This is a genomic window from Neobacillus bataviensis (assembly GCF_019969725.1).
Map to the genome: position 1 here is coordinate 173015 of NZ_JAHXYW010000001.1, position 230686 is coordinate 403700.

Annotated in this window: 230 protein-coding genes, 3 pseudogenes, 3 riboswitches and 1 other annotated feature (2 of these 237 cut by a window edge); of the genes and pseudogenes, 62 read left to right on the forward strand and 171 right to left on the reverse strand. The window is 39.5% G+C overall.

The annotated features are described in order from the left end of the window. Positions 1 to 1427, reverse strand: partial view of a YhgE/Pip domain-containing protein gene (locus tag LC455_RS00905; protein WP_223588643.1) — the 5' portion only. It extends 484 nt beyond the left edge of the window; the window shows 1427 of its 1911 coding nt (coding positions 1-1427); the start codon lies at positions 1425 to 1427; its stop codon lies off the left edge, out of view. Between the two features lie 210 nt (positions 1428 to 1637). On the opposite strand from LC455_RS00905, the gene yyaC reads away from it, so the two are divergent. The 3 genes from yyaC to LC455_RS00920 all read left to right on the forward strand — a co-directional run bounded on the left by yyaC (position 1638) and on the right by LC455_RS00920 (position 4792). Continuing rightward, on the forward strand, positions 1638 to 2225 hold the full coding sequence (gene yyaC / locus LC455_RS00910) for a spore protease YyaC (protein ID WP_223587685.1): 588 nt from the start codon (positions 1638 to 1640) through the stop codon (positions 2223 to 2225). 156 nt (positions 2226 to 2381) lie between these two features. Continuing rightward, complete coding sequence (locus tag LC455_RS00915; RefSeq protein ID WP_223587686.1) at positions 2382 to 3650, forward strand: MFS transporter; 1269 nt, start codon at positions 2382 to 2384, stop codon at positions 3648 to 3650. Between the two features lie 41 nt (positions 3651 to 3691). After that, on the forward strand, positions 3692 to 4792 hold the full coding sequence (locus tag LC455_RS00920; RefSeq protein WP_223587687.1) for an AbrB family transcriptional regulator: 1101 nt from the start codon (positions 3692 to 3694) through the stop codon (positions 4790 to 4792). Positions 4793 to 4824: 32 nt separating this feature from the next. On the opposite strand, the gene LC455_RS00925 is transcribed toward LC455_RS00920, so the two are convergent. Beyond that, positions 4825 to 5328 (reverse strand): GNAT family N-acetyltransferase, encoded by a 504-nt coding sequence (locus tag LC455_RS00925; protein ID WP_223587688.1) that lies wholly within the window; start codon positions 5326 to 5328, stop codon positions 4825 to 4827. Positions 5329 to 5452: 124 nt separating this feature from the next. Here LC455_RS00925 and LC455_RS00930 point away from each other — a divergent pair, with 124 nt between their 5' ends. After that, positions 5453 to 6163: a DUF421 domain-containing protein gene (locus tag LC455_RS00930; RefSeq protein WP_223587689.1), complete on the forward strand. Its 711-nt coding sequence runs from the start codon at positions 5453 to 5455 to the stop codon at positions 6161 to 6163. Positions 6164 to 6213: 50 nt separating this feature from the next. Here the strand turns inward: LC455_RS00930 and LC455_RS00935 are convergent, their stop codons facing one another. Both LC455_RS00935 and LC455_RS00940 read right to left on the reverse strand, forming a co-directional pair. Next, positions 6214 to 6435, reverse strand: coding sequence for a hypothetical protein (locus LC455_RS00935; RefSeq protein ID WP_223587690.1), 222 nt, complete (start codon positions 6433 to 6435; stop codon positions 6214 to 6216). An 82-nt stretch (positions 6436 to 6517) separates the two neighbouring features. Next, a complete protein-coding gene (locus tag LC455_RS00940; RefSeq protein WP_223587691.1) occupies positions 6518 to 7474 on the reverse strand; it encodes a S8 family peptidase in 957 nt (318 codons plus the stop codon). Between the two features lie 263 nt (positions 7475 to 7737). Here LC455_RS00940 and LC455_RS00945 point away from each other — a divergent pair, with 263 nt between their 5' ends. From LC455_RS00945 to LC455_RS31265, 5 genes are all read left to right on the forward strand, one after another. Further along, positions 7738 to 8259, forward strand: coding sequence for a J domain-containing protein (locus LC455_RS00945; RefSeq protein ID WP_223587692.1), 522 nt, complete (start codon positions 7738 to 7740; stop codon positions 8257 to 8259). Positions 8260 to 8461: 202 nt separating this feature from the next. Continuing rightward, a complete protein-coding gene (locus LC455_RS00950) occupies positions 8462 to 8647 on the forward strand; it encodes a hypothetical protein (RefSeq protein WP_223587693.1) in 186 nt (61 codons plus the stop codon). A gap of 305 nt (positions 8648 to 8952) precedes the next feature. Continuing rightward, on the forward strand, positions 8953 to 10926 hold the full coding sequence (locus tag LC455_RS00955; RefSeq protein WP_223587694.1) for a M6 family metalloprotease domain-containing protein: 1974 nt from the start codon (positions 8953 to 8955) through the stop codon (positions 10924 to 10926). A 352-nt stretch (positions 10927 to 11278) separates the two neighbouring features. Beyond that, a complete protein-coding gene (locus LC455_RS00960) occupies positions 11279 to 11422 on the forward strand; it encodes a hypothetical protein (RefSeq protein WP_223587695.1) in 144 nt (47 codons plus the stop codon). 5 nt (positions 11423 to 11427) lie between these two features. Beyond that, positions 11428 to 11562: a hypothetical protein gene (locus LC455_RS31265; RefSeq protein ID WP_263297647.1), complete on the forward strand. Its 135-nt coding sequence runs from the start codon at positions 11428 to 11430 to the stop codon at positions 11560 to 11562. A gap of 46 nt (positions 11563 to 11608) precedes the next feature. Here LC455_RS31265 and clpP read toward each other — a convergent pair whose 3' ends face one another. Next, positions 11609 to 12190, reverse strand: a complete 582-nt coding sequence (gene clpP, locus LC455_RS00965; RefSeq protein ID WP_223587696.1) for an ATP-dependent Clp endopeptidase proteolytic subunit ClpP — start codon at positions 12188 to 12190, stop codon at positions 11609 to 11611. 30 nt (positions 12191 to 12220) lie between these two features. Next, entirely contained in the window at positions 12221 to 12892 is a 672-nt protein-coding gene (locus LC455_RS00970; protein ID WP_223587697.1) for a sigma factor-like helix-turn-helix DNA-binding protein, read from the reverse strand. A gap of 259 nt (positions 12893 to 13151) precedes the next feature. Here LC455_RS00970 and LC455_RS00975 point away from each other — a divergent pair, with 259 nt between their 5' ends. After that, entirely contained in the window at positions 13152 to 13892 is a 741-nt protein-coding gene (locus LC455_RS00975; protein WP_223587698.1) for an HAD family hydrolase, read from the forward strand. Between the two features lie 46 nt (positions 13893 to 13938). Here LC455_RS00975 and LC455_RS00980 read toward each other — a convergent pair whose 3' ends face one another. The 4 genes from LC455_RS00980 to argH form a co-directional block, all read right to left on the reverse strand. Continuing rightward, positions 13939 to 14079 (reverse strand): YrzI family small protein, encoded by a 141-nt coding sequence (locus tag LC455_RS00980; RefSeq protein WP_223587699.1) that lies wholly within the window; start codon positions 14077 to 14079, stop codon positions 13939 to 13941. A gap of 373 nt (positions 14080 to 14452) precedes the next feature. Continuing rightward, positions 14453 to 15175, reverse strand: coding sequence for a response regulator (locus LC455_RS00985; protein ID WP_223587700.1), 723 nt, complete (start codon positions 15173 to 15175; stop codon positions 14453 to 14455). After that, complete coding sequence (locus LC455_RS00990) at positions 15132 to 16763, reverse strand: ATP-binding protein (protein WP_223587701.1); 1632 nt, start codon at positions 16761 to 16763, stop codon at positions 15132 to 15134. The genes LC455_RS00985 and LC455_RS00990 overlap by 44 nt, the downstream gene beginning before the upstream one ends. Before the next feature lie 92 nt (positions 16764 to 16855). Next, on the reverse strand, positions 16856 to 18340 hold the full coding sequence (argH, locus tag LC455_RS00995; RefSeq protein ID WP_223587702.1) for an argininosuccinate lyase: 1485 nt from the start codon (positions 18338 to 18340) through the stop codon (positions 16856 to 16858). 122 nt (positions 18341 to 18462) lie between these two features. Here argH and LC455_RS01000 point away from each other — a divergent pair, with 122 nt between their 5' ends. After that, a complete protein-coding gene (locus LC455_RS01000) occupies positions 18463 to 19407 on the forward strand; it encodes a DMT family transporter (protein ID WP_223587703.1) in 945 nt (314 codons plus the stop codon). A 198-nt stretch (positions 19408 to 19605) separates the two neighbouring features. On the opposite strand, the gene LC455_RS01005 is transcribed toward LC455_RS01000, so the two are convergent. The 7 genes from LC455_RS01005 to LC455_RS01035 all read right to left on the reverse strand — a co-directional run bounded on the left by LC455_RS01005 (position 19606) and on the right by LC455_RS01035 (position 27518). After that, the gene (locus LC455_RS01005; protein WP_223587704.1) at positions 19606 to 20283 is read right to left on the reverse strand and encodes a DUF2642 domain-containing protein; all 678 of its coding nucleotides are present in this window, start codon (positions 20281 to 20283) and stop codon (positions 19606 to 19608) included. A gap of 25 nt (positions 20284 to 20308) precedes the next feature. Further along, positions 20309 to 21670 carry an arsenic transporter gene (locus LC455_RS01010; protein ID WP_223587705.1) on the reverse strand — a complete coding sequence of 454 codons (1362 nt, stop codon included), beginning with the start codon at positions 21668 to 21670 and terminating at the stop codon, positions 20309 to 20311. Between the two features lie 262 nt (positions 21671 to 21932). Further along, positions 21933 to 23459, reverse strand: a complete 1527-nt coding sequence (locus tag LC455_RS01015) for a tripartite tricarboxylate transporter permease (protein ID WP_223587706.1) — start codon at positions 23457 to 23459, stop codon at positions 21933 to 21935. A gap of 15 nt (positions 23460 to 23474) precedes the next feature. Beyond that, positions 23475 to 23927 (reverse strand): tripartite tricarboxylate transporter TctB family protein, encoded by a 453-nt coding sequence (locus LC455_RS01020; RefSeq protein WP_223587707.1) that lies wholly within the window; start codon positions 23925 to 23927, stop codon positions 23475 to 23477. A 58-nt stretch (positions 23928 to 23985) separates the two neighbouring features. Continuing rightward, positions 23986 to 25020 carry a Bug family tripartite tricarboxylate transporter substrate binding protein gene (locus LC455_RS01025; RefSeq protein WP_223587708.1) on the reverse strand — a complete coding sequence of 345 codons (1035 nt, stop codon included), beginning with the start codon at positions 25018 to 25020 and terminating at the stop codon, positions 23986 to 23988. A 223-nt stretch (positions 25021 to 25243) separates the two neighbouring features. Then, positions 25244 to 26614 carry an MATE family efflux transporter gene (locus LC455_RS01030; RefSeq protein WP_223587709.1) on the reverse strand — a complete coding sequence of 457 codons (1371 nt, stop codon included), beginning with the start codon at positions 26612 to 26614 and terminating at the stop codon, positions 25244 to 25246. A 115-nt stretch (positions 26615 to 26729) separates the two neighbouring features. Continuing rightward, positions 26730 to 27518, reverse strand: coding sequence for a hypothetical protein (locus LC455_RS01035; RefSeq protein WP_223587710.1), 789 nt, complete (start codon positions 27516 to 27518; stop codon positions 26730 to 26732). A gap of 175 nt (positions 27519 to 27693) precedes the next feature. Between LC455_RS01035 and LC455_RS01040 the strand changes: the two genes are divergently transcribed. From LC455_RS01040 to LC455_RS01050, 3 genes are all read left to right on the forward strand, one after another. Beyond that, positions 27694 to 28914 (forward strand): MFS transporter, encoded by a 1221-nt coding sequence (locus tag LC455_RS01040; RefSeq protein WP_223587711.1) that lies wholly within the window; start codon positions 27694 to 27696, stop codon positions 28912 to 28914. 91 nt (positions 28915 to 29005) lie between these two features. Beyond that, positions 29006 to 29734, forward strand: coding sequence for a protein-glutamine gamma-glutamyltransferase (locus LC455_RS01045; RefSeq protein WP_223587712.1), 729 nt, complete (start codon positions 29006 to 29008; stop codon positions 29732 to 29734). Positions 29735 to 29806: 72 nt separating this feature from the next. Then, positions 29807 to 30238: a VOC family protein gene (locus tag LC455_RS01050; RefSeq protein ID WP_223587713.1), complete on the forward strand. Its 432-nt coding sequence runs from the start codon at positions 29807 to 29809 to the stop codon at positions 30236 to 30238. Between the two features lie 50 nt (positions 30239 to 30288). Here the strand turns inward: LC455_RS01050 and LC455_RS01055 are convergent, their stop codons facing one another. The 11 genes from LC455_RS01055 to LC455_RS01105 form a co-directional block, all read right to left on the reverse strand. Further along, a complete protein-coding gene (locus tag LC455_RS01055; protein ID WP_223587714.1) occupies positions 30289 to 31284 on the reverse strand; it encodes an ABC transporter substrate-binding protein in 996 nt (331 codons plus the stop codon). Positions 31285 to 31308: 24 nt separating this feature from the next. Continuing rightward, positions 31309 to 32076, reverse strand: coding sequence for an ABC transporter permease (locus LC455_RS01060; protein ID WP_223587715.1), 768 nt, complete (start codon positions 32074 to 32076; stop codon positions 31309 to 31311). Then, on the reverse strand, positions 32066 to 32833 hold the full coding sequence (locus LC455_RS01065; protein WP_223587716.1) for an ABC transporter ATP-binding protein: 768 nt from the start codon (positions 32831 to 32833) through the stop codon (positions 32066 to 32068). Before LC455_RS01065 ends, LC455_RS01060 begins: the two co-directional genes overlap by 11 nt. Continuing rightward, positions 32808 to 33479 carry a thiaminase II gene (tenA, locus tag LC455_RS01070; protein ID WP_223587717.1) on the reverse strand — a complete coding sequence of 224 codons (672 nt, stop codon included), beginning with the start codon at positions 33477 to 33479 and terminating at the stop codon, positions 32808 to 32810. Before tenA ends, LC455_RS01065 begins: the two co-directional genes overlap by 26 nt. Next, positions 33476 to 34765, reverse strand: coding sequence for an acetylornithine deacetylase (locus LC455_RS01075; protein ID WP_223587718.1), 1290 nt, complete (start codon positions 34763 to 34765; stop codon positions 33476 to 33478). Before LC455_RS01075 ends, tenA begins: the two co-directional genes overlap by 4 nt. Then, on the reverse strand, positions 34762 to 35271 hold the full coding sequence (gene thiW / locus LC455_RS01080) for an energy coupling factor transporter S component ThiW (RefSeq protein WP_223587719.1): 510 nt from the start codon (positions 35269 to 35271) through the stop codon (positions 34762 to 34764). The genes LC455_RS01075 and thiW overlap by 4 nt, the downstream gene beginning before the upstream one ends. Continuing rightward, positions 35268 to 35906 (reverse strand): thiamine phosphate synthase, encoded by a 639-nt coding sequence (thiE, locus tag LC455_RS01085; protein WP_223587720.1) that lies wholly within the window; start codon positions 35904 to 35906, stop codon positions 35268 to 35270. Before thiE ends, thiW begins: the two co-directional genes overlap by 4 nt. Continuing rightward, positions 35903 to 36712: a bifunctional hydroxymethylpyrimidine kinase/phosphomethylpyrimidine kinase gene (thiD, locus tag LC455_RS01090; RefSeq protein ID WP_223587721.1), complete on the reverse strand. Its 810-nt coding sequence runs from the start codon at positions 36710 to 36712 to the stop codon at positions 35903 to 35905. Before thiD ends, thiE begins: the two co-directional genes overlap by 4 nt. A 13-nt stretch (positions 36713 to 36725) precedes the next feature. After that, on the reverse strand, positions 36726 to 37532 hold the full coding sequence (gene thiM, locus LC455_RS01095) for a hydroxyethylthiazole kinase (protein WP_223587722.1): 807 nt from the start codon (positions 37530 to 37532) through the stop codon (positions 36726 to 36728). A 78-nt stretch (positions 37533 to 37610) separates the two neighbouring features. Next, positions 37611 to 37720, reverse strand: a riboswitch (TPP riboswitch). 64 nt (positions 37721 to 37784) lie between these two features. After that, positions 37785 to 38027, reverse strand: a complete 243-nt coding sequence (locus LC455_RS01100) for a glutaredoxin family protein (protein ID WP_223587723.1) — start codon at positions 38025 to 38027, stop codon at positions 37785 to 37787. A gap of 16 nt (positions 38028 to 38043) precedes the next feature. After that, positions 38044 to 38817 carry a TatD family hydrolase gene (locus LC455_RS01105; protein WP_223588644.1) on the reverse strand — a complete coding sequence of 258 codons (774 nt, stop codon included), beginning with the start codon at positions 38815 to 38817 and terminating at the stop codon, positions 38044 to 38046. Positions 38818 to 39112: 295 nt separating this feature from the next. Between LC455_RS01105 and LC455_RS01110 the strand changes: the two genes are divergently transcribed. Further along, positions 39113 to 39298, forward strand: coding sequence for a hypothetical protein (locus LC455_RS01110; RefSeq protein ID WP_223587724.1), 186 nt, complete (start codon positions 39113 to 39115; stop codon positions 39296 to 39298). A 75-nt stretch (positions 39299 to 39373) separates the two neighbouring features. On the opposite strand, the gene LC455_RS01115 is transcribed toward LC455_RS01110, so the two are convergent. Continuing rightward, positions 39374 to 39610: an SHOCT domain-containing protein gene (locus tag LC455_RS01115; RefSeq protein WP_223587725.1), complete on the reverse strand. Its 237-nt coding sequence runs from the start codon at positions 39608 to 39610 to the stop codon at positions 39374 to 39376. A gap of 169 nt (positions 39611 to 39779) precedes the next feature. Between LC455_RS01115 and LC455_RS01120 the strand changes: the two genes are divergently transcribed. The 3 genes from LC455_RS01120 to LC455_RS01130 all read left to right on the forward strand — a co-directional run bounded on the left by LC455_RS01120 (position 39780) and on the right by LC455_RS01130 (position 41641). Further along, positions 39780 to 40538, forward strand: a complete 759-nt coding sequence (locus LC455_RS01120; protein ID WP_223587726.1) for a spermidine synthase — start codon at positions 39780 to 39782, stop codon at positions 40536 to 40538. A gap of 293 nt (positions 40539 to 40831) precedes the next feature. After that, a complete protein-coding gene (locus LC455_RS01125) occupies positions 40832 to 40987 on the forward strand; it encodes a hypothetical protein (protein WP_223587727.1) in 156 nt (51 codons plus the stop codon). 252 nt (positions 40988 to 41239) lie between these two features. Continuing rightward, a complete protein-coding gene (locus tag LC455_RS01130; RefSeq protein WP_223587728.1) occupies positions 41240 to 41641 on the forward strand; it encodes a hypothetical protein in 402 nt (133 codons plus the stop codon). A 276-nt stretch (positions 41642 to 41917) separates the two neighbouring features. On the opposite strand, the pseudogene LC455_RS01135 reads toward LC455_RS01130, so the two are convergent. From LC455_RS01135 to gvpA, 8 genes and pseudogenes are all read right to left on the reverse strand, one after another. Then, positions 41918 to 42205 (reverse strand): annotated as a pseudogene (locus tag LC455_RS01135) (gas vesicle protein); the annotation flags it as partial. Between the two features lie 22 nt (positions 42206 to 42227). Next, entirely contained in the window at positions 42228 to 42512 is a 285-nt protein-coding gene (locus LC455_RS01140) for a gas vesicle protein K (RefSeq protein ID WP_223587729.1), read from the reverse strand. Continuing rightward, positions 42421 to 42702: a gas vesicle protein gene (locus LC455_RS01145; RefSeq protein ID WP_223587730.1), complete on the reverse strand. Its 282-nt coding sequence runs from the start codon at positions 42700 to 42702 to the stop codon at positions 42421 to 42423. The genes LC455_RS01140 and LC455_RS01145 overlap by 92 nt, the downstream gene beginning before the upstream one ends. Positions 42703 to 42704: 2 nt before the next feature. Further along, entirely contained in the window at positions 42705 to 43532 is an 828-nt protein-coding gene (locus LC455_RS01150; protein ID WP_223587731.1) for a GvpL/GvpF family gas vesicle protein, read from the reverse strand. Between the two features lie 28 nt (positions 43533 to 43560). Then, a complete protein-coding gene (locus tag LC455_RS01155) occupies positions 43561 to 43800 on the reverse strand; it encodes a gas vesicle protein GvpG (protein ID WP_223587732.1) in 240 nt (79 codons plus the stop codon). Between the two features lie 2 nt (positions 43801 to 43802). Then, a complete protein-coding gene (locus LC455_RS01160) occupies positions 43803 to 44558 on the reverse strand; it encodes a GvpL/GvpF family gas vesicle protein (protein WP_223587733.1) in 756 nt (251 codons plus the stop codon). 11 nt (positions 44559 to 44569) lie between these two features. After that, positions 44570 to 45427, reverse strand: coding sequence for a gas vesicle protein GvpN (gene gvpN, locus LC455_RS01165; RefSeq protein ID WP_223587734.1), 858 nt, complete (start codon positions 45425 to 45427; stop codon positions 44570 to 44572). 74 nt (positions 45428 to 45501) lie between these two features. After that, on the reverse strand, positions 45502 to 45750 hold the full coding sequence (gene gvpA, locus LC455_RS01170; protein WP_223587735.1) for a gas vesicle structural protein GvpA: 249 nt from the start codon (positions 45748 to 45750) through the stop codon (positions 45502 to 45504). A gap of 287 nt (positions 45751 to 46037) precedes the next feature. On the opposite strand from gvpA, the gene LC455_RS01175 reads away from it, so the two are divergent. Together LC455_RS01175 and LC455_RS01180 are read left to right on the forward strand one after the other, a co-directional pair. Beyond that, entirely contained in the window at positions 46038 to 46331 is a 294-nt protein-coding gene (locus LC455_RS01175; RefSeq protein WP_223587736.1) for a YciI family protein, read from the forward strand. A gap of 193 nt (positions 46332 to 46524) precedes the next feature. Next, complete coding sequence (locus tag LC455_RS01180) at positions 46525 to 47853, forward strand: YheC/YheD family endospore coat-associated protein (RefSeq protein WP_223587737.1); 1329 nt, start codon at positions 46525 to 46527, stop codon at positions 47851 to 47853. A 150-nt stretch (positions 47854 to 48003) separates the two neighbouring features. Here LC455_RS01180 and LC455_RS01185 read toward each other — a convergent pair whose 3' ends face one another. From LC455_RS01185 to LC455_RS01200, 4 genes are all read right to left on the reverse strand, one after another. After that, positions 48004 to 48996, reverse strand: coding sequence for an agmatinase family protein (locus LC455_RS01185; RefSeq protein WP_223587738.1), 993 nt, complete (start codon positions 48994 to 48996; stop codon positions 48004 to 48006). Next, positions 48968 to 50266 carry an imidazolonepropionase gene (gene hutI / locus LC455_RS01190; protein WP_223587739.1) on the reverse strand — a complete coding sequence of 433 codons (1299 nt, stop codon included), beginning with the start codon at positions 50264 to 50266 and terminating at the stop codon, positions 48968 to 48970. Before hutI ends, LC455_RS01185 begins: the two co-directional genes overlap by 29 nt. Positions 50267 to 50287: 21 nt before the next feature. After that, positions 50288 to 51964: a urocanate hydratase gene (gene hutU, locus LC455_RS01195; protein ID WP_223587740.1), complete on the reverse strand. Its 1677-nt coding sequence runs from the start codon at positions 51962 to 51964 to the stop codon at positions 50288 to 50290. 184 nt (positions 51965 to 52148) lie between these two features. After that, on the reverse strand, positions 52149 to 53660 hold the full coding sequence (locus LC455_RS01200; RefSeq protein WP_223587741.1) for a helix-turn-helix domain-containing protein: 1512 nt from the start codon (positions 53658 to 53660) through the stop codon (positions 52149 to 52151). Positions 53661 to 53744: 84 nt separating this feature from the next. On the opposite strand from LC455_RS01200, the gene LC455_RS01205 reads away from it, so the two are divergent. After that, on the forward strand, positions 53745 to 54806 hold the full coding sequence (locus LC455_RS01205) for a putative glycoside hydrolase (protein WP_440446367.1): 1062 nt from the start codon (positions 53745 to 53747) through the stop codon (positions 54804 to 54806). A 53-nt stretch (positions 54807 to 54859) separates the two neighbouring features. On the opposite strand, the gene LC455_RS01210 is transcribed toward LC455_RS01205, so the two are convergent. Further along, positions 54860 to 55282, reverse strand: a complete 423-nt coding sequence (locus tag LC455_RS01210; RefSeq protein WP_223587742.1) for an acyl-CoA thioesterase — start codon at positions 55280 to 55282, stop codon at positions 54860 to 54862. A gap of 116 nt (positions 55283 to 55398) precedes the next feature. Further along, positions 55399 to 55806: a hypothetical protein gene (locus LC455_RS01215; protein WP_223587743.1), complete on the reverse strand. Its 408-nt coding sequence runs from the start codon at positions 55804 to 55806 to the stop codon at positions 55399 to 55401. A gap of 187 nt (positions 55807 to 55993) precedes the next feature. On the opposite strand from LC455_RS01215, the gene LC455_RS01220 reads away from it, so the two are divergent. Further along, positions 55994 to 57334, forward strand: a complete 1341-nt coding sequence (locus LC455_RS01220) for an APC family permease (protein WP_223587744.1) — start codon at positions 55994 to 55996, stop codon at positions 57332 to 57334. A gap of 106 nt (positions 57335 to 57440) precedes the next feature. Here LC455_RS01220 and LC455_RS01225 read toward each other — a convergent pair whose 3' ends face one another. From LC455_RS01225 to LC455_RS01235, 3 genes are all read right to left on the reverse strand, one after another. Continuing rightward, positions 57441 to 58469, reverse strand: coding sequence for an ATP-grasp domain-containing protein (locus LC455_RS01225; protein WP_223587745.1), 1029 nt, complete (start codon positions 58467 to 58469; stop codon positions 57441 to 57443). Between the two features lie 175 nt (positions 58470 to 58644). After that, positions 58645 to 58827, reverse strand: a complete 183-nt coding sequence (locus LC455_RS01230) for a flavodoxin domain-containing protein (RefSeq protein ID WP_223587746.1) — start codon at positions 58825 to 58827, stop codon at positions 58645 to 58647. A 113-nt stretch (positions 58828 to 58940) separates the two neighbouring features. Further along, complete coding sequence (locus tag LC455_RS01235; protein ID WP_223587747.1) at positions 58941 to 59849, reverse strand: alpha/beta hydrolase; 909 nt, start codon at positions 59847 to 59849, stop codon at positions 58941 to 58943. Between the two features lie 185 nt (positions 59850 to 60034). Here LC455_RS01235 and LC455_RS01240 point away from each other — a divergent pair, with 185 nt between their 5' ends. From LC455_RS01240 to LC455_RS01255, 4 genes are all read left to right on the forward strand, one after another. Then, the gene (locus LC455_RS01240) at positions 60035 to 61342 is read left to right on the forward strand and encodes an alkaline phosphatase family protein (RefSeq protein WP_223587748.1); all 1308 of its coding nucleotides are present in this window, start codon (positions 60035 to 60037) and stop codon (positions 61340 to 61342) included. Positions 61343 to 61363: 21 nt separating this feature from the next. Continuing rightward, on the forward strand, positions 61364 to 62638 hold the full coding sequence (locus LC455_RS01245) for an MFS transporter (RefSeq protein WP_223587749.1): 1275 nt from the start codon (positions 61364 to 61366) through the stop codon (positions 62636 to 62638). A 169-nt stretch (positions 62639 to 62807) separates the two neighbouring features. Beyond that, positions 62808 to 63374, forward strand: coding sequence for an RNA polymerase sigma factor (locus tag LC455_RS01250; RefSeq protein WP_223587750.1), 567 nt, complete (start codon positions 62808 to 62810; stop codon positions 63372 to 63374). A gap of 4 nt (positions 63375 to 63378) precedes the next feature. After that, positions 63379 to 64134 (forward strand): anti-sigma factor, encoded by a 756-nt coding sequence (locus LC455_RS01255; RefSeq protein ID WP_223587751.1) that lies wholly within the window; start codon positions 63379 to 63381, stop codon positions 64132 to 64134. Between the two features lie 68 nt (positions 64135 to 64202). Here the strand turns inward: LC455_RS01255 and LC455_RS01260 are convergent, their stop codons facing one another. The 11 genes from LC455_RS01260 to LC455_RS01310 all read right to left on the reverse strand — a co-directional run bounded on the left by LC455_RS01260 (position 64203) and on the right by LC455_RS01310 (position 78225). Next, complete coding sequence (locus LC455_RS01260) at positions 64203 to 64730, reverse strand: hypothetical protein (protein WP_223587752.1); 528 nt, start codon at positions 64728 to 64730, stop codon at positions 64203 to 64205. A 146-nt stretch (positions 64731 to 64876) separates the two neighbouring features. Next, positions 64877 to 67072, reverse strand: a complete 2196-nt coding sequence (locus tag LC455_RS01265) for a PKD domain-containing protein (RefSeq protein ID WP_223587753.1) — start codon at positions 67070 to 67072, stop codon at positions 64877 to 64879. Between the two features lie 62 nt (positions 67073 to 67134). Then, on the reverse strand, positions 67135 to 71568 hold the full coding sequence (locus LC455_RS01270; RefSeq protein WP_223587754.1) for a multicopper oxidase domain-containing protein: 4434 nt from the start codon (positions 71566 to 71568) through the stop codon (positions 67135 to 67137). Positions 71569 to 71711: 143 nt separating this feature from the next. Next, the gene (locus tag LC455_RS01275) at positions 71712 to 72794 is read right to left on the reverse strand and encodes a copper resistance D family protein (protein ID WP_223587755.1); all 1083 of its coding nucleotides are present in this window, start codon (positions 72792 to 72794) and stop codon (positions 71712 to 71714) included. A gap of 6 nt (positions 72795 to 72800) precedes the next feature. Continuing rightward, a complete protein-coding gene (locus LC455_RS01280) occupies positions 72801 to 73370 on the reverse strand; it encodes a copper resistance CopC family protein (RefSeq protein ID WP_223587756.1) in 570 nt (189 codons plus the stop codon). Positions 73371 to 73555: 185 nt separating this feature from the next. Then, complete coding sequence (locus LC455_RS01285) at positions 73556 to 74869, reverse strand: multicopper oxidase domain-containing protein (RefSeq protein ID WP_223587757.1); 1314 nt, start codon at positions 74867 to 74869, stop codon at positions 73556 to 73558. Positions 74870 to 74923: 54 nt separating this feature from the next. Next, positions 74924 to 76447 carry a multicopper oxidase domain-containing protein gene (locus LC455_RS01290; RefSeq protein WP_223587758.1) on the reverse strand — a complete coding sequence of 508 codons (1524 nt, stop codon included), beginning with the start codon at positions 76445 to 76447 and terminating at the stop codon, positions 74924 to 74926. A gap of 292 nt (positions 76448 to 76739) precedes the next feature. Beyond that, on the reverse strand, positions 76740 to 77051 hold the full coding sequence (locus LC455_RS32050; protein WP_440446368.1) for a YfjL-like protein: 312 nt from the start codon (positions 77049 to 77051) through the stop codon (positions 76740 to 76742). Between the two features lie 131 nt (positions 77052 to 77182). Then, entirely contained in the window at positions 77183 to 77389 is a 207-nt protein-coding gene (copZ, locus tag LC455_RS01300; protein WP_223587760.1) for a copper chaperone CopZ, read from the reverse strand. A gap of 13 nt (positions 77390 to 77402) precedes the next feature. After that, entirely contained in the window at positions 77403 to 77738 is a 336-nt protein-coding gene (locus tag LC455_RS01305; RefSeq protein WP_223587761.1) for a metal-sensitive transcriptional regulator, read from the reverse strand. A gap of 235 nt (positions 77739 to 77973) precedes the next feature. Further along, the gene (locus tag LC455_RS01310; RefSeq protein ID WP_223587762.1) at positions 77974 to 78225 is read right to left on the reverse strand and encodes a hypothetical protein; all 252 of its coding nucleotides are present in this window, start codon (positions 78223 to 78225) and stop codon (positions 77974 to 77976) included. Between the two features lie 738 nt (positions 78226 to 78963). On the opposite strand from LC455_RS01310, the pseudogene LC455_RS01320 reads away from it, so the two are divergent. Beyond that, positions 78964 to 80049, forward strand: a pseudogene (locus tag LC455_RS01320) (metallophosphoesterase). 320 nt (positions 80050 to 80369) lie between these two features. Here LC455_RS01320 and LC455_RS01325 read toward each other — a convergent pair. After that, on the reverse strand, positions 80370 to 80939 hold the full coding sequence (locus tag LC455_RS01325; protein WP_223587764.1) for a DNA-3-methyladenine glycosylase I: 570 nt from the start codon (positions 80937 to 80939) through the stop codon (positions 80370 to 80372). A gap of 238 nt (positions 80940 to 81177) precedes the next feature. On the opposite strand from LC455_RS01325, the gene LC455_RS01330 reads away from it, so the two are divergent. From LC455_RS01330 to LC455_RS01340, 3 genes are all read left to right on the forward strand, one after another. Continuing rightward, positions 81178 to 82026, forward strand: a complete 849-nt coding sequence (locus tag LC455_RS01330) for a MurR/RpiR family transcriptional regulator (RefSeq protein WP_223588647.1) — start codon at positions 81178 to 81180, stop codon at positions 82024 to 82026. 134 nt (positions 82027 to 82160) lie between these two features. Further along, positions 82161 to 83645, forward strand: coding sequence for an amino acid permease (locus LC455_RS01335; RefSeq protein WP_223587765.1), 1485 nt, complete (start codon positions 82161 to 82163; stop codon positions 83643 to 83645). 331 nt (positions 83646 to 83976) lie between these two features. Next, positions 83977 to 84543, forward strand: coding sequence for a hypothetical protein (locus LC455_RS01340; protein WP_223587766.1), 567 nt, complete (start codon positions 83977 to 83979; stop codon positions 84541 to 84543). A gap of 57 nt (positions 84544 to 84600) precedes the next feature. Here LC455_RS01340 and LC455_RS01345 read toward each other — a convergent pair whose 3' ends face one another. From LC455_RS01345 to LC455_RS01360, 4 genes are read right to left on the reverse strand one after another with little or no spacing between them, the layout of a single operon-like run. Then, positions 84601 to 86076, reverse strand: coding sequence for a sodium:solute symporter family protein (locus LC455_RS01345; protein WP_223587767.1), 1476 nt, complete (start codon positions 86074 to 86076; stop codon positions 84601 to 84603). Beyond that, positions 86076 to 86270, reverse strand: coding sequence for a DUF3311 domain-containing protein (locus LC455_RS01350; protein WP_223587768.1), 195 nt, complete (start codon positions 86268 to 86270; stop codon positions 86076 to 86078). Before LC455_RS01350 ends, LC455_RS01345 begins: the two co-directional genes overlap by 1 nt. Positions 86271 to 86318: 48 nt before the next feature. Continuing rightward, a complete protein-coding gene (locus LC455_RS01355; RefSeq protein ID WP_223587769.1) occupies positions 86319 to 87503 on the reverse strand; it encodes a M20 family metallopeptidase in 1185 nt (394 codons plus the stop codon). Between the two features lie 16 nt (positions 87504 to 87519). Next, the gene (locus tag LC455_RS01360) at positions 87520 to 88767 is read right to left on the reverse strand and encodes a Zn-dependent hydrolase (RefSeq protein ID WP_223587770.1); all 1248 of its coding nucleotides are present in this window, start codon (positions 88765 to 88767) and stop codon (positions 87520 to 87522) included. 281 nt (positions 88768 to 89048) lie between these two features. On the opposite strand from LC455_RS01360, the gene LC455_RS01365 reads away from it, so the two are divergent. Then, on the forward strand, positions 89049 to 90908 hold the full coding sequence (locus LC455_RS01365) for a helix-turn-helix domain-containing protein (protein WP_223587771.1): 1860 nt from the start codon (positions 89049 to 89051) through the stop codon (positions 90906 to 90908). A gap of 163 nt (positions 90909 to 91071) precedes the next feature. Here the strand turns inward: LC455_RS01365 and LC455_RS01370 are convergent, their stop codons facing one another. The 3 genes from LC455_RS01370 to LC455_RS01380 form a co-directional block, all read right to left on the reverse strand. After that, entirely contained in the window at positions 91072 to 92010 is a 939-nt protein-coding gene (locus LC455_RS01370) for a manganese-dependent inorganic pyrophosphatase (RefSeq protein ID WP_223587772.1), read from the reverse strand. Between the two features lie 104 nt (positions 92011 to 92114). Next, positions 92115 to 92975, reverse strand: coding sequence for a GNAT family N-acetyltransferase (locus LC455_RS01375; protein ID WP_223587773.1), 861 nt, complete (start codon positions 92973 to 92975; stop codon positions 92115 to 92117). Positions 92976 to 92993: 18 nt separating this feature from the next. Then, entirely contained in the window at positions 92994 to 94247 is a 1254-nt protein-coding gene (locus LC455_RS01380) for a GNAT family N-acetyltransferase (protein ID WP_223587774.1), read from the reverse strand. A 155-nt stretch (positions 94248 to 94402) separates the two neighbouring features. Between LC455_RS01380 and LC455_RS01385 the strand changes: the two genes are divergently transcribed. After that, complete coding sequence (locus LC455_RS01385) at positions 94403 to 95017, forward strand: TetR/AcrR family transcriptional regulator (RefSeq protein WP_223587775.1); 615 nt, start codon at positions 94403 to 94405, stop codon at positions 95015 to 95017. 37 nt (positions 95018 to 95054) lie between these two features. Here the strand turns inward: LC455_RS01385 and LC455_RS01390 are convergent, their stop codons facing one another. The 27 genes from LC455_RS01390 to LC455_RS01520 all read right to left on the reverse strand — a co-directional run bounded on the left by LC455_RS01390 (position 95055) and on the right by LC455_RS01520 (position 123027). Next, positions 95055 to 96266, reverse strand: a complete 1212-nt coding sequence (locus LC455_RS01390) for an acyl-CoA dehydrogenase family protein (RefSeq protein WP_223588649.1) — start codon at positions 96264 to 96266, stop codon at positions 95055 to 95057. 177 nt (positions 96267 to 96443) lie between these two features. Next, positions 96444 to 97652 (reverse strand): iron-containing alcohol dehydrogenase, encoded by a 1209-nt coding sequence (locus tag LC455_RS01395; protein WP_223587776.1) that lies wholly within the window; start codon positions 97650 to 97652, stop codon positions 96444 to 96446. A 17-nt stretch (positions 97653 to 97669) separates the two neighbouring features. Next, positions 97670 to 99196 carry an aldehyde dehydrogenase family protein gene (locus LC455_RS01400; RefSeq protein WP_223587777.1) on the reverse strand — a complete coding sequence of 509 codons (1527 nt, stop codon included), beginning with the start codon at positions 99194 to 99196 and terminating at the stop codon, positions 97670 to 97672. 28 nt (positions 99197 to 99224) lie between these two features. Continuing rightward, positions 99225 to 100118: a R2-like ligand-binding oxidase gene (locus LC455_RS01405; protein WP_223587778.1), complete on the reverse strand. Its 894-nt coding sequence runs from the start codon at positions 100116 to 100118 to the stop codon at positions 99225 to 99227. Between the two features lie 23 nt (positions 100119 to 100141). After that, on the reverse strand, positions 100142 to 101662 hold the full coding sequence (locus LC455_RS01410; protein WP_223587779.1) for a long-chain-fatty-acid--CoA ligase: 1521 nt from the start codon (positions 101660 to 101662) through the stop codon (positions 100142 to 100144). Between the two features lie 41 nt (positions 101663 to 101703). Beyond that, a complete protein-coding gene (locus LC455_RS01415) occupies positions 101704 to 102648 on the reverse strand; it encodes an MBL fold metallo-hydrolase (protein WP_223587780.1) in 945 nt (314 codons plus the stop codon). Between the two features lie 252 nt (positions 102649 to 102900). Further along, positions 102901 to 104112, reverse strand: a complete 1212-nt coding sequence (locus tag LC455_RS01420; RefSeq protein WP_223587781.1) for an ABC transporter substrate-binding protein — start codon at positions 104110 to 104112, stop codon at positions 102901 to 102903. An 89-nt stretch (positions 104113 to 104201) separates the two neighbouring features. After that, on the reverse strand, positions 104202 to 104909 hold the full coding sequence (locus tag LC455_RS01425; RefSeq protein WP_223587782.1) for an ABC transporter ATP-binding protein: 708 nt from the start codon (positions 104907 to 104909) through the stop codon (positions 104202 to 104204). Continuing rightward, the gene (locus LC455_RS01430) at positions 104902 to 105666 is read right to left on the reverse strand and encodes an ABC transporter ATP-binding protein (protein ID WP_223588651.1); all 765 of its coding nucleotides are present in this window, start codon (positions 105664 to 105666) and stop codon (positions 104902 to 104904) included. The genes LC455_RS01425 and LC455_RS01430 overlap by 8 nt, the downstream gene beginning before the upstream one ends. 5 nt (positions 105667 to 105671) lie before the next feature. Continuing rightward, the gene (locus LC455_RS01435) at positions 105672 to 106721 is read right to left on the reverse strand and encodes a branched-chain amino acid ABC transporter permease (RefSeq protein ID WP_223587783.1); all 1050 of its coding nucleotides are present in this window, start codon (positions 106719 to 106721) and stop codon (positions 105672 to 105674) included. Continuing rightward, the gene (locus tag LC455_RS01440) at positions 106721 to 107584 is read right to left on the reverse strand and encodes a branched-chain amino acid ABC transporter permease (RefSeq protein WP_223587784.1); all 864 of its coding nucleotides are present in this window, start codon (positions 107582 to 107584) and stop codon (positions 106721 to 106723) included. The genes LC455_RS01435 and LC455_RS01440 overlap by 1 nt, the downstream gene beginning before the upstream one ends. A gap of 86 nt (positions 107585 to 107670) precedes the next feature. Next, on the reverse strand, positions 107671 to 109347 hold the full coding sequence (locus LC455_RS01445; RefSeq protein WP_223587785.1) for a long-chain fatty acid--CoA ligase: 1677 nt from the start codon (positions 109345 to 109347) through the stop codon (positions 107671 to 107673). A 27-nt stretch (positions 109348 to 109374) separates the two neighbouring features. Beyond that, positions 109375 to 109962 carry a TetR/AcrR family transcriptional regulator gene (locus LC455_RS01450; protein WP_223587786.1) on the reverse strand — a complete coding sequence of 196 codons (588 nt, stop codon included), beginning with the start codon at positions 109960 to 109962 and terminating at the stop codon, positions 109375 to 109377. An 83-nt stretch (positions 109963 to 110045) separates the two neighbouring features. After that, positions 110046 to 111215: a thiolase family protein gene (locus tag LC455_RS01455; protein ID WP_223587787.1), complete on the reverse strand. Its 1170-nt coding sequence runs from the start codon at positions 111213 to 111215 to the stop codon at positions 110046 to 110048. A 39-nt stretch (positions 111216 to 111254) separates the two neighbouring features. Continuing rightward, the gene (locus LC455_RS01460) at positions 111255 to 112028 is read right to left on the reverse strand and encodes an SDR family oxidoreductase (protein ID WP_223587788.1); all 774 of its coding nucleotides are present in this window, start codon (positions 112026 to 112028) and stop codon (positions 111255 to 111257) included. A gap of 23 nt (positions 112029 to 112051) precedes the next feature. Continuing rightward, positions 112052 to 113257, reverse strand: a complete 1206-nt coding sequence (locus tag LC455_RS01465; RefSeq protein WP_223588652.1) for an acyl-CoA dehydrogenase — start codon at positions 113255 to 113257, stop codon at positions 112052 to 112054. Between the two features lie 207 nt (positions 113258 to 113464). After that, the gene (locus LC455_RS01470; protein ID WP_223587789.1) at positions 113465 to 113863 is read right to left on the reverse strand and encodes a PaaI family thioesterase; all 399 of its coding nucleotides are present in this window, start codon (positions 113861 to 113863) and stop codon (positions 113465 to 113467) included. A 26-nt stretch (positions 113864 to 113889) separates the two neighbouring features. After that, positions 113890 to 114273: a PaaI family thioesterase gene (locus LC455_RS01475; RefSeq protein ID WP_223587790.1), complete on the reverse strand. Its 384-nt coding sequence runs from the start codon at positions 114271 to 114273 to the stop codon at positions 113890 to 113892. 14 nt (positions 114274 to 114287) lie between these two features. After that, entirely contained in the window at positions 114288 to 115469 is a 1182-nt protein-coding gene (locus LC455_RS01480; protein ID WP_223587791.1) for a thiolase family protein, read from the reverse strand. Between the two features lie 26 nt (positions 115470 to 115495). Then, positions 115496 to 116644 (reverse strand): acyl-CoA dehydrogenase family protein, encoded by a 1149-nt coding sequence (locus LC455_RS01485; RefSeq protein ID WP_223587792.1) that lies wholly within the window; start codon positions 116642 to 116644, stop codon positions 115496 to 115498. A gap of 33 nt (positions 116645 to 116677) precedes the next feature. Then, a complete protein-coding gene (locus LC455_RS01490) occupies positions 116678 to 118285 on the reverse strand; it encodes a long-chain-fatty-acid--CoA ligase (protein WP_223587793.1) in 1608 nt (535 codons plus the stop codon). Positions 118286 to 118312: 27 nt separating this feature from the next. Continuing rightward, positions 118313 to 119230: a ketopantoate reductase family protein gene (locus LC455_RS01495; RefSeq protein WP_223587794.1), complete on the reverse strand. Its 918-nt coding sequence runs from the start codon at positions 119228 to 119230 to the stop codon at positions 118313 to 118315. Positions 119231 to 119297: 67 nt separating this feature from the next. Next, positions 119298 to 120065: a class II aldolase/adducin family protein gene (locus tag LC455_RS01500; RefSeq protein ID WP_223587795.1), complete on the reverse strand. Its 768-nt coding sequence runs from the start codon at positions 120063 to 120065 to the stop codon at positions 119298 to 119300. Between the two features lie 96 nt (positions 120066 to 120161). Beyond that, positions 120162 to 120563, reverse strand: a complete 402-nt coding sequence (locus LC455_RS01505; RefSeq protein ID WP_223587796.1) for a MaoC/PaaZ C-terminal domain-containing protein — start codon at positions 120561 to 120563, stop codon at positions 120162 to 120164. After that, a complete protein-coding gene (locus LC455_RS01510) occupies positions 120560 to 121009 on the reverse strand; it encodes a MaoC family dehydratase N-terminal domain-containing protein (protein WP_223587797.1) in 450 nt (149 codons plus the stop codon). Before LC455_RS01510 ends, LC455_RS01505 begins: the two co-directional genes overlap by 4 nt. A 20-nt stretch (positions 121010 to 121029) precedes the next feature. Next, entirely contained in the window at positions 121030 to 121794 is a 765-nt protein-coding gene (locus tag LC455_RS01515; RefSeq protein WP_223587798.1) for a beta-ketoacyl-ACP reductase, read from the reverse strand. Positions 121795 to 121848: 54 nt separating this feature from the next. Further along, positions 121849 to 123027: an acyl-CoA dehydrogenase family protein gene (locus tag LC455_RS01520; protein ID WP_223587799.1), complete on the reverse strand. Its 1179-nt coding sequence runs from the start codon at positions 123025 to 123027 to the stop codon at positions 121849 to 121851. Between the two features lie 253 nt (positions 123028 to 123280). On the opposite strand from LC455_RS01520, the gene LC455_RS01525 reads away from it, so the two are divergent. From LC455_RS01525 to LC455_RS01535, 3 genes are all read left to right on the forward strand, one after another. Further along, entirely contained in the window at positions 123281 to 123433 is a 153-nt protein-coding gene (locus tag LC455_RS01525; protein ID WP_223587800.1) for a YpzG family protein, read from the forward strand. Between the two features lie 136 nt (positions 123434 to 123569). Continuing rightward, the gene (locus tag LC455_RS01530) at positions 123570 to 124070 is read left to right on the forward strand and encodes a GNAT family N-acetyltransferase (protein WP_223587801.1); all 501 of its coding nucleotides are present in this window, start codon (positions 123570 to 123572) and stop codon (positions 124068 to 124070) included. 156 nt (positions 124071 to 124226) lie between these two features. Further along, a complete protein-coding gene (locus tag LC455_RS01535) occupies positions 124227 to 125882 on the forward strand; it encodes a PAS domain S-box protein (protein ID WP_223587802.1) in 1656 nt (551 codons plus the stop codon). Positions 125883 to 125899: 17 nt separating this feature from the next. Here LC455_RS01535 and LC455_RS01540 read toward each other — a convergent pair whose 3' ends face one another. The 5 genes from LC455_RS01540 to LC455_RS01560 all read right to left on the reverse strand — a co-directional run bounded on the left by LC455_RS01540 (position 125900) and on the right by LC455_RS01560 (position 132319). After that, on the reverse strand, positions 125900 to 127006 hold the full coding sequence (locus LC455_RS01540) for a GerAB/ArcD/ProY family transporter (protein ID WP_223587803.1): 1107 nt from the start codon (positions 127004 to 127006) through the stop codon (positions 125900 to 125902). A 28-nt stretch (positions 127007 to 127034) separates the two neighbouring features. Then, positions 127035 to 128240 (reverse strand): Ger(x)C family spore germination protein, encoded by a 1206-nt coding sequence (locus LC455_RS01545; protein ID WP_223587804.1) that lies wholly within the window; start codon positions 128238 to 128240, stop codon positions 127035 to 127037. Next, complete coding sequence (locus LC455_RS01550) at positions 128240 to 129841, reverse strand: spore germination protein (protein WP_223587805.1); 1602 nt, start codon at positions 129839 to 129841, stop codon at positions 128240 to 128242. Before LC455_RS01550 ends, LC455_RS01545 begins: the two co-directional genes overlap by 1 nt. Positions 129842 to 130580: 739 nt before the next feature. Next, entirely contained in the window at positions 130581 to 131801 is a 1221-nt protein-coding gene (locus LC455_RS01555) for an MDR family MFS transporter (protein WP_223587806.1), read from the reverse strand. A gap of 251 nt (positions 131802 to 132052) precedes the next feature. Next, positions 132053 to 132319 carry a phage holin gene (locus LC455_RS01560; protein ID WP_223587807.1) on the reverse strand — a complete coding sequence of 89 codons (267 nt, stop codon included), beginning with the start codon at positions 132317 to 132319 and terminating at the stop codon, positions 132053 to 132055. A gap of 161 nt (positions 132320 to 132480) precedes the next feature. Between LC455_RS01560 and LC455_RS01565 the strand changes: the two genes are divergently transcribed. Continuing rightward, positions 132481 to 134571 carry a transglycosylase domain-containing protein gene (locus LC455_RS01565; protein WP_223587808.1) on the forward strand — a complete coding sequence of 697 codons (2091 nt, stop codon included), beginning with the start codon at positions 132481 to 132483 and terminating at the stop codon, positions 134569 to 134571. A 42-nt stretch (positions 134572 to 134613) separates the two neighbouring features. Here the strand turns inward: LC455_RS01565 and LC455_RS01570 are convergent, their stop codons facing one another. The 11 genes and pseudogenes from LC455_RS01570 to LC455_RS31625 all read right to left on the reverse strand — a co-directional run bounded on the left by LC455_RS01570 (position 134614) and on the right by LC455_RS31625 (position 144570). Continuing rightward, the gene (locus tag LC455_RS01570) at positions 134614 to 135306 is read right to left on the reverse strand and encodes an ECF transporter S component (protein WP_223587809.1); all 693 of its coding nucleotides are present in this window, start codon (positions 135304 to 135306) and stop codon (positions 134614 to 134616) included. A 2-nt stretch (positions 135307 to 135308) separates the two neighbouring features. Continuing rightward, positions 135309 to 136925 carry an ABC transporter ATP-binding protein gene (locus LC455_RS01575; protein WP_223587810.1) on the reverse strand — a complete coding sequence of 539 codons (1617 nt, stop codon included), beginning with the start codon at positions 136923 to 136925 and terminating at the stop codon, positions 135309 to 135311. Continuing rightward, positions 136907 to 137785, reverse strand: a complete 879-nt coding sequence (locus LC455_RS01580; RefSeq protein WP_223587811.1) for an energy-coupling factor transporter transmembrane component T — start codon at positions 137783 to 137785, stop codon at positions 136907 to 136909. The genes LC455_RS01575 and LC455_RS01580 overlap by 19 nt, the downstream gene beginning before the upstream one ends. A gap of 12 nt (positions 137786 to 137797) precedes the next feature. Continuing rightward, positions 137798 to 138544 (reverse strand): DUF4430 domain-containing protein, encoded by a 747-nt coding sequence (locus tag LC455_RS01585; protein ID WP_223587812.1) that lies wholly within the window; start codon positions 138542 to 138544, stop codon positions 137798 to 137800. Positions 138545 to 138596: 52 nt separating this feature from the next. Continuing rightward, a complete protein-coding gene (locus tag LC455_RS01590; protein ID WP_223587813.1) occupies positions 138597 to 140399 on the reverse strand; it encodes a DUF4430 domain-containing protein in 1803 nt (600 codons plus the stop codon). A gap of 132 nt (positions 140400 to 140531) precedes the next feature. Then, a riboswitch (cobalamin riboswitch) is annotated at positions 140532 to 140722 on the reverse strand. A gap of 58 nt (positions 140723 to 140780) precedes the next feature. Then, positions 140781 to 141251: a 6,7-dimethyl-8-ribityllumazine synthase gene (gene ribH, locus LC455_RS01595; RefSeq protein ID WP_223587814.1), complete on the reverse strand. Its 471-nt coding sequence runs from the start codon at positions 141249 to 141251 to the stop codon at positions 140781 to 140783. 48 nt (positions 141252 to 141299) lie between these two features. Next, positions 141300 to 141905, reverse strand: a pseudogene (gene ribB / locus LC455_RS01600) (3,4-dihydroxy-2-butanone-4-phosphate synthase); the annotation flags it as partial. Positions 141906 to 141917: 12 nt separating this feature from the next. Continuing rightward, complete coding sequence (ribE, locus tag LC455_RS01605; protein ID WP_223587815.1) at positions 141918 to 142577, reverse strand: riboflavin synthase; 660 nt, start codon at positions 142575 to 142577, stop codon at positions 141918 to 141920. Between the two features lie 122 nt (positions 142578 to 142699). Next, positions 142700 to 142846: riboswitch (FMN riboswitch) on the reverse strand. A 92-nt stretch (positions 142847 to 142938) separates the two neighbouring features. Beyond that, on the reverse strand, positions 142939 to 143403 hold the full coding sequence (locus tag LC455_RS01610; RefSeq protein ID WP_223587816.1) for a GyrI-like domain-containing protein: 465 nt from the start codon (positions 143401 to 143403) through the stop codon (positions 142939 to 142941). A gap of 145 nt (positions 143404 to 143548) precedes the next feature. Next, entirely contained in the window at positions 143549 to 144073 is a 525-nt protein-coding gene (locus LC455_RS01615) for a CBO0543 family protein (protein WP_223587817.1), read from the reverse strand. A gap of 98 nt (positions 144074 to 144171) precedes the next feature. Further along, complete coding sequence (locus LC455_RS31625) at positions 144172 to 144570, reverse strand: CapA family protein (protein ID WP_317851406.1); 399 nt, start codon at positions 144568 to 144570, stop codon at positions 144172 to 144174. Positions 144571 to 144861: 291 nt separating this feature from the next. Here LC455_RS31625 and LC455_RS01625 point away from each other — a divergent pair, with 291 nt between their 5' ends. Beyond that, positions 144862 to 145053, forward strand: a complete 192-nt coding sequence (locus LC455_RS01625) for a hypothetical protein (RefSeq protein WP_223587818.1) — start codon at positions 144862 to 144864, stop codon at positions 145051 to 145053. A gap of 59 nt (positions 145054 to 145112) precedes the next feature. Here the strand turns inward: LC455_RS01625 and LC455_RS01630 are convergent, their stop codons facing one another. The 4 genes from LC455_RS01630 to LC455_RS01645 all read right to left on the reverse strand — a co-directional run bounded on the left by LC455_RS01630 (position 145113) and on the right by LC455_RS01645 (position 148639). Further along, a complete protein-coding gene (locus LC455_RS01630) occupies positions 145113 to 145313 on the reverse strand; it encodes a cold-shock protein (RefSeq protein WP_223587819.1) in 201 nt (66 codons plus the stop codon). A gap of 108 nt (positions 145314 to 145421) precedes the next feature. After that, entirely contained in the window at positions 145422 to 146171 is a 750-nt protein-coding gene (locus LC455_RS01635; RefSeq protein WP_223587820.1) for a Cof-type HAD-IIB family hydrolase, read from the reverse strand. 119 nt (positions 146172 to 146290) lie between these two features. Further along, a complete protein-coding gene (locus LC455_RS01640; RefSeq protein ID WP_223587821.1) occupies positions 146291 to 148006 on the reverse strand; it encodes an ABC transporter ATP-binding protein in 1716 nt (571 codons plus the stop codon). 330 nt (positions 148007 to 148336) lie between these two features. After that, a complete protein-coding gene (locus LC455_RS01645; RefSeq protein WP_223587822.1) occupies positions 148337 to 148639 on the reverse strand; it encodes an iron-sulfur cluster assembly accessory protein in 303 nt (100 codons plus the stop codon). Positions 148640 to 149010: 371 nt separating this feature from the next. Between LC455_RS01645 and qoxA the strand changes: the two genes are divergently transcribed. From qoxA to qoxD, 4 genes are read left to right on the forward strand one after another with little or no spacing between them, the layout of a single operon-like run. After that, positions 149011 to 149961 carry a cytochrome aa3 quinol oxidase subunit II gene (gene qoxA / locus LC455_RS01650; RefSeq protein ID WP_223587823.1) on the forward strand — a complete coding sequence of 317 codons (951 nt, stop codon included), beginning with the start codon at positions 149011 to 149013 and terminating at the stop codon, positions 149959 to 149961. Then, positions 149951 to 151927, forward strand: a complete 1977-nt coding sequence (gene qoxB, locus LC455_RS01655) for a cytochrome aa3 quinol oxidase subunit I (protein ID WP_223587824.1) — start codon at positions 149951 to 149953, stop codon at positions 151925 to 151927. The genes qoxA and qoxB overlap by 11 nt, the downstream gene beginning before the upstream one ends. Next, a complete protein-coding gene (qoxC, locus tag LC455_RS01660; protein ID WP_223587825.1) occupies positions 151917 to 152522 on the forward strand; it encodes a cytochrome aa3 quinol oxidase subunit III in 606 nt (201 codons plus the stop codon). The genes qoxB and qoxC overlap by 11 nt, the downstream gene beginning before the upstream one ends. A gap of 1 nt (position 152523) precedes the next feature. Continuing rightward, positions 152524 to 152817 carry a cytochrome aa3 quinol oxidase subunit IV gene (gene qoxD, locus LC455_RS01665; RefSeq protein WP_223587826.1) on the forward strand — a complete coding sequence of 98 codons (294 nt, stop codon included), beginning with the start codon at positions 152524 to 152526 and terminating at the stop codon, positions 152815 to 152817. A gap of 72 nt (positions 152818 to 152889) precedes the next feature. On the opposite strand, the gene pssA is transcribed toward qoxD, so the two are convergent. The 4 genes from pssA to LC455_RS01685 form a co-directional block, all read right to left on the reverse strand. After that, entirely contained in the window at positions 152890 to 153630 is a 741-nt protein-coding gene (pssA, locus tag LC455_RS01670) for a CDP-diacylglycerol--serine O-phosphatidyltransferase (protein ID WP_223587827.1), read from the reverse strand. Further along, positions 153627 to 154289, reverse strand: a complete 663-nt coding sequence (locus LC455_RS01675; protein WP_223587828.1) for a phosphatase PAP2 family protein — start codon at positions 154287 to 154289, stop codon at positions 153627 to 153629. Before LC455_RS01675 ends, pssA begins: the two co-directional genes overlap by 4 nt. 97 nt (positions 154290 to 154386) lie before the next feature. Next, entirely contained in the window at positions 154387 to 155169 is a 783-nt protein-coding gene (locus tag LC455_RS01680; RefSeq protein WP_223587829.1) for a TerC family protein, read from the reverse strand. A gap of 343 nt (positions 155170 to 155512) precedes the next feature. After that, on the reverse strand, positions 155513 to 157045 hold the full coding sequence (locus LC455_RS01685) for a carboxypeptidase M32 (protein WP_223587830.1): 1533 nt from the start codon (positions 157043 to 157045) through the stop codon (positions 155513 to 155515). Between the two features lie 270 nt (positions 157046 to 157315). Between LC455_RS01685 and LC455_RS01690 the strand changes: the two genes are divergently transcribed. Then, on the forward strand, positions 157316 to 159379 hold the full coding sequence (locus LC455_RS01690; protein WP_223587831.1) for a peptidoglycan D,D-transpeptidase FtsI family protein: 2064 nt from the start codon (positions 157316 to 157318) through the stop codon (positions 159377 to 159379). A gap of 17 nt (positions 159380 to 159396) precedes the next feature. On the opposite strand, the gene LC455_RS01695 is transcribed toward LC455_RS01690, so the two are convergent. From LC455_RS01695 to LC455_RS01715, 5 genes are read right to left on the reverse strand one after another with little or no spacing between them, the layout of a single operon-like run. Further along, positions 159397 to 159852 (reverse strand): (2Fe-2S)-binding protein, encoded by a 456-nt coding sequence (locus LC455_RS01695; RefSeq protein WP_223587832.1) that lies wholly within the window; start codon positions 159850 to 159852, stop codon positions 159397 to 159399. Positions 159853 to 159889: 37 nt separating this feature from the next. Beyond that, positions 159890 to 160720: an FAD binding domain-containing protein gene (locus tag LC455_RS01700; protein ID WP_223587833.1), complete on the reverse strand. Its 831-nt coding sequence runs from the start codon at positions 160718 to 160720 to the stop codon at positions 159890 to 159892. After that, positions 160720 to 163038, reverse strand: a complete 2319-nt coding sequence (locus tag LC455_RS01705; protein WP_223587834.1) for a xanthine dehydrogenase family protein molybdopterin-binding subunit — start codon at positions 163036 to 163038, stop codon at positions 160720 to 160722. The genes LC455_RS01700 and LC455_RS01705 overlap by 1 nt, the downstream gene beginning before the upstream one ends. Next, complete coding sequence (locus tag LC455_RS01710; protein ID WP_223587835.1) at positions 163026 to 163670, reverse strand: nucleotidyltransferase family protein; 645 nt, start codon at positions 163668 to 163670, stop codon at positions 163026 to 163028. The genes LC455_RS01705 and LC455_RS01710 overlap by 13 nt, the downstream gene beginning before the upstream one ends. Continuing rightward, entirely contained in the window at positions 163652 to 164662 is a 1011-nt protein-coding gene (locus LC455_RS01715; RefSeq protein WP_223587836.1) for an XdhC family protein, read from the reverse strand. Before LC455_RS01715 ends, LC455_RS01710 begins: the two co-directional genes overlap by 19 nt. Positions 164663 to 164795: 133 nt before the next feature. Between LC455_RS01715 and LC455_RS01720 the strand changes: the two genes are divergently transcribed. Then, the gene (locus LC455_RS01720; protein ID WP_223587837.1) at positions 164796 to 166337 is read left to right on the forward strand and encodes a multicopper oxidase family protein; all 1542 of its coding nucleotides are present in this window, start codon (positions 164796 to 164798) and stop codon (positions 166335 to 166337) included. On the opposite strand, the gene LC455_RS01725 is transcribed toward LC455_RS01720, so the two are convergent. Beyond that, positions 166334 to 167350, reverse strand: a complete 1017-nt coding sequence (locus tag LC455_RS01725) for an FUSC family protein (RefSeq protein WP_223587838.1) — start codon at positions 167348 to 167350, stop codon at positions 166334 to 166336. The two genes, LC455_RS01720 and LC455_RS01725, sit on opposite strands and share 4 nt — an antisense overlap. A gap of 459 nt (positions 167351 to 167809) precedes the next feature. Here LC455_RS01725 and LC455_RS01730 point away from each other — a divergent pair, with 459 nt between their 5' ends. Continuing rightward, positions 167810 to 168169: a hypothetical protein gene (locus tag LC455_RS01730; protein ID WP_223587839.1), complete on the forward strand. Its 360-nt coding sequence runs from the start codon at positions 167810 to 167812 to the stop codon at positions 168167 to 168169. Here LC455_RS01730 and LC455_RS01735 read toward each other — a convergent pair. The 3 genes from LC455_RS01735 to LC455_RS01745 form a co-directional block, all read right to left on the reverse strand. Next, a complete protein-coding gene (locus tag LC455_RS01735; protein ID WP_223587840.1) occupies positions 168166 to 168795 on the reverse strand; it encodes a TVP38/TMEM64 family protein in 630 nt (209 codons plus the stop codon). The two genes, LC455_RS01730 and LC455_RS01735, sit on opposite strands and share 4 nt — an antisense overlap. Positions 168796 to 168816: 21 nt before the next feature. Beyond that, positions 168817 to 170253, reverse strand: coding sequence for a PAS domain-containing sensor histidine kinase (locus LC455_RS01740; RefSeq protein ID WP_223587841.1), 1437 nt, complete (start codon positions 170251 to 170253; stop codon positions 168817 to 168819). Positions 170254 to 170435: 182 nt separating this feature from the next. Continuing rightward, positions 170436 to 171197 carry a C40 family peptidase gene (locus LC455_RS01745; protein ID WP_223587842.1) on the reverse strand — a complete coding sequence of 254 codons (762 nt, stop codon included), beginning with the start codon at positions 171195 to 171197 and terminating at the stop codon, positions 170436 to 170438. Positions 171198 to 171566: 369 nt separating this feature from the next. On the opposite strand from LC455_RS01745, the gene LC455_RS01750 reads away from it, so the two are divergent. Then, a complete protein-coding gene (locus LC455_RS01750; protein ID WP_223587843.1) occupies positions 171567 to 172748 on the forward strand; it encodes a TIGR04053 family radical SAM/SPASM domain-containing protein in 1182 nt (393 codons plus the stop codon). 41 nt (positions 172749 to 172789) lie between these two features. On the opposite strand, the gene LC455_RS01755 is transcribed toward LC455_RS01750, so the two are convergent. From LC455_RS01755 to LC455_RS01775, 5 genes are all read right to left on the reverse strand, one after another. Further along, entirely contained in the window at positions 172790 to 173356 is a 567-nt protein-coding gene (locus LC455_RS01755; protein WP_223587844.1) for a Ger(x)C family spore germination C-terminal domain-containing protein, read from the reverse strand. A 12-nt stretch (positions 173357 to 173368) separates the two neighbouring features. Further along, positions 173369 to 173887: a Ger(x)C family spore germination protein gene (locus LC455_RS01760; RefSeq protein WP_223587845.1), complete on the reverse strand. Its 519-nt coding sequence runs from the start codon at positions 173885 to 173887 to the stop codon at positions 173369 to 173371. Then, positions 173884 to 174129 (reverse strand): hypothetical protein, encoded by a 246-nt coding sequence (locus LC455_RS01765; RefSeq protein WP_223587846.1) that lies wholly within the window; start codon positions 174127 to 174129, stop codon positions 173884 to 173886. Before LC455_RS01765 ends, LC455_RS01760 begins: the two co-directional genes overlap by 4 nt. Positions 174130 to 174598: 469 nt before the next feature. Then, on the reverse strand, positions 174599 to 174919 hold the full coding sequence (locus LC455_RS01770; protein ID WP_223587847.1) for a hypothetical protein: 321 nt from the start codon (positions 174917 to 174919) through the stop codon (positions 174599 to 174601). Between the two features lie 11 nt (positions 174920 to 174930). Beyond that, the gene (locus LC455_RS01775) at positions 174931 to 175248 is read right to left on the reverse strand and encodes a spore germination protein (RefSeq protein WP_223587848.1); all 318 of its coding nucleotides are present in this window, start codon (positions 175246 to 175248) and stop codon (positions 174931 to 174933) included. 114 nt (positions 175249 to 175362) lie between these two features. Here LC455_RS01775 and LC455_RS01780 point away from each other — a divergent pair, with 114 nt between their 5' ends. The 9 genes from LC455_RS01780 to LC455_RS01820 all read left to right on the forward strand — a co-directional run bounded on the left by LC455_RS01780 (position 175363) and on the right by LC455_RS01820 (position 183555). Continuing rightward, positions 175363 to 176706: a hypothetical protein gene (locus LC455_RS01780; protein WP_223587849.1), complete on the forward strand. Its 1344-nt coding sequence runs from the start codon at positions 175363 to 175365 to the stop codon at positions 176704 to 176706. An 11-nt stretch (positions 176707 to 176717) separates the two neighbouring features. After that, positions 176718 to 177674, forward strand: coding sequence for a magnesium/cobalt transporter CorA (gene corA / locus LC455_RS01785; RefSeq protein ID WP_223587850.1), 957 nt, complete (start codon positions 176718 to 176720; stop codon positions 177672 to 177674). Positions 177675 to 177785: 111 nt separating this feature from the next. Further along, positions 177786 to 178808, forward strand: coding sequence for a M42 family metallopeptidase (locus LC455_RS01790; protein WP_223588654.1), 1023 nt, complete (start codon positions 177786 to 177788; stop codon positions 178806 to 178808). 163 nt (positions 178809 to 178971) lie between these two features. Beyond that, a complete protein-coding gene (gene dltX / locus LC455_RS01795) occupies positions 178972 to 179121 on the forward strand; it encodes a teichoic acid D-Ala incorporation-associated protein DltX (protein WP_223587851.1) in 150 nt (49 codons plus the stop codon). A 17-nt stretch (positions 179122 to 179138) separates the two neighbouring features. Then, a complete protein-coding gene (gene dltA, locus LC455_RS01800; protein WP_223587852.1) occupies positions 179139 to 180656 on the forward strand; it encodes a D-alanine--poly(phosphoribitol) ligase subunit DltA in 1518 nt (505 codons plus the stop codon). Then, complete coding sequence (dltB, locus tag LC455_RS01805) at positions 180653 to 181819, forward strand: D-alanyl-lipoteichoic acid biosynthesis protein DltB (RefSeq protein ID WP_223587853.1); 1167 nt, start codon at positions 180653 to 180655, stop codon at positions 181817 to 181819. Before dltA ends, dltB begins: the two co-directional genes overlap by 4 nt. Positions 181820 to 181824: 5 nt before the next feature. Next, positions 181825 to 182061, forward strand: a complete 237-nt coding sequence (dltC, locus tag LC455_RS01810; RefSeq protein WP_223588656.1) for a D-alanine--poly(phosphoribitol) ligase subunit 2 — start codon at positions 181825 to 181827, stop codon at positions 182059 to 182061. Beyond that, positions 182058 to 183272, forward strand: coding sequence for a D-alanyl-lipoteichoic acid biosynthesis protein DltD (gene dltD / locus LC455_RS01815; protein WP_223587854.1), 1215 nt, complete (start codon positions 182058 to 182060; stop codon positions 183270 to 183272). Before dltC ends, dltD begins: the two co-directional genes overlap by 4 nt. A gap of 67 nt (positions 183273 to 183339) precedes the next feature. Further along, positions 183340 to 183555, forward strand: coding sequence for a twin-arginine translocase TatA/TatE family subunit (locus LC455_RS01820; RefSeq protein ID WP_223587855.1), 216 nt, complete (start codon positions 183340 to 183342; stop codon positions 183553 to 183555). Positions 183556 to 183607: 52 nt separating this feature from the next. On the opposite strand, the gene LC455_RS31270 is transcribed toward LC455_RS01820, so the two are convergent. Both LC455_RS31270 and LC455_RS01825 read right to left on the reverse strand, forming a co-directional pair. Beyond that, positions 183608 to 183733 (reverse strand): hypothetical protein, encoded by a 126-nt coding sequence (locus tag LC455_RS31270; protein WP_263297650.1) that lies wholly within the window; start codon positions 183731 to 183733, stop codon positions 183608 to 183610. Positions 183734 to 183843: 110 nt separating this feature from the next. Beyond that, a complete protein-coding gene (locus LC455_RS01825) occupies positions 183844 to 184395 on the reverse strand; it encodes a hypothetical protein (protein WP_223587856.1) in 552 nt (183 codons plus the stop codon). Positions 184396 to 184656: 261 nt separating this feature from the next. On the opposite strand from LC455_RS01825, the gene LC455_RS01830 reads away from it, so the two are divergent. Beyond that, positions 184657 to 185880 carry an NAD(P)/FAD-dependent oxidoreductase gene (locus LC455_RS01830; RefSeq protein ID WP_223587857.1) on the forward strand — a complete coding sequence of 408 codons (1224 nt, stop codon included), beginning with the start codon at positions 184657 to 184659 and terminating at the stop codon, positions 185878 to 185880. Positions 185881 to 185960: 80 nt separating this feature from the next. Here LC455_RS01830 and LC455_RS01835 read toward each other — a convergent pair whose 3' ends face one another. The 7 genes from LC455_RS01835 to hmpA all read right to left on the reverse strand — a co-directional run bounded on the left by LC455_RS01835 (position 185961) and on the right by hmpA (position 192298). Next, positions 185961 to 186908 carry an aminoglycoside phosphotransferase family protein gene (locus LC455_RS01835; RefSeq protein WP_223587858.1) on the reverse strand — a complete coding sequence of 316 codons (948 nt, stop codon included), beginning with the start codon at positions 186906 to 186908 and terminating at the stop codon, positions 185961 to 185963. 9 nt (positions 186909 to 186917) lie between these two features. Continuing rightward, positions 186918 to 187286: a VOC family protein gene (locus LC455_RS01840; protein ID WP_223587859.1), complete on the reverse strand. Its 369-nt coding sequence runs from the start codon at positions 187284 to 187286 to the stop codon at positions 186918 to 186920. Positions 187287 to 187404: 118 nt separating this feature from the next. After that, the gene (locus LC455_RS01845; RefSeq protein ID WP_223587860.1) at positions 187405 to 188385 is read right to left on the reverse strand and encodes an ABC transporter permease; all 981 of its coding nucleotides are present in this window, start codon (positions 188383 to 188385) and stop codon (positions 187405 to 187407) included. Continuing rightward, the gene (locus tag LC455_RS01850) at positions 188378 to 189292 is read right to left on the reverse strand and encodes an ABC transporter ATP-binding protein (protein WP_223587861.1); all 915 of its coding nucleotides are present in this window, start codon (positions 189290 to 189292) and stop codon (positions 188378 to 188380) included. Before LC455_RS01850 ends, LC455_RS01845 begins: the two co-directional genes overlap by 8 nt. Before the next feature lie 14 nt (positions 189293 to 189306). Next, positions 189307 to 190083, reverse strand: coding sequence for an SGNH/GDSL hydrolase family protein (locus LC455_RS01855; RefSeq protein ID WP_223587862.1), 777 nt, complete (start codon positions 190081 to 190083; stop codon positions 189307 to 189309). A 237-nt stretch (positions 190084 to 190320) separates the two neighbouring features. Then, the gene (locus LC455_RS01860; RefSeq protein ID WP_223587863.1) at positions 190321 to 190935 is read right to left on the reverse strand and encodes a DedA family protein; all 615 of its coding nucleotides are present in this window, start codon (positions 190933 to 190935) and stop codon (positions 190321 to 190323) included. 148 nt (positions 190936 to 191083) lie between these two features. Then, positions 191084 to 192298: an NO-inducible flavohemoprotein gene (gene hmpA / locus LC455_RS01865; RefSeq protein WP_223587864.1), complete on the reverse strand. Its 1215-nt coding sequence runs from the start codon at positions 192296 to 192298 to the stop codon at positions 191084 to 191086. Positions 192299 to 192525: 227 nt separating this feature from the next. Between hmpA and LC455_RS01870 the strand changes: the two genes are divergently transcribed. Continuing rightward, on the forward strand, positions 192526 to 193374 hold the full coding sequence (locus LC455_RS01870) for a DegV family protein (RefSeq protein WP_223587865.1): 849 nt from the start codon (positions 192526 to 192528) through the stop codon (positions 193372 to 193374). A gap of 82 nt (positions 193375 to 193456) precedes the next feature. On the opposite strand, the gene LC455_RS01875 is transcribed toward LC455_RS01870, so the two are convergent. Then, positions 193457 to 194122, reverse strand: a complete 666-nt coding sequence (locus LC455_RS01875) for a vWA domain-containing protein (protein WP_223587866.1) — start codon at positions 194120 to 194122, stop codon at positions 193457 to 193459. A 170-nt stretch (positions 194123 to 194292) separates the two neighbouring features. Between LC455_RS01875 and LC455_RS01880 the strand changes: the two genes are divergently transcribed. Continuing rightward, positions 194293 to 194886, forward strand: a complete 594-nt coding sequence (locus LC455_RS01880; protein ID WP_223587867.1) for a YdcF family protein — start codon at positions 194293 to 194295, stop codon at positions 194884 to 194886. Positions 194887 to 194920: 34 nt separating this feature from the next. On the opposite strand, the gene LC455_RS01885 is transcribed toward LC455_RS01880, so the two are convergent. Further along, the gene (locus LC455_RS01885) at positions 194921 to 195481 is read right to left on the reverse strand and encodes a GNAT family N-acetyltransferase (protein ID WP_223587868.1); all 561 of its coding nucleotides are present in this window, start codon (positions 195479 to 195481) and stop codon (positions 194921 to 194923) included. Between the two features lie 438 nt (positions 195482 to 195919). Then, a complete protein-coding gene (gene proS, locus LC455_RS01890; protein ID WP_223587869.1) occupies positions 195920 to 197350 on the reverse strand; it encodes a proline--tRNA ligase in 1431 nt (476 codons plus the stop codon). A gap of 219 nt (positions 197351 to 197569) precedes the next feature. Beyond that, positions 197570 to 197785, reverse strand: a binding site (T-box leader). A gap of 146 nt (positions 197786 to 197931) precedes the next feature. Here proS and LC455_RS01895 point away from each other — a divergent pair. Both LC455_RS01895 and LC455_RS01900 read left to right on the forward strand, forming a co-directional pair. Next, the gene (locus LC455_RS01895; RefSeq protein WP_223587870.1) at positions 197932 to 198072 is read left to right on the forward strand and encodes a hypothetical protein; all 141 of its coding nucleotides are present in this window, start codon (positions 197932 to 197934) and stop codon (positions 198070 to 198072) included. Between the two features lie 109 nt (positions 198073 to 198181). Continuing rightward, positions 198182 to 199069 (forward strand): cupredoxin domain-containing protein, encoded by an 888-nt coding sequence (locus LC455_RS01900; RefSeq protein WP_223587871.1) that lies wholly within the window; start codon positions 198182 to 198184, stop codon positions 199067 to 199069. A gap of 44 nt (positions 199070 to 199113) precedes the next feature. Here LC455_RS01900 and LC455_RS01905 read toward each other — a convergent pair whose 3' ends face one another. The 7 genes from LC455_RS01905 to LC455_RS01935 all read right to left on the reverse strand — a co-directional run bounded on the left by LC455_RS01905 (position 199114) and on the right by LC455_RS01935 (position 205308). Then, positions 199114 to 199704, reverse strand: coding sequence for a PepSY-associated TM helix domain-containing protein (locus LC455_RS01905; protein ID WP_317851389.1), 591 nt, complete (start codon positions 199702 to 199704; stop codon positions 199114 to 199116). Positions 199705 to 199751: 47 nt separating this feature from the next. Continuing rightward, positions 199752 to 201020 carry a sensor histidine kinase gene (locus tag LC455_RS01910; protein ID WP_223587872.1) on the reverse strand — a complete coding sequence of 423 codons (1269 nt, stop codon included), beginning with the start codon at positions 201018 to 201020 and terminating at the stop codon, positions 199752 to 199754. Positions 201021 to 201029: 9 nt separating this feature from the next. Further along, positions 201030 to 201701, reverse strand: a complete 672-nt coding sequence (locus LC455_RS01915) for a response regulator transcription factor (protein ID WP_223587873.1) — start codon at positions 201699 to 201701, stop codon at positions 201030 to 201032. A 94-nt stretch (positions 201702 to 201795) separates the two neighbouring features. Further along, on the reverse strand, positions 201796 to 202962 hold the full coding sequence (locus LC455_RS01920; RefSeq protein WP_223587874.1) for an ABC transporter permease: 1167 nt from the start codon (positions 202960 to 202962) through the stop codon (positions 201796 to 201798). Then, positions 202940 to 203650 carry an ABC transporter ATP-binding protein gene (locus tag LC455_RS01925; protein WP_317851390.1) on the reverse strand — a complete coding sequence of 237 codons (711 nt, stop codon included), beginning with the start codon at positions 203648 to 203650 and terminating at the stop codon, positions 202940 to 202942. Before LC455_RS01925 ends, LC455_RS01920 begins: the two co-directional genes overlap by 23 nt. Next, entirely contained in the window at positions 203650 to 204627 is a 978-nt protein-coding gene (locus LC455_RS01930) for an efflux RND transporter periplasmic adaptor subunit (RefSeq protein ID WP_223587875.1), read from the reverse strand. The genes LC455_RS01925 and LC455_RS01930 overlap by 1 nt, the downstream gene beginning before the upstream one ends. A 126-nt stretch (positions 204628 to 204753) precedes the next feature. Continuing rightward, the gene (locus LC455_RS01935; RefSeq protein ID WP_223587876.1) at positions 204754 to 205308 is read right to left on the reverse strand and encodes a GNAT family N-acetyltransferase; all 555 of its coding nucleotides are present in this window, start codon (positions 205306 to 205308) and stop codon (positions 204754 to 204756) included. A gap of 142 nt (positions 205309 to 205450) precedes the next feature. Here LC455_RS01935 and LC455_RS31630 point away from each other — a divergent pair, with 142 nt between their 5' ends. After that, positions 205451 to 206929, forward strand: coding sequence for a TerD family protein (locus tag LC455_RS31630; protein WP_317851391.1), 1479 nt, complete (start codon positions 205451 to 205453; stop codon positions 206927 to 206929). Between the two features lie 49 nt (positions 206930 to 206978). Here the strand turns inward: LC455_RS31630 and selB are convergent, their stop codons facing one another. The 5 genes from selB to LC455_RS01970 all read right to left on the reverse strand — a co-directional run bounded on the left by selB (position 206979) and on the right by LC455_RS01970 (position 211783). Continuing rightward, positions 206979 to 208835, reverse strand: coding sequence for a selenocysteine-specific translation elongation factor (selB, locus tag LC455_RS01950; RefSeq protein ID WP_440446377.1), 1857 nt, complete (start codon positions 208833 to 208835; stop codon positions 206979 to 206981). A 98-nt stretch (positions 208836 to 208933) separates the two neighbouring features. Further along, positions 208934 to 209740, reverse strand: a complete 807-nt coding sequence (coaW, locus tag LC455_RS01955) for a type II pantothenate kinase (protein ID WP_223587878.1) — start codon at positions 209738 to 209740, stop codon at positions 208934 to 208936. Further along, on the reverse strand, positions 209715 to 210233 hold the full coding sequence (locus LC455_RS01960) for a hypothetical protein (protein ID WP_223587879.1): 519 nt from the start codon (positions 210231 to 210233) through the stop codon (positions 209715 to 209717). The genes coaW and LC455_RS01960 overlap by 26 nt, the downstream gene beginning before the upstream one ends. A 618-nt stretch (positions 210234 to 210851) precedes the next feature. Further along, a complete protein-coding gene (locus LC455_RS01965; protein ID WP_223587880.1) occupies positions 210852 to 211322 on the reverse strand; it encodes a hypothetical protein in 471 nt (156 codons plus the stop codon). Beyond that, positions 211322 to 211783, reverse strand: coding sequence for a GNAT family N-acetyltransferase (locus LC455_RS01970; protein ID WP_223587881.1), 462 nt, complete (start codon positions 211781 to 211783; stop codon positions 211322 to 211324). The genes LC455_RS01965 and LC455_RS01970 overlap by 1 nt, the downstream gene beginning before the upstream one ends. Before the next feature lie 157 nt (positions 211784 to 211940). On the opposite strand from LC455_RS01970, the gene LC455_RS01975 reads away from it, so the two are divergent. Beyond that, on the forward strand, positions 211941 to 212258 hold the full coding sequence (locus tag LC455_RS01975; RefSeq protein WP_223587882.1) for a putative quinol monooxygenase: 318 nt from the start codon (positions 211941 to 211943) through the stop codon (positions 212256 to 212258). A gap of 77 nt (positions 212259 to 212335) precedes the next feature. On the opposite strand, the gene LC455_RS01980 is transcribed toward LC455_RS01975, so the two are convergent. The 5 genes from LC455_RS01980 to LC455_RS02000 all read right to left on the reverse strand — a co-directional run bounded on the left by LC455_RS01980 (position 212336) and on the right by LC455_RS02000 (position 219454). Then, positions 212336 to 215473, reverse strand: coding sequence for an AAA family ATPase (locus LC455_RS01980; protein WP_223587883.1), 3138 nt, complete (start codon positions 215471 to 215473; stop codon positions 212336 to 212338). Then, a complete protein-coding gene (locus LC455_RS01985) occupies positions 215470 to 216615 on the reverse strand; it encodes an exonuclease SbcCD subunit D (protein WP_223587884.1) in 1146 nt (381 codons plus the stop codon). The genes LC455_RS01980 and LC455_RS01985 overlap by 4 nt, the downstream gene beginning before the upstream one ends. 164 nt (positions 216616 to 216779) lie before the next feature. Continuing rightward, entirely contained in the window at positions 216780 to 216980 is a 201-nt protein-coding gene (locus LC455_RS01990) for a cold-shock protein (RefSeq protein WP_026575162.1), read from the reverse strand. Positions 216981 to 217330: 350 nt separating this feature from the next. Next, positions 217331 to 217687: an ArsR/SmtB family transcription factor gene (locus LC455_RS01995; protein ID WP_223587885.1), complete on the reverse strand. Its 357-nt coding sequence runs from the start codon at positions 217685 to 217687 to the stop codon at positions 217331 to 217333. A gap of 21 nt (positions 217688 to 217708) precedes the next feature. Then, on the reverse strand, positions 217709 to 219454 hold the full coding sequence (locus LC455_RS02000; protein ID WP_223587886.1) for a SulP family inorganic anion transporter: 1746 nt from the start codon (positions 219452 to 219454) through the stop codon (positions 217709 to 217711). 345 nt (positions 219455 to 219799) lie between these two features. Between LC455_RS02000 and LC455_RS02005 the strand changes: the two genes are divergently transcribed. Further along, positions 219800 to 220585 (forward strand): TIGR00266 family protein, encoded by a 786-nt coding sequence (locus tag LC455_RS02005; protein ID WP_223587887.1) that lies wholly within the window; start codon positions 219800 to 219802, stop codon positions 220583 to 220585. A gap of 178 nt (positions 220586 to 220763) precedes the next feature. Here the strand turns inward: LC455_RS02005 and LC455_RS02010 are convergent, their stop codons facing one another. The 12 genes from LC455_RS02010 to LC455_RS02065 form a co-directional block, all read right to left on the reverse strand. Beyond that, positions 220764 to 221246: a DinB family protein gene (locus tag LC455_RS02010; protein WP_223587888.1), complete on the reverse strand. Its 483-nt coding sequence runs from the start codon at positions 221244 to 221246 to the stop codon at positions 220764 to 220766. Between the two features lie 62 nt (positions 221247 to 221308). Further along, on the reverse strand, positions 221309 to 222313 hold the full coding sequence (locus LC455_RS02015; RefSeq protein ID WP_223587889.1) for a hypothetical protein: 1005 nt from the start codon (positions 222311 to 222313) through the stop codon (positions 221309 to 221311). After that, positions 222310 to 222813, reverse strand: a complete 504-nt coding sequence (locus tag LC455_RS02020; RefSeq protein WP_223587890.1) for an ABC transporter permease subunit — start codon at positions 222811 to 222813, stop codon at positions 222310 to 222312. Before LC455_RS02020 ends, LC455_RS02015 begins: the two co-directional genes overlap by 4 nt. Further along, entirely contained in the window at positions 222814 to 223185 is a 372-nt protein-coding gene (locus tag LC455_RS02025) for a hypothetical protein (RefSeq protein ID WP_223587891.1), read from the reverse strand. It abuts the gene before it with no gap. A gap of 117 nt (positions 223186 to 223302) precedes the next feature. Further along, positions 223303 to 224763, reverse strand: coding sequence for a DUF4153 domain-containing protein (locus tag LC455_RS02030; RefSeq protein WP_223587892.1), 1461 nt, complete (start codon positions 224761 to 224763; stop codon positions 223303 to 223305). 69 nt (positions 224764 to 224832) lie between these two features. Further along, positions 224833 to 225471: an HAAS signaling domain-containing protein gene (locus tag LC455_RS02035; RefSeq protein WP_223587893.1), complete on the reverse strand. Its 639-nt coding sequence runs from the start codon at positions 225469 to 225471 to the stop codon at positions 224833 to 224835. Beyond that, complete coding sequence (locus tag LC455_RS02040) at positions 225452 to 225799, reverse strand: PadR family transcriptional regulator (RefSeq protein ID WP_223587894.1); 348 nt, start codon at positions 225797 to 225799, stop codon at positions 225452 to 225454. The genes LC455_RS02035 and LC455_RS02040 overlap by 20 nt, the downstream gene beginning before the upstream one ends. 105 nt (positions 225800 to 225904) lie before the next feature. Then, positions 225905 to 226081: a hypothetical protein gene (locus LC455_RS02045; RefSeq protein ID WP_223587895.1), complete on the reverse strand. Its 177-nt coding sequence runs from the start codon at positions 226079 to 226081 to the stop codon at positions 225905 to 225907. 84 nt (positions 226082 to 226165) lie between these two features. Then, positions 226166 to 227608: an amino acid permease gene (locus LC455_RS02050; protein WP_223587896.1), complete on the reverse strand. Its 1443-nt coding sequence runs from the start codon at positions 227606 to 227608 to the stop codon at positions 226166 to 226168. 335 nt (positions 227609 to 227943) lie between these two features. Next, positions 227944 to 228198 (reverse strand): hypothetical protein, encoded by a 255-nt coding sequence (locus LC455_RS02055; protein WP_440446369.1) that lies wholly within the window; start codon positions 228196 to 228198, stop codon positions 227944 to 227946. A gap of 85 nt (positions 228199 to 228283) precedes the next feature. Beyond that, a complete protein-coding gene (locus LC455_RS02060) occupies positions 228284 to 229576 on the reverse strand; it encodes a Glu/Leu/Phe/Val family dehydrogenase (protein ID WP_223587897.1) in 1293 nt (430 codons plus the stop codon). 47 nt (positions 229577 to 229623) lie between these two features. Further along, a protein-coding gene (locus LC455_RS02065) for an ornithine--oxo-acid transaminase (RefSeq protein WP_223587898.1) crosses the window boundary here: on the reverse strand, positions 229624 to 230686 show its 3' portion. Its footprint extends 140 nt past the window's final position; only the last 1063 of its 1203 coding nucleotides appear in the window; the start codon falls outside the window, past its right edge; the stop codon is at positions 229624 to 229626.

A 230686-nucleotide genomic window follows, 5' to 3' on the forward strand; every position in this document is an offset into this window, starting at 1 on the left:
GGCCGGGTGCTGGTGGCCCGAAACGGGAGGATCGTGGAAAGCAATAGAGCCCCAACGAACAAACTTAAGGATAAGAAATAGGGAGCTAAACCTGTTCCATAGTTTGGTACACTATGTACCAATTGCTCTTTTAGCCTGACCGGATTGGACATCATCTCATAAATAGGCTGTCCGGAATGAATGGCTTGAATTTGTTTTGCTCCATCTGTCAATTTATCCGTTAATTCCTTGCTGCCGGAAGCAAGGTCCACTTCCCCATCTTTCAAGGTTTGCAAATGGCCAATCACGCTATTCCACCCTGTATAAACATTTGTTGCCCCAGTAGAAATTTTTGCCTGTGAAGCAGCTAATTGCTTTGCACCATTTGATAGGTCTTTCAATTTAGCAGCAATCGTGGCTGATCCCGAACTAAGAGTTCCTGTACTTTGTGCGGCTTTATTCAATCCTTGATTAAAAGGGGTAAAATTCGAAGCGAATTTTACTAGACCACTACTGAGACTATTACTAATTTGAACCATTTGCTGATAGGCAGTGTCATTGGCAGATTCAGGGTGGCCAGTTGCATACCCTTCCATCGCTTGGCTTAATTGCTTTGAACCATTCACCAGCGGTCCCATCCCAGATGCCAGTTGAGCAGAACTGCTATTTAACTGTTTTAGTCCACTATCCAATGTTCCCAAACCACTATTTACCTGAGCCATACCCGATTGTAATTGCCCCGCACCATCGGATAATTGTTTGGCAGCATTGCTTAATTTTTGTGCTCCGCTTGACAGTTGACTTAACGGATTGACTTGCTTTTGCATGCCGCTGATAATTTCCTCGGTTCCTGACGTTATTTTGTTCAAGCCTTCGGTAATTTGGCCTGAACCTTTACTTGCTTCGTTCATGCCCTCTCCGACCGATTTAATATTGCCAAAAACGACTTCAGCATAATTTTTGCTGATTTGCTGAGCTAATTTTGTTCGAATCTTATCGACGGCATTTCTTCCAATTTGCGAGGCAATGAAATTGCTGCCCATATTCACTTTATAATAGAGATTAAGCGGCGTCGGTTTTTGCTCGGTTAGCGTCGTGGCCCTTTTGGAAAAATCGCGTGGAATATAAATTTCAAAATAATATTGATTATTTTTTAGTCCTCTATCAGCCACACTTTTACTGACAAAATTCCATTTAAAACTTATATCGTTCTTCAATTCTTTAACCAGATCATTACCTATCGCGTACGAGCTCCCTTTATAATCGACTTTTTCGTCGTCATTAACTACCGCGACCGGCAGTCTTTCTAAATGAGCGTATGGATCCCAGTTCGCCCACAAATAAGTTCCACTATATAGGATGGGAACAAATAAAATCACAATTAACGCTACCATCAGCTTTGGATTTTTAACCATTTGTCCCCATTCATGTCTAATCCAGGAAAACATAGTCAACGAATATACACCCTCTACTGTCATATCATATCTTTCATTATTTGTATGAATTGGTAGATTTATGTGTATTGAAAATGAATGCAAGAAAATTTAAGTGAAATTCCTGTTTGCATGGAAGGATTATTTTACATGAAAACAGAATAGTAAATTATCTATTCATTTCGATAAGCGAAATGAAGAAGAAAAATAGGTGGTGTGTAATAGATGGTTTTGTTAAACTCGCATAAAAATAATAGAATTATCCCTTACAATCATAAGATGGCTCCGCTTTTTATTCGCAACACCTTGCATTCCCTCATTCCCGAAGGAACAAAGCATATTTATGTCGTTGGAATTGGTTCCAATAGAATCAGCGGCGACAGTCTAGGTCCGTTTGTCGGGACCTTGCTTTCTAACCTGTTTCCTGGCCACTTAACTGTTTTAGGAAATCTTCAGTCTCCTATGGATGCGAAAACCCTCATTCCGGCGTTTACGCGGCTCAGCCTTCCAGATAATAGTTTTGTTGTTGCGATTGATAGTGTTCTAGGTTCAGTGGGGATCGTGAATTCCATAGTCGTTCGAGAAGGCGCGTTACTGCCAGGTGAAGGTCTTGGAAACCAGCTTCCTCCTATCGGCGACTGCAGCGTGATGGGAGTCGTCCTAGAAAATGATCCATCTGTGGAATCTTCTTTATTTATCACAAACCTTCACCTGATCTATACGATGGCTGTTAATATTGCAAAAGGAATTTCGCTTGCAGTTCGGCAGTATTTTAACTATCCTTCAAACCACCCGATTCTGCTTCATAATTAATATCCATTTTCCCTGATTACTCGGGGATTTTTTTTATATAGCCTTCTGTCAAAAAAAAATTTTCGTGTAAACGCAACCAATTTCCTTTCAAAATCCATTTATGAAAAAATTAGAGTATAATTGGAAGGGAATAAAAGTAAACAGGGGTAGAGATCATTGAATAAACAAAATAGCAGGTATCGTTGGGTGGTATTCGCCACCGTCTTGTTCACTTATTTTTTAATCGTGAGTCAAAGGACAGCACCGGGATTAATTTCCGATCAATTAATGAAAGATTTTAACATTACGGCGGCAACCATCGGACTCTTGACCAGTGTTCAATTCTTGGCCTATGCTGGGCTGCAGGTTCCGATTGGTATCCTTTCTGACCGGTTTGGTCCAAATGTGTTTTTAATCGTTGGGGCTATACTCAATGGGCTGGGAACGGTACTTTATAGTCTTGCAACAAATGAATATATGCTTCTTATTGCCAGATTGATGGCAGGTATGGGTGATGCGACGATTTGGGTTAATTTGGTTTTAATTATGAGCCAATGGTTTAAAGTAAGAGAATTTGTCGGCTTACTAGGATTCGCTGGGATGGGCGGAAGCCTTGGTTTCTTAATGGCAACCGTTCCCTTTTCCGCTTGGATCACCTTATCTGGCTGGAGAACTCCATTTTTTATTACAGGAATCCTATTATGTTTATGTGGACTTCTTTTATATATTGTTCTCGTAAACAAACCAAAGAAAATTTTTACGAACGAAGCTTTAAAAGTTAAAAAAGAGAAAAAGCGTGAAAATACGTTGGTTTTATTAAGACGGATGTTCTCCGATCGTCAAGCATGGGCAACCTTCTTATGTCATTTTGGCTTGGTCGGTACGTATGTTGGTTTTATCGGTTCTTGGGCTGTTCCTTATGGCATGCATGTTTACGGGATGAGCCGATCGGATGCTAGTCAGTTGATTATGTATGGTTTGGTTGGGGCTCTTATTGGCGCTCCGCTCACAGGCTGGATTTCCGGCCGTCTGGAGTCCATTAAACGACCATATATCATTGTCCATATTATTGTTTTTATTTGCTGGATTGCTTTCCTTTTATTCAATGGCAAGCCATCTTATAGTATGCTGGTGGTTCTTTTCTTTATCATTGGTTATGGAAATGGGGCTAGCTCGTTGACCTTTGCTGTGGTCCGCAAATCTTTCCCGATGAAAGAGGTAGGGGTGGTTTCAGGATTCGCCAATACAGGTGGATTTTTAAGCGCGGTACTTCTGCCAATTATTTTCGGAAAAGTATTAGACCATTTTCATGCGGCCAGCAGCAGTGTTGGCTATCACTATGGGTTTATCATCCCCGTCCTGTTTTCCATGTTTGGCTTAATTGGGGGCATTCTAATAAAAGAACAGCGCCAGGAAGCCAATCAGCCTAGTGAAATGTTGGCTTAGGTTAATCTTTTAATAAATTTTTTATGTCAGAAGGGTTTCTATTGAAGTATTTGCCAATCAATTCGGATGACAAAAGAATACGTTTTTTGATCACGCTGGTAATTGCCTTTATTGGTGGAATAATTTTCACTATCATTCATACGCCTATACCATGGCTGCTTGGTCCGATGACCGCTGTCCTGATTGGCGCAAGGTTAGTGAAGCTTCCGTTATTCTGGCCAAGATACATTCGGGATATCGGGCTAATCATTGTGGGTTATTCCATAGGACTTTCGTTTACAAAGGATGCTCTATTGCAAATTGTTGAAAAGCTTCCTTCGATGCTCCTTATGACAGTAACGCTTGTTGTATTTTGCGCGGGAATTGCTTTCATTATCTCCAAACTTACCGGTGTAGATTATCCAACGGTGCTAACAGGCAGTATTCCAGGCGGGCTTTCTCAAATGATTACCTTTGCCGAGGAAGTAAAAGGAATTGATATCACAACAGTTACCTTCCTTCAGGTGGCAAGATTATTGATGATCATTTTCTTTGTTCCCTTTCTGGTTTTAGGACCTTTTTTTCAAAAAGTTAACTCGGGTCCTGTTGCAGACATCACTCATAAGACAGCAGCATTATCTGAACCATTTTTCCCAACCATTCTTTTGTTTGCGGTTGTCTGTGTGCTTTGTGCTTTCCTTGGAAAAAAACTTAGGTTTCCCACTCCATTCTTATTGGCGCCGATTATCGGAACTGCCGTCATCAATATTTCCGGACTACATGGGCCTCCCCTATCTCCAACGATTTTGGACCTTTCACAATTCCTGATTGGCGGTTATATAGGGTTATTATTAAAACCGGAAAAATTGCCGCACAAAAGTAAAATGATTACCCTTGCCCTAATAAGCGGCATGGTCATGATACTAGGCTCCATCGGCTTAAGCTTGCTGCTTGTTTTCTATTACCATATTACTCCGTCTACAAGTTTTTTAAGCACAGCACCCGGCGGTATGGATCAAATGGGTATACTCGCCCATGAAGTGCATGCAGATTTATCAATGGTAACCGGGTACCAATTATTCCGGCTCCTATTTATCTATTTTGCGGTTCCGCCAATATTGAAGTTGTTTTTTAGGGTACGGAGGAAAGCGAAGCAAATATAAAGCGGTGTTCACATTGAACACCGCTTTATTTATTATAGAGTTTTGTAATACAAAACAGTCGCATGCAGCTCCCCGTTTGCTGACTTGGCAAAGTTCGGGATTCGTCCTGCTTCGATAAATCCCAATGATTGATAAAGTTTGTTAGAGGGATCTCCCTCCCTAGTATCTAGAACTAACAATGACCGGCCTTCTTGTATTGCCCGTTCCTCTGCTTTTTGCATTAATGCCCGACCTAAACCCTGCCGCCTAAAGTCAGGATCCGTAATGAGCTTGGCGATATCGACTCTATGTAAACCGTTTGGTTTCCTGCATAAATGTAATTGAACACTCCCGACGATTCTATTGTTCATTTTCGCCACAAATAAAATCACACCAGGAGATAAAACCGTTTCCCAATACTCCCTAGCAAATGATGGTTTCATTGGCGGCAGAAAGCCTACGGCTGCGCCATCATCGACTACTTTCACCAATAGCTCAGAAAGCTCCGAGATAGATTTCTCAAGCGAAGTCAATTCCTCAATAATCAACCTAAACACCCCCTCTTTGATGATAACTCACAACATCAATCAGAACTACAAATATGGCAGATTATCTTACATTTTAATTACCATTTTAGACCATACTGAAATAGAAACAATTAAAAGTGAAGGATGAAGTAGATTGCATGTTGTTTTTGACGCGATTATCCGTACGTGTATTGCCTATATCGTTTTAATGGTCGTTTCACTATGGATCGGAAAACAGGTTAACTCCCATACAAATTATTATAATTTTGCTTTGTCAATCACGATAGGTTCTTTTGTTGCGAACATGGGATTTGATACAAATCTCCACTTCGGTCCGATGATTGCTTCTTTTCTCGCCCTTATTTTGATTTATTTTTTCTTATCCCTTATTTCTGCAAACAGCCGGCCCTTTCGCAGGTGGCTATCCGGGCAGCCAACGGTCATCATTGATAATGGGAAAATTCTGGATGCCCAAATGAAAAAAATAAGATATACCTTGGATGATTTAAATCAGCAGCTTAGAGAGCAAGGAATATTTGATATTTTTGAGGTGGAATATGCGCTCTTAGAGGTGAGCGGCAAATTATCAGTTTTGAAAAAAACACAATTTCAAAATGTCAGCAAGAAAGATTTTAATCCTGCTAATTCAAGCGAAAACGTTATCCTGCCAAAAGAACTCATTATGGATGGAAAGGTAATTGAGAAGAATTTTAACCAAAATTTTTCAAAACAATGGCTGGATCAGGAATTAAAATCGCGAAGTTTACAAATCAAGGCGGTTCAATATGCCGTCATTTCATCCAATGGCAGTTTATTTATTGATTTATTTGACGATCATTTGAACTCACCGTTAGACACCGAATGAAAATGGCTGCCCTAAATACTGGCAGCCACTCTTATTTAGACTCTATTTTTTTAAAAAGTGAATCTGCGACCTGTTAACAAACTGAATAGGGCGATAATTAACGCGATGCGAATAGCCAATCTTACGGCGCGGCCTCTGATTCTAGTACGTAAAATAATGCTGTCGCCGCCAACATATTCTAGTGTTCCTGTATAGGTCCCATTATTCGTTACAACTTCTACTTCTTGACCAACAAGCCTATCTGCAAAGTCTCGAAAACTTTGTGAGCTCATCCAACTCAACTCCTTTCATTTCTATTAAATGAATTTTTCATAGAAATGATTGGGTATTTGCAGGACAAGCTTTTTATAAATGTTAAACATTGACTACATTCGTTGATTCTTTGAATACGTCTACTAAATAATCTACCGCTGTTAAATAGACCATCCCGTTACCTTCAAGCTTTGGAGAATATCCTAATGGGACCGTTCTCCTTATTAATTGGGCATACAGTTCTGGTTCTGATAGATTTCTCTCGAATGCTTGATTTGACAAAGATTTTATAAGAGCCAATGCACCTGAGACATGTGGTGTTGCCATTGAGGTTCCGCTGAGTCTAGCATATTTCCCCTTCAAATAAGTGGATAAGATATTTTCACCGGGTGCCACCACATCGACCTCTTTATTGGAATTACTAAAATCAGAAATATGACGTTCAAGGTTGATCGCTCCTACACTTATAACCTCGTTATAGGATCCAGGATAATCGAATTCATCTGTAGAACCTTGTCCATCTCCTTCATTTCCTGCAGCACAGACGACTAGAATATTATTGGCCACCGCTTTTTGGATGGCTTCGTGTAATTCCGGTACATCCTCTGGCCCGCCGAGGCTCATCGAGATGATATCCGCCTTTTGTTCAATGGCGTAATAGATTCCATTTATAATCCAGTCATATTGACCGGAGCCATTTCTATCAAGAACTTTTACAATTAATAGATTTGCTTCAGGGGCAACTCCGACTACGCCCTGCTGGTTCGCAGTTGCTGCGATGGTCCCGGCAACATGTGTCCCGTGCCCATTGTAATCCTTATAAATCGATTTGTTCCCTTTGTCATCATTCGTAAAATTGCATCCGCCAATAATCCGTTCCTTTAAGTCAGGATGTGCGAGATCACAGCCTGTGTCCAAGATCGCAATGGTAATGCCCTTCCCTTTTGTTTTTTCCCAAACTTTCGGGGACTGAATCATTTCAACCCCTTTTGGCACCTCGGTTACTTCTTCAACCTCTGCCATTACCTGGTACGGAATCAAGCGTACTTTTCGCTCCATCGTATTCCCCCTAACAGATTTTATGGAAGCCAACCCATGATGATTAATAATAGTTTAACAATTCTGAAACTATTAAAATAGGTTCCTTTGGACTGTTTTTCCTCCTTTCACTCGTAATATAGGGACAAAGGATTAAAATAGACAGGCTGTAAAAATTACGAAAAGCAATTTTAATCAAATTAATACATGATGGTAATCTAGGAAAAAATTATCTATGTTACATTGAATTTAGATTTTACTAAGTTGGGATATGAGTTGAGGACATGCTAAATGTGAAAGAAGTAACGAAATTACTAGGTGCCGAGGGCATTACAACGAGCGAGCAAATGGTTATCCGTTGGATTCTCGATGGAAAACTAAAAGCGAAACGGACTACAAATTTAAACATTGACTACCTGATTAAACCCAATGATTTGGCTGCCTTTATTTTAGAAAAAATAATAGAAGAAAATCGCAAAAAATTTGGTGTTGATTATCAGGATTGGGAGAAAACCTTCAAGGAAAACCAGAAATTGAAGGATGAGATTGAGGAGCTCAAAAGTAGTTTCCGTATCGAACAAGCGAAAGTGCGATCTTTGAAAAAAATGCTGCAGGCGGAATATGCTATTTCAGAACCTGCTTCTATTAATTTTCCGTCGTTATTAGGATTAGACGCAAATGCTGACAAAGATTTGGTAAAGAAAGAGTTTAAAAAACTACTAAAAGCATTACATCCTGATCGCGGCGGAGATGATCGGCTTTTTAAGGTGTTTTATGAACACTATGAAGCAGCAAAATCGAATTAGCGTTAATATTTTTCTACAAATGATAGGAACTACATATTAAATGGTGTCGTTTTATGCAGGATTTTTACTATCTTGATAAAAATCTTGGGCTATTTGTAGATAAGTTTTCTAAGGTGCTGGCAGGAAAAACTGGACACAATCGAAAAATATTAAGGAAGACAAATCAGATGTCTTACTAATTAGTTGAAAGGTGGTCATTGTCATGGCTATGGAATTATCCCTACAACAAATTGTCGAAGGAATCCCGAAGTCCTTATTGAATGCATCTGATAGAGATTTGGAAGGTTTCCAAAACATCATTGATGAAACGATTAAATTAAGAGAGGCGCACCGAAACCTGCAAAAAATGGTGAAAAACTTCTCCACATCTACCATTCAGCGCTCTTAAAAACGAAATGTAAAACGGAAGGTGAAAGTCACCTCCCGTTTTTTTTTATCGTTTAATTGCTATACATTTTATCGCCACGCGGGCGATTAATTCCTCGGCTCGTTTCCAACGTCAAAAGTGTGGACAAACATTAGTGTTTTTTACCTATTTTTTTATACTCATTTTCTCCTAATCTTGTTTTTTCTAGCCTCCTATTAATAGTAATTTAATCCTTATTTTTACATTTTAATTTATTTCCATATTCGAAATAGTCAGAAAATGCTATTATTTTCCTGTACAGATAAAACATTGAGGGGGTTGAATTTTTGAAAAGAACTCTAGTATTTTTGATTAGTTTTTTACTAACAGCCATTTCAACTACAGCGTACGCCGAACAGCCTGGTTTATCTGATTTTCCAGAACCCGTTGATTCCCAGTCCTGGGTTCTGCCTCGGGATATGTCCTGGAGTGATTACCGTCCTGTTCCAGGAATTGACTGGAATACCGCTGAGATTCAACCAGAAAGAGTTATTAAAGGAGCATTAATCATCGTTGATTTCCCCGATCGCGATTTTATTTTAAGCCAACCTGAGGGCTCGGAGATAGCCGGTAATCCAATTGGCACTGGAAAAGTCCCTCGTGATCAGCTCGGCAAATGGTGGGAGGATTTCCTTAATAAGCCTTCCTCATTAAACAATTATCGAACAGTTAATGAATACTGGCGTGAGAATTCTTTTGGCAAGTGGAAAATTGAGCTGAAGGCATTTGGTCCGTATCGAATGGATGGAAATGAATTTGAGTATGGACTGAATGAATTTGGACAGCAGGTAAACATGCCTGCAGGATTCAAGGGAAGAAATCTTCGTACAGAGGCAGTTCAAAAAGCTCAAGCTGACCTGGCAGCATCCGGTGAAACCTTCGACTTTAGATTTATTGTTCATTCAGGGTATGATGAATCTGGCGTTTGGCAGGAGCTAGGCGAAATGATGTTCCAAAACGCTAAATCCGTAACCCCTTCTTTTGGTCCTAATGTTGCAGGAATGTCAAATTCAGCTGTAACCCGCTATGTCCCATGGACTTCTTGGTATGCAGCAAAAGGGATTTGGTCAAGTGCTGGCGGTGGCACCTCTATCCAAGGTGAAAATGATGGAATGGGTACCTTCGCACATGAATTCGGCCATATAATGAGCCTTGGCGATAACTACAACAATCCATATGGTATTCCCGTTTCTCGTACTTATTCTGGACCTTGGGAGTTAATGAGCCGCGGCAGCTTCAATGGCCCAGGCGGCCCGCACACAAGATGGATGGTTCCATCCACATTAGGCGCATCGGCCCCTTCACATCATATGCTCCGGAATAAAATCAAGCAGGGCTTCCTGGCACCTGATCAATATCTAAGTTTAGATCGAGACAAGCTTGTCGAAAGTGGTCCAGTCTTTGCGGATATCATTTCACGCGAGGTGCCGACCGGCAGTCAATTTGGACGTACTGGTCTTCACGGTATTAACATCAGCATGGTGGACAATACACCAGCGAACTCTCTTAGTGATGATTGGCGTGCTGACATGCAGCGCGGTGCCAAATGGTACAATAATTACACCCTCGAAGTTGTTGACAGAGTCGGATACGATTCATTTGTCCCAGACTCTGGTGTATTATTAGCGAAAACAAAGAATACCGAGTCTGCTCCAAACATTTGGGTCATTGACTCCCATAAAGAGGATATCAATTTGGTCGACTTTAAACGGCCGGATGGTACAACTGCTATGCTGTCTAAAGGTGATTATCAGCAGTTAGCCGATTCTCTTTTCAAGGCTGGTACCGGGGCTGGAGTTGTTAGTGAATATAAGGATGAAAATAACAGGCTCCACTTCTATATTTTAGGAAAAAAACATGACGCAACTGGTGCACTTTCATACCGGGTTGCTGTCCGTAATATAGATGGTGCAGGTTCCTTTACACGCGGGGTTGCTATTGCGAATGGCACGTCAGAATTCGCCGCACCTGGAAGGGTCGCTGTTTATAATTTCAGTGTAACGAATTCTGGAAACAGCAGTGATCTCATCCGTCTTAACGCCAAGACACAGGCTGGATGGGATATCATGTTGGAGAATAACGTTATCGAAGTAGAGGCTGGGAAAACGGTTAATGTTCCAGTTTATGTAAAAATCCCTAAGAATAGCAAAACTGGTGTTCAACCGGTGCCTACGGATCTTACATTTACTAGTACCTCAGAAACGGACCCTGCAAAATCAGCTAGCGCCACTAGACGAATTGGCGCTGGGAATGGAAAATAAGATCTTCCCTGAGGCTGAACCAAACATTGGTTCAGCTTTTTGTGTTTTGTGAGGCACTAATCTCGATTCGCAAATAAACCAGATTAATTCGCAAATATATCTAGTGAATTCGCAAATAAACTAGATATATTCGCAAATAAGAAATAAACTTTTGCAAAATCGTAAATTATTTAGTGTAATATTACATCTCTTCTATGATTTATCAGCGAATTCCGTAAGTTTATCGGCGAATTTCCCGAATTTATCAGCGATTCCAAAATCATACGTAACTTTTCTCTTTCAAATCCGAAAAAAACAATTTCTCTGCATTCGAATTAATTTTTCAACCATCCTATAAATGGAGGTGAAATTTATGCCAAAAAATAATCCGATTGAATACTCCGGAAAGGTTCTGGATCATCGAAATAACCTGACGGGGCCAGACGATTCGGGTAAGAACGGGTATCCAAAAGCACCAAAACATGTTGTTATACAAGAGTCAAATAGAAAGGAGTGAACCGGATGGATGGAAAGTATAATACAAATGATGATGCCACGGTGGAATTGAAGAAAGTGATGAGTAAATCACAGCCAAGAAAGAACCCGAATATGAGCGATGCTGAATATAAGATGAAATTTGAAGGAAAGAAAAGCTAATAAAACAAACAAAGGGCAAGGTTAAAATACCTGCCCTTTTTGTGTCTCATTTTGGATATAGAATTTCATCGATGATCCCATATTCCTTAGCTTCCTCGGCACTCATGAAAAAGTCGCGGTCTGTGTCTCGGGCTACTTTTTCAAGCGGCTGCCCTGTCCGCTCGGAAATGATTTGATTAATATGTTCCCTTAATTTCAGAATCCTCCGAGCGGAAATTTCGATTTCGGTTGCCTGCCCTCTCGCCCCGCCCAATGGCTGATGAATCATGATTTCACTATTTGGCAGCGCATATCGTTTCCCCTTCGTTCCCGCCAGCAATAGCATCGCTCCGAATGATGCCGCCATGCCGGTACAGATTGTTCTAACGTCCGGCTTAATGAATTGCATTGTATCAAAAATAGCAAAGCCCGCAGAGGTGGATCCGCCAGGGCTATTAATATAAAGGGAAATTTCTTTATCCGGAGCATCCGCTGCTAAAAATAGTAACTGGGCAACAACACTGTTAGCCACGTGATCGTTGATTTCATCCCCAATGATAATGATTCTGTCCTTTAATAACCTTGAATAAATATCGTAGGAACGCTCCCCGCGATTGGAATGTTCGATTACATATGGAATGGTACTCATGATTAACTCCTCCTTAAAGCGATGAATTGGCTATGCCGCCATACAGAGAGTGCTTGAAGGAGAGTTTGATGGAGTTGGCCGTGTTACGAGATTTGTTCCGTTAAACATACTTTGTAGTGTTGGGATAGTTTGAATAAGGACGGTAGGGTCTTCCATTAACAACGATTTTTTAAAAAGCTCTGTAAGCTGCTCCCGCTCCTCTTCATCCCAGAAAATTTCTAAGGAATGAGAATGATTTTCTTTTTCCAACCGCTTTTTGGCTCGATGCAAATTGGACTTTACAGCCATTTCTGTTGTTTCTAAGATGTCGGCAATCTCCTTTATTTGATATTGAAATGCCTCTTTTAACAAAAAGATGATTGCCTGCTTTGGTGTAAATTGCTCGATCAGCATATCGACAGTCTCATCCAATTGATGAGTTGTCGATACCTTTTCAATTTCTGATTCAATCGTTTCATGCTTCCTTTTTCTGAGCAGATCAATCCAATGATGGTAGGCAATTTTATTTAATAAAGCTGTAGACATTTTTTGCTGATATTTCAATGCCTTCAGGTACGTTTCTTGGGCGATATCTTCGCCATCCCATTTATTTTGAGCAAGGAAGCGGCAATATCGCTGCAATTTTGGATAATGTTCTTTCCAAAATGGATCGTCTTCATGATGTGGACCTTCTAACGGGAATGGTCTCGGCTTGTGTGACATGTTTTTTTCACTCCTTTAGCACTCTCTACACTATAAACGATTTAAGGCAGGGGAAAAGATACGGGGTCCTAAAATATTTTTTATTAATATATGCAAGGGGGAAATTGAGCAACTAGGTTATTTTCATTTAGATTATTCGTCAGATTTTGTCCCCTAATACCTATGGTGTATTTTTCAGGAGGACATTCTTTTTTTAGCATTTGGATGGTGTTTACCCATATATTTATTCTACACCACTATTAGAGGGGGAATTGATTTTATGAATCAACAAACCTTAATAATGGATTTAGATGATACCCTCATCCACTGCAGCAAGTACTTTAGGAAGTCTAAAAACCAATTTGCTGATCAAATGCTCGATTGGTTTCATTCTGCAACGAGAGAAGAGATCCTCCAAAAACAGTTGGAGATTGACTTAAAAAATGTTGAAGAATTCGGCTTACATTCTTCCTTATATCCCGAATCGCTCGTTTTAACCTATAAATATTTTTGCGTGAAATATGGAAGAGGAATTTCAGATTTTGAAATAAAACATATACACAGTATCGGCCAAAGTGTTTTTCAGATTGATGTGCAGCCGTTCCCTTATTTATATGAAGTATTGGATAGGCTGCAGGAGGATGGCCATGATTTAGTTTTATTTACTGGCGGCGATGAAAAAAATCAAAGAAGGAAAATTAACCAATTAGGTTTGGAAAATTACTTTGGAGAGCGTGTGTTTATTTGTGAACACAAAAATTCATACGCGTTGCAAATGGTCCTGGATGAGATTGCGACGGAGAAGTATTTCACCTGGATGGTCGGTAATTCTCTTAAAACAGATATTAAGCCAGCGATTGAGCTTGGAATTAATGCCATCCATATCCCAGCGGAAATTGATTGGAGCTATAACATATTGGATATTGATATTGAACCAAACGGGACTGTTGCTGAATTGCAATCACTGCTGCAGCTTCCGGAATATTTGCGGGATTACGCTTTTTATCAGGTAGCTAAATAATAGTTAAAACCCTTGATTAAGTGACATGAATCAAGGGTTTTTCTTTTTACATAAAGTGAGGCATTGAAATTTGCTGATCTTTATTTTTTTCGTACAACTTTTCAACCATTTCTTGATGGACCGCGTCATTTACACTCATTTTACGTTTTTTGATGGTAATAGTTAAGAAAAATATATTTAAAGTCATTTTTGGTTCCTCCTTTATAGAGCTATATCTCGTATCTATTGATTTCATTATAAGGGCTGTTATTTTTAAGCGAATCGATATTGGGAAGGATTTCTTCAGCATTGATGGTCTTAAAGAAGTCTGGAACTTTGGTCGTAGAAATTCATTTAAAATGACTAGTCGGTTTATTATTTGACCAAAAAAATATATACTCCCATTTAATTTCCTCCTCCTTAAATAGACTATATAGTCTATTTTTATTTTACCTTATCTTGGTAGGTTAATCAATTAGAAAAAATAAAAAAGACAAGCATCCAATCAGATGCCTGTCCCAAATGTCCGCGTGGAGTGGACAAATCACCTAAAATGTCTTTTTACGGTGCCTGACACCAAACTACAAACAACACATATATACCCTCTCCGGTCGACCCACGGTTCCGTAGGCCAGGTCGGCGGCGATTTTTTCTTGGGCTACGAGGTGTTCGAGGTAGCGTCTGGCGGTGGTTCGGCTGACGCCGATTTCTTTGGCGACCCGTTCGGCCGTTAAACCCTCGTCCACTTTCTCGAGAACCTCCAGTACTTTATCAAGAGTAAGCGGGTCAATCCCTTTTGGCAGATACCCCCTGTCGCCACTTATGCCTCCAGCTCCTTCACTTTCCTTACGAATAAGCATGTCCACCTGCTGCTGGGTAACATGGGTATTTTCCATATTTAATTGAATCAGCTTATTGTGATACTCCTGATACCTTTGCAAAGATTGCTTAAATCGGTCAAAAACCACCGGCTTAATAATGTAATCAAATACCCCAATGCTAATAGCTTCCTGGACCATTTGTATCTCTTTTGTGGCCGTTATCATGATGACGTCCATTTGTTTTGCTTGCTGTTTGGTTTCCTTCAATAGCTCAAGTCCATTCATATCAGGAAAATAAACATCCAACAGAAGCAAATCGGGCTGCAGGATCTCAATTAAGGTCTTAGCCTCCACATAACTGGCGGCAATCCCAACCGTTTGGAAACCTTCCAGCTGTTCTAGAAACCGTTTTTGAATTTCCGCAATCCTCAAGTCATCCTCAACAATTAACACTTCGATAGGCTTGTATCCCGTCACTTTCATTCAAACTCCCCCTTTGCTTTGGTATCGCCACCGTAAAAATCGTTCCCTCTCCCGCACTCGAAGAAAAGGTAACATAACCCCCTAAATCGTTTATTGCTTTTTGTACCAAACTTAAGCCGATTCCGGCATTACTCCCGGTATTCTTGGTTGAAAAACCTGCTGAGAAAATTTGGTCCTGATGCTTTGAGTCTATACCTTTCCCGTTATCCTCTACTTCAATTATCAGGTCTTTTCCAAGATCCGTTAAAAACAGTGAAACTCGTTTTTCTTGCATGCCATTTTCCCTAACAGCTTCAAAGGCATTATTGACTAAATTTCCTATAATAGTCACTAATGAATCTCTGCTAATTTCTAAAGGGAGATCCTTAAAGCTGCTCTCTCTATCTATTGAAAGATCAATTTTCAATTCGCTTGCTAAACTTGCTTTTCCTAAAATGAATCCTGCAATAATCGGATCCGGAATTTCCCGCATTAAAAATTGAATAAACCCTTGGGCGACGTCCACCTCTCTAGAAATAAAATCAATAGCTTCCTTATAGGAACCGAGCTGGATCAAGCCCAGTAAAGTGTACAGACGGTTGGAATATTCGTGCGTCTGGGCACGCAGTCCTTCCGCATAAGCTTTTACATGTGATAATTCCTGAAGGAGCGAAGCAAGCTCGGACTTGTTCCGGAAGCTGGCAACAGCTCCTACGACTATTCCCCGCTTATTAAAAATAGGAATGCGGTTAGCCAAAAAGACGTCCCCAAAAATCATTATTTCCTGATCATACTCTGCTCTTCCTGATCTAACGACGTCATAAAGCTTCGTATTTTCAAGAACATCATCAATTTTTTTGCCCCTTAGTAAAATATCATTCGGAACATTCAAAATTTTATGAGCAGTTTCATTTACAACTGTGATCCGGCCATCGGTATCGATTGCGATGATCGCCTCATGAATAGACTCAAGTATCGCATGCTTTTCCTGATACATCCAGGCTATTTCCTTTGGTTCAAATCCGAAAATGGCCCTTTTGATATTTAAAGAGATTAGTAGAGCAGCAATAAGTCCTCCTGCTAAAATAATCAGCGAAGCAACAAAGATTTTCCGTTGTATTTTCGAAACTTCTTTTTGAATATCAGTCTGAAGATAACCAACCGAAACAACACCAATGACCTCACCACCACTAAAAATCGGTGCTTTTCCTCTTAAAGAGGGCCCAAGGGTTCCTGTCGATTCAGAAATGACCGATTTCCCTTTAAATACACTGTCATTATCTCCCCCAACCATTTTTTGCCCTAAACGGCTTGGATTGGGGTGCGAGTATCGGATTTCATCCCGGTTTCCAATAACAATAAATTCTGCCCCCACCTGATGACGAATTTTCTCAGCAATGGGCTGAATAATGGCCGAAGGATTTTCGGTTCGAAACGCTGCTTGTATTTCAGGCATATTGGCGATCGATTGCGCTACCGATAAGGCCTTCGACCCGATTTCATGCTTCAAATTGGTTTCCAAAATATTTTTAAAAGTAAATTCAATAATCGTTCCCATCACAATAATCAGAATGGAGATCCCGAGCATTAACTTAGTATGTAATCGCATTCAACCACCCCTTACTCTATCATATAAAAAAAATCTACTATTAAAAAGAGGACAAAAAAATAAAACAGCCTTTTTTAAGACTGTTTTTATCTTTACAAGCAGAAATCCACCAATTCTTTCCTTTTACTAGCTAGTTTGCCAATCATAAGCTTCAAATCTTTTAAGCCTTCCCTTAATTGGTGCTTTCGACCTTCGATCATCCTCTTAACCTCTTTAGGGTTTGGTCCTCCTTGAATCCTTCTCACTTCGACAAAGTTTTCAGAGGATATAATTTTTTTCCAATCTTCCTCACTGAGCGATACTTTGGCCAAATCCTTAAGCATTGAATTTATTTCATCCACCTTCCAATCGAACAATTCTTTTTGCTCTTTAACCGTCCTTTTTGAAAGGGTGCTCGCGATGGAATGTGCTTTTTTAAAGGAAATATTATAGTTCCTTGTCAAGGTGTCGGCGAACTCGGTAATAGTAATGCAGGATTTTTCAGACATGACCTTTAAATGCTCCTCGTTTACAGTTAGTGTCATCATAACGGCATACATGATTTTCATTACGCGGTTGGCTTTCGAAAATGCCCGATATAAATGAGGCTGCAAATCATCCTCCGTATCGACAATATCACCGAAGGGCGTATTATGAATCATTTGAACCGCTGCGAGCGCATCCCCATAAGAACTGCTTGCCAACGCCCGTGAGTGTTCGATCGACACTGGGTTACGTTTCTGCGGCATAATACTGCTGACTTGAACATAGGGGTCCGCTACCATGAATGAGCCGAATTCTCTTGTGACATGCAAGAGAAAATCTTGAATCCATCTTCCGGTATTCAACATGCAGGCCATTAGAGCGGTGGACGCTTCTAGTAAATAATCGGCACCCGCGATCGAGTCATAAGAGTTTTCTATTACATTATTAAACCCTAATAATTTACAGGTACGAGAACGATTGATTGGAAAACCGGTCGTCGATAGGGCTGCCGCACCGAGCGGAGATTGATTAACCGTTTCAAAGGCAGACCAAAGACGTTTGATGTCACGCATTAACACATCATAAATGGCTAATAAATAATGCCCTAAGGTCGTTGGCTGTGCGGGCTGGGTATGGGTATAGGCCGTCATATAGGTTTCGGTATGTTCTTCAGCCCTCTCAAGTAATACCTCACCCAATTGATAACTACTTTCAAGCAGCTGTAACAGATGTTCCCTTAACACCAGGCGGTACATGGCCACCCCCATATCGTTCCGGCTTCTCCCGATATGAATTTTTCCGGCAAGCTCTTCGCCGATTTCCTCCGCTATTTTAGCTTCAATCATAAAAAATAAATCCTCATATTGTGGATCGTAAGTGATTTGAATTGAATCTGTACTTGCAACCTTATTAATCCCCTCCAGCATTCTTCTCGCTTCTTCGGTTTTTATGATTTCCTGCTCCTTGAGCATGATCACATGAGCCCGGTGGATGTCGAACATAACGTGAAAAAGGTAATCCCTTTGATCGTTAAAAACCGGTTTTAACAGTTCTTCCTCGTAGGTCTTTCCGGGAAAAACCTGCCCTTCCTTTTTAATAAACTCATTATTCATACATTCCACTCCGATTATGGTCCTTTATTTAATTATACGAATGAATTATTTTAAAGTGATTTTTAAAATAATCTTTCGACACACGAAATAAGATGCTATAATAAGCAAATGGATTTACATCAATGAACGATCAGAAAGGCGTGTTTATGCCTATGTCAGGTAGTAATCAAAAAACTCTATTAAGCTTGTTTTTAGTATCGGTTCTGTGGGGATGCAATTATCCTGTTAGTGCTTACTTGCTTCAAGGATTTTCACCCGTGTTTTTGTCAACCGTCCGGATCTGTTTTACGTCACTGTTTTTAATCATTGTTGCCTTCTCCGTTAAAGGGATGAAGAGGCCAACAAATACGGAGTGGAAATACCTGCTTGGTGTTGGTATCTTTGGAACGCTTCTTAATCAAACCTTTTATTTTACGGGGCTCAAACACACAACACCTGCAAATGCTTCTTTAATCCTTGCGCTTTCGCCCATTGCTACGATTTTATTAGAACGGATTATTTTTAAAGTAAAATTAACCTTAAAAAAGGCGTCGGGAGCGTTGATCAGTTTAATTGGCGTATTTTCAATCATTGGGGTTGGAAAAGGTTCAATCGGAATTTCATGGGGCGATTTCAATATTTTAATCGCGATGCTTTGTCTTTGTATAAGTCTATTATTTATTCGAGGACTGTCGAAGACGATGAATTCCTTTGTCATTACGATTTATGCAACTGTCCTTGGCAGTGTCTTTATGATTCCCGCCGCTGGGGTAGAAAGAATTGTCAGCGGATCGGTCGTCAGCCATTCCATATTCATGTGGATTTTACTGATTGCAGCAGGGATTCTCGCACAAGGTGTGGCCGGTTTTTGGTGGAATAAGGGAGTTGCGAAGGCCGGTGCCGGTACGGCTTCCATGTTTATGAATATTCAGCCGTTTGTTGCTATAATTGCCTCCCATTTTATTTTGGGGAACCCGATTTTGATAAGCCAAATTATAGGTGGAATCCTCGTTTTATCTGGGGTTTATATTGCGAACTTACCATCTGTGAAACCTCTCATTAAACGAGGGACTAATAAAATGGCTTAATTGGATTTTTTTCCTCGAACAATTCTTTTATCAATCACATATCTTAACAATAGGTGGTACACCAAAAAAAGACCGCATCCCGAACGATACGGTCAAACTATAACTCTAGAAGTTTATGGATAATCCATCAGCGTCTGCCAACGTAGGTGGATTATTCTTTTTGTGTAGGTATAATACTCATAGACGATCACTCTTTTCTTACGGTAATTGTATTGTTTTAATATGCTCCAAATTTCGGATTACCCTTTCTCCATCGGCTGTTATTAAAGTGATTTTGTTATTGCGAATTTTTTGGAGTAACCCAATTTTTTCATTATGTTCCCCTCCATCAATAATCACTAGTTGATTTTCAAATTTTTTCAACTGCTCATCTAGTGATCTTGCTAATGGTGTGGCTTTAGTCATTTGTTGCAGGTTTTCGCTGCTTAAGGAATAAGGCGTTGTGTTTGGCGGATAGGGAATTAGCCATTTAACATGATTCATCGAAATAAACATTTTTTTGTATACAGGAGAGTGAAAAACAAAATAGTCATTCATAATGCTGGTTAGGTAACCATGAATGGATTTATTTCCTGCTACATACACCTGAACAAATAGTCCTTTAGCAAAATTTAATGCTTTTCGAAACGATAATACTTCCATTTCAATCGGTTTTTCTGAAGGTGGTTGATAAGAGTTCTCTTCATCTTCGTTTAACATGGTTTCTTTCAATCTTTGAACATGAATAAAGGGAATATAGAGGAAGGAATGTTTTTTGTTATCGTATAAAACAATCATGTCCGATCCACTATCCAGAAGGGTTCCTTTGTGAAAATTTCCGCCAGAAATTTCAACTTCAATATTTTTCCCTATTAAATCAACAAAATCAACTAACATCTTAAATCTCCTTTTCCCAAATGGTTTAGTTTTGCAGTACCCCGCCAAATAGCCAGGAAACCCAATAATATAAAACGACTAAGGTAAATAATACAGCTGGAGGTATGACAACACTTGTGATTTTAACGTATTCCCACCAGGTAATTTTCACTTTTCCTTTTCTAACTATGTGCATCCACATCAGGGTTGCAAGCGTCCCCATTGGAAGTAATAACGATCCCATATCACTGCCAATTACGTTTGCCAGGTAGGCTACTTTCAATTCAAGTAAACTTAGATCCATATTCGTTAAAGTAAGTGTTCCAACCATAAGAGCCGGGTGATTATTAAAAATATTGGAGAGTACTGATAGAAGGACGCCCATCATGACACTCGCGTGCAGCAGGCTACCAGCAACAATCGGCTCCATAAAACCAATCAGCCAGTCTGTTAAGCCAATATTATTCAGACCGTAAATGATGACATACATACAAAAGGCGAAAACAATGATATACCACGGGGTTTTTTTCAACATATCGATTGGCGGTATTTTTAGATAAGCCCATCGCCAGGCCAACAGGACCAACGAGCCAAAAACAGCCATCAGTGAGACAGGAATGTTTAAAAAAGAAGCGACGAATAGGCTGACTCGGACAGTAAAAACGAATAAAAGAACATTGCGCATAAATCTCGAGCGGTCTTTTTCCGAATTATGCTGAATTCCGGACTTTAGTGGATGATAGGATTTAAGCGACAATCCTGTTACTTCCGTTGGAATTTTTTTCGGCAATACTTTGTAAAAACGAAGGAACAAAAGCCCAACGAGCAGGAGCAATCCAAGTGTTGCCGGTACAAACATCATGGCGGTATGCAAGTACAAACTCATATGGACAATTTTTAAAGCGATTAAATTGACAATATTACTTACACCGATGGGAGCACTTGAAGCGGTGGCAATCAGGCCTCCTGAAAGTAAATATGGGATTTTTTGATGATTTTTTAAGCCCATATTATTTAATAGCATGACTAGAATGGGTGTTGTGATTAAGATGCTTCCATCATTATTGAAAAAAAGTGTCATCAGAAAGCACAAAAGGTTGACATACCAAAATAACCGAATCCCTGAGCCCTTTGCCTTCGCAGCCAATTTTTCTGCCACCCAGTTGAAGAAACCAAAGCTTTCTAACACGATTGCCATGACAATCGTCGCCATGATCGTAATGGCTGCACCACTGATGGTGTCTGCAATGATCCCGAGGTCTGTGAGTGTAACACTTCCGCTAAGCACAACGATAATCGCCCCAATGGAGGCTGGGATTGCTTCATTAATGCCCCTTGGCCTCCAAAGAATAAATCCGAGGGTAACCAAAAAAGTAATGATGGTTATCCAAACGGTTAAATGAACCATTTTTTTCTCCTTTCATCTAGCTGGTGATTCAGGATGTTTCCCTGAGACGACTTACCTCCTAATATCTGTTAGTCCGCTCATGTCCCCCCCTTCCATCTGTCCTTCTTGTGTTCTTGTACTCTATCTATATGTATCTCGCATAAGACAGGCTTTAGGTTTGTACCCTTTTTTCCTATAAATCCACTAGAGTCTAAAAAAATAGCACTAGTATTTTGGGAAAAAATAAAAAAGCGAAGCAGTAAGCTTCGCTTGGTAAAAACTATTATCCCTCAACATTAATAACGACTTCTTTCCCTTTTTTCTTCATCATGAAAGGTACAATAAGCCAGAGGGCTGTAATTAAAAGGAAGGCCAGTGAAATTGGACGGGTAAAGAATACACTGTAATCGCCATTTGAAATGGTTAAGGCTCTTCGCAGGTTATTTTCAACCATTGGCCCTAATACCAATCCTAAAACGAGCGGTGCGATTGGGTAGTCGTTTTTGCTTAAGAAGTATCCTAACACGCCGCAAGCTAATAAAAGCAATAAATCGTACATCGACACCTGTACGGCGTATACCCCAAAAATAGAAATCGCGATAATCATCGGAATCAAAAATTGCTTTGGTGTTTGAATAATTTTTGCGAACACCTTTACAAGTGGCAGGTTTAAGATCAACAGCATGATATTTCCGATAAACATACTCGCAATGAGACCCCAAGCAACCTGCGGATGGTCTTCAAATAATAATGGACCCGGCTGGACATTGTACATCATTAACGCTCCCATTAAGATCGCCGTCGTCCCAGATCCCGGAATTCCCATAGTTAATAAAGGAATCATCGCCCCGCCAGAGGCCGCATTATTAGCGGATTCCGGTGCCGCAACCCCGGCAATCGCGCCTTTGCCAAATTTCTCAGGATTTTTCGAAATCTTTTTTTCCAAAAGATAAGAGAAGAAGGATGCCAGTGTTGCCCCGGCTCCCGGCAAAATACCGACGAAAAACCCTAAAATGGATCCACGGGCAATCGGTCCTGCGGACTCTTTCATCTCTTCTTTAGATGGGATTAAATTATTAATCTTCGCCATTTCCCCATCTTCTTCTTCTTTTTCTAAAATCGTTTTAAAAACTTCGCCTAGGGCAAACAACCCAACAGCAATCGTTAAGAATTCAATTCCCTGGTATAGCCATGGCACATCGAAGGTAAATCGAGCAATACCTGACACACTGTCAATCCCGATAGTTCCAAGCAGTAAACCGCAAACGGTCATAATCAAAGCTTTTGTAACCGACTTTCCAGCTAAACCGCTGACAGCGCCGAGACCCAATAGCATCAAGGAAAAATATTCGGCCGGGCCAAATTTAAGTGCCACTTCTGAAAGGGGTTTTGCAAGAAACATCAACGCAATTAATGTGACAATTCCAGCTACGAAGGAACCAATGGCCGCAATCGATAAAGCACTGCCGGCTCTCCCCTTTTTAGCCATTTGATAACCGTCTAAGGTTGTGACAACAGAAGAGGATTCTCCTGGTGTATTTAATAAAATCGAAGTGGTTGAACCACCGTACATAGCTCCATAATAGACTCCAGCCAGCAAAATAATTGCACTAGTCGCCGCTTGCTCGGGCGGAAGGCTGCCAGTGATGGAGGCCGTAACAGGGATAAGCAGCGCGACACCGCTCATCGGGCCGATCCCCGGCAAAACCCCAACCGCTGTGCCAATTAAAACCCCTACGAATGCAAAAATAAGATTATACCAAATAAGTGCTGTTCCAAATCCTTGAAATAAATAATCGAGTGTACTCATTTTTAGCCTCCTCTCTTAAAACCAAATAGGCCAGCCTGGAAGTGTCCCTTTTAACACGTCTACAAATAAGAAATAAACGAGTCCAGAAAAGGCTGCGGATATAATGATGGACATAATTAACTTTTTACGTTCCATCGTTTGAAAGCATACAAGTAAAAATAAAAACGTCGTAATAACATAGCCGATGGTTTCTAATGTTAATATATAAAACAAGGTAGCCGCAAAGATAATAAGGAAGGGCTTGTACTCTAATTTTTCCTTATTGCCCTCTGCACCCTTAGATTGGTTTGCTTCAAAAAACAAACGGATACTTAATAAGACTAGTAAGATACCTAATATAAAAGGAAAAATGTCCGGTCCGACAACGCTTCCATAGGATGAACTTGATATATGTCTGCTTCCGACAATAAATAATACTCCAACAGCAAGAAATACAATGGATGCAACCCGATCGAATTTTATAGCCATTCATAAACCCCCTTTTAAAAAAATCGGGAAGGAGAATCTTGCTCCTTCCCCTACTTTTTTACTTCTGCATGCCTAATGCTTCTAGTAATTGTTGAACTTGTTTTTCTTGTTCACCTAAGAATTTTGTGAAATCAGCGCTATTTTTATATTCTAGTTCCCAACCTTGTGTCTCTACTTCTGTCTTCCATTCAGGAGATTTTACAAGTTTATCGATTGTTATTTCCCAGTAGGATTTTGCTTCTTTAGACATTTTTTCTGGGCCAAACACTCCGCGCCAAATCGTGAACTCAGCATCTACACCTTGTTCTTTAGCCGTTGGCACGTCCTTAAAATCACCGCCTAAACGATCCGCTGCCGTAACAGCAAGCACACGAACCTTACCAGCTTTTAGGAACTCTTTTACGCTTGAAGCATCTGTTCCAATAACATCAGCATTACCGCCAAGAAGGGCTGTAATGGCTTCCCCTCCGCCATCGTAAGATACATATTTAATTTTTGTAGGATCCACTCCATATTTAAAGGCTGGAAGAATGGAAATTAAATGGTCCATAGAACCTGGTGCGGAACCGCCTGCAAAAGTAAGTTTGCTAGGATCCTTTTTGACTTCATCTAAAAGGGATTTTAAGTCAGTAAATTTGGAATCCTTTTTGACAACAATCGCGCCGAAATCTTTTGTCAATTGAGCAAGCGGTGTTGTATTTTTGTAGCCGTAAGGGCTGTTTCCTTCTTTTTTCAAGTTGTTGATAATAATCGGCGGTGAATTGACGAACAGCATTTCGTTATTAGCTGCTTGCTGTGTGGCGTATTCAGCCATAAACACGGCACCTCCGCCGCCTGGCTTATTCTCCACTGTTAATGGCTGACTGACGAGCTTCGTTTCGCTCAATACCTTTGTAAAGGAGCGGGCTGTTAAATCCCACCCTCCGCCAGCACCAGATGGCGCTACAACAGAAATCGCTTTTCTAGGATAGCTTGGACCAGCCTCTTTTTTACTAGAACCTGAACTTGCTGTTTCTTTACTGCTGCAAGCGCCTAAGCTTAATGCCAATGCACCTGCACACATTACTGCTGAAATTTTTTTGATCGAAAACATTTTTCTATTCCCCCTTGTAACCGTTTTCTTAATTTTACTCAAAATTTAGAAGATTCATAGTTTTTGCATTTAAACAGCATTAAAAACTTATAAACCATTTTGTTCATTTTGTTCACAGCAGGATGTCCTAGAAATGTAGAATCAATATTAAAAATTAAAAGCTGGAATTTTAAAAAAAAAGAAAACGCCATTCATGATGAATGGCGTCCTTATTTAGTAAGCTCTAAACTACTTCCTTAATTGCAGCTCCGACAAACTTTCGCTTTTGTATATAGATAAGTCTTAAGGATAAGGCGACTCCTGCTGCCAGCAAACCAACGGTCAGCCCAATCCAGTAGCCTCTTGCACCCAAGCTGGTAAAGTTGGCGAGAAGGTAGCCGACTGGCAAGCAGATCAGCCAGTATGCAATTAAGGTCATAATAAAGGCAATATTCACATCTTTATATCCTCTTAATGCAGCCTGAGCAGTTGCCTGAATGGCATCCGCTATTTGGAAAAATAAGGCAAAAATTAAAAAGTTTGCCGTTAGGTTGATGACAGCTGTTTCATTCGAATAGAAGCCGGCGACTTGATAGCGGAAGGCTACGACTAGTAATCCTGTTAAAATGGCGATTAATATGGCAAGATACACACCAAGCCAGCTATATTGTTTCGCATCTTTATAACGCTTTGCCCCCACCTCAAAACCGACGAGTACGGTCTGGACCATGGATATGCTAATAGGAATCATGTACAAAAAGGATACAATATTTAAGGCCGATTGATAAGCAGCAATTGTGGTCACATTAAATTTACTTAAAAGGATCGTCACCACCGCAAACATACTCGTTTCAAAAAAAGTAGAAAGCCCCATTGGCACGCCAATTTTTAAAATCTCTTTACATTTTTCCCATGAAAATTCCTTCATGTTTTCAAATATCGGAAAGGTAGAAAACGGTTCTTGTTTTTTCACGATGAAAATGGTCATTGCCATAAAGGCCCAATCGGTAATGGCTGTGGCATATCCAGCCCCTGCCCCGCCAAGCTCTGGGAAGCCCCAATTTCCAAAAATCAGCACGTAGTTCAACAAGAAATTAAGCGGCAAGGATATTATCATAATGATCATGATCACCCTAGTCTTTCCAAGTGCATAAATAAACGATCTCAGAACATTAAAAACAAACAATGGCAGGATTCCGTAACTAAGTCCGACGAGGTAATCAAATGCGGTATCCTGAACTCTTGCTGTCAGGTTCATGCTATCTAAAATCGGATCTAACAAGAAGAAACCAAGAATAATTAATAGAATTGTGATAAATACAGAAAGATATACTCCATGTTTTACAACCGAGGTTACCTCATGGCTCTTCTTCTCACCAAACCGCTGTGCTGCTATAGGGGAAACCGCGAGCAGTATGCTGCTGATTCCTGTGAAAATCGGACTCCATATCGAGGAGCCTATTGCGACGCCAGCCAGATCGGAAGAATTGTATTTTCCTGACATAATCGTATTAAAAAACACCATTGAAAACATGCCAAGCTGTGTAATTAAGATGGGAATTAACAGGACGAAAATTTGTTTAGTCTTTTGCTTTATGGTAAAAGTCTGATTCATAATAGCGTTCTCCTTGAGTAAATAAAAACCCGAAACTTCATTATACGCTATATTGGATGATAATTCCTCACTTTTTAATGATATTTCCAAAAAAAGAGAACTTCCAATGGAAGTCCTATTTCTTTACAATTTTTGATGGGTTATTAACCTTGTACAATACTGGTTCATCAACGAGGAATTCTTCTTCGACGTCTTTTCCTTTTGCCAATTTCTTAGCGGCCACTTTGCCGTCAAATTCAAGGGAATCGCCAGGAACTAGTTCGAATTTTTTTAGTGTTTTACTGTGACTGCACCACGCGAGGCCAAGGTCAAGTGGGTTATCCTGTACAATCTGCACATGTTCTAAAACCACCACTTCATCATTTTCTTCATTAAATGGATTATAGGTCATCGCAAATTGTTTCACAGTGGCCGTAAAATGAACTTTATCAGCCGGAAGCTCGAGTTTAGGCGCTTTCTCTTTCTTTGGTTTAGCCTCCTTTGCCTTTGGTTTCGGAGACTCTTCTTTTTGAGCTGTTTCCTTTTTCACAGGGGCTGGCTCCGTATTCTCTGTTATTTCTTTTTCCTCAATCGTTAGCAGGCTTTCTTTTCCGAAGCTTCCCTGCTGCATTTCTTTTAAATAGGCAGGATGAATGCAGCTAACCTTCCCATCCTGAAATTCAATAACCAAAGTATTAAACTCACCATTATTTCCGTAAGCTTCATAGCCTTTGATGGTTACGATGCGCTGGGCGTTTCTGTCCTTGTACCAGAATTCCTTTTTGGCCTCCCTTGCCGAGGATAAACCCCATTCCTTTAATTTTTCCTTATAATGATCCTCGTCGCGGAAGCTTTCATATTCCCCTTTTGGCGGAATATATTGAGTCAAATCCTTTTGTGTTTCCTGGATTGGCAATCTAGCCACTTCCTTCCATCTATGTAAGTGTTTATATTATAACATTAACCCTGACAAATCCTAAAATTAGAACGTTCGATCGCCCCATCGGCATTTCTTTTATTTTTCAAAAAATACTTAGTGCAACGAAGGATTTTGTATGTATAATAGCTTTAGATATTAATAGTGAAGCTGGTGGGGGCACATGCGTACCTATAATGAAAAAATCAGTATTTATCATGGAATGGTGTCAATAATCGCTTTAAATTTAGCTGGTAACTACTTTCCGATTTTCGCCATCTCAATTCTTGGAGCAAATAATTACCAAGTAGGTTTAATTAGTTCTCTTCCTCCCTTAGTTACACTCATCATGACGATTCCAGCAGCGATCTTGTTAAATAAGCTGGATGAGCAAAAGAAAACGGTTGCGATGAATGTTTTTTGGGCGAGAGTGATGTTCTTACTTTTAGTGGGTGTGGTTTTTCTTCCACCTTCCTATCAGGCTTGGACTTTCTTAATCCTTATCGCGGTAATGAATGTACCTGGGACGATTTCTAACATCGGCTGGCAAACGCTTATTAGTGGAATGATTCGTGAAGAACGGAGAGGAACCTTTTTCAGTGATAGAAGTCGGTTACTAACAATTGTAGGCATGGTGACTACACTAATTATCGGTATTGTCATGAAAAAAGAAACAGATAATGCTGCTGCGTATCAGTGGTTATTTTTTATGGCCTTTGTTTTTGGCTTACTTGAAATGTTTTTCCTGCTGAAGCACAAAGAAACGGCCCAGCCCAAAACAAATATCGATCGAAAGAACTCATCGATGGATTGGTCTATTTTTAAAGATCAAGGATATAAGTGGTTTCTTATTGCAGCACTATGCTTTAACTTTGCCTGGCAGATGGCATGGGGCTTATTCAATATTTACAATGTCAAATACGCACATGCGACGATTCTTTGGATTAGCTTATTTTCTGTTGGCAATCAATTGGTGCAGATATTCACCTTCCCATTATGGAAAAAGTGGGCGGAGCAAAAATCGAATACGTTAATGCTTGTATGGGTTGCGGCCGGTATGGCTTCTGCCCCGATTTTGACGGTTATGTCTACAAATCTTTATTATTTAACAATTGTAAGTATGATTTCGGGATTTTTTCTATCCGGGACCACCCTATTATTGTTCAATCTATTGTTGGAGCAGTCTCCGGCGGAGAAAAGAACCTATTGTATTACCACCTATAATGTCCTGTTAAGCTTAGTCGCGTTTATCGCTCCGCAAATCGGGATTTGGCTGTTAGAGGTAACGGGGATACAAACCTCTATGGGAATTAGTTCCATTCTACGGTTTATGAGTGCGCTGGTATTTTTGTTAATGTACGTGAGATTTATGAAAACTAAGAAACCAATCTTGGAAAAAAGCTAGGGTGCCTGCCCTAGCTTTTTTTGCTGAAATATATAGTTTGGGACTTTCATACTTTAATATAGGGAGTTGATTATGAAAACTGGAGGACACTATGATTATAATAAATAACCAGACAGTTAAGCCAGAGACCCTTTTTAAAGAGGTTACGAATGCAGAACAGCGGACGATTTTAAAACAAATGGCAGCCAATCAAGTGGAATATATGTATCAAGATACAGCCCATTTAAAATTTGAGCTTTTATTTCGCTCCAATACCCTTAGAGCGGCAAGGGAACTTAATAAGAGCGGGGTAAAATTTACGACGTTTAATTATGCTTTTCCGAATCGGAAACTTTGGGATCGGTTGAGTAATGGCGGCTTCCTAATAAAACCTGGCGTCAGCCCTTCTGTTGCGATATTAGACATCATTAAAAACGGCTCTCTCTATGCATTTGAATGCTCCACTGGAATTGCGATTGTCCTATACATTGCCACTCTTTATTCCATCGGCAGCGAACGGTTTAATGTTCTATTCGACCGTCTTTATTTAATGGACTGGCAATTTGATGAGGATCTGCAGATTTTCCAGAAGTACGGGGATGATTTTATCCCTGGTGATGTCCTTCACTTTAACAATCCTGATTTTGACCCGAAACAGGCGCATTGGCGCGCCGAGAATGTCGTCTTCTTCGGAAATGACCAATTCTACGGCCATGGTGTCGGAATTAGAAATGCCAGCACAATTATAAAGTTTTTAAATACAAAAAGAAAACCAGATCCTTCCAAATCCGCGTACTTAATGAACCTCATATCAAGGGTATATTATCAAGGATTTTTATAAGTGAAAGTTTTAATACAAACTTAGAAATGGTAAAATAAATTGATTTACAATAATTGTGTGTGGAGGAAAACTATGTCTGTTGATGTTTATTTAAATTTTAATGGCAACTGCCGTGAAGCAGTGGAGCTTTATGCACAGGTATTTGGAACAGAAAAACCACAAATTATGACCTTTGGAGAAACACCTCAGGATCCCAATAATCCTATGCCAGAAGAAGCAAAAAATTTAGTTATGCACACACGGCTTAACATCAGTGGCAGCAATGTAATGTTTTCTGATACTTTTCCAGGGATGGAGTTTGTTGAAGGAAATAACGTAAATTTAGCATTTGTCAGTAAGAATCTGGATGAGATTAAAAATGCTTTCCATCAACTTAAGGAAGGCGGAAAAGTGGGCATGGAGCTTCAAGAAACTTTCTGGAGCAAATGTTACGGAATGGTAACGGATAAGTTTGGAATACATTGGCTGTTCAATTATGACAGCGGTGAAAATGGAATGGGATAAACAAAATGAAAGACCCCAACAATGTTGAGGTCTTTCGTTTTATTTATAAGCTAAAAATTAATAAATGAATCTTCGGGTTTCACTGTTTCTTTTATTACTTTGTTTTCTTTTAGCCATTGTGCAACTTTGTTCCAGGTTTCAGGGTCCTGGTAGCCAAAGTTTTTATCCTTGGCATCCATTAAAGGAAGTAGGATTTCCAAGCTTTTCGTTTCGACATCCTTTTCAAGCGGGGAGGATTTGTCTTCATGCTTCATTAGGACGGAAAGTCCCTCTTCTGGATGTTCAGACACATATTTTTGGCCCTTTGTGATCGCCGCCATAAACTTTTTAAATACATCTGGCTTCGTTTTTAATCCCTTTTCACTGCCAACCAATACCAATTCATAATAATCGGGAACACCATAGTCGGCAGGGTTTAATGTCCGCATAGGATGGCCCTCTTTATCTAACAATAATTTCTCATGATTAATATAGCCGCCAATAAGGGCATCTGTTTTCTTTGTTGCCATCGCCGGAATCAAGTCCCAGCCAACATCAACCATTTTTATCTTACCTGCTTCTCCCCCATCTGCCTTCACCATTGTCGATACAATCGCTTCATCCAGTGGAATCGATGGATAGCCAATCGTCTTACCAGCTAAATCCTTCGGTGATTGAACCGAACTATCAGCAGGGACCATTAACTGGTTTAGGGGATGGCGGACAATTGCCGCAAAGGATTGGACAGGGATATCCTCTCCTCGCGCCACTAATACTTGCGGTTGATAACTCAAGGCCATATCAATTTTGTCTGCCGCTACAAGTTTTAGAGGATCATTTGTATCAGCTGGCATTTGAATATCTACATCCAAGCCTTGCTCCTTAAAATAGCCCTTCTCTTGTGCTGCATAAAGGAAAGAATGGACGGCATTAGGATACCAATCCAGCATAAGGCTTACCTTCTGAAGCTCCGCATCCTTGCCTGAGGATTTAGAAGATTCACTTTTCCCACACGCACTTAAAAGTAATAACAATAGACTTAACATTATTAATAAACTTTTTTTCATATCTACCTACAACCTTCCATGATGTTAACGATTTTGATTTTTCAATAACTGTTTTTCTATTAAACCTATTAGTAAAAATAAGACAATCCCAAGCAAAGAAAGAAGAAATATGGCAGCAAATACTGCATCTGCCTTTAAGTTTCCTGACATCCTTCGGCTAAAATAACCGAGCCCTTCACTTGCCCCCAGCCATTCTCCGATCGTCGCCCCCACCACACAATACACAACAGACATTTTCAATCCGGAAAAAATAGAAGGCAGTGCCATCGGCATTTGGATCTTCTTAAAAATCATCCAGCGGCCCGCACCCATGGTTTGCAATAATTCACTAAATTCCTTCCCGCCTGCCTTCAAGCCATCATAAGTGCTCACGACAATGGGAAAAAATGCTGTTAAAATCGTGACGGCAATTTTACTCCAAATCGAATAACCAAACCACATAATGAAAATAGGTGAAATCGCGATCAACGGAATCGTTTGCGAGATGACGAGAAAGGGATATAAGATTTTTTCTACCGGTCGGAAAAAATGCATCCCTACACCTAACAGGAGACCTCCAGCGAGAGAAAATCCGAATCCAATTAGGACTTCCTTTAATGTTGCAGGCAAATGCTCTTCGAACAGAAGCTCCCGGTTATCGATCAGGGATGCCCAAATCGCCGATGGGGAGGGCAGGATAAACGCTGGTACCATTCCATGCTTGACGATCCATTGCCACAAACTGACAAGAAGGATGACCACAAGCAAAAATAACCCATAATCGCCCGTCCATTTTTTTAAATTACCTTTCATGTTGAATCAGCCACTCCAATTCTTTTCGCATCGCCATAAAATCAGATTGATAGATTAGTTCTGAGCTTCTAGGTCTCGGCAAGCTGACTTTTATTTCTTGGATGCCGTTCCCTTTTAACAAATAAATTCGATCGCTTAATAAAATTGCTTCCTCAAGATCATGGGTGATGAACAGGACCGTTTTTCGTAATTCTCCCCACAGCCCCAGTAACCAGCTATGCATGTTGCGTTTCGTTAAAGAATCCAATGCGCCAAACGGCTCATCCAGCAATAAGAGGTCTCTGCCTGTCACCAATGTTCGTAAAAAAGCGACCCGCTGCTTCATCCCTCCGGAGAGTTCATTTGGGTAAGCATTTTCGTAATCTGCCAGTCCAAAACAGGCTAACCATTCGCGGACTCCTGGGATTTTTTCTTGGCTTTTTTCCTTTGTTACCTCCAGTGGCAGCAACACATTGTCCAAAACCGTCCTCCATGGCAAAAGAAGATCTTTTTGCGGCATATAGCCTACCTGTCCTAATCTTCTTTTTGTATCCTGCTGCCCAATGCGAATTTCTCCCACGTCTGGCTCTAGTAAACCCGTAATCAATTTAAAAAGAGTACTTTTTCCAGACCCGCTTGCTCCGATCACGGATACAAATTCGCCTGGTTGTACATCTAAGGAAATTTTTTGAAAAATAGGTCTTTCGTCGCTAAATGAATATGTCAGATCTTTGATGGATAGCATGGACGAATTAGACAGGCCAATCGCCTCCCTCATAAACCATATCCCAGAACATGTATTCAAATCGGGAAGTCGTCAAAAAGTGTTCTTCTAAAATGGCCAGCTCCCGTTCAGGTTTTCCATCCGCGTATGCATCCAATAAATTAATGAGCCAAGAGGCAAGCTCGCCAAATTCACTTGAAGAGTACATTTTCACCCAATCACCATACTGATAGTGATTGATAGAGTTCGGATAGTTATCTGCTAGCATCTTGCTAATCTCCCAATAGCTCCACATACACGGCAGTAAAGCAGCGATTAATTCCTCTAATGAGCCATTTTGGGCGACATTCAGCATGTACCGTGTATACGCCAAGTTGATGGGAGTCGGCTTTGTTTCTTCAAGCTGTTGATGTGTAATTCCAAATCTTTCAGCGTACTGACGATGGAGTTCCATTTCTCCATGCAGGGTTTCGTTTAGGAGTTTAGCGAACGCCGCCATTGTCTCCAGGTCTCCTGCCCTCACTACTCCGAGTGCAAACAACTTAGAGTAGTCGATTAGGAACACATAATCCTGCTTCATATAACGGATAAAGGATTCAACAGGTAATTCCCCGGTCCCCATTCCGACAACAAAAGGATGCTGGTGTGTTTTTTTCCAAATATCTTCTACTTTTTGATAAAGCCTTTGTGAAAATTTCATTGCTGGTCCTCCTTCCTTGTATTGCACCACTCTGCAATAAATACAGCTAATACTTTTGTAAAATCCAGCAATTGCTGGATTTCTACTTTTTCATTGACAGCATGGGCATCTTCAAGTTTTCCGGGTCCGAAGATAACCGTCGGAATCCCCGCCCGGCCAAGCCAGCCTGCGTCTGTTACAGTGGTTGACATACCAACTGCTGGCTCAAAGCCAATCAATTTTTCAAAGGAATTTGTTAAAAGCTTTGTTCCAGAATGTTCAGGATCGATTTCTAATGAAGGGAAAATTTCCCCGCGGTCAACAATCATCGATTTACCGCCCCAAACAAATTCCGGAGGATTTTCCCTAAGCCATGGATCTGAAGCAGCGACAGCACTAATATGCTGTTCAATTTCCTTAATCACGTCATCGTAATCTTCATTCGGGTAAAAATGTACCGTGATCCATAAAGAGCAGCGGTCGGCCACAAAAGCTGCATGCCGGCCTCCCTCAATGACTGCAGGATTGATCGTATTGGTGCCAGGCGGAAAGCCATCATAGCTTTTCGTTACCGCCCAATGCCGTTCAAGTTCTTGAAGCCCTGTAATGATTTTTGTCATTTTCTCAATCGCACTGGCCCCGTTGATGCCTCCGCCAGCATGAATCATGTTCCTCCTAAGCCCATCGTGGTAGGTTTTCCTACTTTGAATGGTAATCCAGCCAGTAATGACGCCGCCCTGTCCTTGAATATGTAAGTCGCTTGTATCGACAACAACGGCATAGTCTGCCTTGTATCCTTTTTCCATACAGGCTAGCGTACCGGCCTCCCCCACTTCCTCCCCAATAACCGATTGGAATTGCAGGTCACCTTGTAGCGGAATGCCAAGTTCTTTTAAAAGTTTAATAGCCAAAAGGGAGGCAGCGATTCCGCCCTTCATATCGGCAACGCCGCGGCCGTATATATAGCCATCTTTGGCAATGGCTTCAAATGGCGATGAATTCCACTCTTTATCATCCCCTACCTCGGCCACATCCACATGACCATTCACAATTAAGCTATTAAACTGCTCAGAAGATTCACCGTGTAAAATCCCTACGACATTAGGATCACCAGGGTAAACGTCCCATTTTTCCGTTTTAAATCCCAACTCTTCCAGATAGCCTTTAATATAGTCCTGTACCTCGGTGGTATTTCGGGCAGGGGGACTTACTGTAGGATAGGCTATTAGCTTTGTTAACAGTTCCAGCAATTCCTCTTTTCTCGCTTCTACTTTATCCGATATCCGATCCAGAAGCTCTTTTCTCATTTGTCCACAACCTTGGAAGCTGCCAAATTCACAACTTTATTTTTTGAAAAAATTGTAAGAATAACAAAACCAATCAGTGCACCGGCAAAGGAGCTAAAAATAAACAATGGAATAAATCCAAATAAGGTCGCTTTTTGTCCAAGAATCAGCGTTGCGATTGGATAGGAAAGGAGTGCTCCCAGGATGCCAGTTCCAATGACCTCACCTATGAAAGCAAGATATATTTTTCTAGTTTTACAAAATAATAAGGATGCCAATAATGCCCCAACCATGCTGCCTGGAAAGGCAAATACGGACCCGGTTCCCATTAAGTTTCGCAGTAGAGATACACAAAAGGCCTGAGCCACTGCGTAATAAGGGCCTAACAGTACTGCCGATAATACATTCAAAAAGTGCTGAACAGGAAAGACCTTGGTAAATCCAATCGGAATCGATACTAAACTACTAGAAATCGTGCCTATCGCAATCATCATTGCCGTTAATGTAAGTTTATGAGTTCTTTTCATCCTTTCACCGTTCCTTTTAATTTCTTGGCAGCTTCTAAAGGTGACTTTGCAAGGCTGATTGCTGTAATAACGGAAACACCATCTGCTCCGGCTTCCACAATAGATCGGGCATTTTCTGCCGTTATCCCGCCAATGCCGACAATTGGGGTTTGGTATCCATTTTTCCTAAGTGTTTCAATAAGTTCTGTACCCCGTGACGGTTTGGCATCCGCTTTTGTTTTTGTCGGAAAAACGGGTCCAATACCGAAATAATCTGCGCCTTCTCGAATCGCGGACATCGCTTCCTCTGTGGAATGGACAGACACCCCGAGGAGTTTCTCACCAATTTTTTTCCTAACAGTTTTCACAGACTCGTCCTCTTGCCCGATATGGACACCGTCAGCATCAATCGCCAGTGCCAGCTCGATATCGTCATTGACGATGAATGGGATGTGATGCTCTCTGCATATGCTTTGAAGTTCTCTGGCGAGAGTATATTTATCCTCTCCAGTTAAAGCGCCTTTTCCTTTTTCACGAAATTGAAAAAGGGTAATCCCTCCAGCGATGGCTTCTTTTAATACCTCAGTTGGGTCCTTCAGGCAGTTAGGGCTGCCCATGATAAAATATACTTTTAGGTAGTCTCGTAAATTTTTCATAAGCGCAAGCCCTCATTCTTTACTCGGTATCCCCAATGGTTGGTTGGGCCATGTCCTTTGCCAATCTCCAAATCAAATTGGATCGCATCATGAATAAAATCCTTGGCTAATGCGACTGCCTGATATAAAGGCGCACCTTTTGCAAGTTCTGCCGTGATGGCTGCTGAAAAAGTACAGCCAGTTCCGTGAGTGTTTTTCGTTTGAATTCGTTCCTTGGCAAAAGTGTAGAATTCTGTCCCGTCAAACAATAGATCAATGGATACAGATTCATCCTCATCATGGCCGCCTTTGATGATAACGTTTTGGACGCCAAATTCAGATAATCTTTTAGCAGCATCTTCCTTATCTTTGGCGGTATGAATCGACATGCTAGTAAGAACCTCTGCTTCCGGTATGTTCGGTGTAATGACCCTTGCAAGCGGCAATAAATATTTTTTCATTGCTGAAATGGCTTCTAGCTGTAGTAAAGAGGCGCCACCCTTAGCAATCATGACAGGGTCTACCACAAGGTTTTCCCAATTATATTTACTAATAATTTCAGCAACCGCCTCGATGATTTCTGCATTAAACAGCATTCCGGTTTTCACGGCATCTGTTCCCATATCATCGCCTATTGCCTCTATCTGTTTAACCACAGCTTCGACTGTCATCGGATACACCCCATGAACACCCAAGGTATTTTGGGCGGTAACAGCGGTTAAAGCTGACATACCAAAAACCTGTAATTCCTGAAAAGTTTTAAGATCCGCCTGGATTCCGGCTCCGCCGCCGCTATCCGACCCTGCAATCGTTAATGCTTTTTTCATTTTATTAGCCCCCTTAAACCTGTCTGATTGCGCTATGTTGCCTGATATCATCAGTGGAAACAACTGACAATTGGTTTAAAAATTCGATTTGGAAACTGCCTGGACCTTGTTCAATTGTTTTTTGTGCTGCCTTTTCGGCCGCAATTCCATAAAAAGTTAAAGCAGCAACGGAAGCCTTTATGAGATCTTTTTCGACACCTGCAAAAGCACCGATTACGGAGGTCAATAAGCATCCAGTACCGGTCACCTTTGTTAAGATTGGATGACCATTAGCAATGGCATAGGTGGTTTTACCATCGCTGACGATATCTTCTTTTCCAGTAATGACAACTAAGCAATTCATCTTTTGGGCAGCTTTGATCGCAAGGTCAATGACATTCCCCTCGGTATTTCCAGCGTCAACGCCCTTGATTTCCCACTTTTCACCTACAACATTTGCGATTTCTGCCGCATTGCCTCTAATGATTGCGACTTTGACTTCCTTCATGATTCTTTGGGCCGTTTCGGTTCTATAGCTTGTTGCTCCAGCTCCTACTGGGTCAAAAATGACCGGGACATTGTGTTCATTCGCAGATTTTCCTGCAAGAATCATAGAATTGACGTTTTGAGAGTTTAATGTACCAATATTTAAAACGAGTGCACTAGCGATTTTGGCCATATCGGCTACTTCTTCCTCGGCATAAGCCATAACTGGTGATGCCCCAAGTGCCAGAAGCCCATTTGCTGTAAAATTCGTTACCACTACATTTGTGATATTATGTACAAGCGGATTCACTTCTCTTACTTTTTGTAATGTTTCATACAAACTGTTTTTTTCCATTAGAATTTCCTCTTTCCTTTTTTAACATAAAAAAACCAGATCCATATTTGGACCTGGTTATAAGCAAGTAAGCGTAATGACTATTCTCGACTACTTTCCTACGCTGGTATTATCCAGATCAGGTCCGAAGGGTTAAAAACGTTGCCGTTTCCTCTCAGCCCGCATTATGGGCACCCCTAGTAGATACTAAACATATTAAATTTAAATCAATAATACTCCTATAAAAATAATATGTAAAGAAATAAAATGCTTTTATTCTTTTTTCGCCAGCTCCATGAGCTCCTTTAATTCATTGGTAAATCCTTTAACTGCCCGATTATCAACTACAGTTACTGGAACCCCTAAAAAACCGTACTCTTCCACTTCCTTTTGATATTCAGGGTTGGTAGAAACATTCCTGGTTTCAAACGGGATCCCTTCTTCTGTGAGGACTTTTTTAACCATCGTACATTCAATACAGTCGTTTGTCGTATAGACAATTACATGCTTGCTCATTGTTGGTTTCTCCTTTTTAACTGTTCTTCAGATCATAAAATGTTATCGTGTTTTGCCATAATTTATCAGAAACATCTTCAATTGGCAATTTTTTTATTTTTGAAATTTCTCGGATTGATTCACTCATCATATTCGGATTGGTCCTTTTACCGAAAAAAGGACCTTCGAACGGCCATGGCCCGTCTGTTTCAATCATCATCTGCTCTAATGGGTACATGTGAACGATGTTCCTTATTTTTTCTTTATAGACAATATCAGGGGTAACAGAAATAAAATACCCATTCTCTATCATTCGAGTGATGGTTTTCTGATCTCCCTTAAACCAATGAAAATGTGCCTTTTTAATAGAGTATTTTTCTAAAAGGTCGCATACGATAGGTGCATCGTCATAAATTGCATGAAGGATAATTGGTTTTTCCCAGGCTGAAGCCTTTTGAACAAATATCTCCAGAAGGGAAAGGTACTTTTCGTATTGGCTGGTAGAAATTTCATTCTCTTGCCTTAAATAAAAAGGAAGCCCTACCTCACCGATGGCAATCATATTTCCCATGTTTTTTTCGATCCAGCTGAATAGTTCACCTAAATACTTTTCATTTGGTAATGATTGCTCTGGATGGTATCCGAAAGCTGCCCTCACTTTGTGGAATTTTCGAGATAAATCAAGATTCCTCATGCATGATTCAAGATTAAATGAAACGGATATCAGCCATTCTATTAGAGAGGGTTCTACCATTATGTTATTAATTTCATCATCTTTGTACTGATCCAAATGAATGTGAGCATCAATCATCCTCAACGATAGACTCTCCCCTCAAAAGTTACAGAAAGCGCTTTCATCCGACATCTTCACTCGAGAATTGTCTTTTCATGCGCTTTCCCAAGGAATAAACATTTATTTCCTCAGCATTATTTAACATAAAACACTACTATTCAGCTAATTTTAACAATCATATTCTTTGAAAAAATAATATCCGTGTAATTAATGAAAACATAGAGAAGTCATACAATCAAGTGATCCCTATTATAAATTTAGTAAATATTGAATTTAGATAAATAATATAATTATAGTATGGGGGTGTGCTTTAGTGGGAAAAGATATTCAAGTGGTAAAATCAGAACCGGGTAACAACAATACTAAGAATGATATTAGAGTGAACAATAATTTCAGCCTTACAATCAATTTGGGGGATTCCTTAAATCTACTTGCTTTAATTGCAGGGATTTATTTATTAAGGAGTATCGCTAAAAAACAAAATTCGAAGAAAGAATAGATGTAATGGAAAAACCTATATTAACTCACAAAAGAACACTAGATATAATCCAGTGTTCTTTGTGACATTCTTTAGTTACAAACATAATTTATCCAGCAATAGTTTCTTTTTTATCTTAAATTCTTCTTCAGTTATAAAACCAGACTGTCTAAGTTCTCCTAATTGTTTTATCAGCATTATAACTTCAAGGTCGTTATCGTTAGGATTTTCGTCACAATCATTTAGAAACTCAACGACTCCAACTTTACTAACAGATATTAATGGGAGAAACAGTACCCAAAGTACTGATACAGAAGAGAACAATTTACCCAAGTTACTACCTCCCTTCTATTAATCTAATATATATTATGCCTTTCAAATATATGTAAATAAATATTCCTCCCAAAATTCTATAATATTTTTAATCTACTATGCTATTTATTCTCGCAAATATCATTCCAAATGAATACTCTATAGCAAACATGCTATGGAGGTTAATAATATGGAACAGATAAATAGAAATAATGGATTGGAAAAACATATCCTTCTTTTTGGCTCAACATTAATTTTTAAGACATCAAGCATTTATCAAACTATTTTCGTTACTGAGAGGAGTACATTCGAGGGAAAGCGGGGAAAATTCAGAATGCTTCAATTTTCTTCCGACTCTATTCAAGGAATAATGAATTTGGAGCAGCCGCACTGCCTCGTCGCTTCATACAGTCGAATCACTGTGGATCTAATTGATCACTATGCATCTGATTTTAAAAATGGATTTATAATTGGCCATGGAATTGGGACAGTAAGTTCACATTATTCCAATAAAAATATGTTAACGGCAGAAATTGACCCGGTGGTCGTCGAGGTATCTAAGAAATATTTTGGACATACCGGTAAGAACGTATTAGTTGGTGATGGACAAGCGCTCTTAAAGACTAGGGAGGCAAACTCTCAGGATATCATTTTTTTGGACGCGTACAGCGGCACTGATATCCCAATTCATTTAACAACAAAAGACTTTTTTACCCTGACGAATGAAAAATTGGCCAACAATGGAATTCTAATCATGAACTATCTTGGGAATCTGCGAAATGATAAATTCTTGCATACTTTACACGCGACCATTTCAGAAATTTTTCCTTGCGTAAAGGTATTCTCAGCCCTTCCTAATAAAATAACGAAACAAAATCTACTTATTGTCGCTAGTCAGCGAATTCTGGATGACTTTAAATCACAAGAAGCGACTCAAATCCAGATTTGATTTAAAGTAATTAATTAGAACAAAAACAATTCTTTTTACGATCTTCTAAGAAATTCAAAAAAGGGTCTTTTATATCGTAAGGGAGCAAAATAAAAGCGAATCCAAAAAGTTATTCTTACCTAATAAATTTGCGTGAAATCGGAAATTTTCTCCTTGTTTTCCCCATTTCGCAAAGTTAGCTAGCCTTTTTTTTATTATCGTGATATAAGTCTATGCTTGTCCTTTTTAATAACATAGAATGTATTTTGTAAGGGGCCCTTAAAAAAATTTCTTTTCAGATAGGGGGGAAATTCATGTCTTCAGCAATTGATCTTCAAGATATTCTTTGTCAACTAGGAATTGGTTTAATTGCCCTTGTACTATCAGTCCTTATTATTCTGGCTGTTATCCTTGGCGTTAACCCAACAGATCTTGAAACTGCTAGACGTAACCTACGTTGCGCATCCTAATGAATCCCTTGCAGTAACAACAAACCGAAAGGGATTTAAGCTTATCTTAATAGATGAGTAAATGAACTCTAGAAAATCATTTCAATATGATTTTCTAGAGTTTTTGGTTTTAGGAGATTTTTGTTTTATTTATAACGAAAAGAAAATTTTTTTATTACGGTGATATTAACACACTACATTTTTAGTTTTTCAACATAGGATGTAAGGAATTTTCCGAACTTAATTTATTTAAAACAAAAAGGTGGTTTAATGATGAGTAGTAATAAGAATGAAAAAAAGGATCAGAAACCGAGTAATGAAGAATCTGGTAAAAATCTTTCCAAAAATCAAAATACACTTGATTTAGGTGCCATTATGCAGCTGGCATCATCATTGCTAAAGAACGATTTGGTTATGAAATCTGTTACGGAACTTAGCAATAAAAATCTAAACTCTGTAACTCCTGAAACCAATGCAGCTGATACACCAGAAAATGAGGAGATGTCTTCTATAGCTGATACACCAGAAAATGAGCAGATGTCTTCTATAGCTGAACAATTAGAGAAAATCGCCAACGAATTTTCAGAATTAAAAGCCGAATTATCAAATCTAAAAGAACAAAATAATTATCTTACTAAAATGGTAAAGAAATTATACGAGTACCGAAGAAGATAGTGCTAGTATATAGAAGAATTTTTATAAAAAAAACCTTGGAAATCAAGGTTTTTTTACGTAAATGTTGGGAGTAAGCTTTTATTAGTTATTGTTTCCCGGATTCTTTTTCTTCTCATTTTTCTTATTTCGTGATTCCTTTTCTTTGGCATTGTTTGATGAGTCCGTCGTCTTCGCTTGATTCACTGATTCCTTATCTTCCTCTATCTTAATTACCTCTTCCTTATTTTCAACAATCGGTTCAAGTAATGCTTTTTCTTCCACTTCTTGTGGGATTGCCTTTGTTTCAACAAGCTGTTCAAGACGATTGACTCTTTCAAGTAATTGAGCACGCTCTTGTTCAGCCAGTCTTCCTTTCGAGGAATAATATGGATCGCTTTCCCACCAGTCCATTCCAATTTCTCTGGCTTTATCCACCGAAGCAACCAGCAGCCTGATTTTAATGGTGAGCAAGTCGACGTCCGCTAAAGCTATTTTTATATCCCCGGCAATCACGACTCCCTTATCTAAGATTTTTTCCAAAACATCTAGTAAATTGTTGGATTGTGTTGAATGCTGAATGGGCATAAAAATCTCTCCTGTCAGTGGTTTAAAGAAGTCTTCCCAACGGGCCCAATTCTATATTAAGATCTTCTTTTTCTAAACCAAAAATGATCTTTAATTCTTCCATTTTTTCCTCAAGCCTCATTAATGTTAACCCCAATTCCTCCAGTTGTTCTTCCGTGAGGGAATCACTCTCCACCCGTCTCATCGCCTGTCGCTCCATTAATTGACGGAGGAGTTCAATGATCGTGAGCACTAGTTTGGCTAATCCTTGCTCTACTTGATTCGAGTCCAGGGGTATCCGTTCCATCAACAATGACCTCCCCTCCATTTTTCCGTTCCCGAGTGCCAAAAGCACTTTCAATCGATGAAATCAGGAGCTTAAGGTCAATAACAATTAAATCGATATTGGCAACTGAGATTAATATTTCTCCTCGTACCACTACTCCTGTGTCAATGATACCGTCTAATAAATCCAACAGGGTCATTTCTTTATTTTCAAAAAGATGATGCCTCTCCATCTTTATGTCTCCTTCACCATTTTAGAAAAATGATAAGGCGGCCAAGGACCGGTTACTTGAAAACCACATCCCAGTGGTTCATATGTTTTTTCTATATCCTGTATTTTGTTTAAAAAATCCTCCACTTTACTTGTATCTAGTAAATAATCACAATTAATCAACATGTCATCTTTTCGTTCCGTTACATCTTTCCCCCAATTTTTACGTAAATTGAAATCAGTGAAAAAGGGGTGAAGTTCCTGATTGATTTCATGCCACCATCTGCTTTGTTCCAGCTCAAATTGTGAAGCAATCAATTGTTCTAGCTTCTTCTTCATTAAAAATTGCTTACCCTTTGGCATAAACGCTAATTTTTCCTTTAAATCTTGAACAGCGGCATTATGATTAATAACATGAGTTAAGGCCTTATCCGGGTTACAATACATTTTCACATTCCACTCTTGTTTACCCTTTAGGCTAAGGAGCTTTTGATAAAACTCATCATATTGTTCTGTTAATAACCCCTCTAAAGTATCTTCTTTTTGGAAAATGGTGCAGAACGACATGGGAAGAAGAGTAATATAATTGTGAATAGCAGCGATGATTTCATGATGATGTAAGGCTTTTTCCTTTAACCATTCTGCATCCTTAACCAGTTGGTCTATTTGTTGTTGGGAAAAATCAGGGGCATTTACCGGGGTAATAACGACTGCTAAATCTTTATAAGTTTTCGTATAGACAGGCTTTAGGTCTATTCCTGTTGGTAAAGGGACCTCAGTACCTTGAAATTCATCTTTTAAAGCGACTCCGTACATATATATATAATCTGTATCAACCTGTAATTTGTACAAGGCAGCCTCCTCCTCCTTTTAAAAAGTCTTACTCATCCAATAACTCACTTTTTTCACGTTCTTTGGCTATTTTGTATCTGGTAAGCAATTCCTGCTCCCGAAGAACGTAGGCTTCTTCATCAATTTCCTCCAATTCGTACATCAAATGCAACTCTATTAGCTGTTGCTGAATATATTTGATATCATAGAATTCTTGTTCCACTTCTTCTTGAATCTTTTCCCCAAGCTTGATGATTGATCGGAATGGCAATGATAATAATTTAAACATTACTATTTCCCTTCTATCCTTAATCGGATATCGACAAAATTATAGGCGGGCCAAGGGCCGGTATACTTAAAATCTACTTTGTCCTTCCATAATTCATAGACATCATTCACCTGTTGGTCAAAGGCCTCTTCTTTTTTACGATCCACCAAAAAGGCAGCATTTAAAAGAGTTTTTCCAGGTATGGTTGCATTTAGTTTTCCTGCTTCCGCCAGCTCTAGCAAGGGGGTATAGATTTCTTTTTCCACGTCGTTTTCTAACCCTAAAATAAAGTTTTGTGCTTGTTCTCCTAATTGAATCTGATCATAAAAGGATGCCGGATTGGAGATATCTATTTTAGATGACTGCCACTTATTTAAAGTCGGATTATTTTTCATTTCTTCATTTATCCATGACTTTTTTGCTATCACCTTTAATCCAAGCTCGATTTTGTTCTCCAATTGGGTAAACAATTTATCAAATTCATCATGCATATGCTTTAAAATCAGGAGCACATCCTCTTCTGAATGAAGAACATTTCCAAAACTCATGGGGATTACCCCATAACTTTTTATAATTTCGGAAATCATGTTCTGATGAGCAAATAAGTTATTTCGATCAGGCAATACTTCACCTTTGACTTTTGACACCACCATTGCTATATTCTGATGGTGAATCGTATAAACTTTATTTTCCAAATTATTAAGAGTTACTTTACCAAAGTGCTTTGGCTCCTTCTCCCGTATGGCACAAAATACATACACCCTATTTTGGGTACTCATTGCTGGTCCTCCTACCCTAACAATTCCTTTAAAATTAGTTCCTGAACAGCTTTTCTGTTCAACTGAGGAAATATTTGCTTTACTGGTCTCATTAATACATCTTGACAAAGTGCTTGGTATTGTATATTCGTTGCCTTAATTGGAATGTCTGCTTTTTGGGCAATCGTTGCAATCATGAGAGAAACTCGTAAACTAGGACAAAATCCCTTTCCGTGGGATCTTAGTTTTGAAACAAGCCTTACAACTTCCTCCGCTTCATCTTGTTTGATTCCTGTTTTCTTATGAAGAATCTTTATCTCATCATCAGTATTACACGTGTCCAAACTGATTGTGATTAATCGATCAAAAAGAGCATCCGGTGCATGAAAAGTTCCTGCATATTCATCGGGATTACTTGTAAAAATGATGGAAAAGTCTGGATGACAAGGGATAAATGAGTCCTTTTCCTTCCCGTAAAGAGGCAACACCTTTTCTTCTAAGAGGGCTAAAAATATATTATTCGTTTCAGGAAGAGAACGTGAAAATTCATCGTAAATAACCACATGCCCATATTTGACCGCTTGTATAAGCTGTCCCTCGACCCAATTCGGTTTAATTACTTGCTCATGTTTGTAAACTGAGTGAATATAATTATCGATGGTCTCTTTTTTCGTTATTCCATTTTGAAAACCCAATAAATCTTTATTCGATAATTCGTGATGGCCGCGTATGATGGTAACAGGCCTATTCATTTGTGAGGCAATATGAAGGGCCAAGCTTGTTTTACCAACTCCTGATGGCCCGACGAAATGTACAGGATAACCAGCTTTCATGTACAATTTTGTTTTTCTAATAATATCCTCTATCATTTTTGTCTTGACGAACATCATCACACCTCCTTATAACTTTTTCTTTCAACAAAGAGCCAAGGCTTCACTTGCCTTGGCAACACTTTTCTTACTATTTAGGAAGATTCGACTTCGCCTTCCTCTTTAAAAAGATGATGATGAGGGTCTTTTAGGAGTCCAACTGCTTCGGCGTATTTTAACCATGTCTTGACACTGGCAATAACTATACGGGCTTCAATTGTTAGCAGTTGAATGCCAACTAAAGAAACGCATGCCCAAATGTCTATAACTACACCTTTAGTCAATATACGGTCAATTACCTCAGCTAAACTAGAAGTATCTACACTCTTTTGTACACCAGCCATTTAATCTCCTCCTTTCATAAGCCGCATTTCAAAGGGGAAATCCCTATAGATTATTCTTTTTTTTTTGTACAGGTGAAAAAACTTGCCCTTTTTTAACAGCCGATCTCTTCGATAATTACGAATTACATTAGTATATGTTTATTATTTTATTTGGAGTGGACGAGAGTATAAGGTGCTACTGACTGATTGTTTATTTTTCGGGATGAAAAGCGATTCTATATGGCTTTACAAATCAAAAAATTGGTCCTACTCTAACTTTAGTTAACTAATTGTTAGGGGGGGTATTTTTGGAAGAGTTTGTTTATCTGATCAGACCAAAACGCAAGGATTTTATTGATTCCATGACACAAATGGAAGCGAAAATTATGGAGGAGCATTTCGAGTATCTAAAAGGTTTGTTAGCAAAAGAAAAATTAATTCTAGCAGGACCCTGCTTAGACGGAGCATTTGGAATTTGCGTATTTAAATCAGAATCATGGGAAAATGCTGAGAAAGTAATGAAAAATGATCCTGCAATTTCAAACGGAATCATGAGTTCAGAATTACATAAATATAGAGTTTCTCTTATGCAAGGGAAATAAAATTATGTTATCTTCACGTAGCAGGCGTCAATTGACACCTGCTTTTTTGCGTTTAGGCAGGGATTTTATCTTTAATTTCAATAAACATTCGACCATTTTATCCTCTTGTCCCCCCATTTTTGATTCAAATCAAAACAATATTAAAAAAGTAATCATACAATAACTTATCCACATTTATGTTAGGGGGTAAACAATGGAAAGTTTTTTTCGCTTAAGGCGGGATCAAGATAGCGAAGGTGTTATAAGACTGCACCCGGAGGTTGCCAAATTTATCGGTATCACCCGCTGGACTGAAAGGATTTTTTTCTTTGGAAGTCAATCACTAAAGGCACCTGTTTATACGTCCCATAACCTTCAGGAAAATGAGGTGGGCATTTCTTCAGATATTCTTGATCATTTAAACATTCCTCTTAACTGCCATTATGAAATTTTACTAAAAGGCGATGAAATCCACTTCGGTCCCTTTATTGGGATACTAGCTGGAAATTCATTTAATTCTATCAATAGTCAACTAGAGGACCTATTGGATTATTTATTATATTACAGTGAAATCAAGGGAGCTGTTCTTGTTTTTTCACTTGATGGTGTAAATAAAGAAGATCAAACCATAAAAGGTTATCTTTTTAATCCTAGATCCAAACAATGGGAAAAAGGGACGTTTCCTTATCCTTCCTCTATTTTTGTTCTGACGAAGAAGGCAAGTTCCAGATGGATTAAGCATTTTCAATCTGTTATCGGTGATGCTGTTTTTAATGATTTTCATTATAATAAATGGAATATTCATAAGATTTTAGAGTCCTCCTATATTGTGAAGGATTATCTGCCACATTCCATTTTGTATGAATCTCCTGAAGAACTGTACTCATTTTTAGAGAAATACTCTAAGGTGATGGTTAAATCTATCAGCACCACAAAAGAATCCTATATTTACAAAATCTCAAAAGAAAATAACTACATCATCTTCACGAATCCAAAAAAGGGAGAATCGAAGAAAATACGATTCTCTGAAAAAAACCAAGCCTATGAATTGTTTGCTAAGTATTTTAAAGCAGGAGAATATATGATCCAACAATCAATTGAACTGCAAACTACACATGATCGGACCATTGACTTTCGGGTGATTGTTATTAAGAATTCAAAGGGCAAATGGCAGGCCATGAATATGTTTGCACGACAAGGTAAACCGGGCACTGTATTAAGCAATATATATCCGTTTGTTGAATTAGGAAAAGAGACGCTGAAAGAAGTTTGGGATCTTAATGAAGTGAAAACGGCCATGTTGGTGAAGGAAATAGCTGATAAATCGATTGAAGCGGTTAAGGTAATCGAAGAAAAAGGAGTTCACTTTGCCAATGCCAGTGTAGATGTAAAAGTTGATGAAAATGAAGCTATTTGGATTCTGGATGTCCAGCATCGAAACCCTTCCCATGAAATCGCACTCGTTGCCGGTTTTCCCGACCTATACTACGAAATCCTTAAAACCAATATGCTCTACGCCAAAAAACTAGCCGGATTTAATTAATTCATTAATAAACACATTACCACAACTTATTAGATGTAGGTTATTGCAGTTTACATAATATTATTATGTAAACTGCACAAAAATAAACAAGGCAAATGTCCGCCTGAGGTGGACATTTGCCTTGTTTTGTCTTTTTTTGGTGCCTGACACCTATCTTAACATTACCCCTGTTACAAAGGTCAGAAATACGTGGGTGCCAAGTTTGACGGTTGGTTGGACGTTCGTGTCCTTAAGCGGGTCCAGGCAGACGATGTCCATGGCTTTTACTTTTGGATGGCGGCCTGCTGCTAGCACGCCTTCCAGCAGTTCTGCGGTTGTCATGCCCCCCGGCGTTGAGGCCGGTACCCCTGGAGCATAGGCGATATCAAGCACATCCATATCAACAGTTAAATAAATTGTATCTACTTTAGCAGAAAGCTCTTCTAAACATTCAAGAACGGTCGCTTCGATGCCCTTTTTCCGAGCGCGGCCTAAAGTAATATAGTTAACACCCTTTTCGTCTGCATATTGCTTTAATTCCTTAGTATTAAAAAACCCATGCAAGCCGATGTTGTACATATTCGAGCCTTCCACTACACCACTTTCAATCAGGTTCCGCATTGGTGTACCGTTTGAAGGGCCATTATCACTCATATCCCTTAAATCAAAATGGGTATCAAACTGGAGAATTCCAATTCGCTCCTCAGGCTTCGCCTTATGAAGCCCCTTCACCATCATCGCCGTAATCGAATGGTCCCCGCCAATAGCACAAACCTTCGAATTACTAAAATGACTGTGAAGAGCCTCCGACGCCTCAATAATATTCTCATGACAGCGGCGGATATCGGTAACATGCATTGGGACGTCCCCCACATCCAAAGCACTCATTTCCGCTAAGTCAAGGTCCTCATCAAGATTGTAAGTGGTAAAACCCTTCCAAGCACGTCTAAAAGCATCAGGAAATTCCGATGCTCCAGAAGCGCTAATCGATGAACGTGACAAAGGCACACCGACAACGATAATCTCCGCTTCTTTGCTCTTTTCAGCATCAACCGCAGCATCGAGCGGCTGAATCCATTCATGAACCTTCTCCGGAGCACGTCCCTCCGGTCTTACCCATGTAAAGCTGTGAGGATTAATTTTTGGATAAAGAAAGCTCTTCACTGAGCTGACCTCCCTTGACAACCATTGCACCATTTTTCACAACCGTGTCCACGTGGTTAACACCATAGGAGTATTGAAGCTTCATATAGTTTGGCACATTAAAAATGGTCACATCACCTTTTTTGCCAACCTCCAAGCTGCCAATCTCAGCAGCACGATTAATCGCATGCGCCGCATTGATTGTGGTCGCCGAAATGACTTCTGCAGGAGTCATCCCCATTTTCAAACAGCCAAGACTCATGATGAATGGAAGGGAAACCGTTGGCGATGAACCTGGGTTGCAATCCGTTGACAAGGCAACCGGTACACCCAAATCAATCATTTTCCGGCCATTTGCAGACTCTGCCATTAAAAAGTACGCGGTTCCTGGAAGTAATACGCCGACTACTCCCTTTTCCGCCATTGCCTTCATGCCCTTTTCAGATGCCTTCAATAAGTGGTCTGCAGAAACCGCACCCACTTCAGCAGCTAGCTCAGCACCTTCATACGGCTCAATTTCATCCGCATGAATTTTCGCCAGCAGCCCGTGGCGTTTACCCGCTTCAAGGATTCTGCGTGATTGCTCCGGTGTAAACACTCCATGCTCACAGAAAACATCATTAAATTCGGCAAGGCCTAGTTCGGCCACCTTTGGGATCATTTCGTCAATCAACAAATCCACAAACGCATCCGGATTTTCTTTATACTCTTTCGGAACGGCATGGGCGCCCATAAAGGTAGAAACAAGGTCAATCACATGCTTTTCATTCAGCTCTTTAGCCACTTCTAGCTGTTTTAATTCCGTTGCCCACTCCATGCCGTATCCGCTTTTCGCTTCGATCGTAGTAACACCATGACGGAGGAACGCGTTCAAACGCTCATAGCTTTCACTAAAAAGCTGTTCATGGCTGGCAGCCTGTGTTGCCCGTGTCGTCGCATGAATCCCGCCGCCGGCATTCATAATATCCATATAGGTAGCCCCTTGAAGGCGCATATTAAATTCGTTTTCTCTGCTTCCGGCAAAAACAACATGGGTATGTGGGTCGACAAGACCAGGGGTCACAAGTTTACCCGTTGCATCGACAACCTCTGCGTCAGCTAAACGAGCCATATACTTTGCTGCTAATTCCTCATCCGTACCAACAGCCTGAATCACTCCGTCTTCAATCCAAACGCTGCCGTTCTCAATTATATTTAACTCAGACATCGCCCCCTTAACAAGGGGAGCCTTAGAGCTCCCCTTTAGGGTAACGAGCTGAGAAGCCATTCTGATAAAAATTGCTTTACTCATTCGTTTCCAATCCCTTCAATCTTAGTCTTGTTGCAGCATTGGCATCTTGATGCCTTTTTCCTTCGCTGTCTTAATGGCTAAATCATAGCCTGCATCTGCGTGACGAACTACACCCATACCAGGGTCAGTTGTTAATACGCGCTGTAAGCGCATTTCCGCATCCTTAGTTCCGTCCGCAACAATTACCATACCAGAGTGCTGGGAATATCCCATACCAACTCCGCCACCGTGGTGAAGGGAAATCCAGCTTGCACCGCCAACTGCATTGATCATTGCATTAAGAATTGGCCAGTCAGAAACTGCATCACTTCCGTCCTTCATTGCTTCTGTTTCACGGTTCGGCGAAGCAACAGATCCAGCATCCAGATGATCACGGCCGATAACAATTGGTGCAGAAACTTCTCCAGAAGCAACCATGTCATTGATGACTTTCCCAAAGCGGGCACGGTCTCCATAGCCTAGCCAGCAAATACGGGCAGGAAGTCCTTGGAAAGCGATTCTTTCTTGAGCCATCTTAACCCATTTACAAAGATGCTCGTCATCTTTAAACTCACGAAGTAATGCTTCATCAATTTTGCGAATATCTTCTGGATCGCCAGATAAGGCTGCCCAGCGGAACGGTCCTTTTCCTTCACAGAATAATGGACGAATGTAAGCAGGGACGAATCCAGGGAAGTCGAACGCATTTTCAACGCCTTCATCTTTTGCAACCTGACGGATATTGTTACCGTAGTCAAAAGTAACGGCGCCTTTTTGCTGCATTGATAACATAGCTTTTACATGTGTAGCCATGCTTTGTTTAGAAAGCTTCACATATAGTGTAGGATCTTCTTTTCTTAACTTCGCTGCTTCTTCTAAAGAATAGCCCACTGGCACATAGCCGTTAAGCGGGTCATGGGCAGAAGTTTGGTCTGTTAACACATCAGGGGTGAAGCCTTTTTCAATCATTAATGGTAAGATTTCTGCCGCGTTACCAAGAAGACCGATAGAAAGTGCGTTGCCTTCCTTTTTCGCCTCAAAGGCTAATTTTAATGCTTCATCAAGGACTTTTGTTTTTACATCCAAATATCGTGTTTCAATTCGACGATCGATTCGCCATTCCTCTACCTCAATAGCAATACATACGCCATCGTTCATCGTTACGGCAAGCGGTTGAGCGCCGCCCATGCCGCCAAGACCTGCGGTTAAGGTGATGGTGTGTTTTAAGGAGCCGCCAAACTCTTGACGAGCAAGCTCTGCGAATGTTTCATAAGTACCTTGAACAATTCCCTGGCTGCCGATGTAAATCCAGCTTCCAGCTGTCATTTGACCGTACATCATGAGGCCTTTTTTATCTAACTCATGGAAATGCTCCCAATTTGCCCAAGCAGGTACGAGGTTTGAGTTTGCCAGTAATACGCGTGGTGCATCCTTGTGGGATTTCCAGACCACAACCGGCTTACCAGATTGAATTAAAAGTGTTTCGTCCTCTTCTAACTCTAAAAGCGTTTTCACAATAGCATCAAAAGATTCCCAGTTTCGAGCTGCTTTTCCGATTCCGCCGTATACCACGAGGTCTTCTGGTCTTTCTGCTACTTCCTGGTCAAGGTTATTTAATAACATGCGCAGCGCTGCTTCTTGAATCCATCCCTTTGCGTGAAGTTCAGTTCCTTTATAGTTTTGAATAACGCGTGGTTTTGCCGTATTTGTCGTTTCCATTATCGTCACTCCTTAATATGATTCTACTAGTATTATAAAAATATAATCTTCTGAAAAATACGGTTGAAAAAATGGATGAAGGATAATATTTATGTTTTCATCTAGAGGATATTTAGGGGACAAGCTAGTAAAACTATAAATTTTTTAGAAATGGATATTTTTTTTAGAAAAAAAGACTCAGAGCTTATTCTGAGCCTTTTTCACTGTGGTGTATATCCATCTTTTTCATTCGAAATTCTCTTGGTGCGATTCCAATGGCTTCCTTAAACATTCTGCTAAAGTAATTGGAATTTTGATAGCCAGCAAGCTGCGAAATTTCCTTAACAGGTAAATTGGTTTCCGTTAAGAGCCGTTTTGCCTCCTTCATTCGAATCCTAGTCAAAAAATCAGTAAAGCTTGAGCCCGTTTTTGAAATCAGCAGATGGCTAAAATAGGATGGATTTCGGTCGACATATTTGGCAACATCTTCAAGTCTAAGATCGCTGTTCGAAAAATTTGCCTCCATAAAAGCAATGCCGCGCTCAATCGGGTCTTGCTTAAAATTACTTATGCTTGCTTCGGCACCTATAAATAATTTTTGCACGAATAGGATGAAATTTTGCACAGTACGGTAAAGAACGGTGTCATATAAAATGGAATTAAAAATATAACGGTATTCCCGTTCAAAGCTTTGGTCTGCATCAAGATTATAGGTCATCATATATCTTCTCACTTGAGCAAGGATACTGGTTAATCTGATTCTAACCAAACCTGGATCGGGATAGCGCTCTTTTAATTGAAGAAATTCATCATAAAGCCATTTTTTTATTTTTTCTAAGTCACTGTTGGCAAGCATGTCCACCCATTCACGCTGCTCAGGAGGCGCCAGAAAAGGATCGATATGAACCCAATCCGGCGAATAATCAAGTTCAACTACTTGCTGGTATCCCTTATAATAAGTAAATTCGAGCATTTTTCTCGTTTGCAAATATTTTTGATTGAGCGTTAATGGTGACGAGTTGCCCTTATGGACTACAATCGCAAGGGGTTCGGAGAATTCCTCATCCCACTTTCTCATCGCTTTTTGACATTGTTCCTTAATATTAGCGCAGATTTCCTTAAAGAGAAGAATCACCATGTCATTTAAGGCAAAAATTCCGGGCAAATCCTTAAAAGGATACTCCGTTAAAAAAGAATGCAAGATTGGAATCGTCTCGATACTTTCTGTTTGGAACGCAGCGATATGGTAGTTCTCCGAGTTTAGGGTTTGTGGAATAAATAGTGCTTCATAGGAAATATCTTTATATAAATTTGAATGATAATTGCTGTTAAGATTGTTTTTTGTGCCAAGTTTCCTCGACGCTTTCTGATAAGCGGACTTAATCTTGGTTGTAGAAAAAGGTTTGATCATTAACTCTAATGCCTGCATATCAATCGCGAGCCTTGCCTTTTCGAAGGTCGCTTCGGCACTAGTCAGCAGAAGAATGGGGTCATAAATTTGCATGAGCTCACGAAAGCTGGACCATTCCTCCTTGCTGACCATATCCAGCTCCATCAGCACAATATCCGGAGATTCTTTTTCAAAATGAACGATGAATTCTTGAAAATTCGATGCTAAAATAATGTTGGTTACTGGAATGGAGGAAGTTTTCAGCAGCCACTTTAATCCTTCTCGCTCGTTTAAATCGCGGTCGGCAATCAGCCATTTCCCTTCCATCCTCGCTCACCCCTTTCAGAAACATTATACATAAAAAAAGGATCCAGTGGTAAACGATAATAAAAAATGAAAAGGAGTGAGCATGTGAGGAATTTTGTAAGTCTATTCATCGTCCTGTTTACTTTTTCAATAAATACCCCGATCTCTGCCAACACACAAGAGCCGATTAAGGGGATTTATGTGAAAGCCGAAAACACACAAGGTCCAAAGTTTGAAAAATTAATGAATCTGATCAACCAAACAGAATTAAATGCGATGGTTATTGATATAAAGGATGACCACGGCAATCTCACATTTCAGCCCTCTAAAAATTCACCCTATTATGCCGCCAGTCGTCCTTATATTAAGAACTCATCTGCCTTAATGTCGAAACTAAAGAAAAATAATGTGTATCCGATCGCCCGGATAGTCGTTTTTAAGGACAATGTTTTAGCGAACGCTAACCCCGATTGGTCGTTTAAAACTACCCAAGGGATTTGGAAAAATGCACGGGGTGATTCATTTACAAACCCTTTTGTCAAAGAGGTTTGGGACTATAATATCGGCATGGCGATTGAAGCTGCCAAAGTGGGTTTTAAAGAGATACAGTTTGACTATGTTAGATTTCCGGAAAAATTTTCGACGTTTGAGGGTTCATTAACCTATATCGGTCAAAGGGAAGGAAACGGCCGAGTCGCTGCTGTTACCGGGTTCGTAAAATATGCGAAGGAAAAATTGAAGCCTTATGGGGTCAAGATGTCAGTCGATACGTTTGGAAATGCAACCGTTATACCGGAAGCACCGGGAATTGGCCAAAATTTCTCCAAGATCGCTGAGAATGTGGATGTCATTTCTGCTATGATTTATCCAAGCCATTGGACCGGCATTTTCGGAATTACAAAGCCTGATTTAGAGCCATATCGTCTTGTTTCCGAATATGCAAAAGTTGAAAAAACCCGTTTAAATAAATTGACCTCCCCTCCTGCTTCAAGACCATGGCTTCAGGATTTCACCGCTGCTTGGCTTGGGAAAGGGAATTATAAAGTGTACGGAAAACAGGAAATTGAGGATCAAATTCGCGCCCTTCATTCACAGGGCGTCAATGAATATTTATTATGGAACGCAGCGAACAACTATACACAAAATGTGGATTACACACCGTATTAACGATAAACAAAAGGGACAAATACTCATTGGAGCGGGATTTGTCCCTTGGCTTTTTAGATAGTTGAAATAAATGGTTTAGCATCAAGGAAGGATTCTTTACTTAGCAGACTCCGGACCTCATCAGGAACTTTAACCTTACTTCTTAATTTTCGATCGATAGTGGTAAGGACTGCCTCTGCTGAAACGACAAGTTCTTGTTCATCCCTGATTATTTTTTGTGTCAACGTAAAGCTGGTATTCCCTACGCGTTCAAGTGTCGTTGTGATAAATAGGTTGTCGCCTTGGAATACTTCCTTTTTATAATCAACGCCAATATGTACCGCTACTGCTTCGACACCAAGCAGTATACAAAAATGGTACCATTCCTTTCTTGCCTGATCCAAGTATTCATAGAGTTTCACATTATTTACATGACCCTGTTTGGATTCGGCAATGAGTTCTAATTCGGTATAAGTCAATGGGATCGTCCCTTTCATTTGAGTAAGTTCTTCCGTAAATACTTTTATTTATACTGTATAACAATCTACTAACATATGAAAGAAAGAATCCATTTTTCTAAATAAGAAAAAACTGATCCTCTAAATAGATCAGCTTAAAGCGGTCTTTTCTCAATCTTTTTTACACTTGAAAACATAATTCCCACTACAACACCGAAAATAACGGAAATAAACTTTATTGAACCTGTGGAAAGGGAGAGAAAATTTAGGGTCATTCTGTTGCTTTCATTAACCACTCTTAAAAGAAAATCCTCCATCAGCGGCTCGTATAGGATTAAACATGGGATTAGCACCAAGGGAACAACCAGCCAATTTCGAGTGATTATATTTTTGGTTAAAAATATAAAAATTATCGAAAATAGTATAGCGAAGCCATAAACAAACCAGTTCATATACTGAAGAGCACGGCCTGGCTGATTAAAAAAAGCCAAAATTACGAGATAGACAATCCATAAAAGTGAAACCAACACTGCTAAAACTTGTGTTCTAATTAAAAATTTCATACTAAACTCTGCCTCAATTCCCTCTAAATTCATACAACTACCATAACCAAAAACAATCCAATTAACAACACTGACCATAACTATTTTTCAATAATAATTTAAATATTTCAAAAAAAAATAAAAGATTTTTTTCATGTTATAATTCGTGTAAATCTAGAAAATACATATGTTTACAGGAGGCGGATTTATGGGGAATGAGGCACATTTAAAGAAAAATATTGGCTTCGCTGTTGCAACATCTTTGGTAGTTGGTACAGTAATTGGCTCTGGAATCTTTATGAAACCTGGTATCGTCATTTCTTCAACCGGTAACTCAACTCTTGCACTATGGGCATGGATTATTGGCGGAATCATAACACTGGCAAGCGGTTTGACAATTGCAGAGGTTAGTGTAAAAATCCCCAAAACAGGCGGCTTGTATGCGTATATTGAAGAGGTATATGGGAGGTTTTGGGGGTTCTTATGCGGTTGGGTTCAAACCCTGATTTACGGCCCTGCGATCATGGGCGCACTTGGTCTCTATTTTGGTACACTCGTGGCGAACCTTTTTGGTTTCTCAGCATCAAGTAATACCATCATTGGAATCATAACCATACTCTTTCTAGGCTTTATGAATTTATTAGGCACACAATATGGTGGATTCATTCAAAATATCTCTACGATTGGAAAGTTAATTCCTATCATTTTAATTGCCGTTTTCGGCCTTTTCCAGGGCGATGTTCAAATCCTGAATATGGACAGCGGGGTAACACAATCATTAAGCATGGGAGCAGCAGTATTAGCAACACTATGGGCATATGATGGCTTTATGAACGTAGGATATATGGCCGGCGAAATGAAAAATCCAAGCAAAACACTACCTCAAGCTATTATTACAGGGATATTAATTGTTATTGCTGCCTACTTGACAGTGAACCTTGCCATGCTGCATGTCCTGCCTGCGAGTAAAATTGTTGAATTAGGTCCGAATGCAGCAAGTTCCGCAGCTGCTATTCTATTTGGAAAAATGGGCGGAAACCTGTTATCCGTCGGCATTCTCGTTTCTATTTTCGGCTGCTTAAATGGGAAAGTTCTTACCTTCCCGCGGATCCCCTATGCGATGGCAAAGGATGGATTCCTGCCTGCAGCTAAAGCCATTTCTTCCATTCATCCAAAATATAAAACACCGGTGGGGGCGACCTTGCTTCAATTGGCCATCTCTATCATTATGATGCTAGCGGCAGATCCTGACCGTCTATCTGATATAGCGATTTTCACAGTATTCACCTTCTATGCACTATCTTTTGTGGCAGTCTTCTTACTAAGAAAAAAGTCAAATTCCAACAACCAAAATCTTTATAAAGTACCTTTATATCCGATTACACCAATCGTAGCCATTCTTGGCGCCTTATATATAATTGGCAGCACCGTCATAAACAAACCTTTAGACGCATTCCTATCGATCCTTATAACCATAATCGGAATCCCAATCTACTCAATATTAAAATCAAAGCAACAAAAGCAACAACCACTATCCAAAGTAAGCTAACCCACAATGGCAGGACTTGTCCACCCCAGGCGGACAAAAACACAAAAATGTCTTTCTATGGTGCCTGACACCATAGAAAGACATTTTTTTACTTATATTTTTTTATTTAGCTTATGTCCTCAACTTTGAGGATCATTTCTTTTTCGATGTGGCTGGCTCGAATTCCAAATTTAGGTGTCATTGGACGCAGGGTTTCTCCGAGCAGGATTTTAATTGCATGATATGGGAGATTGATTCCTGATAGGCAGCTAATATGCATTCCGCCGCTCATTCTAGGATTAATCTCAAGCAGCTTCGGTACCCCGTTTCCATATTTCATTTGGATATTGAAAACATAGGGCAATTTATATTCCTCATGAAAATCACGAGCAAGATTCATCAATTCAAGACTTTCTACCAGCTCCCTTACCCGGCCATCCCCCTTCATCCTTGGTATAGCCGCATACAGCTCGTCTTGGGAAGCCAAGCAATCAATACTATATTCTCTACCATCCAAATATTCCATCACCATTAAATCAGGAAAGGATTCCTGCTGACTAAAAATTTCACAGGCATATTTGTACGGAATCCGAAAGCGAATTCCATGCTGGAAAAGCTGCTGAATGGAATCAACCTCTTCCTTGATCACACGAAAACCATTTGCCCCTTCACCAATGACTGGTTTAAAACAAACTTCATGTCCTTTTTCTTTCAAGGACTCATATGCCATTTTAAATCCATCAATATTATTCACTACATAATAATCGGGTATTAAAAAGCTGGGAACCCTCTGAGCTATGGATTGATAGGTGGCTGCTTTATTGTCTACAGTCTCCATTAAATCAGCATCAGGACAAACCAACACTTTGACACCTAATTCCTCAAACTCCGCCAAACGCTTCGAAATGAGCACATTTTCTTTTCGGGGAATAAAAAGATCAATCCCATGGCGCTGACAAAAATCAAGACAAAAAGCAATATATTCATCCCCTGACACTTCCGGCTCAGTAAATGCGTAATCACAATTTTGCAGATATAATGCATCCTTATTAGGATGTGTACCATAAATAAGAAATTTCCGACCTTCATCGTTCGCACGAATCAAATCCATATAATGCGAAACCGTCGTAAACCATCGATTAAACCAAATCTTCATATGAAACCTCTTTCATGTTGTAATTTAGGACTTTTCCATTATGTTCCAACAGAATCAATTTTATAACACGAAAATTATATTAAAAAAGAAAAACGCTCCTGTGCAAGCAGAAACGTTTAAACAAAACACTTAACATGATTGATTTTTGCTGCAAAATCCTTAATAGCCTCAAAGTCTAAATTTGATTGTTCAGTAGTGACTCCCACACAATTACCGTATCATAATAACTTAAATCCAAATCAACCTTATCTCGCTTCAAATCCACCGTCAGAACGTCCCCTAAAAGCTGTTCTTTTAAATATTGTACTGCTTTTTCTGTGGTCCCATGGGATGAGCAATAAACAATTAAACTTTTCATTGTATTTACACCCCTTTTTTCAAAAAAACATTTGGATGGACTACAAGTTCATTATATAATCCGAACAGCTCGTAGTTTTGTATGAATTTTGGCAATATTATTACAATTTACATTCAATTGATTATTCTCTTCACGAATTCCCCAATTTCTTGAATCGCGTTTCTCGCTTCCGGCAAAAAATCCCCACTCATTTGCCAAACATGCCACATCCCATCCCAAACTTTGAACGATACATCGACTCCAGCCTTTCTTGCATGGGCGGCGAGCAACTCCGCATCACTTTGCAAAATTTCATGATTTCCCACTTGGATAAGCAATGGTGGCAGTCCTGTTAAATCAGCGAAAACAGGTGAAATCAAAGGGTGGTCTAGGGATTCTCCGCTGGCATATTCGCGCGCCGCCTTCCATACACCCTCTACATTCAAATAGGGATCCAAACTTCTGTTTGTTTCATAGCTTTCACCACTGCTTGTTAAATCTACCCATGGTGAAAGGCAAACAATCCCAGCAGGAAGCGGTTCATTCTGATCCCTTAAAACTAAAGCAGCAGCAAGACTTAAGCCCCCGCCGGCAGAATCCCCTGCAACAATAATATTAGAAGCTTGATACCCCTCTTCAAGCAGCCACCGATAAACACGGACGGCATCTTCTATAGCCGCGGGAAATGGATGCTCTGGCGCCAGCCGATATTCCGGGATCAAAACCTTCACCCCAGCAGCCTTCCCAATTCCCGCCGCAAGCGTACGATGGGTTTGAACGGAGCAGTATTCATATCCGCCGCCATGTAAATACAGAATCACCTTATCATTTAGAGAGTCTGGTGGAGAAATCCACTCAGCATACATTCCTTCTATCTGAATGGATTCAACGATACTGTTTTTAGGCATCCTTAACCTTTTTGAAGCTGCATCAAGTTTTTCGCGCCTTTCTTCAATTCCCACTTCCAGCATCCGTTTTCCCATAACTCTTTTAACTGAAAGTTTAATTACTTTTTCTAAAAAATAACTTTTGAAACTTGGCATGATTCCTTTCTCCTCTATAGACAACGATTTATATATTTACATTATACTAGAAAAATCATTATTACATATTATTTCCAATATTAATTTTTTCAAAGATTCCGTTAATATTTTATAACCCTTCTTCCATTTCTACCTTCCTGTAGTACAATTAAATTAACTGGTACAACCCTATCCGGAGGTTTTTCATGAATCGTCTTACTGACCACCTAATTATTATATCCTTTGATTGTCTCTCAGCTTTAGATTATCCCATCATTAAAGAACTGCCCCATTTTAAGACCATTCTAAACAACGGGGCCTACGTCCAGCATGTTCAATCCATCTACCCATCTGTGACATATCCCTGTCATGCCACGATCGTGACTGGCAACTATCCAATCCGCCATGGAGTCATAAATAACACCCTGCTCCAGCCTGGAAGGCTTTCCCCGGATTGGAATTGGTTTCGTGATTCCATTCGCGGCACAACCCTATATGATGAAGTCAAAAAAGCAAACATGACTACTGCAGCGCTGTTATGGCCTGTTACGGCCAAAGCCAATATTGATTATAATATGCCGGAGATTTTCGCCAACCGCCCATGGCAAAATCAAATTCTTGTATCTTTAATGAGTGGGACCCCGCGGTTTCAATGGGAACTAAATAAACGCTTCGGACATATACGCAAAGGTTTGAATCAACCCGAATTGGACGACTTTGTGCTCGAATCAGCAGTAGATACCATAAAAACAAAGAAGCCGAATTTAATGATGATTCACTTTACAGATTTAGATTCCCAGCGCCATTATCACGGTTTTTCCGGCGATGAAGCGATGGCAGCGATTCACCGCCATCATACTCGGCTCGGCAGAATCCTCGATGCACTTAAGGAAAGTGGAATCGAAGAAAACTCAACCATTGTTGTATTAGGTGATCATAGTGCCTTGGATGAAAATAAAGCGCTTCATCTAAATGTTCTTTTGAAAAAGCAAAACCTCATCACCACCAATCCGAAAGGCAAAATAATTAATTGGAAGGCCTACTGTAAAAGTTGTGATGGCTCCGCATATATTTATCTTAAGGACCAGGAAGATCTAACTACAATCCGCGAACTCCAGGCACTGCTGGATTCCCTGCTTCAAGATCCTGACTCCGGAATTGAAAAAGTTTTCACTGGTGAACAGGCTGCGGAAAAAGGGGCAGACGGACATTGTGCATTTATGTTGGAGGCAAGGAAGGGATATTATTTTCTAGAAGACTATGAAGGAGATTATCTCAAATCAATTTCACAAGAAGAAGTAACTCTCGATAAAAAATACACCCTGGCCACTCACGGATATTCACCAGAAAAAGAGAATTATGGAACGATTCTAATGGCAGCAGGAAAAGGGATTCGGCACACCACCCTGCCTGAAATCCGACTCATTGATGAAGGCCCAACCTTCGCAAGATTACTCGGTGTCAGCTTAGGCAATACAGATGGAAGAGTGGTTGAAGAATTAATAGATTTATAAAAAAATAAAGGGGGATACGAGATGAGCCGGATGACAAAGCAAGAAAAAAGTTGGGTTTTATTTGATTGGGCCAATTCCGCCTATTCCATTATAATCACCACAGCCGTTTTTCCGTTATATTTTAAGGCAGCTGCCAATCAGGCAGGACTTGCGGCGGCAACTTCCACAGCCTACTGGGGCTATGCCAATTCGTTTGCGACCTTGCTAATTTCCATTTGTGCACCTGTTTTGGGCAGCATCGCCGACTTCAAAGGGTTCAAGAAACGATTTTTCACCTTCTTTTTTGCTTTAGGTATTATTTTTACCTTTTTACTGGCAGTAGTCCCAAGCAACCAATGGCTAATCCTGTTAATCTGTTATATGGTCACGGTCATTGGCTTTGGCGGCACCAATATTTTCTATGATGCTTTTCTAGTCGATGTGACGACCGAAGAACGAATGAATCAGGTATCATCCAAAGGTTATGCGATGGGCTATATCGGCAGCACGATTCCCTTTATTATTGGGATTGCCTTTATCATTCTTGCGCAGCAAGAAATCCTTCCTCTTTCCGTTTCAGTTGCAAGCCAAATTTCATTTGCGATCACAGCGTTGTGGTGGGGCTTATTCACCATCCCGATGCTAAGGAATGTAAATCAGATATATTATAAAGAACGAGTTCCAAACCCGATCAGGAATGGTTTTAAACAATTCTTTGGGACGTTTTCCAAAATTAAATTATACCGCCCGCTATTTCTATTTTTACTTGCTTATTTCTTTTATATTGACGGGGTTAACACGATTATTACCATGTCAACCACATATGGAGCAGATTTAGGTATCGATTCACAAAGTCTATTAATCATTTTATTTGCAACACAAGTCGTGGCTGCGCCCTTTGCTGTTTTATATGGGAAACTAGCCGATAAATTTAATGCCAAGACTATGCTGCTCGTCGGTATATTTGTGTATATCGTCATTTGTACGTATGCTTATTTCCTAAAAACGACCTTAGATTTTTGGATTCTTGCGATGCTTGTTGCTTCTTCACAAGGGGGAATTCAAGCATTAAGCCGCTCCTACTTTGCCAAGCTTGTTCCTAAAGAACATGCAAACGAATTTTTCGGCTTTTATAGTATCTTTTACAAATTCGCCGCCATCCTAGGACCTTCTCTAATGGGATTTACAGCGTATGTAACAGGAAATACAAACAGCGGAGTATTCAGCTTAGTCGTCTTATTCATCATTGGCGGTCTGATCCTCCTCAGAGTACCAGAAACAACCAACATCTCAAAATCCAATTCTATTTCTCAATAAAAACCTGTCTATGACCTCGTCCACGACGAGGTATATTTTTTTAAAAAACAAGGGGCTTGTCACCATAATTTTAGATAATTTTCTATATAATGTTACAAACCGATTTTCTTTTTGATTCGTTTATTATTGTAAAGGGAACAGGGAAATGATGAGGGGGATTGCCTTTTTTATGCAAAATAAGAGTGATGTCGAATTGATGCAATTAATTAAAGAAAAACATCGCCCTGCTTTAGAAGAATTATATGATCGCTATATTAAACTTGTATACTCGTTTAGTTTAAAAGCGACGAAAGATCCTGATAAAGCTAAAGTGATTGTCCAAGCTGTATTTATGCGGATTTGGACGACGGAGACTGGTTACAATCCAGAAAAAGGCCAGTTTGTGAATTGGCTCCTAACCATTACACGAAATATCACGATTGACCATCATCGGAAAGATAAAAAGGATGCTGCGTTTGTCGCGATTGGACAGGACCAATTGGAGCAAATCCCAGGATATCCTTCCAATAATCCCGCTGAGATTGTATCAAGAAAGCTCCTGAGAGAACAAATACAAAAAGCCTATCAATATCTATCAAACAGCCAAATTGAACTTATTCAGTGGCTATACTGGGAAGGCTATACGCTCCGCGAAATAGCGGATATGAAACAAGAACCAATCGGAACCATTAAAAGCCGGCTGCATCAAACTCTTAAAATCTTACGAAATCGTATGGTAACGGAGATGGGGGAATGAAAAAATGACGATTAATCACAGCTGTTCATTGTCCATTGAATTAGTCTCTTACTTGCTTGGCGAAGCAACAGAAGAAGAAATGATTCTATTTGAAGAACACCTTCTAAACTGTTCAGATTGTCGCACTGAAGTCCAAGAAATGCGGGAGGCGTGGAATTTGATCCCTTTTAAATTGGATGATGTTGAAGTACCTTCTGAATTAAAGTCAGAAGTCATGAATGCCATTTTTCAAGATGACAGGTCTAGTACCCCCACCCCTCTAGAAAATAAACCTCGTCCAGAATCCAAACAGTTTGTACGTATTCGGCAAACCGTAATTGGAGCTGCTGCTGCAGTCCTTTTATTAACCTTTGGCGGTGTTTTGTGGAACAATTTTCAACTCAGGGAAGAGCTGACGGAGGTAAAAGAAAAAACACAGCTCCCTGCTGAAGTCGTAAAAGTTTATTCATTAAAATCTGCGGATCCTGCTTCAAGCTCCGCACAAGGAAATGCCTGGATTTATCAGCAGGGGGATACAAGACAGCTGGTATTCAAGGTTCAAGGACTGGCCTCCACTCAAGGTTCCGAAGCCTATCAGGTTTGGTTAATCCATGATGGAAAACGTACCAGCTGTGGTACATTTCAAGTGGATCAGGACGGAAATGGATTCCTTTCCTATCCCTTACATGGTGATGACTTAGCTTTTGATGCGATAGGTGTTTCACTCGAACCAGATGCCAATGGAACACAGCCCCGTGGGAAAAAGGTGTTAGGTACCTAGATAAAAAAAACCCCTGATTCTCGTTAATGAGATTCAGGGGCTTTTTGCTTAAGTATTTGGGTATTCCGTTATTTTTTGATGCTGTTTGTTAGGGATGTTATCACCCAGCCAACAGGAGCACCACCGACAGGATGGCTTAGGGTTCTACCCTCAATAGAAGATGCGGCATTATTATTAGCCAAAGTACCATCTAGTTTAAAATTATAGTAAATACTCCCACTATTAATATCTTTATCTTTAAAGCTAAATGTAAGTGCCTTATTAAATGCACCAATGAGTTGATTGGTTTCCATATCCATTACCCTGAATGCAAAATTCATCACTACCGTTTCTCCCGCTGGAGCTTTTGCTTGGAAAAAGTTATTATCCCCTTCAAGAACTTGAAAAGTCACATCATGAGAAAATGTCCCTTCTGGAATGGTAATTTTGATTCCAGAATGACTTATTTTTGCTGCTTCCCCTGCTTCAATTTTCTTTTCAGCCACTACTTTTGGAAATCCATTTTGCGTAAAATCAGTCGCTGCGAATGCCACCGCACCAAACAAAAGCACAGAAATTAATGATAATACTGTTACAAGGGTAAAACGAATTTTCATTAACTGACATCTCCTTCATTTATTCGAATTGGGCTTTCGTTAAAAGTTAACGAAATGTTCGCCTATACGGTTCGAAGAAAAAGAAAAAAAATTCCCATGCATTGAAAACTCAAGATTCTATGCATGGGAAAAAATATATTCAATTACTATTTACGTACTATAGAAACATTCTCTAACATACCACCAGAGCTTGATACGATCTTAAGAGTACTGCCCGCAACAAACGATGGACCTATATCCCTAAACCTGAATGCACCTAAAGTATCAACGTCAGCAGTTCCTAATACCTTCTCATTCTTATTTGGATCAACCAGATAAATAGTAACTTTAACACCAGGTCCAAATACATCAGAAGTGCCATCCAGCCTCCATGTCGAAATCCTCGTGCGGTATTCGGCAGGTTGTGCTGTTAACTTATCCTTGACCGTCGTTATCTGAACTGTTACTGGTGCGGACGTTCCCCCTTTTCCAGTTACGGTAAGACTAAACTCTAAAGTCGTAAATTGCTTTGGAAACTTAAACGTTGGTTTAGCAGGATTGGCTAAATCAAGGTTCACTTGAGGTCCTTGGGTTTGCTTCCAAGTGTACGTCAGTGCATCAGTCGAAGCACTGCCATCCAAGGTGACATCCGTTCCTTGGGCAACTTGTTGGTTAGGACCAACGATTGCCACAGGAAGCGGCGGCATCGCATCCTTTACGGTAACCTTTACTGTGCTCGTCGATTCTTCCCCTTTCGAATTTTTCAGCGTTAATTGGAAGTCAAGATCCCCCATTCCAGTCTGTGCAGTAAAACTTGTAACTAATTCATTTGGTTTTTCCAATACTACTTTTGGTTCTTGCGGGGATATTTGTTCCCAAACAATTTGGTCAAATGTCCCGGTAGATTTCGAACCATCAAGGGTTACCGTTTCTCCAGCAACGACCGTTATAGGGTCCCCGGCATTGGCCACAGGCGGGCTGGAAGCCTCACCAGTGACATCTACTGGAATTGTAACTGAACCCCCTGCTGTAGAATGGATTGTAAGGTCAGATGGTAAATAACTTGAATTTATCGTCAAACCATTTTCAGTTATAGTGCCTTCAAAGCCATCAACAGTGAGTGTCGGTTTATTCACCTTATCACTTGAATCGGCTTTCACGGTAATGGTAAAGGTTTGATCATTATAAGTTGCCGTTGCCTCCCCAGTTACTTTGTCAACAGGGACTTTAGTCTTTATAGAATTTGGTTTATCCGATACATTCGTAATGGTTAATTTCTTTGGTTTATCTCCTGTGAATGGAATTCGGGCAAAATACTTCCCCTTAGATCCCCTCATCCGAATTGACTTATCTTCCGCACCTTCTTGGGTTACATCAATCTTGTAAGCCTGATCTTCTTCTGTAAAAGCAAAAACATCTACCGTTCCACCATCAATAGGATTGCCCTCATTATCAAGATTGCGGCTATAGGTTGCTCTTACAACATCGACACCAGCTGTTGTGGCTTTTTTACCCATTAAACTAAATAGATCGGTTTTGATACAGTTCGCTTCAATTCCATCTGACCCGACACATTTATTGTCAGCGGCAGCATCAGCCCCTACTCCTACACCTTCAATCATGAAATAGTTTTTATAGCCGCCCTTAATTTTGTGGTCCACATTCGGATCTCCCACATAACCTTCAGGGGCGCCTTCATCCCATTCCAAAAAAGAACCAATTCGACTATTCATCGCTGCACTGAACCCACCCGAAAGACCGATATCTTCTACGAATCGAATTTCCCCATTTGCTGGGTCCTTATCATCTGCCGCAGTCGCCACTAATTCGTCCACACCATATGGGTGTGTGATTTTATATTTTTGGCCAGTCACTAGACCATCAATTCGGAAACGGACCCTGCCGAAGACGATCTGGTCACCATCTACTGGCAGCCCATTTCCGAAAGCTGCTTCCAAGGCAAATGTTCCAACTGCCCTGCCGTCATTAGGCAGGTTGTCAATCACCGAGCCTGCTAACTGATAAAAGGCTTCTTCGGGAAAATTATTATTTTTTAAAGAAATTGGTGCATCTGGATTCGGAATCTCTTCCGGTAATAATGCACAATAAGGATCATTTACATCAAGACAAAGCTGTAGTCTAGTATCATCGTCTTTATACCAGACAGGAAAACCATTATCTTGATCGATTGGCCCAACTTTGGTCAATTTAAAAGTAGGTTTCTCAATTGTATCAGCTTCTGCCCAGAAGATTCCTCCACTAAGCAGGACTAGAGCAGACAATATCATAATAAATAGTCGTTTTAAGGGATTTCGTTTCCGCTTAATTTTTTTACTGGAATGAATATTTTTTCTAGGTTCCAACCCTAACCGCCCACCTTTACAATGGAAATATTGTTAAGAAAAATTACTTCAACATGGGGAAATCAAATAATCTTATCTCTTACTTCAACTGATTTACTGAAACCTGGATATTCTTTTCCAATCTTATTAATCTCGATTCTTGCATTTTGAAACAGAGGATCTAGGAAACTCAAATCCTCATTTTTTATCTCCAGATATTCGTTAGGCTGCATGATCTTATAGCTAAATATGTGACCAGTTTTATTGAGCTCTTCCTTTTTACTCCATATGGTTTTTACTCTGGATAGACTGATCATTATTTCCTTGCTATATGGCGATTCATTTCCATAACGGTCAACCGCGGTAACGGCATAATAATAATTTTTCGGCGACAGCGGATCTGTTTCAGCAAATGAATTCGTATTAATACTCTCTCTATTAACCTTCTTAAAATCCTTTTCAAGAATCGCTTTCCGATAGATGTTGTAACCAATAATATCTTTGCTTATCGAGATATCCCAAACAATAGTTTTCGATTGTTTCCCTTCTCTTACATTTAGAGGTGGGCTAGGCTGTCGGTCAGGAAGCGAGAGCAATTGGCTTTTCGGCTTGTCATGAATGCGGAGAATTCCCCATAAGCCGCCTTCTAAATATCGTCTCAGTTTCATCTCGCGATAGAGATAATCACCTGCCGGATTTAGGTAACCTTCTTTTTGAATCGGGATAATATCCAGTGATTCTCCGGTTGTCAGCGAACCTTGACTCGATACAAGCTTGGAATTAGGATCGGTCCACTGATAATGCCATCGATTGCTATGGAGCGTAAAGACGCTTCCTCTTGAACGGTCAGCTGTCTGCATTACTCTTAATCGAATTGGGTCCCCTACATAGCCTTCTGGAATCGGAGTTGAAGGGTCACCATGAATAACCGAGCTGAACACGAGTGATTTATCTAGGTTGGCAGCCAGACGATGTTTAAACGGCTCAGAGCTATAATTGATCCCCTTTTCACCACGGTCTTCCATATCTGCATGTTCTCCCGTTTTTGGATCTACTTCACCCGGTGTTGGCGCACTGCCATCTTTTCCGATTGTAAAAAGTCCATCTGAAAACATAAGCGCCTGTTCCCTGAAATCGGGTTTATCAGGGAGGAGGATATCAGCACGAGCGCCGGATAATAAGGTTTTCCCGGTCATCGGATCTCTGTACTGAGAACCCTTCGGTTCTATGATGAGCGACCCATAGGCGCCGTGCAATCGATGGCTGCGAATGTCTCCATAATCATAAAGGATCGTGCCCCCGTATTCTTTGTCTGCAAACCAATTATAGGTAATCGATTCTCCAGGACCGATGGTTTGATCATAGTTATAGCCTATGGTTGCACCATCCGACCCCTGGACATCGTATTGGACCATTTGCGGGTGAAGGGAAACACGGTTTGAATTTTTCCAATATACCTGCCCTGCCATTAGCAAGTCTGGGTCATTCCTATTTACTGGAGGTTTAAAAGGCAAATTATTTTTCAACGTCACTTGAATGCATTCACCTTCATTAGCCCGGATGACAAGGGGCTCGCCACTTTTTTGGCCTTTTAGAATGGCGGAAACATCTTGAGTTAACGCAAACATGATTCCAAATGGATCATGGTCCCCCGCTTTGTTATACTGAATATCCTTCATAAAAGCAGTCACATCAAATTTTTTCACCGGCGCCGAAGGCGGGCATGGATTGCCGGTACTCTTCGGTTTTATCGGATTACGATTGGTTTTTTTCATTTGTTTCACTTTTTCTGGTTCTGTTTTCGTTTTCAATACTAGACGGTCCGGCAGGCTCTTCAAGCCGGCATTTTGCTCACCCCAAACTCTCACAAAACCCCATAATCCGCTCCATAAATCCTCGATTGGCTGCGATGACCATAAATAATCCCGTTGTTTGACTCCGACTGGATTCGGCTGAATATCCATGGAGAACTGTTCTGACATTCCAATCGATTGGGTAGATGTTATCTCTGAGTCCTTGTTTCCCGATTCTTTTTTCCAATTCAATCCGTGAACATTAAAGTTATGCTGCGTTTCATGGGCGCCTTGAATTAACCGGATTTTAATCGGATCGCCAGGGTAGGCTTCAATAATAGGTGTTTGCGGGTCACCATGAACCCAAGAACTGAATACATAAGCTGGATCCGCATTATTTCTCCTAAAGAATGGCTCGTTCGAGTAATTGACCGCGGCATACCCATGGGCTTTATATACTTCCGAAGGATCTGCCTCTAATGGAAGTAATTTTCCGTTTTTATCCCACATCCGGGCAAAATCGTGATATAAGAGGACCTGCTCACGAAAATCCTCTTTATTAGGCGGGACAATCATGGCTTCCGTTCCTGATTGAATTTCCAGTCCTGTCTTGGGATTGAGCCATTTTGAGCCTTTTGGTTCTACTATTAATGCCCCGAACGTCCCATGAAAGCCTTTTTCGCCAGCCGACATATGGTCATGGAAGAAAATATTCCCCTCTTCATCGGCGTACCAGCGATAACGAATTTTTTCACCTGGTAGAACACCTTGATTATAGTTCCAGCCGACCGCTGTTCCATCTGACCCAAGCGGATCAAAGCCAACAAAATGGATATGGATTGAAAGCCTGTTAGGCTCTTTTGCCTTATACAAATGGTTTTCCAATGTCACTTCGACGCAGTCCCCTTCATTGGCGCGAATAACCAGTGGGCGAGGCCTCAAGGTTCCGTTTAAGATCTTGGCCTCATCTTCTGCGAGGACATACATCCTGCCTTCCTTGTCATGATCTCCCGCGTTATTGTAGACAATGTCCGTTTCAATCCCTACAATGTTATATTTTCGAACGGGAGCATTCTTTGGACAGCGGTCAAAATTGGGCGCCCCTGGAACCAAAGCCCCTAATGCTGCTTTTTCACCCTCTGTTGGCGGACGCAACTCAGGATCCGGAGGCTTTGGAGCTTGTTTCCCTAATTCTCCCGGAATGTATTTCGGAAATCCTGGGTTCGCTTCGGTTGGACTTTCTGGAGCCTTTCTATCCTTAAGCGGCAATAAATCAGGTTGTAATTTATCAAAAACCCTTAACAGTCCCCACATTCCTTGTAAATAATGAGGAAACAAATGACAATGCCATAAATAATCACCTGGTGCCCCTTTACCATCCTGAATATAGCCGGCATTATTGGTCAAATCGAGCGTTTCGGCACTCCCGATATTCAGGGTTTCTGAGTCCACCGTATTTGTCTTTTTCGTTTCACTTTTCCAGCGGTGCCCATGGAGATGGAACACATGGTTTTCATCTTGATTGGCACCAATTATTCTAAATTTAATCGGATCACCAATGTAGGCAGGGGTAATTGGGGTTGCAGGATCCCCATATACCCATGAAGAATAGAACATCGTCGCATCTTTTCCATCTTCGGTTAAAGCGTTTTGCATTCGTTCATCTAATGGCTCAGCTCGGTAATTAACCGCATAAAGTTCTTTTTCAATACCATTCACTTCCTGTCCATCTCCATCTGGCGGCTCTGGAATAGGGTTTTCTTCCTCTTGCGGTTTAGGTGGAGGCGGTGCGGTGCTGCCGGCGATTGCGTCAACACCATCATGGAAAAATAAAGCATATTCTCGAAAATCCGGTTGATTAGGGAGTTCAATATTAGCGTATAGTCCGCTCTTTATCTCTTCCCCGGTTTGCAGGTCCGTCCATTTGGCTCCTTCTGGTTCAACAATTAATGCACCGAATAAGCCATCTCCCATAGTTCCTTTACCATGGGCAGGGTCCGTAAAATAAGTAAAGTCTGCACCATTGGAAAAAAGGAACGTACCTTCTTCATCGGCATTCCAGTGGTAGTGAATTTCTGTGTTTGGCGCGGCGGTGGAATCGGGATTATATCCTGCGGCCGTACCATCCGATCCCTTAACGTCATAGCCCACTCCTTGAATATGAATCGAGGCCTTCTCTTTTAACTTATTGGTAAAAGCAACCTCAATACAATCACCCTTATTCGCCCGAATGGTAAGCGGCTGCACTTCTTTGACCGGTTTGCCTGGATTCCTGGCAATCGAGTTTTGTATTTCATCAGCCTCTTCTTTTAAGGCATAAATCTTGGCATCTGGATCATGGTCACCAAATTTGTTGTAAACCATATCTATATTAAGAGCAACTATTTCGAAATAACGAACACGTGAGGCTGGCTCGCATTTATTTTGTAAATTATTTGTCAGTTCAGTTAAGGTTGGGGTTCCCCCCTGAGTAGCTTTTGTTCGTAAAATGGTATAGTTTTGTTTGTTCGATTGCGATGGATCATGGTGGTTGGATGAAGAGACCTCGGCACTTGAAAGACTTTGATTGGTGGCCGCCACCATCTCTGGTGCCTTGCCAGACTTCTCAAGGGCAAGCTTTTGCGGCGGCTGAGATGATTTCATGATGATACCTACAGATATTGCAGAAATGGTCATTAAAATAATTAAGCTAAAAACAAGTATAAACAGTGACTTTTTATTCAAAATTTGACCACTTCACCTTCTATTAATATGATAAAAGTTTCCCAATAAGCAGTTTAAAATTAATAGCATAAATAACTGATTAAAACACTACAAAAATTTATATGTTTAGGACTTATCTAATATTACTTTTATCATCCTTTCGCCTATATTGTTATTGTTACAGAGTACATTAGTCCTAAATATATTGTGAGTATAAAACTAATAGCAAAAACAATAGCAAAGGCGACACTCGTTTTTTTAAAGCTTAAAAGGATAAGGGATAAAAATAGCAATGAGATCAGCATCAATATTGCTGATGGAACGGTTGGTGCAAGTTCTACTTTGCTGAAGGGAATTATATTTTTTGCCAGAAGCCAATCCATCCAGGTTGGTTTCGCCGCTGTAGAAAAACCACTGGACACTTCATACGGAGGGGATAAAGTTCCTAATACCCCGGTGCAAAAAAACACAATCATTAAAATAATACTTTCAGCTCTTAACCATGTTCGAGGATTGAAGTTTGACAGTTTCGTAGATTTTTTGGATAGAAAGCCGTTTATGAAGGCAAAAGCCAAGACAGGAATAATGCTGATGTGTTTCAAAAGTAACATTCTTCCGTATGGTACCTGCCAACTGTTTAAATATTGCCCGCTTTTCATTACAAAAAACATGAGGAAAAATCCACTAATGACAATGATGATGAAACATCCCATGGCAAGTGGTGTGAACCAGCGTAAAAAGTTGGGCCATTTATCACGATCCCGAGAAAACCAGCCAACATTTAGTAATAACCCCACCCATATCGTCATCGCGAGAAAATGGATTGTATGGGCTAATATTCCTGGCCAGAAAGCTAGGGATGCTGCATGACCAGCATTACCAATTGCAAAAATCATTAATAGCAGCCACTGCGCCCGAAAAAATTTAGAACCATTTACATAAATGGTTACCCATAAAAACAGCGAAAAAAGACATAAAAAGATCCACGCCCGGCCAATTTGAAAGCCGGTAATGACAGAAACTGTGGCAGATAGTAAGCCAAAACTGTTTTTATAATAAAGGACAGCTTGTAAAATTGGGGCAAACGTACAAACGATAATTCCAAGCGTGCAAAGCAGCAAAACAGGTTTAGAAATAAAAGTGGAAGGTATTTTGTTTTCCGGAACAAACAGCAGTACAACATGCCCTGCCAATAAAGAAAATAATATATACTGGCCAAATTCAGTAAAGGGAATTAGGTAGCTCATTTAGGCTCACTTCTTTCTAAATGACAAAATTACTGCCAAACCTAGGATGACTAAAAAGCCGATAATTAACATAACAATCATCCAATTTGAATTCTTTTCCTGTGGCTCTAAACTGCTTTTTTCTAATTTTTCCTCATTGTTAGTAACGGCAGGCATGATTGGGTTGTCCTCATCAAGGGTGATCTCCTCTTGATTAGCAGTCAGTGCATTCTTGCTCTGATTGACTTGCTCCCTTTGAACCTGAAAATTTATTTCACCTGTGATTGGATGTCCATCATTTCCTGCAATATTCCATTGAATACGATATGACCCATTTTCCAACGGTTCTGGTAATATCCCTTTCATTGTTGCCCCTTGGATTTGAACCTGATTAAAAGGAATTTCCGTACTATCCCTTAGGAGTTTCATAGTACTAAGATTTTCAATTTTTTCCGCAAAGCTTAGCGTAATCTCTTTAAGCTCGTCAGAAATAATAACTCCTTCGGCCGGGGTGGAAGCTGTTAGCTGCGTATGCGCACTCGCAATACATGGGATCAACAAAAAGGCAGTGAATAATAATAAGATTAACTTGCCCAAAAATGTACCCCCTTCTTTTTTCCTAGTAATTTAGAAATATTATCTATTTTAATTCTCACAATCTTTTACAAATCCTCTTTAAATTAGAAAATTCTGATAAAAAGATTTATTCAAGATAGGAAATAACTAGTACAAATGTCCTTTAAAAAAGCCCCCCTTTCGCCTGGGAGGCTGTCTGTCAATTTTTACTTAATTGTAATCGGAATCCTGCCATTTAAAAGAAAAGCATCGCTTAAATGATGTCTATATTCTACTTGAGCAAAGGTGTTCATTGGTTTTTCTGTCCTGAATAACACATCACACCTTTGTGCCGTACTCATCTCAAACGGAGTACCTGCCTTAAGCGTGTAAGGATGATTATATTTACCATACGGAGGAACACCGAAGGAACGTCCATCACAGGCAATCACGACGACATCCACCGGGAACGTGATATTGATTTTCACATATGCGGCACATAGCATCCGAACTAGGACTGTCTGGTTGATCTTTGCATTGATGGAAACCTGCATTCCCTCAACTCCGCTATTATAGGCGGCCGGTACGGTCACACCAGAGCGCATAGTCGCAGTCCCCCCAACACGGCCAGGGAAATATTCACCGGTAACTACAAAATAATCTGGATTGTAATCATTAAAGGCAAAGAAATTGTACTTTCCAGAGTCATTAAAGTGAAATTCATCATTGATACCAGGCTCATCCCCATGCTCAGGGAAGGTCTGGTGTGCATCCTGTGCCTGTTCACGCCAGATGGAATCAATGTCGTCAATGACCCATAAGGCCTCGACATCATATGGAACCGTCATCGCATGTGGATCACCGCTTTCAAGACTGCCGCCAATAAATCCAGGGAATTTCGGGAAATTTGTAAGATTCGCGGCTGTCCGGCGTGGGTAACCACCTACATTTTTCCCATCTGTAGGATCATACGCATCTGGCGGCTCAATAATAAGAAAACCATATAAGCCATATTCAAAATGCTGAAGGGTGTTCCTATGGCAATGGTAAAAGTAACTGCCAATATGATTCGGCTGCCATTGATAGGCGTAGTCCCCTATCTCCATAGAGCAGTGCCCCACCCCATCATTCATTGCAGTTGGTTCAATGCCATGCCAATGAACCGTATGCGGCGGCTGCCCATGTCCTTTAACCTGGCTATGAAAAACAACACCACGGGGAACACGGATTGTTGGGCCTGGAAAGATCCCCTCTGCTGCTTCCGGTACATCGGGATTGGCAATAAGAAAGAATTCCAGTTTCTTTCCATCCCACGTTTTTAAATCCGTGCCATGCATCAAATCAACCCTTTGCGTATTCGGAATCAGCATGGAGGCACCCGGAATATTTGCAGCAACAAAGGCAGGTACAGGATTTGTCGGCGCTAAAAGCTCCGGCGTGGGCGGACTGGCTTTTGGTGGATTGAATGATTTTACCCAGCTGGCCTCATGGCCTTTTACTGACCTGCGTGGGATTTGATAACCTGGTTTAGATGATGACATAGCATTTCTCCTTTGGCCATTCAAAAATATTTTTCTAGAGTATGATTCTTTTTCCTAGTTTCCATGTAATTGGTGTTCATTCTTTACGGGATTGGTGTTAGTTGGGTTATTAATTATCTGCGTTCTTGCATTTGTGTTTGTGCTATTGGATGTCATGGTATGGGATCCATCCATGCCCATTTGTGGGCCTGCAGCCCCCCCAGTTTCTTTCGGACCATGATAGGTTGGAGCATTCGGAAAAGTCGTTACTCCTCCTGGTGTATTCCGATCTCCAATAAAATGAATTCCACTCATCATTCCCAGACCGTAGTTACCGCCCTGCGAAGATTGGCTTGCTTCCGAGTGGTCATGCATTGGATAACAAATTGGTGAAAGTTGAACAGCGAGATCATAATCACCGACCTTTTCACCAATGTCTGGCATGTGTATGTTTATTTCCTCCGTTGGTGGCCATACCGGGTGAGGGGTAGAACCGACAATCCTTGGATTCGGGATGGACATTAACGGTTTATCAGGAAGCCCTATTCCACGCTCATTCGGAACATCAGGCGGACGAATAAACGGAACGGCCCATTCATATATCTCCAGCGGATCAACCGTTAAAGTGTCCATCCAAATCGGATTCTCTTGAACAACGCCATTTACCCCAATTCGGTAGACGTGGTTTGCATGAATGTGTAAAGAATGCATGGACAGCCCTGCATTTAAAATCCTGACTACAACTGGTTCTCCAACCCTATGGTTCGGGGTAATATAAGGATTATGGGCGGCAAACCAGCCTGAATGTCCATTAATTGTGAAGAATTCAGGTTTTTTGTTTAATCCATCCGGCCTGTACCGGTCATATTGAAATGCTTTCATGAACTGGGCTGCCGGATAATCTTTTCCAGGTGTATATTTCCCTACCTCTTCAAACAAACGGGAGCTTGCCTCATGAAGCACCCAAACATATTGTCTAAATGCGGGGGTATGGGTGGCATCATCCCCTTGCTCCCATGCTAATCCTGGGAAATGTTCAGTTGAACCAAAATCATCAAATAGCTGTTGGACAAAAGGAGTTGGATTAGTATATGGGGTGAATCGATGTCCGCTTACTGCCTTACTTGGCATGACTACTAATGCCCCGTGAAGTCCCATCACCCGGTTCACAGGGGCGTTTAAATTGTCGTAATATAAATAACTCCCCGCTGTTTGTGGGGTAAATTCGATTGTTTTTGTTTCTCCTGGTCGAATAGGTCCACTATCTACCAATCCGCTTATGTAAAACGCATGAGGTTCATCGAGGGAATTGGTTAGTGTAACTTTTACTGTAGTGCCAGCCGTTGTAAAAATATGAGGACCTGGAACCTCTGCTGGGAAAGTTTTCTCTTTATAGAACCAAAAGTAACATTGTGCCTTGTTTATTGAATTGTGTGTTGCCATATCCTTTACGGCATCCGTTATGGTAAAATTAAGTTCTTGTACTTGTTTTGCAGTGGCTAGCAGCGGGTTTTTGGAGATCCATGACGGCATGACGCTCCCTACAATTAATGATGCAATGCCGCCCCCCGCATACTTTACAAAATCTCTTCTCTTCATGTTTTCCTCCTTTACGCACATTAAAGATCAGATTTTTTTCTTTTCCTCATGGTGGACTATGGCCGTCATCAGGAAGGTCAAACCTCCCTATCAAAAAATACTCCAAAAGGACCATTCCGACTCCTGGAGTGTAAACTTCCTTTTCTATTCTTGGGTTTTTTTTCTATTTGACGGTACTTTATAACTATTCAGTGCTACTTGGGAAAATTCCTAATTTAATTTCGAAAGTTTTATAGGCTTATTTTACTATTTTTAAAAATAGAATGACCCCGGTTTTATTCACCAGGGTCATTTATTTTACTTTATAATAGGTATCTGAATAGCCTTCTTTCGAATTTGGAGATTGTTCGACCAGGAATAGGAGTTGGGATTGTTTTCGTGGATAAGCATAGGCCTGATAGGTTTCACTTAAAAAGTTATATCTAGTCTTCTTTATGGCAAAATCATGATGGTATTTTTTTTCTAAATATTTTTCCATATTCATCTCTTGTTGTTGTTTCTCCCATGGTGTTCCATAAAATTGTGAGTATACGTAAAAGCTAAATCCGAGTAATAGCAAGGATACCAACCATAAAATTATTTTTGTGGCCTTAATATACCCCACCTCACAATTATCTGAATATTTAAAATATAGTATTCGACGTTTTTTTGAATTATTCCTTCCAACCTGGCATTAGGACTGACATAAATATTCAAAAAAAAAAACGAACCCACCGGTTCGTTTTTTTGTTATCTTTATTTAACATCGTATCCTTGATCATCAATAGTTTCTTTAATAGTGTTTATGGATACGACATTCGCGTCAAATTCTACATCTACTTGGCCCTTGTCAAGTTTAACTGCCACTTTTTTAACTCCTTGAAGAGCTCCGACGCTGCCCTCTACGGCTTTCACACAATGACCACAAGACATTCCGCTGACATTTAACGTTACATTTTCCATTTTGATTCCTCCATTATTTTTTCATTAATTTTTGGATTGTTGTCAAGACCTCATCCAAAACCTCATAATCCCCATCTTGGATTCGCTCCACGACACAGCTTTTCATATGTCCTTCAAGTAATACCTTGGCAACACTATTTAGTGCCGATTGGGTGGCGGAAATTTGGTTGATTACGTCATCACAGTACGTATCTTTCTCGATAAGTCCCTTAATACCGCGAATTTGACCTTCAATCCGGTTTAACCTTGTAATCAGATTGTTCTTTACTTTATCTGAATGGTGGCTTTTCCGATGGCTCCCTTCAGGTTCACAGCAGGATTCTTCTTCTTTGCCAAGTTCTAAAGACATCAAGACCGCCTCCTTTTTCGTCATTATATCATACCCCGGTACCGTAATTCGATGAAGATGGTGTGACATTGTCTATCCGAATCCATTATATTACTTTATTTCTATCGCATGCCTGAGATCGATTCCCTTTTACTAAAGTTTAACTCTTTGGAATCTAAGTGCATTTAAGACTACAGAAAAAATCAACAATGAGCTTTACTCAGCCAAAATAAAAAAAGAGCTAACAGATAGCTCTTTACCTCTTCATAACCCCCACAATTATCGCACCGATAATGGCCCCTATTGTGGCAGAGCCAAGAATCATAAAATAGATAAGGTCTCCTAATGCTGACATCTCTGGCCCTGGAAAGATCCACGCTTTAATTCCCATAATGAAGGTACCAATTAGAAATAGAAGGGCAGGAATCCATTTCGCCCATTTGGACTTAAATTTCATCAAGAGGAATGGTAAGAGAAGTCCAAAAAGAAAAATTATAAAAAGGAACATACGCTTTCTTCCTTTCAGTTGATGATTTATTTCTTACTATATTAGACGTTCTTATGATTTGACTGTTTCATTATTCAAGATTGTCCAAATACCCAATTTTTACAATACATGCTCTTAAAGGAAGGATTTGGTTCAATCTTTAAGCATCCACGAGGTATTTTATTGAGATTCCATCTCAGTCCAATATCCCCCGCCTGACCCCCTTATATCGACTTTGTGCATTCAAAATCTGAATGCTAAGATTAAAACTGTGCACTACAAATAATCGCTCAAAGCGAAATTAACCGGAGGGATTCGTTATTCATTATTTAAAGCTGAATTACACAAATGAAATGGAAAAAGCGATGATGAAAGCCCATGGAGTTTGTTACGAGGTTTATCGGAGGAACCATCGAGTCAGGATGAAGGTTGAACAACGAAGAGAGCGAGAGCATCAAAAATACCAGCGAATGCTTACAGAATTAGACCGGAAATTACACATAAACTATATTGAAAAAAGGGCAAACGGGATTACATTTTGATGGTCTAAGTAACCAAAAGAAGACTTAAACATAAACAAGGGTCACGTAGAAAACTTCTACGTGACCCAATTATTTTTGCTTCCCAATACCCTAGTGTAGATTAATTGACTTCAAAAAACGTTCATGCAATACTTGAACTACATTTCAGGTATTTATGCCTAATGAAACCTAAATAAGGGAGTTTTTTATGAATCAACGGATCATAAGTTTTACGCTAATGATTACTCTCTATTCAGCGTTAACGTTTTATATTGGCTGAAATGGATAGGTTTGGCTACATTCTGCATTTGGACTACAGGACAAATGGATTTATGGATTCATTGTTGGACTAATATCATTTTCCTACCTTATTGGTTATTTTCTGAAAAAAATGGCCATTTTTAAAGTAGTGGGTGCTTATTGGTTTGGCTTCCTTCAATACGCTGTCCTTTTCCTTCCACTTGCGAACCTTGTTGGGTTGATTTTGATATTTTTCAATTTTCCTTCACTTGCTGTCGTTAATTGGATAGGAAGTATCGTATTTTCGGCATTTCTTATTGTGTTTATTTATGGCAGCTATAACGCATACAGCCCGATTGTTCGTAAGTTTTCTATTTCCATTCCAAATCAAACAAGTAATCTTTCGAATCTTAGAATCGCGATGGCATCCGATATGCATTTTGGCAGATTGTCAGGTTTAGAGCATGCCAGGAGGCTTGTTCGCGAAGTGAACTCCCTTAATCCCGATATCATATTATTGCCGGGTGACATCATTGACGATGACCCTGAGCCATTTATCCAAAAGAAAATGGGAGATGTATTGAAGCTGCTATCTGCTCCATTAGGCGTATATGGAGTTCTAGGAAATCATGAATATTATGGAGGAGGAATTCCACGGTTTTTGCAGGAAATGGAACAGATCGGTATTACTATATTACTAGATGAAGTAATCACAATTGCTGACAGCTTTTATTTAGCAGGCCGGAAAGACAAAACCGATCGTAATCGAATGTCTATTTCTGACTTATTATCTGATACACTTAATACACTTCCGATCCTTATGATGGATCATCAACCATCGGATCTCATTCAGGCAGAGAAAAATCAAGTCGACCTTCTAATGTCAGGGCATACTCATCGTGGACAATTGGCCCCAAACCATCTGATAACAAGAAGAATGTTTGAAGTAGACTGGGGTTATTTGAAGAAAAATCAGCTCCATACGATTGTGTCATCAGGCTTTGGTTTTTGGGGTCCCCCGCTTCGAATTGGCAGCCGTTCTGAAATTATTCAAATTGATGTATCCTTTAAGGAGGCAAAATAAATTGCCATTTGAAAATATCTAATAATTTTTTCATTTTTCTGATATTTTTTCTCGCATTCTTTACTTTCCATCATATATAATAGATAAAATAACATTTTTGAAAGGTGTTGGTTAATTTGGCAAATCATTCTGAATCAAAAAAAATCTCGGTTAATTCTACAATTTCTTTAAAAGGAATTGTTAAGGCCATATTTAACGATACCATTCATGTTCAAATTGGTGGGAAAATTATTACACTGCCATCTTCAGATTTCCTTTTGGAAAACAAGTTAAGTAAATAGATAAAAGGCGATATCTCCTCACAGAGATTATCGCCTTTTTTACTTCGTTAGTGCTGTTTTTTGATAACACTCACACGATATGATATGATCATTTACCATTCCAACAGCCTGCATAAACGCATAACAAATTGTAGTGCCGACAAATTTAAAACCTCGTTTTTTTAAATCCTTGCTTAATTTGTCGCTGATTTCCGTGGATGCAGGGACATCTTTTAATTCCTTAAAGTGATTTTGAATTGGTTTGCCACCTACAAAAGACCAGATATACTGACTGAAGGAGCCAAATTCCTCTACGATCTTCAAATACGCTTTTGCGTTCGTAATTACCGCATTGATTTTCAGCTTATTTCTAACTATTCCTTCATTCAGTAAAAGCTCCTCAATCTTTTTTTCATCATATGTAATAATTTTTTCTGCTTCAAAATGATCAAAAGCCTTTCGATAATTCTCCCGCTTTTTCAAAATCGTATACCAGCTTAGACCAGCCTGAGCTCCCTCAAGATTTAAATACTCAAACAGCAAACGGTCATCATAGACAGGCACTCCCCATTCCTCGTCATGATAATGGATATATAATGGATCCTTATTTACCCAGCCACACCGATTCAAATTTTCCACTTCCCTATTTGTTTAATTCCTTCTATTATCATTGATTTCCCCGTTATTATCTAGTCCGAAATCTGCAGACTGATAAATTCCATTTTCTTATGTTAATCAAAATAATCTAAAAAATAAAAATACTCCTTCTCATTTTAACTAACTTATGATAGTGTATATAACAGAAAAAGGATTGACTGCACCAAAGAAAATAAATGAAGGATTTCCTTCATTTGGAAAGGACGGAAGAATGGAAAGGGACTCTTTTCAACAATTGGTTCGGAATAAGTTCTCCGACTTATCAGCAGGTCAAAAAAAAGTGGCCAAATATCTGAGTGAAAACCTCAATCAAGCGGCCTTCAAAACGGCCTTTCAGATTGGCCGGCAGGCAGCCGTAAGTGAAACCACCGTAATACGATTATCTTATGCATTAGGATTTGAGGGTTTTAGCGAAATGCAAACGACGATTCAACAAGGGCTCCTTCAGGATAATCAAGCAGATTCTGAAAATAGTAACCGCTTGCCTTTCAGATACAGCGACCCGTTTAAAAGAGTAATTTTAAACGAAATCCAACTCTTAAAGCAATTAATTAATCGAACAAATGTCGAAGAAATTTGGAAAGCCGTTGATACCATTATCAAGGCAGATCAAGTATTAATTGCCGGACATATGCTTTCCCATGCTGCTGCCTACTGGTTTTCCTATATGCTCAGCTCCATTAGAGATCATGTAACATTGTGTTCACCAACTGGAGAATTTCTAGAAAAATTTTCAAACCTTACGAAGGACTCAGTAGTGGTCGTTTTTTCCTTTCCGAGATACTCCAATGACACTATTAAATTAGCTGAATACGTAGCTGAAAATGATATATGTTTAATTGCCGTAACCGATCGCCTGCTTTCTCCTGTTGGAAGAATTGCAAATATTGTCCTAACCACAGAGGAGAATGCCCAAACTGGCAGCAATTCAATCGCATCAGTTATCAGCTTAGTAGATTTGATTATTGAAGGGATCCACGAAAAAGACCAGGAACGGGTCCAAAACCATCAACAAAAATTAGAAAAAATGTATACCAGCTTAAATGTTTTCAATGAATAAGTGTAACCGAAATTATTGTAAACGCTATCACTCATGAGTTTGGTGAAACATTGAGTGTGAAGATTTTCAATTAACATCTACCGATCTATCATTTAAACTAGCTATTATTATTTCATTATAAAAGAGGTGTATCTATGCAAAATTCTGCACGTAAATCTGACGTTGTTGTACAATCCTCCTTACCAGAAAAAGAGCATTTAGAGCGTAAGCTTAAAACAAGACATTTAACGATGATCGCCATTGGCGGAACAATTGGAACCGGTCTGTTTTTAGCAAGTGGGACGACCATTCATGATGCCGGTCCTGGCGGTGCTTTAGCTGCTTATCTTATCGCAGGGATTATGGTTTATTTCTTAATGACAAGCCTTGCAGAGATGGCTGCATTTATTCCTATTTCTGGTTCATTTAGTACATATACTGCCAGATTTGTCGACCCTGCTTTAGGTTTTGCTGTTGGTTGGAACTATTGGTATAACAACGCGATCATTCTTGCACTTGAATTGTCAGCTTCAGCTTTAATTATGAAATACTGGCTGCCGGATGTTCCAGGAATCGTCTGGAGTGCCCTATTCCTTGCCCTTATTTTTGGTCTTAATGTATTATCTGTAAAAGGCTATGGGGAATCAGAATTTTGGTTTTCCTTTATCAAAGTGGCAACTATCATCATTTTTATCGCTGTCGGTTTATTGATGATTTTTGGAATTATGAATGGCCACACTGGCGGTTTTGACAACTTCACGAAAGGTGAGGCTCCATTTAAAGGAGGTCTAATGTCGATTTTCAGTGTCTTCATGGTTGTGGGATTTGCATTCCAAGGAACGGAAATGGTTGGGGTTGCAGCTGGGGAAAGTGAAAACCCAGAGAAAAATATCCCTAAAGCGATTAAGCAAATCTTCTGGCGCATTCTATTGTTTTATGTCTTAGCCATTTTCATTATTGGTGCATTAATCAGCTATAAGGATCCGAATCTATTAGGCGGAGATCTTGATAATATTGCCGTTAGTCCGTTCACACTTGTATTTAAGCATGCAGGACTTGCATTTGCGGCGGCAGCTATGAATGCTGTCATTCTTACTTCTGTATTATCTGCCGGAAACTCATCTCTATATGTTGGATCACGTGTTCTATGGGTATTGGCGGAGGAAGGTAAAGCTCCAGCCTTTTTGAAAAAAGTAAATAAAGGCGGCGTACCAGTAAATGCTTTATATATTACGACATTAGTTGGTATGCTTTGCTTCCTGACTTCCCTATTTGGTGACGGTACCGTTTATTCTTGGTTATTGAATGCGGCAGGCTTAGCTGGATATCTCTCTTGGTTAAGTATTTCCATCACTCATTTCCGCTTCCGAAAAGCCTTTGTCGCTCAAGGCAGAGATTTTAAGGAACTGCCATATTTAGCAAAATGGTTCCCATTAGGCCCAATTTTAGCAACAGTGTTATGTTTAATTGCCATGCTCGGAACCAATTATGGAGCCTTTATCGGCGCTAAGATTGACTGGTATGGAATTGCTGTTTCCTATATTGGACTGCCACTATTTATATTGGGTTATTTAGGCTATAAAATAACTAAAAAGTCAAAAGTGGTACCATTAAAAGAAGCCGATTTTAGCAGAGAATAATTTTTAAAATCAAGCAGCCAGGCTATCAGCCTGGCTGTTTACTTTTTAAATCGATAAGCACGTCTTTCTGCGTATTCCGAGCAAGGAATACATACTTTTAAAGTTTCACCTTTATCATTGATATAGGTTCTAAGAGGTTTTACCTTCCTTTTGCAAATGGCACATTTGTTATTGATTAAATATAAACACAATGGTTCACCTTCATTTAATTATTACTATTACTCTATTCTAGGATTTCATATTTTCACCTAGACTGTTGCCCATATTTGTCCCCCCAATGTGGTTTCGGGCATAAAATGACACTACTAAAGATAAAAAGGGCGGGTGAGGTATGGGATTATTTATCAACAATCGGGAGCACCCTGAAGTGTTTAAAAATAAGCAAACTATTAATGAACCTAATCAAGCGTACTCGCGGAAGGATTATTTTACCGAGCTAATTAATGAACTTAGAATGCAATCACAGCTTAATAAAGAGACCGAAGCCATTCATTGGAAAGAGGTTGACATTCAACTCCACGACCTAAGAGAAAATCATCAATATCAAAAGGAATTTGAAAAGCAGATCATCCAATGCTTACAGACTATTAATGATAAGCAGCTTGAATTGCAAAAAGATTTGGCAGGAAAACTTACCGAACAAGTAGAGTTTGAAGGGAGGGTTTTGCAGCGTTTAGATACACAGGAAGCCCTGATTGACAAAATGTCACGACAGCTAAACAATATTCGTTCCATCCTTTTTGAAAGGACGAATTATTTAGCGGCAAAAATTGAAGATGGCTATAAAGTAACTTCTTCTTATGTTTATAAACTAATGACTGGCTCTGAAAAACCATTAACCTTCTTTCTATTGAATAATAAGAAGGAAGAAGGTCAGAAGCAATCCGACCAGCAATAATCTTATATTTTATACGAAAAAAGTTCACGGCTGTTAATGACCGTGAACTTTTTTGATTTAGGCTACACTCTGATTCGGGTTATTTGCCGTTTTTGCTGATCTTGTAACCGCACTTACAACAAACGTAACGACAAGATTAATAATAAGGGCAATAACTCCAACATTTAAGTCTTTTATAAATTGTGGCAGTGCAGGGAACAGTGTTCCAACCGTTGAAGCACTAATTGTAATGTAAGCAACTGTAAATACTCCTACTGCAATTCCTGCAAAGGCACCTGCCTTCGTCACAATGTTCTTTTTAGCTAAGCTGAATACTAATGCCGGGAATAGTTGAGTTACTAAGCTATATCCCATCAATAACAAAGTCACAAGAGTGTCGCCGCCTTTAAAAGTAAAATAAAGAGCGATGATTGCCACTGCAGGGACAAGATTTTTAGCAAGTTTTGAAATTTGCTGATCAGATGCCTTAGGAACAAATACCTTATATACATTTTTCGCAAGAAGAGTAGCTGCTGACATCATAATCATAGACCCAGGAACGATGGCGGTTAATAAGCCGGCAGCACCGATTAAACCTACTACCCATGGATCAAACGTTTGCATCGAAAGCTTTAACAATGCTAGGTCACCAGCAGCACCTTCTAAACCTTTTACTTGAAGAATTGCCGCGAAGCCTACAAAAAATACAAATAATAACACTAACTGATACAGTGGCATGATAATGGCATTCTTCCGGAATACCTTTGCACTTTGGGCAGAATAAATCGAGCCGAAGGTATGAGGCCACATATAGAAGCCAAGTGCTGTTAATAGAACGGTAGAAATAAACCAAGAAACACTTAAACCAGTAGCGGGCAGCGCAAGAAATCCCGGTTTTGCAGCTTCAATCGCTTCAAACATTGGCTGGAAGCCGCCATAATAATGGATCGGTAAATAGATTCCTAGGAATAAGACGACACCGAGAATCATTATATCCTTAATTACTGCTGTCCATGCCGAACCGTGAATCCCCGAAATCATCACGTATGCTGTAACAGCGATAACACCGATCCAAATCGCAGCCGTTGATGAAATAGAACCGCCAGATGCTTCTGAAACAATAATTCCGAGTCCTTTTAATTGCAAGATAAGGTATGGAATAAGTGCGACAACACCTACTAGCGATACAAAAACTCCAAGAAATGGGCTTTTATATTTGCTGACAAAGAAATCGGATTGAGACATCAATTTGTTATCTTTCGCATATTTCCAAATGGCAGGAAGCAGCCAATAAGACATGATATAAGCTAAACAGCCGTATCCTAAAATATAATATGTTGGGCCGCCTTTCCCGTATGCCCATCCACTTCCACCTAAGAAGGTAAAGGTCGTATAAATCTCACCAGCCATCAACAAGAAAACAAAGATGGTTCCGAAGCCGCGGCCTCCGACTGACCATTGCTCAAGGCTCATGTCCTTCCCCTTTTGGGCCTGGACACCAAGGAAGATCGATAACGCTAAAAATCCGAAAATAATAATTAATGCGGTATTCATTAAATCTCCTCCTTATTTTCCGGGTCCAATTTAAAAACAATCGCCATGATGCCAGAAGTTAGTACTACCCATAAAACGATATAAAATAGAACAAAAGGCATCCCGAAAACATAGGGAGTGACTTTATTGACGAAAGGTACGCCCCCAAGTAAACCAATGAACGGAATAAGTGCAAGAAGCTGATGAAATTTCATAACCTAACCCCCATTTTTTTATATCTATTCTGCTTTGTTCTACAAACTTCACCCCAAAAATTTAAATGTTGCATTTAGGAATGTTTTCACACCGATTTCGAGTGCATCTTCATCAATGGTGAAGCGTGCATGATGATGTGGATACGTAATTCCTTCCGCTTCATTTCCTGCTCCGACATAGAAATAACAGCCTGGAGCTTTTTCCATAAAGGCCGAGAAATCTTCACCGCCCATATTTGGTCTCATCATATCAAGGGCTTCTTCACCAAAAACTTCTCTAACAGTTTCTTCAATGACAGCAGTCACTTCGTTGTTATTGATAACGGGACGATAGCCAAATTCATATTTAAAATCATAGGATCCTTCATGTGCTTCCGTGATCCCCTTTACGACACGTTCCATTTTTCCCGGAATCGATTCACGCAGTTTAGGATCGAGGGTTCGAACCGTACCCCAAAGTGTAACAGCCCCTGGAATAACATTATGCGTGGTACCGCCGAGAATTTGGGTTACAGAAATAACTAGGCTATCAAGCGGATCCGTATTCCTTGAGACAATGTGCTGCAAATTGGTTACAACCTGGGCCGCAATCGCGATGGAATCGATTGTTTGATGCGGGAGGGCAGCATGTCCCCCTTTCCCCTTTACTGTAATCCAAAAAGTATCCGGAGCGGCCATCATTGGACCGTAAACCACGCCAACTTTGCCTATTTCCATTGGGGACCACAGATGTGTTCCAATTACTAAATCGACCCCATCCATTACACCAGCATGAACCATTTCTTCAGCACCGCCAGGAAAAAGCTCTTCGGCATGCTGGAACAAGAAACGAACTTCCCCTTTAATTAGGTCCTTTAAACCTGAAAGTATTTTTGCTGTTCCCAAGAGCATTGCTGTATGCCCGTCATGTCCGCATGCATGCATGACCCCTGGGTTTTGGGAAGCAAATTCAAATGTGTTCTCTTCCTGAATTGGAAGAGCATCCATGTCCGCTCGAATCGCAAGAGTTTTTCCCGGTTGAGTTCCAATCAAACGTGCCATGACACTTGTTTTTGTCGGCCTGGAAATTTCCAAGTTTCCAAAAGAATGTAATGTATCAAAAATAAATTGGGCCGTATTTTCTTCATGAAATGAAACTTCCGGATTTTGATGTAAATGTCTTCTCCATGAAATGACCTGTTCCTTTAGATTACTTGCCAATTGATTTAGATTTGTTGAAGTACCTGTACTCATTGAAATCATCTCCAATTTATTTCATTGTTACATTAACTTTTTGGACAGCCAGTTTCAGAACTGTTTGATAGAGGACATTCGCTCCGTCTCTACAATCTTCTTTTGAGCTCCATTCAGCTGGATCGTGGCTTATTCCATTCTTTGAGCGAATGAAGATCATCCCCATTGGACATAAATCCATTAATTGCATCCCGTCATGGCCCGCTCCACTAGGGAGAAATTGAACCTCAAGCCCAAGCGATTCAAATGCTTCGCTTGCAGCATTTTTGATCAAGTCAGAGCATGGGGCAGGTGCAACCCGTTGCAGATCTTCAATGGTTAACTTAACACCTTGATTTTCACAGATCTTTGCAGCAGCTTTTCTTATTTGATATTCCACACCGTCGCGGACATTCTCATCAATATCCCGTAAATCTAAAGTGAATTCGACATGGCCAGGAATGATGTTGATTCCCCCTGGTAATACTTGAACTTGTCCAACAGTCCCCACTGTCGTTCCCGTTTTTGAAGCTTCCTCCTCAATCACTAACATCACTCTTGCTGCTGCTGTTAATGCATCATGCCTTATTGGCATTGGAGTCGCTCCTGCGTGGCCAACTTCCCCTTCAAAAGTGAACTTAAGCCACAACGGTCCAGCGAGTCCGGAAACGATCCCAGTTGAAAGGTTCTGACCTTCAAGGACTTTCCCCTGCTCTATATGAAGCTCCACATATGCTTTGACATCCCCAGGTTTACGGGCAGCTTTCGCAATTTCATCAGGGTTAAGACCACTGGAGACGAATGCTTCCGCTATTGAAATCCCCTGTTTATCTTTATTCAGCAGTTCCTCCTGTGTAAGGGTACCAGCGATTCCTCGGCTGCCAATCATACCAAAGCTGAACCTTGCTCCTTCTTCATCAGTAAATGCAATGACTTCAATTGGATGTTCTGTTTCAATCTCTTCATCATTCATCACTTGGAGTGCTTCAACAGCAGCCAGAACTCCCAATGGTCCATCGAAATTGCCTCCATTAAAGACTGAATCGACATGGGAGCCGGTCAGAACTACTGAAGCTTTCGGATTCAAACCTTCTTTTCTCCCAATTAAGTTTCCAACTTCATCTTCCCGAACCATTAGTCCAGCTTCCTTCATAAAGGATGCAACCAGATTCTTGGCATCTCTTTCTTCCTGGGTAAAGGACAAACGAGTAACTCCCCCAGATTCTGTTTTTCCAATTTCGCTTAGGAGCTGTAATCGGCTCCATAATCTTTCTGCATTTATCAAGGCTCTACCCCTTCTGCCAATTTCATAGTTTTATTGTGTTAATAGAATGGCGTGTATTTTTTATGTATTTATAATTATAAAACTTATCTGAATTTTTATAATGTTTTTTTGCACAAAATTTCGAATAAACAATTTGTGTAAAAACACAAAAATAAGCGTTAAATATCCCCTATTCCTTATTATACCTTATAAAAATCATACAATTACGAAAATTTTTTGTTAAAATAGATAATAGAAAGTAATTTTTTCATTATTTTAATAAATTAGATTTGAGGTGCATCATGAAGGAAACACTTAGCCATCGACAGCTGCAATCATTAATTCATGTATCCAATGTTTTAAACTCTTCCTTGGATATCGATACTATTATAGATTCAATTATGGTTCAAACCGTCTCTGTTATCGATGCAGCCCATGGAGGTGTTTTATTTATCTATGATCCAAAAGAAGATGTGCTCATTCCAAAGTCTGACAGCAACTTTAAATCCGAAATATCAAATGTAAGACTAAAACCTGGTGAGTCGATGACAGGCCTCGCTTTCACTGCACAGAAATGCTTGATATTTCATAACAGGACGGAAGTGGAAAAGGCAACCGCTACTCTTTCCGAAAAGAACCTGGCACTAATGCTTAAAACAATACCGACAGTCCCTTATTCAACCATTTGCGCCCCTATCCTGTTAAAAGGGGATTGCATTGGAGTAATTACGCTTGATTCCTTTGATCCGTCGCTTCACTTTATTCCGGAGGATATTAATCTATTAACCGCAATTGCCCACCAGGCGGCCGTTGCCTTGGAAAAGGCCAGCCTCTACCGCGAGCAGGAAGAGACCGTAAGGCAGCTGGAATCATTAAATGACACTATTTCACAACAAAATGAGATGCTTTCCCGCTCGGTAGATGTCCATAATCAGCTGGCTAAACTAGTTTTAAACGGCGAAGGGCTTGATTCGATTATTTCCTATTTACATGTGACAACCGGTCACACGGTATTGCTGTTAGATGATCTGGGCGAGCTGATCTATTCGTCATTTCAGAACACTCCGAGAAATATTGACTTATCCACGATAAAACAAATGGCACAGGATTCTATCAAGACACCTGGGACTTCCCGTTCTTTTCATGAAATAACCTTGAATGATGGGAATCAGTGTTTAACGGTGCTCCCAGTGGGGGCAATGCCGACCTTATATGGCTCACTTGTCATTGTTGCACCAGAAAAAATGCGCGAAGTGGATATTGCCGCATTGGAGCATGCTTGTACCGTTATTGCGCTCGAGTTAGTGAAAGAACAAGCCATTTTTGACGCTCAAGAACGAATAAATGATCAATTTATCGACGTTCTCTTTTCCGGAAAAATGGACGACACGATTCTTCAAAAAACAAAACAGATGGATTTTGACCCTATGGGGGACTATATGGCACTCATCATTCGTCTTGACGAATCCGATAATATCCCAAAACGGAACAGTATTATCCGCCATCTGGTCCAATTAGCCAACCGCGTATTTTTAAAAAATTTCTTAAAGGGGATAGCTGCCAGGAATCACGATCAAATCGTCATCCTTTTAACTTTTCAACAAAAGGTGCCTGCTTCATATGCCCATCATCAGGTTAAAGAGCTCGTATCGAATTTCCAGCAGGAAATTCAATTAAAGAATTGGGGAACAACAGTTTCCATCGGGATCGGCCGGATTCATTCGAGTTTATTGAAGGTTACCAAATCTCTGCAGGAAGCGGCGAAATGCCTGCAATTCCTGCGGAGCTTTAGAGGGAAAAACCAGGTTATCAGTTATAAAGATCTCGGTGTCCAAAGGCTTCTACTTCAAAATACTGAAGAAGAACTAACTGATTTTATCAGAGAGATTCTCGGTCCTTTAATGGAGTATGACCAATCCAGGAAAGGGGAACTCCTCCCTTCCCTATTTGCTTATCTTGAACACAATCAAAATGCTAAAGAAGCGGCAGAAGCCATTCATGTTCATACTAATACACTTATGTATCGCTTAAAGAGAATCGAAGACATACTGTCAACGGATTTTTCGGACAGCCAGCAATTTTTGAACATCCATCTGGCTGTAAACCTTTATCCGTTTTTGAAAGACAAACTGCAAGAAAATAAGAACCATACCGTTCTATAAAAAATGGGCGCACCAGTATTTTCTGGGCGCCCATTTGTACTTTATACGACTGAAATAATAGGCTGGCTCAAAATCCCTCCCTATTATTATCCACCCGGTTTACCAGCGAACTAACCCAAGTAAAAAACCGTTCATGCCGATTGTATGCATGAACGGTTTTTTATTACAATTCACCTTTAGTGAAAATATCTGTTAAGACAGGAACAATTTGTTTTTTACGGGAAACAACACCTTTTAAGGTTGCGGTGTTATTGGAAAGTGTCACATTATAAGCTTTTTCTATAGCCGCAGTTTTGCTTCCTAGCGCTAAACCAATTGAATCGTTAGTTAAAATATCTGTAACGACAAATAAGAATAAATCAAGGTTTTTTTCTTCGATTTTTTGCGAAATAGCAGCTTCTAATTCCTCTTGACGTGATAGGACATCAGCCGTGTCAACTACATTTACTTGCGCAATTTCCACTTTGCTTACGCCCATTTCGAATCCTTTAGCATCCAGGCTTAAAAGTTCTTCAATTGATTTATCCCTAACATCTGCACCAGCTTTAAGCATTTCTAATCCGTAGCTTTCCGCATCGACACCAGCGATTTCTGCCAATTCACGTGCTGCGGCCACGTCTTCTTGCGTGCAGGTTGGTGATTTGAATAACAAGGAATCAGAAATAATCGCTGAAAGCATAAGTCCGGCAATTTCAGGTTTAATTTCCTTGCCATTTTCCTTGTACATTTTATTTAAAATAGTTGCTGTACATCCAACTGGCTCGCAGCGGTAGTAAAGGGGATCACTTGTTTCAAAGTTGGCAATCCGGTGGTGGTCAATTACTTCTAATACACGAACATCAGTAATATCGTTTGCACTTTGCTGACGCTCATTATGATCAACTAAGATAACGGAGTTGACTTCCGAAGCCACGGCTTCAACTAAACGTGGAACCTCAGCATTAAATTTATCAAGCGCAAATTGTGTTTCGCCATTAATTTGGCCAAGGCGGATAGGCTCAACCTCTAACCCTAGCTGTGTTTTTAAGTCTGCATAGGCGATCGCAGAACAAATTGAATCTGTGTCTGGATTTTTATGTCCGAAAATCAATACTTTTTCCATTTTTATTACTCCTAATCGTATTAAATTATGTAAGACCGCCCCATTAAATGAACATGGCCCTATTGGAAATTATATAATAATACGATTTAGGTTTCAAAAAAAATTTATTCGGTGATTTTTTTTAGCATCTGAACCTGCTCTGTGGTTTTATTAAATCCAAGATCCATTAGGTATTGAATAACTGGATAGGAGATAGATCCATTGATGATCGTGAAGATCACCTTATTATCGGCATTTTCAGTGATCGCGGCCAAAATGGCATTTATGTTCTGGACATTCACTTCTCCTAATAGTTTCAACTGATATAAAAATACCTTCTCTAGCTGACCATTTTGATTCCACACTTTCTTATACAAGCCATATCCCAATGGATTTCCCGACTTACTATAATATACTTGTGCTTCACCGGACATTACGCTCTGCCATTGGCATTGCCATGGGACATTTTCTTTATAAAAAGGAAAAAGTGCGAGCTTTTCTGGGCGGATCGATTCTGCTTGAATTGGGTTCACATTTGTACCCTTTGGTGTCCCGCTCAAGAATACGAGTGAATCGATAATCTCATAACCAAATCTTTGGTATAGGCGGATGGCTTTCTCATTTTCCTTTATTGCTTCAAGCGTGGCAGCTTCGACCCCATTTTCCTGATAAATTTTTAAGGTTTCTTCCATTAATAGTTGGGAAACACCTTTCCCTCGATATTCTGGAGCAATTCCCGTTCCTCCATTCCAGGCTGTTTTTTTACCCTCCACCGTGCGAAACCCATTCACTACGATGGCGATTGGTTCCTTCTGATCAAATGCAACAATGGAATCGTTCAATGAAAGACCTTCATTTACCATGCGATTAAAGAACAAGTCGGGTGTCATTTCAATTTGGACAAAATATTCTTCAAATCCTCGGTTCCAGGCCATAACCGCCTCTTCTATGGTGCATTCGGTTAATTTTTTTATAGTATATTGCATTCCTTTTCCCCTCCTAAGCTAAAATACAGAAATACATCTAGGCTTTTCGATTGAGAAAAACAAACGGTTCATAGTCTGGATATACTTGGAATTTGATACTTCGATTCTTCCTAGTAAATATAAATCTTTAAAGGTTACAACTCCCATGAGCATTGAAGAAAAATCAGATATATCCAATGAGATTTCAACATCATAATCCCCATTTGAAGCCACTTTCACCCAGCCGTTATGAGCATGGAGAATTAACTCGACATTGTTTTGCAGCAAAAATGTATCCTTAATCTTAAGTTTTACCTTCGCCGTTACCTGGTTGAAATTATGATTCTTTAAATCTTCAAAAATCCCATGAACATTAATGATGCGATACATTAATCCTACACCTGAGAGGTTGCTTTCATGATATACACTAGGAAGGAGATTATGAGAACCATTACGTGGATCCTCAATCAAATAGTGGACATTCTCCTCTTGGGTATTCAAGACAATTCGGTTTACCTGGTCCGCTTGGGTATGGAGAAACGTGCTAATTTCTAACAAAGCTTCTGGAGTTTCGAAAATCATTTCTTTGATGACTAAGTCATTGTTTATAAAATTGGTTGGGCTCCTTTTTTCAAATGAAAACTGCATATAGCCTTTGATTTTATAATCCTCTTCAAATCCAATTATTCTGATGTCTGGATTCTTAAACATCCCTTCTAATTCCGCATCAGTCTTATAAAACATGCCATGGGTTTTTATAGCATACCTTGAATAACAATCCCTTACTTTCTCTTTATCTTTTAAGCTTAAAAACCTAAGTCTTGTTTTACTCGGACCTAGTGGGAAGCTTTCCGGAGTGATTCGATACTGGTGCATCTTTGGTCCATACCCAAACCCCATCTTTTTGTAAAAATCAGGACGGAATGGATAAAGAAGCACCATATTTGTTCCCTTTTCTAAAAAGGAACTTAGAAAATATGAAATGAGCTCCTTGGCTGCTTTTTCTTTTTTATGTAAAAGATCGACTGCTACAAGCCCAACTCCCCCTACAGGAATGAATTTTTCGAAAAGGTTCATTTGGTAGTAATGAAGCCTCATCCCTCCCAATAATCTGTCATTTCTAAACAATCCGTAAAAATCGAGGGAAGCATCTTGGTCCTGTCGCTCGATAAATCTTTTTAAAGTGGCTTCTTTCATCTCTTTTGTTGACTGCATCATCCCAGGATAAGCATTTGTCACGATTTCTACGAATTCCTTTAATTCATCGTTATGTAATTTTCTAATCTCGCTCATCGTTACCCTCCTACCAAAACCGACTATTCAGTCTATTTTCATTAAATCAAATCCTTAGCTCTTTTTCAATATTTTCTGATAAAAATCTTTCATTACATTTTGACATGTTTTTTGTTAAGATTAGTCTTAGTCAAGAATTTTTGGGGAGGATGTTTATGCCACCAGTTGTTTCCGATAAATATAAACAAGAAAAGAAAGCGGCAATCCTCAAGAGTGCCTTCGAATGTTTTGCTGAAAAAGGATTTCAAGTTGCAACGATAGACGATATCGTTGCCCATTCCAAAATCAGCAAGGGAGCCATTTATAATTATTTTAATTCCAAGGATGATATTTACATTGAATTAATGAATCAACATACCAACGAGAATATTACTTCGCTAAAACGCGAACTCGAAAAATTGGCTGATACAAGAGAAAAGCTGGATTATTTTTTTCATCTATATAGTCACCTTGATCAACACCCCCAATTTTCCAATTCAACCCGGGTACATATCGAATTTTGGCTGTATTCCACTAGAAAAAACGAACTACGCGATATCATGCTGGCTCGATATGAATTGTATAAAAACCTTTTTAAAAGTATTTTGGTGGAAGGAATTGAAAAAGGGGAAATCTCAACAAGTGTTAATCCTGATGAACTTTCCTTCATTTTCTGGGGAGTTATTGATGGTATCTCCTTGCATTTTGCCATGCTATTAGACCAATATCCTTATCAAAAGGTCTATAAGGAAATACAAGAACTAATATATACTAAATTAGGATTTAACTAAAAACCCATTATGGATATGCCATAATGGGTTTTACTTTTTACTTTACTGTTTCTTTTGCCTCTTCAAACGGCCATGCTGGAAGTGTGCTTGATAAGGGCTTGTCCTCGCGGTAGCCTAAAACATATTCCGCCTGCATAACAGTATGAATTTCACGAGTTCCTTCATAAATAACTGGTGCCTTGGCATTTCTTAAATAACGCTCTACCGGGTACTCATTGGAGAATCCATAGGCCCCGTGAATTTGTACCGCATCGTTTGCAGCTTCCCAGGCATAATCACAAGCCTGCCACTTTGCTAGAGAGGTTTCACGTGTATTTCGTTTCCCTTGATTTTTTAACCAGCCGGCTCTAAATACAAGTAAACGTGATTGCACTAGGCCCGCTTCCATTTTGGCAATCATTTGCTGCACAAGCTGGTGCTTGCCAATTTCTTTTCCAAATGTACTCCTTTCATGACAATATTTTAAGCTTGCTTCTAAACTGGCCATGATGGTCCCACATGCACCTGCTGCCACAGTAAATCTGCCGTTATCTAGGGCAGACATGGCAATTTTAAAACCTTCCCCTTCTTGTCCAAGTAAATTTTCTTTCGGGACTTTCACATTATCAAAAAAGAGTTCCCCCGTATTTCCCGCACGAATTCCCAGTTTCCCTTTAATTGCTTTTGAAGAAAATCCTTCCCATTTCCTCTCTACAATAAATGCGGATATTCCATGATGTTTTTTGCTCTTATCCGTGTAAGCAAACACCAAAAAGTGATCGGCTACATCACAAAGGGAAATCCATGTTTTAGACCCATTTAATATGTAATATTCGCCTTCTTTTACGGCTGTTGTTTGCATCGCCGCAACGTCGGACCCGGCATTAGGCTCGGTTAATCCAAAAGCACCAACCTTTTCACCCTTTGCCTGAGGTGTGAGATACTTTTGCTTTTGTTCTTCATTACCCCATTGCAGCAAGGTCATGCTGTTAAGACCAGTGTGAACTGATACCGCTGTACGGAAGGCCGTATCTCCTCTTTCTAATTCTTCGCAGACAATGGCCAAAGAGTTATAATCCATGCCGCTGCCGCTATATTGTTCAGGAATACAAACACCCATAAGTCCTAAATCAGCAAGGCGTGTTAGAATAGACGATTCAAAATGCTGTTTTTCATCCCATTCTCGAATATATGGGTTAATTTCCTTGTCTACAAACTGTCTTACTGTTTTTCTTAATAATTCTTGTTCTTCTGTAAGTGAAAAATCCATCATTGTTATGTTCCTCCTGAGTCAATTGTAAGGTTATTTGCAAGAATCCCTAGTTTATTTGCGAATTTTCATTGTTTATTTGCGAATCTGACCCATTTATTTGTGATTCTAGCAATTTTATTTGCGAATCACCCCAGCCAAGGAATTTTTATTCTCTGGCCGGGACACAATTCTAATCTACTTAACCGTCAAGGGAACAACCCTTTGCCCAATCGCCGCAATCAATTCTTTTGGCATAGGGAAACTCAAGGCCGCCGGGTCCTTCATTACGGCTGGAATCGTCTGCAGCAGTGCTTCTTCCGAAATATTGTATTCTTTAAAATCAGCCGGTAAGCCGCACTTTTTCTGGAGCAAGCGAATTTTATCCACAACCTTAGATAAAGCGGTTTCAGCTGAATCTCCCTCCACATCCACATTTAACGCTTGTGCCAGTTTAGCCGCCTTTGGCAAATACAGCTGCGGAACCAGTTCCATAACCACCGGTAAGAATACAGCGTTTGCCAAGCCATGCGGAATGCGGAACAACGCACCATATGCATGGGCCATATTATGAACTGGAATCGCATTTAAAGCGAAGCTGAAGGCGGTAATTCCCATTAAACTCGCCTGAAGCAGATCCATCCGGGCTTCAAGGTTCTCGCCTTCTGCCACCGCAACCGGAAGATTTTTTTCAATTAAGCGAATCGCATGGAGGGCATAAGCATCTGTTAATCCCGTCGCTGTCGGTGATGCCAATGCTTCAATCGCATGAGTTAACGCATCAAAACCTGTAAAAGCGGTAATGAATGGCGGAAGCCCGACAGTTAAGTCCGGATCTAAAACGGCCATATCGGCATTTATAAACGGATTGATGATATTCGTCTTCATTTGAATATCCTCATTATAAATAACAGCAATTGGCGACACCTCTGATCCGGTACCCGCTGTCGTCGGTATGGCAATATGCGGAATGGGGATATGGTTCGCCTTTGGAAAAGACTCAAACAATAAGCCGCCCGGAATAGCCTCTTTAATGTCGGCAAGCCCTTTATGGAGTGCATACTTCACACCTTTGACAGTATCAAGGACACTTCCGCCGCCAACCGCCAGCAAACTATCTGCCCCGACTTCCTTTGCATAACGAACCGCATCATTAATACAACGGCTTTCCGCATCTTGAGCAATGTCAAGATATGTTCCAACTAGCTGCGGGCCGCTTCCATGGCTAGTCAGCTCAAAAATAGACGCTACTTTTTCGACGATACCTGCTTTTTCTAGGCCTTTATCGCTTAAAAGAAGTACACGTTTTGCACCAAGCCCGGCAAATAAACTCGGTACCATGGCCCGTGAATTTGAACCGCTGTAAATTCCAGTACGTAACATGAACTGTGATAAGGTTGTTTTCATTTTAAATCCTCACCTCTTCATTTGTTTTGGCCGAATAAAATACCGTACCAATTACGCCTCTCCAGCTCTGGGGACATGGAAGTGTGAACATGCTTCACTTGTGTATAGGCATCAAGTGAATGCTGCCCCATTTCCCGGCCGATGCCGCTTTGTTTATATCCGCCGAAAGGAGCATCACTGCGAAGCATATGCCAGTCATTGATCCAAACCACACCTGCTTGAAGCTTTCTCGCAACCTCATAGGCCTTATTTACGTCACGGGTCCAAACACCTGCAGCTAATCCATAAATCGTATCATTTGCCATTTTAATCGCTTCGTCTAAATCTGAATAACGGATAACAGATAGTACTGGTCCGAAAATTTCCTCTTGAGCAATTTTCATATCATTAGTTACATTGGTAAAAATCGTCGGCTCGATAAAATGACCTTCTTCACAGCCTGGAACCTTCACTTCTTTGCCGCCGCAAACTAATGTTGCTCCCTCTTGTTTTCCAGCCTCAATGTAAGAGAGAATGGTTTCTTTTTGTTTTCTCGAAATGACAGGTCCAACATCCGTTGCGGGATCAAGCGGATTTCCGAGCTGTAATTTTCCAGCCAAGGCCACAAGTCCTTCTACAACTTGGTCATAAAGCTTATCTGGGACAAATAACCGGGTACCAGATTCACATAACTGACCGGAATGCAGGAATACCCCAAACAAACTTCCAGGGAGGGCGATACTTAGGTCGGCATCTTCTAAAATTATATTTGGCGATTTTCCCCCAAGCTCTAGTGTAGTATTTTTAATCGTCCCAGCGGCAAGTCCCATAATTCTTCTGCCAACCTCGGTTGATCCTGTAAAGGCAACCTTGTCAACCTTTGGATGTGTTACCAGGGCCTCTCCTACTTCTGCACCAGGACCTGCCACAACGTTTATGACACCAGGAGGGACCACGGCAGAGATAATTTCTGCTAGTTTCAGAGTAGAAAGCGGGGTGTAGCTGGCAGGTTTGATCACAATGGTGTTCCCCATTGCCAGTGCCGGAGCGATTTTCCATGTCGCGATTACCATTGGCAGATTCCAAGGGGTGATGGCTGCACAAACGCCAATAGGCTCTCTCCAGATAAAGTTATGGGCCGGCCCAGGGAATGGTGGAACTGGTAGAGTCTCAGAAAAAGGATATTCTAACGTAAATTTTGCAAGCGTTTGAAATAAATCAACCATTTGTAAAATATCGCTGCTGCCAATTCGGCGGACCGTTCCACCTGAACTAATTGCTTCCAAGTAAGCCAATTCTTCTGCATTCGCAGCGATTTGATAGGAAATAGCATAGAGTACATTTGCCCGATCCTTTGGCTTCATACTTTTCCAATCGCCATGGTCAAAGGCATCGCGCGCTGCTTTCACTGCACGATCCACGTCAGCCGGCGTTCCTTTTGCAACCTTTGCTGCCAGCTCTCCGGTTGCTGGGTTGAACACATCAAACATTTCCTGGCTGCGAGCTTGCTCCCACTTTCCGTTTATAAAGTGGGGAAAAGCTGGCACCTCTACCTTTACTGTCATCGTAAAATCCTCCTTAGTTATATTTTCATTACAGAACCCCAATCTCACTGTCTGTTACTCTATAAATCTCTTCGATTTTTTTACCTTTCGCTCTAGCTAACACTTCCATTCGGACAGATAGTTGTTTTAAGGTAAAATTCATGACATCATCAGGATTTCCTCCGAATGAACTTACCTCCCTTCCAGCAATTCCTTCCTGATTTAACCGAATAGCTAACGGAGTCAGTTCTGCCATTTTGGCTGCAACAAAATCAAAGAGATGCGGATGCTCACAAATTAATCTTTGCAAAAGGAAGGTGCCGTAGCCGATATGTCTTGACTCATCCTTCTTTAAATTCCCTATTCCTTCAAGGAGGCCTGGCATTATATTTGACTTTTCTAACGCTTCATAAAAAGAGTAATACCCCGTTTCTGCTAATACGCCTTCAACAAACATGTTGTAAACGACAGATGCCTCGGCTATCGCTTCTGGAGACTGGTCGGTTATAAGGCGTTCCATCGTTGTTGGGAGAATTTCATAGAAAATTTTCTGATATGTTTCTGTATGAAAGTGGGAAAGGTCCCCTCTCTCGCCAAGAGCATTTAACACAAGACGGAAAAATTCGGTGTGCTTGGCTTCCTCATATAAAAAAGTGGTTAGAAACATTTCTTCTTCAAGACGGCCTTCTTTGGCAATGGCCATAATTAGTGGAAGAAGATCAAGTGTAACCGCCTCTTCCCCTGCCTGGAATTGCGAAATCAGCCTCAGTATATCTTGTTTTTGTACAGCGTTAAGGGTTTTCCAATCCCGCTGATCCTTGCTGAAATCTATATCTGCCGGATTCCAAGTTCCCAACCGCTTTGCTTTTTGATAAAGACGATAAGGGAAAGAATCTTCAAGTAACCCTCGTTTACTAGTCGTTAAAATGGTCCTTTTTCCCATACGTTTATTCCTCCTTTTTATCTTTAGGGTTTGATTACAATATCCGAAGCCCCTTTACGCAAATGTGTTTTCAAGATTTTCCCTACTCCATTTCGAGGCAAGGACTCAAGAAACACTACTCTTCTAGGTGTTTTGTTTTTAGCGAGATGGTCCTGGCAATAAAGGATTAATTCCTCTTCCGTCACATCATTACCCGGTTTCCTGACAATGCATGCGACCATTTCTTCACCCATTCGCTCATCTGGGACTCCGACAACTGCTGCTTCAAGCACCTGTTCATGAGCATTGAGAATTTCCTCGACATCACGCGGGTAAACATTAAAGCCGCCGCGAATGATTAAATCCTTTTTCCTGTCGACAATGTAAACATAGCCGTCATCATCAATCCGGGCCATATCACCGGTATATAACCACGAATCCTTTAACACTCGAAGTGATTCTTCCTGATTTTGGTAGTATCCTGGCGTTACACTATCACCGCGAACGATTAATTCGCCCACTTCTCCTATAGGAAGCTCCTCACCAATTTCATTCACAATTTTCACTTCTACCCCCGGAATCGGAATACCGACCGACCCTGGTTTGACTTCATAGCCTTTCTTATGGGCCGTGACTACCGGTGCTGCTTCTGATAACCCATAGCCTTCATAGACCTTTGCGCCAAACTTTTGTTCAAACGCATTTAATAATGCGACAGGAAGCGGTGCTGATCCTGAACCTACTGACTCTAAGCTCGATGTGTCATATCGGTCAGCCTCTGGATAAGAAACTAAGGCGTGAATCATCGCAGGAACGGCTGAAAAAGTTTTAACTCGGTAATTCTCAATCGCGCTGAACACTTCTTTTACATCAAAGCTGGAGAAAACGACAATTGAACTTCCCGTAAGGAAGCAAACATTGGAAACCGTCAGACCATAGACATGCGCAAGCGGCAGAACCCCAAGTGTAGTTCCTCGCTCTGTATCATTATGTTTGGCGGAATTCGCTGCATTAGAATAGAGATTTTTATGAGTTAAGAGAACACCTTTTGGATTTCCGGTAGTACCAGATGTATATAAAATTACTGCTGTATCTTCTGGTCTCACTTCACCAAACTCACGGCTTTCCCCTTGCGCCATTACATCATAAAAGTTTTTCGCCCGGTCATTTGATGGCTGATCCACCACAATTAACTGTGGTTTTGACGGTAATCCTTCTAGAGCTTTTTCAACATTTTGAGAAACATAGGAGGAAGTAATAACTGCTTTAGCCCCCGAATTTAAGGCAATGTAATGAAGCTCTTTTGGATGAAGAGTGAACATAACTGGAACGATGATCGCTCCTGCCCTGGTAATTCCTTGATAGGCAAAAAGGACTTCAGGACAATTGGGCATGCAGACAATAACACGGTCGGCTTTGTCAATGCCAAGCCTCTGTAATCCATTGGCTAATTGTTCAGCGTAATTTTTCGTTTCCACATTTGAATAAGTCTTATTCTTGAAAAATAAAAGCGGATACTCCCCAAACTCAGTGATATTGGTCTCTAGCAGGTCCTTTAACTTCATTAAATCCTCTCCTATTTAAAAAATGAAAGAATTTCCCCATCTTATATTGCGTGACAGACGACAATCGAACCCTTATGTTCATAGCGGACAAGTTGTCTTTCCTCAAGCAAATCTAAATGACCTTGAATTTGTGATAATCCTAAAAACACAGTTCTGCCATGTAATCGTGGATACATTTCAGAACAAATCTCAAATATTGTTTTTTCTCCGCTGCGAAGAATTTGTATGATCTGGTCACAACGTTTTTCCTGTTCTTGCAATCTTGTTTTTATCAACGATAAATGTTCAGAAAATGCCTCTCCGTGACCTGGGTAAATCATCGTTAGTGGCAGCCGGCTTACTTTTTCGAGAGAGTGACGGTACTGAAGGAGCGGCTTTGGCCTGACATTCTCCCCAGAATTAGGTGGTTCGATAAAAGCGTTTACAGAAAAGGCCTTTATAAGATGGTCACCGGCAAGCGCATCCCCTGTTTCGGGATTCCAGAGTAATATGTCACATTGGCTATGACCGGGAACATGTACTAGTTCAAACCTATGTCCACCTAAATGAATTTCATTCCCTTCATTTAGGAAGGAAACATTTCGCCACTTTTCCTCTTTGAAGCGGCGTTGAATGATGTGTTCGAAGGGATCTGCCCCACAGCTTTCTATAAATTTATTAAAAAACTGCTGGACTTTCTCAAACTCATTAAAACCAGCATTAATCGAACCCTTCGCCTGCTCATGGACAAGAATAGGTATATCTATTTCTTCTTGAATATGTGGAATAGCTCCTGCGTGGTCTATATGGATATGGGTAAGCACAATTTGATCAATATCTTTTAAAGTAACTCCATAATTATGTAATTTTGATTTAAGCTTCTGAAAGGACTCTTTACCGGGATTTCCTGTATCGATTAACGTAACGGTTTCACCAATCGCTAAAAAGGCATTTACTGTACCTTCAGCAAAGTGGGTTTCTAATTCAAGGGGGACTATTTTAACCATTCCATTGTCCCTCCCTTCCAAAAATATTATTCTACCACCACAATACGCAGGAGGTTTATCCCATCTGCTATCAAAACTATATTGCTAGCAATCATATAATATGATTAACTTCTACCAAAATATGAAAATTTTTTATTTTTTTCAAAAAATAATAAATCCCCCTTGTGTACAATCACGGCTGAAACATTATCGTAATTTCTACAAGGGGGAAAAGCTTTTTTAAATTGGCTATTATTCTTTTATTTTTAGAAATTATTTCACTTTAATTGGCACGATTTTACCGTTTTCAACTGCAGCAACTACTAACTCTGATTCGAAACCGCCATCCTCGCCAATTTTAGGAATATTGTAAACCTTTGCTTTATCTGGCAAGTTATCAAGACCCTTTTGCATATTGGCACGGATTTTTTCAACATCGTCAACGGAACCCGCAGCCTTCATAGCTTCAACGAATGCATACATACCAATGTAATTTAAGCCTGCTTCAGAGCCAGGATCTTCATTATATTTAGCTTTATAATTCTTTACATATTCAGGAACAGCAGCCTCATCAGAATCAACTAATGGCATTACACCAATTGCTCCGTTAAGTGCATCATAGCCGCCAGTAATCTTTTTCATTTCATCTAATTTAGCCTGGTCCATAATGATAAAACCACCCTTAAATCCAAGCTCTCTTGCTTGTTTTGCCACTTTTGCTGTTGGTTCAGATGCACCACCAATAAATAATACATCCGGCTTTTCTTTAAGAGCATTTGTAACGATTGTAAAGAAATCAGTTTCTTTTGCAAAGTCAATAGAAGAATTGTAAACCACTTTTCCACCTTGTTTTTCCCAATATGGTTTAAGCTTTGCAGACCAGTCCTTGCCATATTGAGATGCAGTTGGAAGGAAAGCAATTTTCTTTCCGAACTTGTCCATTGCATAATCAGTAAACGGCTTTAGATAGCCATCATAACGAGGAGGAATTCGGACAGTTAGTTTGTTGCCAACATCAGAAACTTTCGGTTCACTTGTGTAAGCTCCAATAATGAATTTATCCTGTTGGTTAAATACTTGTAGTGCAAATACGCCGCCGCTATGCGGGGTAAAAATAATTGGCGTTTTGTTTTCCTGCATTAGCCTTTTCGCATTGGCTCCTGCTTCATTCGGTAAGTATTTATCGTCCAAAGAGACGATATTTAATTTGTACTTTTTCCCGCCAACTTCAAATCCGCCAGCGTTGTTAATTTCCTCAGCTGCCATCGAAATACCGTTTAGGGTACGCTTACCGTAAAATGCTGCAGGTCCGCTTAATGGCCCAGTGTAACCAATGTTGACTGTTCCGACTTTATCTGACTTACTGCCGCCGCCATTTGATGCTGGCTTGCTAGACGTTTTATCGCTTGTACTATTACATGCAGCCAAACTGAAAATCATAACGAAGATAAAACACATCATTAATAAAGACTTCATTCTTTTCATTGGTCTTCCCCCTAGTAATAATTTAATTTTCCAGATTCTGACTGTGATGAATGGTCCCTTCATCACCCCCTTAAAGGCAATGTTAGACTTTAAGCCCCAATATAGGCTTTTCTGACCTCATCATTAGCAAACAATTCGGATGAAGTACCTTTTAGGACAATGGAGCCGTTTTCAAAAACATAGCCTTTGTCAGCAATTTTTAATGCAGCGTTGGCATTTTGTTCAGCTAACAGGATGGTGGTTCCTTCTTTATTAATTTTCTGAATGACTTCAAACATTTGCTCAACGATTAATGGAGCAAGGCCAATGGATGGTTCATCCAGGAGCATTAACTTTGGTTTGGACATCAATGCTCGGCCGATGGCAACCATTTGTTGCTGACCGCCGCTTAGAGAACCCGCAGCGTCATGGCGCTTATCCTTTAAAATTGGGAATAATTCATATACATGTTCAAGAGATTGCTTGATTTGCGCTTTCTTCTTACGATGTACATAGGCACCCATATTAAGATTCTCTTCAACAGACATTGCAGGGAACAGTTTACGTCCTTCAGGGCATTGACCAATTCCTAATTGGACAATTTGATCAGCTGACTTCCTATTGATTTTTTCCCCTTCAAAGAGAACTTCGCCTACTGCTGGCTTGCTTAATCCGCTTATAGTTCTGAAAGTTGTACTCTTTCCAGCCCCGTTTGCGCCTAATAGGACAACGATTTCCCCAGCATTTACTTCAATATTAATGTCATGGACGGCTGTAAAGCTTCCATATTTGACAGAGACATTATTAAGGTTAAGCAATGGCGCTCCCTCCCAAATATGCTTTAATAACCGTTTCGTTATTACGGATTTCCGCTGGCCTGCCCTCGGCAATTTTTTCACCATAGTTCAAGACCATAATTTTGTCTGCTATTCTCATAATCATTTGCATTTTGTGCTCGATTAAACAGACCGTAATCCCTTTTGACACCATCTTTTGCATTAATTCCGCTAAGCCTTCGGTTTCATCAGGGTTCACACCAGCAGCCGGTTCATCTAGGAAAACAATTTCCGGATCGGTCGCTAGCGCTAGCGCAAATGCCGTCCGCTTCTTCTCCTCTTGAGTTAAGCTGCCAACAATGTTACCAGCGATGTTTTTCAAACCAACGAATTCTAACACTTCCATTGCTTTGTCACGGCATTGTGCCTCTTCCCTCTTCAATCTAGGCGTTCTAAAAATTGCATCCACCAGGGTAGATTTCGTTCTTAATCTATGACCGACGATAACATTATCTAAAACGGTTGATTGTTCAAAAAGATTAGTAGTTTGAAAGGTCCTAGCGACTCCAAGTTCAGCTATTTTATTGGATGGCATGGTGGTAATGTCCACTCCTTTATAAATAACCTGTCCGGAAGTCGGTTGATGGAATCCGCTGATCAAGTTAAAAAAGGTAGATTTCCCAGCACCATTAGGACCGATAATCGCATTAATTTTCCCTTGTTCAATCGTAAAGTCGACATTATTAACGGCTGTATTACCACCGAACCTCTTCGTCAGATTTTTTGTTTCTAAAAAGATCACGCCTATCCCTCCTTCACTTGTTTATCTGAGATTGTATTTTTTTCAATAACCATTTCTTTGGCAGTTCGTCGCTTAGACACAGGTGCTGATTTCTGACTGCCTTTTGACCTGATCATTTGGAAAAGACTAGAAACTCCTCCGACGATACCACGAGGGTAAAAAATAACCAATAAAGTTAATACAGGTCCAAATATGAGCATCCGTTGATCCTGTAAATCTTGTAAAAATTGGGATAGCCAAACGATGAGCAGCGTCCCGACAATAGGACCGCTTAATGTTCCAATCCCTCCTACTAGTAAATAGGTTAATAAATCAAACGTAATTTGAATAGCACCAATGTCAGGTCCAATAAAGCGTACAAATGAAGCATACAAAGCACCAGAGAGACCAGCAAAGAACGTAGAAAGAACAAATACGGTTAATTTGTTTTTCATCGTTGAAATTCCGATGGTTTGCGCAAGATCCTCACTATTACGAATCGCAATATAGGTTCTTCCTGATAAAGAGTGAATAATTCGATACATAACTAGAACGACTAGGAGTAAGAACACTAAAACAAGATAATAATTTGATAGTTCGTTATCAAATTTGATTGGTCCAATATTGGCTGGGGCCGGAATCCCAATTAATCCGCGGACGCCTTCTGTCAGGCTCTCCCATTTATCAATCACTAGATAAAGAATATAACCTAAGCACAATGTATAAATGGCGAAGAAATGCTCTTTTGTCCGTAAGGCAATTACGCCGACGATAAGACCTAAGATACTTGTAATAACTAGGGCTAACAAAAAAGCCATCCAGAAATTCATTTGTGCTTTAACAGTTAAAATTCCAAGTGAATACGCACCGATGGCAAAGAATCCGGCATGTGCCAAGGAAAGGTATCCCGTATAACCAGCTAGTAAATTGAGACCATAAACCCCAATCATCCAGATGAAGGACAAGGTCATGACGTGAATAATATACGTATTATTTTGAGTCATTAAAGGAAAGAAAACGGCAAGTAAAACTAAAACAGGAATGACGATTTTTTTATTTAAGATCGTTGACATTAATGGCCCCCCTTTGAAAACAGTCCAGTCGGCTTCACTGTTAAGATAATAACAAGGAGGATAAAGGCAATGATGTCCTTATAATCATTAGAGATATAGGTTGCACCTAAACTTTCACTAAATCCTAAAATATAGCCTCCTACAATCGCGCCTGGGATACTTCCCATTCCGCCAAGGATGATGATTACAAATGCTTTTAAAATGACGAGCTGTCCCATCCCTGGGAATACTAGATTAATAGGTGCCGATAATGACGAAGCGATCGCAGCAAGGCCCCCTGAAATCATAAAAGTTAACATGGCAACCTTGTTCGTATTTACCCCAACTAAGTTTGCCCCTTCACGATTTTGGGACATGGCAATGATCGTTGAACCGGTATAGGTCTTTTTTAGGAATAGATATAACAAGATCATTACGACAATTGCAGCGATAACAATTAACAGCCTTTGCATAGTAATCGTTAAACCAAAGATTTGTACAACACTTTCATATGGGGTTGGCATTGACTGGTAATCAGCACCCCAAAATTTTTGAGCGAATGCCTCCAAGAATAAGAGAATACCAATGGCAGCAATCTTATCATGGATTGGCGGTGCCTCTCTAAGCGGGTGAAAAACTAACCGTTCCATTAATACCCCGATGAGACCTACCACAATTATTGAAACGAATATCGCAATCCAGTAATGAAGTCCAAATTTAGTCATCATGGTTAAGGTTACATACCCGCCCATCATGTATAATGCACCATGAGCGAAATTTGGAATGTGCAGAATACCATAAACTAACGTTAATCCTAATGCTACCAGGGCATATACACTTCCAATGGTCAGACCATTAAATAACTGCTGAATTAAAATCTCCATTGCTCTCCCCCTTTTTGGTTGAAACACAGCTCGTCCACAAAATATTCCATCCGGTTGGCCCTCCATTTGAAGCTCACCGTTTGATATTATTGAACTGTATTTTCCGCTTTTGCTTTTTCCTCATCCTGCAGAGTACGCCATAAAATCTTTCCGCTTGATGTCATTGGGAACTGCTTTCTGAATTCAATGTATCTTGGGTATTTATACGCGGCCATATTTTCTTTTGACCATTCAATGATTTCTTCTTCAGTTACTTTCCCTTCAAAGCCTTCATTTAAAATGACAAATGCTTTGACGGTTTCTCCTCTTCTTGGATCAGGAACGCCTACCACACAGGCCTGATGGATTGCTGGGTGTTTATAAAGATAAGATTCCACTTCTGTTGGCCAAACCTTAAATCCAGATGCATTGATCATCCGTTTCACACGATCGACAATGAAGAAATAACCTTCTTCATCATACCGGCCAATATCACCTGTTCTGAAAAACTTTTTCCCGTCTAAATCGATAAATGAACTTCTATTTTCATCATCACGGTTATAGTAACCTACCATTACCTGCGGACCATTGACGATGATTTCTCCAACTTCACCGACACCCAGTTCTTTTCCTGATGCAGGATCGATGATTTTAGCATCCACATCAAAGGATGGAATACCAAGGCATTGCATTTTAGGTCGTTCTGCCGGATTGAAATGGGTTTGGGCAATTGTTTCTGAAAGTCCATAGCCTTCCACAAATCGTAATCCCGATAGTTTATATAATTTTTCACCAACTGCCTCTGGCAGTGCAGCGCCCCCTCCAGAAATAGAGGTTAACGTGGAAATATCCTCCGCTGTTAATTTAGGATTCGCTAAGAAATCGACAATCATTGTCGCAATTGTAACCCAATGGGTACATCCTAATTTCTTAATTAAATCGACAGCAGTATCCCGGTTCCATCTCGTCATTATCACAATGGTGCTGCCACTGTATATTGGCATATGCATGCTATGCACCATTCCGGTGACATGGAAAAGAGGAAGCGTCATGAGATGAATCGCATTTGGTGTTGACTGTGACCAATGATAACAGCCAACCGTGTTAGCCTGTACTGTCTTGTTCGTATGCATACAACCCTTTGGCAGCCCTGTTGTACCAGATGTATAAGGAAGGACGGCCAAGTCATCACCCTTAGATGTGTGTTCAGATGGAGTTAGATTTGCCTGAATGGCATCACACCAATGGTAATGGTTAGCTTCAGTGAAGGTTGCTCTTGGCAATTCAACCTCAGTCGGCAATACTCCTTGAAAATCTTCCCCTTTATAATCGGAATAAGCAGCAATTAATAAATTCTCAAGGGAAGTTCTGCTTAATAGAGGCTGGACTCGGTCGTATAGTTCTTGTCCAGCTATTGCCGTTTTAATTCCACAATCCCGGATATAAAATTCTAGTTCATTGGCAACCAGCATTGGATTGATCGGCACTACAACGGCATTCGCCCTAATAATTGCATAATAGCCAATAATGAATTGCGGCGAATTTTGCATGAACAGCAAAACCTTGTCACCTGTACGGACTCCTAACTTGTGCTCTAAATACCCTGCTAAGGCATTGACCTCAGCATCCAGTTCCTGATATGTAAGTTTGTTTCCGTAATAATATATAGCATCTTGTTCTGGATAACGACGTGCACTTACTTGAAGGTTGTCATAAAGCGAAGTAGAAGGAACCTTCAAAGATTTCGCAAGTTTTGGCCAATATTTGTGATGAAGAGTTAACATGGTGCAGCTCTCCTTTTCATTAGAATGTTAAATGGAGTTTGACACTATCTCCTTATTTGATATTCCGTTAAGGACCATATCTAGAAAAATCTCAACCACTTTTTCAACTGGGACTTCGCCGTCAGGATTGAACCAATAATAGCTCCAATTCGTCATTCCAAGAATCCCCAATGTTAAGATATCTGCTCGGAATTCCTTTTTGATTACGCCTTGATTAATTCCTTCTTCAACCAATTTCTGCGTATTTCTTCGGAATTGAGCTCGTTTTTCTTTTATCTCTTCTACATGTTTTTCATTTAAATGCCTATTTTCCCTTGTAAAAATCCGGGCACTAGGGCCTTTAGATTGTATATTGTTTATGAGCATAAAGATAATCTCATAAAGTTTTTTCGTAAAATCATAGGAATTGTTTTTTAAAATGACTTCCTGCTGTTTCACAATCTCTTCAATATACGATAAGTGAATATCCTTCAATAGTTCTTCTTTACTGCTAAAATAATAGTAAAAGGTTCCCTTCGTAACACCCATTTCTTGAACAATATCCTGCACAGAAGTGGATTTAAAACCATTTTGGTGAAATAAATGGATACCTGTTTCCATAATTCTTTGCTTCATAGGTTGTTCCTTTCGACTATTAATCTAGGTGGAGGGAAGGGGAGGCAACAAGCTGCCTCCTTTTCCTAATGTTTAGTTTGATATTATTCGCGTTCAATGATCGTAGCGATTCCTTGACCGCCGCCAATACAAGCGGTAATCAAAGCATATTTTCCTTCCGAGCGATGTAACTCGTATACAGCTTTTGTTGCCAGGATGGCACCAGTTGCTCCTAACGGATGTCCGTGGGCAATCGCTCCCCCGTTAACATTTACTTTTGCGAGATCCATTTCAAGTTCACGATTACAAGCCAACACTTGAGCAGCGAAAGCCTCATTAATTTCAATTAGATCCATTTGTTCAAGTGAAAGGCCTGATTTTTCCAGCACTTTTCTAACCGCCGGAACAGGTCCAATTCCCATGATATTCGGATCTACACCCGCTACGGCATATTGGCGAATAACAGCTAACGGAGTGAGATTTAATTCTTCCGCTTTTTCCCTCGACATGATAACAAGGGCGGATGCGGCATCATTTAAACCTGAGCTGCTTCCAGCTGTAACAGTTCCACCTTTCAAGAAGGCTGGCTGAAGCCTTTCCAATGCCTCGATAGTCGTTTGCGGTCTTGGGTGTTCATCGGTATTAAAGATCACAGGTTCACCTTTTTTTACCGGGATTGCGATCGGGACAATTTGTTCGTCAAAACGACCCTCTTTCATTGCTGCTGCCATCCGCTGTTGACTTTGAAGCGAAAATTGGTCTTGTTCTTCTCTTGAAATCTGGTATTTTTCCGCCAGATTTTCTGCAGTTATTCCCATTGGCGGATTACCGGCCTCTTCAGTTGATACCTGTAATTTAATAAAACTTGGAGGTTCGGCATGATATGGTTTTTCCGGACGTGCCATCAAATATGGGGCACGGCTCATGCTTTCAGTCCCGCCAGCCACAAAGATATCTCCATCACCTGCTTTAATCGCTTGGGCTGCCAGATTAATAGCATTAATACCAGATCCGCATTGACGGTCAACGGTCACCCCTGGAATATCAATCGATAATCCTGTTTGGATGACTGATAATCTAGCAATATTTCCTCCACCCGACAGAACATTGCCAAAAATAACATCATCAATCATTTCAGGCTTAATTTTCGCTCTTTTTACAGCTTCTTTGATCACTTCTGCACCCAACACATGTGCAGGAACGCCTGCTAGGGCACCGCCCTGCCTGCCGATCGCTGTTCGAACAGCTGAAACGATAACAGCATCTCTTTTCAAATATATCGACTCCCTTAGTCAAATTTTTCCTACTGTCTCTTACATAGCATGAGCGCCGCCGTCTACCACCACAATATCACCAGTAACAAAATCTGATGCTGGCGCTGCTAAAAATAGCGCAACCCCTTTTAAATCAGTATCAGTGCCAAACTTTCTTAATGGTGTACCTTCAAGGATGGCCTCACCGCCTTGGTCAAGCAGCCCTTTAGACATTTTCGTTGGGAAGAACCCCGGTGCAATGGCATTAACGTAGATACCATGTGGACCCCATTTAACTGCCAGATCTTTTGTAAAGGTTATGACTGCCCCTTTACTAGAGTTATAGCCAATGGCATTCATATATTTTGGATTGCTTCCCTGTAAGCCTGCAACGGAAGCAATGTTAATGATTTTTCCAGCTTTTTGCTCGATCATGACCTTTCCGACTGCCTGGGACATTAAGAAGGTTCCGGTTACGTTAACATTCATAACCTTTTGCCAGGCTTCAAGCGGCATTTCTTCAACAGGAGCTCCCCAAGAAGCTCCACTATTATTAACGAGAATGTCAATTCGTCCGAACCTCTCCACTGTTTGTTCTACGACGTTTTTTACATCTTCAGGATTGGAAACATCACATTTTAAAGCAAAGCTTTCAACCCCCAGCTTTCTAAGCCCTTCAGCCACTTCTTCACAGGCCTCAAGCTTTCTTGAACAAACAACAACATTTGCTCCCGCTTCCGCAAAGCCCTCAGCGATTTGCTGGCCTAGACCTCTGCCGCCTCCAGTAACTATTGCCACTTTTCCTGTTAAATCAAACAGCTTTTGAACATGCATGATCCTTCCTCCTATTAAAACCATTAACGGTATTTTTTCAATTCGTATCTTGCAATCGCTCGCTTGTGAACCTCATCCGGGCCATCCGCTAATCTCAAAGTTCGGATATTCGCCCAACTGGCTGCCAGCGGTGTATCCTCACTGACCCCTGCTGCACCAAATGCCTGAATGGCGCGATCGATTACCTTTAATGCCATATTTGGAGCCACTACTTTAATCATGGCAATTTCTGCTTTCGCTTCTTTATTCCCCACTGTATCCATCATGTATGCCGCTTTAAGTGTCAGTAATCTCGCCTGCTCAATATCAATTCTTGCCTCGGCAATCCATTCCTGAATGACACCTTGCTCGGAAAGCTTTTTACCGAAAGCTGTCCTCGATTGAACACGCTTACAAAGTTCTTCAAGTGCACGTTCTGCAGCTCCGATGGTTCTCATACAGTGGTGAATTCTTCCTGGACCGAGTCGACCTTGAGCAATGGCGAAGCCCTTCCCTTCATCCCAGAGCATATTGGAAGCAGGCACCCGAACATTGTTATATTCAATTTCCGCATGACCGTGCGGGGCATGGTCATAACCGAAAACTGGCAAAATCCGTTTAATCGTTACCCCCGGAGTGTCAAGTGGTACTAGAATCATAGATTGTTGTTCGTGAGTTGGAGCAGTTGGATCGTTTTTACCCATGACAATCGCTATCTTACAACGTGGGTCTCCGGCACCTGATGACCACCATTTTGTTCCATTGATGACATATTCATCGCCGTCCCTGATAATACTTGACTGGATGTTGGTCGCATCAGAGGAAGCCACATCTGGTTCTGTCATCGAGAAACAGGAACGAATCTCGCCGTTTAATAACGGTTTAAGCCATTGCTCTTTATGCTCTTCCTTTCCATATCGAACAAGGACTTCCATATTTCCTGTGTCTGGTGCTGCACAGTTAAATACTTCAGGTGCGATGCTGGATCGGCCCATAATTTCACAAAGCGGAGCATATTCCAAATTCGTTAATCCTGCACCATATTCACTTTCTGGTAAGAACAAGTTCCATAATCCTTGCTGTTTTGCTTTTTCCTTCAACTCTTCCATGATGGGAGGAACCTTTGAAAATGGAGCATTTTTATCAATTTGCTCATGATATATCTTTTCATTTGGATAAATATATTCTTCCATGAAGTCATTAAGCTTTTTTTGTAACTCTTGCACTTTTTCAGAATAAGTGAAATTCATCATTAACACTCCTTTTAACATACTAACTAGTTGGTATGTTACTAAATTTAATATATCCATAATTTTTAGAATATTCAACACACTGCTTTTCGACAAATTTCTCATTGATATAGTAGAAACATATTTATTTAGCCAAAAGAGCCCGTTTTTCATGTATTAATACAGATATTCTTATATTAATCTAGTATTTTTTGAAAAATTTTTTTATTACGACTGTCGAACTATCTTATAGACACCTGTGCCTTTTGCAATAAGTTGATTATTTTCATCAATTATTTCCGATTCAATCGTGGCTAATTTATAACTTTGCTGGAGTATTTTTGCACTGGCAAAAAGATCTCCGGTATTTACGGGAGCAAAATAATGCACATCCAAATTCACAGTTGATATAGATGTTTGATAAATTGTGCGCAGTTGAATGGATTGAACCATGTCAAGCATAGAGGCATGTACTCCGCCATGCAGAGAATTATTTGTGTTTAATAATTCTTTTTTTACTGCCAGCTTGAGTAAAATTTCATCTTTATTTCCGCTTACAATCTCAAATCCGATATGCTTAAAAAATGGATTCTTTTCAAAAATTTTATAAATTTCTTTTTCCACCATCAGCAACTTCCTCCCCCCTCCCTTCCTTACTTCTGTTTAATCGGAGTTGCCTTGAAAGTACCTATTCCCTTAGCAATTAGAACCCCGTCTTCAGTGAAAATCGTCCCCTCAGCCGTCACATATTTGCCTTCATGCTTCAAAATTTTTGTTTCAGCCTGATAGGTTTCCTTTGGCAATAGGTCGAAAAAGGAAAGATTTAAATTAATCGTGGTAGCAAAGGAATTCGTTTCTATGGAGATGGTGGCACCCATAGAGATATCAAGCATCGTTGAAAAAACACCAGGATGAATCGCTCCATCATCCTGGAGCAAATGCGGTTGCAAGGGTAAATTTAATTCAAACCTATCAGCGATCGTGCTTTTAAACCCCATATAATCAAAAAATGTAGATGATGTCTTTGGTCTGTTCACTCCCATGTTCCTTTCTACATAACCTCGACCATCAATGCCATTCCCTGGCCCCCACCGACGCAAAGAGTAGCAATTCCCCTCTTTTTCTCACGGCGTCTTAGTTCATGAATTAAGGTGGTAATGATTTTTGCTCCTGTAGCCCCAAGTGGATGTCCAAGGGCAATAGCGCCGCCGTTAACATTTACCTTATCCATATCTAAATTTAATTCACGAATAACCGCTAAAGCTTGCGCGGCAAAAGCTTCGTTCAGCTCAATTAAATCAATATCTTCAAGAGTTAATCCTGTGCGCTCCAGAAGCTTTCTAACTGCCGGTACCGGTCCAATGCCCATGATTTCAGGAGAAACCCCTACAGAGGTCCAATCTACAATTTTGGCCAGCGGCTTTACCCCCAATTTTCCAGCATGACTTGCTGACGTCAGTACTAATGCGGCTGCCCCATCATTTCTGCCACAGGCATTTCCAGCCGTAACAGTGCCATTTTCTTTAAAGGCAGGGCGAAGCTTTTTAAGTGCTGCCAAAGACGTTTCCGGTCTTGGATGTTCATCAACTGTAAAGGTAAATGAGCTTTTTCTGCTTTTAATCTCAACCGAAACGATTTCATTCTGGAAATGATTATTATTGATTGCAGCAGAAGCTCTTAATTGACTTTCCAGCGCAAAAGCATCCTGGTCCTCCCGGGAAATCGAAAATCGCTCAGCAACATTTTCTGCGGTTATGCCCATGCCAAGATCATGGCCATAGATTTCAACGGGCTGTTGACCTGCTTCAGTATTCGAATCTACAAGTTTCGTATTATCCCCTCCAAAGCGGGAGTTTCTTAGATAAATAGGGGCATTGCTCAAGCTTTCTGTACCGCCCGCAACTACGATTTCTGCCTGCCCGAAGGCAATTTGCTGCGCGCCGGATGCGACCGCCTGCATGCCGGAAGCACATAAGCGATTAATTGTAAACGCTGCAGCGCTTTCAGGAACCCCTGCCCTTAATGCTGCAACTCTGGCCACATTCGAAGACTCGGTTGTTTGCCTGACTTCCCCCAATATTACTTCATCAACTTGATCGGCTGAGATCCCAGCCCTGTTAATCGCCTCTTTAATGGCAATGGAGGCGAGCTGTCCAGAATTAAGGCTTTTTAATGCACCGCCATACCTTCCGACAGGTGTACGAACAGCACTTAAAATAAAAATCTCTTCCACTATAAAGTCCCTCCTGGATTAATAGATTAGCTATATTCTTTTTCTAATTGTGCGGCGATAATATTTTTCTGGATTTCAGAGGTGCCCTCATAGATTCTTGTAATCCTGGCATCGCGATAATAGCGTTCTACTGGATAATCGGCGATATAGCCTAGTCCCCCATGGATTTGCACAGCTTTATCTGCCACACGGTTATATACCTCAGAACCATAAAGCTTCAGCATCGCCGCTTCTTTGATCACCTTCATTCCTTGATCAACCATCCAGGCGACGCGGTAGGTAAACGAGCGAAGTGCTTCAATTTCAACCGCCATCTCTGCCAGCATATGGCTGACTGCCTGATTTTTGATAATCGGCTTGCCAAATTGGATCCGTTCTTTGGCATATCTTGTTGACATATCCAATAGTTTTTGACAGGACCCTAGATTTCGTGAAGCTAAACCAGCACGGCCATTTGCCAATATCTTTAACGCATTTACATAACCTTGGCCTTCAGCTCCCAATACATTTTCAACTGGAACCTCACAATCTTCAAAAATTAATTCTGCAGAATGCGATCCTCTTAAGCCCATCTTTTTTTCAATTGCTCCCACCTGAAAGCCTGGAAAATTCTTTTCCACAATAAAGGATGTAATCCCCTTGGCACCTTGATCAGGATCTGTAACGGCCATCACCGTAAAAACACTTGCCTCTGTGGCATTTGTAATGTAATGCTTCAAACCGTTTAAAATGTATTTTTCACCTCGTCTCACCGCTGTTGTTTTTAAATTAGCAGCATTTGATCCGGCAACCGGCTCCGTTAAAGCAAATGCTCCTAGTTTTTCTCCGCTTGCCATATCGGGAAGATACTTTTTCTTTTGCTGTTCATTTCCCATTTCAACAATTCCCACAGTTCCAATTCCTGTATGTGCTCCAATTAGTGTGGTATACCCATTATGTGTTTGCCCGATTTCCTCATATAAAGCACATTTACCCACCATGCCAATCCCAAGGCCGCCGTACTCTTCAGGTATACTTAAACCAAACAGTCCCAGTTCCTTGGAGAGATTAATGATTCGTTCAGGAATATGGTTTTCTTCTTCAATTTGCATTGCAACAGCTTCAACCTCTGTTTGAATAAAATCTCTAATATTCTTTTTCATAAACAGAATGTCTTCGTCTAATTCAAAGTTCATTGTTGTCACCCCTAGTTCATCTAAATGTAATCTTTAAACCGTTTTCTTTGCTTCTTCTAAGAGGACTCGCTTTAATACCTTTCCAACCGTATTCCGCGGTAATGCTTGGATGATCTCGAATTGTTTAGGCACTTTGTATCGGGTTAAAAGCTGATAGCAATGCTCACGCAACGCCTCTTCATTTATTTCCCTGCCCTGCTTTGGCACGATATAGGCTTTCACTAATTCCCCCGCTTGGCTGTCTGGTATGCCAACCACTGCTGCTTCAAGGACATCAGGGTGTTCGTACAGCACTCCTTCAACCTCCTGCGGATATACATTAAACCCGCCAACAATAATCATTTCTTTTTTTCGGCCGACTATATAAAAATATCCGTCCTCATCCATCGTGGCTAAGTCACCTGTATAAAGCCAGCCATCACGTAGAGCCTGGTTCGTTTCCTCAGGCTTATGCCAGTATCCTGCCATCACCTGCGGCCCTTTTATCAATAATTCCCCTACTGACTTCTCCGGTAGATCTTCCCCATTATCATTAACAATGCGGCAGTCTGTTTTCGGCAGCGGAATTCCAATGCTTCCAACCTTCATCAATCCATCCGGTGGATTTCTGTGAGTCGATGGCGATGTTTCAGATAACCCATAGCCTTCACCTATCGATACGCCTGTTAAACCTTCAAACTTCTTCAAGATTTCGATTGGTAAAGGAGCAGAACCACTGGTACAGGTTTTAAAGCTCGTTAAATCATAATTTTCAATATTCGGATAATTCACAAAGGCATTGTACATTTTTGGGACACCTGGGAAGAACGTCGGTCTGTAAGTTTGAATGAGATAGAGTACTTTTACCATTTCAAACTTATTGACCAATACATTGGCTGCGCCAATGTAAATGGATAGGTTCATTCCACTGGTCATCCCATACACATGGTAGAGGGGAGTTGCAGTTAAGATCGTTTCTTCGCCAAAAAACATTCTGGCTCCGTAAAGCGCTTTACTTTGAAGGACATTAGCTGTCAAATTAAAATGAGTCAGCATCGCGCCCTTCTTTTTACCAGTCGTTCCACCTGTGTATTGAATCACGGCAATGTCATTTTGGGCATCAATAGCACATGATTCAGTCATCGGTGGAAAGCTGTTAATTAACTGACGAACACAGTAAAAATCTTTACTTTCTTCGGAAATTTCCGTGACAAAAACTTCATTAAAGCTATAGGATTCTTTGAGTTGTGATATTTTTTCAACACCAGACGGTTCAGTAACCAAATACGTTATTTCAGCATCATGAAAAATTTCAAGAAGTTCTCTTGGGGTGTAGTGCGGATTAATCTGAACTACAATCATTCCTAGCTTCAAAGCGGCGTAATAAGAGATAACATAATATGGATGATTGGACACCATTAATCCAAGTCTATCCCCTTTATTAGCTCCTCTGTTACGCCATGCAGCGGCAAGCTTGTCTACTTGATCTTTCAACTGCTTATAGGTCAAGCTTTCATCTTCATAAATGATCGCTGTCTTGTCACCATATTTCCTTACCGTATCCTCCAAAAATGAATATAAACTCACTTCCGGGATTGAGAAGGAAAGATTGGTCGTCTCGGGGTAATGATCCATCCAGGGACGTTTGTGCTCTATAAACAAACCTATCACCTCACTAAATGGAATCTCTTAAATATATTCTTTATTTGTCTGGTAGTTTAATAGATAATAGATGGTTTCAAGGACAGGCGTTTCAACCTTTAATTCCTTGCCTTTTTTTACGATATAGCCGGCGATGGATTCAAGCTCAAGTGTTTTTCCTTTAAGCTTATCCTGCAGCATCGAGGTATGATGATTTCTTGCCAAGTTTCCTTGTGCAAAAATAGTTTCGTAAAAATTCTCATCGATAGAAAAACCTAATGATCTAGCAACTGCAATTCCTTCTTTACATATTTTTTCGGCAGAGGAATACAAGCCTTCATTTTCAAAGACAGCCCCCACCTTTGACTCAATTAAGGCAGTTATTGGATTGAAGGTGACATTCCAAAGTAACTTTTTCCATTTAATCTCCAAAATATTGCTCGTGGTAAATGTATCTATGTTTGCCGCATTAAATTGAGCTGCAATTTCATTTACCTTTTCAGATAAACGATTATCCAAGGCCCCAATCAAAAGCCTAGGCGGTACGCCAATTTGTTTCACAGCACCCGTCTCAGTCACTATGGCCTGGATATAAGTAGCGCAGGATAAAATCCGCTTTTCTCCAAAGATGTCAGCAAGAATTTCTTCATTATTCACCCCGTTTTGAAACGTCATAATAAGGGAGGATTCTTTTAAAAACGGAAGGAATTTTGTTGCAACCTCTGTTGTACTTGTTGATTTCACACAAAATAATAACAGGTCAATATCTGAAAAGGACTCATATTGATCGGTAAAGACACCTTCAACAGTAAATCGCTCCACTTCACTTTCAATCGCTAGTCCTTTTTCTTGCATTCTTTCAAGTGTGGTTCCACGTGCTAAAAAAATAACCTCATGACCTGCCTTTTGCAAAAGCCCTCCAAAATATCCGCCAACGGCACCGGTGCCTGCTACCCCTATCTTCATATGAAAATCCTCCAGATTATATGTATGGATCTGAAAAGACGCAGCTTCATCTTTTCAGATCACTTAATTAATCCAACAAATCCGGCTGCTCTTTCACAATCCGGTTCCATAATGGCTGGAATTGGAACCAGCCTGCTTCATCCGTTCCGACTGTTTCATAGGTAACAGCCGCATTTTCATCATCAATGACGATTGGTGATCCTACCGACTCTGCAAGTATTTGAGCCTGGCACGACCGTTCCATTGTAATAAACCACCATGCCGCTTCATCTACAGATTTTCCAACTGTCAATAGACCATGATTTCTTAAAATACATGCCTTTCGATTTCCTAAAGCTTTTCCAATCCGCCGGCCTTCCTCAATATCCAAAACGACACCGGTGAAATCATCGAATAAAGAATGATCATTATAAAATGCACAGGCGTCTTGGGTAATCGGATCAAGGAGTCTTCCAAGAGAAGACCATGATTTGCCGTAAACCGAATGGGCATGAGCAGCGGCTATGACGTCAGGTCGAGCCGCATGAACTTGAGAATGGATGGCAAATGCTGCACGATTAACAGGATAATTTCCTTCGACGACCACACCATCATGATTACATAGAATTAAGTCGGAGGCCTTGATCTGACTAAAATGCATCCCGAATGGATTTACCCAGAAGTGATCCTTCCGCTCAGGATCGCGTGCTGTAATATGTCCGGCGACCCCTTCATCGAAGCCAAATTTAGAGAATAAGCGGAAAGAGGCGGCTAATTTTTGTTTTAAATGCTGTCTTTCCTCTTCAATTGATGAGAAAACTGGCGGCTTATAGCTCAACGTCATTTTTGTGGACATACTATCACCCTTTAATAATTGATAGAAATAAACCCAGCATTATGAAGAAATCCATTAAATGCCGGGTTTTTTAAATTTTCAATTCTGTTTATCTTGTTAGTATTGGTGATATACTACTTCACCTTTTAAAACATCCTTGCCCTGACCGTTAACCGCTTGAACGGTAAAGCTAAGTTTATTTTCTTCCTTTTCCTTCAATACCGCTTTAAGGGTAATGACATCGTTTAAAAATACCATGCCTTTAAAACGGATTGAATAATCTTCGATGAAGCCTTCCTCATAGTACTCGGTAAACAACTTTGCAAGGTTACCCATCGTCCACATCCCGTGTGCAATGATGCCTGGCAATCCTGCCTTACTCGCTTCATCGTCAATCGTATGAATCGGGTTAAAATCCCCGGAAGCCCCTGAATATTTAATAAGGTCCATTCTTGAAACAGGTTCTAATTGAATCTCTTTTAACGATTCGCCAATTTGTAATTCAGTTAGTGTACTCATCGGGTCAACACCTTCCTAACAGCTTCAGAAATGACAACCGTGGAGGTTGAACTAAAAATGGTATTCCCTGCTGCATCATCGCCATAGCTTTCGAGAACGAGGAAGCCCATTTCACCAAAGTTACCCTTTTTCTCAAAGTAGTTTTTTACTTTTGAATAACAGTAAACCTCTTCCCCCACTAATAAAGGACGGACATAATGAAAGGTTTGTTCTCCGTGAATTAAGCCTTTATTTGGAAGATTCAATCCTTCAATCACACCATAATCAAAAACCCTTGGGAATGTCGGCGGTGCAATATTCTTGCGGTATCTGGACTGTTCGCCAACTTCTTCATCAAAATAAATCGGATGAAGATCGCCGATAGACTCGGCAAATTTCTTAACAGCTCCTCTTTCAACAACATTTTTCACTTTGTTTGATTGCTTGCCAATTTGATCTTTAAACAATTCATCCTCACCTCACCTAATTAACATTTTGGTCCGCCGGCTACATAGATGACTTGCCCATTTACAAATGAAGACTTTTCATCTGCAAAGAAAGCAACAGCATTAGCAATATCCTCAGGCTTACCGCTTCTTCCCACAGGAATATTCGATACGCTTGCCTGGATTAATTGCTCAAAGGAAATGCCAATTCTTGCAGCCGTTTCTTTTGTCATATCGGTTTCAATAAATCCAGGTGCAACAGAGTTCGCAGTAATTCCATATCTTCCAAGCTCAATTGCTAAGGTCTTAGTAAAGCCTTGCAAACCTGCTTTAGCAGCTGCGTAATTGGCTTGGCCGCGATTTCCAAGAGCTGAAGTAGAAGAGATATTAATAATGCGTCCATACTTTTGTTCTACCATATACTTCTGAGCTGCACGTGCTGCATTAAACGATCCTTTCAAATGTACATCCATAACCGTTTGCCAATCAGAGTCAGTCATTTTGAACAACAGATTATCGCGGATAACACCGGCATTATTGACAAGAATATCGATCGAGCCGAATGTATCATGAACCTCTTTTGCAGCAGCTTCTACCTGCTCAGCATCGACAACGTTTGCCACCTTTGTATATACTTCATAGCCTTTTTCCCTTAATTCATTGGATGTCTCACTTAATGCCTCTTCGTTTAAATCAATAATAGCAACCTTTGCCCCTTCGCTTGCAAAAAGCTCGACAATGCCTTTCCCGATTCCACGGCTTCCCCCTGTTACAAAAGCTACTCTTCCTGCGAATCTTCCAGCCATTTTTCTTCCTCCCAAAATAAAAATTTCTTTTTAGACAACGCTTTCAAAAAAGAATTAAACGTGTTGACCAACTTTTGCATGACCTTTAATCAAGTTACGGGCAATGATCATACGCTGGATTTCATCAGTTCCATCGTAGATTCTCCAAAGTCTTGCTTCACGGTACCAGCGTTCAATTGGCAATTCTCTTGTATAACCCATACCGCCATGAATTTGCAGAACTCGGTCTACCACTCTGTTCCCCATATTTGCTCCATATAATTTAGCCATAGATGCAAGATGGCGATTATCTTCTCCTTGGTCAAGGGTAAAGGCAGCATTTAGAACAAGCCAGCGAGCCGCTTCAATTTCAACGGCAGAATCAGCAATTTGCCATTGGATTGCCTGGCGCTCAGCGATCGGCTTGCCAAAGGTAATTCGTTCTTTGGAATAATCAATGGCCATTTGCAATAAGCGTTCAGCAGCCCCTACTGCTCTAGCACCAACGATCCATCTTGCAAATCCAATCCATTCTAAACCAAGATTGTAGCCTTTATGCAATTCACCAAGAATATTTTCTTCAGGAACGCGCACATTATCAAAAACCAAGCCAGCTGGACCCCATTCTCCCATTGTATGTATATATTCAGATTTCCAGCCCATATCACGGTCGACAATAAAACAGGTTACACCTTCACGTCCACGTGTAGCTTGGTGTCTTTCTTTATCCGTAATGGCAATTGCCATAACGAAATCAGCTTCGTTTCCGCCGGTAATAAAGGTCTTTTCACCATTGAGAACCCATTCGCTTCCATCTTTTACAGCCGTCATTTTAATGTTTTGCGTATCAGATCCTGCTCCTGGTTCGGTCATGGCAAAGCATGACTTCTTTTCACCATTGATTGTCGGGATGAGGTATTTTTTCTTTTGTTCTTCATTTGCATAGTAAAGAATATTATCAGCAGAACCGCCAAATGAAAACGGAACAAATGTCTTGGAAACTTCCATTAACACAATCGCCATCATCATCTGACCTAAATCTGCACCGCCATATTGTTCAGGTGTGTTTATTCCCCAAAAACCTGCCTCTTTTGCCTTCAATTGTAATTCTTTTAATTTCCCTGGTGGCAGACTTGGTTTGCCTTCCCGCTCATTTCTAAGGACATCGTTTTCTAGTGGGATCAGTTCTTTTTCTACAAATCTTCTAATTGTTTTTTGCACCATTTTCTGTTCATCTGTCAGACGCAAATGCATAATAATCACTCCATTCTTATTCTTGGAATCTAGTTTTTTACCATTAAAATTAATATGCAATGATCAATCGGAACATACCTACCGGTTGGTATGTAATTTAATTTTATTTCGAAATTTCAGAAAATACAAGTTTAATTTATATGAAATTTAATTTTTTTCTCTTTATTGACTATTTTATTGTATTTTTACAAATGATATATATGATATTCCTTCGTGAATATCCGTTTCAAATCCTAGGATGAGGTGATATTTGATGAGCTACAAAGATCATTTAGATTCACGCTCAGAGCGAATTTGCCACAACAACACGAGACCGAAGTTTGCCAGATCACAGGTAAACGGCGAGACTCAATTGACGCAAAGTGCGATCATCTTAAGGAGCAATGCTAAAGCTCACCGCTGGTAAGAGCTTGGCAATGGAAACGAAATGGGCCTTTTCTCGATTAAAAAAATTGGGAAAAGGCCTTTCATTATATTGATATTCTTAGCTATGAACGATAACATAAATGGAAGTTAAATAACATACAGGAGAGACAATTGCAATGTTTGAAGAGTTTAAAATCAGAGATGCAGAAATAAACGATTTGCCGATTATTGTGGAAATTTACAACTCTACGATTCCCGGCAGAATGGTAACAGCTGACACAGAACCAGTAAGTGTGGAAAGCCGTATGAAATGGTTTGACGATCATTCCCCTGCTTTTCGTCCTTTATGGGTGGTTGAAAGTAATAGTAATATATGCGCCTGGGTAAGCTTTCAATCATTTTACGGCAGACCCGCCTATAATGCCACGGCTGAAGTTAGTATATACATTCATCAAGACTTTAGAGGAAAAAAACTTGGTAAATACTTAATTCAACAAGCAATAGATGCTTGTCCAAAACTGAAAATCAAAACTCTGCTTGGATTTATTTTCGCCCATAATGAACCGAGTGTTAAATTATTCAACAGCTTTGGTTTTGAGAGATGGGCCCACCTTCCAAATGTAGCCGAACTGGATGGGGTGGAAAGAGATTTATTGATCCTCGGTAAAAGACTATAAAAAGGTAACAATAGAAATGGTACAGGAATTTGCTTTAAAATAGATTTCCATAATAGAAATATTCCAAAATACCTAATTTTCCTGTACTATATTATGTGAGAAAATAATTTCTTACATTCTTGGAAAATAATTTCCTTGAAGGAATTGGAGAATTTCATGGAGAAAAAAAAGCTAATTTTCCTCTATTGCATTTTAAGTATTATATGGATATACGGTACAAATTATTTAATTAATCAGTTTGTGCCGTCTTCTTATATGAATTTTGCCGCAAGATTTAAAGAGGTCCTATACATCTTTGTCACTGGATGGTTCATCTACTTTTTAATTGTGAAATCACAAGAATTAAATGCTTCAAAAGAAGACCAAAAGCGTCTTTCGACGTTAATCAATTCTATGGTTGATTTTGTAAACTTTAAGGATGGCGAAGGCAGATGGATTGAGGCCAATGAATTTGGATTACAATTATTTCAGCTTGAACACGTAGATTATCGGGGAAAAAAGGATTCAGAATTAGCGGAATACACCGAGTTCTATGCAGATGCGCTCAGATATTGCGAAATTTCGGATGAGGAAGCATGGAAAAATAAAGGAATAACCCGGATTGAAGAAGTCCTTCCTGTGCCAGATGGAACCATTAGAACCTTTGATACCATTAAAGTTCCTTTATTCCATCCTGATGGGAGCAGAGAAGGTTTAGTTATTATTGGTCGGGATATTACTGAAAGAAAAAATATGGCAAGACAATTAGCCGAAAGTCAGCAGCAATATAAATCAATGTTTGAGTACAGTCCGGATATCGTATATATGTTTGACTTGGACGGAAACATAACTAATCTAAACCCTCACTTTGATGTTATAACCGGCTTCAAACGCGAAGAGATGATTGGTAAAAATATAAGGACTTTGTTGCCCCAAAAATATAAAAGGTATCTCAACCGATTTATTTCTTCTTTAGTTGATGATAGTAAGCCTATTATGTATGAACTGAAAATTCCACATGCGAATGGGAAAACACTAACAATACAAGCTACCTCACTCCCTATTGTTATTAATGGGAACATAACAGGAATCATTGGCTATGGCAGAGATGTGACGGCCTTAAGACAAACAGAGGAACGTTTAAGAAGGACGGAGAAACTGTCGGTTGTTGGCGAGTTATCTGCGAGTGTTGCCCATGAAATACGGAATCCGCTCACCTCATTAAAGGGTTTTGTTCAGCTTTTACAAATGGAAGATCAGAAGCACCAATTCTATTATCAAATCATGTTAGATGAATTAAATCGGATTAACCACATTGTTGGTGAATTATTACTATTAGCCAAACCGCAGCTGTTGAAATACACAACTGCAGATATTCAAAAGCTTTTGAACGATGTTATTTCCTTATTAAGCACTGAGGCGAGTTTATATAATGTGCAAATTGAATCAATTTATCCGGAAAATGAAATCCTTATAGATTGCGACCCGAACCAGCTGAAACAATTATTTATTAATATTATTAAAAATGCGATTGAAGCCTCCATAAATGGCGGGAAAGTATCCATTATCCTGGAAAAGGCAGAAAACGAACAGGTAAAAATAGCTATCAAAGACAATGGTTGCGGAATTTCTAAAGAACGTTTAGAAAAAATTGGCGAACCATTCTATTCTTCAAAAGAAAAAGGAACCGGTTTAGGTCTAACAGTCAGCTTTAAGATTGTTCAATCTCACAAAGGAACAATCAGCTTTGAGAGTCAAAAAAATCAGGGAACGTCTGTAAACATTACACTTCCAATTAGACAGAGCCACAAAAAATCAGCCATTAATGCCTAAGTTGAAGATAGCTCACCTCATGGTGAGCTTTTATTTTTTTTCCTGTTTTTAAAAAAGGCAATTACCAGCAATAACGAAGGGATAATAATTTGCATTGGCCATGACACATAGAAAGAAACGATTTGAAGCCCTTCTATAATATGCTCTGAAAAATTGGAGGCAATCATCATAGATGCAATCAAAATAATCAACCCAATAGGAAAGCCAAGCTTTTTCTGGTCTTTAAATTGAAAGATATCTGCTGCACCCGCCACGGCAGCATAGTAAAAAATTGCGATTTTAAAAAATCCGCCAATGACAAGATATAGCATAAATAATACATCCAGACGCTCAATAAAATTGGCTAATTCAATTTTGCCAATGGTCGTAAGGAGCGGGAAATTTGATCGAACAAATAGATCGCCTCCTAACGCTGCAATATTAATCACCGCGGTTATGGTAATATTAATTCCACTTAGCAGCATTCCTCCCATGCATGCCTTTCTCACTTTTTTTGGATCTTTCAAAAAAGGCAGAAACATTGTAAAGACAACCATTTCTCCAAAAGGAAATGTGAGCGTTTCTTTTACAAATGTCCTTAATACCGGTTTCCAGCCTTTATCAAAAATGGGCAGTAAATTCTCCAAATGGATTAAACCAGAAATAACGATTAGAACCATTCCACCAATCGCCATAAAATACACTACCAAAAAATAAAGCTCCCCCACCCTGGCAATCACTTCAAAACCTTTATGTATTGCATAAATAATGGTCAATATCATTAACGTATTAAGGATGAACATTGGTGTACTTGTATAAATAGTCGTTGTTAGCAATTCTCCAAAATCACGCAATACCCTTGAAGCAATATACATAAACCAAACTACATAAATTATTCCAATAAAGCGCCCTAACCATTTCCCGACTATTTCTTGAATAAAGCTGGTAAGGGGCAGATCGGGATAATACAAAAATAAACGATAGTAAACCAAAAAAAGAAGTAACCCTGCGGACATGCCCATCAGAATTGCAATCCAGGCATCCTGGCCCGCTCCCGCTCCCATTCCGACTAATAAAGAACTGCCCATTTCAAAAAGGACCACTAATACGAACATTTGATATGTATTTATTACGGCCTTCTCCATGTCCTACACTTCCCAATCCACTAAGGGCTTATTTCTTCATACTGGACCAAAACGGCTTTGTCCGAATTCCTTCTCGGCGAATGAATGAGTTAATCTTAACGTTTACTTCCATTTGGGCAAAATGCTCATTCCAATTTCCTTTTATTTCTCTCCAAAGCTTTGGGTTGGCACGATGAACCCTTTCTCCAATCCCAAAAATATCCGCTTTATCTTTTTGTGCTATTTTAACCGTTTTTACAATTTGTTTTTTAATCCTTTCTTCAACAACCTTTTCTATTTTATGAATAATGTCAGGGTTGGTTATATCAACGTCAACATTTGCTTCACTTATCCAGCTTTCATTTTCAATATTAATATGGCCAATCGGTTTTCCATTTTTGAACGTAACGGACACTTTTGTTTTGGATCGAAGCGGCGCAACCGAAATAGCATCCTTCTTTCCGTCCCAGTCTACATTAATATCAGTGCTTTCAACCTTGTTTAAAATCCATACAATCCCGCGGGCAACATGACCATCCACCCATCCCTTAAATTTTCCATCTTTAAAAATCGCGATGCCTTTCGATTCAATAGAAGCATTGGATTTTGACATCTGAAGGTTTTCCATTTTTTTCACTTCATCCTTCGGACCAATCACGCTATAACCAGAAAGAATTGGTTCTTTCCCCTCACTTACCAATCCGCTTAAAAAATCATCAACACTTACACTCATATTTTCACCCAGCATTTTTTCTGTTGTTTTGATCTCTTTTGTAATTTTATTCACTGGGATTTTGTCCAGATTAGTCAGTGCGGTGACGATATTTTCTGCAGTTGTCCCTCTAGCCACTATTAGTTCCGTTGTTGTCCTAAATTCCGGATCACGGTCCAATGCATCGATTAAATTCAGAAGATCTTTCTTTGCCACAGCTTCACTTACTACCACTATGTTCGTGTGTGCATAATATAAGCGCCGTGAAACTTTTGTGGTGGCCTTCCTTGCCGCCTCCGTTAGTGTGTTCCCGGAGCTTTTGTAGACAGCAATTGGAAGCCCTTGACCTCCTCCATTTTGACCCGCGGACACATTAGCCGGAATAACAATCTGGAATGAAACGTCAAACTTTTTATCTTTTCCTTTATCAATGCCCATCGCCATGACAAAGGCCAAATCTGTCAGCTCTTTTTGATTCCAGCAGGCAGTAAGGGCGGGCAAAATCAAAACAATAAGTGAAATAATCAAAAAATATTTACGCATTATGAATCACCTTTGCTTGATTGATCATCCTCTTGTTTAGGCGGGCTTGGTTTTTGATTTCCCCCGGCCCTTACCATATTTCCTTTACTAATAAACATTGGTCGATTTTTCATTGCCCAAATCGGAAAACGAATGAAGATATCCTGCTGATTTCGGATGTTAAAAGGGGCTAATGGCATCATATACGGGATGCCAAATGAACGTAAGGAACATAAATGAATGGCCATAAACATCAGACCCAGCATGATTCCATAAAAGCCTAATGCGGTTGCCAATCCCATCAAGACGAATCGGAGTAATCTTGCCGCAATCGCCATTGCAAAAATAGGCGTGGAAAAGTTCGCAATCGCCGTAATTGAAACAACAATGACCATAACAGGAGAAACAAAACCTGCCTGAACGGCAGCCTGTCCAATAACTAACGCCCCTACAATCGATGTCGCCTGACCAACAGCACGCGGAAGCCTCAAACCCGCCTCCCGCAGTATTTCAAAGGTAACCTCCATAATCAACGCTTCCACAAATGCAGGAAAAGGAACACTTTCTCTTTGTGCAGCAATGGCAATGGCCATGGTGGTTGGAATCATTTCCTGATGAAAGGTCGTCCCTGCAATATAAAGCGCCGGTCCCATTAAGGCAATCAAAAAAGCCAGGATTCTTAGGAGCCGAATGCCTGTCGAAATATCAAATCGGGAATAATAATCATCCGGGGCCTGGAAAAATTGAATAAAAATCGCTGGCGCGGAAATGACAAATGGTGTGCCATCCACTAGAACAGCTACTCTCCCTTCAAGTAAATGGGAGGTAATAACATCCGGTCTCTCAGAATGAAAGGTGGTTGGAAACGTCGTCCAGGTTTGATCTTCTATTAACTGCTCAAGGTAACCGGAAGCCAAAACAGCGTCCAAATTTACGCGATTTAGTCTCTCCTTCACTTCCCCAACGATTTTTTCATTAGCAATTCCTTTTATATACATAATTCCAATATCCGTTTGTGTAACTGTGCCTAACCTCATCGTTTCGAGCCATAAATTTGGGCTCTTAATACGCCGCCTTATTAAAGCCGTATTCGTTCTAAGTGTTTCCGTAAAAGAATCCTTTGGACCACGAATCGATAACTGCGTGGATGGCTCTGTTATGGAACGCTTTTCCCATCCCTTCGTTTCGACGCTTATGGCTTTACTATAACTATCAAGGAATATTAAGGTATTACCTGATAATAGCGACTCATATAGTTGATTCCAATTTACAATTACTTGCAGATTCCCTAATCCATTTGCTTTATCCACCAAACATTGAAAAATATCTGTATCTTTATCCATTTCGTCATCTAATAATGATTCCAAGAAAAAATCACTGAGCAACTTATTATCAGCCAAACCATCTACACAAACGGTAACACCCCGTAATTGATGGAATTTAAAATCACGATAGATAATATCTGAACTATTGCCAAGCTCTTCCTTTATACGCGTTATATTTTCTTTTGATTCTCTTAATATTGGTAAATCTTCTGGTTTTTGCGGGTCTTGCAATTGCCTATAATTATCGTTCTGTCTTTTTTTCTGCTTGTTTTTCAAAATGTTAGACAAAATCGACACGTAAACTCCGCCTCACTAAAAATATTTAAAATGTTTATGCCAATATTGGGTATATTGCCCAAAGGAATCTATTTTATCCAAATGTTCATTTCTTCTGCTCGATATTAAAACGGATAAATTAAGATCATTGAAGGATATTATGATTAACATTAATGTGAGGATGAATCGTATTGAAAATAATCTTTGTAACCCTATTATTGGCGCTAACCTTATTGGGCTTGATCATTTCCATTGACTTTTTGATGGGGAAGGGTATTTCAGATATATTTTGGAATGCAATGAATCCTTTTAAGGTTATGGAGCCAACAGAATTCATCATATTATTTTTATTTATCCTCTTTTTTTTCCTCACTCCCCTATGGACCTTTATGAAGAAAAAACGACAGAATAATCCCCCAAGTAATACATAAAAAAAGCTCGCCATAATTAAAGCGAGCTTTCTTCTTTATTGTTTCCATGAATATTTGGTGGAGACTTTCTTTTAAAAAACCTGAGGAATACATTAACTCTATTTTTCCATTTGTTCTTTCTTTCGTAATTTGGCCCATAAACATAGCGATTCCACAAATAATAGATTATTTCCTCAATGATCAGAAATAGGCAGCAAAATAAAGCAAAGATACCAGCCCAGCACCACATTACAAGGACCCCCTTCTCAAATAGTCCTTACATTCTATTTGAAAAATTCTATCTATTCTTTATTTTACCAAAATAATGGAAAAATGTGGAGAAATAAGGTTTACACCGTTTTCTCCGCTGTGGATATTTTTGCTCTGATATACGACCTGTTTCCGACGGTGAAGAAAATAATACTTCCCAGTGTGAGGATTGAAATAATCCAAAACATGAATTGCCCGTGGTAATGACTGAGGAGAATTCCTCCAAATATAGGACCCAGGAAATTCCCTATTTTTCGGAATTGGCCCGCCCCAAAATAAGTTCCACGTAAATGTTCCGGTGCTAATTTGTCCATCATCATACTGTTTGAAGGAAAAATTAATATTTCACCAATCGTTAGAAGAATCATGGCAATAATGGCAATCACCCAGCCATTGATGAAGCTAAAGCCAAGTAATCCTGCGGCGATAAATAATGAACCCGCAGCCATCGCTTGCATTAAGCTAAATTTTTCAGCAAAATGGCTGATCGGCATCTGCAAGCATACCACCATCACAGCATTAACGGTAAGCAAAACAGAAAAAATGGCTACACCGTTTTCCAGTGTCCCTTCCAAGAATTGCGGCAAATTGGAGTCTATTTGGACATAGCCGATGTTAATTAAAATGATCCCAAATAAAAGATATCTTAACGCTTTATCTGTCTTGATAATCTTAAATGCATCCACAAATGATACAACCTTTTTCGTTTCTAATTGTTTAGTAATAATGAGTTTTTTCATTAAAATATAAAGAACAATTCCATATGCCAAGTAGGTTGAACCAGTAATGGCGAAAGAAAGCTTTGCGGAATGATTAGCCAAATAGGCCCCTAAAAGAGGTCCTACTGAAGCCCCAATGTTCATGGCGGTATACCTTAAGGAGTACACCCTCATTCTAATTTTCCTATCAGTCAAATCTGCCATAAGTGCTTGTGATGTTGGCTCAAAAAAGGAAGTACATAGTCCATTAATGGCATTTAATAAAATGAACCATCCCTGACTATTTGCTACTGTAAACCCATAATAGACAAATGCTAACGTAAACAAAGCGGTGAGCATAATCGGCCTTCTGCCAAACCGGTCTGATAAATGGCCCCCTATGAATCCTCCCACTGTGGCCATTAAAGGGCTCATACCGACCGTCAACCCGATAATAATTGGAGAAAGATCGATATGACGTGATAAATAAATCGATAAAAATGGCAGTGTCATGTAGGCAGAGCCTCTAGATAATACAGTGCCAATTAATAATACCCAGACAATTGGGTGGAATTGCCCAATATAGTTTTTTATTTTATTCATATGTATGGCCTCGCAAATTATTTTTTACTTAATTAGTAAACTATGTTAGAGGCAAATTGTAAAGAATTTTCCTAATATTATTGTTAAACATAGCAGTTTACCTTCGCTCGAGGAGCTTCGCTTTCCGCGGGCGTGCCGGGGAGCCTCCTCGGCGCTTTAGCGCCTGCGGGGTCCCCCCTGCCCCGTACTCCCGCTGGAGTCTTCGCTCCTTCCGCTCCAATCAACAATGGCCTTTAAATTTACCAATTTGATTAGTTCGGATCTTTATAATTCATAGCCCTTTCACTATCTCCAAAGCCTTTGGTGGTTGGATCTTGAACGAGACCGAGCATGGATAGTATTACAAATATTGCATTTACTAATGTTAATATTGAATTTTGAATCGTATTAGATAGTTGGAAATCGGTAATCCCTAGTGAATTTAATCCAGCCAGCACCAGTTGGGCAACAATCATTAGCTGTGATATAAATGCGATTACCCAGTTTTTGTTGCGAAATCGGACCTTCCAGTTAATCATCATCCCATCCCCTTTCCTATGTTAAATTATCTTTTCTATAACATATGCTTGGTCTGAAATTGGTTGTCCACGAATATCACGAAATAACTTATTGTTGGTCTTTTCTCACAAGAAAACTTATAATATTAAAATCAATCATCCCTAAAAGATAAGGAGTCATTATGGACAAGTTACATCCGTTATGGGAAATGATCGTTCGCTTTTGGAAAAAGAGACATTTAACTCAAATTTTTTTATTAATCATTCTTGTTGTGGTTCTTGTAACCATTTGTTATTTTGCATGGCTTGCTACAAGAGCGAATGTTCAATCCCTAAAAGAAGGTTTAAGCCAGCCGACCGTTATTTATGATAAAAGTGGCAAAGTGGCAAGCAATGTCGCAACAAATCGAACGCAAGGCGTTAAAATTGAAGAACTGCCAAAATATGTGCCAAATGCCGTAGTGGCCATTGAAGATGAACGCTTTTATGAGCATAGCGGCTTTGATGTACAAGGAATCGCTCGTGCCTTTTTTGGAAACCTTTTTGCAGGAAGGATTACTGGTGGCGGCAGCACGCTAACCCAGCAGCTGACGAAAAATGCCCTTCTTTCACCGGAACGTACCTATAAGCGAAAAGCTGAGGAATTGTTTTTAGCTGTAAAAATTGAAAAGGTTTATACAAAAGAAGAAATTCTGCAGATGTACCTCAATCAAGTTTATTTCGGAAGCGGCGCTTGGGGAATCGGCAATGCTTCAAAGAAATATTTCAATAAAAATATCAAGGACATCAGCGTCAGCGAAGCAGCCATGCTTGCAGGGCTATTACACGCACCTAATTACCTTGACCCGTATAAAAACTATGACCTGTCGATAAAACGGCGAAATGTGGTATTGGCCAAAATGAAGGAATTAGGGTTTATCAATACGACCCAGTATAATCAGGCCAAAAAGGAAAAAATCCGTCTTCATGACGGCGGGGGAAGCTTTGTTGACCGTAAATACCCTTATTATGTCGATGCTGTTTTGAATGAAGCGATTTCCAAGTATGGATTAACCCAAGATGAAATCTTAACGAGAGGATACCGAATCTATACAGAAATGGACCAGAACCTCCAGGCAGGACTTGAAAAAGTGTATAGTAAAAACTCATTATTCCCTAGAGGAAGAGGAAATACATTGGTTCAAAGTGGTTCGGTATTAATGGACCCTGCCTCAGGTGGTGTCCGTGCCCTTGTCGGCGGCCGAGGTGAACACGTTTTTCGCGGTTTTAACCGAGCGACTCAATTAAAGGCACAGCCTGGTTCCTCGATCAAACCACTTGCCGTATATACACCTGCGCTTGAAAATGGCTATGACTATTCATCCGAGCTTGTCGATGAGCCGATGACGTTCGGTAATTACAAACCGGAAAATTTTTCAAAAAACTACCAAGGCAAGGTTCAGATGTATAAGGCTTTGGAAGAATCGTTGAATATTCCTGCCGTTTGGCTGCTTGATCAAGTGGGCTTAAATAAAGGGCTCGATTCCTTAAACCGGTTTGGCATACCTGTTGAAAAGGAAGATCGAAACCTGGCTATTGCCCTTGGAGGAATGAGTAAGGGCGTGTCACCCTTACAAATGGCTAATGCTTTTTCAGCTTTCCCAAATGGCGGAAAGCGGCAGGACAGCCATTTGATTACAAAAATTGTCGGTCCAACTGGGAATATTATCGCGGAGCGAGAAGCGAAAACGACAAAAGTCACCTCTAAATCTGTCGCCAATGAGATGACCTCGATGCTCTTAAATGTGGTGGAAAGTGGAACAGGAAAGCGAGCCCATATCCCTGGAATGCAAATTGCAGGAAAAACAGGCTCGACTCAACTTCCCTTCGCCAATGTGAATGGAACGAAGGACCAGTGGATGGTTGGCTACACACCAAACCTTGTCGGCGCGATTTGGTTGGGCTATGACCAGACAGACCGGCAGCACTACCTGCCGAGCGCAAGCTCAGCCAATGTGGTTCCGATTTTCAGAGAAATCATGCTGGAATCACAGCCCTATCTTCCAAAAGATAACTTTGAGGTCGTTTCTATAAACGCCAAGCTGGCCGGAAAAGAAAATATCGAAAAAAGCATCCATGATCAGGCCAAAGAAATTGGTCAGGAATTAAATGAAAATGCCCAAAAGATTGGTGCTTCAATCAAAGAACATGCCCCGGCATGGAAAAAAGCATTGGATAGTGCACTTTACAATATAGGAGAAGCAGTTAATTCATTAGTGGAGAAACTCAAGTAATAAGAAAATAGCACGCTGAAATCAGCGTGCTATTTTTCTTCATTATTCTAACAATCCATATTTTCTTTTAAATCTTGATAAAATTTTAATCCAGATATCACCAAAAATAAGAAAAAAGATCACATTTGATACAGAATGAAATGTATCGAAAAGGATACTTCCACCAAAGTAAATTAGAAACGCCTTAATCGTAATGTGACTTTCTGCTTGTGTAACAGCTAAGAACCCCCATACATTCATAATCAAGCCAAACAAATAACCCCAGATGATTCCAAAAAATATCCGGCCCAATTTTCTATTCATGAACTTTGTTTTTCGCACAAGCCCTGCCGTTAAACCAACCAAACCCCAAGCAGCCATCTGCCATGGTGTCCACGGACCTTGGCCCAATATCATATTTGATGCCAGAGCTGCGACGGCCCCTATTATAAAACCACTTTCCGCACCAAAAACAAATCCTGCCATCATAATGACAAAGGTCGTCGGCTGGACGCTGGGGATACTGGCAAAGGGAATTCGACCCACTGCAGCAATAGCCGCTAATACGGCCAAAAGGACAATTTCTCTCGGTTCCACTTTCCTACTTTCAAACCGAACGAAGAAAAACAAAATCGAAATAAATACCATTCCAAAACTTATCCATAAATAGGAGTTCTCAAACCTCATCGTTAAATATAGCAAGATTCCGGCAAGCAAAAGAAAAACAATAGCCCAGACTTTTTTGAAGTTGCGCATCACTATTGTACCTCGCTGACCGTCTGAACAGCCCGATTTTGTAAATCACGGGCAATTCTTTGCAGCATGGTTGTATAAAAGAAATTACTTTTGAAGAATTCGCTGGGTACATCCTCGGATGTAATCTTCCCCTGAAACATCATCCCGCATTTCGTTGCATATTGAGCAGCAAATTCTACATCATGTGTCGACATCAGAATTGTCATACCTTCAGAATGAAGTGATTGGAGAATATCGGCTAAATTCTGTTTTGAAATGGGATCCAACCCTTTTGTCGGCTCATCGAGTAACAGTATCTCAGGTTTTCTTATCAGCAAACACCCTAATGCTGCCTTTTGCAGTTCCCCGCCGCTTAGGTCAAAGGGGTGGCTTGATATAAGATGTTTAATTCCTAAGTTGTTTAGCAGAATATCCACTTCATGAACATTGTTTAATTCCCAATGCTTCATGGTGTATTGGATTTCTTTTTCTATCGAATCTTGTATAAAAAACAGTTTTGGGTTTTGTGGTAAATAGCCGATTAAATTTATGAATTCACTGTTCTTCATGATTTTCGTTTTCTTTTTGTTAACTAAAATTTTTCCCATTTCAGGCTTTACCAATCCAGCTAATATCTTTAAAAATGTAGATTTCCCAGAGCCATTTCCGCCTAACAAGGCATAAAATTCACCTTTAGCCAGGCTAAAATCCATATCATTTAATATGAAATCATTTTTCTTATCATAACGGAAAGAAAGGTTTTTTAGGCCAATTCGTTCGTCACCAATTGGATACTCCAGCTTTTTGGGTTCTTCTGAAAAGAACGCGCTGGATTCCTGAACCCAATTTCGTCCTTCCTTTACAGTTAAAGGGACTATCCCCGAACACTTTTGGCTTAAAAATAAGCGTGGGATAGTTGGTACAAAAGCCTGATTTTTCGAGTTCCAAATTTGTGGAAGAACCTCTCTTGGTTCCCCGCTAAATAGGATTTGCCCTTTTTCCATCATGATTATTTCATCTGCAAGGGTAAATATTTCTTCCAAGCGATGCTCTGCCATGATTATCGTCATGCCAAATTCCTCGTTCAACCGCTTAAGCATATCTAAAAACTCCCGTGAACTAACGGGGTCAAGCTGTGCAGTTGGTTCATCCAATAGTAAAATATCCGGCTGCATTAATAGAACAGAGGCAAGATTTATCTGCTGCTTTTTCCCGCCTGAAAGCTCATGGGATTTCCGATGGAGCAAGGGCTCCGCTCCAAAAAAATGGACCATTTCAGCAAGACGGTTCCTCATTTCATTCGTCTTCAGTCCAATATTTTCTAATCCAAATACAAGCTCATGAAGGACATCGTCGGCTACAATTTGATTTTCTGGATCTTGAAATACAAAACCAATTTCCTTCGACAGCCCCGTTGTCTCCTCTATTGGCACACCATTAATCGAAATCTCCCCTAACAGAACTCCATGGGGCTGAATTTCTTTTTTTAACAATCTTAATAAAGTACTTTTGCCTGATCCAGAAGGCCCGAAAAGCACCACAAATTTACCTTTATTTATTTTTAAGGATATATCCCTTATGGCTGGTTCTAAGCAATCTGGATAGGAAAATGTTACTTTGTTTAATTCAATATACGCCATCGGAACAATCCACCTGCTTCTATGATTATTGGAAAACTTAAAAATAGTATGTAACCAGCAAGTACAAAAGAATCCATGTGTGAAAGCTGCCAGGTTTCCATGATTGGATAAATGGTTAAATAACCTAAACCGTGTACCCTATTAAATAGTATAAACACAAATAATCCTACTAGATAAACCACTGCCGCTGCGTCTGATTTCTTAAATTTAAAATATTCGTAGGATGAACGCGGCCCATTTCCGTAACCCCGTGCTTTCATGGAGTCCGCCGTTTGGATCGCTTCCTCAAGGGAATAAGTTAATAGGGCTTGCACGTAGAGCATTCCAGTTTTAACTCTCATACTCCATTTTCCCTGACTCACAGAAATCCCCTTACTCCTTTGGACGACTGAAATCTCTTCAAGCCTTCGCCTCATCAGCGGAATAAAACGAAGGGTCAACATCAGAAGGACAGAGAATTGCGGTAATATTTTTGCAAATAAAAACAGCAGCTTATTTGGTGTCATAATCACGTTATAGGAAACAAAGATGGCAATGACACCGATAATGGACAGGGCGTTCATCCCGCCATAAACAACGGCTTCTAATGTAACCCGATGCTGTCCCGCTTCGAATAACAGATGTCTTCCTCTTTCATTAAAAAGAGGATTGATTACGATCATGAGAATGAAACTTGTTATGATCAGAAATAACCAACGTTTAAGACCTCGGAAACGATCATGGAAAAAATTTATGATGAGGATAAGCAATAAGCCTACTCCCAAATAGAACGGATGCAGCAAAAGAAGTAAAAGAGAAACTGCCCCAACATAAAAGAGGAAGGGAATGAAAGGATGAAATTTCTCAAATCGCTCTTTCATTCCCATTCCCTCCTAACTCCCTTCCGTGTAATAACATTCAATCCGATCACCGTCTTTAACCTTTATGACTCCTACACTTTTAGTAATACTGGCACCATTGTGTTTAAAAACCCAGCCGCTCTTAGCACCATAATCAAATTCATAAATATTGTCAATTCCTTCAATATAGGCTGTTGCCCCGCTTCCCCGTGAATCGACAGTGATTCCTTGTTTTTTGGCAGCCTGTGTAATGATATCAAAAATAGTATCTCCATCATTAAAATTAACCTTCGTTGCTCCAAGAATGGTCCCGCGATCTTTTGGGCCAATGATAGAAAGAGTAACGGAAGTGACAGGTTTAGGCGTTTGAGTTGGTGTATTTGGTTTTGGTGTCGTGGCAGCGGCAGGTGGTTTAATTTGTTGAGTTGAACTCGACGTACCGCTCGTTTTTGCCGGCTGAGTGGTTGTCTTGCTTGGTGTACTTGGTGTTGTTTTCGGCTGGCTAGTTTGGACAGTTTGTGTCGTTGAGTTAGCTTTTGGAGCGGCTTGCTCTGCTTGTTTTTCTTCTGTCGGAGCGGCAGTATTAGTCTCTTTCTCTTTTACTTGCGCTGTTTTCTGTTCTTCAACAACTTTAGAGTCTTGTTGTTCCTTTTTTACTTCTACAGTCTTTTTGTTTTCATTTTTTGCTTCCTTCGAACTGTCCGAACTTTGACTGCAGCCAATTAAGCTAAAGGCTACTAGAAAAATAAAGATTAATAATGCAGATTTTAGTATTCTCATCTTGTTGCCCTCCCCATCCGCCCCCTCCTTGTAAAAAAGAGAGGGCAAGGAATTATATTGCCTTACGTTTCCTTTGGATCATGTATAATACGCTGCCAAACATTAATAAAAATAATCCCAATGTTAATAAGTTATACATATTTGAAGCTGTATTTGGAAGCTTGTGGCCTTTTTGACTGGTAGGTTGAACTTCAGTTGCCGGCGTTTGGACAGTAGGCTGCTCTGCCTGCGGTGTTTCCGCCTGTGGTGTTTCCGACTCAGGTTTTTGTTCTGCTAATGCCATTTTATACAGTGCACCATTTCCTTTTGAATATAGCTGATAGGCAACTACTGCTTGAAATGCCAGTGAGGTTGTAAATACGTCACTAGTGTCTCCGCCTTGCCAATCAAAACCGCCATCAGCATTTTGGAAAGATAAGAAAAATTGGAACAAGCTGCTGTTACCTTTAGTAAATTGTGTACCATTTGCATCTATCCCTAAAGCAGAAAGGGCAATAATCACTTGTGCAGCAGTTGAGCTATTATCAATCTTACCGTTTTGATATTGCGAATTTAAATATTGAATCGCGCTATCTACTTTTTCTTTAACGCCTGCCTGATTTTTATAAGGTGCGAGAGCAGTTAGAATCATCCCAGTCGTGTCAATGTCACTTGTTGTGCTTTCATCCCAAGCCCAACCGCCATCAGCGTTTTGTCTTTCAATTAAATGGGTTACGAGCTTTTCCCTTGTCCATTGGGCAGTATTTGGAACAGTGAAATCCGCGCTGTCTAATGCAATCAATGCGAAGGCTACTCCGTTCAATCCCTGTTTGGTGACATTGCCATTATAAATGGAATCAACGAGGTTGTAACCTTCAACATTTGTTGGGTCACCCCCTGCTGCAAGAATCCCGAGTACATAGCGCTCTGAGTCAGTAATTCTAGTAAACTTCCCTTGTCGTTCCTTTACTAACACTTTTACGGAATCAAGATAGTTGGCAGGAATAGTTTTTCCGGCCTGCTTTAGGGCAATAGCTTCCCATTCGCCAATTTGCGATTTTAATACATAGTTACTAACTGAATCGACTGCAGCTTGAAGAGTAGCATCTGAAATCGTTCCAGCCGGTGGATTTGTGGAGGGCTCGCCATTGCCGCCTGTCCCTGGATCCGGTTGAAAAGACTCTAACTGAAAACTGATTTGGTTTCCTGCCTGAAGGGAGTAGCCTTCAGCACCTACGGATGCCATTTCTCCGTTGACATAGAATCCCCAATAATTGTTACCTTCTGCTTTGATGCCATTTAGAGATGTAATCATTTTTCCGTATTGGGTATCGGTATATCCGACATTTTCAACGCCAAGCGCGACTTGTAAAAGCTGAAAAGCATTAGGGTGACCGATAATTTCAATTTCAGGTAATTCCTTAACAATGTTTTTCTGATTGTCCATTACTTTAAGTGAAACTTTATTTTCTACAGGCTTAGTCCAGTCTTTTAATTGGAAAGTTAATTTATCGCCATTTTGAACGATATAGGAATCCGCTCCAACCTGAGCAGAAACACCGTTAATGTAAAAAGCCCAAAAATTGTTTCCTTCCGCCTTTACTCCATTAATACCGGTTAACATTTTTCCATATGTAGTGTCGGTAAATTCAACGTTACTCTCGCCAACAGCACTAATTAAACTTTGCGTTGCTGTTTCGTTTTCAGACAATGAAACAGATGTTTCAGGCAGGACCGGATTTGTTTCATCCGTCCCTATCACGGTAATAGTCCCTTGTTTTCCAGGGTCAGCAGCTAAAACAGGTGTCTGAACGCCGCTTGTGATAAGCGTGAATACAAGTAACAGGGCTAACCATAAATTCTTTCTCTCTAACATCCTCATTTCTCTCCCCTTATACTAATCTTAAAATTTTTTGACATAAAAAAATCCCCCAAAAAGGAGGAGTGCTATGTACCAAAATAGAAATACGAAAAAATTCTATTTTAACACACTCCTATCCGCGTAGGCTTTTTGTGTTTAAAACAGGCAGGTTTCCTGGCTCATGGTCATCGCTTCCTATGTCTTCCCATCTATTTGACAGTGACATTTTATAGGTTGCTCCCATTTACAGTGGCGGGACCGCGTTGGCTCTTTCCAACTTCCCTTTTAAGCTTTAGGTCAAAAAATTAGACTTTAGCACCTGTTTTTCATCATATTTTTTTATGTTATTTCTATTATAGTAAACCACAGACTGGTTTGTATATGGTTTTAAACGAATTATTGCTCAATGTTTCGGCAAAGGTTTGCCATTTCAATTGCTCCTGCTGCTGCTTCCCAGCCTTTATTGCCGGCTTTCGTACCAGCACGTTCAATCGCCTGTTCAATCGAATCGGTCGTTAATACGCCAAATATAACGGGAATGCCGCTGTCTAAATTGATACGAGATACTCCTTTAGCGGTTTCATTACAAACATAATCAAAATGAGGAGTAGAACCGCGAATAACGGTACCAAGCGTAATGACAGCATCATACTTTTTGCTGTTCGCCATTTTTTGGGCAATTAACGGCAGTTCAAATGCGCCCGGAACCCAGGCAACGTCAACATCAGACTCGCTTACACCATGTCGTTTTAGTGCATCCTGCGCACCGCTTAATAATTTGCTTGTGATAAATTCATTGAAACGTCCAACTACGATTCCAATTTTTAAACCTGAACCAACTAAATTTCCTTCAAAAATATGTCCCATCTTAATTCCTCCAATGATAAATTTTCCTTAGAAATTATTTGCAGTATCTTTTTCCTTATTCTTTCGATATTTTATTAATTCTTCAATGGTAATCATTTTTACCCCTAGTTTATCGGCAATTTTACGAAGATCTGGAACACGTGCCATCGTTCCGTCTTCATTCATAATTTCGCAAATGACTCCCGCAGGCGCTGAGCCGCATAGTTTAGCAAGGTCTACGGCCGCTTCGGTATGTCCTGTTCGTTTAAGAACTCCGCCATTTCTTGCGACAAGCGGAAAAATGTGCCCCGGTCTTTTAAAATCTTCTGGCTTTGATTCCGGAGCAATCATGCTTAGAACTGTAGCTGATCGTTCAAATGCTGATATACCTGTTGTTGAAAATTTATGGTCAATGCTTACCGTAAAGGCAGTTCCTTGCGGATCCGTGTTTTTTGTAACCATCGGATTAAGTTCCAGCTTTTGTGCCAGTTCTTCGTCAATTGGAACACATATAAGGCCTTTCCCATGGGTAGCCATAAGATTTATAACATCGGGGGTCGCTTTTTCAGCAAGGGACAAAAAATCTCCTTCATTTTCCCTATCTTCGTCATCACATACAATAATAACCTTACCTTCTTTCAAATCTGCTAAAGCTGCTTCAATCGTATCAAACACGATAAATCCCTCCTAGAAAAACCCGTTTTCTTCTAAAAATTTAGCGGAAATCCCTCCGCTGCTTTTGCTCTGATTATTTTTTCCAAAATTATTCATAAAATGTCCCACGTATTTTCCAATCATATCGCATTCCAAATTTACGATATCACCAGAGTCTTTTTGCCCTACAATACTTTCACCAAGGGTATGCGGGATTAAAGATAAGGTAAAGCGATTTTCGGATACCGCAAAAACTGTAAGGCTAGTCCCATCAACTGCTATAGATCCTCTTTCAATGACATATCTTAATAATTCGGGGTCTGCTTCAATTTCATAATATACGGCATTTTCGAATGCTTTTTTACTTTTAATGATTCCTGTACCATCAATATGACCTGAGACGAAGTGACCGCCAAATCTTCCTCCAGCGGCCATTGCCCTTTCAAGGTTGACGTTAGAACCACGTTTAACCATATTTAAACTCGAAGCCCTAACGGTTTCTGGCATTACGTCAACAGTAAAGCGATTTGCCGTGAAGGAGGTCACAGTCAGGCATACTCCATTAACAGCAATACTATCTCCAAGATGGACGTCTTCAAGAATTCTTTTCGCGGCAATGGTTAGGACAAACGACTCTCCCGTCCTCTGAATATTTAAGATTGACCCAATTTCTTCAATAATTCCTGTAAACATTTTTCTTCTCCTTTATAAAGGAATACAAAAAACCCTGAAGAAGTTTTTCTTCAGGGGCAATTAAAGACAATAGGAAAGCAAGGCTTAGAAACAGGCAATTTTTGCCCTTTTCATAATCCTGTTTTTTCCTTCTCCCATCCAGACTTTAACTGTCGGCCCTGGAATTTCACCAGATCCACCGTTTAACTAGTACGTTAACCGGGTCACGGACTAAGAAGCATCGCTTCATCACCGCCGGTTAGGAATTTCACCTTACCCCGAAGGAATTATTAAAATATACTTTCTATGGTAGTATACTTTAATAAAAGAGTAAAGGGAAATGGCTCCTATTTTCAGAAAAATCCTGTAATGTCCTATTGTTTTAATAGGTTTTCACAGGTAAGTAGATTTCAAAATGGAGATCTCCATTCGCATTTTGTTGTTTATGTTCTTCTTTATAGACTTCTAAACTTAAGGCATAGTGATCCTGTTCATAGCCATATTCTTTCATCCATTCGAACATTTGAAGGTATGTACTCTTAACTTCCTCTTGCGTGCCCTTATGGACCCCGACGACATAGTTTTTTCGCGGGATAGAAAATCCAACCATGCCTTCAGGGATGGCTTCAATTTTTTCTACTGGTTTCGTGACATAATAGGTAAACTCCGTTTCCCTGCTATGAAATGGCGCAATCAACACTGGTTCTACTGTTTGATTGGGCACTTCACTTAAGCGATTCTCCATTTTTTTAAATAGACTTGGAATGATCTCACCCTCTGAATAGGTTCCACTCCAAGAAATTCCAACTACTTTTATCTCTTCTTTTTCTACTACTTGGATTCCCAAGCTAATCCCCCCTTTAAAAATCATCATATTATTAATATTCTAAATTTAGTACTCAAATTCCTGCTTAGTAATTCGGCTAATATAATATTTCATAAAAATTTCTATTAAAAAAACAACCTATGTTCTAGGTTGCCTGCGAAAGAAATTATTTCAAAATATCTTGTGAAACATTAAAAATGTTCCATAGAAAAGTAGCATATATCGCTGATAGGATCCAAGCTAACCATGGTTTTTTAAAGTGGACAGCCAAAACGGAAAACATTACAAAGCTAAAAAATGCAGACCACCATAAATTCCAGCCGTTTTTATGGATCAATGCACCTAATTTCAAATCTGTGTATTCATTTATCGTATAGATAAGTGTCCAAGCGAGGATATTAATTATTTTTTTCCAAGCCGTCTTCGGCATATGACCTAGAAATATGCTGATCGTAACAGGATATTTTATTAACATAACTAAGAAAGCAATATGCGTATGCTTTGCCCATGATTTATCGCTTCCAATCGGAACATATTCCCACATGCTATGTTTAAAAAATAAAAACTGATACACCAAATCCCCAACCATCAAGAAAAGAAATGTAGGGTAATAGGCCTCCCAATTTTTCCAATCACCCCATTTTATCGCTGAAAAAATAAAAATGGCCCCATATATCACGTTCAGATTCACATAGTTGCTCCTTCACTTTCTAATTACCTGTATTTTTTCCAGTAAATTGTAAATTTATGATGTAAAAAAGCAGAGGTAAATAATATTTCTCTGCTTCACTAGTTTCCTGCATCTGCAACGCTATTCGGATCTTTAATCATTCCATCTTCAATCTGCAAATCACCGTAGGATAGTCGTTGAAGTTCATTCCATACAGTCAGTTGTTCCCGATCATTTTGTTTTACAATTTGATCGTTCGAGATACGATAAGGAACAAAAGTCATCCCAATTTTTTCATTTTTTATATCCAAGTGTAATACACCCGTTTGCGCTGCATTCCCTTTTATATAGTTAGGAAAAAGGAAATTTCCGAGTGAATAGGAAATCGGTTTGTCTTTATAATATTCAAAGCCTTGCAGCACATGGGGATGACTTCCAATGACCCCATCCGCACCTGCATCAATCATTAACTTTGCCCATTCTCGCTGGAAGGGTTCGGGTGAGCGCTTGGTTTCAATGCCTCAATGGATAAACACGAATAAATAATCGGAGTCCTCTTTTTCTGTTTGAATGTTGCGATTGATCAGACTGATATCATAACCATTCGCAAGACCAGGTTTTGAAGCTGTCGCGACCCAGCTAAAGTCAGGCAGAACCTTCGAAAAAGCTAGTATTTTTTAGATAGGTATTAAAAGAAAGGACGTTATTCCAAATTTAAGAAATAACGTCCAAAAAAATTGTATTTAGGAAATTCTAATATGTAAAAAAATAGATTATACTGTACTTAACACCATTTATAGGAGGCTAATATGTCTGAATCCAGTCAAGAAACACAAAAAAAGAAAATCAGCTTACAAGAGGCAATGAAACAACAGCTTGAAAATAAAAAGAATAAGGCAGCCGCTGACAATGCGACTTTGAATGGCTCCCAAGCTACTAAAAAACTAAAGAGCCAGCAAACGAAAAAAGTAAGCAACTCGCGCAGAAAAATGGGTGTCTAATGAAAAGCTAAGACAATAAAAAACAGACTCAGATTACTGAGTCTGTTTTTTATTGTTACTTATGATTTACGGACGTTAACCGCTTGTGGTCCACGTTGTCCATTTTCGATTTCAAACGTAACCTCTTGACCTTCATCTAGGGTTTTGTAGCCTTCACCTTGAATTGCTGAAAAGTGAACGAATACATCGTCGCCGCCTTCGCGCTCAATAAATCCAAAACCTTTTTCACCGTTAAACCATTTTACTCTACCTGTTTCCATTTCTTTGTAGCCTCCTAGCATGTAGCTATAACATTATTTTGCAAAATATACTTGCTTGATTATTTTTACCAATCCTTTTTCTTCCTATACAATTCTTTACCAAAATATTTAAATATTTGTATTTGATAAGACCCATTTTCGAATCGCTTTTGCTACTCCATCCTCTTCATTCGTTGCTGTGACCCAATCGGCAGCTTCTTTAACGGCATCTTGAGCATTCCCCATTGCCACCCCAAGTCCAGCTTCTTTAATCATCGCCATATCATTTAAACTATCCCCGACTGCCATAACATGATTCATTTCTATCCCTAGGCGCTCGCAGACAATTTTGAGTCCTTTTGCTTTATTGATTCCAGTTGGGTTTACCTCGATGTTTTTTAGGGTGGAATTGCTTAATTCAAACTCCCCTTTTGCCTCTAATTCATTTTTTATAAACTCTCTTGTTGCATCATCCTCGATATTAAAGCCAAATTTTAACCATTCCTTTGTATGTAAATCCCCAGGCATTTCATCATGCCAATTTCGTTCCGTGCTGATTGCCCAGAACTTTGTTTTATGCTGTTTAGACAACTCCCACATCCACTCGATAAGCTCTGATTTAACAAGATTTCTTTCGACGATTTCCCGTTTTTCATCCCATATTTCACTGCCATTTACAGTAACCAAATACGATGTGAGTTCAAGAGAGTCCGCGTGTTCCCTGCTGGTGAGCAAGGAACGTCCAGTGCTTAGAACTACAAAAATGCCTTTTTCTTGTGCTTCCTTAATTGCCTGTCTATTTCCTTCTGATATTTTTCCTTTTTTGTTTAAAAGTGTCCCGTCCATATCCAGAGCAATCAGTTTAATGTCAGTAGCCATTACGATATAACCTTCCCCTTTCAAAAGTTTTCATTGTTTAAGTAAACACTTTTTATGAAAAAAAATCAAAGTTCTTCACAGTATGATATAAAAAACTGCGATAAAATCGCAGTCTCAAATTATTGCTGATATTGCACACGGTGGAGATTGGCAAAAATTCCTCCCTGGTCAATCAGTTCATCATGACGTCCCTCTTCAGCAATGCCTTCTTCGGTCACGACGATGATTCTGTCGGCATTTCGGATTGTTGCCAGCCTATGGGCAATGATTAATGTGGTACGATTTTGCGCAAGTTCTGTTAAAGCTTCTTGAATGACTAATTCGGTTTCTGTATCAAGAGCCGAAGTTGCTTCATCCAATATTAAAATTGGCGGGTTTTTCAGAAACATTCTGGCAATGGCAATTCGTTGTTTTTGACCACCGGAAAGCTTTAATCCTCTTTCCCCAATTTGTGTTTCGTATCCGTATGGTAGGGAAGCAATAAATTTTTCAAGATGGGCCTGGCGGGCAGCTTCTGCAATTTCCTCATCAGTTGCCTCTTGTCTTCCATAGGCAATATTTTCACGGAGTGTTCCTGTAAAAAGAAATACATCTTGTTGAACGATGCCTATCTGTGACCGCAATGATTTTTTTGTCATATTTCGAATATCAAGTCCATCGATGCAAATAGCGCCGCTGTTAACATCATAGAATCTTGGAATCAGCGAGCAAATCGTTGTTTTCCCAGCACCAGATGGACCGACAAAGGCAACGGTCTCACCTGCACATATATTTAAATTAATATTTTCTAGAACTGATTTGTGCTCGTCATAGCGAAATGAAACTTCATTGAAGGTAATATTCCCATTAAGAGCAGAAACTCTAACGGCTTCATCAATATCTTTTACATCCGGCTCATCATCGATTAACTCGATAAACCGTTTAAATCCAGCCATTCCTTTTGGATACAATTCCATAATTGCACTAATTTTATCAATAGGTTTAAAGAGGACATTGACATAGAGGACAAAACCGACCAGCTCTCCATAGGAAAGCTGACCTGAAAAGCTTAACCACGCACCGTAAACTAATACGATAATCGTAATCAATCTTGTCATCATGTAAATGCCTGATAGACTGAAGGACATCACTCGGTATCCCCCAAGTTTAGCGGAGCGATATCTATGATTATTTTTTTTAAATCTAGCAATCTCAAATTCTTCATTAGTAAAGGATTGAACGACACGGCTTCCAGAAACACTATCCTCGACGCGGGCATTAACATCAGCGATGCTTGAATACATTTGCCCCCACGCCTTGTTCATTTTCAAATTACAAACAACCACAAGTAAGATTAATAACGGAAGAATTAAAATTGAAACGAGGGCCAGCTTTACGTTTATGGTAAGCATAATCCAGAAAGCCCCGATGAACGTCATAACGGCAATAAATACATCTTCAGGCCCATGATGGGCAAGTTCGCCGAGATCAAATAAGTCATTTGTTATCCTGCTCATTATATGCCCGGTTTTGGTATTATCAAAAAAGCGAAACGATTGCTTCTGTACATGCTCAAATAGTTCTTGCCTCATATCCGTTTCAATATTAATACCGAGCTTATGACCCCAATAATTGACGACAAACTGCAGAAACGTACTTAATAGATAAAGGATGAATAATTCAATACTTACCGAAACAATGGATGGCCAATCACCTCCAGGCAACAGTATGTCGATAAACCATTTAACCGCGAGCGGAAAAGCTAATTCTAAGACCGCTACCACCACTGCACTGCTAAAATCTAAAATGAATAGCCTTTTGTGGGGAAAATAATAAGAGAAGAAACGCCGAATCATACCATTCTCCTTTGTTCAAAAGTAGCAATAATAGGATTATATGAAAAAATTATGAACAATTTCAAGTTTTTTGAAAATAAGACTTTAAGTGGTTTTTTGGGGATTTTGTTTTATGTGGGCTGAAATTAATGCCTCTTAAAGACAAAATTGGTCTTGTTTCCATCCAAAATGTCCTCAATAAGGCATATTAAGGACAAAATTGGCTTTGTTTCCATCCAAAATGTCCTCAATAGGGCATATTAAGGACAAAATTGGCTTTGTTTCTATCCAAAATGTCCTCAATAAGAACCTCATTAATGGCAAAATTCCATTTGGTACCAATCAGTTTAATTAATGATGGTGATGGCTGCCTTTTGATGGATTGGTAATGACCCATTCCTCTTTTGGCACTTGGAAGTATTGAATCCATACGCCATCCAAGTACTCATCGTTTTTATCGAGGATAAAATCAATATCCTTATCGGTTTTAACAACTTCATCATTTTCAGTTGGCGTATCAAGCATTAAATCATAATGCGCATGATCTCCGTGAATACTGGTGACGTATACTCGGAACATTTTTCCTTCTGCTTCTTCCACATCCATCATTTTTTTCAATGCTTTAGCTGCAATTCGATTAATTTTGACTTTCATCGTAACTGTCTCCTCTTTTTATGTAGTATTAACATTATCTCACTATTATTCTAAAATAGACAATTTAAAGCCATTTTTCAGCAATGATTAAGGCTGTAGAATTATATTTCCAAACTATTCCATGATTAGCATTTTAAATCCTTAACAAATTTGTCACAACTTTTTTCAAAAACCTATATTATCATCATAGACATCTTGGTAATATTGTGAAAGAGGAAACTTAATCCGCAAATTAACCTAAAATAATAATTAGTTTAATTGGATTTTCTGCTTGTATTTTTTTAAAAATGGAGTTATCCTATTGAAGTTTGTGAATGAATTCACGTAAGGATTGTGAAAAAATGAACAATTTGCCTGAGAGGAGCTTTAAAATGTTTAAAAAGGGCTATTTAATCCCCCTACTGGCTTTCCTGCCTGTCTTATTATTAAGTGGCTGCAACAAAATGGTGGTATTTGACCCAAAAGGTCCTGCTGCCAGAGACATTCTTGGTTTGATAAACTGGTCACTAGTTTTAATGCTGATAGTCGTTGTCGTTGTTTTCGGATTATTTGGGTACATTGTTTGGAAGTACCGTGCTACACCAAAGAATAAAGACTACGTGCCACCTGAAGAGCACGGCAGTACAAAATTAGAAATCATTTGGACTGCGATCCCGATTTTGATTGTTATTGCTTTAACAATTCCTACTGTAAATACCATTTATAAACTAGAAAAAGTTCCTGCAGGGTATGAAGATAAAAAACCAATTACCATCAATGTCACTTCAGCTGACTGGAAATGGATCTTCAGCTATCCTGAGCAAGGCATTGAAACTGTGAACTATGTTAACATTCCCGCTGGGACACCGGTTAAGTTTAAATTAACCTCTGCTGGAACAATGCAATCCTTTTGGGTTCCCGCACTTGGCGGTCAAAAATATACCATGAACAAAATGGAAACAGAGCTTTATTTGACTGCTGATAACCCTGGTGAATTTTTAGGAAGAAATACGAACTTTAACGGCAAGGGATATGCCGATATGGAATTTACTGTTGAAGCAAAATCCTCTAAAGACTTTGAAAAATGGGTTAAAGAAGTAAAAGCAAACGCTCCTAAGCTTACAGAGAAAAAATACAATGAACTTTTAAAACCAACTCACTTAGGGCGTGAAACATTTACTGGCACCCACTTAGCATGGGTCGACCATGGGAAAATGAATTCGAAAACTTATACAAATCCTGAGTTATACAAGGTTCACGGAGTTCAAGGTAAGATTTTTAAAGATGAAGAAAACAACACGGAAATGAATGATTCTAACGGAGGTGAACACAATGGGAATTAATTGGCATGACTTTTTCATTGTAGGAAACCCATTAATCCTAGGTTCACAGATTGCTATAGTTCTAACGATGGTTGGCATAGTTGCCGGTGTAACCTATTTAAAAAAATGGAAATGGCTGTGGCGCGAATGGCTGACCACGGTTGATCATAAGCGGATTGGGATTATGTACATTCTTTCAGGAGTATTGATGTTCTTCCGCGGAGGTGTTGATGGTCTGTTAATGAAGGCACAAACCTCCCGACCTGAAATGAAATTTTTAGATGCACAGCACTATAATGAAATCTTTACAACTCATGGCGTTATCATGATTCTGTTCGCGGCAATGCCATTGTTAATTGGTTTAATGAACGTGGTCGTTCCGTTGCAAATTGGAGCTCGTGACGTTGCCTTCCCGCAATTGAACGCCTTAAGCTTTTGGCTGTTCTTCAGCGGCGCGATGTTGTTTAATATTTCTTTCGTTGTCGGCGGATCTCCAGATGCTGGCTGGACGGCATACTTCCCTCTTGCCGGTAAAGAGTTTACGCCTGGGATAGGAAATAACTATTATGCGATTGCCCTGCAAATTGCCGGGATTGGGACATTGATGACGGGAATTAACTTCATTGTCACGATTTTAAAAATGCGTACAAAAGGCATGACATTAATGAGAATGCCAATGTTCACCTGGACATCCTTCATTGCTTCGGTCATTATTGTCGCATCATTCCCTATCTTTACCGTTGCTCTTGCCTTGATGACCTTTGACCGTATTTTCGGTACCCATTTCTTTACGATCTCAGGCGGGGGAATGGATATGATGTGGGCGAACCTGTTCTGGCTATGGGGTCACCCAGAAGTATATATCGTTGTACTCCCTGCTTTCGGGATGTTCTCAGAAGTTATCTCAACCTTCTCACGTAAAAGGTTGTTTGGATATAATTCAATGGTATTTTCCATCGTCGGTATTGCGTTTCTGAGTATGCTAGTTTGGGTTCACCACTTCTTTACGATGGGTGCAGGACCTGCAGTCAACTCTGTCTTCTCCATTACGACGATGATGATTGCCATTCCAACTGGTGTTAAAATGTTTAACTGGCTGTTCACGATGCGGAAAGGCCGGATTGAATTAACAACTGCAATGCTCTGGGCACTTGCATTCATCCCATGCTTTGTCATTGGTGGTGTTACCGGGGTTATGCTGGCAATGGGTGCAGCTGATTATCAGTACCATAATACCCTTTTCCTTGTAGCCCATTTCCACTATGTATTAATACCAGGCGTAGTATTTGCCGTATTTGCCGGTCTTTATTACTGGTGGCCTAAGATGTTTGGACACATGTTAAATGAAAAAATTGGTAAAATTCATTTCTGGTTCTTTACAATTGGATTTAACTTAACGTTTATGCCAATGTTCTTCCTAGGATTAGATGGGGCTGTTAGACGTTCTTACACCTATTCTGCTGAATCTGGTTATGCTCCATTATTCCTAATATCAACGATTGGTGCCGTTATTCTAGCGATTGGCTTTGGTGCTCTATGCTATAACATTTACTGGAGCGCAAGATATGCAGACCGTAATATTTCAAACGATCCATGGGATGCACGTACACTTGAGTGGGCTACCGCTTCTCCAGTTCAATTCTATAATTTTGCGAAACTTCCAGAAGTGAAATCGATAGACGCTTTCTGGTATATGAAGAAACACAATGAAGGTCTTACTTTAAAGGATGAAGAAGTAGAAGAAATCCATATGCCAAGCAATTCAGGACTTCCGTTTTATATGGGTGTTATTTTTGGAATCACTGGATTCCTCTTGGTATTCGAATGGAAGCTTGCCGCCCTCGTGGCTACGGTCGGAATCCTTGCTGGGTTGATTATCCGTTCATTCGATTACAATGATGGGTTCCACGTTCATAAAGATGAGATCAAGAAAACTGAAAAGGCATGGAGAAGTGTGAATAAAGGGGTGAACAACCATGTCAGCTAACGTCAATACTGCTTTGCCGCTTGAATATCAAACAGAACAAAATAGAATGAATATTTTGGGGTTCTGGATTTTCCTTGGTGCTGAAATCATCCTATTTGGAACATTGTTTGCTGTCTTTTCTGTTCTAAATGCCCGCTATGCTGGCGGGCCTACCCCTAAGGACCTTTTTGAAATAAAGGATGTCATGGTAGAAACCATCCTGCTGTTAACGAGCAGTTTCACCTGCGGTCTCGCAATCTATGAAATGCGCCGCGGAAACCGTAATGGCTTGTTACTTTGGTTCATCATCACCCTTTTACTTGGGGCTGGGTTTGTTTTCATGGAGGTTACAGAATTCATTCATTACGTCCATGAAGGCGCAACGATGCAGACAAGTGCATTTTTATCAAGCTTCTTTGTTTTACTTGGAACACATGGTCTTCACGTTTCCATGGGGATTGGGTGGGCAACGATGGTCATCATTCAAATTTTCCAGCGCGGCTTAACACCTGTCACCGCCCGTAAAACGTTTATTATCGGTTTATACTGGCACTTCTTGGATGTTGTGTGGATCTTTATCTTTACATTTGTTTATTTAGCAAGGATGGTGGCGTAAGATGGAGAAAAATCATAAAGGATTCCCTGTTACACATGTAATCGGATTTATTATGTCTCTTGTGCTAACCTTTGCAGCACTAGGAGTTGCCATCAAAACCTCCCTTCCGTTTAAAACCATACTTTGGATTATTGGATCGCTTGCAGTCGTCCAAGCAGGCCTTCAGTTATACATGTTCATGCATATGAACGAAGGCGAAGATGGAAAATCCCAGGTAATCAACGTAGCTTACGGCTTCTTCATCGCAGTCGTCACAGTTGCGGGATCCATTTGGGTTATGTCTTTCGGGATGTAATAAGAAAAACGTAACAATAAAGGGTGTCAGGCACCATGTGAAATATTCACAATGGTGCCTGACACCCTTTTGTTATTTTGGATTTCGTTTTCGTTTTGTCCTTACAAGCTGGTAGCTGATAAAAGCGACATATAAAGGAATCGCCACATATATAAAGTATGGAAACCGGTACTGTTCTTTTTTAAACACGAAATAAATGGCATATCCTAAGAAAAGCGTGATGATGATCCCGTATTTTGGCAGCGGGATATCCTTTAGACTCGGTATTTTAATCGTACTAACCATTAAATAACATAAGACAAAAAACGAAATAGGCAGGATAATCTCAGGCATCTTCCATTGAAACGTTGTTAACAAAGTCAACAGACCGCCCGCCGCGGTTATTGGGACACCTGTGAAATATTTAAGGGACGATTTCACCGCATTAATATTAAACCTTGCCAATCGATAAGCTCCGAATAACGGGAAAAGACCGGAAATCGCCATGCCCGGTATCCCAAAATAAGAAAAGTAGGAATAATAGGCCATCATCGCAGGTGCCACACCAAAGGTGACGATATCTGCCAATGAATCAAGCTCTTTCCCCAGTTCACTTTCGACCCTCAGCATTCGCGCAATCCGACCATCCATACTATCCAGCATCATCCCTATTAAGATAAGGATGGCCGCATTTTTATAATCACCTTGTGCCGAATACATCACCGACAAGAAACCGCAAAATAAATTTAACAGTGTAAATAAGTTAGGAATACTATTTCTAATAATATGTATCACTCCAATTTTTAACCGCGAAGCTTTCAGTCTTAACCTCATATCTCGCTTTTATATTTCTTATTATAACGTTTTTCCTTGTAATATTGGAAAAACCATATTAACACAGCCAGCCAAAATCCACTGGCAAAATAACCCCCGATTACATCACTTGGATAATGTACCCCTAAATAAATGCGGCTTATACCGATTGAAAGGATCATCACAATACTAAAGATAATCAAAATACTTCTTCCCCATTTACTTGGAATATGCCGCCAAAGTAAAAAGGTGATGATTCCATAAACCGTAAAAGCACTCATCGCATGGCCGCTTGGAAAACTGTATCCCTCAATCTCAATCAAACGATGCAAATCCGGTCTGACCCGCTGAAATAAATTCTTTAAAATCCCATTAATACAGGCGGAACCAAGGATAGCTGTAATAAATAAAATAAGTTCAATTCGATGATGCAGTACTTTATAAAGGAAAAACATAAGCACCAGACTTAGAATGATAACAAAGGATGCTGAACCAATAAACGTAAACGTCTTCATGACACTTGTTAATCCAGGGGATTCTTGATCTTGAATCATCTGGATCACCACTCGGTCAAACATGATTATTTTCTGGTCGCTGATTAATAAGGAGATGAAGCTAAAGCCTATTATACATACAAAGCTTACAATAAAAGCCATCATCAAATAGGCCCTTAAAAACATAAAAATTTCCCTCCACCTTAGTATATTTTCACCTTAACAGAAAAAGAAGAAAATGTAAAAAAGCAATTCCCCGCCAAAGAGGAATTGCTTTCACTCATTATGAAACCTTTGGTTCTTTTTTCAGCGGATTGGATTCCTTGTTTTTCGAGAAAAACCATCCTGCTGCTGCAATACCAGCTAATACAACATAAAAGCTAATCTTCCAAGCAGTTGAATGGACAAAATCTTCATTTAAAATAGCAAGCTCTGGATGTGAAAGTGTATAAACGGCAAGCTTTACACCCACCCAGCCGACAATTGTAAAAGCAGCAATTTCAAGACCTGGCCTTTTTTCTAATAGCTTCACAAACTGATTTGCGGCAAAGCGCATAATGATAAGTCCGATAATTCCTCCGGCAAATATAACCAGGAATTTTCCTCCATCAAGTCCGCCTATTGCTGGAAGCGGTGTATCTGGAAGAACAACGGCCATCGCTACCGCTGCAAGAATCGAATCAACGGCGAAGGCAATATCCGCTAATTCCACCAAAAGGACTGTTCTCCAAAAGCCCCCGCCCTTTCGAATCTTACCATCCTTTTCATTCTCTTTCTTTTTTAAAACCTTGCGGAAAATATGATTACCAGCCATAAACAATAAATAAAGGGCACCGATTGCTTGAACCTGCCACACATCGACTAAGAAAGAAATCGCAAATAATGAAGCAAAGCGGAACACAAACGCTCCTGCTAATCCGTAAAATAATGCTTTCTTCCTTTTCTCTTCAGGCAAGTGCTTTACCATAATCGCCAAAACCAAGGCATTGTCGGCAGCCAAGAGTCCCTCTAATGCAACCAAAATCAATAATACCCATCCATACTCCAGTAAAAGAGTTAAATCCATGAAAAATTCCTCCCTAAAAGTTAGATTTTTTTCAAAATACTCCTTATGCCATAAAAATAGGCCTTTACTGTATACAGTAAAGGCCATGTAAAAAAGCATACAAAAAGACCTTTACAGTAAAGTAAAGGTCTTGCTAACAACGTAAATGTTGCCAATAAAGCCGGAGAATGAAATTCTCGAAATGACGACTTTATTGTAGCAGCTACTCCCCTTTAAAAAGGAAATATTTAATTACTATTAATATATGATATTTTATTCGAGATGTCAATTTAAAAATAAGACTTCGAAGTTCCTCATAAGTTGATATAACTTCTTTAAACACAAGAGTTCGTGAAATCATAAATTAAAATCCATATACCTCAGCATATTTTTTCTCCAGATACTCGACAAGGTAGTCTGCGTTTAATTCCTCACCCGTCACCTTTACGATTAATTCATTTGGGGTGTAAAGCTTGCCGTACTGATGGATATTTTCTTTTAACCATTCTTGAATCTCGTCGAATCTGCCATTTTCTATATGGGAATAAAAATCAGGCAGGTCTTTTTGAATCGTACGAAGAATTTGTGCTGCATAAAGGTTGCCTAAAGAATAGGAAGGAAAATAACCGATACCGCCAAAGGACCAGTGAACATCCTGAAGCACGCCTAGTGTATCCGTACTTGGAGTAACCCCAAGGTAATCCTGCATTTTTTGGTTCCAAATTACAGGCAAGTCTTTTGCCTCAATCTCTCCGGCAATCAACGCTTTTTCAATTTCATAGCGCAGCATAATATGAAGATTATAAGTTAATTCATCTGCTTCCACACGAATAAAGGACGGCTCAACCGTATTCACAGCCCGGTAAAATTCATCAACGGAAACATTCTTCAGCTGGGCTGGAAATTGCTCCTGCAGTTTAGGGAAAAAGAACTTCCAAAATTCTTTGCTGCGGCCGACCATATTTTCTAAAAATCTTGATTGCGATTCATGAATGCCAAACGATGCTCCGCTTTGAAGGATGGATGCTTCAAATTCAGGATTAACATGCTGCTCGTAAATTCCGTGGCCGGCTTCATGAATAGTACCGAACAGGGCTGAGCGGACATTTTTTTCTAAATAGCGAGTCGTTAATCGGACATCCCCTGTATTCACGGTTTGAGCAAATGGATGTACAGTTTCGTCTAGGCGGCCGGCATCAAGATCAAACCCAATGATTGGCAGGATATAACGATTAAAGGCTTTCTGTTTTTCAATTTCAAATGACTGCTGAAAAATTTCAGCCATAGTCCGTTTTCCATTCCCTCTAATACGCTCTAAGAGTTTAACACTTGATTCTCTTAACTTAGCAAACAATGGATCTAGTCTTTTTACTGTTAAACCTGGTTCAAACTCATCTAATAAAGCATCGTATGGATGCTCCTCATAGCCGTATATTTCAGCAAACTTACGTTTATAGTCTACAATTTTTTCCAAGTAAGGGAGGAACCGTGCAAAATCATTGTTCGCTCTTGCTTCCTCCCAGGCATCATTAGCCTGTGCCGTTAGGATGCTGTATTCCTGAAAAAGATCGGCAGGAATACTCTTTGATTTTTGATAATATGCTTTGTATTCGCGAATCTTTGCTTTCGTATTATTGTCTAATTCCTTTGCGTTCTCCGTTTTTGATAAGGTATCCAGCAGTACACCCATTTCACTTGATACCATTAGCTTAAACACTTCAGTTCTAAGAGTACCGGTTGCTTTGGCGAAAATCGCTCTGCCTTTTTTCGGCGCCATGACCTTTTGGTCCCAATCAGTCAGCCCTATGATACTTGAAAAATGGGTGATTTTTTCATCTAGTGCTGTAAATTGTTCTAATGCCTTCTGTAAAACTGGATCAATTACTTTCTGTTCCATATGTAGAAGACCCCCTATTTTCTGTTTTTTATGGGAATGGTGATGAACATTACCAATTCAAATTCATTATAAATTAAAAATTCTAATAAGGGAAAAAATTAGAAAATCTTTTGGTTGACAAAAAAATCAGTTCAAAAAAATTCTGTCGACTCCTGCATTCTTATCCCCTAATTATTAGATAGATAGGAAATACTTTACATAAATTTGATATGGAACGTAAAATAATAATATCGTAAGATGTTTACTGGCTGGTAAAGGATGTGCGAACCTTTGGAAAAGCAAAAAAAGAAAAAATCTCATTTTCCCTTTCGGTTAAATATATTGTTTTTTAGCGTATTTCTTCTATTTTCTATCCTTATTTTACGACTTGGCTTTGTACAGATCGTCTATGGGGAAAATTTTAAAAGAGATTTAGAAAGAAAAGAGGATATAACGGTTAGTAATCCGGTCCCAAGAGGAAAAATGTATGACCGGGATTTTAAAGTTATTGTTGATAACATTCCAAAAAACGCCATAACTTTCACCAATGAAGGGTTCAGTCAAAATGAAATGATTGAAACAGCTGAAAAACTAGCTAAACTTATTGAGAAGAAAACAGATAAGGTGACAGACCGTGATCAACGGGATTTTTGGATTTTGAAGAATCCAAAGCTCGGCGAAGCCAAAATTACCAAAAATGAAAAAAATTTATATGAAGCCAAAAAACTAACCGATCGGGATTTATATAAGTTAAAGCGGGATCGAATAACTCCTCAGGAATTGAAAGAAATCGATCAGGACCTGGAAGTACTCGCCCTTTATAGAGAATTTATCAGCGGGTATAAATACACACCGCAAATTATTAAAAATGAAAGCGTTACAGAGCAGGAAATTGCGGCCGTAAGCGAAAATCTTCAATCCCTTCCTGGTGTTGACACCACAACAGATTGGGACCGGACCTACTTGTTCGAAAATACATTAAGATCCGTGCTTGGAAAGGTAACAAAGTCGGATGAAGGCCTGCCCGCTGACAGATTGGATTATTATTTAGCAAAGGGTTACAGCCGAAATGACCGGATTGGGAAAAGCCAACTGGAAATGCAATACGAGGATATTCTTCATGGCTACAAGTCAAGAGTCAAAAATGTAACCGATAAAACAGGAAATGTGATTGAAACCAAAACAATCACAAACGGCAAAAAAGGAAATGACCTTGTCCTTACCATTGATATGGATCTTCAAATGTCGGTTGATAAAATTATTGAAGAAGAGCTTTGGGCAGCAAAACAATTTCCTGGAACCAGTCTGACCGACCGTGCTTATGTGGTGTTAATGGATCCTAGAAACGGCGAAGTCTTGGCCATGTCAGGAAAAAAAATAGAAAGAAATAGGGAAACTGGCAGAGTAGAAATGGTAGATGATGCTCTGGGAACATTTACGACCACCTATAATGTAGGTTCTGCTGTGAAGGGAGCCACCGTCTTAACAGGGTATAAAACAGGGGCCATTTCTCCCGGTACCATTTTTGACGATGCCGGGCTGAAAATCCAAGCCACCCCCTTGAAAAAATCTTATACCTACCTTGGGAAACTGAACGAAATCAATGCCTTAAAAAAATCCTCCAACGTTTATATGTTCCATACAGCCATCAGAATTGGTAACGGACATTATGAATATGATAAACCTTTGAAAATTGATAATACCGCCTTTGATACTATCAGAAATTCATTTGCATCATTTGGTCTTGGTACAAGAACCGGAATTGATTTACCGAATGAACAAACGGGAGTTAAAGGTCAAAGCAAACTCCCTGGATATTTACTCGACCTCGTTATTGGTCAATATGATACTTACTCTGCAATGCAATTGGCCCAGTATGTTTCGACGATAGCAAATGGCGGCTACCGAATGCAGCCATATGTGGTCAAGCAAATTCGCGAACCGATTGAAGGGTCCAATGAACCTGGTGCAGTTGTAAAAGATATTCATCCAACGGTCCTAAATACGATTGATGCGAAAAAAATGTGGATGAACCGTGTACAAACAGGTTTTAGAAAGGTCATGCAGGAGCCGGGCGGTACAGCCTATAAATTTTTCAGCGGTGTTACCTATGCTCCAGCAGGTAAAACCGGGACTGCAGAAGCCTTCTATGACGGACCGCTTCGCAGTCGTTTTGGGAAAGAACCGCCTCCTGTCATGAATCTTAGTTTAGTCAGTTATGCACCGAGTACAAATCCCGAAGTAGCCATGGCAGTGTTGGTTCCATGGGCTTATGCCGGTAAAGAGGATAACAGAGCAAACCTGAAGATCGGCCGCCGCGTATTGGATATGTATTTTCAAATGAAAAAGAAATAGGATGCTTCAAGGGCACCCTATTTCTTTTTTAACACTGATTTAACTGCCCGCTCAATTTCAGCATATCCGGTACAGCGGCAAATATTTGATTCGAGCCATTCCTTTATCGTCTCGTCATCGGCATCTGGATGCTGCTCAATTAACGAGTGGCAATTCATAATAAAACCAGGTGTACAGTAGCCGCATTGAAATGCAAAATTTTCGACAAATGCCTGTTGAATCGGTGCATTTTGCAATCCTTCGATGGTCGTTACCTTTTTTCCGATTGCTTCCACGGCCAGCATTAAACATGATTTCATTGGCCAACCATCTAGGTTCACCGTACATGCACCGCAATCACCATTTAAACACCCAGGCTTTGATCCTGTGAGTCCAAGCTTCCCGCGCAAGGCATATAAAAGGGTATCAGCTGACCTGACAGTGACAACTCGATTATTGCCGTTAATGTTTAATGTGATAGTATGGAATTTCAAATTTCACTCACCTGCCTTCAACGAAACTATCAAACTCTTACCTCTCAAGCCCCGCCAATACATCATAAAACAAATTCTGTAAAACAAATAAACGATATTCTGCAGACCCTTCAACATCATCTAATATTGGATCTGGTACGACCTCAAGGGCCCCTTCCACTCTCGCTGCAAGCGACAGTCCTGTATTGTTTAATACAGACTCAACTTCCTTGCTTCGAAATGGAAATGGACATAATCCACTGATGGCAACACGTATTTCCTGGCCCGTTTTCAAAGCCGCAATCGTTATCAGGGGGTAGCCTGTATCCCATTGCTGGCGGTGTTTTATACTAATAAACGGTGCTGTTATAAACTGGCTGTCGGTTGCTAATTGGACTAAAAATTCGCCTCTTTTCAGTCTTAGCTGCTCATGAAAGATTTCATTAATGGGAATCACCTTTTTACCCTCAGGTCCAATAATTAATACTTGACTGTCAGCAAGCAAAAAGGGTAAAACAGCCTCTCTGTAAAAAATTTGCGCACAAATATTTCCGCCTAATGTTATTTTCACGCGAGCGGTATGATCGGCGATTTCACTGGCTGTCTTCGTTAATAATGGGAAAAGGTTAGCTTCTTCAATTTTTGTCAGAGAAAGCGTGCTCCCTAGTATTAAATGATCCCCGCTTACCTTCATTACCTTAGACTCAGCAATATCCTTAATGTCTATGACCGCATCAGTATAAGCCAAATCGATTCTTCCGAGTGTAATTAATTCCGTTCCACCAGAAAAAAACATCGGCTGATTGCCCTGTTGGTCTAAATACTGAAATAAATCAACAGCTTCTTTCAGTGTTTGAGGCTTATAATAATCAAAGTCAAATGGAAGCATTACTTTGCCCCCTTCTTTGCCTTCCAAATTAACTCCGGAATCAAAGGCAAATGATTTAGGGATACCCCTGCTGCAACTGACAGGGCATTTCCAAGCGCTCCCGGCATTCCCATTAACCCGAACTCTCCCACTCCCCGGGCTCCATATGGTGAATCGAGCTGTGGAGTTTCAACAAATCCAACCAAGTATTCAGGATTTTCACCATATCTAAGCGGCCGATAGGTTCGAAGCTGTGGATTTAATACCCTGCCGAGCTCATCGAAATAAAAAGTCTCACGGCCGGCGAAGGCGATACCCATACTCATCGCGCCCATGACCTGTCCTAATGCCGCTTTTTCATTCAAGACCTTCCCAATATCGACAACGGTACATGCTTTAACAACGCGGTACGTGTAATCGCGCCGGTCAAATTCAACTTCCACTCCATAAGCAGCAACTGACCACTCCGGGCCTGGCTTGCCGGCACCTGTTTCGGGATCTAAATGCGTTAAATGCCTTAAAATATATTTCCCCCTGCCAATGATTTGTCCTCCAATTGCGTTTCCGTTAGGATAGGTATAGCCATAACCCACTTCTTTAAAATGGAGTCCAATGGCAGGATCATCCCTTAAAAACACCCTGCTATCGGCAACTTCCAGGTCTTCTTTGGGAGCCCTTAATGCACATGAGGCTACTTCTTTTAATTGATTAATAACATCGTCAGCCGCATTTAGCACCGCTCTCCCCGACATAAAGGTTCCTCTGCTGGCTACTGTTTTAAAATGCTCTGGCATCGTTTGTGTATCCACTTCCATTCGAACATGAATCTTATCAACATCCATTTTCAAACGTTCAGCCAATATTTGGGCGAGAACGGTTTTGGTTCCTGTTCCAATTTCAATTACGCCTGTCATCAAATTTAGGCTGCCATCTTTATTAAAGGTGATAATGGCGCCTGAAGGAGCATTCGTGTCAATTGTTGACGTCTTCCAGCTGCAGCTAACTCCTTTAACCCTTATAAACCTTTCGTTTATTTCTTTTATGGGTCCTTCATCCCAATTGAATATTTCCCTGACCTTTTCGATACATTTTGGCAAATTCCCAAGGTTACTTTTATTTAATCTTACCCTTGTGGGTGTGGTATTTCCTGGTCTAATAGCATTGATATACCTTAATTCAAGCGGATCCATATTTAATTTTTGCGCAAGCAGATCCATTGTTCTTTCAATTACGAAGGAAAGTTCCGAGTGACTGAAACCTCTGAAGGGTGAGGCATAGGGATGATTCGTATACATGCAGTATGAGTCGCACCAAACATTTTCAATATTGTAGGGACCTGTACAATCAACCGCTCCAGACCTCGTCACATCGATTGCTTTATCCGAGTAGGCACCGCCATCCCATAAATACTGAATTTCCGTTGCCATGATTTTCCCATCCCGCTTTGCCCCAAACTTAACCGTCGCATCCAAGCCAATATGGCATGGGGAGGTAATAATATCTTCTTCTCGTGTGTTGAAAATTTTTACAGGCTTGCCACCGACCTCTTTCGAAGCTAAATATGCAAGAATCTCAAGCTGTACTGGTGCTTTTCCACCATATGCTCCGCCAACAAAAGGAGTATGAACAATTATTTTCCCAAGATCCTCGCCAAAGTAATCGGAGATTAACCTTTTAACCATAAACGGTGCTTGAGAAGAGGTCATAATGATAATATTACCATCCGGCATAATCTCTGCAGTGGCGCACCTTGTTTCCATTGCTGCATGGTCGGATGGAGCAAACGAAAAGGTTGCTTCTACTACAGTGTCACTTTCCGACCAGCCTTTTTCCATATTTCCCTTACGGATTTTAATATGGGTAGCAATGTTGGTGTCAGGCACCGGATGTGAATCTTCTTCCTTTTTGTATTCACCTAAACGCTCATGGAGAAGCGGAGCATCCTTTTGAAATGCCTGTGTTGGAGAGTTAACAACAGGCAGTAATTCATATTGGACCTTTATTAGATCGCCAGCTGTTTTGGCTTGTTCAGGAGAATCAGCGACGACAAGTGCAACAACTTCCCCGTGGTAACGAACCTTATCAACCGCAATCACAGGCCGGTCACGAATCGCTTCCCCTGTTAATGGATAGTGATTTCCGGCGAGAATTGCATGTACACCCGGAACTTTCCAGGCCTCCTCAGTGTCAATATCGACAATTTTGGCATGACCAAAGGGGCTGATAACCTTATGCCCCGAAAGCATTGAAACTGAATGATAGTCATTTGTATACTTCGCCCTGCCCGTCACCTTATCAAGTGCTTCTTTTCGAATGACACTTTTGCCTATAACCTCCAATCTCCAGACCTCCCTTTTAATGCCCAAATTTCTAGTAATGCTTGGTAGTCCTCAAAGGTATCAATATCAAAAAAATAGATGCTGCCATTTAGTTCCATTTGTTTACCTTGCAATGCTTTCTCACCGCGAATTAAGGAGCGTGCCCCCTGGTCTCCTTCCAATTCCATTAAAGATGGAAAAAGCTTTCTTCCAAGAAGAACAGGCGGTTTAGAATTTCCATTTTGCGAATAACTTAAATGAGAATACTCATTAGAAGCAGAGAATTCATCCACTAAACGATTGATCATCGCGCTTGTCACAAATGGCTGGTCGGCTAGGAGTATCACTACTCCGTCCGCTCCTAGTTCTACTGCAGCCTTTACTCCTGACTTTAAGGAAGCACTCTGTCCCCGGTCAGCTTCATCACAAACTAGAATACTTACATCTTCTCTACTTGAAAAAGGAGCTAACCACTTAAGTGAATCTCCTTTTCTTGTAACCGTTATGGTGTGCTCCAGCTTTGACTCCAGCGCAGCCCGTAAGGCCAAGCTTCCCAGCCATGTTCCATAGATTGGTAAATTCAGTTTACTTCTGCCCATTCTAGTGCTTTTGCCGGCAGCCAAATATATTCCAACTAATCTGGAACTGTCCATAATAACTCCACCTTTTTACGAACCGGCTTTCTTAACACTTCAATCATTTCAGCTACGATACTAACAGCGATTTCAACAGAACCTCTTGCACCAATTGCGAGGCCAATGGGAGAATGGAACCATTTGGGAAACTCCTCATTTCTAAGCAGCCGTTGGGTTCTTTCTTTCGGTCCCAAAATACCTAAGTATCTAACATTCTTATTAAGTATGGACAGAAGGATCTCTTGATCTTTCTGAAAATGATGCGTCATGATAATCACAAAATCATAGGGGGTAAACGAAATTTCTTTCAGCAGCTCACTAGGAAATCCCAGTAAAAGACGGTCAGCACCTGGAAAATATTTTTTTTGACAGAATTCGTTGCGCCAATCACAAATCATAACAGAAAATCCAGTTTCTGCCGCCAAGGATACCAATGGTCTGGCATCAGGTCCTGCTCCGAATACAATCAATCGTGGCTTTGGCTGATAGGTTTCCTGGTAAATAGGCAATCCATCGGTGACTCCAGATTTTTCCTGGATATCAACATTGGGTATGACACCTGACCATTGACCAAATGGGCTCCCTTCTTTGGTAAGAAAAACATACTCTCCCACATTGTCTAAATTTTTTAATACCGTAACAGGAGTATTATTTTCTAATTGTTCCCTGACCAATATCAAATCCTTTTGAAGCTGTGTGGTCACGGGTTCTAGTAAAATATCAATTGTCCCATTACAGCCTGACCCTTGCCCCCAGCCTATATCCTTTTCGTCGCTCATGTCATAATGGAGAGTAAAGGCCCTTTGCTTTTCGAACACGTCCTGTACCCTTACAGCTAAATCAGTCTCCAAACAACCAGCACTTAATAGACCAATTTGACTGCCATCCTCAAAAAAAAGCATGGAAGCTCCTTCTTTTTTATAAGCAGAGCCGTTTACTCGAATGATAGTCGCAAGTACCTTTTTCCCAGAGCCCATTATTGCATCCAAAATTAGGAATATATCTTCCATCAAAACTCCCTCACTTCAGACAAGTAAATTCCTAATTTATTTATATTAAGGTGGTAGCTATTCCTAGAATGGTTAATTTTTCATTCGAATCATTCATAGAAATTAGTAACATCAAGAAAAAGGGGAGGTTTTCATGAAATTAACGAAATTTACAGATCCTTTACCTATCCCCCCTGTTTTAAAACCAAAGTGGAAATCTAAGGAATACACGTATTATGAAGTGGGCATGAGGGAAACCAAACAATCGTTGCATCGTGATTTGCCTAAAACAACGATTTGGGGATATGAGGGAATTTATCCAGGTCCCACAATTGAGGTTGAAAAAGGAGAAAAAGTATTTTTCAAATGGGCGAACGATCTGCCAGCGAGACATCTTTTTCCAATTGATCACACCGTTCATGGAGCGGAAAAAGAAATACCAGATGTTCGAACTGTCGTCCATCTTCATGGGGGCAGGACAGAACCAGCGAGTGATGGCTACCCCGATGCCTGGTTTACCAAAGACTATAAAATTAAAGGAGCCTTTTTTCAAAAACAAATTTATCAGTACTTCAATCAGCAAAGCGCTCGTGCCCTTTGGTATCATGACCATGCAATCGGGATTACCCGATTAAATATCTATGCTGGGCTGGCTGGATTTTATCTTATTAGGGATGAGAAGGAACGTTCGCTGAACTTTCCAAGCAGACCCTATGAAATACCGCTGCTTCTCCAGGATCGATCGTTCCATGAGGATGGATCGTTATTATATCCGGAACAGCCTGACAAAAATTATTCTGGAATCGTTCCATCGATAATATCGTCATTTTTTGGAGAAACAATTCTTGTTAATGGGAAGGTTTGGCCTTATTTAGAGGTTGAACCAAGAAAATATCGCTTTCGGTTGTTAAATGGGGCAAATTCCCGTTTCTTCGGACTATCCTTGGATTCAAAGCAATTGTTTTACCAAATTGGCACAGATAGTGGATTTTTGGAGCAGCCGATTGGAGTGAAAAGATTATTACTTGCACCAGCGGAAAGAGTCGATGTCATAATAGACTTTACAAACTTAGAGGGTAAGCTTGTTACGTTGAAAAATGATGCACCTACTCATTTCCCCATTGGGGACCCGGTCGACCCAGAAACAACCGGAGTAGTTATGCAGTTTCGAGTAAATAAAACCTTGTCCACGATTGATACCACTGTGATTCCGCCCCATTTAGACTTGATTGGCAGGTTGCCGGAACAGACTGTATGGAAATATCGATTTTTAGAATTAAGTGAGGAAAAGGATCAATATGGAAGACCGCTTTTGCTGCTTGATAAGAAGAAATGGGATGATCCAGTTACCGAAAATCCCATTGTCGGTTCAACTGAAGTCTGGAATTTCGTTAATACTAATGGCGATGACCATCCAATACACGTCCATCTCGTTCAATTTCAAATTATCGACCGCCGCCCGTTTGATGTGGAATATTTTAAATCGACAAACCAAATTAATTTCACAGGCCCGCCAGTCTCCGCAGATCCTACTGAACGGGGCTGGAAGGACACGGTAAGATGTCCACCTGGTCAAATTACAAGAGTCATCATTCCTTTCTTCCCCTATACTGGGCAATATGTCTGGCATTGTCACATGCTCGAGCATGAGGATTACGAAATGATGCGGCCATACATTGTACGTCCGCTGTATTAGCTTATATTTCGAGGCAATTCGTTCAACCTTTTTAACAAAGAGGTTGTTTCGTGGTATAAAGTAACATGAAATTGATGTTTTTCTAATTCCTTAGAGATCGTTACTTTTAAAACTTGACCTGGCGGGCTTATATCCACCGGGTTTTTATTTGCCTGAAAAAAAGGTTCCAAAACCTTCAATTGCTCTGACCACATTAATTGTTGATTGGACGTAATGGTACCCGCCGCTGACCAGCCCATTAATGTATCAATGACGGCAGAGATATAAGAATATCCTTGAGTTAAAAAATAAATCTTTTGATGAAATTTCTGCAGTTCTTTTACACTTTTTTTTGCAAATGGATTATAGATTTGACTTTCTGTTGCATCTTTTAACAAATTTTTAAGCTGGTGAAGATCCTGCAGTAATTGTTTGACCCCTAATTGCAACTCATACCCTGTCTCCTTATCTAGACCTGACTGAATCCATTTAGATACCCTTATAAAGACAATTGTTAATTGTCCCGAAAAATGATGAAGTCTGTGTGAGGCCTGCTTTGTAAAATTGGGTGGGAAAATTAGCATATGGATAATAACAGCCACAATGGCTCCAATTAAAGTATCACGAAAACGGTCGATTGGATAATCGCCTGATTTATGGCCTAACACAAAGACCAATAATATGGTTAAGGCAACTTGGTGAATTGCTGTTTCATCTCTTTTCAACCATTTTGCGATAAAACAACCAATTAGGATTAGGCTCCCGAGAGTCCAGCCGTTTACTTCTAAATAAGGCGATAAAATAACAGTAATTGCTATTCCGATAACAGTTCCTACCATTCTGTGATACGAAAATCGAATCGATTGATTGACTGTTGTTTGTAAACAGAGGATGACAGAAATTGGTGCTAAATAAGGATGATTTGAGCCAGCAAGCTTAGCAATTTCCCAAGATAATGCCGAAGCAAGTGCCATTTTCCAAATTAAATGCGTTTTATTTTCCATTTGTTTTTTTAACTGCTGATTATTTTTCATCCAATTCTAACTCCAATATTCACTAAATTTCAAAGTTAGTTATTCCCTTTGATGAAAACTTTATTAATTTCCTTTTGTATTCATTAATTTTTTAATATTTTCTTTCGGACTCCAGCAGTTAAATTTATAGTTTGTTTTAGTTTCATAGCCTAAACGGCTGCAGAAATAGCGCATTCCTTCAGGTTTCTTCTCGGCTATAAAGTGTTTGCACGTAGCACAACAATGGAAATCTTTCAACCTGCTCACCTTTCTTAAACTATTAAACTTTCTTTCATAGTTTGTTCATATTTATCGATTAAGATATAAATAGGTTCACAAGAGAACCTTAACCTCCGCCCCCCTTTATATAGATTTTGTTTGGTACCCGGCCTATGGCCGGGTATATTTTTTTGAGGACAATCTTTATGTATACTTCTTTCGAACCCTGTCAATAACAATACCAATCACGTTAATAAGAAGGTGTTAGGATTGAAGGGTATATATTTTATCAATGACCGAATAAGTATAAATGGATTATCAATGGATGAGAGCAAAAGACATCAGGAACAGTCGATTAAAAATTATATACAGCAGAAGAAGATAGAGATTGTTACACTTAATCCCTATCAAATATATGATTATTACACTATTCCACATGCCCTTTTATATGATTTAAAGAAAGAAAATCAAGCATTTGATTGCTTGATCTACTATTCCACTCTAGTTTTGGAGGATTTTATTTACAGCTATCCCGCCAAATGGCTTATATTAAAAAGCTTTTTTTCCAACATTATCCAGGTTGAGAACCAGAATGATGTAAATATACAAAATGTCATTTAATCTAGAGATTTTTTGGCTGTTTTTCGATAAACGATGACAAAATTGATGAGGAAAATAATGAGTATATAGATTCCATATAAGCCAAAGGAATAAAGCTTACTGCTTTTAAATAAGGCTCCTGCAAAAGACAAGATTAAAATATTTGGAAGCTTTCCAATTGTGGACGCAATAAAAAAGATTGGCCATTTAACATGACTTAATCCACAAATAATATTAACTATCGGTGCAGGAATGATTGGAACTAAGCGGCATGAGAGGATTGCTACGAAGGAGTTTGTGTTAAGAAAATCCTCGTATTCTTTGACTTTTGTATGCTTAGCTAGTTTTGCCTGCGCGAAATCCCGAAATCCATACCTGCTTAAAAAGAAAAATCCCATAGTCCCAATCATGGCACCTGTTAATGAAACAAACACCCCCTGGACTGTTCCAAAGACACCGCCTATGATTCCTGCTAATACAGGAAAGGGAATGACTGGAAAAAACACACAAATAGCTACGAGAAGCATACTGATCAGGAGTGAGACAGAGCCGCCTGCTTTTATTAATTGTAATAATTCATCCTTCTGAAATAATCCAATCGCAATGATCAACAGTAATATCGTTAAACTTACGAATCGCTTTAACATTTTATCTCCTCTATACTTCAATTAATTTGAATTATTTTTTTGATGAATAGGAAGCCAAATGGTTACGATGGTCCCTCGTCCCTCTTCACTCTCAACTTTTATTTTTCCATGATGGCTTTCAATAATTCGGTAGCTGATCATTAAACCGAGACCCGTTCCTTTTTCCTTAGTTGAATAAAATGGTTCACCTAGCTTTAACAGCCTTTCTTCAGGTATACCGCAGCCGTTATCCTTAATTTTAATAATAACAGCTAATTCATCCACACAAATAGAAACATCAATCCGGCCCTTTTCGGACAATGCATCTAGGGCATTTTGAATGACGTTCATGAAAACTTGCTTTAATGAATTCGGATCACCAATAATCGAAGGCACTGATTTATTGGAGATAAAATCGATCTCATGATTTTTCATTAAAGCTTGCGTTTGTAATAATTGAACCACCTGTCCAACAAGACTATTTATTTGAACAAGACTGGTTTTTTCTGCATGTGGCTTTGCCATCGTTAAAAATTCAGAAATGATTACTTCGAGGCGCTGTAATTCATCCAACACAATACCTAAGTAAACTGGATTAATTTCTTTTTCTGCGTTTAATATCTGCATGAATCCTTTAATGGGAGTTAGAGGATTTCGAATTTCGTGGGCTACTGCTGCAGCCATTTGGCCGACAACAGCCAGCTTTTCGGATTTTCGCAAGCGTTCACCTGTTTCAATCCGGTGCTGGATATCCCGTGATACTGTAACAATTTCCTTCACTTCACCAGTAAGAGGATCTATTAAAGCCTTTATGGTTGACTCTAACCAAATAAAGTTTCCGTCTTTCTTTTTACAGCGGAAAGTAACTAACATAGAAGTATTTTCCGGTCCTATAAGGCTATGCTGTATTAACATTGCCTCAATATCATCCGGATGAATGAATTCCTCTGGATTTTTTCCAAGCAATTCCTCTGGTTCGTAGCCCAGAACCGCCTTTACTGAGGGTGATATATATTGGTAGGAAAAATCCACTTGATGCAGCGCGATGACATCTGATGAATGCTCAGCCAGCAGTCTGTATTTTTGTTCACTTTCCCTTAAAACCGTTTCCATATGCTTTTTTTCTGTTATATCAATAATTTGTGCGAGAATATACTCTTCCTCAGTTCCTTGGGCTTTAATTTTGGAAACATTTAAAATGCCGGTCTTAATTTCACCAGTCTTGTGTATATACCTTTTTTCAATTTCATACTCATTTCTTCGTCCACTTAAAATCTCTCGAAACAAATGGACATCATTGGCAAGATCCTCTTTATGTGAAACTTCCTCAATAGATAATGCCGCTAATTCGTCCATTGTAAACCCAAGAAAATCACAGAAAGCAGGATTATATTGCATATTCGTAAAATCAATCCGGCCAATTAATTGAGGAATCCTTGATTGATAAAATACTTCCTTTAAATGTGTGGAATTAAACATAAAATCCTCCCGACAAACTTGCAGCTTAAAAAAGAGATACCTATTTAGTATAAAGCTAAAACCCTATTTCATAAACTATTAATTTTCGAATTTTCTTGAAAATAAGACTCAGTTGATTTCCGCTCCTATCAACATAAAAAAACCTTTTATCGTTTTGGATAAAAGGTCTTTTTAATATTTTATTAATACGGGGTTCTTGCACCAAGGTACTTTGGTTTCCAGTAGGTATTTGTCATATCGGCTATTGCAACACCGTGTGATCCCGCTTGAATAAATTTATTATCGCCTAAATAAATTCCAACATGTGTTGGCCCCGGTGCATACGTTTCAAAAAATACTAAATCACCAGGATTTGGGGTGCTGATCACCTTTAAACCAGACCACTGGGTTGCAGCTGTACGTGGAATTGTTATGCCAACTTTATTTAAGACATAACTTGTAAACCCGCTGCAATCAAAGCCAGCCGGAGTATTTCCTCCCCATAAATACGGGGTTCCGATATATTTCTTAGCTTCATCCATTACCATTTGCGCCTTTGAAACCGTTGGTGCCGGAATTGGTGATTGCAAATTCGCTGTAACCTTCAATACTTGGCCCACATAAATCGTATCTGATGTTAAGTTATTGATAGATTTAAGCTGTGTTACCGAGAGATTATTTCGGGCTGCGATTCCCCAAAGGGAATCCCCTTTTTGAACTGTATATGTTGTTTCGTGGGTATGCGGAGCTAATAATGATAGTTTTTGATTTACAAAGATATTATCGCTAGTAAGCTGATTCCATGCCCTTAAATCAGCAACTGACACACCGTTCGCTTGCGAAATTTTCCATAGGGTGTCCCCTGATTTGACCGTATAGATATTTTCATGTGCGTATACAGACCCTCCAAAAGAAGTAAACAAGATGCCGGCAGCGGCCGCAACGGTCAGTAGATGTTTTTTCATAGAGGCGCGACTCCTTTTAATATATTGGTACATACATCATAAAGGAGATAGATGCCTGGTTAATATGGCAAAGATATGGTTTTCAATACAGTTCATCCCTAAATTGGTAATGAATGCACTTATTATTACACGAAAGAAATATTGCCTTTCTAGGCACTGTAAAGGCTAGAACTACTTTTTTCAAAAACAGGTTAAGCTTATGTAACATATTTGTAATATTTTACGGACTAGATTTTTTACTATTTTCCTAGAAAACAATGTAGAAATTTTGTAACAAACCTCCCATGCACACACCGGCGATAAAATTATAATGAACCTATAGAAACAATTTAAATGTTTTAAAAAATAATAATGAATCTGGTGATGAAAATGCAAGGAATTAGTAAAGGCCATCCAAAGCTCAAAGGACATCAACATGGAATGGGTAAGACAATTGATTATGATCAAAACCCATTTATCGTGATTTGGGAAGTAACAAGAGCTTGTCAGCTAAAATGCGTTCACTGTCGCGCTGATGCGCAGGTTACCCCTGACCCGTGGGAATTATCCCACTCGGAAGGAATCAATCTCATTGACCAAATTTACGATATGGATAATCCAATGCTTGTGTTCACAGGCGGAGACTGCATGATGAGAGAAGACTTATTTGAACTCGCTGATTATGCCATAAAAAAAGGTATGCGTGTTTCAATGACACCTAGTGCGACGCCAAATGTAACTATTGAAAAAATGAAAAAGGCAAAAGCAGTAGGCCTTTCACGCTGGGGCATCAGCCTTGATGGACCAACTCCGGAAATTCACGATCACTTCCGAGGAACACCAGGTTCATTTGAACTTACGCTTGAAAAAATAAAATACTTAAATGAATTAGATATGCCGCTGCAAATTAATACGGTTATCTCTCGATACAACTATGATCATCTCGAAGATATGGCCAAGTTAGTTTGTGAATTAAAGGCAGTAATGTGGTACATCTTCCTGCTTGTTCCAACTGGCCGCGGTCAATTAGACGCATGTATTTCACCTGCAGAGCATGAAAAAGTTTTTCGCTGGCTATACGAATTAAGCAAAACCGCTCCATATGATATTAAGACCACCGCAGCACAGCATTACCGCCGGGTGGTATTGCAGCAAAAACAGCGGGACCATTTAATCGAAAAAGGCGAAATTAAATACGAAGATACGATTACAACTGATTTCGCCTCGATGCACGATGGCTTAAAGCGTGCGCCAAAAGGTGTAAACGATGGAAACGGCTTTGTGTTCGTGTCTCATATTGGCGATGTCATGCCAAGCGGTTTATTGCCGATTGTCGGCGGAAATGTTCGTGATACTCCACTTGCAGAAATTTACCGGGAATCGAAAGTATTCAAGGAGCTTCGCCAGCCTGACAACTATAAGGGCAAATGCGGTGTCTGTGAATACAACAAAATTTGCGGTGGTTCCCGCTCAAGAACGTATGCGGTAACTGGAGACTATTTAGAGAGTGAACCATTCTGTGTCTATATCCCACAAGCAATGAGGAATAAAGAATCTTCCTCTTTAGTTTAAATTAATAATGGGCATTCCAATTTTAGGAATGCCCATTTTTTTCATTCAATTAATCCCGTATCACTGATTTTTACTTTCGTATCTACCTTAAAGGCAAGTTGAGGATAAATTCGCTGCCATTCTTCCCAATCATTCTTATTAAAATGGCGGGAGCGATAACGTAAGCCAAAACCAATCGGGTCTACATTTGCTTTTTGAATTTTCACCAGTACCTCTTTAATTTGCTTTTTTAATTGCCTTTCTGCAGCTTTTTCATATTGGGATAAATGTTCATTCGTTATTTTTACGGTCGTTTCCTCAATATTCCCTTTTACCTTCACACTCAAATTAATGTATGGCTGTTTTCCTTTTGGTGTAAGAATTTTATATTTTGTTTTTATTTTGGACGTGTTCACGATAAATTTCTTATTTCCTGTTTTTACCCATAATGCACTTTTATTTTCCCGATTCATTATGTGATTAAGGATTTTCGTCTCTTCTTGGGCTAAACTAAGAGTCAATCCACTTTTATTAAAAAGCCCTACTGAGTTAATTTCTAGTATATCTTTTTTCGCTTCAATGATTGGAAGAAAGGGGTCTAATCCTCTTTCAATTAATCTTTTTTTCATATCAAAATAAAACTATGAAATGATATAGGGTGTTTCTGACCCTTCTTTTCCTAGAGAAAGAAATAAAGTATTGGATGGGAGCTGTTCTGATTTAGGCTTTACCTTTAGGACTTCCATCGCTGTTGGTTTACCGATTGCCACCCATGCAATTTCTTGGATATCTCTTCTTCTTGCTAACCAATAATAAACCCCTGCGTTATCGGTTAATTTAACCATTTCTTCGCTGAACACCACTACTTTGGCATGACTAAAATCAATTTCTTTATCAACTTTTGTTTTAATCGCCCTTACGGCTTCTGCCATGGAATCAGCTTTTTCAGTAACAATGATAAAATCATTTGCCTTATTCTTACCCCCCGGTATCGCAAATTTAAGGCTGACCAGATATTTTTTCGAACTGTTCTTTGTTTTATCAACCCCGATACTGACAACAAACAAACGTTTATCGATGTCTTTAAAGCCACAGCCATTTAACATTAAGACTGCTGTTAACGTGATTATGATAAATCTCCACTTAACAAGAGTTTTCATGCTGTCCGCCTCCTAGCCCAAAGGAAAAAGATAGAGACGGTCATCACTTCAGCACCAAGAAGAAGGATCAACCAATAAGCAGTTATTTTATTTAAGAGAACCGTATTTAGAAAAATGACACCTGCAAATGCACTGCAAGAAAAGGCAGCCAAAATCATCCAATTTATCTTTTTGTTTTCTTTTCCCTTAAAGATGCCCTTCAATAATTCAAAGGCTACATGCCAGTGAATGGAAATACTCATGAGTGAAATACTCATATAAAACATTAAAAAGATGTATAAGACACGTCAATTGGACTATAAACTAATCGGAGAGAATCTGAAGTAGAAATTCACGGATAGAGATATTCCTGTGCCCCATCTGAACCGTGAAAACCAATGGGAATAAAAAACGTGGTAAATAAATTAAAAATCCCCAAAAATAAGATAATAATAAAATTCCAATACCTTATTTTTTCTTTGATTACTCGATTAAATATGATTAAATTCGTAAAACCAGAAAAACTATAAGTTGCTGCTGCTAGGGCCTTTATATTTGGTCTCTCAAATATATGTGTCCCGAGTTCCATTATAGAATCCCAGCTTAAGAATCCCTGGTAAGCGTCTTAAAGATAATAAAACCTATTAACGGTGTATTTAGAAATAAGACAATTTCCAGAAAGTATATGACCCTTTTTGTCGGGAGCTGGATAATCAGAAAAATCGCTGCTAACTAAATCGTGATCATTAAAAGTTTCGGCATCTCAGGATTAATGAAACGGCTTAATATATCGGTAAAATTAAGTAATGTAATGAGCCCAGCTGAAAACCAAAGAATTTGAATACTCCCTAAGTGAAGATTTACCAGCCAACGGTGTTTTGAATCTGCTAATATTTCTGGTAAACCCTTGCCTGGAAATTTATTAAGAGTATGACTGTATAAATAATTCATTCCAATCCCGATTGGTATGGCAATAAGGACACCCATAACAGAACCCTCATATCGATGCTCAATCAATATTTTCGGAACAAAAATAATAACATTGATCAGCATATTTAATAACACTAAAATAGAAAGATAAAATCCTGATAAAATAGTACGGCCACTCCCCTGATTAACTCTTCAAGAGTTTGCTCTTTATTCTCAAATGGTTTCACCTTTGGGTGTGATTGCAGATAATTCAGAAACCTTTCAGCCGTCGCATTTTCGAAAAAAGGTTTGACCACATAATCTTGGATGACGGTCTCATCACTATTCGTTTTTATATATAAAGCTTCAATGTATTTTTCTTTCGTATGGAGTTCCTTGAAAACAGCATCCTCAGACTGCATTATTTTTTCTTTTAAATCTTCTTTGATGGATAGAACTTTATTAGATGGCATCTCCATGCTCCTAACAATTTCTTTCATCCTAATTTCCTCAAAGATTGGAATTTTATTCTATTAAATCGGGAATGTTGATTTTAGACAGCTTTTATTTGAAAGGAAAATTAGGAAATGATGATAAAGGAAAAACAGGTATCACAGGCATTTTTTCAATTTATTCTCCCCTTCTCATGGAAGGCAGTTACGATACGCAATTTCATCTTATTTCTACAAAAGAATCAATTTACCCCATATCGCTTAAAAGAATTACATAATGAAACGGCCTATTATGGAGGCTACCAAGTCTTACACAGTGATATGGAGGCTTTTTTTCATCCAATAACCTCTCAATTTCTCTTTCCATCATCCGGTCATGAGAAGGGATTTCAAAGGTATACGAAAGATATAAACGTAGAGAGCTTGTTGACAATTAACCATCAAAAAATTCCGTTTCAAATCCATTCCATTGATTTAATCCTCTGTCCTTATGAGCTTGGATTCATTACAGTACGGACAGAAATAAAGGATACCTCTTTATCGAATGCAATAGATTTTGCCAATCATTTTAATAGGAAGGATTATGAGGATTTGCTTCCAGATTTGAGACACTTTGTTAATTTGGATTCACCACCCCCATTTTTGGAGCCAGACAAAATGCATATCCAATCGCTTCTTCATTTCGCTGATGGAGAATCCATTGACGAAGTCGATGTATTCCGCTCAGTAACGCTTTGTGGGGAGAACGTGGGAAATCATGAATATATAACCAACTATGTAAAAGACCACAGCTATAGCCGTTGGGCTCCCAATACATATATCTGTGTAAATGAAAACTGTTTTTCTTGTCTAACCAATAGCAGCACCCCAAAATTAATGGCTGTGGCCAAGCGCTTTTACGGAGAAAACTACTATTTGCATCTAATCAATCTATTTAATAAATTGGTGTTTGTTAAAATTGCCCAAAACTATTCAACCATTCGCATTGAGAAAGATTATAATGAAATAGAAAAACTAATTTATTTTATTAATTCGTTTACTTCAAATTTTTTCTTTATAGAGTATCCAACTAATTTAGAAGGTCAGGAGCTTTTTAAACTCTTTAAACGTGCCTATAATATTGACTCGTTGTATTTAAATACTAAAGAGACACTTTTCAGCTTATTTAAGTATGAGGAAAATTCAGTGACAAAAAAGGACAGTATGCTCCTTTTAGTTCTCACGCTTTATACGGTAATCTGCGGTATCTTCAGTATGAACCTATTTACAAAGGATCTAGAAGGAAAGATTGATTGGTCACATTTTAAGTCATATAATCCCTTTGAATACTTCGCGGTTTTTATTGTTTTTAGTGGTATTATTGTGGTAGCCATACTTGGTTTCCAAAGCTTGTATCAAGTCATTCAAGAAAGAAAGAATAAAAAGCAATGGGATGAGCAGGCTGTTATTTCATCCCAAGTTCCCAAAAAAAGTAACTAGGAGTTATTGATATGATTAGCTTCATGGGTATTACCCAGTCAAATACATTAGTAAAACAAGAAACGATTGATAAATTAACTCTACCCAAATATAAACGCTTTTGGGTGGATTTTAATGAACCAACTGATGAGGAGATAAAACATTTAAGCGAAACTTTTAATTTTCATCCACTGGCTATTGAAGATTGCATAAATACTACCCTTCAAAGACCTAAACTCGATTATTACGATGAATATACATTTTTTATTACTCACATTGTTCGAGAAGAAAGAGAGGAAATCATAAAGGAAGAGCTAGAATTTTTTGTAGGTGAAAACTATATAGTTACTTTCCACCTTAAGCCTTCTATTGAAGTTGCTCAAGTAGTGAATAGAATAACAACTTTAACCAACTTAGATAAGTTTACAAATACTCATGTGTTTTATGAAATTTTAGACAAAATCGTAGACAACTACTTCCCTATTATTTACAAAATTGAGGATAAGTTAGATGAAATTGAAGATAACACTCTTAATAAACCAATGAATAATTTATTAAAAGAATTATTCGAAACAAGATATATGTTATTAAATCTAACGCATACTGTTAATCCAATGCGTGATTTGCTCTACCGAATGTTAAATTCTCAGCATTTGAAAAACTTAATTACAAGAAAAGAATATTATTCTGATATCTACGACCATCTTTTAAAGTTATCGGAAATGCTGATGGCAAACCGAGAGATAACCGCTGACATTCGGGATAACTATCTTTCGTTAAATTCCCATCAAACCAATAATGTGATGAAGGTTCTTACGATTATGACTTCCATTTTCGCTCCACTAACATTAATTGCAGGAATCTTTGGGATGAACTTTAAAAATATGCCTGAATTGGATTGGAAATATGGATACGGCTATTCTTTGGTTTTAATGGGCGTAATTGGGTTATCAATGTTTCTCTGGTTTAAGAAAAAGGGATGGTTTTAATTTACGTGCACTATTGTTTAATTTTCGATATAAGCCAATCAATGTATAATAGACTGTATGAAAAAACAGAAAGGGGTACATTCCGTGCAAAATAAATATACAGAGGAAACCATGAAATTATTGACGGACTTAGTATCAATTCCAAGCCCGTCCGGGAATACAAATGAAGTTATAACTTTTGTTGAAAAATACCTTTCCGAGCTGAAAATTGAGACGAAAAGAAACCGTAAGGGCGGATTAATTGCGACGATTGAAGGCAAGGATCAAAGCAGACACAGGATGCTGACGGCTCACGTAGATACACTCGGGGCAATGGTTAAGGAAATCAAATCGAATGGGAGACTCAAAATTGACCTAATCGGCGGATTTAAGTTCAATTCGATTGAAGGAGAATATTGCCAGATAGAAACAAGCAGCGGCAAAAAATATACGGGGACCATTTTAATGCACCAGACCTCCGTCCACGTATATAAAGATGCCGGAAAAGCAGAACGAAATCAGGAAAACATGGAAATTCGAATTGACGAAAAAGTACATAATGCCGATGATATTCGCGCACTTGGAATTGAAGTAGGTGACTTCGTATCCTTTGACCCGCGTGTTGAAGTAACACCAAGCGGCTTCATAAAATCCCGCCATCTAGATGATAAGGCAAGCGTAGCTTTGTTGCTCCAGTTAATGAAGCAGATAAAAACTGAAAATATTACACTCCCTTACACGACTCATTTTCTGATTTCTAATAATGAAGAAATCGGCTATGGCGGCAATTCCAATATTACACCGGAAACAGTTGAATATTTAGCCGTTGATATGGGAGCTATCGGCGATGGTCAATCTACCGATGAATACACCGTATCCATCTGCGTAAAGGATGCAAGCGGCCCTTACCATTATGAATTACGAAAAAATTTAGTTGCTTTAGCAGAAGAAAATCAAATTGAATATAAACTTGATATTTATCCGTTTTATGGTTCCGATGCGTCTGCAGCCATCCGTGCCGGCCATGATATTGTCCATGGACTAATCGGACCTGGTATTGATTCATCTCATGCCTTTGAACGGACTCATCAATCGTCGCTTGAAAATACTGCTAAGCTTTTGTTCCATTACATTCAATCAGATTTAGTTCTATAATCATCTTTTCAAAAAGGCCAAGTGTCACAACTTGGCCTTTTTTATATTATTTTTTAGGATTTGGTCACTTAAAATTAATTCTTTTCTCATCTAATTTTAATGCAACAGATTCAAAACCGAATTATTATAGTTAAGTCAGTTGGGATTTAGGGGGTACACCACTATGTTTGCTAGATTTAAAGCTTTCTTTCTCAATCAAAGGATAAAGTGGTTCGGCCGCTTTGTCTATTATTTGCTGATACTTCTTTTGTTATTTTTTATGTACGGTTTTAATGATGCAAGTGCCGGTTCTTATATTTACAACGACTTTTAATGTGAGGTAGGTAAACAATGAGAATATTAAACACCATAAGAGAGCTTGCACAATCACAACCCGAAACATTGGCCTATATTTCACCCAATGTGGAAATTACTTATTCCGAGCTTTGGAGACAGTCTGATCAAGTGGCTGACTTTCTTATAAACCAAGATTTACAAAAACAATCACCGATATTGGTATATGGACATATGGAAGCCTCAATGCTGGTTTCTTTCTTAGGCAGTGTAAAGTCAGGTCATCCCTATATACCGGTAGATACCTCGATTCCGTCGGAGCGGGTGATTAATATCATTAACAGTGCTCGAGTGGAATTAGTCATTAATTGTTCTGGGCAAGAGTTGGACATTGATACGACTTCAATTTCTGTTGTAATTTTAGAGGAAATCCTTTTGGGGCAACCCTTTGAAAACCAAGTTGACCCCAAAAACTGGGTTGAAAACCAAGATAATTTTTATATCATATATACCTCCGGCAGCACTGGTAATCCTAAAGGAGTTCAAATTTCAGCAGCTAATTTGGAGAGCTTTGTGGATTGGATGACTATGGATTTTCCGATCAATGGACCATTTCGATTTATAAATCAAGCACCTTATTCCTTTGATTTATCTGTTATGGACCTTTACCCTGCTTTGGTCAGCGGAGGAACCCTTTTTGCTATCACGAAAGAAATGATTGCAAGGCCAAAACTTTTATTTGAGGCATTATATGATTCTAAAACACAAATTTGGACATCTACGCCCTCTTTTGTGCAGATGTGTTTAATGGACCCCTCTTTTAATGAGGAGCTGCTGCCTGATATTTGCGTGTTTTTATTTTGCGGGGAAATTCTCCCTGTTGGCATCTGCCGGCAATTATTCGACAGGTTTCCTAAAGCAAAAATATTCAACACATATGGACCAACAGAGGCGACGGTAGCAGTAACCTCGATTGAGGTTACTGCTGAAATGTTGGATTCCTATCCATATCTCCCGATTGGAAAACCGAAAGAAGATACACAGATCCTATTTTTAGATGAAAATGGTAAAGAGGCTTCCCCTGGTGAGAATGGAGAAATGGTTATTGTCGGTCCAAGTGTTAGTAAAGGGTATCTTGGACAGCCGGAACTAACGGAACGGGCTTTTTCTCAATATAATGGGTATCTCGCCTATCGCACAGGGGATGCCGGCTACCAAAATCAAGAAGGGCTTATTTTCTACAAAGGCCGGATTGATTTTCAAATTAAACTGCATGGCTACCGAATGGAATTAGAAGAGATTGAATTCCATATTGCCAAATCAAAATTTGTGAAAGCTGCAGCCGTCATACCAGTTTTTCAAAATGAGAAAATTGACTATTTAGAAGCCGTGATTATCCCTGATCATTATGAATTTGAAAAAGAATATCAGTTAACGGGTGCGATAAAAAAAGAACTTCGCGAAATTCTCCCTGCTTACATGATTCCGAGGAAGTTCTCCTATCATAAGGAGCTTCCGATTACGGCCAATGGGAAACTGGATCGAAAAACAATAAAGGATATGGTGCGGACATGACGCCATATGGTTCCTTCACATTCTTTTTCATCATCGGAATCCTTTTAGCACCGACTATTATTCTTGGTTTACGGGGAAAAAGATTTCATACCTATAATATGTTGGCAACGATTGCTGCCTTAGGTTTGATATTTTCATCTTCTCTTAATCAGGCATTGGCGTTAATACTGTTTACCATTTGGCAGGTTTTATTAATCAGGTTATATATCCATTCCCGAAAACAATCGAATGGCAATGGCATTTTTTACACGGCGGTTTTTCTATCAATTCTGCCCTTGGCCGTTTCGAAGCTCCTGCCTTATTTTTCGCACCTTAGCGTAATTGGTTTTCTGGGAATTTCTTATTTAACCTTTAAGGGTACACAAATCATTATGGAGATTAGAGATGGGCTTATTAAAAAGGAACTGCCGTTATCTAAGCTGTTATATTTTATCCTGTTCTTCCCAACCATTTCATCGGGTCCGATTGACCGATACCGCCGGTTTGAGAAGGATCTAGAAACGCAAATTTCCGGAGATGATTATAAGCAGCTCCTTTATGATGGAATCAATAAGATCTTCCTTGGATTTTTATATAAATATATTATTGGTTATTCTATCAATCATTTTTTTATCGCTAATTTACGATTTATTGCCCATAGCCAATTTCAGCATCACTTATATTATATGTATGCATACAGCCTCTATCTCTTTTTCGATTTTGCAGGATATAGTGCTTTCGCGATTGGTGTTAGTTATATTATGGGAATTAAATCTCCTGAAAACTTTAACAAACCTTTTATCAGCCGGAATATCAAAGATTTTTGGAATCGCTGGCATTTGAGTCTCTCCTTCTGGTTTCGAGATTATGTTTACATGAGGTTTGTTTTCTGGATGACAAAGAAGAAATGGATAAAAAACCGCAACATTGTCTCAAATCTTGGCTATATTTTACTCTTTTCAATCATGGGCTTCTGGCATGGCCTTGAAATCCAATATATTCTCTATGGAATTTATCACGCCCTACTGATGGTTCTTTATAATTCATTTGAACGATTTAACAAGAAACATAAATGGTGGCCAAACAATAAATTTACCCGTGTTGCAGCTATTATCATTACGTTCCATTTCATTTGCTTTGGGTTTTATATTTTCTCAGGACAATTATTTCAAAAGGGAGTTTGATTAACATGGAATTTAAAAATGAAGTTATCGCATTATTAGCTGAAATCTGCCAGGACGATGTTGTGAAGGAAAATCCGGATATTGATTTATTTACGTCTGGTCTGTTGGATTCTTTTGGCACTGTTGAATTACTTGTTCAGGCCGAGGAACGGTTTAATATTCTCATTCCTATCACAGAATTCGATCGCGAAAGTTGGAACACGCCAAATAACATTGCCAATTTATTGGCTGATAGAAGATGAAAAAACCTTTATTTTCACCAATTTTCTTAGCTTTCCTTGTTCTGGCTATGTTGATACTAATACCCAGCCAATGGATTGAAGACCTCATTCCAAAATCTAGAGTTGCTCAAGCGGCAACGGAATTAAATCCATTTATGTTTCAAGGAAAGTATGTTCAAGAAAAGATGTTGGAGAATAAACAGTATTTGCCGATTTATGGCTCATCCGAGCTTGCAAGGCTGGACCGTTTTCATCCGTCCAATTATTTTAAGGAATCGAAGGATGGATTTACACCATTTCTTGTTGGCCGTGGCGGGACAGAATCGTTAATTCACTTTTTAAATTTTGCAGAGCATACGAATCAGCTTAAGGGGAAAAGGCTCGTTTTTGTCCTGTCTCCGCAATGGTTTCAACCGGGAGGAGCAGACGAAAGCCATTTTGTTCCCAATTATTCTTCCCTTCAAGGATATGATTTTGCCTTGAATCAAAATATAGATCCAGTGATAAAGAAAAAAGCCATTAAGCGTTTGCTTACTTTTTCTCCGATAAATAGTGACCCGCTACTTTCAACGATATTAAAAGCGGAAATTACGAATGATCCTTTGACAAAGAAAAAGGCTGCTATCTATCGTCCCTTTGCCACTCTTTATCATGATTTATTGGTTAAAAAGGATTTTTATTATACGCTCGCAGGCGGTTTTTCCCGTAATCGTGATATTAACAAAAAAGTCCGAAATAAATCCTGGGACCAATTAGAAGTCCAAGCTGAGCATTTGGGTGAACGACAATCAACGAATAATCCTTTTAATATTAGTAATTATCAATACAATAAAATAAAGAAAATGGTTCCTTCCTTAAAGGATTCAAAGGTCGGAGCATCCTATGGTGAATCCCCTGAATATGGTGATTTCCAGCTTGTCCTTGATTTGCTGAAGGAATCAGGAGCAAAACCATTATTTGTATCTGTTCCCGTAAATGGGAAGTGGTATGATTATACAGGATTTCCGTTAGAAGGCCGGGAAGCGTATTACACCCGAATAAAAAAGCAAATTGAGTCCGAGGGCTTTCAAATTGCCGATTTTTCAAATCATGAATATGACCCTTATTTTATGAAGGATACGATTCATATTGGCTGGAAAGGCTGGGTATATACAGATAAAGTTATAAAGGACTTTTATGATGGGAAAAATGTATCTGATACTTTAGCTCAAGCAAAATTGCTGAAAAACTAGAATAATTATAGTATATCCGTTATAATAATGTAGACTATTTACCAGCCACTCACTAGGAGATGTAATTATGTTTTCAAATATTGGTGTACCGGGATTAATTTTAATTTTAGTGGTTGCTTTGGTTATCTTTGGGCCAAATAAGCTGCCGGAAATTGGACGCGCGTTTGGCAAGTCAATTCGTGAGTTTAAGAGAGCGACTGAAGGAATTGCCGACGATATCAAGGAAGAAATTAAAGAAGATATAAAAGAAGCGAAACAGGAAAAAATTGACTTAAAAAAGTAATATCACAAATGAAAAACATCCCTTCGTTCGAAAGGGATGTTTTTGTTATTATTTACTTCCGGGATTTCTGTGCCATCGCTTGAAACTGGTTCATAAGCATTTTTCGGGATTTTTCATTTCGAAGTAAAAACGCTGCCCCTAAACCTACAGTTGCCAGCATTAAATTTTTTCGTTTCATTCAGATACCTCCTCAAATCTGCATCATTATTAATTTCCCCAGGTTTTACTTTTTAACTACTTAAATTAGAAAAAGCCAATCCTTGAGAGTTGGCTTTTTCACTACAGTAATTATTTCTTTAATAATTCTTTTAGTTTTTGGTTATGTTCTTTGGTTTGCTGTAATAACTGATTTAATAGCAGCGTTGCTTGTTTGTTATCTTTTTTCTCAACGGCAAGACTTAAATCATGGTACATTTTCCAGTGTCCCATCCCCTTGCCGCCATGTGCCTGCTTTATGAATTCCTCTTTTGTAATTTTACCTTCATCCAATTGCTTTTTTAATTCCTGCATCTTTGCCATTTTCTCATTTTTCCATTGCTCGCGCTTCTTTGCATTTTCAGGACTCATCCACTGCTTGTGAAGCGTCTTTCTTTCATCAAGTACCTTCGTCCATTCGGCTTTCTTATTGGGTGTAAATTGGTCTACCCAAGCCAGAAGCTTTTGCTCTCTTTCCTGCATATGGGCTTGCCAGTCTCTGTGCATTTGATGATGCTGTTTGCCTTCAGCACAGTCACAAGGCGTTTTTTCCATGTGTTCTACCGGTGCATGTTCATGTGCACCCACAATTCCTGGAAATGTCAATAATAGCCCCAACGACAAACTGAACAATTTTAACTTCATTCAATATCACATCCTCACTTTTATACTTAGAAGATTAAACCAGTTTTAAATTGGCACGAATTTATCATGCCCAGTTTTTCAAAAAAAATTTACCATTTTGACAAAAATTTAGGGATAACACTCTTGAGTTCTTTTTTACTGTGTCGTAATCTATAAATAAGAATTTATGTGAAATATTTCACAATAAAACGCAGGAGCGACTGCTCTATTTTTTAAAAATAAATTTGTGAAATATTTCACATTATTAGGAGTGAATAAATCATGAAAAAACCGAAAATCGTAATCTTGGGTGCCGGATACGGCGGAATCATGACAACTAAAAAACTTGAAAAGCTGCTAAAACCAGGTGAGGCGGAAGTAATCCTGATAAATAAGCATGATTATCATTATATTACAACCCAGCTTCATAAAATCGGTTCTGGAACAGCAGTAGACCGGCAAATTGCCATGTCCATTCCCGACCTAATTGACCAAGACAAAACTCATTTAAAAAAAGGCACAGTCTCTTCTATTGATATCAACTGCCTGGAAATACACCTAGAAGGCGGAGATACAGTGGAATATGATTATTTATTAGTGGCATTAGGATTTGAAGTTGAAACGTTTGGAATCCCTGGTATTAAAGAAAACGCATTTGAAATAAGAAGTTTTAGAAGTTCTAAAGCCATTTACCATCAAATTATCAAGCAACTAACTCTTTATAATGAGGATCAAGATCCTTCCCGCTTGACCTTTGTCGTGGCTGGAGGCGGCTTTACAGGAATTGAAATACTTGGCGAATTAGCTGAAGGACTTCCAAAGCTATGTAAAAAGCATAATGTTCCATATGATAAGGTGAGAATAGTCGCTGTTGAGGCTGCAGCTTCAGTGATTCCATTTTTTCCGGAAGAATCTATTCAATATACAACTGAAGTGTTAGAAAAAATGAATGTGGAATTACACATGGCAACCAAAATTTTGGAATGTACGCCTGAAAAAGTTAGTCTAGAAAATAATCTGGAGATTGCCACACGGACACTTATCTGGTCATGCGGGGTAAAAGGCAACTCAATCCTGCAAAATTGCGGATTACCACTCATAAAAGGTAAAATCCCTGTAGACCGCTTCCTTCGAGTTGAAAACAGGAAAAACGTCTTTAGTATCGGAGACTGTTCATTATTCATGAAGGATGAAAAAACAGCATTGCCTCCAACCGCACAAGTTGCCTTACAGGAAGCCGATATATGTGCAAAAAATATTGTTGCCACAATACGAGGGAAAGATCTAACAGCCTTTGAATACCACCATAAAGGGTCTGTTGCCTCCATTGGAACAACAGCGGCTGTTGGAAAAGTTGGCAAATTCCGCCTTTCTGGCTTATTTGGAGCGTTTATCAAACAGGTCATTGAAGCAAGGTACCTATATAATCTTGGTGGTCCTGCTCTTATTGTAAATCAGCATTTTGGTGTTAACCGTGAACCAGTAAAAATTACAGCAAAACAATAACCTGACTTTATTCAGTAATCCCCCTTAAATCCCCCCCATGTAAGGAGAACAGCCCCATTTTTTTAAATGGGGCTGTTCGATTAGGAGATCGGAATAAGGATTCTCGCCAATTCATTAAAATTAGCTGCAAGTTTAGCCTTCTGGTTTTGCGATGCAAAATAATTTATATCGCTAAAACGATGGAGAATTGTATACGTCATTAATTTTTTTTGCAGTACGTGATTCACCTGTATTTTGGGAAAACCATAAGACTCAAGGAAATGCTTAATAAGTTTTTGATTACTAATAAACATAAACAGGATAGGTCCTAATAGATCATAGTCACCATCTCCCAAAAAACAATCAGCAAAATCAATAACGCCAGTTAACTTCCAATTTCCATTTCTATTGTTTAACAGTAAATTAAAAGGAGTGTATTCACCTGTAAGCAATTTATTCTCAGGATTTGTGTTAATATATTTTTCTTCTACATATAAATCTAAATCTGAATATAAATTCGAATTTAACTCCATATTTTGGTGGTAATGCTTCATATTTTTGAACTGACTTTGTATAAAACCGTTCCAATTATTTGGCAATTGTTTTAAACCCGTAATCGGAACTTCATGAAATTCCTTTATCGTCTTTCCTAAATCTTTACTTAGATTCTCTTGTTCCTCATTTGTTAAGCGATCCCAAATATCAATCAACAGTTCCCCCTGAAGCTGGGTCATGATTAAATAATTCCAGCCTTCAAATGAACCATGATTGACCAGTTTTGGTGTATCGACGATTTTTATTTTTCCTTCAAGAATTGTGAGAACTTCTAATTCTCTCGTATACTGTTCATTTAAGTGCTTTGGAAATAACTTTATGACAAATTGATTTTCTCCGAAACTGTAAACAATATTGGCACCATAATGATATCTACGAATGTCAGTTAACGGAAATTTTTCCAGGATCAGTATTTCTGCAATTTTTTGATCCCAAAATGAACAATCCCCTTTAAGTAATTCATATTGTTGTCTATTAATAACTGATAATTTCATTATAAACTTCTATACCCACTCCAAAAATTCCATACGATTGCCGAATGGGTCGTGGATATGAATCCGTGAAGCTCCAGGAAGATTATCGTCAGATGTAAAATCAACTTGTTTCTCCTGAAGGCGGGCTTTTAAGTCTTCAATATTTTCAACTACGAAAGCCGGGTGTGCTTTTTTAGCTGGAGCAAACGGTTCCTCCACTCCAATGTGGATTTGAAAGGTACTGAATTCAAACCATACCCCGCCGCGTTTTTTTAATTCCTCTGGCTTCTCCACCTCAGTTAACCCAAGGATTTCACCAAAAAATTCTCTTGCAGCTTCCTCACACCCTTTTGGTCCTGCAAGCTGAACATGATCAATTTTTTTAATGGTAAATGACATACTGACCCCTCCAGATCTTCATGTATACACTATTATTTTATAAAATTAAAAATTTTCTATCAAATATAAATTATAGGAATAAAAAAACTATTTCCGCCGGATCGGAAATAGTTTTTCATTAATAAACATCTTTTTTTGTAAACACTATAAAGGAAACAAGAAGGGCTGCTGCCCACCAAACAAACAAAACCATCATTGAAAATGAAAGATTCATTCCTTCAATGGGTGGTGCCGTCCCTTTCATGTAGTCCGTTAATCGTAAATTGACCATAAAAAAGTATTTTGCTGATTCCCAAGATGAAACCATATTACTTAAGATTGCACCTGAAATTAATGCAGCGAGCATTACACCCATACCAGCGGCCGTACTTCGAATCAAAACGGATAACATAAAGGATAATGTACCAACTACTATAGAAACGAACCATACAAGCCCAAAATCCATTAACAAGAACTTCCACAGTCTTAAAAGCTTGACTTCTGACGTATTTAAACCTGTATCCGTCACATTAAATCCTGTTAAAATCGGGGCTCCCCAGCCTTTATAGCCAAAAACAACCCCAGAAATGGCATAAGACAAAATACCAGCAATCGCAATCACTAATGATACTGCTAAACAGAGAGTTATGTATTTACTTATGAGTACTTTCCACCGTTTCACAGGTCTTGTTAAAAGCAGCTTTATCGAGCCAAGACTATGTTCAGAAGAGACCAAATCACTGGCTATGACCATGACCATTAAAGGGATAAATAAATCAATCGAGCTTTCCAGGAAAATCCTCATAAACGTTGGGGCACCCGGCTCTGCTGGATTAATGTCATGGTCCAGATAATATTGCTGCTGCTGTAAAGAGATTTGAAGCTGCTTTTTCCATTCGTCTGAAATTCGGCTGCTGCTTAACCGATTAGTCGTATCGACGATCTGCTGCTGTAAAATCGTTCTCCAGTCACTGGTCCCTAATTTTTCACGCTGGGTTTGAACCTGCTTATACTGTGCATATGTAAATAACATAACGAGAATACCGATAATGATGGCAATGACAATCAAGCGTTTTTTCGCTATCAGCTTCATCATTTCATTTTGAATCAGTTTATTCAATCGTATCACCCCCGGTTAATTCGAGGAATAGGTCTTCGAGTACAGGCATTTTTCGATTGATTTCAATGACAGACACTCCTGCTTCCACGAGCCGTTTATTCCATTCCGGTGTCTTCTTTTCATCGAATTCTGTTAAAATGGTTCGATCATCTTTTTCCTCAATGGATGTTAAGGAGCTTAATACTTGTTTTCCTTTTTCAAAAGGATCTATGTGCCAAACTACTCTTTCTCGATTCTCCAGAAGCTGTTGTACCGTATCAACACGGATAATGACGCCCTTAGAAATAATCGCCACCCGGTCACATAAAAGTTGGATTTCGCTCAATAAATGGCTGGAAACGAGGACACTTAATCCTTCTTCTTCTGCCAAAAAACGGATAAACTGCCGCATCTCCCGTATTCCTGCCGGATCCAGCCCATTTGTGGGTTCATCTAAAATTAACACTTTAGGTTTTCCCAGGAGTGCCTGAGCAATTCCTAATCTCTGTCTCATCCCTAAGGAGTAGGTTTTAACCTTATCATGAATCCTTTCCGTCAATCCAACAAGTTCAGTAACTTCTTTTATTCGCTCATCGCCAACATCATCAAGCATTCGGGCAAAATGGAGCAAATTATTATACCCTGATAAGTATGGATACAATTCCGGATTTTCAACAATACAGCCAAGGCTGGTCATCGCTTCTTGAAAATGGTTTTCAATATTGTTTCCACAAATTTGAATACTGCCAGAAGTCGGTTTGATCAAGCCTACAAGCATACGAATGGTGGTTGTTTTGCCGGCCCCGTTTGGTCCAAGGAAGCCGAATACTTCCCCTTCACGCAAATCAAAAGTCAAGTCCTTAATTATCTCTCTTCTTCCGATTACTTTTTTTAAATTTTTCACTGATAATGTGATTTTTTTCTCCATATATTTCCCTCTCCTTACCAGGTGAGTAATGAAGCCACTCTTTCCGCAATTAAACGATACCCTTTTGAATTTGGATGAAACTTGTCAGAATAAAGATAATCATTAACTTTCAGTTCAAATAAATCAAACGTAGGAACAAATACGATTTTAGGAAAAGCTGCACTTACTTCTGCACTGTCGTAATTCCAGTGACGAACGACCTTTGACATTTCTTTTCCTTGATTCAATTCAATAAAGGGATTGTATAAACCAATAAAAAACACGTTTGCCTTACTATTGCTTTTACGGATTTGTTCGAAAATAAATTTCAAATTATCAAGATATTTTTTCTCAATAGTAGCAATGTTTCCTGCTTGGAAGTCAACTAATCCTTGCCCGCCTCTAAATAAATCGTTTCCGCCAATTGTTACGAGTACCATGTCAGCTTTTTGGATTTGTCTTTGTACTTCCTTTTCTCCGATTTGCTTTCTAAGCTGGTCCGATCTTTGTCCATTGATGCCGAGATTTGTTAACTGAACAGGACGCTTTGTTTTTTCCTTAATTTCATCCATTAAAACGCCGACGTATCCTTTACCAGTCTCATCCCCCGTTCCACGTGTGAGTGAATCGCCAAGGGCCAGGATGGTTAATCCTTTTTTGTTTTCCACTTTTTTAGATACCGTGTTTGTTTCCGGTACTTTCTCTGGTTTACCTGCATAATACTCACCCACTGCAAAGCCAAGACCGATCAGCCAGAGGAGGCAAAATAGGACTGATATGACAGTAATGGATCGTATGACATTTTTATTCAAAAAACTCATCCTTTCTGGCCTTTTCTCTTATTTAATCACAGATGAAGAATGAATCAAACTTTCAGGACTTTCAAATATGTAATGTTCATTATTTATTAACATTTCATTTTTGACTGGGCTGTTGATTTGCGCTCCAGGCGCTTCGCTTTCCGCTCCAATCAACAGTGTTAAATAATTAAAATGACCTATTTCAAAGTAAAAATAAAAGGAATCCGCATATGGATTCCTACTTTCTTATTACCTAGTTTGTTCTTGTTTTAAGATTCCTTTTTTATATTTTTTAAATAGCAAAACACCTAAAAGTAATATTCCGAGAATAATGCAAATTACCATTATGTATTTCTTAATGATCCCGTGAAATAGGAGCTCCCAATTCGGACCGAGCATTTTTCCTAACAAAATAAAGCTGGCAACCCATAGAAAAGATCCTAAAAAAGAATAGATGGAAAATACCTTTATAGGCAGCCGGGTAATTCCTAAGAAATAGCCCGTAATATGTCTTAAAACAGGGATGAAAAAAACAATAATTAAAAGCTTGTTTCCATATTTATTAAACCATACTGAGGTGGAATGAATCTTTTCCGGGCGAAAACGCAACTGTGAACCATATTTTTCAAAAAAGGGCATACCAAGCTTAGCCCCAATATAGTACGAGACGATCATACCAATTACACAGCCCAGTGTAGCTGCAATGACACAGCCAATCCAGTTTAGTTGACCTTGAAATGAAAGAAAACCTGCATAACCCATCAAGGCTTCCATTGGAATCGGCAGTACGATAATTCCAAGTGCCAATGAGAGAAATAGGACGAGGTATCCATATTCGTTCATAAAGGAAAGTAAAAACTCCATAATCTTCACCTCTCCCTAATAAATAGTTAAGACCATTTTTTGTCATAACCATATTTTATCCATCTTTCGCATATATAGTAATCGAATACCCATTAATTATTAATAAAAAAATGCCGGCTTCCTGGTTGGAAACCGGCATTTTACACTATTAATCTTCTAAATTGCCCTTTGGACCAAAGAATTCAAAGTGAATTCTTTCTTCATTTACTCCTAATTCTTTCAAAAAGCGATTAATTGCTTTCATAAAAGGTACTGGTCCGCAGAAATAAAAATCGGCATTTTCAATAGAGACTTTTTCTTGCAGCCATTCACTTGTCACATAACCTTCTACATCGAAACGATTGTTCTTGCGGTCTTCCTCTGTTGGTGAATCATAGAAGAAATAGGATGATACATTTTCCAGTTGAGATAATTCCTCTACTTCATCCCTAAGAGCATGAACATTTCCATTGGCAGCGGCATGTACAAAGGTAACCTTTCGTTCCGGCTGCACTTCCACAACCGTTTTTAACATGCTCATCATTGGTGTTAACCCAACGCCGCCACTTAATAGAACCAATGGTGTTGATTTTTCTGTATCAAGGACAAAATCTCCTGCTGGAGCACTTACCTTCAAAATATCTCCTTCATTCACTTGAGCATGAAGGTAATTGGAGACCATACCATCAGGACATTGTACTCCTGATTCACGCTTAACACTGATTCGGTAATAATCTTTACCAGGTACATCAGAGAGACTGTATTGACGAATATGGGTATATTCCTCTCCCTCGATCTCTAGCTTGATACTGATATACTGACCTGGAATAAAGTCCGCGATTTCCTTTTGATCCTTAGGCTTAAGGTAAAAGGACGTAATGACATCACTTTCAACTACTTTCCTATCAACGACAAAATTTCGGAAGCCATCCCATCCGCCTTTTTGGCTTTCAGCTTCATCATACATTTCTGCTTCAATACTAATAAAGGCATCTGCGATGACACCATAGGCTTGAGCCCAGGCGTCAATAATTTCATCTGTTGCTGCATCGCCTAAAACCTCCTTAATTGCAAGCAGCAGATGTTTTCCGACGATTGGATATTGTTCAGGTTTAATCCCAAGGCTTCGATGCTTATGGGCAATTTGTTTTACAACAGGAATAATGGCTTCAAGATTATCAATATACATGGCAGCGGCATATACCGTTCCGGCAAGAGCTTTTTGCTGCCTGCCCTGTTTTTGGTTTGCATGATTAAAAACATTTAAAAGTTCTGGGTGATTCCCGAACATTAGCTGATAAAAGCGCGTTGTAATCTTTTCTCCATGTTGTTCTAAAACGGGTACGGTTGATTTAATAATATCAATTGTTTTTTGGTTTAGCATTTTAAACACTCCTTACTTGTTTTCCCTATTTCCAAAGTGATTATATTGCTAAATTCACATCAATTAAGTGATTTAAATCACACTTTGCTATGATTCATTAATTTTTGCAAAACATTTCACAAATTGTTCACTTTTTAATATGACAAATGTAACTAGTGATAAATTTGCTATTTTTGTATTGTGAACCTAGTTAGAAAAAGGATTTTATAAAGGCAGGATAGGAAAATATGAAGAAAGCAAAAATTGCTTGGATCACCGATACGACTTCTTCTCTAAGTAAAGAATTCATTCAACAGCACCATGTACATGTGATTCCCTTGCACGTTGTAATTAATGATGAATTTTATAAGGAAACAATTGATATTTCCGAACAGGAATTTTATGATCGAATGAAAACCGAAGATGGGAAGTTTCAGTCCTCCCAGCCTTCCATTAATGATTTTGTAGAACTTTATCGTCAATTAAAAGAAGACTATGACTTTGGAATTGCTATCCACGCTTCGAGTCTTTTAACTGGTACCTATCTATACTCTGTCATGGCAGCTGGCCTGGAAGATTTTAAATTGTTTGCGATTGACTCACAAACTGGGTCTTATCCGTTATCTTTTTTAATTAAACGCGGAATTGAACTGGTGGAGCAGGGGCTGGAAATTCATGATGTAGTTGCTGCTTTAAATGATTATCGTGAGGACACACGATTATATTTAGTGCCCTCCAATTTAGATCAGCTTCACAAAAGCGGCCGTGTGTCAGGCAGCCAAAAACTATTAGCGTCCCTTTTTAATATCAAGCCGATCTTATCAATCGAAGAAGGAGCTGCAAAAATTAAAGATAAAGTCCGTACCGATAAAAAATCACAAATGTGGCTTGTTAATAAATTAAAGGAAGACCTCGAATCTAAAAAGGTTCAAAAAGTAGCCATCGTCCATGCCAATGACTTGGATAAGGCAATCCGGCTTGAAAAATTAGTAAACGACTCATTCCCAGGGATTGAAACAGAAAATTTAATGCTAATAACCGTTGCGGGAGTACATACGGGGGTTGGGACACTTGGACTTTCGTGGGTATGTGAATAAAAAGACTCTTTATTAAGATGCATTCATGAGGACAGAACCCCTGTTTATAAAGTAACTCTGTCCTCATAAAATTATCGTAAAGTTATAATATCCGTTTAGTTTTTGCTTCTTCTAACCAAGAAGGAAATTCATTTAAAAGCTGGTTATACAATTCTTCATCCGTTGTTCTTTCGATATCTTTAATATGGAAAAAGTTCGCATTATCGACAAAGCGTCCTTCCATCGAGTCTAATTTTTCGAGCACTTCAAAATTGGAATCTCCTATGCCAACAAATTGCCAGAAGATGGGTTTATTCGAAGATTCGACCACAGGTTTCTTAATCGTTCTTTTGCAGCCGCCATCATTAATAAAAACAATAAATGCTGGTTCTTTAGATGGGGATTCAATGGTGTATTTCTCAATAACGTCCTCCATAACAGGAGGCTCATCATTTCTCCCAAATTTATGAATCAAATCGTTATTTAAAATATACTCTTCAACATAATTGACAAAATCACTCTCAGTGACTGATTTTAAACGAGAAAATTCATTGTCATACACCCAAACATCCAGTGTGCCATCATCATCGAATTGGCTGGCAACTGCCAAAATCCGCTCAACCACCTTCTGAACAGTACCATTTTTGTATAACCCTCTCATTGAGCCAGAAATATCCAACACTAAACCAACTCGAGCCACAACATTTGTCAGTTTCTTCTTTTCTAAAACAATACCCGCTTTTTTCTTAAGCAAACTAATTGTTGACATTTTAATTCCCTCCTAATATGTATGGTTGGAGTCCTAACATTGATAAAAGATTCTTCTATTATTATACTCTATTTGAAAAATATGTTAGTAATTTCAACCAATACTAAATTATTATTTTGTATAATATGATAGATTGTTATATAAAAATTTACTGAAATGGATTTGAAATCATGAAGAATAAGAAAAAAGTATTTCAGTTGCTGAGGCTATGTATGGCTCTAGGGCTGATCTATTTCGTCTTTTTACAAGTTAAGATTAGTCAATATAGTGATGTGGAAGCACCCAAGAATGCAGATTATTTGATTGTCTTGGGGGCAAGGGTGAAAGGAACAGTCCCTTCACTAGCCTTTGCCAGCAGAATAGAATCAGCAGCGAAATATTTAACGGAAAATGAAAATACAATCGTCATTGCCTCTGGGGGAAAAGGACCTGGGGAAGATATATCCGAAGCAGAATCCATCAAGAGAGAGCTTATTAACAAAGGAATTAGCGAGAATCGTATTATCCTAGAAGATCAATCAACTGATACATATGAAAATATTCGTTTCTCAAAAATGCTGATTCCAAAGGATGCTAAGGTTGGAATCATCGTTACAAATAATTTTCATTTATATCGGGCCATTTCAATTGCACGTGACAATGATTTGGAAGTGAAGGGCATACCTGCGAAGACTCCTTTGATAGCTGTACCGAAATCCTATACTCGTGAATATTTAGCGATTACGAAGTTTTATTTTAAGAGATATATTCTAGATAGTATATAAGAGTACCAATTTTGGTACTCTCTTTTTAATTGGTTTATACGGTTTTTGCAAATATGCAAGTGTCTCTTAGTTCATTACCATCTGCTGAAAAAGCATCATTTTTTAAAATGCCTTCTAAATTGAAGCCCAGCCGTTCAGGGATGGCTTTACTTCTTACATTTTTTGAATCGCAGCGAATCTCAACTCTTCTTGCTTTCAATTCAGTAAAAGCAAAATTTGTAATTGCTTCTACCGCCTCCGTAATGTACCCTTTCCCACTATAACGCGAATCAATCCAATAACCAATCTCAAATTTTGGGACATCCCAGTTAATTCTATGTAAACCAGAAGATCCAATGAATTTACCAGTCTCTTTATCATATAGGTGCAGCCTTAAATCTTCGCGAGTTAAAAACTTGGCGTGTGCATCACGCATGTTTGCTTCAACGTCAAGCTTAGTCTGCTCCCGATGGGCCCATGGCATCCATGGCTTCAGTTCTTCTATTGAAGCCTGCATAGCTTCGTAAACGGCTTGTCCGTCGCCTGGCATTGGTTTGCGGATCAGCAGCCGCTCTGAGTAAAATTCTTCTAGAAAGTCTTTTAGTATAGGTTTCATCTTTTTTGTCCCCCTTCTGACATATTAAAATTCGCTACTCATGACGTGATTCCTTTTTTTATTTAATTACTATGTTTTTTGTAATTATTTCCCATTAAATGTCTAAAAGTTCGTAAAATTGGTAGTAAGTGTCCGAAATTACGTTGTAGGTTTCAAAAAAATATGTAATAAGTATAGATAGGTTGCATTAATTTCCAATTAATTTCCACCTAATGTCGTTAATTTCGTAAAATTGGTTGTAAATCTCCGAAAATATGTCGTAAGTTTCATAAAATATGAAATAAGTATAGGAAGGTAGTATAAATTTCCAATTAAATTCCAGAAAAAGTCGTTAATTTCGTAAAATTGGTTGTAAATCTCCGAAAATATGTCGTAAGTGCTAAAAAATATGTAATAAAAGACCCTTCCGAATCGGAAGAGCCTCCAAAAATATAATTTTTAATATGCTTTTGCCCAATAAACCATCTTATCTGCTTCTTTTCCGCAGCAAACACAGTTTTCAGACAGTTTTTCCTGCTCGAATGGGATACAACGAGATGTCGCCGTCGTGTCTTCTTTAATTTTTTCCTCGCAGGCTAACTCGCCGCACCACATTGCTTTGATAAAGCCTGGTTTTGCTTCCAGTGATTCCTTTAATTCAGGAAGTGTCAAGGCAACAGTGGTTCTATCTTCACGATGATTCAAGGCTTTGTTATATAAATTGCTTTGAATGTCATCCAATAATTCAACCAACTTTGTTTCTAATTGATCCAAAGGAACAATTACCTTTTCTAATGTATCCCGTCTTACTAAGACAACTTGCTTGTTCTCAATGTCCTTTGGTCCGACTTCAAGACGAACTGGAATTCCCTTCATTTCGTACTCATTGAATTTCCAGCCTGGCTTTTTGTCGCTGGCATCAATATCAACACGAGCAACAGTGCCAAGAGATTTTTTCAAATCATAAGCAAAATCAAGAACGCCTTCTTTATGCTGCGCAATTGGCACAATCATAACTTGAGTTGGTGCTGCTTTTGGCGGAATCACAAGGCCGCGGTCGTCGCCGTGAACCATAATTAGTGCTCCGATAATTCTTGTTGTAAAGCCCCATGATGTTTGGTGAACATATTGAAGCTTACCTTCTTTGTCCGTATATTGAATGCCGAATGCTTCAGCAAACCCTGTTCCAAAGTGATGGGAGGTTCCAGACTGTAATGCTTTTCCATCATGCATCAAGCTTTCAATTGTAAAAGTGGCTTTGGCTCCGGCAAATTTTTCTTTTTCGGTCTTTTGTCCTTTTACAACCGGAATCGCAAGAATTTCTTCACAAATTGCTGCATACACATTCAGCATTTTAATCGTTTCTTCCATCGCGTCCTCATCAGTCGCATGGGCCGTGTGGCCTTCCTGCCATAAGAACTCTAATGTCCGTAAGAATGGACGGGTTGTTTTTTCCCAGCGGACTACGTTAGCCCATTGGTTATATAGCTTTGGTAAATCTCTATAGGAATGAATGATATTTTTGTAATGCTCACAGAATAAAACCTCTGAAGTCGGACGGACAACTAATCTCTCTGCCAATTCTTCAGAACCGCCATGTGTTACCCACGCTACTTCAGGAGCAAAACCTTCAACATGATCCTTTTCTTTTTGAAGCAGGCTCTCTGGGATGAATAATGGCATATATACATTTTCATGCCCTGTTTCTTTAATGCGTCGGTCTAGTTCATTTTTAATATTATCCCATAAAGCATAACCGTATGGGCGGATAATCATTGAACCGCGGACGCTTGAATAATCAATTAAATCTGCTTTTGTGACAACATCTGTATACCATTGGGCGAAATCCTCGTCCATGCTGGTTACATCTTTTACAAATTCCTTTGCCATTTTTGACACCTCATTATAATATTTAATAAAAATTTTCGACTTTGAGAATAGTCTAGCTCCAGCGCCCAGCGGCTAGTGTCCTTCGCTCTTTTCCCTACGATAAGTCAACATCGAATCGCTGCCGCTCTTCGTGTTTCCTTTATCTCAGTCAAAGCGCTCCAGGCCATACGCCGCTAAACGTGCGCTTCCGCTTTTCAATAAAAAAAGGCCTTGATCCTAAAAAGGGACCAAGGCCTGGCGGTACCACCCTAAATTTATAAAGCGATTGCTTTAAACTCTTTGCATGATAACGGATTTTATCCGCATGTATCTTCAAAATTATCCGATACAGAACTCAGAGGCAGGTTCAAATGGGGATCTTAAGAAACCTCGCACCAATGGTTTCCTCTCTTTGTAAGACCGTTTCAATTTACTAGTCCTCGTCAATGTTTCAATAGTATTTTTTGAAAATTATATATGTCCCAAAACAAAAAGTCAAATCTTATTTTGGGATATTTTTCATTCGAAACCAAAATACTGCTTTCAACATACAGATAAATCGGTTAAAATGCAAATAATTAGGAAATAACGGGGTGATTTGCATGAAAAAAGAAGACAAGGATGAACTCGAGCAGGAAGAAGAAGAAAAAGAATTATTGCTTGAATTGATAAGAATGCAAAATGAAACCCTAAAACGAATTTATAAAAATGCTCTAGATAAAGAAAATCACTCAAAGCCTTAATATTCATAAAACGTTCAATTGCCCCTAACTCCAAGTCAGATTTTTGCATTTATAATATTCTTATGTTGTTTAATCTTAATAAACCCTAACGACATAAGAGGAGACTAATATGGACATTTTTTCGGTTATTTCAGCAGCTATTGTTATGATTTGCTCAGGGTATTCTATTTTTCTTGTTTACCGCAATAAAACCAAATTGGAAGGCACACAAGGTGTCATGATCAGTATGGTCATTGCGGTTATCACAGGCCTGCTTTCAGGGAGTATCATCGGCATCTTATCCGGGGAGACCTTCCTTGTCGTGGGAGTCAGTATGATAATTGGATTCGTTATTGGGTTCTTAGCCGGACATCCGATTGGATTATTGGCAATCTTAATGGGCTCGATTGCAGGTTTGATGGGTGGTATAAATGGCGCAATACTCGGAGTATTTCTTCAATTCATAAACCCTTCGATTTTATTAGGTATTTTAGTTGGTTTTTATATACTTATCATCGGTTTTGTCATTGTTTATATTTTTGTAGCGACAAATAGTAAATATTCGATAAATACCGAAGAGCTATCACCATATGCGATTATTGGTGCAGGAATTGTGCTTGTTTCCTTATTTTTATTTATGTATTCGAGCGATATGGTCAAAATACCAGGCCAAACAGAAACCGCTCAAGCTCAAACCCAAACTCAAACCACTCAGGAGACTGCAAATACAGAAGTGGATGTGACAAAGGAACAAACTCCAAAAGTAAAAATGCATGTAACCGAAAAGGGATATAGCCCTAACGTAATCAGGGTTAAAAAAGGAGTGCCTGTTGAACTGGAAATCAAAAATCCGCTTGAGAACAGTTGTTTATCCACTTTTATGATTCCAGATTTTAATATTAATAACGTTAACCTTAAAACCGGTACAACCAATCTTACCTTTACACCGGACAAATCAGGGGAATATACCTTTAGCTGCGGCATGCAAATGTTTAAAGGAACTATCATTGTAGAATAGAATTATGAAAAGCACACGGGGCAACCGTGTGCTTTTCACATTTATTAATCTACAAATACCTCAAAATTTTCTTCTTGGCGTTTTCTTCTTTTTCGATCGGCACTGAGAACTTTAAGTGATAAATAGATACCAGACCCCGTTAAAAAAATCATGGCAATTGCAGTAAGGTCGATCAACCATTTGATATTAGTATTGCCAATTCTCCCTTCATGTAGCCCCCTAATCGTGCTTACGATAGAGCCCTGGCCCATACCTTCACCTCGTGTTCTGAAAGCGAAGTTACCGGTATTCCCAAACCCTGGTGGTCCTTGGAATTGACCATTCGCTTGACCTGGCATTTGACTATTCGCTTGTCCTGAATTTTGACTCGTACCCTGGCCCCCTTGGTCTTGATTAAACTGGCCTTGATTAAATTGTCTTTGGTTGAATTGTCCTGGTTGGAAATTACCGCGGCCGCCTTCAACTTGGGCTTGGCCAATGAGCCAAGGTTCGTTCATCAGCAGTCCCGTGATGGACTCCATTAAGATTAGAACAGAAGCAATTAAGCCGATCCACAAATGTGCTCTTCTCATTTTTTTCATATGAAATTTTCTCCCTTCAAATACCATGCTGTATTTGGACAAATTGATAAGCATATTATGAAGGGGTTTCCTTAAGATTTTCTTAAAAAAAGAACCCAAATTTAATTTTTTTGGGTTCTTGGAAAAATGATTTCAATTGTCGTACCCTTTCCAAGGGTGCTTTGAACTTTTGTTTTTCCATGATGTTTCTCAATGATCCACTTGGCGATTGATAATCCAAGACCGGTTCCTTCAGCGGCTGTCCGAGCTTTATCACTTTGATAAAAACGGTCAAAGATTTTAGGTATATCTTGTTCAGGAATGCCGATTCCATTATCCTTTACCTCTAAGATAATCGAAGAATGGGTCTGCCTGCAGGAAAGCAGGATATCCCCGCCTTCGTTTGTGTATTTCATCGCATTATCTAACAAAATAACAATCAGCTGATGAATCCTTTCTTTGTCCGCATAAAATTTAACTGGTTCATTAGCTTCTAACCGAAGCGACTTTTCTTGGTACATCGCGATTTCTTCATAGTGTTGGAGGATTTCCTTTATAAGGGCATCCAGCTGAAACGAATCTTTCTTCATTTCGATTTGATCGGAGTCAGACCGTGCCAGCGTTAAAAGGTTAGCTACCAGCTTGGACATGCGTCTTGATTCCGTAGAAATCGCAGATACATCGAGTATTTTATCCTGTACGGTGGCGGAAGGACTTCGGAACAATAAATCCGTCTTTGCCTGGATAACAGCAAGAGGCGTCCTTAACTCATGTGATGCATCAGAAACAAACTCCTGCTGCTTCTGCCAGGCATTCTTTATCGGGACGAGCGCTCTTCCTGCTAAGAAATATCCCGATGCTAAAGCACAAATAATCCCTAGGCCGCATCCGATCAGCATTATGATCAAAAGCCTATCCAAGAGCTCTTTCTCTGAATTGACATTGCGGATGAATTGGACTGTTATTTTCCCAAATTGAGGATGATAGACCTTATAAGCCATATAACGGAATGAAAAATTCTCTACATCAACATCCTGTAAAGTTTTTAACTTTTTCGGGCGAATAAATTCTTCGTTATCTTGAAAAAGCTCAGATTCCCGGTTTTGTTCTGCTAAAAGATTGTTATTCGCATCCCAAATCAAGGTCATAATTCGCGGGTCTCTCCGAATGAATCTCGGTCCAGTCTCTTCTTCATCATGCTTAGCACTTAGCCCGGGCGGCCGTTGGTCTTGGTCTTCAATATGGTTCACGGATTCCAGTAATGATTGATTAACATCCTTATAAAGTCGATTTTCGGTATAAAAATAAATGATGCTCCCAAGGATGCTAATCAAAATGATAAAGACCAAGGAGTTTAACAGAGTAAGTCTAATATGTGTTTGACGAAACATGATATACTCCTATTCCTCGCTCAGCATATATCCTACGCCACGAATCGTTTTGATATCTGCATGATACCCAGATGGTTCTAGTTTTTTACGAAGATGGTGCATAAACACTTCGACTATTGCTATTGTCGTATCGGAATCAAAGCCCCAAACCCGGTCATAAATCTGTTCTTTTGTTAAAATCGCGCCTTTGTTTTGGATTAAATATTCCAATAGCTCATATTGCTTAGTAGTAAGCTTAATAGAATCACTATCGACTTGAATATCTCTTTCCTTCCCGAGCAGCTCAATTCCTCGATACTGAATCGTTTGATTGGTCGTTAAACTGCCGCTTCTTCTTAATAATGCCCGAATTCTTGCTTTTAGCTCAGCAGCCTGAAAAGGCTTTACTAAATAATCGTCACCGCCGAAGTCCAAACCTTTTACGCGATCCTCTAAGGAATCCCTGGCTGTCAAAAATAGGACAGGTATTTTGATGCCGTCCCTACGGATGGTTTGCAGTACTTCAAATCCGTCAATTTCCGGAATCATTACATCCAAGACAATCGCATCATGAATATTCTGCATCGCTAAGAACAATGCGTCTTCCCCATTGGATGCTTGATCCACTTCAAATTCATCCGATAAAAGCTCGACAATAGATTCTAATAATGAAAGATTGTCTTCTACAACTAATAACCGCATATAATCTCTCCAATTTTAATATAGGCTTATTTAATACGTTCATTATAAAGCAAACGGAGCGGACACAACATAGTCGAGTCCGCCCTAAACTTAATTATTCATAACGAAGGGCTTGAATCGGGTTTAATTTAGATGCTTTATTAGCAGGGAACACCCCGAATACCACACCAACAGCCAATGAGAATAAGAAGGATAAAAGCATAACGGATGATGTAAAGGAAACGGTTAAACTTAGAATGGAGGAAAGTATTTTCCCAATTCCGACTCCGGCGAGTATGCCGATTAGACCGCCAACACCGCTTAATACGACTGCTTCAATAAGGAATTGAAGAAGTACATCACGCCTTTTCGCTCCAATGGCTTTCCGAATCCCGATTTCCTTTGTACGTTCTGATACAGATACCAGCATGATATTCATTATGCCAATCCCGCCAACTAATAAGGAAATGCTGGCAATTCCGCCTAACATCATCGTCATTGTACTAGATACGGAGCTCATCGTATCCATGATATCCTGCTGGTTTGTCACACTATAGGAATCACTTTTACCTGGATACATTGAAGCCAATGCCATTTCTACTTCATTCATAACGAAATCCATTTGATCCTCGCTTTTTCCTTGTAAATAAACTTGATTAATTGATGTGCTTTTCACTAACCGCTGCCCTGTGCTTAGCGGGACAATCACGACATTATCACCACTTTGACCTAGTGAGCTTCCTTTAGACACGAGAACCCCTACAACTTTAAAGGATGTCCCTTCAATTTGAATATATTGACCTACTGGATTTTCCGCGCCAAAAAAGGTGGAGGCCGTTTCCGAGCCGATAACGGCAATTTTCTGTCTATATTCTATATCAAGGTCATTAATAAAACGGCCATTACTTACCTTAGTATCCCGAACTTTGGAATAATCAGCATTGGTCCCTGTTAACGTAACTTGTGAGGTGGTTCGATCCTTTTTCACGTTTACACGGCCGGAAACCACCGGGGATAATGCTTTGACTCCATTCAGTTTACTTAGCTCATTAATTTTATCTTCTGTTAGGGTTAAGTCCGTCCCAAAGGTATTAATTGTCAAAAGATTTGTCCCTAATTGATTAATTTGGCTGGTAACGTTTTTTGCCGAACCTTGGGCAATCGAGACGAGCACGATGACGGAGGAAACACCAATGATCATGCCGAGCATCGTTAATGCTGACCTTAGCTTGTTACTTTGAATGCTCCGCAATGCCATTTTAATAGATTGCAAAATTCCCAATGAGTTCACCCCCATTCTCCTGAAGCTGTCCGTCTTGAATGCTTACCATTCGCCTTGCTTCTTTGGCAATCGCTAAATCGTGGGTAATTAAAACAATCGTATGGCCTAACTCGTTTAATTCTTTCATTACCTGCAATATTTCTTTGCTGGTTTTACTGTCCAGCGCACCTGTCGGTTCATCAGCGAGAAGGATGGAAGGATTGCCAACAAGGGCTCTAGCAATCGCTACCCGCTGCTGCTGGCCGCCTGAAAGCTGTGTAGGTAAATGCCCTGCACGCTCTTTCAATCCAACCTTACTAAGTCCCGCTAACGCTCTCTCCCGACGCTCTTTTGCTGGAACACCGCTATATAACAAGGGCAGTTCCACATTTTCAAGGGCAGTTAATTTTGTTAATAAATTAAAATTTTGAAAAATAAATCCGATTTTTTGATTCCGAATCGTTGCTAACTGATTATCATTCATTTTTCCAATATCCTTACCATCAAGGAGATACTTACCGGCCTGTGGCCGGTCCAGGCATCCAATCATGTTCATTAAGGTTGATTTACCTGAACCTGAAGGGCCGATAATAGCTAAAAATTCTCCTTTTTGGATATCAAGAGATACATTATTTAGGGCATGAACTGTTTCACCACCGAGTTTATAGGTTTTCTTTAAGTTACTAATTTGAATAATCGGTCTTACCACTAGTTTCCGCTCCTTTCACCAAATTGCCTTTGTCCGGTTCCGCTGCGGTTAAAGCCGCCAGTGTTACCGAAACCGCCGAATCCGCCTCCAAAACCGCTGCCCTGCATCATTCTTTGGCTATTATTCCAGGTGCTTCCTGTCGCTAATTGCGGTAACTGAACGGTTTCTCCTGCCGTTACTCCATCTGTAATCTCCACATAATCTTCATTCGCTAATCCCGTTTTAACAGTTTTTTGCTCGGTCCCTGAATTTTGATTAGTTGTTTCTGATGATGCGACAATGACATATTTTTGATTATTGGACGTGTAAATGGCATCAAGTGGTACATAAAGGGCATTATCTTTACTTGCGGTTAAAATACTGGCTTCTGTACTCATTCCAACTTTGAGGTTGTCGGGTTTATCGATATGGATTGTTACATCAAAGGTAGAAACACCATTTGTTGATGTCCCTTCCTCGGCAATAGCTGTAACTTTTCCCGTGTACGTTTGGTCTGGAAAGGCATTGACTTTTAAACTAACTGTTTGGTCTTTTTTAATTTTTGGAATATCAAGTTCATCAATTTGAACGACGGATTGTAAATCTTTGTAGTTTGTTAAATGGGCAACAACTTGTCCGTTTGTCACACGTTCTCCTGCAGTAACAGACATGGTGGTGACAACACCATCAGCAGGCGCTGTAACAGGGTTACTTCCGTCAGTAAACGTAATAAGCTCGTCCCCTTTCTTTACCTCGTCACCTGCAGCGGCTAACACTTCATCTATTTCGTTGTTATCAATCGTTGATTTAATATCTTCACTCGTAACTGGCTGTATTGTTCCAGAACCACTAATCTTCACTTCTAATTTGCCTTGTTGGACAACAGCAGTCCTTACACTGGCTGAAGCCGTTTGTGTGCTATTTTTTGATGAATACCATTGGTAGCTAACAAATCCTACTACTAAAACACCCAAAGCAATATAGATCCATTTTTTCATTTTTGCCTGCTCCTTTTTAATCCAGGCCGCATGCCTGGAGATGAAATATTTTGGAATAAGCCTATTATTCAATTCAATTCTTAACTTTTCCTTAATGGAAATAATTGAAGCACGCTGATCCTTGAGTCAGCGTGCTTCTTTTCTTTTTAATGGATTAAAATATTCCGTATTTACTATTCCATAGTAGGCAAGGTCTTCGTATTCTCCCCATTTAAGGACATGCTGCTTTAAAGTGCCTTCATGCTTCATTCCAATTTTCTCCATAATTCTCCAGGAGCCTTGATTGTTCGTAAATGCTGCTGCAAAAATCCGATTTAGATGGAGTTCTTCTAAGCCAAGTTTAATAACTGCCTTTGCCGCCTCTGTTCCATATCCCCTTCGCCAATATTCCTTTCCAATCCAATAAGCCAGTTCCCCTCTTTCATGGTGAATATTGATCGAAAGGTTAATAATGCCTATTAACATACCATCCTCTTTTTTTGTGATGGCGAAAATAACAAGCTTTCCCTCTTTCTCAGCTTCATTCATCTTTAAAATAAACTGCTTCGCAGCTCCTTTTGGATAAGGATGCGGAATGGTCAATGTAGTTTTTGCTATTTCATAATCTCCAGCAAGTTCTTCTACCCGTTCTGCATCACTTAATAGTAACGGCCTCAGCAGCAATCGTTCCGTTTCAATCATTTTCTTTATCCCTTCCCTATTGCATCTTTTTACTCATTTTAGCATAATATTCCATTATGAAATGACGAAAACTTATTTTAAATGAAACTTTTCTAAAGCTAAACCGTACATATTATTAATTAACAAATTAGGAGTGAAAAGTGTGGGTGTTACGCTTAGTAAAGGCCAGAAGGTGGATTTGACTAAATCCCATCCCGGCCTTCAAAACGTTGTTGTCGGCCTGGGATGGAATATTAATAACCTGGGTTCTAATTTTGATTTGGATGCTTCGGCATTTTTATTAGGTGCCACTGGAAAGGTAAACAGCGATCAAGATTTTGTTTTTTATAACAATCCCTCTGGTGGAAATGGTTCCATCCTATATAGTGGAGATAATCGTATTGGATCCGGAGTAAGGGATGATGAACAAATCAAAATTGATTTAAATAGAGTTCCTGATCATATACACCGAATTGCATTCACAATTACGATTCATGATGCCCAAGTGAAACAGCAAAATTTCGGACAGGTATCCGATTCCTACGTGCGGATTTTTAATGAATTGACGAATGAGGAATTAATAAGATTTAACTTAGGAAAAGATTTCACAGTGGAAACTGCCATTGTCGCAGCAGAACTATACCGCCATAATGGAGAATGGAAATTTAATGCGATTGCGAGCGGATTTCAAGGCGGTTTAGCTGCATTATGCAGTAATTTTGGGATTACTGTTGACGATCCAGCCCCTTCCGCACCAATTCAGCCATCACCACAACAAAATTATCAACAAAGTCCGAGTACCCAAAAATCATATCAGCAAAATACAAGTAATCATAATCCATATCAGCAAAACCAAACTCAATATGATCCATATAGGCAAAGTCAAAATAACCAACATAGTTATCAGCAGCCCATTCATTTACAGCCCGAATCATCAAATCGGCAGCCTGCTTTTGGATATCCAGCGCAGAGCTATTCCACATCCTCACCTTCTCCAAATACATATGGCGGAGATGACATCATATGTCCGCGCTGTCACTCTTCGAATGTAAGGACTGGAAAGAAGGGCTTTGGTCTAGGCAAGGCAGCTGTTGGCGGTCTGATTCTTGGCCCTGTTGGCCTGCTCGGCGGTTTTATTGGGAAAAACCAATTAAAGTTTATTTGTAACAATTGTGGAAGCACCTGGTCCCCTTCCAATACGGATTATATGGAATGGGCCAATACGCAAAAGAGAAAAGCACAAGAATTATTTAATCGTTATAAAAGCCAGGATGTTTTGGAGGCAGTTGTAGCCGCCTGTGCATTGACAGCCATGGCGGATGGATACTTAGATGCTGCAGAAAGGCAAAAGATGCTAGATTTTGTTCACCAAAGTGAGGAATTAAGAGTTTTTGATACCAACAAAGTTATTCAGAAATTCAATATGTTCATTTCTAAAATGGAACATGATCGGATGATGGGTCGGGCTGAAGCCTTCCGTGCCTTAGGTAAAATAAGGCCGAAACCAGAAATCGCCCGATTAGTGGCCCGCTATTGTATTGCCATTGGATATGCTGATGGACAATTTGATCAAAATGAACAGCAGATGGTGGCTGACATTTGCCGCGAGCTGGGGTTAAATCCAGCTGAGTTTCTATCCTAAATGCACATAGCAAAAGCCTCGTTCCAGACTGGAATCGAGGCTTTTCTTTTTATACTTTCCAAACCCGTTTATTTTCTACCCGCTTTGTTAGTCCTTGTGCATCCAATCGTTCTAAAAATGGAATCATGTATTTGCGGGAAAGGTCAAGAACTTCCTTCGCTTCCCCTACATCAAACTCGGAGCTTGTTCGCGTTCGAAGCTTTTCCACTGAGGCAGCAAACACATCCCCATGATAAGCAAATTGTTCATCCAACGGAACAATTAAGGCTTCATCCTCCAGAAACCGCTTTAAATCAGATTCTAGATTTTCAGGAATACCCGCTGCTTTAAAATAATCTTTTACATAACGGACCTTTAATCCATCGTTTTTCATTTCCGTCAGCATATTTTCAGTCCTCTTTGCCCAGTTTTTCGTCACATGAGGAACAAAAGATGCTAATGAAACAAATTGTTCTCTTCGCTTAAATAGGCTATTAGTGATTCCATTTTCAATCACATAATCAAGCAGCGTCTTAGGAAATCTTTTTTGCATCGATTGTAGAAGTTCTGCTTTATTTAATCCCTGTTTCATCGAATGAGCTTGATGAAACTCCTGCAATCTATCAAAAATATCTTCTTCAATAGAATTGATTAGTAGTCGATGAGTGTATTCCTTTCCATTATATAAAACAAATTCTTCATCACCCAATTGATTGTTTAGGGCTTTTTCATCAAGTGCAGTCCGCTTTATCAGCTCAGAGAGCGGCAGGCTTTTCGCTTCAAATAAAGCAGCCGTAATCCGTTCTTTTGGAGAGCCAGCCTTTTTCTTTTCAAGTTCTTCAATTGTTTGATTCCCAAAACGATATTTTTGCCCTCTAGGGTCAATTACCCATCCGCCGCCAATTGTTTCCTGCGGGCTTGGTCTCCGTAAAATAAAACGGTCGCCCCGCTTTGTGAGAATTTCTTCTTCAAGTCTTAGCTGGCAAAGAATTTCTCCATTTTCTTCTTTAATTTCATTTCGGTCAAAGAAAACAATTCTTCCCATTACCTCTGTCGTACCAATATGGAGTTTAATTGGCATTCGCTGCTTAACCAAATGCTCGAGCTCATCAACAATTCGAATGGCGACATCAATAGTCTTCGTTACGATAAAATGCTCGGAAGAAACCAGCACATCCCCACGCTCCAGGTCTTCCTTAGAAACACCAGAGAGATTTATTGCGGCTCGCTGCCCTGCATAGGCTTTTTGTGCTGGATTATGATGGACTTGTATTTGACGGCTTCGAACCTCGATCCCTTTTGGCATGACGAGTAATGCTTGCCCTTCCTCGACTGTCCCTTCATATACCGTTCCACGGACAACGGTTCCCTGCCCCTTTACAGAGAACACCTGATCAATCGGAAGGCGAAAAGCTCCTTTTGCATCACGCATTTCTTGTTTCTTTAATGTCTGAATAATCAATTCTTTAATTTCATTGATTCCCTTATGGGAAAGGCTGTCAACGAGCACAAAGGGTGAATCCTCAAAAACGGTATCAGTAAGTTCTTCTAAAATATCATCCTTAACCAATTCAATAAATTCCTCATCAACCCGGTCGATTTTCGTAATCGCTACTAAGCCATTATTCACACCCAAAAATTTTAAAATATCAAGATGTTCCCGCGTTTGAGGCATGACTCCTTCATCTGCAGCAACGACCAGCACCACAAGGTCTATCCCAGCTACTCCAGCAATCATTTGCCTAATAAACCGTTCATGACCAGGAACGTCAATCACAGATATCTGAATTTCTTCATCTTCATATAATGGAGCAAATCCGAGTTCAATGGAGATTTGCCTTTCTTTTTCTTCTTTTAAACGGTCAGTATCGACATTGGTAAGCGCCTTTGTCAGGGACGTTTTCCCATGATCGATATGTCCTGCCATACCAATCGTAAAATATCGTTTTTCCAAGTTTGCCACCTACTTTATCGGTCTTCCCCTTTACTGTAGCTTTAAAAGGAACATTGTTCAAGAGAACTTTTTTAGACAAAATCATAAGCCCCAACAGCGCCACAATATTCCCCTTTATCTAAAAAAACTGCTTCTAGCTCAAATCTTTTCAAATAGTATTCTAGTGTTGATGTTAATGATTCATTTCCAATTAAGGTACTGCCAATAAGCACAACTATTTTAACCTGATGAATAGCGGCAGCTTGCAGCGTAAAGAGGGCAATTGTTTCTGCGATCATATTTGTAACAGCAGCCATTCGATCGGCATCTGAATGCTTTACCTTTAATCCCTTTGCAAAGTTAGCCGCCGTTAAATGCCCATCAATTGGCGGTTCGGCCGATTCATAAATATCTTTTACCAGCAGATCAATATTCTCTTTCTCACCTTTATTAGCAAGATTAATAAGATCCTGAAAATCTTCCTTTTTGGTTAATAGGGAGCCAAGACCGATAAAGGTACCTCCGCCAATTCCACTGCCGAGGATGCGCTCATACTTTTCCCCAGCTACTAAATGCCAGGATGTTCCCGTTCCAATGTTCACAATTAAAAAGTGTTGATTGCTTCTTTTCATTTCCTCCAACATTAAAATCCTTGCACCCTCGCAGGTAGCTTGAAACTCAGGAATAAGAACAGCATTATGTAAATAATTTTTTTGAATTAGGTGGGCCTTTCCTCCTGTTAAGCCGACACTTGCATTTGGAGCTGCTATTTTGAACCATAAAATAGCTTCATTTATTTGATTTATATTATACTTTTTATAATGCTTTTTATTATTTTCCTGATAAACGATTTTCACGAGTGACCCGCCCGCGTCAATCCCTGCTTTTTGATGTGGCAATCCTTTCACCCCCGTGGTTATATAGAAATCGATATAATAAAACTAAAATAGATTGGACAAACAAATAAATACAGATGGAGTAAATAATGTTATAGCCATCTTTGTACTTAAAAACGCCCATTTTATGATAGATCCATTCGATTCCAAGCGAAAAGGCAGTAAATATTGGGATAAATAACACTAGGTGCTGATCTCTTATTCGAAGTTTTTTATAGAGGAATAAAAAAATATAACCGGCAGGCGGATATAGGAAATATACCAGTATATCCATGACTGTATAGGCAGGTCCGTCCATAATATCGTATAAATCAAATGGAGTAGCACCGAAGGAATTATCAAAAATACCAGAAATGGTCAGGCTATATAAAAAGATAAGAACAGTGAATTGTTTAGAAAATATCTTAGGAAGAAAGTAATAGATGATCCATGAGAAAAATACCGCAGCAATTACAAAGTAATCATTTAAACCAAAGCCTTTTTCTGTCAACATCATCTCCTAAATCCACCTCCTTCCCGTCTAACCGCTTAAACCACTTCAAACCTATAATCATAAAATACAAATATAGAAGATAATACCCTAAAGTAAAAAAATGATTCCATTTCTTGAACCTGTACAGTTCAAAACTGAGGCTTACTTTATCGAGCCCCAAAATGAATAAACAATAAATGAATAGGTACATTAGCCTCCTATTGTTTGGGCAGTTAAAAAATAGAAGGGTGAAAAATGAGACAAACAAAGGTATAAACACGCTTCTAAAAAGGAGAAAGGAAATATACAATTTGGGATCTATTGTTGTTTTCATCCATTTAAATGTTTCAAATAAGCCTAAATAGGTATTAGAATTAATGAGGCAGCTTAGTAATACAAGAAAAGCCGCTTCCTTTTTCGTGCCCCAGCTTTTTTTACGATTAAAAATGAACAACCCCATCATAAACCAACTTATGACAAAATAAAAGGTAATAACCATGAAATCTCCTTAATTGAACATTTTCCTGACATCATTAATTCTATAATTTCCTTATTTTTAAAAAATACTTTAAGTTTTTTTCAATTGGGCAGTTGAAAACTTAAACGATGAAGGAGCCCAAACATTAAGGCTCCTTCATTGTTTTATTTTTTAGATTCTATCGTTTTCAAATCGTTTAACAGCATGGATTTTTCATTTTCGTTTTGAACTTGTTCGGCATATTCTTGTGCATTCTTTGAGTGTTCTATTGCTAAGTCGCGCTGATCTAAAAGGACATTCGCCCGACCTAATGCTTCGTATGCATACCCCACATAAAAGGGTTCTATCTTATTCTCTAAACTAACATCAAGGCAGCGCTCCGCATAGTATTGTGCTCTTTCCCCGTTGCCAACGGTTGCGTACACTCGTGAAAGCTGCCAATAACCAATTGATAGATTTTTAGGGGTATGGTCCTCCACTTGAGTCCAATGCCAAAAGGAGGAATGGGCAAGATGTACCATTTTCTCCTCTTCCTCTTTCGTTCTCTCTGAAAGATCAAGGATATCCCACGTTGCATTAAAATATTTTACGGCCAATTGTTTGTGTGTGAAAGTAGATGTTTCCTTAACTGTCATTATATTTCTTCCTTTCTTTTTTCGAAATGGCTAATAAATAATCCAGGTACAACCTCAATATCCCCCGTTAACTGAAACCCATTTTTAAGATAAAGATTCTTGGCAGGGCTGTTTTCTTTCCCGGTTGATACTTTAAATATCCCTAAGTCAGAATGATTTTTCTCAACATGTGTCAAAAGTTTTTGCGCAATGCCTTTTCGAAAATGGTTTGGATGGACAACCATTCGGCAAATCGTAACCTCTTTCCCATCAATAGTGTAAGAGATAGCCCCCGTCAACTCGCCATCTTCGAAATACCCAAAAAATGTTTCCCCACTCTCCTTTAGATCCTCCATGGACTCCTTTAAGGGCGGTATTTCGAAAAAATTGATTAACTCCGCCTCAACAAGATAGGAAGCTCTTTGAAGGTTAAACAGGTCTTTTAGTAAACAATCTTTTTGAAAGTTGATCTCTCTGATCATTGTGCGTTCTCCCTCTTTAATGTGAAATTCCTCTTTTACCTTTCTACATTTCTAGAAAAAATACCTCTCTTTTTAGATGTATTCATTTTTAGTGTTGATTTATTTATATTTTAAAATTGGGTATAGTTAATTAATCAGAATATAAGGAGGAGATTGCATGTCTGCGGTAGTTTTTATGGCCCTTTATCGGCCAAAACCTGGTAATGAGAAAGAATTGATGGAAGTCTTGAAAGTACATATCCCTACTTTACGTCAAGAAGAGCTAATTACAGACCGTGAGTTATTAACGCTTCAAGCTGAAGATGGTACCATTATCGAAATAGCTGAGTGGAAATCGACGGAAGCGATTGAAAAAGCACACCAAAATTCAAATGTTATGGCTGTTTGGAATAAAATCGGTGCACTTGCTGAATTGACTAGTCTTTCAACTCTTGCTGAAGCTCAGTACCCCTTCCCTAACTTTAAAGCCCTTTAAAATTCGGGACAAAGCGAAAATAATAAAAAAAGCAGTGCGATTTCACCGTACAAATTGAAATCCACTGCTTTTTAACTTTAGTTTGTAAACATAAATTCAGTCGTACTTCCTGTCTGTCCTGAAATAACTTCCAGTCTGACATCTATTCGTTCTTTTAATTCCGGGACATGAGAGATGATGCCTACCAGGCGCCCGCTGCTTTGGATATCCATTAATGCTTCAATTGCCTGATCAAGCGATTCAGGATCAAGTGTACCGAAGCCTTCATCAATAAACATCGTTTCGAGGGAGACGCCGCCTGCATAATTTTGAACAACATCAGCAAGACCTAACGCTAAGGATAAAGATGCCTTAAAGCTTTCACCACCGGATAAGGTTTTAACATGGCGTTCCTGTCCTGTATATTGGTCAAATACAAGCAATTCCAAGCCGCTTTGGGCATTTCCTTTTGAACGGTCTGTTTTCCTTAACAGCTGAAAGCGACCAGAAGTCATTTTCCTTAACCGTACATTGGCTTCACGAAGAATATCATCCAAGAAAGACGCTAGTACATACCGTTCAAAGGTAATCCGGAAATTATTCTGTCCTTTGGCAATCTCGGAAAGATGTCCGATCAGCTTGTACCGTTCTTCTAGCACTTTCATTTTTTCATTCAAACGTTCAACCTGGCCATAGATATCCTCATTATCCCGTTTTTTCACAAAAAGATCGGTGCGTTGATTTGTGAGATTTTCAATTTCATTGACAACCTTGGTTAGCTCGGACTTAATCCCTTCAACATCTGGTGCTTTCACATCAGCCAACAGTTCCGTTAACTCTCTCAAACGATCCGTTACTGAACGCAGCTCTTCACGATAATTACGGATTTCATTTTCAAGCCTGCGAATTTCATTTTCAACTAATTTCGAAGCATGGTACACACCGAAATTTTCAAATCCCTGTTCAGAGAGTCTATTTTTGAAGATTTCACGCTCTGCATTGAGCTCTTCCTGCTTTTCAACAAAGTGCTTCATTGCATTCTGTAATCTTGCCGTTTCAGCCGCAAGCTTTTCTTTTACTGTTTGCAAACGCTGCTGCGCGTCTTCCAGTAATTTCACCAAGTTTTCATAGCTTTTACGCGAAACAGCTAGTGCTTTCTCATATTCAGCCTCTGAACGAAGGTTCTCTGGAATAACATTCATCAATCTAGTCAGATTTGTTTTCTTTTCTGTAAATTGAATCGTTAATTCCGTTACCTCTCCAGCAAATTGCAGGATTTCTTTTTGTAATACTAGCTTTTGAGCTTCTCTTTTCTCTATCTCTGTCTTCACTTTCTCTAGTTGTTCAATTTGTAGCGATAATTCTCTTTGTGTAAGAATAAAACTATTTTTCACAGCGATAACTTCCGACTTAACTATTGAATATTCACTTTCTTTAAAATCGGACCGCTGTGTACGAATTTCCTGCAATATTTCATCCAAGGCTTCCTTTTGGACCTTCTCGGCAGATTGGCTTTGGTAAAGGGCAGCCTCATCGGCTGACTTTTCTTTTTCCAAATGGGCCGCTTGTTCTTTCGCAGCCTTCATATCCTGTTCCGTCGGAATGGTGTCATCATGCTTAAAGGCTGGTGCAGGATGGTGCTCAGAACCGCACACAGGACATGCCTCACCTATTTGAAGCCTTGCTGCTAAAAGTGATGCCTGGCCATGAAGCCATTTATTCTCCAACACTTCCACAATTGACTTAGCATCTGCTAATCTTGCAGCTGTATTTTCATACCGTCCCGTTGTATGTTTAAGATTTTGCACCGCATTTTGGTGGCGAATATGAAGTGTCTGATATTTTTCTAGACGTTCTAACTCGGCATCGAGCTTTTCTACCTGCCGCTCATTTTCTAGGAGGGTAAGCTTTCCCTTTTCGATTTCTGAACTTTGCTGCTGTAAAAATTTAAGCCGTTCATCTAATTGCTCCAGTGTTTGTTCAGAATGACGATGTTTGTCCTTAACGTTTTTTAATAATGCCTCCACTCTAGAAGCCTCTTTTACCATAGCGGCAAATGAATAAACATCCTCTTTCATATTCAAGAGTCGATTAACCCCGTCAAGCGCGGACTTACGCTCTCCTTCACGGTCCATCTCTTTTTGAAGCTGCCCTTCATATTGGGTAAGCAGCTCTTGTAATTTTTCAATATCGACTTTTATGGATTGGACATTTGCGCCAAGCTGGTCTTCTTCCTTTTTCAGGCGATGACATAGCGCTTCTTGCTCGGCTAAAACGGCCGCCTTTTGGGCCCTTTGAACCTGCTTTTCTTTTTCTGCAAACAATTCCTCTTGAGAAATCAGCGTGCCTCGCTGTTCCTTCAATTCCTCTTTCGTTTGCAATTGTTTTAGGATGGTTTCGGCTTCGAAAAGCTGATTTTTAAGCTTGTCCTGTTCTTGGGCCTTATTTCTCAATTGAAGGTCCAGCTGTTCGATCCTATCCCCTAAGCCTGCTATTTCTTTTTGCAGGAGCGGCATGATAATTGTATCGTTCACGCTGTCTGCTTCCAAAAATTCACGCAGCTCTTCATTTACAACAGCATGGATACGGCGAATTGCTTCATTCCTCGCTTGAACTTGATCTTCAACGGACCTTTTCAGCTCGGCAGCTTCATCCTTCAGTTTTTCTTCGACCATTTTATAAAACTGGGTATGGAATAGTCTTTGTAAAATGACTTCCTTATCCTTACTGTCAGACGTCAACAGCTTTCGGAATTCACCTTGGGGTATCATTAAGATTTGACGAAATTGATTCGCATCAATCAGCATAATTTCTTTAATTTTCTCTTCTACATCGGTGATTTTGGAAGCGAGCAGCTTTTTCTCACCCGACTCATCCAACATATAAAGCTCGGCTTTTGCACCAATTGAGGTAAAACCATTCCCTTTGTCTTTTTTCTTCTGCTGTTGAGGCGACCTGGTGATTGAATACACTTTGTTTCGAAGGGAAAAATCTAATGTGACCTCTGTTAATAGCTCGTCCTTGGCAAATTGACTTCTTAACTCAGGGCCGTTCCTGTCCTCCCCGCTCGCTTTGCCATAAATGGCATAACTAATAGCATCAAAGATCGTTGTTTTGCCAGCACCCGTTTTTCCAGAAATCACAAACATCGTCCGATTTCCCAGCTTGGAAAAGTCAATCGTCTCAGTACCTGCATAAGGGCCGAACGCCTGCATCGTCAGTTTTAATGGTCTCATTTCACCATTTCCCCCTTTAGTACTTTTTCAATAACTCCAACCATTGCATCCTTTTTATCCTGGGTAAATTCGGACGTGGTCATTTCCGTATAAAATTGCTCGAATAACTCAATCTCTGATTTTTTCTCACTTCTAATAGCATTGAAAGACTGCTTTTTCTTTAAATCAGTTACATCAATTTTCCGCTCAAGGTGCAAAACATTTGGAAATACCTGACGCAGTTTATTAATCGGATCAATTAAGGCCCCTTCATCAAGCAGGGTGATTTTTAAATAGTCATGGATTCGTTCTTTTTCATAAAAGTGCGGGTCAAGTAATTCTTCCAAATGTCCTTCTAGTTCCCGCATATCATGTTTTGGTGTGAGGGAGCGGTAACGATGAGTAAAGTTACCTTTATCATCCATTTCAATGATCGAAATAGATTTGTTCTGTTTGGCTTCGGAAAAAGAGTATTTTAAAAGGGATCCAGAATATTTCACTTTGTTGTGTTTAATCGCATCCGGACTGTGTAAGTGGCCGAGTGCAGTATATGAAAATGGTTCAAACAGTTCGGCACCGACGCATCCCGAGCCCCCAACGGACAAAATCCGTTCGGAATCTGAGGTTTGTCCTCCCAGCACAAAGGCATGACCGACCAAGACATTGGGTTCATTCGGAATTAGCGTTTCTTCCATTTTGCCAATCAGTGTTTTCATCGCATCCTGATGAGAATGGATGGAATCATCTCCTAAGAGCTGTCTTACAACACCCGGTTCGGCATAAGGCACAAGATAAAAGTTTACCCCGTTGATATGGACAGGCTTGAAGCTGTTTGATAACTTGCCAGATAAATAGAATTGGCTATGCTTGTACCACGAGCTGCCGAAAGAAAGTCTTTCAGCACTATCGTGATTTCCGGCAATGGCCACGACAGGTGTTTTTAATTCAACATTAATTTTAAAAAGAATTTCATCAAGTAACTCAACGGCATCGGTTGGTGGAACGGAACGATCATATAAATCGCCTGCGATGACAACGGCATCAGGCTTTTCCTCAGCGACAATTTCTATAAATTGTTCAAGTGCTTCCCGCTGATTTTCTGTCATATAAACACCATGGACCAGTTTGCCTAAATGCCAATCGGCTGTATGGATAAATTTCATTTGCTTCACCCCACTGCATTTTTTCTCAATGCTTCTATTATAGCAAAATACCATTCATTAAGGTCTTGGAAATGCTGGCAATATACTGGAATTAGGGATGATTTTTTTGTAAAATAAAAAACAGCCCGGCAATTTACCGGACTGTTATAATTGGTTTTTTTAAATTACTTTTTAGTTACGTTAGCAGCTTGTGGTCCACGAGCTCCTTCAACTACTTCGAAAGAAACTTCTTGACCTTCTTCTAAAGTTTTGAAACCTTCAGATTGGATTGCAGAATAGTGAACGAATACATCGTTTCCGTCTTCTGCTTCGATGAAACCGAAACCTTTTTCTGAATTAAACCATTTTACTTTACCGTTTTTCATGTAAAAAAATCCTCCTATTGGCTTAAATACAAGCCATGTGTAAAATTCACCAAATTACAACGTGATAGCTTTACTTCAGTTCCTCATCCAAACATCGGTTAAAACTTTGAACAAGCTTGTAACATAAATCTAATCTCGTGCAACGGCTGTTTAAAATATACCCCTTTTAGGCCTATATGTCAAGAAACGCACTATTGACATAAACCAACACGTTTCTACATTTCTACCAATTTCTGTGTCGAATATGACTATTAAATTGGTGGATGCACAAAGCCAGACAATGACTTTGCAGGATTTTGTCGAAAAGTTATTGTAATCGCTTACTGATGTTCACTAAAAGACCGACGAATTTAATTCTTCGGCCCAACGGTTTCTTCTTCATCTTCTTCTTTAAATTTATCCAATATTGTAATGGTATCAACAAGATGATTATTAAAGATTTGTCTGGCAACAGCCAACAGTTCAATAATCATCGGGTCCTTCAGTGTGTAAATGACCTTATTTCCCTCTTTAGTTCCTGTAACTATATTTTTAGCTCTTAAGATCGTAAGCTGTTGGGAGACAGCAGAGCCTTCACTGCCAACCAGAGTTTGGATTTCGTTGACGTTTTTATCCCCTTCTGCTAATAGTTCCAAAATGCGGATTCTCAATGGATGCGCCAGCGCTTTAAAAAAATCCGCTTTAAACTGCTGCATTTCAAGATTCAATTCTTCCACTCCTAATTATTATTAGACGGTAGCTGTTAGTCCCTTCCTACCTTCAACAGCCTCAGTGGCAGATAGCTTCTTACATTCCCTGAAAGCAAAATGCTTACAGCCAAGGCATTTATTTTTATTAATTTGCTCCAGGGCATATTGAATGGCTTCTCCAGTATGCTCAAAAAAATGCTCCCCGCCTATCGTTTGATACAAACCAGTTCTCTTTAGAACGCTTTCCGGCTGGGCATTTAAGCCTGATATCAATACTATACCATTTTTCGAAAAATGATGAACAATACTAGATAAATTTGCTTCACCTGTTGTATCCATCAACGGGACCCTGCTCATTCGCAGCAATAAAATTTGGGGGCGGTAGTTTATTGTGCTCATAATGGTTTTTTCAAATGTTTCGGCTGCCCCGAAGAATAAAGGACCTTCGACATTAAAGATGCTGATTTGCGGGCAGTCATGTGTATCAGTAACCATGCCAGTTTCTATTTTTTCATTCTTATGCTTTCGATTTGGCAAGGCCTTTGCCGTGATCATTAGGTCGCTCATCCTTTTTGTGAACAAAAGGGCTGACATGACGAGCCCCACCTCCACAGCGGTTGTCAAATTCACAAAAATCGTCAATAAAAACGTAACTGAAAGGACTAGTGAATCTGTCGATTTTGTTTTTAAAATATGAGCAAATACCTTCCTTTCACTCATATTCCAGGCAACGACCATTAAAATAGGTGCCATAGAAGCAAGTGGGATGTATGATGCATATGGTGCAAAAAACAGCAGCACCAGCAGGACGACAATTCCATGGATGATACCTGAAAACGGCGACACAGCACCATTTTTAATATTAGTGGCCGTCCGGGCAATCGCTCCTGTTGCGGGAATACCGCCGAATAATGGTGTGATTATATTGGCAATTCCCTGCCCGATTAGTTCCTTATTACTGTTATGCCGGCTATTCGTCATCCCATCGGCCACAACAGCAGACAGAAGTGATTCAATTCCGCCAAGCATCGCAATGATAAAGGCGGGTTTCCATAATTTCATATATTGCTCAATATTCAGGTTCGGTATATGGAGTGCAGGAAGTGTACTTGGAATTTCTCCATATGACGTTCCAATGGTTGCGACTTGTGACGGGTAAAACAAGGTTGCTGCAAGTGTGGATACAATTAAGCCGAGAAGCGGCCCAGGAACCTTAGGTGCAATTTTTGGTGTAAAAATAACCGTTATTAAACATATGAGTGCTGTGATAATACTAAAAACATTCATTGAGTTAAGATGGACTATGATTTCTTCAATGTTGCGAATAAATTCCTCATGCTTCCTGATACCCTCTAAACCTAAGAAACTAGCTAATTGTCCAGTGAAAATCGTAACCGCGATCCCTGCAGTGAACCCGATTGTTACTGGTCTAGGGATATATTTAATGAGCGATCCAAGTTTCAATGCCCCCATTAGGAGAAGAATGACACCTGCCATAAATCCAGCAACCAGAAGATTTTCATAACCGTATGTCATCACCACTCCAAACAAAATTGGAATAAAAGCACCGGTTGGACCGCCAATTTGATATTTCGATCCTCCCAACAGAGAGATGAGAATTCCTGCAACAATCGTCGTATAGATTCCATACTCTGGCTTCACCCCTGAAGCAATAGCAAACGCCATACCAAGTGGAATTGCGATAACTCCGACAATCAAACCCGAGAGCAAGTCCTTTGGTACGCTTTTTAATGAATATTGATGGAACCTATTGTCACTGAACATATGCACCCTTCTTATCTTTTTATTTTTGTATATCTGATTATTTGAATATAGAATAATTCGCATATTCTAGCAAGAGTTTTGTTTGAAAAATAAACCAAAAATTTTAGCTTGTCTTCTTGGTTCCATTAATGTTAAGATGGTTAAGCGATGAGCTGAATTGTGTAAGCCGAAAAACATTCCTTTTAGGAACACACAATGTGGGGTGTGGTTTTTCGCCTCAATACGCAAAAGACGTCTGTTTTTAACAGACGTCTTTTTATTTTATCTTCATTTAAAAATAGTATATTTTTCCTAAATTTTTTATAATGTAAATAGGTGAACATTATAACATTTGGAGGGATTACAATGAACAATCACGAAATCGACTACAAGATTTATGGCGATGATATGCAGTTCGTCGAAATAGAACTTGATCCTCATGAAACAGTTGTAGCAGAAGCAGGAAGCTTCATGATGATGGAAGATGACATACATATGGAGACCATTTTTGGTGATGGATCTGGAGGCGGCGGCCTGATGGGAAAACTATTTAGTGCAGGTAAACGTGTTCTTACAGGTGAAAGCTTGTTTATGACTACCTTTACAAATAACGGTGCAGGAAAAAAGCGGGTTTCCTTTGCCTCTCCTTACCCTGGTAAAATCATACCAATGGATTTAAGCCAACATGGCGGAAAAATCATTTGTCAAAAGGATGCATTTCTTGCAGCGGCAAAAGGGGTGCAGGTAGGGATTGAATTCCAGCGAAAAATTGGTGCAGGCTTTTTCGGCGGGGAAGGCTTTATTATGCAAAAGCTGGAAGGCGATGGTCTGGCGTTTGTTCATGCTGGCGGCACGATTATAAAAAAAGACCTCCTGCCCGGCCAAACTCTAAGGGTGGATACGGGCTGTTTAGTAGCGATGACCAGCAGTGTGGGGTATGATATTGAGTTTGTTAAAGGTGTTAAAACTGCATTGTTTGGCGGTGAAGGATTATTCTTCGCGACATTGCGCGGTCCCGGCTCTGTTTGGATTCAATCACTGCCCTTCAGCCGTCTTGCCAGCCGCGTATTTGCTGCAGCCCCTTCTCGCGGCGGAGGAAAAGACGAAGGCAGCATTGCTAAAGGGATCTTTGATATGTTTAGCGGAGATTAATAAGATGGAAAAAAACCGAGCTTCGGCTCGGTTTTTTAACTAAACAGATCTAACTTCTGGTTCTTATTACATATTTTTGGGCACTTACAACTTATTTTTTAACACATACGACATGTTTCCAGAGATTTAATACACAATATTCGATACTTACGACAGTTACTGGATATTAATTGGTAATTCAACTTACACCCTGTTCCTTATCCCAAGACCCCTGCATTTTACGAATCGTCACAATTTGACCAATATGGTAGGCATTGTGAAGAGTAATACTGGTTAGAGTCTCGATCCAAGGATGATTCGAGTCCGGATTAACCGGCTGATCTAATTTTGCATCCTCACATTCACTCACCGCTCTATACCAATCCGTCATAACTGAATTAAACCTTTCGACAGCCTCAGCCCATTCTAACACTGCAGTGAAAGTAGAATCATTATCCCCTTGCTTTTCAGGAATTGGAATTTCTTTAAACCGATTTAAATAACGTTCATTCCAAAAAACCAAATGACTGACGATTTCCAAAATGGAGTTTTCGGATTTCTCCCCTTTCCACACTGCCTGCTCATCTGTAAGTCCTGCAGCAGCACTTTGAAAGGATACGAACCAGCCATTTTTGTTGTGAGATAATAAAAATTGCTCAAGGATGACATCTTTTCGATTCATGGACAACTCTCCATTAATTTTTTATAAATTCACGAAAACCACTTTTTATCCCATTCAGCTTTCTAAAGCTTACGTAAAAGCTCAAAAGATCCTCGTTTTACAAATGTCGTGGATTCGGCCTTTGAAACCTTTTTCTTCTTTTTCACAACCTGCAGGCCATTCATGTTTTCTTCTAGTTCTTTTTTAATCATATTCACAAGCGCAATGACAATAAAAAACCCTATCACAGGACTAAAGATAGTCCAAGGTGCAAGTAAAAATTCTCTGAAATTCTGTCCGATCAATCCTGCCCATTCATTCGTGATTGTTGCAGGAGTTGGCGGCGGCTTATCAGGATCATCAAGTCCAAAGATTCCCGCCCTATTCCTTCCGCCGAGAAACATTCCAAACAGCCCAAGCTGCATTGTTATGTGAAGCGTACTGATCAGCTGCTGAACGGTAAATAAAACGCTGTAAGAACGTAAGTAGGGTAGCAATTGTCTTCTTATTAGATGAAATTTACCCGCCCCCATCAGAATAGAACTTTGTACGAAGGATGTTTTTAATAACTCATCCGTTACATCAGAAGCGAATATTGTGACGGAAGGAACGCCAATAAAAACGAGAATAATAATTTGATAGGTTACAATCGATGAGATGGCTACATCATTAAAATTCCCGACAATCGGAATCATTAAAATTATACCTATGAGAATTAAAGGGATATAACGGAAAGGCAGGAAAAAGTCTTTCACATAACTTTTTAAAAAAGGGGCCCAGATTGATAGAAATATCCCCAATAATCCTCCAATTAGCACCCTTAAGATGGCGACTCCAAATGTGGAAATAAGCGTGAATTTTGCCCCATAAAGCAAAAGCCAATGCATGTCTTCACCATTTCGATTGGTTCCAAGTATATGGTCTTCGGAAGGTGGAAACGGAGCTCTCCCAATGATCTTTCCCTGTTCATTTTTAACTAAAACCTGATGATTATAATCTTTCGGTCCGTAAGCAGGATAGAAAATACTCATTACTAGCAGAAGAAGAAGTAAGGAAGAAGCGATTATTGTTATTTTATATTTCTTCATATTGTTACATGCTCCTTCCCTCTTATTAATTTTGAAATCGTCCAGCCTACTGCTTCAATGACTAACAACGGAATCGAAAACATTAACAAACAAACTACGAGCGAGGCGAAATCTCCTCCCATAGAGATGATTTTTAAAAATTGCTGTGTAAATCCATTAATGTTAAACAAGTATTCAACCAAATAAATATTAGAAAGTAATACCCAAACAATGGTCCTTAGCTGTAAGACAGAAAGTGGAAAAATGTTTCTCATAATATGTATAAGCAGGGTTCTGAGGCGACCGATTCCTTTGGCTTTCGCATAGAGCACATATTGCTGGGATTGTTCATCCGTCATAACCTTAATTAAAAATTGAATCAATAAAAATAAAGGAAGGAAGGAGACTGTCATGATTGGGACAAAGTAGGGCTTTGCACCAAAAACTCCATATAACTGTAAAAATTTAATTCCTGTTTCTTTATAGAGCATGATGACAAAAAACTGAAATAAAAAAATCACTTATAGATCTGGGACTGCTTCAAAAAAGTTAATGCCACTTTTTAAAATATTTCTCAGCTTCTCCGGTGCAAGCATAATCAAAACAGCAAATACCAAACCCATGAAAATAATAAAGATTAAGCTAAAAAATAAGATCGTCATTGAATACTGATAACTTTCGGCAATGTCCAATTGCTTAAAAAACGACAAGTAGGCAGCATCTTTTATTTGGAGAAGAGATTGAAAATCTGATTTCATAAACCCCCAAAACGTTTCAAAATTAAACACAACATGATTTCTTCCAATTCCTAATAAGGATGGAAGATTAAAAATAAAAAGGAAGCCGCCAATAATTAAAACTAGTCGAATAATAATTCGTAAAAATCGTTTCATTTCATCCCCCTTAAAATCAACTTTTTATAATATTCGCAATTTAGATAGACGAAATATGTTTGAGAAAGTTACACAAAAAATGAAAAGCATGCAAATTTTTTTTGCATGCTTTTCTATCTAGTTCAAATCAAGCTCCCTGAGTTTTGCGAAAGCCTGCTCTCTTTTTAAGTTATATGACTGCCAAGGATTATTTTCTGTAAGGGCCTGCTGCTTCCGTTTAATCAATATTCCTTCCAGCCCATTTATTGATTGATCTTTTTCATAAAGGTCAATTAAACCCATTACACCTGTATAAGATAGGTCGTTGAGATAATATATATCGATCTTCCCGCTTTCCGTGTAGCGATCCATATTCTCCTTCACCACCATTTTATCTAAGTCTATTACTGTGATGGTTGTGAAATAAATCAAAGAAGAAATAAAGTAAAAATGAAACAAGGACAGTTTTTCAACCCAGACTTTTACCAATGTATACATGAAGATGACTACAAGGAATATCATGAACGAATGGGCAAGTATCCTAGTAAAAGTGAATCCATAGGCGTCCTCGTACATGCCTAAACGCATAAAGGCAGATATGAGCATTATAAAACTAGCCAATACCAAAAAGGTAAGCAAAATTTGCAAAAACCGCTTTACCAAATTAGCACCATGATTAACCACGGTTAGGACTACTACTGTAATCGATAAATTGATCATCGTGACAAACAATAGTTCAAAGAAGCCTTTTCGTGCGTATTCTGCGTACGTATAATCCCCTTGCAAAGACCCGCTGAAGAAATATTTAAACTGAACCATCGTAAATAATAGGTATACCGCATTGATTACAATTAAAACCGTAATAGTAATAATTGAATCAAGCTTGGAACCTGAAACGTTAGCGGTCTGTTTGATAACTTTAATTTGTTTTTTAGAAAGAATCTGCAGGAATCCAAAAAAGCCAGCGGTATAAAAGAGAATAATTACAACCCTAAAAATACTTTCTACATCGATGACGTTAAACCACTCCGGTATTCCGCCAATCATCCGTTTAAACTGAGCATCTGCTGACATAAGTAGATTTAGTACGATAAATAAAACAGGCAGTGAAATGACCAATCCAATAAGTACTTTTTTCCATATGACGGTCTTCCCCTCGTCAACACCTTGTTTCAATCCCTTTGCAAATACCTGGGAAAACGCCGCATTATATTTTACAGAATTTAATAGCATGGAAAACAGATAAGGAATCATTCCAAGTTGATTCCAATTCATTTGTTTCGGACTGGTGACTAAAACAAGATGAAAGATAACCAAGCAAGGAATTGCCATAATATTGAGTCCATACATAACCTCGTTGTCGTTCAAAAAAAAGCTTGCAGACAGGAGCCAGATGCAACAAAGAATCAAATAGCCTATTCTTTGATGGGAAAAAGTGTATCTGCGGTAACGCCAAAAAAATACCGCGTAAAAACCTAAAATAAATACAAAATAAGAAATTCCAATTTTCCCCCGGAAAAATGCTTCTTCCCCTAAAATACCTATCAGTAAGCATAAAACCAAAAAAAGCCAATCTGATTTATTAATTTTCGTATCCATCGTCATCCCACTTTCATGTAGATTTTCTATATATATAGTTTTACTAGGTATATACTCAAAAAAAACTGCTTATATCGATGCTTTCCTTCCCCAGCGGTAGCCAAACCAGCTAATTGGATAAAGAAAAATGGTAAAAATGATACAAGCAAAAATAAATGTTTTCGTTAATAAAGGTGCAAACCAAGAATGAGGTATGATTTCAAATACTGTCAGAACCATTAACAATAAGTTAGGGATAAGAGAAAGTAAGAAGGTTTTTCTTAAAAGGGTTTTCCCCCTATGGCCAAAACCTTTGCCGATTTCATATCCGAGCAGTGCCCAAAAAAACATGTATAAAAAGGCAATTAGAATAGGAATAGCGGTTAAATGGTGCCAAAGGGCGGAGAGCCATTCCCATTGATAAAGATTATGGGCAAGCGTTAATAAACTTCCTCCACCGAAAAAGATGATATTTAACAGGATGAACAGCCATTTCATATTACTCGGAGTAACCGAGAGCTCCTCGTTCCACAAGCCAGAAATCTCATCCGGACTGCCTAAACGGGATACAATTCTATCATAAATTTCAGCTTCAGTATTAAGATCATAGGATTCAATAAGGATTTCTTCTATATGTGATTCATATTCAAGAAGAATATTCTCTTTTTCTTTATGGTTAATCAATCCCTTTGATAGTTCTTCAAGAAACCTACTCTTTGACCGTTCCATGCTTGGATCTCCCAATTACTTTATTCATAACTTGAACAAAATCCTGCCATTCCCGTGTTTTCTCATCTAACAGTTCTCTTCCGGCATTTGTAATCCGATAATATTTACGTGCGGGACCCTTTTCCTGCTCCTGCCAGTAACATTCAATATACTCCTGCTTCTCGAGCTTGTGCAAGGCCGGATATAAGGTCCCTTCTTTTACGCTCAAGCCATTATCGCTGCGTTGTTCCAGCTCTTTCACTAATTCATAGCCGTACATATCGCGCTCATTTAATAATTGCAATAAGATTAATGAGGTACTGCCTTTCACTAATTCGCGGTTAAACATATTCTCACCTACCTAGAAATATTAGGTACATAGAAATTCTACATCGTTCTAATTCATTTGTAAAGAAAAATAGTGACGAAAATTTAAATCGTCACTGATTTTTTTCTATTTCATTTTAAGGTCGTTTTTTTGGCGCTTAATGAACTGGTCTCTTTCACCGCCATCTGATAATACCTCTTTGAACGCATGATTTGCTTTGTCCCCCAAGAACATTTCTGATGACCGAATCGTTTTTGGTGGAAGGTTATTATTTGGAGCAGCCTGTTCATTCCAATTTCCCATTTCTATCACCTCGATTTTATTGTTTGAAGTATGGACTGAAATATCCAAAAAAACGCTTGGAAAAATCCCAAGCGTTTTTACGATTTAGATAATCATTTTTTTGTTGTCCTGAAGCTGAAGTTCTTGTTCTTCGGTTCCGTCCTGTTCACGATTCTTTTTAATTTTAAAGTGATAGATCAAGTAACATGCTGCCACAAATGGTACGCCGAGATATAATGCTAACCTTTGGGCAGGGTCGAACGCTAAACTAACTAGAACGGATACATTCAATAATAATGCAATAATCGGAAGAAGTGGAAAAAGTGGTGTTTTAAATTTCAGATCTTCCACTTTACCGCCTTCGCGAATAAACTTTCTCCGGAAAGCAATTTGTGACGCCGTGATGGAAATCCAACCGACTTGTGCTCCTAATCCTGCAACGGAAAGCAGCCACATAAAGACGGTTTCTTCTGCAAAAAATCCTGAAAGTAAGGATAATAAAGCAATACCGATTGTAAAAAATAAAGCGTTAATCGGAACTCCACTTTTGTTTACTTTTGTAAGCTTTGGACTTGTCATTTTTTCTTTAGACATCGCATAAAGCATACGTGTTGCTGCATAAAGACCTGAGTTCGCAACAGAAAGCAGGGCAGTTAGAATGACAAAGTTCATAATATCTGCGGCATAAGGAATACCGATACTATCAAAAACGACAACAAATGGACTTTCAACAACTCCCGCTTTTTCCATCGGAATTAATCCAGCTAAAACGAAGATTGCTAATACGAAGAAAAACAGTGTCCGCCAAACCGTTTGTCTAATTGATTTCGGAATGGTTTTCTCTGGCTCTTCACTTTCACCTGCTGCGATACCAATTAATTCGGTCCCTTGGAATGAGAAGTTTACCGCAAGCATCGTAACAATTAGTGCTGTGAATCCGTGCGGCATGATCCCGTGTGCTGTAAAATTAGATAAGAATGGTGCAGCATGTCCGCCCTTCATATCAATGAGACCGAACATGGCAGCGCCGCCCAAAACAATAAACATAATAATAGCTAAAATTTTAATGCTGGAAAACCAAAATTCTGCTTCACCAAACGCTTTTGCTGAAAGAGCATTTAGAGCAAACAATACAATCGCAAATATCGCACACCAAATCCAAATCGGAGAATGTGGGAACCATCTTTGCATAAGCTGACCGGCAGCTAATAATTCCAACGCCACCGTAACAGACCAGCCGAGCCAGTATAGCCAGCCAAGTGCGAACCCTGTTCCTGGTCCAATAAATTTGGTCGTATAAGTTTGGAAAGACCCTGAAACAGGCATGGCAACGGAAAGTTCCCCCAGACAGACCATGGTCAAAAACATGATTAAGCCGCCGACAATATACGAAAGAATGGCACCTGTTGGTCCTGCTTGGCTAATCGTATATCCTGAGCCCAGGAATAGACCAGATCCGATAACCCCTCCAAGTGAAATCATAAACAAATGTCTTGACTTCATCGTTCTTTGTAAATCATGTGATGCATTGTTTTCCGGTAAATTCATTCAATTTCCCCCTTGTTCCCTTGATGAAGAATGCGCTTTCAAAATATAGACAGTTATGTCAAAATAGGATAAATTTTGTAAGAGGAATGGACTTTCACCATCCTGTCACAAATGAAAGATTAAAATATTTGTCGAAATTTATCAACGACCAAATCTTTCTAAATTTATCACTATTTCTATTTTATATAGATGCAATTTCTATGCCAACTTTCTAAATCCTAATTTATGAACATTTTTCGAACAATTATGCCAATTTTTTTTGCAGATTTTAAAAATATTTTGCACATTGGACGCAAAAATACTCTTCCCATTAAAATGGGAAGAGTATCATTTTTTTAATCACTGCCTGTAATTAGTAAATCATCTTGGATAATTGCTAGAGAAGTTTCTTTGGTAACTCTTTGGCCCTTCTTTACATGCAGCGATGTAATATGACCGCTTATGCCAATCGAAATCTCTTCAATCTTACCATTATGGGCTTTAATTAAGAACAATTTTTCCCACTCATATACATGATTGTTCTCTTTAGTTAAAACTTTTTCTACGGTGCCGGAACAAGGACTGTAAATAGTTTCCTTTACCATTCGCAAATTTCTTCACTCCTATAATGATTTCGTTCGTCATAGCGGTTTTGATAATAGATGAAAGTTGAGTTACCATATAAATTTTACTTTTTTATACCCAGCCGCGGAACCTTGATGCCTCGGCCACTTTTTTAATACCAACCATATAGGCAGCTAAACGCATATCTACTTGGTGTGTTTCAGCAGTTTGATAAATATTTCCAAAAGAACCAACCATTACCTTTGCTAGTTTTTCATTCACTTCTTCTTCTGACCAATAGTAGCCTTGATTATTTTGCACCCATTCAAAATAGGAGACTGTTACACCGCCGGCACTTGCTAAAATATCCGGAACGAGCAGGACACCACGTTCTGTCAGAATTGTTGTTGCCTCAAGTGATGTTGGTCCATTTGCCGCTTCCACAACGATGGATGCCTTAATATTTGCTGCATTCTCCGCCGTAATTTGGTTGGAAATGGCAGCAGGAACAAGGATATCACAGTCTAATTCAAGCAGTTCTTTATTCGTAATCGTATTTTTAAATAATTGTGAGAAAGAGCCGAAACTGTCTCTTCTATCGAGCAAGTAATCAATATCTAATCCGTTCGGATCGTAAACGGCACCATTTACGTCAGAAACAGCGACAACTTTTGCTCCTGCATCATGCATAAATTTCGCTAAGAAGCTTCCGGCATTTCCAAATCCTTGAATAACGACGCGCGCCCCTTGTAGCTCGATACCTTTTTTCTTGACTGCTTCTTCAATACAGATGGTTACGCCTCGGGCAGTCGCAGTTTCACGGCCTTGTGATCCTCCTAAAACAATCGGTTTTCCAGTAATAAATCCTGGTGAATCAAACTCGCGCAAACGGCTGTACTCATCCATCATCCAGGCCATAATTTGCGAATTCGTGTAGACATCCGGAGCTGGAATATCTTTTGTTGGACCGACAATCTGGCTGATGGCACGAACATATCCGCGGCTTAATCTTTCAAGCTCTCTAAAAGACATTTTACGCGGGTCGCAAATAATGCCCCCTTTACCGCCGCCATATGGAAGATCTGTAATTCCGCACTTTAAGCTCATCCAAATCGATAAGGCTTTTACTTCTTCTTCGTCTACTTCAGGATGGAAGCGGACGCCGCCTTTTGTTGGTCCCACTGCATCATTATGCTGAGAGCGATATCCAGTGAAAATTTTAACCGAACCGTCATCCATTCGAACTGGAATTCGAACTGTAAGCAAACGAATTGGTTCTTTTAATAATTCATACATTTCGGTTGTATAGCCTAATTTATTAAGTGCTTTTTGGATGACTGTTTGTGTTGAAAAAAATAAATTTAATGATTCTTGCTCTTTTTGCTGTTCTTTCGTAATTTCATCTACCACTTTGTTAGCAGACATATTTCGGCACCCCGTCGTATTATAAATTATGGTTTATTTAAAAATTATTAAGATAATACTGCTTGAATTTTTGCAATGGCCCAGTCGATTTCTTCTTTTGAAATGATTAACGGCGGTGCAAAGCGAATTACGGTATCATGTGTTTCTTTACATAATAAGCCTTCTTCTTTTAATTTTTCGCAATATGGTCTTGCTGCTTCTGTTAATTCTACACCGATAAACAAGCCTTTGCCGCGTACTTCTTTAATCATTGGATTGTTAATTGTTTTTAATTGATCAAGGAAGTATTTTCCTAGTTCTAAAGAGCGTTCCGCCAATTTTTCTTCTTCAATGACTTCAAGTGCAGCCAGGGATACAGCACAAGCAAGCGGATTTCCGCCGAATGTGGATCCGTGTGAACCTGGGTTAAAGACGCCTAAAACATCAGAGTTGGCCACTACACAAGAAATTGGGAACACACCGCCTCCTAGTGCTTTTCCTAGAATCAACATATCTGGCTCTACTTCTTCCCAATCGCAGGCAAACATTTTTCCTGTACGCGCTAACCCGACTTGGATCTCATCAGCAATAAATAAGACATTGTTTTCTTTACATAAATCTGATGCTGCCTTTAAAAACCCTTCAGGCGGTAAGAGAATTCCAGCTTCACCTTGAATTGGTTCCATTAAGAAAGCTGCTGTATTTGGGGTAATTGCTGCCTTTAACGCTTCAAGATCACCATAAGGAATCAATTTAATTCCTGGAAGCATTGGTCCGAATCCACGCTTATACTCAGGATCAGAGGATAATGAAACAGCACCCATTGTCCGGCCGTGGAAGTTTCCTATACACGCAATAATCTCAGCTTGATTTTCAGCAATTCCCTTCACATCATAACCCCAGCGGCGCGCAGCTTTTAGAGCTGTTTCAACTGCTTCCGCTCCAGTGTTCATTGGAAGAGCCATATCTTTATTTGTCAACTTACAAATTTTTTCGTACCACGGTCCAAGTTGATCATTATGAAAGGCACGAGATGTTAAGGTCACTTTATCTGCTTGGTCTTTTAATGCTTGAATAATTTTAGGATGTCGGTGCCCTTGGTTAACGGCTGAATAGGCACTAAGCATATCC

Excerpts from the sequence above, each read along its gene's own strand:
- LC455_RS01640 (WP_223587821.1), bottom strand. The coding sequence starts at position 148,006 with ATGATTCGGCGTTTCTTCTCTTATTATTTTCCCCACAAAAGGCTATTC.
- LC455_RS01010 (WP_223587705.1), bottom strand. The coding sequence starts at position 21,670 with ATGGTTCATTTAACCGTTTGGATAACCATCATTACTTTTTTGGTTACC.
- LC455_RS01235 (WP_223587747.1), bottom strand. The coding sequence starts at position 59,849 with ATGCCAAGTTTCAAAAGTTATTTTTTAGAAAAAGTAATTAAACTTTCA.
- LC455_RS01260 (WP_223587752.1), bottom strand. The coding sequence starts at position 64,730 with ATGAAAATTCGTTTTACCCTTGTAACAGTATTATCATTAATTTCTGTG.
- argH (WP_223587702.1), bottom strand. The coding sequence starts at position 18,340 with ATGAATAATGAGTTTATTAAAAAGGAAGGGCAGGTTTTTCCCGGAAAG.
- LC455_RS01420 (WP_223587781.1), bottom strand. The coding sequence starts at position 104,112 with ATGAAAAGAATGAAGTCTTTATTAATGATGTGTTTTATCTTCGTTATG.
- LC455_RS01200 (WP_223587741.1), bottom strand. The coding sequence starts at position 53,660 with ATGGAAGGGAAATGGCTGATTGCCGACCGCGATTTAAACGAGCGAGAA.
- LC455_RS00950 (WP_223587693.1), top strand. The coding sequence starts at position 8,462 with ATGGCTATGGAATTATCCCTACAACAAATTGTCGAAGGAATCCCGAAG.
- LC455_RS01830 (WP_223587857.1), top strand. The coding sequence starts at position 184,657 with ATGAAAAAACCGAAAATCGTAATCTTGGGTGCCGGATACGGCGGAATC.
- LC455_RS01895 (WP_223587870.1), top strand. The coding sequence starts at position 197,932 with ATGAAAAAAGAAGACAAGGATGAACTCGAGCAGGAAGAAGAAGAAAAA.
- LC455_RS31265 (WP_263297647.1), top strand. The coding sequence starts at position 11,428 with ATGGATGGAAAGTATAATACAAATGATGATGCCACGGTGGAATTGAAG.
- LC455_RS01915 (WP_223587873.1), bottom strand. The coding sequence starts at position 201,701 with ATGCGGTTATTAGTTGTAGAAGACAATCTTTCATTATTAGAATCTATT.
- LC455_RS00985 (WP_223587700.1), bottom strand. The coding sequence starts at position 15,175 with ATGAAAGTGACGGGATACAAGCCTATCGAAGTGTTAATTGTTGAGGAT.
- LC455_RS01885 (WP_223587868.1), bottom strand. The coding sequence starts at position 195,481 with ATGAAACCTATACTAAAAGACTTTCTAGAAGAATTTTACTCAGAGCGG.
- tenA (WP_223587717.1), bottom strand. The coding sequence starts at position 33,479 with ATGAAATTTTCACAAAGGCTTTATCAAAAAGTAGAAGATATTTGGAAA.
- LC455_RS01340 (WP_223587766.1), top strand. The coding sequence starts at position 83,977 with ATGGGATTATTTATCAACAATCGGGAGCACCCTGAAGTGTTTAAAAAT.
- LC455_RS01700 (WP_223587833.1), bottom strand. The coding sequence starts at position 160,720 with ATGCTTCCATTTGACTTTGATTATTATAAGCCTCAAACACTGAAAGAA.
- LC455_RS01745 (WP_223587842.1), bottom strand. The coding sequence starts at position 171,197 with ATGAAAAAACATCTACTGACCGTTGCGGCCGCTGCCGGCATCTTGTTT.
- LC455_RS01760 (WP_223587845.1), bottom strand. The coding sequence starts at position 173,887 with ATGAAAACTCTTGTTAAGTGGAGATTTATCATAATCACGTTAACAGCA.
- LC455_RS01435 (WP_223587783.1), bottom strand. The coding sequence starts at position 106,721 with ATGTCAACGATCTTAAATAAAAAAATCGTCATTCCTGTTTTAGTTTTA.
- LC455_RS01625 (WP_223587818.1), top strand. The coding sequence starts at position 144,862 with ATGTCTGAATCCAGTCAAGAAACACAAAAAAAGAAAATCAGCTTACAA.
- LC455_RS01055 (WP_223587714.1), bottom strand. The coding sequence starts at position 31,284 with ATGAAAAAAAGTTTATTAATAATGTTAAGTCTATTGTTATTACTTTTA.
- LC455_RS01450 (WP_223587786.1), bottom strand. The coding sequence starts at position 109,962 with ATGAAGCAAAGAATTATGGAAACAGGTATCCATTTATTTCACCAAAAT.
- LC455_RS01530 (WP_223587801.1), top strand. The coding sequence starts at position 123,570 with ATGTTTGAAGAGTTTAAAATCAGAGATGCAGAAATAAACGATTTGCCG.
- LC455_RS31270 (WP_263297650.1), bottom strand. The coding sequence starts at position 183,733 with ATGAAACGAAAAAATTTAATGCTGGCAACTGTAGGTTTAGGGGCAGCG.
- LC455_RS01180 (WP_223587737.1), top strand. The coding sequence starts at position 46,525 with ATGGAAAGTTTTTTTCGCTTAAGGCGGGATCAAGATAGCGAAGGTGTT.
- LC455_RS01385 (WP_223587775.1), top strand. The coding sequence starts at position 94,403 with ATGCCACCAGTTGTTTCCGATAAATATAAACAAGAAAAGAAAGCGGCA.
- LC455_RS01220 (WP_223587744.1), top strand. The coding sequence starts at position 55,994 with ATGGGGAATGAGGCACATTTAAAGAAAAATATTGGCTTCGCTGTTGCA.
- ribE (WP_223587815.1), bottom strand. The coding sequence starts at position 142,577 with ATGTTTACAGGAATTATTGAAGAAATTGGGTCAATCTTAAATATTCAG.
- LC455_RS01045 (WP_223587712.1), top strand. The coding sequence starts at position 29,006 with ATGATTATAATAAATAACCAGACAGTTAAGCCAGAGACCCTTTTTAAA.
- LC455_RS02010 (WP_223587888.1), bottom strand. The coding sequence starts at position 221,246 with ATGAATCGAAAAGATGTCATCCTTGAGCAATTTTTATTATCTCACAAC.
- LC455_RS01840 (WP_223587859.1), bottom strand. The coding sequence starts at position 187,286 with ATGTCATTTACCATTAAAAAAATTGATCATGTTCAGCTTGCAGGACCA.
- LC455_RS01765 (WP_223587846.1), bottom strand. The coding sequence starts at position 174,129 with ATGAGTATTTCCATTCACTGGCATGTAGCCTTTGAATTATTGAAGGGC.
- LC455_RS01275 (WP_223587755.1), bottom strand. The coding sequence starts at position 72,794 with ATGAGCTACCTAATTCCCTTTACTGAATTTGGCCAGTATATATTATTT.
- LC455_RS01210 (WP_223587742.1), bottom strand. The coding sequence starts at position 55,282 with ATGAAAGGGACGATCCCATTGACTTATACCGAATTAGAACTCATTGCC.
- qoxD (WP_223587826.1), top strand. The coding sequence starts at position 152,524 with ATGGAGAAAAATCATAAAGGATTCCCTGTTACACATGTAATCGGATTT.
- LC455_RS01405 (WP_223587778.1), bottom strand. The coding sequence starts at position 100,118 with ATGGGAAAAAGGACCATTTTAACGACTAGTAAACGAGGGTTACTTGAA.
- thiW (WP_223587719.1), bottom strand. The coding sequence starts at position 35,271 with ATGAAAAGAACTCATAAACTTACATTAACGGCAATGATGATTGCGATA.
- LC455_RS00980 (WP_223587699.1), bottom strand. The coding sequence starts at position 14,079 with ATGACTTTAAATATATTTTTCTTAACTATTACCATCAAAAAACGTAAA.
- LC455_RS01575 (WP_223587810.1), bottom strand. The coding sequence starts at position 136,925 with ATGGCGTATATTGAATTAAACAAAGTAACATTTTCCTATCCAGATTGC.
- LC455_RS02015 (WP_223587889.1), bottom strand. The coding sequence starts at position 222,313 with ATGAAGAAATATAAAATAACAATAATCGCTTCTTCCTTACTTCTTCTT.
- LC455_RS01590 (WP_223587813.1), bottom strand. The coding sequence starts at position 140,399 with ATGTTAGAGAGAAAGAATTTATGGTTAGCCCTGTTACTTGTATTCACG.
- LC455_RS01250 (WP_223587750.1), top strand. The coding sequence starts at position 62,808 with ATGCAAAATAAGAGTGATGTCGAATTGATGCAATTAATTAAAGAAAAA.
- LC455_RS01715 (WP_223587836.1), bottom strand. The coding sequence starts at position 164,662 with ATGGAAGATATATTCCTAATTTTGGATGCAATAATGGGCTCTGGGAAA.
- thiE (WP_223587720.1), bottom strand. The coding sequence starts at position 35,906 with ATGAAAAATTTACGAGACTACCTAAAAGTATATTTTATCATGGGCAGC.
- proS (WP_223587869.1), bottom strand. The coding sequence starts at position 197,350 with ATGGCAAAGGAATTTGTAAAAGATGTAACCAGCATGGACGAGGATTTC.
- LC455_RS01400 (WP_223587777.1), bottom strand. The coding sequence starts at position 99,196 with ATGACAGTAAAGGTAGAGGTGCCAGCTTTTCCCCACTTTATAAACGGA.
- LC455_RS01675 (WP_223587828.1), bottom strand. The coding sequence starts at position 154,289 with ATGTTTTTAAGGGCCTATTTGATGATGGCTTTTATTGTAAGCTTTGTA.
- LC455_RS01680 (WP_223587829.1), bottom strand. The coding sequence starts at position 155,169 with ATGGATTTAACTCTTTTACTGGAGTATGGATGGGTATTATTGATTTTG.
- LC455_RS01370 (WP_223587772.1), bottom strand. The coding sequence starts at position 92,010 with ATGGAAAAAGTATTGATTTTCGGACATAAAAATCCAGACACAGATTCA.
- LC455_RS01125 (WP_223587727.1), top strand. The coding sequence starts at position 40,832 with ATGTCTTCAGCAATTGATCTTCAAGATATTCTTTGTCAACTAGGAATT.
- LC455_RS01820 (WP_223587855.1), top strand. The coding sequence starts at position 183,340 with ATGTTTTCAAATATTGGTGTACCGGGATTAATTTTAATTTTAGTGGTT.
- thiD (WP_223587721.1), bottom strand. The coding sequence starts at position 36,712 with ATGAAAAAAGCATTAACGATTGCAGGGTCGGATAGCGGCGGCGGAGCC.
- LC455_RS01535 (WP_223587802.1), top strand. The coding sequence starts at position 124,227 with ATGGAGAAAAAAAAGCTAATTTTCCTCTATTGCATTTTAAGTATTATA.
- LC455_RS01440 (WP_223587784.1), bottom strand. The coding sequence starts at position 107,584 with ATGGAGATTTTAATTCAGCAGTTATTTAATGGTCTGACCATTGGAAGT.
- LC455_RS01525 (WP_223587800.1), top strand. The coding sequence starts at position 123,281 with ATGAGCTACAAAGATCATTTAGATTCACGCTCAGAGCGAATTTGCCAC.
- LC455_RS01750 (WP_223587843.1), top strand. The coding sequence starts at position 171,567 with ATGCAAGGAATTAGTAAAGGCCATCCAAAGCTCAAAGGACATCAACAT.
- LC455_RS01685 (WP_223587830.1), bottom strand. The coding sequence starts at position 157,045 with ATGGAACAGAAAGTAATTGATCCAGTTTTACAGAAGGCATTAGAACAA.
- LC455_RS01790 (WP_223588654.1), top strand. The coding sequence starts at position 177,786 with ATGAAATTATTGACGGACTTAGTATCAATTCCAAGCCCGTCCGGGAAT.
- LC455_RS01000 (WP_223587703.1), top strand. The coding sequence starts at position 18,463 with ATGAACGATCAGAAAGGCGTGTTTATGCCTATGTCAGGTAGTAATCAA.
- LC455_RS00935 (WP_223587690.1), bottom strand. The coding sequence starts at position 6,435 with ATGAGCTCACAAAGTTTTCGAGACTTTGCAGATAGGCTTGTTGGTCAA.
- LC455_RS01880 (WP_223587867.1), top strand. The coding sequence starts at position 194,293 with ATGAAGAATAAGAAAAAAGTATTTCAGTTGCTGAGGCTATGTATGGCT.
- LC455_RS01255 (WP_223587751.1), top strand. The coding sequence starts at position 63,379 with ATGACGATTAATCACAGCTGTTCATTGTCCATTGAATTAGTCTCTTAC.
- LC455_RS01635 (WP_223587820.1), bottom strand. The coding sequence starts at position 146,171 with ATGGCTACTGACATTAAACTGATTGCTCTGGATATGGACGGGACACTT.
- hutU (WP_223587740.1), bottom strand. The coding sequence starts at position 51,964 with ATGGAAACGACAAATACGGCAAAACCACGCGTTATTCAAAACTATAAA.
- dltX (WP_223587851.1), top strand. The coding sequence starts at position 178,972 with ATGTTTGCTAGATTTAAAGCTTTCTTTCTCAATCAAAGGATAAAGTGG.
- LC455_RS01065 (WP_223587716.1), bottom strand. The coding sequence starts at position 32,833 with ATGAGGGAGGCGATTGGCCTGTCTAATTCGTCCATGCTATCCATCAAA.
- LC455_RS01775 (WP_223587848.1), bottom strand. The coding sequence starts at position 175,248 with ATGCCATCTAATAAAGTTCTATCCATCAAAGAAGATTTAAAAGAAAAA.
- LC455_RS01630 (WP_223587819.1), bottom strand. The coding sequence starts at position 145,313 with ATGGAAACAGGTAGAGTAAAATGGTTTAACGGTGAAAAAGGTTTTGGA.
- LC455_RS00940 (WP_223587691.1), bottom strand. The coding sequence starts at position 7,474 with ATGGAGCGAAAAGTACGCTTGATTCCGTACCAGGTAATGGCAGAGGTT.
- LC455_RS01770 (WP_223587847.1), bottom strand. The coding sequence starts at position 174,919 with ATGCTGATCAATGTTATTATTTTTGTTCCGAAAATATTGATTGAGCAT.
- yyaC (WP_223587685.1), top strand. The coding sequence starts at position 1,638 with ATGGTTTTGTTAAACTCGCATAAAAATAATAGAATTATCCCTTACAAT.
- LC455_RS01720 (WP_223587837.1), top strand. The coding sequence starts at position 164,796 with ATGAAATTAACGAAATTTACAGATCCTTTACCTATCCCCCCTGTTTTA.
- LC455_RS02000 (WP_223587886.1), bottom strand. The coding sequence starts at position 219,454 with ATGTTCAGTGACAATAGGTTCCATCAATATTCATTAAAAAGCGTACCA.
- LC455_RS01645 (WP_223587822.1), bottom strand. The coding sequence starts at position 148,639 with ATGAAAGTCAAAATTAATCGAATTGCAGCTAAAGCATTGAAAAAAATG.
- LC455_RS01225 (WP_223587745.1), bottom strand. The coding sequence starts at position 58,469 with ATGAAGATTTGGTTTAATCGATGGTTTACGACGGTTTCGCATTATATG.
- LC455_RS01380 (WP_223587774.1), bottom strand. The coding sequence starts at position 94,247 with ATGAGCGAGATTAGAAAATTACATAACGATGAATTAAAGGAATTCGTA.
- LC455_RS01345 (WP_223587767.1), bottom strand. The coding sequence starts at position 86,076 with ATGAATACCGCATTAATTATTATTTTCGGATTTTTAGCGTTATCGATC.
- LC455_RS01710 (WP_223587835.1), bottom strand. The coding sequence starts at position 163,670 with ATGGACAGTTCCAGATTAGTTGGAATATATTTGGCTGCCGGCAAAAGC.
- LC455_RS00990 (WP_223587701.1), bottom strand. The coding sequence starts at position 16,763 with ATGCGATTACATACTAAGTTAATGCTCGGGATCTCCATTCTGATTATT.
- LC455_RS00975 (WP_223587698.1), top strand. The coding sequence starts at position 13,152 with ATGAATCAACAAACCTTAATAATGGATTTAGATGATACCCTCATCCAC.
- LC455_RS01960 (WP_223587879.1), bottom strand. The coding sequence starts at position 210,233 with ATGATGTTGACAGAAAAAGGCTTTGGTTTAAATGATTACTTTGTAATT.
- thiM (WP_223587722.1), bottom strand. The coding sequence starts at position 37,532 with ATGGAAAAAAACAGTTTGTATGAAACATTACAAAAAGTAAGAGAAGTG.
- LC455_RS01015 (WP_223587706.1), bottom strand. The coding sequence starts at position 23,459 with ATGAGTACACTCGATTATTTATTTCAAGGATTTGGAACAGCACTTATT.
- LC455_RS01985 (WP_223587884.1), bottom strand. The coding sequence starts at position 216,615 with ATGAAATTTATCCATACAGCCGATTGGCATTTAGGCAAACTGGTCCAT.
- LC455_RS01990 (WP_026575162.1), bottom strand. The coding sequence starts at position 216,980 with ATGAAAAACGGTAAAGTAAAATGGTTTAATTCAGAAAAAGGTTTCGGT.
- LC455_RS01555 (WP_223587806.1), bottom strand. The coding sequence starts at position 131,801 with ATGAATAAAATAAAAAACTATATTGGGCAATTCCACCCAATTGTCTGG.
- LC455_RS01460 (WP_223587788.1), bottom strand. The coding sequence starts at position 112,028 with ATGCATGTTCAAAAGCTGTTTGATTTAACAGGAAAAGTGGCAATAGTT.
- hmpA (WP_223587864.1), bottom strand. The coding sequence starts at position 192,298 with ATGCTAAACCAAAAAACAATTGATATTATTAAATCAACCGTACCCGTT.
- LC455_RS01415 (WP_223587780.1), bottom strand. The coding sequence starts at position 102,648 with ATGGTTAAAATAGTCCCCCTTGAATTAGAAACCCACTTTGCTGAAGGT.
- LC455_RS01130 (WP_223587728.1), top strand. The coding sequence starts at position 41,240 with ATGAGTAGTAATAAGAATGAAAAAAAGGATCAGAAACCGAGTAATGAA.
- LC455_RS01905 (WP_317851389.1), bottom strand. The coding sequence starts at position 199,704 with ATGCTTATCAATTTGTCCAAATACAGCATGGTATTTGAAGGGAGAAAA.
- LC455_RS02040 (WP_223587894.1), bottom strand. The coding sequence starts at position 225,799 with ATGTTTAACCGCGAATTAGTGAAAGGCAGTACCTCATTAATCTTATTG.
- LC455_RS01935 (WP_223587876.1), bottom strand. The coding sequence starts at position 205,308 with ATGATTGAAACGGAACGATTGCTGCTGAGGCCGTTACTATTAAGTGAT.
- LC455_RS01495 (WP_223587794.1), bottom strand. The coding sequence starts at position 119,230 with ATGAAGATAGGGGTAGCAGGCACCGGTGCCGTTGGCGGATATTTTGGA.
- LC455_RS01515 (WP_223587798.1), bottom strand. The coding sequence starts at position 121,794 with ATGGCTGGAAGATTCGCAGGAAGAGTAGCTTTTGTAACAGGGGGAAGC.
- LC455_RS00960 (WP_223587695.1), top strand. The coding sequence starts at position 11,279 with ATGCCAAAAAATAATCCGATTGAATACTCCGGAAAGGTTCTGGATCAT.
- LC455_RS02025 (WP_223587891.1), bottom strand. The coding sequence starts at position 223,185 with ATGAAACGATTTTTACGAATTATTATTCGACTAGTTTTAATTATTGGC.
- LC455_RS01470 (WP_223587789.1), bottom strand. The coding sequence starts at position 113,863 with ATGGTGGAAAAAGAAATTTATAAAATTTTTGAAAAGAATCCATTTTTT.
- LC455_RS01375 (WP_223587773.1), bottom strand. The coding sequence starts at position 92,975 with ATGCAATATACTATAAAAAAATTAACCGAATGCACCATAGAAGAGGCG.
- LC455_RS01290 (WP_223587758.1), bottom strand. The coding sequence starts at position 76,447 with ATGAAGAGAAGAGATTTTGTAAAGTATGCGGGGGGCGGCATTGCATCA.
- LC455_RS01910 (WP_223587872.1), bottom strand. The coding sequence starts at position 201,020 with ATGTTTCGTCAAACACATATTAGACTTACTCTGTTAAACTCCTTGGTC.
- LC455_RS01365 (WP_223587771.1), top strand. The coding sequence starts at position 89,049 with ATGAAGGAAACACTTAGCCATCGACAGCTGCAATCATTAATTCATGTA.
- copZ (WP_223587760.1), bottom strand. The coding sequence starts at position 77,389 with ATGGAAAATGTAACGTTAAATGTCAGCGGAATGTCTTGTGGTCATTGT.
- selB (WP_440446377.1), bottom strand. The coding sequence starts at position 208,835 with ATGGCAGGACATATCGATCATGGGAAAACGTCCCTGACAAAGGCGCTT.
- LC455_RS01930 (WP_223587875.1), bottom strand. The coding sequence starts at position 204,627 with ATGAAAAAATGGATCTATATTGCTTTGGGTGTTTTAGTAGTAGGATTT.
- LC455_RS01050 (WP_223587713.1), top strand. The coding sequence starts at position 29,807 with ATGTCTGTTGATGTTTATTTAAATTTTAATGGCAACTGCCGTGAAGCA.
- LC455_RS01395 (WP_223587776.1), bottom strand. The coding sequence starts at position 97,652 with ATGAAAACAACCTTATCACAGTTCATGTTACGTACTGGAATTTACAGC.
- LC455_RS01105 (WP_223588644.1), bottom strand. The coding sequence starts at position 38,817 with ATGATTGATGCTCACATTCATTTGGATCAGTACAAAGATGATGAAATT.
- LC455_RS01245 (WP_223587749.1), top strand. The coding sequence starts at position 61,364 with ATGAGCCGGATGACAAAGCAAGAAAAAAGTTGGGTTTTATTTGATTGG.
- LC455_RS00945 (WP_223587692.1), top strand. The coding sequence starts at position 7,738 with ATGCTAAATGTGAAAGAAGTAACGAAATTACTAGGTGCCGAGGGCATT.
- LC455_RS01390 (WP_223588649.1), bottom strand. The coding sequence starts at position 96,266 with ATGGATTTTTCACTTACAGAAGAACAAGAATTATTAAGAAAAACAGTA.
- LC455_RS01465 (WP_223588652.1), bottom strand. The coding sequence starts at position 113,257 with ATGAATTTCACTTATTCTGAAAAAGTGCAAGAGTTACAAAAAAAGCTT.
- LC455_RS02045 (WP_223587895.1), bottom strand. The coding sequence starts at position 226,081 with ATGGGAAATTGGAATGAACAGGCTGCTCCAAATAATAACCTTCCACCA.
- LC455_RS01545 (WP_223587804.1), bottom strand. The coding sequence starts at position 128,240 with ATGCGTAAATATTTTTTGATTATTTCACTTATTGTTTTGATTTTGCCC.
- LC455_RS01580 (WP_223587811.1), bottom strand. The coding sequence starts at position 137,785 with ATGAAAGAGCGATTTGAGAAATTTCATCCTTTCATTCCCTTCCTCTTT.
- LC455_RS01540 (WP_223587803.1), bottom strand. The coding sequence starts at position 127,006 with ATGGAGAAGGCCGTAATAAATACATATCAAATGTTCGTATTAGTGGTC.
- LC455_RS01725 (WP_223587838.1), bottom strand. The coding sequence starts at position 167,350 with ATGAAAAATAATCAGCAGTTAAAAAAACAAATGGAAAATAAAACGCAT.
- LC455_RS01005 (WP_223587704.1), bottom strand. The coding sequence starts at position 20,283 with ATGTTAGTTGATTTTGTTGATTTAATAGGGAAAAATATTGAAGTTGAA.
- LC455_RS01145 (WP_223587730.1), bottom strand. The coding sequence starts at position 42,702 with ATGGAGAGGCATCATCTTTTTGAAAATAAAGAAATGACCCTGTTGGAT.
- LC455_RS01335 (WP_223587765.1), top strand. The coding sequence starts at position 82,161 with ATGCAAAATTCTGCACGTAAATCTGACGTTGTTGTACAATCCTCCTTA.
- LC455_RS01240 (WP_223587748.1), top strand. The coding sequence starts at position 60,035 with ATGAATCGTCTTACTGACCACCTAATTATTATATCCTTTGATTGTCTC.
- LC455_RS01900 (WP_223587871.1), top strand. The coding sequence starts at position 198,182 with ATGGACATTTTTTCGGTTATTTCAGCAGCTATTGTTATGATTTGCTCA.
- LC455_RS01780 (WP_223587849.1), top strand. The coding sequence starts at position 175,363 with ATGATGATAAAGGAAAAACAGGTATCACAGGCATTTTTTCAATTTATT.
- ribH (WP_223587814.1), bottom strand. The coding sequence starts at position 141,251 with ATGGGACATATTTTTGAAGGAAATTTAGTTGGTTCAGGTTTAAAAATT.
- LC455_RS02050 (WP_223587896.1), bottom strand. The coding sequence starts at position 227,608 with ATGAATTTACCGGAAAACAATGCATCACATGATTTACAAAGAACGATG.
- LC455_RS01835 (WP_223587858.1), bottom strand. The coding sequence starts at position 186,908 with ATGAAATTATCAGTTATTAATAGACAACAATATGAATTACTTAAAGGG.
- qoxB (WP_223587824.1), top strand. The coding sequence starts at position 149,951 with ATGGGAATTAATTGGCATGACTTTTTCATTGTAGGAAACCCATTAATC.
- dltD (WP_223587854.1), top strand. The coding sequence starts at position 182,058 with ATGAAAAAACCTTTATTTTCACCAATTTTCTTAGCTTTCCTTGTTCTG.
- LC455_RS01870 (WP_223587865.1), top strand. The coding sequence starts at position 192,526 with ATGAAGAAAGCAAAAATTGCTTGGATCACCGATACGACTTCTTCTCTA.
- LC455_RS01330 (WP_223588647.1), top strand. The coding sequence starts at position 81,178 with ATGGAAAGGGACTCTTTTCAACAATTGGTTCGGAATAAGTTCTCCGAC.
- LC455_RS01735 (WP_223587840.1), bottom strand. The coding sequence starts at position 168,795 with ATGTTAAAGCGATTCGTAAGTTTAACGATATTACTGTTGATCATTGCG.
- LC455_RS01350 (WP_223587768.1), bottom strand. The coding sequence starts at position 86,270 with ATGAAATTTCATCAGCTTCTTGCACTTATTCCGTTCATTGGTTTACTT.
- dltC (WP_223588656.1), top strand. The coding sequence starts at position 181,825 with ATGGAATTTAAAAATGAAGTTATCGCATTATTAGCTGAAATCTGCCAG.
- qoxA (WP_223587823.1), top strand. The coding sequence starts at position 149,011 with ATGTTTAAAAAGGGCTATTTAATCCCCCTACTGGCTTTCCTGCCTGTC.
- LC455_RS01155 (WP_223587732.1), bottom strand. The coding sequence starts at position 43,800 with ATGTTTAAATTATTATCATTGCCATTCCGATCAATCATCAAGCTTGGG.
- LC455_RS02035 (WP_223587893.1), bottom strand. The coding sequence starts at position 225,471 with ATGGAACGGTCAAAGAGTAGGTTTCTTGAAGAACTATCAAAGGGATTG.
- LC455_RS01755 (WP_223587844.1), bottom strand. The coding sequence starts at position 173,356 with ATGAAAAAAAGATTAATTGAAAGAGGATTAGACCCCTTTCTTCCAATC.
- LC455_RS01970 (WP_223587881.1), bottom strand. The coding sequence starts at position 211,783 with ATGATCAGAGAGATCAACTTTCAAAAAGATTGTTTACTAAAAGACCTG.
- qoxC (WP_223587825.1), top strand. The coding sequence starts at position 151,917 with ATGTCAGCTAACGTCAATACTGCTTTGCCGCTTGAATATCAAACAGAA.
- LC455_RS01140 (WP_223587729.1), bottom strand. The coding sequence starts at position 42,512 with ATGGAGGGGAGGTCATTGTTGATGGAACGGATACCCCTGGACTCGAAT.
- dltB (WP_223587853.1), top strand. The coding sequence starts at position 180,653 with ATGACGCCATATGGTTCCTTCACATTCTTTTTCATCATCGGAATCCTT.
- LC455_RS01570 (WP_223587809.1), bottom strand. The coding sequence starts at position 135,306 with ATGCGCAACTTCAAAAAAGTCTGGGCTATTGTTTTTCTTTTGCTTGCC.
- LC455_RS01355 (WP_223587769.1), bottom strand. The coding sequence starts at position 87,503 with ATGAGTACAGGTACTTCAACAAATCTAAATCAATTGGCAAGTAATCTA.
- LC455_RS01075 (WP_223587718.1), bottom strand. The coding sequence starts at position 34,765 with ATGAGAAAAGAGCTTCTGGATCGGATATCGGATAAAGTAGAAGCGAGA.
- clpP (WP_223587696.1), bottom strand. The coding sequence starts at position 12,190 with ATGAGTACCATTCCATATGTAATCGAACATTCCAATCGCGGGGAGCGT.
- LC455_RS01850 (WP_223587861.1), bottom strand. The coding sequence starts at position 189,292 with ATGGAGAAAAAAATCACATTATCAGTGAAAAATTTAAAAAAAGTAATC.
- LC455_RS01585 (WP_223587812.1), bottom strand. The coding sequence starts at position 138,544 with ATGAGAATACTAAAATCTGCATTATTAATCTTTATTTTTCTAGTAGCC.
- LC455_RS01860 (WP_223587863.1), bottom strand. The coding sequence starts at position 190,935 with ATGGAGTTTTTACTTTCCTTTATGAACGAATATGGATACCTCGTCCTA.
- LC455_RS01485 (WP_223587792.1), bottom strand. The coding sequence starts at position 116,644 with ATGAACTTTGAATTAGACGAAGACATTCTGTTTATGAAAAAGAATATT.
- LC455_RS00970 (WP_223587697.1), bottom strand. The coding sequence starts at position 12,892 with ATGTCACACAAGCCGAGACCATTCCCGTTAGAAGGTCCACATCATGAA.
- LC455_RS01505 (WP_223587796.1), bottom strand. The coding sequence starts at position 120,563 with ATGAGTACACTAACTGAATTACAAATTGGCGAATCGTTAAAAGAGATT.
- LC455_RS01305 (WP_223587761.1), bottom strand. The coding sequence starts at position 77,738 with ATGTCTTTAGAACTTGGCAAAGAAGAAGAATCCTGCTGTGAACCTGAA.
- LC455_RS01500 (WP_223587795.1), bottom strand. The coding sequence starts at position 120,065 with ATGTCCACAAAAATGACGTTGAGCTATAAGCCGCCAGTTTTCTCATCA.
- LC455_RS01520 (WP_223587799.1), bottom strand. The coding sequence starts at position 123,027 with ATGCATTTGCGTCTGACAGATGAACAGAAAATGGTGCAAAAAACAATT.
- LC455_RS01030 (WP_223587709.1), bottom strand. The coding sequence starts at position 26,614 with ATGAATCAGACTTTTACCATAAAGCAAAAGACTAAACAAATTTTCGTC.
- LC455_RS01560 (WP_223587807.1), bottom strand. The coding sequence starts at position 132,319 with ATGATTAACTGGAAGGTCCGATTTCGCAACAAAAACTGGGTAATCGCA.
- LC455_RS01975 (WP_223587882.1), top strand. The coding sequence starts at position 211,941 with ATGTCTGCGGTAGTTTTTATGGCCCTTTATCGGCCAAAACCTGGTAAT.
- dltA (WP_223587852.1), top strand. The coding sequence starts at position 179,139 with ATGAGAATATTAAACACCATAAGAGAGCTTGCACAATCACAACCCGAA.
- LC455_RS02005 (WP_223587887.1), top strand. The coding sequence starts at position 219,800 with ATGAACAATCACGAAATCGACTACAAGATTTATGGCGATGATATGCAG.
- gvpN (WP_223587734.1), bottom strand. The coding sequence starts at position 45,427 with ATGATGTTCGTCAAGACAAAAATGATAGAGGATATTATTAGAAAAACA.
- LC455_RS01060 (WP_223587715.1), bottom strand. The coding sequence starts at position 32,076 with ATGAAAGGTAATTTAAAAAAATGGACGGGCGATTATGGGTTATTTTTG.
- LC455_RS01160 (WP_223587733.1), bottom strand. The coding sequence starts at position 44,558 with ATGAGTACCCAAAATAGGGTGTATGTATTTTGTGCCATACGGGAGAAG.
- LC455_RS01825 (WP_223587856.1), bottom strand. The coding sequence starts at position 184,395 with ATGAAGTTAAAATTGTTCAGTTTGTCGTTGGGGCTATTATTGACATTT.
- LC455_RS01565 (WP_223587808.1), top strand. The coding sequence starts at position 132,481 with ATGGACAAGTTACATCCGTTATGGGAAATGATCGTTCGCTTTTGGAAA.
- gvpA (WP_223587735.1), bottom strand. The coding sequence starts at position 45,750 with ATGGCTGGTGTACAAAAGAGTGTAGATACTTCTAGTTTAGCTGAGGTA.
- LC455_RS01215 (WP_223587743.1), bottom strand. The coding sequence starts at position 55,806 with ATGAAATTTTTAATTAGAACACAAGTTTTAGCAGTGTTGGTTTCACTT.
- LC455_RS01980 (WP_223587883.1), bottom strand. The coding sequence starts at position 215,473 with ATGAGACCATTAAAACTGACGATGCAGGCGTTCGGCCCTTATGCAGGT.
- corA (WP_223587850.1), top strand. The coding sequence starts at position 176,718 with ATGATTAGCTTCATGGGTATTACCCAGTCAAATACATTAGTAAAACAA.
- LC455_RS01310 (WP_223587762.1), bottom strand. The coding sequence starts at position 78,225 with ATGTTCCTTTTTATAATTTTTCTTTTTGGACTTCTCTTACCATTCCTC.
- LC455_RS02060 (WP_223587897.1), bottom strand. The coding sequence starts at position 229,576 with ATGTCTGCTAACAAAGTGGTAGATGAAATTACGAAAGAACAGCAAAAA.
- LC455_RS01965 (WP_223587880.1), bottom strand. The coding sequence starts at position 211,322 with ATGACAGTTAAGGAAACATCTACTTTCACACACAAACAATTGGCCGTA.
- pssA (WP_223587827.1), bottom strand. The coding sequence starts at position 153,630 with ATGAGGTTAAGACTGAAAGCTTCGCGGTTAAAAATTGGAGTGATACAT.
- LC455_RS01020 (WP_223587707.1), bottom strand. The coding sequence starts at position 23,927 with ATGGCTATAAAATTCGATCGGGTTGCATCCATTGTATTTCTTGCTGTT.
- LC455_RS01230 (WP_223587746.1), bottom strand. The coding sequence starts at position 58,827 with ATGAAAAGTTTAATTGTTTATTGCTCATCCCATGGGACCACAGAAAAA.
- LC455_RS01120 (WP_223587726.1), top strand. The coding sequence starts at position 39,780 with ATGGAACAGATAAATAGAAATAATGGATTGGAAAAACATATCCTTCTT.
- LC455_RS01875 (WP_223587866.1), bottom strand. The coding sequence starts at position 194,122 with ATGTCAACAATTAGTTTGCTTAAGAAAAAAGCGGGTATTGTTTTAGAA.
- LC455_RS01025 (WP_223587708.1), bottom strand. The coding sequence starts at position 25,020 with ATGTTTTCGATCAAAAAAATTTCAGCAGTAATGTGTGCAGGTGCATTG.
- LC455_RS02030 (WP_223587892.1), bottom strand. The coding sequence starts at position 224,763 with ATGGATACGAAAATTAATAAATCAGATTGGCTTTTTTTGGTTTTATGC.
- LC455_RS01040 (WP_223587711.1), top strand. The coding sequence starts at position 27,694 with ATGCGTACCTATAATGAAAAAATCAGTATTTATCATGGAATGGTGTCA.
- LC455_RS01445 (WP_223587785.1), bottom strand. The coding sequence starts at position 109,347 with ATGTTAACTCTTCATCACAAATATTGGCCAAAACTTGCGAAATCTTTG.
- hutI (WP_223587739.1), bottom strand. The coding sequence starts at position 50,266 with ATGAGTAAAGCAATTTTTATCAGAATGGCTTCTCAGCTCGTTACCCTA.
- LC455_RS01410 (WP_223587779.1), bottom strand. The coding sequence starts at position 101,662 with ATGAAGTTAAAGGACCTGCTAGAGACCAATATCACTGAGTTTGGGGAG.
- LC455_RS01100 (WP_223587723.1), bottom strand. The coding sequence starts at position 38,027 with ATGAGCAAGCATGTAATTGTCTATACGACAAACGACTGTATTGAATGT.
- LC455_RS01285 (WP_223587757.1), bottom strand. The coding sequence starts at position 74,869 with ATGTCATCATCTAAACCAGGTTATCAAATCCCACGCAGGTCAGTAAAA.
- LC455_RS01740 (WP_223587841.1), bottom strand. The coding sequence starts at position 170,253 with ATGTTTAATTCCACACATTTAAAGGAAGTATTTTATCAATCAAGGATT.